This is a genomic window from Staphylococcus sp. LCT-H4 (genome assembly GCF_001866145.1).
GTDB classification, from domain to species: Bacteria; Bacillota; Bacilli; order Staphylococcales; family Staphylococcaceae; genus Staphylococcus; species Staphylococcus succinus.
On sequence record NZ_MODY01000002.1, the window covers coordinates 576,714 to 807,399 of the forward strand.

The 230,686-nt window shown below is 33.3% G+C and carries 204 protein-coding genes, 2 pseudogenes and 1 riboswitch (2 of these 207 only partly in view); of the genes and pseudogenes, 179 read left to right on the top strand and 27 right to left on the bottom strand.

All coding sequences use genetic code 11. The features are described 5' to 3' along the window. The 4 genes from BK821_RS07695 to BK821_RS07710 all read left to right on the top strand — a co-directional run. Window positions 1-1,041: the 3' portion of a glycosyltransferase family 2 protein gene (locus BK821_RS07695; RefSeq protein ID WP_071331501.1), read on the top strand. 843 nt of this gene lie to the left of the window's left edge; the window shows 1,041 of its 1,884 coding nt (coding positions 844-1,884); its start codon lies beyond the left edge, outside the window; it ends in the stop codon at window positions 1,039-1,041. A gap of 577 nt (window positions 1,042-1,618) precedes the next feature. Further along, window positions 1,619-1,753, top strand: a complete 135-nt coding sequence (locus BK821_RS07700; RefSeq protein WP_071331502.1) for a beta-class phenol-soluble modulin — start codon at window positions 1,619-1,621, stop codon at window positions 1,751-1,753. Between the two features lie 46 nt (window positions 1,754-1,799). Then, window positions 1,800-1,934, top strand: coding sequence for a beta-class phenol-soluble modulin (locus tag BK821_RS07705; protein ID WP_071331503.1), 135 nt, complete (start codon window positions 1,800-1,802; stop codon window positions 1,932-1,934). 143 nt (window positions 1,935-2,077) lie between these two features. Continuing rightward, window positions 2,078-2,761 (top strand): YjjG family noncanonical pyrimidine nucleotidase, encoded by a 684-nt coding sequence (locus BK821_RS07710; RefSeq protein ID WP_046836160.1) that lies wholly within the window; start codon window positions 2,078-2,080, stop codon window positions 2,759-2,761. 42 nt (window positions 2,762-2,803) lie between these two features. On the opposite strand, the gene BK821_RS07715 is transcribed toward BK821_RS07710, so the two are convergent. Beyond that, window positions 2,804-3,247: an N-acetyltransferase gene (locus BK821_RS07715; protein WP_046836161.1), complete on the bottom strand. Its 444-nt coding sequence runs from the start codon at window positions 3,245-3,247 to the stop codon at window positions 2,804-2,806. A gap of 283 nt (window positions 3,248-3,530) precedes the next feature. Here BK821_RS07715 and bshC point away from each other — a divergent pair, with 283 nt between their 5' ends. The 19 genes from bshC to BK821_RS07810 all read left to right on the top strand — a co-directional run bounded on the left by bshC (window position 3,531) and on the right by BK821_RS07810 (window position 24,366). Next, entirely contained in the window at window positions 3,531-5,144 is a 1,614-nt protein-coding gene (bshC, locus tag BK821_RS07720) for a bacillithiol biosynthesis cysteine-adding enzyme BshC (RefSeq protein ID WP_071331504.1), read from the top strand. A 149-nt stretch (window positions 5,145-5,293) separates the two neighbouring features. Beyond that, window positions 5,294-5,725 carry a division/cell wall cluster transcriptional repressor MraZ gene (gene mraZ, locus BK821_RS07725; protein WP_046836163.1) on the top strand — a complete coding sequence of 144 codons (432 nt, stop codon included), beginning with the start codon at window positions 5,294-5,296 and terminating at the stop codon, window positions 5,723-5,725. Between the two features lie 14 nt (window positions 5,726-5,739). Next, the gene (rsmH, locus tag BK821_RS07730) at window positions 5,740-6,675 is read left to right on the top strand and encodes a 16S rRNA (cytosine(1402)-N(4))-methyltransferase RsmH (RefSeq protein ID WP_046836164.1); all 936 of its coding nucleotides are present in this window, start codon (window positions 5,740-5,742) and stop codon (window positions 6,673-6,675) included. Between the two features lie 14 nt (window positions 6,676-6,689). Then, window positions 6,690-7,082, top strand: a complete 393-nt coding sequence (gene ftsL, locus BK821_RS07735; protein ID WP_046836165.1) for a cell division protein FtsL — start codon at window positions 6,690-6,692, stop codon at window positions 7,080-7,082. After that, the gene (locus BK821_RS07740) at window positions 7,063-9,291 is read left to right on the top strand and encodes a penicillin-binding protein (RefSeq protein ID WP_046836166.1); all 2,229 of its coding nucleotides are present in this window, start codon (window positions 7,063-7,065) and stop codon (window positions 9,289-9,291) included. Before ftsL ends, BK821_RS07740 begins: the two co-directional genes overlap by 20 nt. A 210-nt stretch (window positions 9,292-9,501) precedes the next feature. After that, window positions 9,502-10,467 (top strand): phospho-N-acetylmuramoyl-pentapeptide-transferase, encoded by a 966-nt coding sequence (gene mraY / locus BK821_RS07745; protein ID WP_046836167.1) that lies wholly within the window; start codon window positions 9,502-9,504, stop codon window positions 10,465-10,467. A gap of 1 nt (window position 10,468) precedes the next feature. Beyond that, window positions 10,469-11,818 (top strand): UDP-N-acetylmuramoyl-L-alanine--D-glutamate ligase, encoded by a 1,350-nt coding sequence (gene murD / locus BK821_RS07750; protein WP_046836168.1) that lies wholly within the window; start codon window positions 10,469-10,471, stop codon window positions 11,816-11,818. A gap of 15 nt (window positions 11,819-11,833) precedes the next feature. Further along, window positions 11,834-12,721 carry a cell division protein FtsQ/DivIB gene (locus BK821_RS07755; protein WP_071331505.1) on the top strand — a complete coding sequence of 296 codons (888 nt, stop codon included), beginning with the start codon at window positions 11,834-11,836 and terminating at the stop codon, window positions 12,719-12,721. A 106-nt stretch (window positions 12,722-12,827) separates the two neighbouring features. After that, window positions 12,828-14,243: a cell division protein FtsA gene (gene ftsA / locus BK821_RS07760; protein WP_046836169.1), complete on the top strand. Its 1,416-nt coding sequence runs from the start codon at window positions 12,828-12,830 to the stop codon at window positions 14,241-14,243. 29 nt (window positions 14,244-14,272) lie between these two features. Next, a complete protein-coding gene (gene ftsZ, locus BK821_RS07765) occupies window positions 14,273-15,445 on the top strand; it encodes a cell division protein FtsZ (protein WP_046836170.1) in 1,173 nt (390 codons plus the stop codon). 258 nt (window positions 15,446-15,703) lie between these two features. Further along, complete coding sequence (gene pgeF / locus BK821_RS07770; RefSeq protein WP_071331506.1) at window positions 15,704-16,492, top strand: peptidoglycan editing factor PgeF; 789 nt, start codon at window positions 15,704-15,706, stop codon at window positions 16,490-16,492. A gap of 17 nt (window positions 16,493-16,509) precedes the next feature. Beyond that, the gene (locus tag BK821_RS07775; protein ID WP_046836172.1) at window positions 16,510-17,184 is read left to right on the top strand and encodes a YggS family pyridoxal phosphate-dependent enzyme; all 675 of its coding nucleotides are present in this window, start codon (window positions 16,510-16,512) and stop codon (window positions 17,182-17,184) included. Between the two features lie 5 nt (window positions 17,185-17,189). Further along, window positions 17,190-17,789: a cell division protein SepF gene (locus BK821_RS07780; protein WP_046836173.1), complete on the top strand. Its 600-nt coding sequence runs from the start codon at window positions 17,190-17,192 to the stop codon at window positions 17,787-17,789. A gap of 12 nt (window positions 17,790-17,801) precedes the next feature. Beyond that, on the top strand, window positions 17,802-18,092 hold the full coding sequence (locus BK821_RS07785; RefSeq protein WP_046836174.1) for a YggT family protein: 291 nt from the start codon (window positions 17,802-17,804) through the stop codon (window positions 18,090-18,092). 109 nt (window positions 18,093-18,201) lie between these two features. Beyond that, window positions 18,202-18,981, top strand: coding sequence for a YlmH family RNA-binding protein (locus tag BK821_RS07790; protein WP_083390168.1), 780 nt, complete (start codon window positions 18,202-18,204; stop codon window positions 18,979-18,981). 160 nt (window positions 18,982-19,141) lie between these two features. After that, window positions 19,142-19,717: a DivIVA domain-containing protein gene (locus BK821_RS07795; RefSeq protein ID WP_071331508.1), complete on the top strand. Its 576-nt coding sequence runs from the start codon at window positions 19,142-19,144 to the stop codon at window positions 19,715-19,717. 271 nt (window positions 19,718-19,988) lie between these two features. Next, a complete protein-coding gene (gene ileS, locus BK821_RS07800) occupies window positions 19,989-22,739 on the top strand; it encodes an isoleucine--tRNA ligase (protein ID WP_071331509.1) in 2,751 nt (916 codons plus the stop codon). Window positions 22,740-23,090: 351 nt separating this feature from the next. Then, window positions 23,091-23,888, top strand: coding sequence for a VOC family protein (locus BK821_RS07805; RefSeq protein WP_071331510.1), 798 nt, complete (start codon window positions 23,091-23,093; stop codon window positions 23,886-23,888). 4 nt (window positions 23,889-23,892) lie between these two features. Beyond that, complete coding sequence (locus tag BK821_RS07810) at window positions 23,893-24,366, top strand: CHAP domain-containing protein (RefSeq protein WP_071331511.1); 474 nt, start codon at window positions 23,893-23,895, stop codon at window positions 24,364-24,366. 53 nt (window positions 24,367-24,419) lie between these two features. On the opposite strand, the gene BK821_RS07815 is transcribed toward BK821_RS07810, so the two are convergent. Continuing rightward, entirely contained in the window at window positions 24,420-24,830 is a 411-nt protein-coding gene (locus BK821_RS07815) for an Lrp/AsnC family transcriptional regulator (RefSeq protein WP_046836179.1), read from the bottom strand. A 109-nt stretch (window positions 24,831-24,939) separates the two neighbouring features. On the opposite strand from BK821_RS07815, the gene BK821_RS07820 reads away from it, so the two are divergent. The 14 genes from BK821_RS07820 to BK821_RS07885 all read left to right on the top strand — a co-directional run bounded on the left by BK821_RS07820 (window position 24,940) and on the right by BK821_RS07885 (window position 39,848). Further along, complete coding sequence (locus BK821_RS07820; RefSeq protein ID WP_046836180.1) at window positions 24,940-25,362, top strand: carboxymuconolactone decarboxylase family protein; 423 nt, start codon at window positions 24,940-24,942, stop codon at window positions 25,360-25,362. 249 nt (window positions 25,363-25,611) lie between these two features. After that, window positions 25,612-26,088 carry a signal peptidase II gene (gene lspA / locus BK821_RS07825; RefSeq protein ID WP_046836181.1) on the top strand — a complete coding sequence of 159 codons (477 nt, stop codon included), beginning with the start codon at window positions 25,612-25,614 and terminating at the stop codon, window positions 26,086-26,088. A 12-nt stretch (window positions 26,089-26,100) separates the two neighbouring features. Next, a complete protein-coding gene (locus BK821_RS07830) occupies window positions 26,101-27,018 on the top strand; it encodes an RluA family pseudouridine synthase (RefSeq protein ID WP_046836182.1) in 918 nt (305 codons plus the stop codon). Window positions 27,019-27,654: 636 nt separating this feature from the next. Further along, on the top strand, window positions 27,655-28,182 hold the full coding sequence (gene pyrR / locus BK821_RS07835; protein WP_046836183.1) for a bifunctional pyr operon transcriptional regulator/uracil phosphoribosyltransferase PyrR: 528 nt from the start codon (window positions 27,655-27,657) through the stop codon (window positions 28,180-28,182). A 279-nt stretch (window positions 28,183-28,461) separates the two neighbouring features. Then, window positions 28,462-29,769, top strand: a complete 1,308-nt coding sequence (locus BK821_RS07840; RefSeq protein WP_046836184.1) for a uracil-xanthine permease family protein — start codon at window positions 28,462-28,464, stop codon at window positions 29,767-29,769. A 29-nt stretch (window positions 29,770-29,798) separates the two neighbouring features. After that, window positions 29,799-30,713, top strand: a complete 915-nt coding sequence (locus BK821_RS07845) for an aspartate carbamoyltransferase catalytic subunit (protein WP_071331512.1) — start codon at window positions 29,799-29,801, stop codon at window positions 30,711-30,713. Beyond that, window positions 30,697-31,971 carry a dihydroorotase gene (locus BK821_RS07850; RefSeq protein WP_071331513.1) on the top strand — a complete coding sequence of 425 codons (1,275 nt, stop codon included), beginning with the start codon at window positions 30,697-30,699 and terminating at the stop codon, window positions 31,969-31,971. The genes BK821_RS07845 and BK821_RS07850 overlap by 17 nt, the downstream gene beginning before the upstream one ends. Further along, window positions 31,971-33,071, top strand: a complete 1,101-nt coding sequence (locus BK821_RS07855; protein ID WP_046836187.1) for a carbamoyl phosphate synthase small subunit — start codon at window positions 31,971-31,973, stop codon at window positions 33,069-33,071. The genes BK821_RS07850 and BK821_RS07855 overlap by 1 nt, the downstream gene beginning before the upstream one ends. Next, window positions 33,064-36,237, top strand: a complete 3,174-nt coding sequence (carB, locus tag BK821_RS07860) for a carbamoyl-phosphate synthase large subunit (RefSeq protein WP_046836188.1) — start codon at window positions 33,064-33,066, stop codon at window positions 36,235-36,237. Before BK821_RS07855 ends, carB begins: the two co-directional genes overlap by 8 nt. A 98-nt stretch (window positions 36,238-36,335) precedes the next feature. Further along, a complete protein-coding gene (gene pyrF / locus BK821_RS07865) occupies window positions 36,336-37,028 on the top strand; it encodes an orotidine-5'-phosphate decarboxylase (protein ID WP_046836189.1) in 693 nt (230 codons plus the stop codon). A gap of 1 nt (window position 37,029) precedes the next feature. Beyond that, window positions 37,030-37,641: an orotate phosphoribosyltransferase gene (gene pyrE / locus BK821_RS07870; RefSeq protein ID WP_046836190.1), complete on the top strand. Its 612-nt coding sequence runs from the start codon at window positions 37,030-37,032 to the stop codon at window positions 37,639-37,641. Window positions 37,642-37,662: 21 nt separating this feature from the next. Next, entirely contained in the window at window positions 37,663-37,845 is a 183-nt protein-coding gene (locus BK821_RS07875; protein ID WP_071331514.1) for a hypothetical protein, read from the top strand. A gap of 616 nt (window positions 37,846-38,461) precedes the next feature. Continuing rightward, window positions 38,462-39,316, top strand: coding sequence for a YitT family protein (locus BK821_RS07880; RefSeq protein ID WP_046836192.1), 855 nt, complete (start codon window positions 38,462-38,464; stop codon window positions 39,314-39,316). 127 nt (window positions 39,317-39,443) lie between these two features. Then, window positions 39,444-39,848 carry a VOC family protein gene (locus BK821_RS07885; protein ID WP_046836193.1) on the top strand — a complete coding sequence of 135 codons (405 nt, stop codon included), beginning with the start codon at window positions 39,444-39,446 and terminating at the stop codon, window positions 39,846-39,848. A 98-nt stretch (window positions 39,849-39,946) separates the two neighbouring features. Here BK821_RS07885 and BK821_RS07890 read toward each other — a convergent pair whose 3' ends face one another. Further along, on the bottom strand, window positions 39,947-41,644 hold the full coding sequence (locus BK821_RS07890; RefSeq protein WP_046836194.1) for an Rqc2 family fibronectin-binding protein: 1,698 nt from the start codon (window positions 41,642-41,644) through the stop codon (window positions 39,947-39,949). A 158-nt stretch (window positions 41,645-41,802) separates the two neighbouring features. On the opposite strand from BK821_RS07890, the gene gmk reads away from it, so the two are divergent. The 5 genes from gmk to BK821_RS07915 all read left to right on the top strand — a co-directional run bounded on the left by gmk (window position 41,803) and on the right by BK821_RS07915 (window position 47,855). Then, window positions 41,803-42,426: a guanylate kinase gene (gene gmk / locus BK821_RS07895; protein ID WP_046836195.1), complete on the top strand. Its 624-nt coding sequence runs from the start codon at window positions 41,803-41,805 to the stop codon at window positions 42,424-42,426. Then, complete coding sequence (gene rpoZ / locus BK821_RS07900) at window positions 42,426-42,635, top strand: DNA-directed RNA polymerase subunit omega (RefSeq protein ID WP_046836196.1); 210 nt, start codon at window positions 42,426-42,428, stop codon at window positions 42,633-42,635. Before gmk ends, rpoZ begins: the two co-directional genes overlap by 1 nt. Window positions 42,636-42,876: 241 nt before the next feature. Next, window positions 42,877-44,085 carry a bifunctional phosphopantothenoylcysteine decarboxylase/phosphopantothenate--cysteine ligase CoaBC gene (gene coaBC / locus BK821_RS07905; protein WP_046836197.1) on the top strand — a complete coding sequence of 403 codons (1,209 nt, stop codon included), beginning with the start codon at window positions 42,877-42,879 and terminating at the stop codon, window positions 44,083-44,085. A gap of 1 nt (window position 44,086) precedes the next feature. Then, window positions 44,087-46,495, top strand: coding sequence for a primosomal protein N' (priA, locus tag BK821_RS07910; RefSeq protein WP_046836198.1), 2,409 nt, complete (start codon window positions 44,087-44,089; stop codon window positions 46,493-46,495). 334 nt (window positions 46,496-46,829) lie between these two features. Continuing rightward, a complete protein-coding gene (locus tag BK821_RS07915; protein WP_046836199.1) occupies window positions 46,830-47,855 on the top strand; it encodes a DUF418 domain-containing protein in 1,026 nt (341 codons plus the stop codon). 115 nt (window positions 47,856-47,970) lie between these two features. Here BK821_RS07915 and BK821_RS07920 read toward each other — a convergent pair whose 3' ends face one another. Continuing rightward, on the bottom strand, window positions 47,971-48,291 hold the full coding sequence (locus BK821_RS07920; protein ID WP_046836200.1) for an SdpI family protein: 321 nt from the start codon (window positions 48,289-48,291) through the stop codon (window positions 47,971-47,973). Window positions 48,292-48,716: 425 nt separating this feature from the next. Between BK821_RS07920 and BK821_RS07925 the strand changes: the two genes are divergently transcribed. Further along, window positions 48,717-49,349, top strand: a complete 633-nt coding sequence (locus tag BK821_RS07925; RefSeq protein ID WP_071331515.1) for an esterase/lipase family protein — start codon at window positions 48,717-48,719, stop codon at window positions 49,347-49,349. Between the two features lie 136 nt (window positions 49,350-49,485). Here the strand turns inward: BK821_RS07925 and BK821_RS07930 are convergent, their stop codons facing one another. Further along, window positions 49,486-49,689, bottom strand: coding sequence for a TM2 domain-containing protein (locus BK821_RS07930; RefSeq protein ID WP_046836202.1), 204 nt, complete (start codon window positions 49,687-49,689; stop codon window positions 49,486-49,488). Window positions 49,690-50,144: 455 nt separating this feature from the next. Between BK821_RS07930 and BK821_RS07935 the strand changes: the two genes are divergently transcribed. From BK821_RS07935 to BK821_RS07985, 11 genes are all read left to right on the top strand, one after another. Then, complete coding sequence (locus BK821_RS07935) at window positions 50,145-50,339, top strand: helix-turn-helix domain-containing protein (RefSeq protein WP_046836203.1); 195 nt, start codon at window positions 50,145-50,147, stop codon at window positions 50,337-50,339. Window positions 50,340-50,429: 90 nt separating this feature from the next. Beyond that, complete coding sequence (locus tag BK821_RS07940) at window positions 50,430-51,119, top strand: GNAT family N-acetyltransferase (protein WP_071331516.1); 690 nt, start codon at window positions 50,430-50,432, stop codon at window positions 51,117-51,119. A 241-nt stretch (window positions 51,120-51,360) separates the two neighbouring features. After that, complete coding sequence (locus BK821_RS07945; protein ID WP_046836205.1) at window positions 51,361-51,849, top strand: peptide deformylase; 489 nt, start codon at window positions 51,361-51,363, stop codon at window positions 51,847-51,849. Beyond that, the gene (gene fmt / locus BK821_RS07950; protein WP_071331517.1) at window positions 51,842-52,774 is read left to right on the top strand and encodes a methionyl-tRNA formyltransferase; all 933 of its coding nucleotides are present in this window, start codon (window positions 51,842-51,844) and stop codon (window positions 52,772-52,774) included. Before BK821_RS07945 ends, fmt begins: the two co-directional genes overlap by 8 nt. A 2-nt stretch (window positions 52,775-52,776) precedes the next feature. Further along, window positions 52,777-54,084, top strand: coding sequence for a 16S rRNA (cytosine(967)-C(5))-methyltransferase RsmB (gene rsmB, locus BK821_RS07955; RefSeq protein WP_235602245.1), 1,308 nt, complete (start codon window positions 52,777-52,779; stop codon window positions 54,082-54,084). Window positions 54,085-54,087: 3 nt separating this feature from the next. Next, window positions 54,088-55,182, top strand: a complete 1,095-nt coding sequence (gene rlmN / locus BK821_RS07960; RefSeq protein ID WP_046836208.1) for a dual-specificity RNA methyltransferase RlmN — start codon at window positions 54,088-54,090, stop codon at window positions 55,180-55,182. A 4-nt stretch (window positions 55,183-55,186) separates the two neighbouring features. Then, window positions 55,187-55,930: a Stp1/IreP family PP2C-type Ser/Thr phosphatase gene (locus tag BK821_RS07965; protein WP_046836209.1), complete on the top strand. Its 744-nt coding sequence runs from the start codon at window positions 55,187-55,189 to the stop codon at window positions 55,928-55,930. After that, window positions 55,927-57,963 carry a Stk1 family PASTA domain-containing Ser/Thr kinase gene (pknB, locus tag BK821_RS07970; protein ID WP_046836210.1) on the top strand — a complete coding sequence of 679 codons (2,037 nt, stop codon included), beginning with the start codon at window positions 55,927-55,929 and terminating at the stop codon, window positions 57,961-57,963. The genes BK821_RS07965 and pknB overlap by 4 nt, the downstream gene beginning before the upstream one ends. A 309-nt stretch (window positions 57,964-58,272) precedes the next feature. Then, window positions 58,273-59,148 carry a ribosome small subunit-dependent GTPase A gene (gene rsgA / locus BK821_RS07975; RefSeq protein WP_071331518.1) on the top strand — a complete coding sequence of 292 codons (876 nt, stop codon included), beginning with the start codon at window positions 58,273-58,275 and terminating at the stop codon, window positions 59,146-59,148. Beyond that, window positions 59,149-59,793, top strand: a complete 645-nt coding sequence (gene rpe / locus BK821_RS07980; RefSeq protein WP_071331519.1) for a ribulose-phosphate 3-epimerase — start codon at window positions 59,149-59,151, stop codon at window positions 59,791-59,793. Window positions 59,794-59,798: 5 nt separating this feature from the next. After that, window positions 59,799-60,434 carry a thiamine diphosphokinase gene (locus tag BK821_RS07985; protein ID WP_046836213.1) on the top strand — a complete coding sequence of 212 codons (636 nt, stop codon included), beginning with the start codon at window positions 59,799-59,801 and terminating at the stop codon, window positions 60,432-60,434. A 77-nt stretch (window positions 60,435-60,511) separates the two neighbouring features. Here the strand turns inward: BK821_RS07985 and rpmB are convergent, their stop codons facing one another. Further along, on the bottom strand, window positions 60,512-60,700 hold the full coding sequence (gene rpmB, locus BK821_RS07990; RefSeq protein ID WP_002483503.1) for a 50S ribosomal protein L28: 189 nt from the start codon (window positions 60,698-60,700) through the stop codon (window positions 60,512-60,514). Window positions 60,701-60,929: 229 nt separating this feature from the next. Here rpmB and BK821_RS07995 point away from each other — a divergent pair, with 229 nt between their 5' ends. From BK821_RS07995 to recG, 5 genes are all read left to right on the top strand, one after another. After that, entirely contained in the window at window positions 60,930-61,301 is a 372-nt protein-coding gene (locus tag BK821_RS07995; protein ID WP_046836214.1) for an Asp23/Gls24 family envelope stress response protein, read from the top strand. A 15-nt stretch (window positions 61,302-61,316) separates the two neighbouring features. Beyond that, window positions 61,317-62,975 carry a fatty acid kinase catalytic subunit FakA gene (fakA, locus tag BK821_RS08000; protein ID WP_046836215.1) on the top strand — a complete coding sequence of 553 codons (1,659 nt, stop codon included), beginning with the start codon at window positions 61,317-61,319 and terminating at the stop codon, window positions 62,973-62,975. 257 nt (window positions 62,976-63,232) lie between these two features. Beyond that, window positions 63,233-63,898 (top strand): L-serine ammonia-lyase, iron-sulfur-dependent subunit beta, encoded by a 666-nt coding sequence (sdaAB, locus tag BK821_RS08005; protein ID WP_046836216.1) that lies wholly within the window; start codon window positions 63,233-63,235, stop codon window positions 63,896-63,898. A 14-nt stretch (window positions 63,899-63,912) separates the two neighbouring features. Further along, on the top strand, window positions 63,913-64,782 hold the full coding sequence (gene sdaAA, locus BK821_RS08010) for an L-serine ammonia-lyase, iron-sulfur-dependent, subunit alpha (RefSeq protein WP_046836217.1): 870 nt from the start codon (window positions 63,913-63,915) through the stop codon (window positions 64,780-64,782). Window positions 64,783-64,784: 2 nt separating this feature from the next. Further along, the gene (recG, locus tag BK821_RS08015) at window positions 64,785-66,830 is read left to right on the top strand and encodes an ATP-dependent DNA helicase RecG (protein WP_046836218.1); all 2,046 of its coding nucleotides are present in this window, start codon (window positions 64,785-64,787) and stop codon (window positions 66,828-66,830) included. A 160-nt stretch (window positions 66,831-66,990) separates the two neighbouring features. Here the strand turns inward: recG and BK821_RS08020 are convergent, their stop codons facing one another. Next, the gene (locus BK821_RS08020) at window positions 66,991-68,565 is read right to left on the bottom strand and encodes a M4 family metallopeptidase (protein WP_063410188.1); all 1,575 of its coding nucleotides are present in this window, start codon (window positions 68,563-68,565) and stop codon (window positions 66,991-66,993) included. A gap of 328 nt (window positions 68,566-68,893) precedes the next feature. On the opposite strand from BK821_RS08020, the gene fapR reads away from it, so the two are divergent. The 10 genes from fapR to ffh all read left to right on the top strand — a co-directional run bounded on the left by fapR (window position 68,894) and on the right by ffh (window position 80,094). Beyond that, window positions 68,894-69,463: a transcription factor FapR gene (gene fapR, locus BK821_RS08025; RefSeq protein WP_046836220.1), complete on the top strand. Its 570-nt coding sequence runs from the start codon at window positions 68,894-68,896 to the stop codon at window positions 69,461-69,463. Further along, window positions 69,456-70,442, top strand: a complete 987-nt coding sequence (gene plsX / locus BK821_RS08030; protein WP_046836221.1) for a phosphate acyltransferase PlsX — start codon at window positions 69,456-69,458, stop codon at window positions 70,440-70,442. The genes fapR and plsX overlap by 8 nt, the downstream gene beginning before the upstream one ends. After that, the gene (gene fabD / locus BK821_RS08035) at window positions 70,435-71,361 is read left to right on the top strand and encodes an ACP S-malonyltransferase (protein ID WP_046836222.1); all 927 of its coding nucleotides are present in this window, start codon (window positions 70,435-70,437) and stop codon (window positions 71,359-71,361) included. The genes plsX and fabD overlap by 8 nt, the downstream gene beginning before the upstream one ends. Next, complete coding sequence (fabG, locus tag BK821_RS08040; protein WP_046836223.1) at window positions 71,354-72,088, top strand: 3-oxoacyl-[acyl-carrier-protein] reductase; 735 nt, start codon at window positions 71,354-71,356, stop codon at window positions 72,086-72,088. The genes fabD and fabG overlap by 8 nt, the downstream gene beginning before the upstream one ends. Before the next feature lie 229 nt (window positions 72,089-72,317). Further along, a complete protein-coding gene (locus BK821_RS08045) occupies window positions 72,318-72,551 on the top strand; it encodes an acyl carrier protein (protein ID WP_046836224.1) in 234 nt (77 codons plus the stop codon). 255 nt (window positions 72,552-72,806) lie between these two features. After that, window positions 72,807-73,517 (top strand): ribonuclease III, encoded by a 711-nt coding sequence (gene rnc / locus BK821_RS08050; protein WP_371261096.1) that lies wholly within the window; start codon window positions 72,807-72,809, stop codon window positions 73,515-73,517. Between the two features lie 81 nt (window positions 73,518-73,598). Next, on the top strand, window positions 73,599-77,168 hold the full coding sequence (smc, locus tag BK821_RS08055; protein WP_071331520.1) for a chromosome segregation protein SMC: 3,570 nt from the start codon (window positions 73,599-73,601) through the stop codon (window positions 77,166-77,168). Next, window positions 77,165-78,382, top strand: coding sequence for a signal recognition particle-docking protein FtsY (ftsY, locus tag BK821_RS08060; RefSeq protein WP_046836227.1), 1,218 nt, complete (start codon window positions 77,165-77,167; stop codon window positions 78,380-78,382). The genes smc and ftsY overlap by 4 nt, the downstream gene beginning before the upstream one ends. After that, window positions 78,369-78,701, top strand: a complete 333-nt coding sequence (locus BK821_RS08065) for a putative DNA-binding protein (protein ID WP_046836228.1) — start codon at window positions 78,369-78,371, stop codon at window positions 78,699-78,701. The genes ftsY and BK821_RS08065 overlap by 14 nt, the downstream gene beginning before the upstream one ends. Window positions 78,702-78,726: 25 nt before the next feature. Then, the gene (gene ffh / locus BK821_RS08070) at window positions 78,727-80,094 is read left to right on the top strand and encodes a signal recognition particle protein (RefSeq protein WP_046836229.1); all 1,368 of its coding nucleotides are present in this window, start codon (window positions 78,727-78,729) and stop codon (window positions 80,092-80,094) included. Between the two features lie 99 nt (window positions 80,095-80,193). On the opposite strand, the gene BK821_RS08075 is transcribed toward ffh, so the two are convergent. Continuing rightward, entirely contained in the window at window positions 80,194-81,495 is a 1,302-nt protein-coding gene (locus BK821_RS08075; protein WP_371261097.1) for an LLM class flavin-dependent oxidoreductase, read from the bottom strand. 33 nt (window positions 81,496-81,528) lie between these two features. Beyond that, a complete protein-coding gene (locus BK821_RS08080) occupies window positions 81,529-82,281 on the bottom strand; it encodes a 3-oxoacyl-ACP reductase (protein ID WP_046836231.1) in 753 nt (250 codons plus the stop codon). Window positions 82,282-82,396: 115 nt separating this feature from the next. Continuing rightward, window positions 82,397-82,495, bottom strand: a riboswitch (TPP riboswitch). Between the two features lie 413 nt (window positions 82,496-82,908). Here BK821_RS08080 and rpsP point away from each other — a divergent pair. The 4 genes from rpsP to rplS all read left to right on the top strand — a co-directional run bounded on the left by rpsP (window position 82,909) and on the right by rplS (window position 85,140). Continuing rightward, window positions 82,909-83,175, top strand: a complete 267-nt coding sequence (rpsP, locus tag BK821_RS08085; protein WP_046836232.1) for a 30S ribosomal protein S16 — start codon at window positions 82,909-82,911, stop codon at window positions 83,173-83,175. Window positions 83,176-83,444: 269 nt separating this feature from the next. Then, window positions 83,445-83,951 carry a ribosome maturation factor RimM gene (gene rimM / locus BK821_RS08090; RefSeq protein ID WP_046836233.1) on the top strand — a complete coding sequence of 169 codons (507 nt, stop codon included), beginning with the start codon at window positions 83,445-83,447 and terminating at the stop codon, window positions 83,949-83,951. Further along, entirely contained in the window at window positions 83,951-84,688 is a 738-nt protein-coding gene (gene trmD, locus BK821_RS08095; RefSeq protein WP_046836234.1) for a tRNA (guanosine(37)-N1)-methyltransferase TrmD, read from the top strand. Before rimM ends, trmD begins: the two co-directional genes overlap by 1 nt. A 101-nt stretch (window positions 84,689-84,789) precedes the next feature. Next, entirely contained in the window at window positions 84,790-85,140 is a 351-nt protein-coding gene (rplS, locus tag BK821_RS08100; protein ID WP_046836235.1) for a 50S ribosomal protein L19, read from the top strand. A 191-nt stretch (window positions 85,141-85,331) separates the two neighbouring features. Here the strand turns inward: rplS and BK821_RS08105 are convergent, their stop codons facing one another. Next, complete coding sequence (locus BK821_RS08105) at window positions 85,332-87,941, bottom strand: YfhO family protein (protein WP_046836236.1); 2,610 nt, start codon at window positions 87,939-87,941, stop codon at window positions 85,332-85,334. A 51-nt stretch (window positions 87,942-87,992) separates the two neighbouring features. Further along, window positions 87,993-90,572, bottom strand: coding sequence for a YfhO family protein (locus BK821_RS08110; RefSeq protein WP_071331521.1), 2,580 nt, complete (start codon window positions 90,570-90,572; stop codon window positions 87,993-87,995). A gap of 402 nt (window positions 90,573-90,974) precedes the next feature. On the opposite strand from BK821_RS08110, the gene ylqF reads away from it, so the two are divergent. From ylqF to BK821_RS08240, 26 genes are all read left to right on the top strand, one after another. Then, the gene (gene ylqF / locus BK821_RS08115; protein WP_046836238.1) at window positions 90,975-91,835 is read left to right on the top strand and encodes a ribosome biogenesis GTPase YlqF; all 861 of its coding nucleotides are present in this window, start codon (window positions 90,975-90,977) and stop codon (window positions 91,833-91,835) included. Between the two features lie 7 nt (window positions 91,836-91,842). Next, window positions 91,843-92,613: a ribonuclease HII gene (locus BK821_RS08120; protein WP_046836239.1), complete on the top strand. Its 771-nt coding sequence runs from the start codon at window positions 91,843-91,845 to the stop codon at window positions 92,611-92,613. A 107-nt stretch (window positions 92,614-92,720) separates the two neighbouring features. Further along, window positions 92,721-93,887: an ADP-forming succinate--CoA ligase subunit beta gene (sucC, locus tag BK821_RS08125; RefSeq protein WP_046836240.1), complete on the top strand. Its 1,167-nt coding sequence runs from the start codon at window positions 92,721-92,723 to the stop codon at window positions 93,885-93,887. A 21-nt stretch (window positions 93,888-93,908) separates the two neighbouring features. Next, a complete protein-coding gene (gene sucD, locus BK821_RS08130; RefSeq protein WP_046836241.1) occupies window positions 93,909-94,817 on the top strand; it encodes a succinate--CoA ligase subunit alpha in 909 nt (302 codons plus the stop codon). Window positions 94,818-95,167: 350 nt separating this feature from the next. After that, window positions 95,168-96,037 (top strand): DNA-processing protein DprA, encoded by an 870-nt coding sequence (gene dprA, locus BK821_RS08135; protein WP_046836242.1) that lies wholly within the window; start codon window positions 95,168-95,170, stop codon window positions 96,035-96,037. A gap of 195 nt (window positions 96,038-96,232) precedes the next feature. Then, window positions 96,233-98,299 carry a type I DNA topoisomerase gene (topA, locus tag BK821_RS08140; RefSeq protein ID WP_071331522.1) on the top strand — a complete coding sequence of 689 codons (2,067 nt, stop codon included), beginning with the start codon at window positions 96,233-96,235 and terminating at the stop codon, window positions 98,297-98,299. Between the two features lie 158 nt (window positions 98,300-98,457). Then, entirely contained in the window at window positions 98,458-99,765 is a 1,308-nt protein-coding gene (trmFO, locus tag BK821_RS08145) for a methylenetetrahydrofolate--tRNA-(uracil(54)-C(5))-methyltransferase (FADH(2)-oxidizing) TrmFO (protein WP_046836244.1), read from the top strand. Window positions 99,766-99,883: 118 nt separating this feature from the next. After that, the gene (gene xerC / locus BK821_RS08150) at window positions 99,884-100,774 is read left to right on the top strand and encodes a tyrosine recombinase XerC (RefSeq protein ID WP_046836245.1); all 891 of its coding nucleotides are present in this window, start codon (window positions 99,884-99,886) and stop codon (window positions 100,772-100,774) included. Window positions 100,775-100,777: 3 nt separating this feature from the next. After that, entirely contained in the window at window positions 100,778-101,320 is a 543-nt protein-coding gene (gene hslV, locus BK821_RS08155) for an ATP-dependent protease subunit HslV (protein WP_046836246.1), read from the top strand. Between the two features lie 129 nt (window positions 101,321-101,449). Continuing rightward, window positions 101,450-102,859, top strand: coding sequence for an ATP-dependent protease ATPase subunit HslU (gene hslU, locus BK821_RS08160; protein WP_046836247.1), 1,410 nt, complete (start codon window positions 101,450-101,452; stop codon window positions 102,857-102,859). Between the two features lie 24 nt (window positions 102,860-102,883). Then, window positions 102,884-103,657 (top strand): GTP-sensing pleiotropic transcriptional regulator CodY, encoded by a 774-nt coding sequence (codY, locus tag BK821_RS08165; protein ID WP_046836248.1) that lies wholly within the window; start codon window positions 102,884-102,886, stop codon window positions 103,655-103,657. A 252-nt stretch (window positions 103,658-103,909) separates the two neighbouring features. Then, window positions 103,910-104,698: a 30S ribosomal protein S2 gene (rpsB, locus tag BK821_RS08170; RefSeq protein WP_046836249.1), complete on the top strand. Its 789-nt coding sequence runs from the start codon at window positions 103,910-103,912 to the stop codon at window positions 104,696-104,698. A gap of 94 nt (window positions 104,699-104,792) precedes the next feature. Beyond that, entirely contained in the window at window positions 104,793-105,671 is an 879-nt protein-coding gene (gene tsf, locus BK821_RS08175; RefSeq protein ID WP_046836250.1) for a translation elongation factor Ts, read from the top strand. A 133-nt stretch (window positions 105,672-105,804) separates the two neighbouring features. Beyond that, window positions 105,805-106,527, top strand: a complete 723-nt coding sequence (gene pyrH, locus BK821_RS08180; protein WP_046836251.1) for a UMP kinase — start codon at window positions 105,805-105,807, stop codon at window positions 106,525-106,527. Window positions 106,528-106,543: 16 nt separating this feature from the next. After that, entirely contained in the window at window positions 106,544-107,098 is a 555-nt protein-coding gene (gene frr / locus BK821_RS08185; protein ID WP_046836252.1) for a ribosome recycling factor, read from the top strand. Between the two features lie 233 nt (window positions 107,099-107,331). Beyond that, window positions 107,332-108,096 (top strand): undecaprenyl pyrophosphate synthase, encoded by a 765-nt coding sequence (locus BK821_RS08190; RefSeq protein WP_046836253.1) that lies wholly within the window; start codon window positions 107,332-107,334, stop codon window positions 108,094-108,096. A 17-nt stretch (window positions 108,097-108,113) separates the two neighbouring features. After that, the gene (locus BK821_RS08195) at window positions 108,114-108,896 is read left to right on the top strand and encodes a phosphatidate cytidylyltransferase (RefSeq protein WP_046836254.1); all 783 of its coding nucleotides are present in this window, start codon (window positions 108,114-108,116) and stop codon (window positions 108,894-108,896) included. A 317-nt stretch (window positions 108,897-109,213) separates the two neighbouring features. Next, window positions 109,214-110,500, top strand: a complete 1,287-nt coding sequence (gene rseP / locus BK821_RS08200; RefSeq protein WP_071331523.1) for an RIP metalloprotease RseP — start codon at window positions 109,214-109,216, stop codon at window positions 110,498-110,500. Window positions 110,501-110,520: 20 nt separating this feature from the next. Continuing rightward, window positions 110,521-112,221, top strand: a complete 1,701-nt coding sequence (locus BK821_RS08205; protein ID WP_071331524.1) for a proline--tRNA ligase — start codon at window positions 110,521-110,523, stop codon at window positions 112,219-112,221. Window positions 112,222-112,493: 272 nt separating this feature from the next. Then, entirely contained in the window at window positions 112,494-116,810 is a 4,317-nt protein-coding gene (locus tag BK821_RS08210; RefSeq protein WP_071331525.1) for a PolC-type DNA polymerase III, read from the top strand. A 233-nt stretch (window positions 116,811-117,043) separates the two neighbouring features. Then, the gene (rimP, locus tag BK821_RS08215) at window positions 117,044-117,511 is read left to right on the top strand and encodes a ribosome maturation factor RimP (RefSeq protein WP_046836258.1); all 468 of its coding nucleotides are present in this window, start codon (window positions 117,044-117,046) and stop codon (window positions 117,509-117,511) included. A 20-nt stretch (window positions 117,512-117,531) separates the two neighbouring features. Then, on the top strand, window positions 117,532-118,725 hold the full coding sequence (gene nusA, locus BK821_RS08220) for a transcription termination factor NusA (protein ID WP_046836259.1): 1,194 nt from the start codon (window positions 117,532-117,534) through the stop codon (window positions 118,723-118,725). A gap of 17 nt (window positions 118,726-118,742) precedes the next feature. Next, on the top strand, window positions 118,743-119,027 hold the full coding sequence (gene rnpM / locus BK821_RS08225) for an RNase P modulator RnpM (protein WP_071331526.1): 285 nt from the start codon (window positions 118,743-118,745) through the stop codon (window positions 119,025-119,027). Then, window positions 119,024-119,341, top strand: coding sequence for a L7Ae/L30e/S12e/Gadd45 family ribosomal protein (locus tag BK821_RS08230; protein WP_046836261.1), 318 nt, complete (start codon window positions 119,024-119,026; stop codon window positions 119,339-119,341). The genes rnpM and BK821_RS08230 overlap by 4 nt, the downstream gene beginning before the upstream one ends. A 4-nt stretch (window positions 119,342-119,345) precedes the next feature. Next, window positions 119,346-121,469, top strand: coding sequence for a translation initiation factor IF-2 (gene infB, locus BK821_RS08235; protein WP_046836262.1), 2,124 nt, complete (start codon window positions 119,346-119,348; stop codon window positions 121,467-121,469). Window positions 121,470-122,388: 919 nt separating this feature from the next. Continuing rightward, on the top strand, window positions 122,389-123,381 hold the full coding sequence (locus BK821_RS08240; RefSeq protein WP_235602239.1) for a hypothetical protein: 993 nt from the start codon (window positions 122,389-122,391) through the stop codon (window positions 123,379-123,381). Window positions 123,382-123,476: 95 nt separating this feature from the next. Here the strand turns inward: BK821_RS08240 and BK821_RS08245 are convergent, their stop codons facing one another. After that, window positions 123,477-124,349 carry an HTH domain-containing protein gene (locus BK821_RS08245; protein WP_071331527.1) on the bottom strand — a complete coding sequence of 291 codons (873 nt, stop codon included), beginning with the start codon at window positions 124,347-124,349 and terminating at the stop codon, window positions 123,477-123,479. Between the two features lie 438 nt (window positions 124,350-124,787). On the opposite strand from BK821_RS08245, the gene rbfA reads away from it, so the two are divergent. The 18 genes and pseudogenes from rbfA to rny all read left to right on the top strand — a co-directional run bounded on the left by rbfA (window position 124,788) and on the right by rny (window position 145,347). Further along, on the top strand, window positions 124,788-125,132 hold the full coding sequence (gene rbfA / locus BK821_RS08250) for a 30S ribosome-binding factor RbfA (protein WP_046836265.1): 345 nt from the start codon (window positions 124,788-124,790) through the stop codon (window positions 125,130-125,132). 131 nt (window positions 125,133-125,263) lie between these two features. Further along, window positions 125,264-126,181, top strand: a complete 918-nt coding sequence (gene truB, locus BK821_RS08255) for a tRNA pseudouridine(55) synthase TruB (protein WP_071331528.1) — start codon at window positions 125,264-125,266, stop codon at window positions 126,179-126,181. 13 nt (window positions 126,182-126,194) lie between these two features. After that, window positions 126,195-127,166 carry a bifunctional riboflavin kinase/FAD synthetase gene (locus BK821_RS08260; protein ID WP_046836267.1) on the top strand — a complete coding sequence of 324 codons (972 nt, stop codon included), beginning with the start codon at window positions 126,195-126,197 and terminating at the stop codon, window positions 127,164-127,166. A gap of 103 nt (window positions 127,167-127,269) precedes the next feature. Then, on the top strand, window positions 127,270-127,539 hold the full coding sequence (rpsO, locus tag BK821_RS08265) for a 30S ribosomal protein S15 (protein ID WP_046836268.1): 270 nt from the start codon (window positions 127,270-127,272) through the stop codon (window positions 127,537-127,539). A gap of 152 nt (window positions 127,540-127,691) precedes the next feature. Further along, entirely contained in the window at window positions 127,692-129,791 is a 2,100-nt protein-coding gene (pnp, locus tag BK821_RS08270) for a polyribonucleotide nucleotidyltransferase (protein WP_046836269.1), read from the top strand. 385 nt (window positions 129,792-130,176) lie between these two features. Further along, window positions 130,177-131,850, top strand: a complete 1,674-nt coding sequence (rnjB, locus tag BK821_RS08275; RefSeq protein ID WP_071331529.1) for a ribonuclease J2 — start codon at window positions 130,177-130,179, stop codon at window positions 131,848-131,850. A gap of 310 nt (window positions 131,851-132,160) precedes the next feature. Beyond that, window positions 132,161-132,989 (top strand): annotated as a pseudogene (locus BK821_RS13705) (cell division protein FtsK); the annotation flags it as partial. A 170-nt stretch (window positions 132,990-133,159) separates the two neighbouring features. Further along, window positions 133,160-134,611: pseudogene (locus tag BK821_RS13710) on the top strand (DNA translocase FtsK); the annotation flags it as partial. Between the two features lie 2 nt (window positions 134,612-134,613). Then, entirely contained in the window at window positions 134,614-135,327 is a 714-nt protein-coding gene (locus BK821_RS08285; RefSeq protein ID WP_046836272.1) for a GntR family transcriptional regulator, read from the top strand. A gap of 10 nt (window positions 135,328-135,337) precedes the next feature. Next, window positions 135,338-136,630 (top strand): EF-P 5-aminopentanol modification-associated protein YfmF, encoded by a 1,293-nt coding sequence (yfmF, locus tag BK821_RS08290; protein WP_046836273.1) that lies wholly within the window; start codon window positions 135,338-135,340, stop codon window positions 136,628-136,630. Next, entirely contained in the window at window positions 136,627-137,913 is a 1,287-nt protein-coding gene (yfmH, locus tag BK821_RS08295) for an EF-P 5-aminopentanol modification-associated protein YfmH (protein ID WP_071331530.1), read from the top strand. The genes yfmF and yfmH overlap by 4 nt, the downstream gene beginning before the upstream one ends. A 3-nt stretch (window positions 137,914-137,916) precedes the next feature. Further along, entirely contained in the window at window positions 137,917-138,621 is a 705-nt protein-coding gene (gene ymfI, locus BK821_RS08300; RefSeq protein WP_046836275.1) for an elongation factor P 5-aminopentanone reductase, read from the top strand. Between the two features lie 204 nt (window positions 138,622-138,825). Next, complete coding sequence (locus BK821_RS08305) at window positions 138,826-139,656, top strand: DUF3388 domain-containing protein (RefSeq protein WP_046836276.1); 831 nt, start codon at window positions 138,826-138,828, stop codon at window positions 139,654-139,656. Window positions 139,657-139,692: 36 nt separating this feature from the next. Then, window positions 139,693-140,085 (top strand): helix-turn-helix domain-containing protein, encoded by a 393-nt coding sequence (locus BK821_RS08310; protein WP_071331531.1) that lies wholly within the window; start codon window positions 139,693-139,695, stop codon window positions 140,083-140,085. A 26-nt stretch (window positions 140,086-140,111) separates the two neighbouring features. Continuing rightward, the gene (gene pgsA / locus BK821_RS08315; protein WP_046836278.1) at window positions 140,112-140,690 is read left to right on the top strand and encodes a CDP-diacylglycerol--glycerol-3-phosphate 3-phosphatidyltransferase; all 579 of its coding nucleotides are present in this window, start codon (window positions 140,112-140,114) and stop codon (window positions 140,688-140,690) included. 393 nt (window positions 140,691-141,083) lie between these two features. Then, the gene (locus BK821_RS08320; protein WP_071331532.1) at window positions 141,084-142,226 is read left to right on the top strand and encodes a CinA family nicotinamide mononucleotide deamidase-related protein; all 1,143 of its coding nucleotides are present in this window, start codon (window positions 141,084-141,086) and stop codon (window positions 142,224-142,226) included. A gap of 171 nt (window positions 142,227-142,397) precedes the next feature. Next, the gene (recA, locus tag BK821_RS08325) at window positions 142,398-143,444 is read left to right on the top strand and encodes a recombinase RecA (protein WP_046836280.1); all 1,047 of its coding nucleotides are present in this window, start codon (window positions 142,398-142,400) and stop codon (window positions 143,442-143,444) included. Window positions 143,445-143,787: 343 nt separating this feature from the next. Continuing rightward, window positions 143,788-145,347, top strand: coding sequence for a ribonuclease Y (gene rny / locus BK821_RS08330; protein WP_046836281.1), 1,560 nt, complete (start codon window positions 143,788-143,790; stop codon window positions 145,345-145,347). Window positions 145,348-145,522: 175 nt separating this feature from the next. Here the strand turns inward: rny and BK821_RS08335 are convergent, their stop codons facing one another. Next, window positions 145,523-145,738: a hypothetical protein gene (locus tag BK821_RS08335; RefSeq protein ID WP_046836282.1), complete on the bottom strand. Its 216-nt coding sequence runs from the start codon at window positions 145,736-145,738 to the stop codon at window positions 145,523-145,525. A gap of 170 nt (window positions 145,739-145,908) precedes the next feature. On the opposite strand from BK821_RS08335, the gene BK821_RS08340 reads away from it, so the two are divergent. The 19 genes from BK821_RS08340 to hfq all read left to right on the top strand — a co-directional run bounded on the left by BK821_RS08340 (window position 145,909) and on the right by hfq (window position 167,662). Then, complete coding sequence (locus BK821_RS08340) at window positions 145,909-146,697, top strand: TIGR00282 family metallophosphoesterase (protein ID WP_046836283.1); 789 nt, start codon at window positions 145,909-145,911, stop codon at window positions 146,695-146,697. A 116-nt stretch (window positions 146,698-146,813) separates the two neighbouring features. Continuing rightward, complete coding sequence (locus BK821_RS08345; RefSeq protein WP_046836284.1) at window positions 146,814-148,574, top strand: 2-oxoacid:acceptor oxidoreductase subunit alpha; 1,761 nt, start codon at window positions 146,814-146,816, stop codon at window positions 148,572-148,574. After that, window positions 148,575-149,441 (top strand): 2-oxoacid:ferredoxin oxidoreductase subunit beta, encoded by an 867-nt coding sequence (locus tag BK821_RS08350; RefSeq protein WP_046836285.1) that lies wholly within the window; start codon window positions 148,575-148,577, stop codon window positions 149,439-149,441. A 206-nt stretch (window positions 149,442-149,647) separates the two neighbouring features. Then, the gene (locus BK821_RS08355) at window positions 149,648-150,268 is read left to right on the top strand and encodes a poly-gamma-glutamate hydrolase family protein (RefSeq protein ID WP_071331533.1); all 621 of its coding nucleotides are present in this window, start codon (window positions 149,648-149,650) and stop codon (window positions 150,266-150,268) included. A 111-nt stretch (window positions 150,269-150,379) separates the two neighbouring features. Further along, window positions 150,380-150,763, top strand: a complete 384-nt coding sequence (locus BK821_RS08360; protein ID WP_046836287.1) for an RrF2 family transcriptional regulator — start codon at window positions 150,380-150,382, stop codon at window positions 150,761-150,763. A 214-nt stretch (window positions 150,764-150,977) separates the two neighbouring features. Beyond that, window positions 150,978-151,274: a thiamine-binding protein gene (locus tag BK821_RS08365; protein ID WP_046836288.1), complete on the top strand. Its 297-nt coding sequence runs from the start codon at window positions 150,978-150,980 to the stop codon at window positions 151,272-151,274. 219 nt (window positions 151,275-151,493) lie between these two features. Beyond that, on the top strand, window positions 151,494-153,035 hold the full coding sequence (miaB, locus tag BK821_RS08370) for a tRNA (N6-isopentenyl adenosine(37)-C2)-methylthiotransferase MiaB (protein ID WP_071331534.1): 1,542 nt from the start codon (window positions 151,494-151,496) through the stop codon (window positions 153,033-153,035). Beyond that, window positions 153,035-153,400 carry a YlbF/YmcA family competence regulator gene (locus tag BK821_RS08375; protein WP_046836290.1) on the top strand — a complete coding sequence of 122 codons (366 nt, stop codon included), beginning with the start codon at window positions 153,035-153,037 and terminating at the stop codon, window positions 153,398-153,400. The genes miaB and BK821_RS08375 overlap by 1 nt, the downstream gene beginning before the upstream one ends. A gap of 27 nt (window positions 153,401-153,427) precedes the next feature. After that, entirely contained in the window at window positions 153,428-153,919 is a 492-nt protein-coding gene (gene thiW, locus BK821_RS08380; protein WP_046836291.1) for an energy coupling factor transporter S component ThiW, read from the top strand. Window positions 153,920-154,411: 492 nt separating this feature from the next. Then, on the top strand, window positions 154,412-157,036 hold the full coding sequence (gene mutS, locus BK821_RS08385; protein WP_371261098.1) for a DNA mismatch repair protein MutS: 2,625 nt from the start codon (window positions 154,412-154,414) through the stop codon (window positions 157,034-157,036). A gap of 12 nt (window positions 157,037-157,048) precedes the next feature. Then, the gene (mutL, locus tag BK821_RS08390) at window positions 157,049-158,980 is read left to right on the top strand and encodes a DNA mismatch repair endonuclease MutL (protein WP_046836293.1); all 1,932 of its coding nucleotides are present in this window, start codon (window positions 157,049-157,051) and stop codon (window positions 158,978-158,980) included. A gap of 12 nt (window positions 158,981-158,992) precedes the next feature. Further along, entirely contained in the window at window positions 158,993-159,526 is a 534-nt protein-coding gene (locus BK821_RS08395) for a glycerol-3-phosphate responsive antiterminator (RefSeq protein WP_046836294.1), read from the top strand. Between the two features lie 248 nt (window positions 159,527-159,774). Continuing rightward, the gene (locus tag BK821_RS08400; RefSeq protein ID WP_046836295.1) at window positions 159,775-160,809 is read left to right on the top strand and encodes a S66 family peptidase; all 1,035 of its coding nucleotides are present in this window, start codon (window positions 159,775-159,777) and stop codon (window positions 160,807-160,809) included. A 171-nt stretch (window positions 160,810-160,980) separates the two neighbouring features. After that, complete coding sequence (locus BK821_RS08405) at window positions 160,981-161,799, top strand: MIP/aquaporin family protein (RefSeq protein ID WP_046836296.1); 819 nt, start codon at window positions 160,981-160,983, stop codon at window positions 161,797-161,799. 179 nt (window positions 161,800-161,978) lie between these two features. Then, on the top strand, window positions 161,979-163,481 hold the full coding sequence (gene glpK, locus BK821_RS08410) for a glycerol kinase GlpK (protein WP_046836297.1): 1,503 nt from the start codon (window positions 161,979-161,981) through the stop codon (window positions 163,479-163,481). 146 nt (window positions 163,482-163,627) lie between these two features. Beyond that, window positions 163,628-165,301 (top strand): glycerol-3-phosphate dehydrogenase/oxidase, encoded by a 1,674-nt coding sequence (locus tag BK821_RS08415; protein ID WP_046836298.1) that lies wholly within the window; start codon window positions 163,628-163,630, stop codon window positions 165,299-165,301. Window positions 165,302-165,542: 241 nt separating this feature from the next. After that, window positions 165,543-166,481: an alpha/beta hydrolase gene (locus tag BK821_RS08420; RefSeq protein WP_046836299.1), complete on the top strand. Its 939-nt coding sequence runs from the start codon at window positions 165,543-165,545 to the stop codon at window positions 166,479-166,481. A gap of 19 nt (window positions 166,482-166,500) precedes the next feature. Next, window positions 166,501-167,448 carry a tRNA (adenosine(37)-N6)-dimethylallyltransferase MiaA gene (gene miaA / locus BK821_RS08425; protein WP_232772289.1) on the top strand — a complete coding sequence of 316 codons (948 nt, stop codon included), beginning with the start codon at window positions 166,501-166,503 and terminating at the stop codon, window positions 167,446-167,448. A gap of 1 nt (window position 167,449) precedes the next feature. Further along, complete coding sequence (gene hfq / locus BK821_RS08430; RefSeq protein WP_046836301.1) at window positions 167,450-167,662, top strand: RNA chaperone Hfq; 213 nt, start codon at window positions 167,450-167,452, stop codon at window positions 167,660-167,662. 141 nt (window positions 167,663-167,803) lie between these two features. Here hfq and BK821_RS08435 read toward each other — a convergent pair whose 3' ends face one another. Further along, a complete protein-coding gene (locus BK821_RS08435; RefSeq protein WP_046836302.1) occupies window positions 167,804-168,277 on the bottom strand; it encodes a glutathione peroxidase in 474 nt (157 codons plus the stop codon). 103 nt (window positions 168,278-168,380) lie between these two features. Between BK821_RS08435 and hflX the strand changes: the two genes are divergently transcribed. From hflX to glnA, 4 genes are all read left to right on the top strand, one after another. Next, window positions 168,381-169,616 carry a GTPase HflX gene (hflX, locus tag BK821_RS08440; RefSeq protein WP_071331535.1) on the top strand — a complete coding sequence of 412 codons (1,236 nt, stop codon included), beginning with the start codon at window positions 168,381-168,383 and terminating at the stop codon, window positions 169,614-169,616. A gap of 17 nt (window positions 169,617-169,633) precedes the next feature. Beyond that, the gene (locus BK821_RS08445) at window positions 169,634-170,872 is read left to right on the top strand and encodes a methionine gamma-lyase family protein (protein ID WP_046836304.1); all 1,239 of its coding nucleotides are present in this window, start codon (window positions 169,634-169,636) and stop codon (window positions 170,870-170,872) included. A gap of 229 nt (window positions 170,873-171,101) precedes the next feature. Continuing rightward, window positions 171,102-171,470: a MerR family transcriptional regulator gene (locus BK821_RS08450; protein WP_103266954.1), complete on the top strand. Its 369-nt coding sequence runs from the start codon at window positions 171,102-171,104 to the stop codon at window positions 171,468-171,470. Window positions 171,471-171,491: 21 nt separating this feature from the next. Beyond that, entirely contained in the window at window positions 171,492-172,832 is a 1,341-nt protein-coding gene (gene glnA / locus BK821_RS08455; protein ID WP_046836305.1) for a type I glutamate--ammonia ligase, read from the top strand. 475 nt (window positions 172,833-173,307) lie between these two features. Here the strand turns inward: glnA and cstB are convergent, their stop codons facing one another. Both cstB and BK821_RS08465 read right to left on the bottom strand, forming a co-directional pair. Continuing rightward, window positions 173,308-174,636 (bottom strand): persulfide dioxygenase-sulfurtransferase CstB, encoded by a 1,329-nt coding sequence (gene cstB, locus BK821_RS08460; RefSeq protein ID WP_071331536.1) that lies wholly within the window; start codon window positions 174,634-174,636, stop codon window positions 173,308-173,310. 29 nt (window positions 174,637-174,665) lie between these two features. After that, complete coding sequence (locus tag BK821_RS08465) at window positions 174,666-175,736, bottom strand: DsrE/DsrF/DrsH-like family protein (protein ID WP_071331537.1); 1,071 nt, start codon at window positions 175,734-175,736, stop codon at window positions 174,666-174,668. A gap of 135 nt (window positions 175,737-175,871) precedes the next feature. Between BK821_RS08465 and cstR the strand changes: the two genes are divergently transcribed. Genes cstR through BK821_RS08480 form a run of 3 tightly spaced genes read left to right on the top strand, consistent with a single transcriptional unit; the run spans window position 175,872 to window position 177,529 of the window. Further along, window positions 175,872-176,132: a persulfide-sensing transcriptional repressor CstR gene (gene cstR, locus BK821_RS08470; RefSeq protein ID WP_046836308.1), complete on the top strand. Its 261-nt coding sequence runs from the start codon at window positions 175,872-175,874 to the stop codon at window positions 176,130-176,132. Beyond that, a complete protein-coding gene (locus tag BK821_RS08475) occupies window positions 176,132-176,887 on the top strand; it encodes a sulfite exporter TauE/SafE family protein (RefSeq protein WP_071331538.1) in 756 nt (251 codons plus the stop codon). Before cstR ends, BK821_RS08475 begins: the two co-directional genes overlap by 1 nt. A gap of 24 nt (window positions 176,888-176,911) precedes the next feature. Then, window positions 176,912-177,529 (top strand): class I SAM-dependent methyltransferase, encoded by a 618-nt coding sequence (locus tag BK821_RS08480; protein WP_071331539.1) that lies wholly within the window; start codon window positions 176,912-176,914, stop codon window positions 177,527-177,529. Between the two features lie 97 nt (window positions 177,530-177,626). Here BK821_RS08480 and BK821_RS13240 read toward each other — a convergent pair whose 3' ends face one another. Further along, complete coding sequence (locus BK821_RS13240; protein WP_083390163.1) at window positions 177,627-177,827, bottom strand: ester cyclase; 201 nt, start codon at window positions 177,825-177,827, stop codon at window positions 177,627-177,629. A gap of 566 nt (window positions 177,828-178,393) precedes the next feature. Here BK821_RS13240 and BK821_RS08485 point away from each other — a divergent pair. From BK821_RS08485 to BK821_RS08495, 3 genes are all read left to right on the top strand, one after another. After that, window positions 178,394-178,960 (top strand): PepSY domain-containing protein, encoded by a 567-nt coding sequence (locus tag BK821_RS08485; RefSeq protein ID WP_071331540.1) that lies wholly within the window; start codon window positions 178,394-178,396, stop codon window positions 178,958-178,960. 667 nt (window positions 178,961-179,627) lie between these two features. Next, the gene (locus tag BK821_RS08490) at window positions 179,628-180,158 is read left to right on the top strand and encodes a hypothetical protein (protein WP_046836312.1); all 531 of its coding nucleotides are present in this window, start codon (window positions 179,628-179,630) and stop codon (window positions 180,156-180,158) included. A 284-nt stretch (window positions 180,159-180,442) separates the two neighbouring features. Further along, entirely contained in the window at window positions 180,443-180,640 is a 198-nt protein-coding gene (locus BK821_RS08495; protein ID WP_046836313.1) for a hypothetical protein, read from the top strand. A gap of 132 nt (window positions 180,641-180,772) precedes the next feature. Here BK821_RS08495 and BK821_RS08500 read toward each other — a convergent pair whose 3' ends face one another. Next, complete coding sequence (locus tag BK821_RS08500) at window positions 180,773-180,964, bottom strand: hypothetical protein (protein WP_046836314.1); 192 nt, start codon at window positions 180,962-180,964, stop codon at window positions 180,773-180,775. A gap of 224 nt (window positions 180,965-181,188) precedes the next feature. On the opposite strand from BK821_RS08500, the gene nucI reads away from it, so the two are divergent. Beyond that, on the top strand, window positions 181,189-181,719 hold the full coding sequence (gene nucI / locus BK821_RS08505; RefSeq protein ID WP_046836315.1) for a thermonuclease NucI: 531 nt from the start codon (window positions 181,189-181,191) through the stop codon (window positions 181,717-181,719). A gap of 118 nt (window positions 181,720-181,837) precedes the next feature. Here the strand turns inward: nucI and BK821_RS08510 are convergent, their stop codons facing one another. Further along, window positions 181,838-182,701, bottom strand: a complete 864-nt coding sequence (locus BK821_RS08510) for an NERD domain-containing protein (RefSeq protein WP_046836316.1) — start codon at window positions 182,699-182,701, stop codon at window positions 181,838-181,840. Window positions 182,702-183,002: 301 nt separating this feature from the next. On the opposite strand from BK821_RS08510, the gene BK821_RS08515 reads away from it, so the two are divergent. Further along, entirely contained in the window at window positions 183,003-183,458 is a 456-nt protein-coding gene (locus BK821_RS08515; protein WP_046836317.1) for a sugar phosphate isomerase family, read from the top strand. A gap of 108 nt (window positions 183,459-183,566) precedes the next feature. Next, entirely contained in the window at window positions 183,567-184,154 is a 588-nt protein-coding gene (locus BK821_RS08520) for a hypothetical protein (protein WP_071331541.1), read from the top strand. Between the two features lie 67 nt (window positions 184,155-184,221). Here the strand turns inward: BK821_RS08520 and BK821_RS08525 are convergent, their stop codons facing one another. Continuing rightward, window positions 184,222-185,589, bottom strand: a complete 1,368-nt coding sequence (locus BK821_RS08525; RefSeq protein WP_046836319.1) for an aspartate kinase — start codon at window positions 185,587-185,589, stop codon at window positions 184,222-184,224. A 190-nt stretch (window positions 185,590-185,779) separates the two neighbouring features. Here BK821_RS08525 and BK821_RS08530 point away from each other — a divergent pair, with 190 nt between their 5' ends. Genes BK821_RS08530 through BK821_RS08545 form a run of 4 tightly spaced genes read left to right on the top strand, consistent with a single transcriptional unit; the run spans window position 185,780 to window position 189,899 of the window. After that, window positions 185,780-187,060, top strand: coding sequence for a homoserine dehydrogenase (locus BK821_RS08530; protein WP_071331542.1), 1,281 nt, complete (start codon window positions 185,780-185,782; stop codon window positions 187,058-187,060). 5 nt (window positions 187,061-187,065) lie between these two features. Beyond that, window positions 187,066-188,127: a threonine synthase gene (gene thrC, locus BK821_RS08535; RefSeq protein WP_046836321.1), complete on the top strand. Its 1,062-nt coding sequence runs from the start codon at window positions 187,066-187,068 to the stop codon at window positions 188,125-188,127. Window position 188,128: 1 nt separating this feature from the next. After that, the gene (gene thrB / locus BK821_RS08540; RefSeq protein WP_046836322.1) at window positions 188,129-189,049 is read left to right on the top strand and encodes a homoserine kinase; all 921 of its coding nucleotides are present in this window, start codon (window positions 188,129-188,131) and stop codon (window positions 189,047-189,049) included. A 43-nt stretch (window positions 189,050-189,092) separates the two neighbouring features. Next, the gene (locus tag BK821_RS08545) at window positions 189,093-189,899 is read left to right on the top strand and encodes a Cof-type HAD-IIB family hydrolase (RefSeq protein ID WP_046836323.1); all 807 of its coding nucleotides are present in this window, start codon (window positions 189,093-189,095) and stop codon (window positions 189,897-189,899) included. 61 nt (window positions 189,900-189,960) lie between these two features. Here BK821_RS08545 and BK821_RS08550 read toward each other — a convergent pair whose 3' ends face one another. Continuing rightward, window positions 189,961-190,275 (bottom strand): hypothetical protein, encoded by a 315-nt coding sequence (locus tag BK821_RS08550; protein WP_046836324.1) that lies wholly within the window; start codon window positions 190,273-190,275, stop codon window positions 189,961-189,963. Between the two features lie 234 nt (window positions 190,276-190,509). Beyond that, window positions 190,510-191,955: an amino acid permease gene (locus BK821_RS08555; protein WP_046836325.1), complete on the bottom strand. Its 1,446-nt coding sequence runs from the start codon at window positions 191,953-191,955 to the stop codon at window positions 190,510-190,512. Window positions 191,956-192,179: 224 nt separating this feature from the next. On the opposite strand from BK821_RS08555, the gene BK821_RS08560 reads away from it, so the two are divergent. Then, window positions 192,180-193,667 carry a catalase gene (locus BK821_RS08560; protein WP_046836326.1) on the top strand — a complete coding sequence of 496 codons (1,488 nt, stop codon included), beginning with the start codon at window positions 192,180-192,182 and terminating at the stop codon, window positions 193,665-193,667. Window positions 193,668-194,005: 338 nt separating this feature from the next. Here BK821_RS08560 and rpmG read toward each other — a convergent pair whose 3' ends face one another. Next, on the bottom strand, window positions 194,006-194,155 hold the full coding sequence (rpmG, locus tag BK821_RS08565) for a 50S ribosomal protein L33 (RefSeq protein ID WP_046836327.1): 150 nt from the start codon (window positions 194,153-194,155) through the stop codon (window positions 194,006-194,008). Window positions 194,156-194,480: 325 nt separating this feature from the next. Between rpmG and rpsN the strand changes: the two genes are divergently transcribed. The 3 genes from rpsN (at window position 194,481) to BK821_RS08580 (ending at window position 196,955) form a co-directional block, all read left to right on the top strand. Further along, a complete protein-coding gene (gene rpsN / locus BK821_RS08570) occupies window positions 194,481-194,750 on the top strand; it encodes a 30S ribosomal protein S14 (RefSeq protein WP_069824183.1) in 270 nt (89 codons plus the stop codon). Between the two features lie 193 nt (window positions 194,751-194,943). Continuing rightward, window positions 194,944-195,921, top strand: a complete 978-nt coding sequence (gene guaC, locus BK821_RS08575) for a GMP reductase (RefSeq protein ID WP_046836329.1) — start codon at window positions 194,944-194,946, stop codon at window positions 195,919-195,921. Between the two features lie 95 nt (window positions 195,922-196,016). Beyond that, the gene (locus tag BK821_RS08580; RefSeq protein WP_371261094.1) at window positions 196,017-196,955 is read left to right on the top strand and encodes a CAP domain-containing protein; all 939 of its coding nucleotides are present in this window, start codon (window positions 196,017-196,019) and stop codon (window positions 196,953-196,955) included. A 200-nt stretch (window positions 196,956-197,155) separates the two neighbouring features. On the opposite strand, the gene lexA is transcribed toward BK821_RS08580, so the two are convergent. Further along, window positions 197,156-197,779 carry a transcriptional repressor LexA gene (gene lexA / locus BK821_RS08585; RefSeq protein ID WP_046836331.1) on the bottom strand — a complete coding sequence of 208 codons (624 nt, stop codon included), beginning with the start codon at window positions 197,777-197,779 and terminating at the stop codon, window positions 197,156-197,158. A 142-nt stretch (window positions 197,780-197,921) separates the two neighbouring features. Here lexA and sosA point away from each other — a divergent pair, with 142 nt between their 5' ends. The 8 genes from sosA (at window position 197,922) to sbcC (ending at window position 206,653) form a co-directional block, all read left to right on the top strand. Further along, complete coding sequence (gene sosA / locus BK821_RS08590; protein ID WP_046836332.1) at window positions 197,922-198,158, top strand: DNA damage-induced cell division inhibitor SosA; 237 nt, start codon at window positions 197,922-197,924, stop codon at window positions 198,156-198,158. Window positions 198,159-198,287: 129 nt separating this feature from the next. Continuing rightward, complete coding sequence (locus BK821_RS08595) at window positions 198,288-198,536, top strand: DUF896 domain-containing protein (protein ID WP_046836333.1); 249 nt, start codon at window positions 198,288-198,290, stop codon at window positions 198,534-198,536. Between the two features lie 76 nt (window positions 198,537-198,612). After that, window positions 198,613-200,601 carry a transketolase gene (gene tkt, locus BK821_RS08600; RefSeq protein ID WP_046836334.1) on the top strand — a complete coding sequence of 663 codons (1,989 nt, stop codon included), beginning with the start codon at window positions 198,613-198,615 and terminating at the stop codon, window positions 200,599-200,601. 204 nt (window positions 200,602-200,805) lie between these two features. Beyond that, on the top strand, window positions 200,806-201,045 hold the full coding sequence (locus BK821_RS08605) for a YneF family protein (RefSeq protein ID WP_046836335.1): 240 nt from the start codon (window positions 200,806-200,808) through the stop codon (window positions 201,043-201,045). Between the two features lie 370 nt (window positions 201,046-201,415). Beyond that, window positions 201,416-201,604, top strand: a complete 189-nt coding sequence (locus tag BK821_RS08610) for a hypothetical protein (RefSeq protein ID WP_046836336.1) — start codon at window positions 201,416-201,418, stop codon at window positions 201,602-201,604. Window positions 201,605-201,916: 312 nt separating this feature from the next. Further along, window positions 201,917-202,384 (top strand): CcdC family protein, encoded by a 468-nt coding sequence (locus tag BK821_RS08615; protein ID WP_046836337.1) that lies wholly within the window; start codon window positions 201,917-201,919, stop codon window positions 202,382-202,384. A 108-nt stretch (window positions 202,385-202,492) separates the two neighbouring features. Further along, complete coding sequence (sbcD, locus tag BK821_RS08620) at window positions 202,493-203,623, top strand: exonuclease subunit SbcD (RefSeq protein WP_071331544.1); 1,131 nt, start codon at window positions 202,493-202,495, stop codon at window positions 203,621-203,623. Next, window positions 203,624-206,653, top strand: a complete 3,030-nt coding sequence (gene sbcC / locus BK821_RS08625; RefSeq protein ID WP_071331545.1) for an exonuclease subunit SbcC — start codon at window positions 203,624-203,626, stop codon at window positions 206,651-206,653. 275 nt (window positions 206,654-206,928) lie between these two features. Here the strand turns inward: sbcC and mscL are convergent, their stop codons facing one another. Continuing rightward, a complete protein-coding gene (gene mscL / locus BK821_RS08630) occupies window positions 206,929-207,282 on the bottom strand; it encodes a large conductance mechanosensitive channel protein MscL (RefSeq protein ID WP_046836340.1) in 354 nt (117 codons plus the stop codon). A gap of 201 nt (window positions 207,283-207,483) precedes the next feature. Between mscL and BK821_RS08635 the strand changes: the two genes are divergently transcribed. From BK821_RS08635 to menI, 3 genes are all read left to right on the top strand, one after another. Beyond that, the gene (locus tag BK821_RS08635) at window positions 207,484-209,139 is read left to right on the top strand and encodes a glycine betaine uptake BCCT transporter (protein WP_371261099.1); all 1,656 of its coding nucleotides are present in this window, start codon (window positions 207,484-207,486) and stop codon (window positions 209,137-209,139) included. A 331-nt stretch (window positions 209,140-209,470) separates the two neighbouring features. Continuing rightward, window positions 209,471-212,173: an aconitate hydratase AcnA gene (acnA, locus tag BK821_RS08640; protein ID WP_046836342.1), complete on the top strand. Its 2,703-nt coding sequence runs from the start codon at window positions 209,471-209,473 to the stop codon at window positions 212,171-212,173. A gap of 101 nt (window positions 212,174-212,274) precedes the next feature. Next, window positions 212,275-212,733 carry a 1,4-dihydroxy-2-naphthoyl-CoA hydrolase MenI gene (gene menI, locus BK821_RS08645; protein ID WP_046836343.1) on the top strand — a complete coding sequence of 153 codons (459 nt, stop codon included), beginning with the start codon at window positions 212,275-212,277 and terminating at the stop codon, window positions 212,731-212,733. 237 nt (window positions 212,734-212,970) lie between these two features. On the opposite strand, the gene BK821_RS08650 is transcribed toward menI, so the two are convergent. After that, a complete protein-coding gene (locus tag BK821_RS08650) occupies window positions 212,971-213,267 on the bottom strand; it encodes a HesB/YadR/YfhF family protein (RefSeq protein ID WP_046836344.1) in 297 nt (98 codons plus the stop codon). Between the two features lie 344 nt (window positions 213,268-213,611). Continuing rightward, on the bottom strand, window positions 213,612-214,220 hold the full coding sequence (gene plsY, locus BK821_RS08655; RefSeq protein WP_046836345.1) for a glycerol-3-phosphate 1-O-acyltransferase PlsY: 609 nt from the start codon (window positions 214,218-214,220) through the stop codon (window positions 213,612-213,614). A 201-nt stretch (window positions 214,221-214,421) separates the two neighbouring features. Here plsY and parE point away from each other — a divergent pair, with 201 nt between their 5' ends. From parE to BK821_RS08710, 11 genes are all read left to right on the top strand, one after another. Continuing rightward, window positions 214,422-216,416: a DNA topoisomerase IV subunit B gene (gene parE / locus BK821_RS08660; RefSeq protein ID WP_161939122.1), complete on the top strand. Its 1,995-nt coding sequence runs from the start codon at window positions 214,422-214,424 to the stop codon at window positions 216,414-216,416. After that, entirely contained in the window at window positions 216,413-218,815 is a 2,403-nt protein-coding gene (parC, locus tag BK821_RS08665; RefSeq protein WP_046836347.1) for a DNA topoisomerase IV subunit A, read from the top strand. Before parE ends, parC begins: the two co-directional genes overlap by 4 nt. A gap of 256 nt (window positions 218,816-219,071) precedes the next feature. After that, a complete protein-coding gene (alsT, locus tag BK821_RS08670; RefSeq protein ID WP_071331547.1) occupies window positions 219,072-220,523 on the top strand; it encodes a glutamine transporter AlsT in 1,452 nt (483 codons plus the stop codon). A gap of 148 nt (window positions 220,524-220,671) precedes the next feature. Beyond that, window positions 220,672-221,514, top strand: coding sequence for a glucose PTS transporter transcription antiterminator GlcT (glcT, locus tag BK821_RS08675; RefSeq protein WP_071331548.1), 843 nt, complete (start codon window positions 220,672-220,674; stop codon window positions 221,512-221,514). Window positions 221,515-221,759: 245 nt separating this feature from the next. Next, complete coding sequence (locus tag BK821_RS08680) at window positions 221,760-222,986, top strand: AI-2E family transporter (protein ID WP_046836350.1); 1,227 nt, start codon at window positions 221,760-221,762, stop codon at window positions 222,984-222,986. Between the two features lie 274 nt (window positions 222,987-223,260). Beyond that, window positions 223,261-225,786 (top strand): bifunctional lysylphosphatidylglycerol flippase/synthetase MprF, encoded by a 2,526-nt coding sequence (gene mprF, locus BK821_RS08685; protein WP_046836351.1) that lies wholly within the window; start codon window positions 223,261-223,263, stop codon window positions 225,784-225,786. A gap of 551 nt (window positions 225,787-226,337) precedes the next feature. Next, window positions 226,338-227,303 carry a LacI family DNA-binding transcriptional regulator gene (locus tag BK821_RS08690; protein WP_071331549.1) on the top strand — a complete coding sequence of 322 codons (966 nt, stop codon included), beginning with the start codon at window positions 226,338-226,340 and terminating at the stop codon, window positions 227,301-227,303. Between the two features lie 44 nt (window positions 227,304-227,347). Next, complete coding sequence (gene rbsD, locus BK821_RS08695) at window positions 227,348-227,737, top strand: D-ribose pyranase (RefSeq protein WP_046836353.1); 390 nt, start codon at window positions 227,348-227,350, stop codon at window positions 227,735-227,737. A gap of 12 nt (window positions 227,738-227,749) precedes the next feature. Next, window positions 227,750-229,240: a sugar ABC transporter ATP-binding protein gene (locus BK821_RS08700; RefSeq protein ID WP_071331550.1), complete on the top strand. Its 1,491-nt coding sequence runs from the start codon at window positions 227,750-227,752 to the stop codon at window positions 229,238-229,240. Next, window positions 229,227-230,168, top strand: coding sequence for an ABC transporter permease (locus BK821_RS08705; protein ID WP_046836354.1), 942 nt, complete (start codon window positions 229,227-229,229; stop codon window positions 230,166-230,168). Before BK821_RS08700 ends, BK821_RS08705 begins: the two co-directional genes overlap by 14 nt. A 12-nt stretch (window positions 230,169-230,180) precedes the next feature. Next, a protein-coding gene (locus BK821_RS08710; protein WP_046836355.1) for a substrate-binding domain-containing protein crosses the window boundary here: on the top strand, window positions 230,181-230,686 show its 5' portion. Its footprint extends 406 nt past the window's final position; 506 of the gene's 912 nt are visible here — the first part of the coding sequence; the start codon lies at window positions 230,181-230,183; the stop codon falls past the right edge of the window.

Sequence of the window (230,686 nt, forward strand, 5' to 3'; positions counted from 1 at the left end):
TTATTTGATGATATGGTAGATACATTGAAGCAGCACAATAAGAATGTCGAAGATTACATTGTAGAAGATAAATACAAGAATCTTTATCAATTATTAATCAATAAAGATTATGAAAAACTTTTTGAATATATTTCCATGCTACTTAAAGGTGGTAAAGGGGATAGATATGTTAAGGATAATCAAGTGTATTTTGCTATGCCAGACAGTTTAAAAGAGTGTATACCAATGAAGGAAGATATATTTGCTGTTTATGAAGGTACACAAGTTATTAATGATCAATTAACAGAAGTTATTAGAGTATATAAAGATGATAATGTAAAAATAGATAAAGTAAGACTAACTGAAATATACAACGAACCTAATGAAATAGAAGTAGATTTTTATGAACATACAAACTATATATATATAAATACAGATGAATTAAATAAATGTGATTATAATTTTAATATTAATTTAATTCATGATGAGTATAAACCGTATAAAGTGAATATGAATTTACCGAATGGTAATAATCATTTGAATTTAAAGAGACAAAATTTTAAAGCTGAATTTATAATGAAAGAACAGAAAACAGAAAAAAAAGTAGAGATAAAACAATATTTTATGTATAATCCTGTAACGGTTTCAGTTCGCAAAAAAATATATCTCTATAAAGATGTTGAATTTACTGAACGTATTGAGCAAAACGTTGAAATTGGAGAGATATTAGAGATTAGTGAGATTAGATTCACGAAGAAAGGTACGCCAAGACTTATAACAATAGAAGGATATGTGATTACAGCGAATAGAGAATTTGTTACACGTGTGAATAAAAGTAAGTCAAATCAATATATATTTCAGAAGCCACATAGCGTTATTGCTATAAAAAATTGTAAAGTTTATGAAGATAGAAATTTTAAGAGTGATTCAGTCAATGAACTTAAAGCAAAACAAAAAGTGGATATTCAAAAAATAGTACTTTCTTCGAAAGGTACACCAAGACTTAAAACAATCAATGGCACGTATATCACTGCCAATCGAAACATTGTTAAAGAAGTATAAAATATTAGGTTTAGATGGCGAATTATGTTACGCAAAAAGCATGATAAAAATAATTTGCTGTTTTTTTAATATTAGATAGAATTATATATAACAAGCATAACTTCCTTTGTGATAATTTATAAAATATATAAACGAAATATAAAAAATATGTTTCGAAATATATTTAAAAAGGTATGAGTATATTAGCTATAAGAAAATAATAAGTATTATTGATTAATTTGCGGAAATACGCTACTTAAATTTAAGTAGCGTATTTTTTAATTTATAAATAAAAATTAGGATGGTTTATAAAAATAAAACTAATTTTACATTGAAAACAGGATCATAATTCGAAATGTTACATTGTGCATTATTAAATTGTCATAAATACAGTTAAGAATTCAAAACTGTTTCGGACAATATATAAAGTGACGAAAATTGCCCAATTATAGCTAATTAAGAAAAATCCTACAATTATATCAAGTATTATTCTATAGTAAAAGTAACAAAACGATAACTTACAAAATAGCTAAATAAAGTTATCGTCTTCAACATAATTTCAGTCATAATAATTTAACTTTTAAAAGGAGTGTTTATAATGGAAGGATTATTTGAAGCAATTAAAAACACAGTTCAAGCAGGAATTGCGGGAGATAGCGCTAAGTTAGGCACAAGCATAGTAGATATTGTATCAAATGGCGTAAGCATAGCAGCAAAATTATTTGAATTCTAGGTACTACAGCATAAAAAACGAAATATAAGAAAAGGAGATAATAACTATGGAAGGTTTATTTGAAGAAATTAAAAACACAGTTGAAGCAGGAATTACTGGAGACAGCGCTAAGTTAGGCACAAGCATTGTAGATATCGTATCAAGCGGCGTAGGTATATTGTCAAAATTATTCGGATTCTAAATATGAATACTGATGATGGCTAGGGTGTTAACCTTAGCCATTTTTTTATGTATAAAAAAAGTGTATACTCAAAACAATATACGATTTAAGTACAAATAACATGTAACGATTTATTATTAAAGCTTTAAAGGAGAATATATAATATGAAAACTAGAAATATACTCGTGGATTTTGATGATACACTTGTTGATTTTCATGATGCTGAAGCATATGCTTTTTTTAAAATGACACAAAAATATAATTTGAACAGTAATCATAGTGATTTAGAATTATTCATGAAAGTTAACCAATCACATTGGGAAGCGTTTCAACAAGAGAAAATAACAAAGGATGAAGTGTTGAGTAAAAGGTTTGAAGCTTATTTTGCGCTACATCAAATTGAAGTAGATGGCAGTGAAGCAGATTACATATTCAGAGATGAATTAGCGAATGCACCAATTAAATATTTTGATCATACACTTGAAACGTTAAAACGGTTAAAAGATAATCATAATTTGTATATTGTTACTAATGGTGTGTTAGAGACACAAGAGAGACGTATCGAGAAAACACCTTTTGGAGGTTGGTTTAAAGATGTTTTTGTTTCGGAGCAAACTGGATATCAAAAGCCGATGCCTGAGTTTTTTGATTATGTATTTGATAAGATAGGGGAAGACAAAAGAAAGCATGCTATAATTGTTGGAGATTCTATTACTTCCGATATTTTAGGTGGGAAAAATGCCCAAATTAATACATGTTGGTTTAACCCACGTAATAATAGTAATGAAACAGACATTAGTCCTGATTATACGATTAATTCATTAAAAGAATTAGAATTATACATATAAAAAGGATTGAACTAGACAATTATCTAGTTCAATCCTTTTTATTTATTCTGGTGACCATATGAGCACATCATGACCATCTTTGTTTGTTTCGCCTAAATCTTTAAACCCTTGTTTAATAAAGAAATCTTTTGATTGATTACGGGCAATTACTTTAATAGGTAAGCCTTGTACTTTAGCATGATTTAATAACGCTGTACCATAACCACGATCTTGGAAGTCACGTAATACTTCTAATTTCCATATGATATTATAATCATCGTATTCAGGGAAATGTACTTCTTCTACTTCTCCTTTACGGTACAATGCCATACGTGCACCTAATCTATCGCCGACATATACGCCGTAAAAAGGTGAATCTGAGCTAGCATCAATCATTTCTCCGCGCAATTCATCGACTAAATATAAGTCTTCATTTCCAAAGTTCCTGAAATCTTCAAACAGTTCATCCGTTTTATAATTTATATCAAGATGTTTTACATTACTCATAAACCGTTCCCCCTTTGTTTTCTTAATTGTTATTATACCTTATTTATAATGATATTTCACAAAAATAACGGTTGTAAACACATTAGTTAAAAATTACTTTAAATAAAACTATTGTTTAACGTAATTGACTTTAATTAGGGAAAAATAGGATGATGTAACAATTTATAGAATCTTATATAAGTGCATAGCATAAAAAAATTTAATATTATAAGCCGTTAAATTGTCAACAAAGTACATAAACTTTATACTGATTAGGAATAGAGTAACATAAGGAGAATTATGAATGGATTGTATGACTAAGAAACTTAATGAGCAAGATCAATTTATTTCTAAAATTAAACAAAGCGATTCAATGTTAGCTCAGTTTTATCACATGGATGCGATGGATTCTAAAAGCTATCAGCAAAGATTATTGAACGAAAGTAACGGAAGAGAAACAGAGTTAGCTCATGTGATAGAACAGTATATGAGTGACCTAGAGTTAACTGACGAACAAAATAAGCATATTAAATTATTAAGTGAAGGCGCAAAAGTAGTTGTAGGAGGACAACAAGCAGGATTATTTGGGGGGCCTTTATACACTTTTCATAAAATTTTTTCTATCATTACATTAAGTCAAAGTCTATCTAAAGATTATGACACTGATGTAGTACCTGTCTTTTGGATTGCTGGAGAGGACCATGATTTTGATGAAGTGAATCATACCTATGTATATAATAACCATGATGCTAATTTACATAAAATCAAATATCATACAATGGTTCCTCCAGAAACAAGTGTATCTCGTTATCAACCAGATAAAACACAATTAAAAGAAACATTAGCTCAATTTTTCGAACAAATGAATGAAACCCCACATTCTAAACCGTTGCTAGACATCTGCCGTAATATTATAGATCGTTATGATAGTTGGACGGATATGTTTAAAGCGTTATTGCATGAAGTTTTTAAGGCTTATGGGCTTTTAATGATAGATGCTAACGACCCTTCATTACGTAAATTAGAGCAACCATTTATAAAGCAAATCATTGAACAACATCAAAAAGTTGATGATGCTTTTCGAACAACGCAAGCACAAACTGTTCAATCTGGTTTAGATCAAATGATACAAACGGATACAAATGTACATTTGTTTTTACATGAAGATAATATGAGACAATTACTTTCTTTTAAAGAGGGTTACTTCCATTTAAATAAATCCAATAAGGCAATATCAAAAGAAGCTTTATTGGATATTCTCGAATCAGAACCTGAAAGGTTTTCTAATAATGTTGTTACGAGGCCTGTAATGGAAGAGTGGTTATTTAATACAGTTGCATTTGTTGGAGGTCCTAGTGAAATAAAATATTGGACTGAACTGAGTGAAGTGTTTAATGTTTTAGGCGTTTCTATGCCTGTAGTTTTACCGAGATTACGTATAAGTTATATTAATGAAAGAACCGAAAAATTATTATCGCAATATCAGTTAGATATCACACAAATTATCGCAAATGGTATTCAAGATGATAAAAGGAAATTTGTTAGAGCACAAGCTTCGCAAGATTTTATTGATAAAATTGATACTATAAAAGAGAAACAGGAACAATTATATCAAGATTTGAAAATAGAAGTACAAGGTAACAATGATAATGAAGTATTGGTAGAAAAGAATAACGCAATTCATCAAAAACAGTATGACTATCTTATAAATAGATATTTGTTGAATATTGAAAGAGAAAATGAAATTAGTATGAAACATTTTAAGGAATTGAGTGAAGCGCTTCATCCTATGGCAGGATTACAAGAAAGAATATGGAATCCATTACAAATAATGAATGATTTTGGGATTGATGTGTTTAGTCCCTCCACCTATCCACCACTTCCTTATACTTTTGATCATATTGTCTTAAAACCTTAGAGGCTGTAAGGGAAGCCCTGATTCATCTATAAGATGAATCAGGGCTTTTTTTATGTGAAATGATAAATTTGGGCGAAAATTATATAATTAGTGGAGGATAGTGGTGAGATGTGGTAAATTATATATATGAGAAGGTGAGGTGATTATAAATGTTCATGGGGGAATACGAACACCAGTTGGATACGAAGGGACGTATGATTGTTCCTTCTAAGTTTCGTTATGACTTAAATGAACGTTTTGTAATCACCCGAGGCCTTGATAAATGTTTGTTTGGCTATACTTTGGAAGAATGGCAAGTTATTGAAGAGAAAATGAAGACATTACCAATGACTAAAAAAGACGCACGGAAATTTATGCGTATGTTTTTCTCGGGAGCTATTGAAGTAGAGTTAGATAAACAAGGGCGTATTAACATTCCGCAAAATTTGCGACAATATGCTAATTTAAGCAAAGAGTGCACAGTAATCGGCGTCTCAAATCGAATTGAAATTTGGGATAGAGAAACTTGGAACAGCTTCTATGAAGAATCTGAAGATAGCTTTGAAGATATTGCTGAAGACTTAATTGATTTTGACTTTTAAATGGAGGCGTTAAATTGTTTCATCATGTCAGCGTAATGCTTAAGGAAACCATTGATTATTTGAATATTAAAGCAGATGGCGTATATGTCGACTGTACATTAGGTGGAGCTGGACATGCCCTCTATTTACTAGAACAACTCGATGACAATGGTCGCCTGATAGCAATAGATCAAGATACAACTGCAATTGAAAATGCAAAAGAAGTATTAAAAGAACATCTACATAAAGTCACCTTTGTCCATAGCAACTTTAGAAAATTAACTGAAATTTTAGATGATTTGAATATTGAAAAAGTTGATGGGATATATTATGACTTAGGCGTTTCAAGTCCACAATTGGATGTGCCTGAGAGAGGTTTTAGTTATCACCATGATGCAAAGTTAGATATGCGAATGGATCAGACACAATCATTATCAGCTTATGAAGTGGTAAATGATTGGAAATTTGAAAATTTAGTAAGAATCTTCCATAGATACGGTGAAGAGAAGTTTTCAAAACAAGTCGCTAGGCGTATCGAACAGAATAGAGAGCAAAAGCCAATCGAAACTACACTAGAGCTTGTAGATATTATAAAAGAAGGTATACCAGCCAAAGCGAGACGTAAAGGTGGTCACCCAGCCAAAAGAATTTTCCAAGCAATTAGAATTGCAGTAAATGATGAGTTATCAGCTTTTGAAGATTCATTAGAACAAGCAATTGCTGCAGTAAAAGTAGACGGTAGAATTTCAGTGATAACATTCCATTCATTAGAAGATCGTTTATGCAAACAAATGTTTCAAGAATATGAAAAGGGGCCAGATGTCCCAAGAGGATTGCCAGTCATACCTGAAGCATACACGCCTAAATTGAAACGTGTTAATCGTAAACCTATAACTGCCGATGATGACGATTTAGAAACAAATAACCGAGCACGTAGTGCTAAGTTACGTGTTGCAGAAATATTAAAATAAGGAGTGAATGTTGAGTGGTAGCAGAGAAGATATATCAACCTTATAATGATGTCGAACAACCGATTCCTGAGTCGAAACCATCGACCCAGACCAAAACCGTAAAACGTAAGGTTGTCGTACAACTTACTAAATTCGAAAAAATGTTATACATAGGTCTTATAACAATAATTGCTTTGATTAGTATTTATATGCTATCTTTGAAAATGGATGCGTATGATACTCGAGGAAAAATTGCAGATTTAGATACTAAAATCGAAAAACAATCAAGTGAAAACAGCGCAATAGAATCTGAAATTAAAAAGAACTCATCATATGAACGCATTTACAATAAGGCTAAAGACCAAGGAATGAGCCTTAAGAACGACAATGTAAAGGTAGTGCGTAATAATGACGAAGCGAAGAATTAAATTTAAAAAACCAAACTTACCAATTAAACAAAATAAAATAGGGGCAGTCCTACTGATTCTCGGATTCGGACTGCTCTTTTTTACGTTGGTTTTAAGATTTTCATATATTATGTTGACTGGACATTCTTCGGGTCAAGATTTAATCATGAAAGCGAACGAAAAGTATCTAGTTAACAGCCAAGAACAACCTGAACGAGGAAAAATATATGATCGAAATGGTAAAGTTCTTGCAGAAGATGTGGAACGTTATAAACTGGTTGCTATCGTAGATAAAAAAGCAAGCGCAGGTAGTGATAAACCCAAGCATGTTGTCGATAAGAAGAAAACTGCTAAAAAGTTAGCTACTGTAGTAGATATGTCTGCAAAAGAGATTGAAACAAAATTAAAAAATAAAAAAGCGTTCCAAGTTGAATTTGGACAAAAAGGTACAGATATAACCTATCAACAAAAAGAAAAGATAGAGAAAATGAACCTTCCAGGAATCACACTTTATCCTGAAACTGAGCGTTTTTATCCAAATGGTAATTTTGCATCTCATTTAATAGGAATCGCACAAAAAGATCCTGAAAGTGGAGATTTAAAAGGCGCAATGGGTGTCGAAAAGATATTTGATAGCTATTTAACTGGACGCAAAGGAACGTTATCATATATTCATGATATTTGGGGTTATATTGCACCAAATACTAAAAAAGAAAAAACACCTCAGCGTGGCGATGATGTACACCTAACTATAGATTCCAATATACAAGTATTTGTGGAGGAAGCGTTAGATAGTATGGTTGACCGGTATAAACCAAAAGATTTATTTGCAGTGGTAATGGATGCACATACTGGCGAAATTCTTGCCTCAAGTCAAAGACCTACATTTAATCCTGAAACAGGTAAAGGTTTTGGTGAAAAATGGGCAAACGACTTGTATCAAAATACGTATGAACCCGGTTCAACATTTAAATCGTTTGGACTAGCTGCGGCCATTCAAGAAGGTAAATTCCAACCAGATAAAAAATATACAGCAAGACCAAGAGATGTGATGGGATCGAAAATTTCTGACTGGAACAAAGTAGGTTGGGGAGATATCCCAATGACATTAGGGTTCACGTATTCATCTAATACATTAATGATGCACTTACAAGATTTAGTTGGCACAGATAAAATGAAATCATGGTATGAAAAATTTGGTTTCGGTAAGTCAACTCATGGCATGTTTGACGGTGAAGCTACAGGTGGTATTGCCTGGGATAACGAAGCGCAACAAAAAACTTCTTCTTTCGGTCAATCTACAACAGTTACACCGGTACAAATGCTAAAAGCGCAATCATCATTCTTCAATGATGGTAATATGTTGAAACCGTGGTATGTTGACAATATCACTAACCCCGTTAGTAAAGATACTTACTATAAAGGTAAGAAAGAATATGATGGGAAACCAATCACTAAAGACACTGCTAAGAAAGTAAGAGCTGAATTAGATAAAGTGGTGAATAGTGAAGACAGTCATGCGACAAACTATAGAGTGGATGGTTATGATATAGCTGGTAAGACTGGTACTGCTCAGGTGGCAGACCCAGATAACGGAGGTTATGTAGAAGGAGAAAATCCTTATTTCGTAAGTTTTATTGGTGATGCACCTAAAGATGATCCTGAAGTGATTGTGTATGCAGGTATGAGCTTAGCCCAACAAAACGATCAAGAAGCATATGAAATGGGTGTAAGTAAAGCCTTTAAACCAATTATGGAAAACACACTGAAGTATCTGAATGTTGGAGATAAAAACTCTAAAGATACAGCAGATGTTAAATATAGTAAAGTGCCTAATGTTGAAGGCTTAGAAACTCAAAAAGCAGAAGATAAAATCAATGGTAAGTCACTAGAACCTATTGTTATCGGCGATGGAGAGAAAGTCACGAAACAGGCTATAACTGCAGACAGAGAACTCTTGCCGAATAGTAAAGTGTTACTGCTTACTGATGGTGACATCACGATGCCTGATATGACTGGATGGACGAAAGAAGAAGTGATTGCATTTGAAAACTTAACAAATACTAAGGTAACTACAAAAGGTAGTGGTTTTGTTTCTAATCAATCGGTAACTAAAGGACAGCAAGTCAGTAAAAATGACAAGATTGAAGTGACCTTATCTTCAGAAGAAGTCGATGGGGAGTCTAGTTCTAGTAGTACGAAAAGTACAAGTAAATCAAAAGATAAATAATTGAACCTAATAAAACAATATTTTATGGTTTAATATCGAAGTCATATAAGTACGTTTATTTTAAGCATTTGGGGTCTTAAAAAGTAGTAGATAAGAAATCAATAATCAAATAATTAGAAGTTGGTTTCTCAATTTACTACTTACCCTATACATATTGTAATAACTTAGCATTACGACTTAATCCAATTTAAATATATGAAGGAGCATAATATGGTTTATTTACTCGCAATCATTGCACTGTTAATCACGTTTATATTAGTCCCAGTATTAATTCCGACTTTAAAGAAAATGAAATTTGGTCAAAGTATTAGAGAAGAAGGTCCTCAAAGCCACATGAAAAAAACAGGCACGCCAACTATGGGCGGGCTTACATTTTTAATAAGTATTATTGTTACATCGATTTTAGCTATTATTTTTACAGATAGCTCAAATCCAATTATTTTATTACTATTTGTAACACTTGGTTTTGGTTTAATCGGTTTTATAGACGATTACATTATTGTAGTTAAAAAAAATAACCAGGGCTTAACAAGTAAGCAAAAGTTTCTTGCACAAATTGGAATTGCGGTTATTTTCTTCATTTTAAGCCAAGTATTTAATTTAACTGATTTTTCTACAGGTATCCATATTCCGTTTATAGGTATCGAGGTTCCACTTTCTATTGCATATGTGATATTCATTGTTTTTTGGCAAGTAGGCTTTTCAAATGCTGTGAATTTAACAGACGGTTTAGATGGATTGGCAACAGGGTTATCTATTATAGGATTTGTGATGTATGCCATCATGGCCTACTTTCAAGGTGCAACTTCTATCGGACTATTCTGTGTCATCATGATTTTTGCTTTGCTTGGGTTCTTACCATTCAATTTAAATCCGGCAAAAGTGTTTATGGGGGATACAGGAAGTTTGGCATTAGGTGGTATATTCGCTACAATCTCCATCATGCTTAACCAAGAATTGTCACTTATTTTTATAGGTTTCGTATTTGTTGCTGAAACGTTATCAGTAATGATTCAAGTAACATCTTTCAAATTAACAGGAAAAAGAATATTCAAGATGTCTCCGCTACATCATCATTTCGAGTTAGTTGGTTGGAATGAGAAGAAGGTAGTTACAGTATTTTGGACAGTTGGCTTGATTTCAGGACTTATTGGTCTATGGATTGGAGTGAATTAAATTGCTAACTTATACAGGTTTAAAAGATAGAAATGTATTAGTCATTGGATTAGCGAAAAGTGGTTATGAAGCAGCTAAGTTGTTACATAAACTAGGTGCAAGTGTGATAGTGAATGATGGTAAAGATATATCTCAAGACTCACATGCTAAAGACTTAGAAAATATGGGTATAACAGTTATTGGTGGTGAACACCCATTATCTTTATTGGATAATGATCCGATTATTGTCAAAAACCCAGGTATTCCTTATACAGTACCATTAATTGAAAAAGCAATAGAAAAAGATTTGAAAATTTTAACAGAAGTTGAGTTAAGCTATCTCATTTCAGAAGCACCAATTATTGGTGTTACAGGCACTAACGGAAAAACGACTGTAACGTCATTAATCGGAGATATGTTCCAAAAGAGTAGAGTTACTGGCAAAGTTTCAGGTAACATCGGTTATGTGGCATCGAAAGTAGCGCAAGAAGTATCAAAAGATGATTATCTTATAACTGAATTATCATCTTTTCAACTTTTAGGGATAGATCAATACAAGCCTCATATAGCAATTATTACTAATATCTATTCAGCGCATCTCGACTATCATGAGACGTTAGATAATTATCAAAATGCTAAAAAAAGAGTTTATGAAAATCAAACTGAAGACGATTATTTAATTTGTAACTATCATCAAAGACAATTAATTGAATCTGAGTCTTTAAAAGCCAAAACATATTATTTCTCTACTGAACAAGAAGTAGATGGTATTTATGTTAAAGATGGCTATATCGTTTTTAAAGGATTTAGAATAATCCATAAAAATGAACTAGTTTTACCTGGAGATCATAACTTAGAAAACATTTTGGCGGCAGTATTGGCAGCATTACTTGCTGGTGTATCAGTAAGGGCGATTATTGAAAGTTTGACGACATTCTCAGGTATTGAACATAGGCTACAATATATTGGCACGAATAAAACCAATAAATATTATAACGATTCAAAAGCTACGAACACATTAGCGACACAATTTGCTTTGAATTCATTTGAACAACCTATTATATGGTTATGTGGTGGTTTAGATCGTGGTAATGATTTCGATGAACTTATTCCTTATATGGCCAATGTAAGAGTGATGGTTACTTTTGGGGAAACGCAAAGTAAATTTGTGAAGTTAGGCGAAAGCCAAGGTAAATACGTGATTCAAGCAAACGATGTGGAAGATGCAGTTGATAAGATACAAGGTATTATTGAAGCAAATGACGTAGTCTTATTGTCACCAGCATGTGCAAGTTGGGATCAATATAATACATTTGAAGAGCGTGGAGATAAATTTATTAATAGTTTCAAAGCGCACTTACCGTCTTTTTAAAGGATGTGAAAAATAATGGCTGATAAAGTAAGTGAATTTGACTCTGAATATTTAAAACAAAAACGAGAACTGCGAAAGAAAAGGCAGAAGCAAATTCAATATTCAGTATTTGGGGTACTGTTATTTATCATCGTTCTAATTCTTATATATATGTTCACACCTTTAAGCAAGATAAGTAGTGTGGAAATTAAAGGAAATCATAACGTTTCGAAAAGTGAGATTAATAAACCAATAGATGTTAAAGATGATGCTAGAATGTATACGTATAGTACTTCAAAAGCTGAAGAACAATTGAGAAAAAATACTTTAGTAAAAGATGTGAAGATTACTAAACACTTTCCCAACAAAATGATAGTAGATGTGACTGAAGACCAAATTGTCGCGTTGATAAAGAAAGATGATAAATATATACCTATTACAGAAGATGGTACAGAGCTAGATAATTATGATGGAAATTCGGTTGATGACGGTCCAATTTTAGAAGGTTTCAAAAAGGACAATAAAGAGCAAATTATTCATCAACTTGCTGAAATACCATCTAAGGTGAGAAGTACAATTGCTGAAGTACAATATGATCCTCAAGCTAATGCGCAAAATCAAATCAAACTTTTTACTACCGATGACATACAAATTGTGGGGAACTTGAATACAATTGGCAACAAAATGAAGTATTATCCACAAATGTCACAGTCGCTTGAACGTGACGAATCAGGTAACTTGAAGAAAGCGGGTTATATTGATTTATCAGTAGGAGCATCCTTTATCCCATATAGTGGTGATAGTGATACCAAGGCCGCTAGTGACAAAAATGTAGAAAAAGGATCGACACAAGAAGACAAAGCAAAAAACGAATTACAAAGTGCATTAAATAAGATAAATAAGAAGTCAGACAAAAATAATTAAAAAATTTCGACAAATACATGTGTTTATAGTTCACAACCGCTAAATCGTATTGTAAACTGTTAATAGTGTGAACTTGAATAAGTTATTTGTCAGGAGGTGCCTATCTATGGAAGAGCATTATTATGTAAGTATAGATATCGGTTCATCAAGTATTAAAACAATAGTAGGCGAAAAATTTCACAATGGCATTAATGTGATAGGTACAGGACAAACCTACACAAGTGGAATAAAAAATGGACAGATTGATGATTTTGACATCGCGAAACAAGCGATTAAAGATACAATTAAAAAAGCTTCTATTGCTTCAGGGGTAGATATTAAGGAAGTATTTTTAAAACTTCCTATTATCGGTACTGAAGTGTTTGATGAATCCAATGAAATTGAATTTTATGAAGATACTGAATTAGATGGTACACATATTGAAAGTGTACTTGAAGGTATCCGTGAAAAAAATGAAGTCCCAGATACAGAGATAATTAACGCATTCCCAATTAAATTTGTAGTTGATGGGGATAATGAAGTTTCAGATCCTAAAGAATTAATTGCTAGACATGGCTTGAAAGTTGAAGCTGGTGTTATCGCAATTCAAAAATCAATTTTAATCAATATGATTAAATGTGTTGAATCATGTGGTGTAGATGTGTTGGATGTATATTCTGATGCATACAACTTTGGTTCAGTTCTATCAGCCACTGAAAAAGAATTAGGTGCGTGTGTCATTGATATTGGTGAAGACATGACACAAATTGCATTCTATGAACGAGGTGAACTTGTTGATGGTGATGCAATAGAAATGGCTGGCCGTGATATTACTGAAGATATCGCAGAAGGTTTAAATACATCTTATGAAACAGCTGAAAAAGTTAAACATCAATATGGTCACGCTTTCTTTGAATCTGCTTCTGATCAAGATATTTTCACTGTTGACCAAACAGATAGTGATGAAGAAGCACAATTTACACAAAAAGATTTAGCAGACATTATTGAAGCACGTTTGGAAGATATATTCTTTGAAATTTTTGATGTGTTACAAGAATTAGGCCTTACTAAAGTTAATGGTGGATTCGTTATTACAGGAGGGTCAGCTAACTTATTAGGCGTCAAGGAACTACTACAAGATATGGTTAGTGAAAAAGTGAGAATACATACGCCATCACAAATGGGTATTAGAAAACCTGAGTTCTCATCAGCAATTTCTACAATTTCTAGTAGCATTACTTTCGATGAAATGCTAGATTATGTTACAATAAGTAATCATGACAGTGAAGAATTCGAAGAAGAAGTCATCGAATCTGATGATAGAGAAAACAATACAAAATCAAGCGGATTTGATTGGTTCAAGAAAAAATCGAATAAGCAAGAAGAATCGCAATCACCAACATCTGATTCGGAACAACAACATGTAAAAGAGGATTACGAGGAAAAAGTAAACGTCGATGAAGACGCTGAAGGTAAACCTCAACATAAAGAAGATAAAGAAGAAGGTAAATTTAAAAAACTGATGAAATCTCTATTCGATTGATTGGCCATTAAAACTAGGAGGAAATATAAATGTTAGAATTTGAACAAGGATTTAATCATTTAGCGACGTTAAAAGTCATCGGTGTAGGGGGCGGCGGAAATAACGCTGTAAACCGTATGATTGACCATGGTATGAACAATGTTGAATTTATTTCTATCAATACGGACGGACAAGCTTTAAACTTATCTAAAGCAGAATCTAAAATCCAAATTGGTGAAAAGTTAACTCGTGGTTTAGGTGCAGGTGCGAATCCAGAAATTGGTAAAAAAGCTGCTGAAGAATCACGAGAACAAATTGAAGATGCTATCCAAGGTGCAGATATGGTATTCGTAACTGCTGGTATGGGCGGCGGTACTGGTACTGGTGCAGCTCCAGTTGTAGCGAAAATTGCTAAAGAAATGGGCGCATTAACAGTTGGTGTCGTTACACGTCCGTTTGGTTTCGAAGGCCGTAAACGTCAAACACAAGCAGCAGCTGGTGTAGAAGCTATGAAAGCAGCTGTAGATACATTAATCGTCATTCCAAATGATCGTTTATTAGATATCGTTGATAAATCAACACCAATGATGGAAGCGTTCAAAGAAGCAGATAATGTTTTACGCCAAGGTGTTCAAGGTATTTCTGACTTAATCGCTGTATCAGGTGAAGTAAACCTTGACTTTGCAGATGTTAAGACGATTATGTCTAACCAAGGTTCAGCTTTAATGGGAATTGGTGTTTCTTCTGGTGAGAATCGTGCAGTAGAAGCAGCTAAAAAAGCAATTTCTTCACCATTATTAGAAACTTCTATTGTAGGAGCACAAGGTGTACTTATGAACATCACTGGTGGCGAATCACTTTCACTTTTTGAAGCACAAGAAGCTGCTGATATCGTTCAAGATGCTGCAGACGAAGATGTGAATATGATTTTTGGTACTGTAATTAATCCAGAATTACAAGATGAAATCGTGGTAACAGTGATTGCAACTGGTTTTGAAGATAAACCATCAGCACAAGGGCGTAAAGCTTCTAATACTACATTTGGTAGCAGTGCAACAAGCAGTACACCAAAAGAAGAACCATTTGCTTCAAGTCAAGCAAGTGTATCTCAACAACCAACTGAAAGTGCTAGTGAAGGCAGAAGTCATACTACAAACGAAGATGACATTCCAAGCTTTATTAGAAATAGAGAAGAAAGACGTTCAAGAAGAACTAGACGTTAAATTTATTATTTTAGTTAATCTAACAGAACGTAATTCACATAAATTAAAAGCTATAGTAAGTAACGATAAATGTTAAAATGATGTCATCAGGTCCAAAGATCTGATGACTTTTTTGGATTAATTTGAAATTGTTAATCAAAAATAACTTTTCATCATACAAGTTTAAGAGAAATTTGAGTAAATGTATCAATCTAAAGTAAGTAGTTATATTAATGTTATAAAAGCGTTTTACAATAACATTTATTGGAGGTAAGTAGTATGCAAGAGAGATTCAAGAAATATAACCACATATTGAAGTATGAGACAAGCCAATTAGAAAAAGTAATATTGGGTATAACTACTAGAGAAGATGGCTTGAGTCCTTATCCCAAAGAAGCATTTAATTTAGCTAGGTATATTGATGATGATCCTATAAATGTTACACAGCATCAAGAGCAACTTGCAGCTACAATCCATTATCCAAGGGAGCAATGGGTGTTTCCGATACAAACCCATGAAAATAAGGTGGTTGAAGTAAAAGACGAAGATAAAGGGACGAATATTGATGCATTATCAGATGAGCTATATGGTGTAGATGGTATGTATACTTACCAGTCTGATATATTGTTAACGATGTGTTATGCAGATTGTGTACCCATATACTTTTATAGTGAACCACACCACTTTGTAGGATTGGCGCATGCGGGATGGAGAGGAACAGTTGGCCAAATTGCTAATGAGATGGTAAGTAAAATTGATTTTGATGTGAAGGATTTACAAGTTGTTATAGGTCCTGCAACATCATCCACCTATGAAATTAATGATGATATTAAATCAAAATTTGAACAACTACCTGTTGATACTAATCAGTTTATTGACAGAAGAGCTGAGGATAGACATGGTATCGATTTAAAACAAGCAAATGCTTTGTTACTTGAATATGCCGGTGTTCCTAAAGATAATATTTACATTACAAATTATGCTACGTCAGAGGATTTATCTTTATTTTTCTCATATAGAGTTGAAAAAGGAAACACTGGACGCATGTTAGCATTTATTGGTCAATAATGGAGAGGTGTAAAGAATTGAACGTACAACAAAATTTAGAACAGATTAATGAAGAATTAAAAGTACACTGTAAAAAAGAACATGTTTCAACATTGCCAAACGTGATTGCAGTAACAAAGTATGTTACAATAGACCGAGCTAATGATGCATATTATGCGGGAATTAGGCACTTTGGTGAGAACCGTATAGAAGGTTGTCTTCAGAAAAAACAAGCGTTACCAAATGATATCGTAATGCACTTTATTGGTTCTTTACAAACAAGAAAAGTTAAAGAAGTGATTAATGACATCGATTACTTTCATGCATTAGATCGTTTGAAATTAGCAAAAGAAATTAATAAAAGAGCTGAACATAAAATTAAATGTTTTGTTCAAGTAAATGTTTCAGGAGAATCGTCCAAACAAGGTGTTTCTCTAGAAGACGTCAACACTTTTATTGAGGATTTAGAACAATTTGAAAAGATAGAAGTAGTTGGTCTTATGACTATGGCTCCATTAACTGAAGATGAGCCATATATTAAGAGCTTGTTTCAAGCATTAAGATTAAAAAGAGATGAAATTAAAGCGCTCAATTTAAATTATGCACCGTGTAAGGAGTTATCTATGGGAATGAGCAATGATTTTCATATAGCTGCTGAAGAAGGGGCATCGTTTGTGAGAATTGGGACTAAACTTGTAGGAAAAGAGGAGTGAGCCCCGTGGCTTTAAAAGATTTATTTAGTGGATTTTTCGTGGTTGAAGAAGAAGATGACGAATTAGAAGCGCCACCAGAAGAAGAAAAAGATAAACAACAAAATAAACAACAAGCGCAGTCTCAAACCAATTTTAGAGAACAACCAAATAATGAAAATATAGAACGCCAAAAATCGATACAATCCGTGCCCAAAAAACAATCATCGAGGTTACAACAATCATCCGGTGAAAGGAAGTATCAAATGAATAACAATACACCAAAAAATAATACTAGGAACGTTGTGAATATGAATAATCAAGAACAAGATAATTTTGATTTTGCACAAGAAAGTTCTAAAATGTGTTTATTTGAACCACGTGTATTTTCTGATACACAAGATATTGCAGATGAATTAAAAAATCGTCGTGCGACTTTAGTTAATCTACAACGCATAGATAAAGTTTCTGCAAAACGTATTATAGACTTTTTAAGTGGTACTGTATATGCTATCGGTGGTGACATTCAGCGTGTAGGATCAGATATATTCTTATGTACACCTGATAATGTTGAAGTGGCAGGTAATATTACAGACCAAATTGAAAATATGGAATACCAAGGTGAATAGAGGTAGAAATAAATGGATATAAGTTTATTAGCAAGTATATTTAAATTTATTTTATTCTTGGTTCAAATTTATTACTATGGCATGATTGTATATTTCTTTATGTCATGGATACCTAATGCAAGAGAAAATAAATTTGGTCGATTTTTACAAAAAATATATGAACCCTTTTTAGAGCCATTTCGTAAAATTGTTCCTCCCATCGGTATGATAGATATCTCATCGATTGTTGCAATAATTGTACTTGTATTGTTCCAAAGAGGATTAATGAGTATTTTTAATATGATTTTGAATTATATGGCCTAAACTTGTATATCTTATAGATAAGGTTTAAAGTATACTTATGACTAACGTATAAAATAAATGAGAAGCACCTAACGTTGTATAACGCGAGGTGCTTTGTATTGTGTTTGGAGTGATTTACATCGATATATATCAACATTTTAGAAAAGAAGAACATGCATTGATAGATGAGCTTATAGACAAATGTCATCGTGCTAATGATCAATATGCGCCTGTATTAACTACATTCCTTGACCCCCGTGGGCAATATATTATGAGTGTTATTGTCGGTAGCTTTGACGATTTAAATGTAACCTTTTATGGTGGACCATATGCAGAAAGGCAAAGGGCGATTATAGCGCCGACATATTATGAACCTGAAGTAGAGTCATTTGAAATCACCTTAATAGAAGTAGATTATCCTAAAAAATTTGTAACGCTACAACACCAACATGTGCTTGGTACAATAATGTCCTTAGGTATTGAGAGAGACCAACTGGGTGATATTTTAGTAGATGAAAATGTACAATTTACTTTGACAAAACAATTAGAATCTTATATTATATTGGAATTAAATAGAATTAAAGGTGTAACGGTTAAACTTAATTCTATTCCAATAAAAGATATGATACAATCAAAAGAGCAATGGCAAACCTTTGATACGACAGTGAGTGGTTTACGCTTGGATGTTGTGTTGAAAGAAATTATCCGTAAATCTCGGACAGTTGCCAAACAATTAATTGATAAAAAAAGAGTTAAGGTAAACCATACAATTATTGATTCAGCAGATTTCCAGCTAGATAGTGGTGATTTATTATCTATACAAGGTTTTGGACGTGCAATGATTACTGAAATCGGCGGCAAAACTAAAAAAGATAAAATACGTATTTCTTATAAAACTTTGTTCAAATGATGTTATACTGAAGGAGTAAAGTTTGTACTGTCAACGATAATGCAAGTCATGAAATTGCAAATAAATACGCTGCATTAAAAGAGTTATTTATTAACAAATAAAGCTATTTCATATGTTTAATGAAATATTAAAATAGTGTATTATAGAGGGAGGATAACGCATGCCTTTTACACCAAATGAAATAAAAAACAAAGAATTTACACAAGTGAAAACTGGCTATGAACCATCTGAAGTTAAAAATTATTTAGAACAATTAAGCAGTGAAATTGTTCGTCTAAAAGAAGATAAAAATCAATTAGAAAAAGTAATAGAAGATAAAGAGACAAATATTCAATCTTATAAAGATGTGCATCAGTCAGTAAGTGATGCATTAATACATGCTGAACAAGCTGGGGAAGAAACGAAAGCCGCTGCTAACAAAGAAGCAGAAGCCACGGTTGCTAAAGCTCAGTCAGAGGCGGATAAAATCGTAAATGACGCTGTTGAAAAAGCGCGTCGACTTTCATTCCAAACTGAAGATATGAAGCGACAATCTAAAATATTTAGATCACGTTTCCGTATGTTAGTTGAGGCACAACTCGATTTACTTAAAAATGAAGATTGGGATTATTTATTAAATTATGACCTTGATTCCGAACAAGTAACACAAGAAAATATCAATCACTTAAATGATAAAGAGTTAACTGATGAAGAAAAAGCGATGAAGGCTAAAGCAGAATCAGAAAACAATTCATAATTATTTCAGCTAACAATAACAATGAATAACAGACACGTAAGTAGCACAATGCATATCACAGCGAGTTAGGGACAGTGTGAGCCTTTCATATGTAAGTTGCTTATATCACTGTTATAAACAATAGTATACGATATCAATGAGAGAACTCTAAGTTGAGTTAATCAGGGTGGTAACGCGGTTTATATCGTCCCTGTTAATTGAACTTAGGGTTCTTTTTATTGACTGAACCACAAGAATTAAGACTGAAAATTGTAATAAGGAGTGTACAAAAATGGATTATAAAGAAACATTATTAATGCCAAAAACAGATTTTCCAATGCGCGGGGGTCTTCCGAATAAAGAGCCTAAGATCCAACAAGAATGGGAAGAAAAAAATATCTATCAAAAAGTATTAGATAAAAATGCTGGTAATCCATCGTATATTTTACATGATGGACCACCATATGCTAACGGAAACTTGCACATGGGGCATGCATTGAATAAAATTTTAAAAGATATCATCACGAGATATAAATCGATGCGCGGATTTTATGCACCTTACGTACCAGGTTGGGACACACATGGTCTACCAATTGAGCAAGCATTAACTAAAAAAGGTATTAAACGTAAAGAGCTGTCAGTGGCGGAGTTCAGAGAAAAATGTAAAGCATTCGCATTGAAACAAATTGAAGGTCAGAAACAAGATTTTAAACGTTTAGGCATTAAAGGTGATTTTGATAATCCATATATCACATTAAATCCAGAATATGAAGCTGCGCAAATTCGTTTGTTTGGTGAAATGGCTGATAAAGGACTTATTTATAAAGGTAAAAAACCTGTATATTGGTCTCCATCAAGTGAATCTTCATTAGCGGAAGCTGAGATTGAATATCAAGATAAGCGTTCAGCATCAATTTATGTGGCTTTTGATGTAAAAGACAGTAAAGGTATTGTAGATGACGATGCTAAATTTATCATTTGGACAACAACACCGTGGACATTGCCTTCAAATGTAGCGATTACAGTTCACCCTGATTTAACTTATGGACAATATAAAGTAAATGGTGAAAAATATATTATTGGTAAAGATTTAGTCAATGATGTGGTAGAAGCTTTAGAATGGGATGAAAATGCTGTTGAATTAGAAAAAGAATTCAAAGGTAAAGAATTGGAATATATTGAAGCGCAGCATCCATTCGTAGATCGAGTTTCATTAGTTATTAATGGTTTGCATGTAACAACAGATGCTGGTACAGGATGTGTACACACAGCACCAGGACATGGTGAAGATGACTATGTTGTTGGGCAAAAATATAAATTACCTGTCATTAGCCCTGTTGACGATAAAGGCGTATTTACTGAAGAAGCAGGCCAATTTGAAGGTATGTTCTATGATAAAGCGAATAAAGCAATTACCGATGTTCTTAAAGAAAGTGGCGCATTACTAAAATTAGAATTTATCACACATAGTTATCCACATGATTGGCGTACTAAAAAACCTGTTATTTTTAGAGCTACACCACAATGGTTTGCTTCAATCGATAAAGTTCGTCAAGAAATCTTAGATGCTATAACGGATACAAACTTTAAAGTTGATTGGGGTAAAACACGTATCTTCAATATGATCCGTGACCGTGGTGAATGGGTAATATCACGTCAACGTGTATGGGGTGTACCTTTACCAGTATTTTATGCTGAAAATGGGGATATCATCATGACAAATGAAACGGTAAACCATGTTGCAGACTTATTCGAAGAATTTGGATCAAATATTTGGTTTGAACGTGAAGCCAAAGATTTATTACCAGAGGGCTTTACACACGTAGGTAGCCCTAATGGCGTATTTACTAAAGAGACAGACATTATGGATGTTTGGTTTGATTCTGGTTCATCTCATCGCGCTGTTTTAGAAGGTCGTCCTGAATTATCTTACCCAGCAGATTTATATTTAGAAGGTAGTGACCAATATCGTGGTTGGTTCAATTCATCTATCACAACTTCAGTTGCGACTAAAGGACAGTCACCGTATAACATGTTATTATCACATGGTTTTGTTATGGACGGTGAAGGTAAGAAAATGAGTAAGTCACTAGGTAATACGATAGTGCCTGATACAATTGTTAAACAAAAAGGTGCAGACATTGCGCGTCTATGGGTAAGTAGTGTGGATTACCTTTCAGATGTTCGTATTTCAGATGAAATTTTAAAACAAACTTCTGATGTATATCGTAAAATTAGAAATACATTAAGATTTATGTTGGGTAATGTGAGTGATTATAATCCTGCTGTGAATGCTGTAGCTGAAGCAGATTTATTAGAAGTTGATAAATATCTATTAAGTAGATTACGTGAATTTACAGCAAATACATTAGACAATTATGATAACTATGACTATTTAGATATCTATCAAGAAGTTCAAAACTTTATTAATGTAGAATTAAGTAATTTCTATTTAGACTACGGTAAGGATATCCTGTATATTGAAGAACGTGATTCGCATAAACGTCGCAGTATGCAAACTGTTTTATACCAAATTGTTGTAGATATGACGAAATTATTAGCACCAATTTTAGCGCATACAGCAGAAGAAGTATGGTCACACATCCCACATGTGGAAGAAGAAAGTGTTCACTTAACGCTTATGCCAGAGCGTGTGGAAATAGATCGTGAATTCGTAGATAGATGGAACACATTTATGAAATTACGTGACGATGTCAACCGTGCCCTAGAGGTTGCACGTAGTGAAAAAGTTATTGGTAAATCGCTAGAAGCTAGAGTTGTAATTGGTAGTAATGAAAACTTCGACGCAACGTCATTTTTACAACAATTCAACGACTTACATCAACTTTTTATTACTTCACAAGCAGAAGTTGTTGATAAAGTTGAAAGTGGCGTAGCATACCAATATGGTGATATTCACATTGAACATGCACACGGTGAAAAATGTGAGCGTTGTTGGAACTATAGTGAATCATTAGGTTCAGTAGGTGAACTAGATCACTTATGTCCACGTTGTCAAGAAGTCGTGAAGACGCTTGTCTAGTTAATTTGTTATAAAATATAGACTGACATGATAATACTTAAAGACCTATTTGTAATTTGCTAAAAGCAAATACAAATAGGTCTTTCTATTTTGTGAGATAGAGTAGATCAGTTGCTTGATAATTACTAAAAATTACATTTGTTTATTTAAAATTAGTATGGGTCTTTCTACATTCGGAGGTTTGATTACGTTGTGTTAACACGTAGTTATATTAATTATAATAAAATAAACACCAACAGATTATTATAATTGTATTATGTTAACGATAAATGTTGAACAAATGAAATGGTTTTTTATAATGATTTATAAAGCGTATAATAGGATAAATAGAAAGCAAGAAAGGTGTTATTTATGTTTCATAATAAAAACGACCATTTTATAAATGGAATTACTTTGAACGTTAAAGATATAGAAGAAATGAAACATTTTTATAGTAATATATTAGGGTTAAATATTGTAATGGAATCCGATTCAAACATACTATATCAGATTGGCGTGCAAAATCACTTTATCTCTTTAAATCAAATAGAGAGAGGTAGAGAGCCATTAAGCGCCGAAGCGGGCTTGTTTCATTTAGCCATTCAGTTATCATCACAGTCAGCGTTAGCAGATATACTTGTTCAATTAAGTGATTATAGTCTACCTGTGGATGGTGGAGAGAATCATTTAACGACGTCTTTATATGTTAATGATCCTGAAGGTAATGGATTGGAATTTTATGTTGTTGAAGCGCATAATGAAGATTGGGATAATGTTGAAGAACAAGTTACTTTAGATACACTACCGATTAATGTTCCAAAGTTATTGAAACACGTTTCAAATAATCAATGGCAAGGTATACCGAATGAAAGTCAAATTGGCTATTTAAATTTAAAAACAATTGCATGGCATAAAGTAAAACCATATTACAAAAATTTCTTTAACCTTGAAGTTGCACCTTTAGATACAGATGAAGCACTTTATATGTCATCTAAAGGTGATTATCAGCATCTAGTTGTGAATAATTGGCATTCATATATTAAAAGAATTGAAAACGATGTTACGTATGGTTTAGCTTGTGTTGATTGTTATTATCCAGATACTGCACATAAACGATTAACGGGTCCTGATGGAATACAATTTCGTTTTAACTATTACGAGGTAGAGTGATGCTATGAAGAGAAGGTTAACGATAATGTTAGTGAGTAGTATGATAATCACTGGAATGGCGACATTTGAAGGGATAACGAATAGAGATATGACTGAGCCTGATAATCATTTTTGGTCATTTAATCCTATGAAATATAACCCTTATACTAAAGGTCAATGCACAAATTATGTTTTTGACAAAATACGAGCACATGGCAAGCAAATCGGAGTGAGTTGGAATGATGCTAAGTATTGGTCCTCCCATGCTCAAAAAGATGGATATCGCGTAAATTCAATTCCTAAAGTAGGAAGTATCATGCAATCTAGTAAAGGAAAATATGGACACGTTGCATATATAGAGAAAAAGTATAAAGATGGTTCCATAGGAGTCAGCGAGATGAATTATCATAAACCCTATGAAATTACAGAAAGAACCATTTTTCGAAATGAAATCAAAGATTATAAATATATTCATCCTAAAAACAATTCACACATATAAAAGTGAAATGTGATGATATTGAGTGTATGGTTAAAAAAGGTCATATCTAACAGTTATATTATCTTTGAAAATATAAAATGAGTTTTAGTGTGCCCGTATGTTTGAAGTGAATCAATAAAAGATTCTACTTCTTGCATATGCTTAAAACGTACTTTAAACATAAAACAACTATCACCCGAAACTCTATAACAACATTCTACATTGTTTTGTTGAGCGATAAAGGATTTAAAATCTTGGTATAAGTTATTTTTTATAGTTATTTCAATAATAACATCTATAGCGTATCCCAAAATAGTATAGTCTACGTCAATAGTATAGCGTTTGATAATTCCAATATCTTTCAATTTATTTATTCTATCTCTAACAGAAGGTGTAGAAAGATTTACATTTTTACCAATACTTTCTAATGATATTTTACTATTTTCTTTTAATTGTTGGATGATTTTTCTGTTTGTTAAGTCCATAGATAAAAACTCCTTTATTTTAATAAGTATAATATTAAAACACCTCATATAACTCATTCAATTCTCCCTATATATACAATAAAATAATTATAGATAAGGAGAGTGAATTATGACTATTATACAGCCGTCTTTACACGGAGAAACATCATTTCAAAGATTACTAGGTTATAATGAAGCGGTAATGAAAAACTGGCGTGATTTGAGCGACATATTAGAATGTGATGGTGCACTATCGGGTGAGTTAAAAGAAGAGATAAGACGTATGTTAGCACAACAAAATGGATGCTTGTATTGTAAGGCTAAAGGGAAACCTAAAGGTCATCTCAAAGATAATAAATCAGCAGTTTGCTTAGGCTTTACGGATGTGTTTTTAAAATTAAACACGGATATTCCAGAGTATATCATAAATATATTACAAGATAATTTAACTAATAGCGAAATAAGTGAACTGATTGCCTTTATTACATTTACTACCAGTCAACAATATTTTGGTGCCTTAATGAAGCTATCACCAAATGACGAAAAAATATAAATATAGTTATTAAAAATGCTTTGTTTTGATATCAATAGTTGAGTTTGAGAAACATGGAATGGAAGATTTACACTTTATTATCGAGTAAATATAATTATAAAGTGTAAAGTATTAAAGGATTTTGATAAGAACAGGTTTATTTTAGCTATAATTTTACTGTTATTTAAACTGTAACTTTTTTTATAAGTTTGATTAGGATATAATGAGAGTTGTTGTAAAACGACTGAGAGTATAATAGGAGGTACAGACATGAAACGTCAGTACTACATTGGTATTTCTTTATTCATAACAATCGTTATATTAATATTAGATCAAATTACAAAATTTATTGTTGCTAGTTCAATGAAAGTTGGAGACTCATACGAAGTTATACCCAACTTTTTAAATATTACTTCTCACAGAAATAATGGTGCAGCTTGGGGTATTTTAAGTGGTAAAATGGGCTTCTTCTATATCATTACCATCATTATACTTGTGGTACTTATTGTTTTTTATATTAAAGAGGCAAAACAACATTTACTAATGCAAATTGCTATTAGTTTGTTATTTGCAGGTGCTTTAGGAAACTTTATTGATCGTGTATTACATGGTGAAGTTGTAGATTTTGTGGATACATATATATTTGGATACAATTTCCCAATATTCAATGTAGCAGACGCCAGTTTGACGATAGGTGTTTTGTTGATTATTATCGCTTTGTTAACAGATATGAAGAAAGTAGAATAGGAGAGATTTTGCATGGAAACACATGAGTTTAAAATAGAAAATCCAGAAGAAACAGGGCAGCGCATCGACAAATTACTACCAGAATACAATTCAGATTGGTCACGTACGCAAATTCAAGACTTAATCAAAGAGTCACTTGTGAAAGTGAATGATAAATTGATTAAATCAAATTATAAAACTAAGCTTAATGACCATATTGTTGTAACGGAAAAAGAAATTGTTGAAGCTGATATTAACCCTGAGAATTTAAATTTAGATATATACTATGAAGATGATGATGTTGCAATCGTGTATAAGCCTAAAGGTATGGTAGTTCATCCTTCTGCAGGTCATTACACTGGCACACTTGTTAATGGTTTAATGTATCAAATGAAGGATTTATCAGGTATCAATGGAGAAATTCGTCCGGGTATCGTACACAGAATTGATAAAGATACATCTGGCTTGTTGATGGTCGCTAAAAACGATATCGCGCATCGCAGTTTGGTTGACCAATTGGTGAATAAAACAGTAACGCGTAAATATGTGGCACTTGTTCACGGCAATATCCCACATGATTATGGGACAGTTGATGCGCCAATTGGAAGAAATAAAATTGATAGACAATCGATGGATGTTGTCGATGACGGTAAAGATGCGATTACACACTTTAATGTCCTAGAACATTTTAATAAATATACATTGATAGAATGTCAATTAGAGACTGGTCGTACACACCAAATACGTGTGCATATGAAATATATTGGTTATCCTTTAGTAGGTGATCCAAAGTATGGTCCGAAAAAAACATTGGATATAGGTGGTCAAGCGTTACATGCAGAAGTGATTGGTTTCGAACATCCAGTAACGCATGAATATATTGAGAAATCATCTGCATTACCTGACGATTTTGAACAGTTACTGTCAGATATACGTAGAAGTGATAGCTAAAAATTAGCAATACAAATCACAAGTATTCATGCTAAATGTTATGCTTCGTAAGATACTTTGGCTTGGATATCAATAGCTTATTTAATTTGAAAATGACGGTGTCTGCTTTACTTCAGTAGATACCGTCATTTTCTTTTGAATATATTAGGCGATATTTAATATGATCTCTTACATCATTGAATGTATACGCAAGATAAAGGTGAAGACAAGTACATTAAAGAATACTATATAAATATAGCTTTAATTATGGAAGCAGCAGTTGTTCCCTAAATACACTTGCAAGTTTAGTCTATTCGTGATAATATTATGACAGTTTAATAAAGCGAACGTACGTCTTTAAATGAAAGTCCAGAGAGGCTTCGAAGACATGACTTTAATTAAGGTATACAAACATATGATTTGTGAAAACAAATTAATACTACTGTAGCTATAACATTTAGCACAGTGGGAGACATAAATATAACCATATTTATGTAAGAGAAATCATCTAAGTAAAGCAAGATATGTCTCTTAATTGTTTGTGATATCCTTATAAGTAAACCTCATGTCTGAATAAAGGCATGGGGTTTTCTTTATATCCTAAACATTATTGCATTAATAAGTTGTTGATTAAACAAATTAAGGGAGGTGCCTAAAATGTCAGAACGCGTTATTATGGATGAAGCGGCTATACAGAGAACGGTGACACGTATTGCACACGAAATTTTAGAATATAATAAAGGTACTGATAATTTAATATTGTTAGGCATTAAGACGCGTGGGGCTTTTTTAGCAAGACGTCTCCAGCAAAAGATTGAAAGTATCGAAGAAAAAGTAGTGCCTACGGGGACAATCGATATTACCCAGTTTAGAGATGATTTAGAACAAACATCGAATCACAGCAATGAAAAAACATATGAGATAGATGTAAATATCACAAATCAAGTCGTCATAATTATTGATGATGTTTTATATACAGGAAGAACGGTCAGAGCATCATTAGATGCAGTACTTCAATATGCTAGACCTAAAAAAATAGGCTTAGCAACATTAGTTGATCGAGGCCACAGGGAATTACCAATACGTGCAGACTTTGTAGGAAAGAATATTCCGACTGCAAGGGAAGAAGCTGTTTCGGTATTTCTTGATGAAATCGATTCAAGAAATGCAGTAGTAATTGAATAGCACCTTTTAATTCAGTACGAGAGACTGAGAAAGGGAAGAGGTTTGGAATCATGTGACTAATGACTGCGCACATACCTAGATAGGTTTGTAGTTAATAATCAGTGATGGTATAACAGTTATAATAAACCTCTTCATATTATCTTAATTTATTGAACCATGGTTGAGTCATGTAATGGATGAATCAATCTAAAGTTTAAAAATAAGATAGTGTACACTTTTTGAGTCTCTTTACATGAATACAATGTAAAGAGATTTTTTTTATGAAGGGAAGCGTAAAACATGGAAAATGAAACAATGTTCGAACGGACAGTCAAACCAGTATTAGATGTGCAAGATAGACCTAAATTTGGCCAATGGGCGTTTTTAAGTACGCAACACTTATTTGCTATGTTTGGTTCTACAGTACTGGTACCATTTTTAACAGGATTGCCGATATCATCTGCATTACTAGCATCAGGTATAGGAACATTGTTATATATATTAATTACAAAAGCTAAAATACCAGCTTACTTAGGTTCGAGTTTCGCGTTTATTACACCCATTATTACTGGCTTAAATTCTCACAGTTTGGGTGACATGCTAATGGCACTTTTTATGAGTGGTGTCATGTATGTACTCATTGGACTAGCTATAAGAATCAGTGGAACGAACTGGTTGATGCAGCTTTTACCTCCTGTAGTTGTAGGTCCAGTAATTATGGTTATTGGTTTGAGTTTAGCGCCAACAGCTGTAAACATGGCAATGTTTGAAAATGCTTCAGATATGAAAGGATATAATTTGAGTTATCTAGCTGTAGCTATGATTACTTTACTTGTCACAATAGCTGTACAAGGATTCTTTAAAGGATTCTTATCTTTAATACCAGTATTAATCGGTATTGTAACGGGCTATGTCTTGTCAATGTTCATGGGTTTGGTCAACTTTGCACCGATTATAAAAGCAAAATGGTTACAACTGCCGGAAGTGTATATTCCTTTTAAAGATTATACACCCTCGTTTCACTTAGGATTGATTCTTGTATTGATACCTATTGTATTTGTTACTGTGAGTGAGCATATTGGCCATCAAATGGTCATAAATAAAATTGTAGGAAGAAATTTTTTTAAGGATCCTGGATTAGATAAATCTATTATAGGTGATGGTGTTTCTACTATGTTTGCAAGTATTATTGGTGGGCCGCCAAGCACGACATATGGTGAAAATATTGGTGTCTTAGCAATCACAAAAATTTATAGTGTTTATGTTATCGGTGGTGCTGCGGTGATTGCAATTATCTTAGGATTTGTAGGGAAATTCACAGCACTTGTATCATCAATACCTACACCTGTAATGGGCGGGGTATCCATATTACTTTTTGGTATCATTGCGACAAGTGGTTTGAGAATGCTTGTTGAGAGCGAAGTGGATTTTGCTAGTAATCGTAACTTAGTTATTGCATCAGTCATACTTGTAATTGGTATCGGGAACTTGGTTTTCAACTTAAATGGTGTAGGTGTCAAACTCGAAATAGAAGGCATGGCACTTGCAGCGTTAGCAGGAATTATATTAAATCTTATATTACCGAAAGAAGCAGTAGCGACTAAATAAGTGAACATTGTATTATGAGGAGGCTGAACATGGATAATTTACTTTCAATGGAACATCTATCTACAAATGAAATTTATGAGTTAATTCAACGCGCAAGCGCTATAAAAAAAGGTGATCTAAAGCCTCAACGTTATGAAGATAAATTTGTAGCAAATTTATTTTTTGAAAATTCTACTCGCACTAAAAGTAGTTTCTTAGTAGCCGAACAAAAATTAGGACTAAAATTAATTGATTTTGAGACTAATACATCTTCAGTTCAAAAAGGTGAGTCATTATATGACACATGCAAAACTTTAGAGCAAGTTGGTGCAGATGTTCTCGTGATTAGACATTCACAGACTACATATTACGAAGAATTAAAATCACTTAACATCCCAATTATTAATGGAGGAGATGGCAGTGGCCAACATCCTACCCAAAGTTTATTAGACATTATGACAATATATGAAGAATATCAGTCATTTGAAGGACTCAATATCTTGATTTGTGGAGATATTAAAAATTCTCGCGTTGCTAGAAGTAACTTTCAGAGTTTATCTGCACTTGGCGCAAACGTGATGTTTTCAAGTCCTGAAGCGTGGAAGGATTGTTCACTTGATGCACCTTATGTTGACATTGATACAGTTATAGATCATGTAGATATTGTTATGTTATTGAGAGTACAACATGAAAGACATGATAATGGAGAGAACACAAGCTTTGAAGCAAATAACTATCATGAACAATTTGGGTTAACACAAGCAAGGTATGACAAATTACACAATCAAGCAATCGTAATGCATCCAGCTCCAGTAAATAGAGGTGTAGAGATAGATCACTCACTTGTAGAAGCATCAAAATCTCGCATTTTCAAACAAATGGAAAATGGAATGTACTTACGAATGGCTGTTATAGATTATATATTACAAACAAAAGGGGCAGAAACTAATGAAGTTATTAAATAATGCTAAGATTTTACAAAATGGTGAATTTAAAGAGGTTTCAATTTTAATCGAAGGTCAACACATAAAAAAAATCGCGCCACAAATTGAAGTTGATGCAGAGATAGAAGTTATAGATGTTAAAGGTCAATTTGTAGCGCCAGGTTTAGTCGACGTGCACGTACATTTACGTGAACCGGGTGGGGAACACAAAGAAACGATAGAAACAGGTACTAAAGCAGCTGCTAGAGGTGGTTTTACGACGGTATGTCCAATGCCTAATACGCGTCCAGTACCTGATTCAGAAGAGAATTTAAAACATTTAAATCAATTAATAGAAGAAAATGCACAAGTAAGAGTTTTACCATATGCGTCCATTACAGTAAGACAAGCCGGTCAAACACATGTAGATTTCGAAGCACTTGCACAAAATGGCGCATTTGCCTTTACTGATGATGGTGTAGGGGTTCAACAAGCTAATATGATGTATGAAGCAATGCAAGCGGCAGCAAAAGTTAATAAAGCTGTTGTAGCGCACTGTGAAGACAATAGCTTAATTTATGGTGGAGCTATGCATGAAGGGCAACGCAGTAAAGCATTGGGCATACCTGGTATTCCTAATATTTGTGAAGCAGTTCAAATCGCGCGTGATGTACTTTTAGCTGAAGCGGCAGGTGCACATTATCATGTGTGCCATGTGTCGACGAAAGAAAGTGTCAGAGCCATTCGTGATGCTAAGAAAGCGGGTATTAAAGTCACTGCAGAAGTAACCCCACACCATCTGTTATTAACAGAAGATGATGTACCAGGTGATGATGCAATATACAAAATGAATCCCCCGTTAAGAAGCAAAGAAGATAGAGATGCATTATTAGAAGGTTTATTAGATGGCACAATTGATTGTATCGCAACGGATCATGCACCACATGCTGCTGAAGAAAAAGCGCAATCTATGACGAAGGCGCCATTTGGCATTGTTGGTAGTGAAACAGCATTCCCATTATTATATACACACTTCGTTAAAAATGGAGATTGGTCATTACAACAACTTGTTGATTATTTAACAATTAAACCAGCGCAAACGTTTGATTTACCTTATGGTAGGTTAGAAGAAGGTGGTTTAGCAGATTTAACAGTTATCAATCTAGATGAAGAAAGTGAAATCAAGGCAGAAGACTTTGCATCGAAAGGTAATAATACACCATTTATTGGATGCAAAGTTTATGGAACTCCAGTATTAACATTAGTTGAAGGTGAAGTTAAATTTAAGGAGGAAAAATAATGTTGCAGAAACGCTATCTAGTATTAGAAGACGGAACATATTATGAAGGTTACCCATTGGGTTCAGATAAATTGACAGTGGGAGAAATTGTATTTAATACGGCAATGACAGGTTATCAAGAGACGATATCTGATCCATCATACACTGGTCAAATTATCACATTTACCTATCCATTGATTGGGAATTATGGTATTAATAGAGACGATTTTGAGTCACTTGTACCTACATTGAATGGTGTAGTTGTAAAAGAAGCGAGTGCACATCCTAGTAATTTCAGACAACAAAAAACATTGCATGAAGTATTAGTAGAATATGATGTTCCGGGTATTTCTGGCGTTGATACACGAAGTATCACGCGTAAAATCAGAAATTTTGGCGTTTTAAAAGCAGCATTTACAGATGATAAAGCAAGTATTACTCAAATCGTTGAGCAATTAAAATCTACAGAATTACCACGTAATGAAGTGACAACGGTATCGACGAAATCACCATATGTATCTTCCGGTTACGATTTGAGTGTTGTGTTAGTGGACTTTGGTAAAAAACAAAATATTGTTAGAGAGTTGAATACACGTGGTTGTAATGTGACGGTTGTACCATATGATACTTCTGCAGAAGCTATTATAAGAATGTCTCCAGATGGCGTCATGTTGTCAAATGGTCCTGGGGATCCCGAAGAAGTTCAAGTTGCTGTGGAAATGATTAAAGGCATCTTAGGACACATTCCATTCTTTGGTATTTGCTTAGGTCATCAATTATTTGCATTATCGCAAGGTGCTACCTCATTTAAAATGAAATTTGGACACAGAGGGGCCAACCACCCAGTTAAAGATTTGAAAACTGGAAAAATAGCACTTACGAGTCAGAATCATGGTTATGCAATAAATAAAGATTCGTTAATTGATACAGAACTAGAAGTGACACATATAGCTATTAATGATGGTACGGTCGAAGGTTTAAGACATAAAACATTACCAGCATTTTCAGTTCAATATCATCCTGAAGCATGTCCAGGACCTTCAGATTCCAATTATTTATTTGATGAATTTATTAAAATGATGAATGACCATAAAGCAAAGGAGCGTATCACAAATGCCTAAACGTAATGATATCAAAACAATTCTAGTTATTGGATCAGGACCTATTATTATTGGTCAAGCAGCAGAATTTGATTATGCAGGTACACAAGCTTGTCTCGCATTAAAAGAAGAAGGTTATCGCGTTATATTAGTGAACTCAAATCCGGCTACAATTATGACGGATACTGAAATTGCAGATAAAGTATATATTGAACCTTTAACACATGATTTTATTGCTCGAATTATACGTAAAGAGCAACCAGATGCACTTTTACCTACATTAGGTGGTCAAACAGGTTTGAATATGGCAATTCAGTTACATGATAGTGGTGTACTTGAAGCAAATAATGTGCAACTTTTAGGTACGAAGTTAGAATCTATTCAACAAGCTGAAGATAGAGAGTTATTCAGAACACTAATGAATGATTTAGAAGTAGCTGTACCAGAGAGTGATATTGTTAACACTGTTGAACAGGCATTTAAATTTAAAGAGCAAGTGGGATACCCACTTATCGTTAGACCAGCATTTACAATGGGAGGTACTGGCGGAGGTATCTGTCATAATGATAAAGAGTTAAAAGAGATTGTTTCTAATGGTTTACACTATAGTCCAGCAACGCAATGTTTAATTGAAAAATCAATTGCAGGTTTTAAAGAAATAGAATACGAAGTAATGAGAGATAAAAATGATAATGCAATTGTAGTATGTAATATGGAAAACATTGATCCTGTAGGTATCCACACAGGTGACTCAATTGTTGTAGCACCTAGCCAGACATTATCAGATGTGGAATATCAAATGTTACGTGATGTATCATTAAAAGTCATTCGTGCATTGGGCATAGAAGGTGGCTGTAACGTTCAATTAGCATTAGATCCTTATTCTATGGATTATTACATTATTGAAGTGAATCCTCGTGTTTCTCGCTCATCAGCATTGGCGTCTAAAGCTACGGGATATCCAATTGCTAAATTAGCAGCTAAAATTGCAGTAGGTTTAACGCTAGATGAAATGTTAAATCCAATTACAGGCACTTCTTATGCGGCATTTGAACCTGCGTTAGATTATGTCATCTCTAAAATTCCACGTTTTCCATTTGATAAATTTGGCAAAGGTGAACGTGTTTTAGGGACTCAAATGAAAGCTACTGGAGAAGTTATGGCAATAGGTAGAACATATGAAGAATCATTGCTAAAAGCAATACGTTCATTAGAGTATGGTGTACATCATCTTGGATTGCCTAACGGAGAAACATTTGATTTAGACTATATTAAAGCGCGCATTAATGATCAAGATGATGAACGTTTATTCTTTATAGGTGAAGCGATTCGTCGAGGTACTACCCTTGAAGAAATTCATGAAATGACAAAAATTGATTACTTTTTCTTAAATAAATTCCAACATATCATCAATATTGAACATAATTTAAAAGCGAATAAAGGAGATATAGATTATCTTAAATTTGCAAAAGATTATGGCTTTAGTGATCGTGTAATTGCGCATCGCTTTGATATGTCGGAAGAAGAAGTGTATGCATTAAGACAAGAACATGGGATTACACCGGTGTATAAAATGGTAGATACTTGTGCAGCAGAATTTGAATCTGCAACACCTTACTATTATGGTACATATGAACAAGAGAATGAATCCATCGTCACAGACAAAGAGAAGATATTAGTGCTTGGGTCTGGACCAATTCGCATCGGACAGGGTGTAGAGTTTGACTATGCAACTGTTCATGCAGTGTGGGCGATTCAACAAGCGGGTTATGAAGCAATTATTGTGAATAACAATCCTGAAACAGTATCAACTGATTTCTCAATTTCGGATAAGCTATATTTTGAGCCGCTTACTGAAGAAGATGTTATGAATATTATTGATTTAGAGCAACCTAAAGGTGTAGTTGTACAGTTTGGTGGACAAACTGCAATTAATTTAGCTGATAAACTCGAAAAACATGATGTGAAAATTTTAGGTACTTCATTAGAAGACTTAAATCGTGCTGAAGACCGTAAAGAGTTTGAGGCATTATTACACACAATTGATGTACCACAACCTAATGGGAAAACAGCAACATCGCCTGAAGAAGCGCTTGAAAATGCCAGAAATATTGGATACCCAGTAGTTGTAAGACCTTCATACGTTTTGGGTGGTCGTGCGATGGAAATCGTTAATAGTGATGCAGAATTAGAAAACTATATGAACGAAGCAGTAAAAGCAAGCCCTGATCATCCAGTACTGATAGATAGATATTTAACTGGGAAAGAAATCGAAGTAGATGCAATCTCTGATGGTGAAACAGTCATTATTCCAGGCATCATGGAGCATATTGAAAGAGCCGGTGTGCATTCAGGTGACTCTATTGCAGTATATCCACCCCAAACATTAACGCAAGCAGAGATGGAGACACTCGAAGATTTTACGATTCGATTAGCAAAAGGATTAAATATCGTAGGGTTAATCAATATCCAATTTGTAATTGCGCATGACGGCGTTTATGTACTTGAAGTGAACCCACGCTCAAGTCGTACCGTTCCATTTTTAAGTAAGATAACAAATATTCAAATGGCTCAACTAGCAATGCGAGCGATTATAGGTGAAAAACTACTTGATTTAGGATATAAAGCTGGTATTCAACCATATACTGAAGGCGTCTTTGTTAAAGCTCCAGTCTTTAGCTTTAATAAATTAAAAAATGTTGATATTACGCTTGGACCTGAAATGAAATCTACAGGTGAAGTCATGGGTAAAGATTTAACTTTAGAAAAAGCATTATTCAAAGGTCTTACTGCAAGTGGTATGGAAGTTAAAGACCACGGTACAGTATTAATGACAGTAAGTGATAAAGATAAAGATGAGGTTGTTAATATTGCGAGCCGTTTAAATGAAGTAGGCTACAAAATACTTGCAACTGAAGGTACTGCAAATAAATTAGCAGAACAGAATATTCCAGCTGAAGTCGTTGGTAAAATCGGTTACGAAGATGATTTACTTACACGTATACAAAATGGAGAAGTACAAATAGTAATTAATACAATGACTAAAGGTAAAGAATTTGAACGTGATGGTTTCCAAATCAGACGTTCCTCAGTTGAAAATGGCGTGCCTTGCCTGACATCTTTAGATACAGCTAATGCGTTAACAAATGTCATCGAAAGTATGACATTTACAATGAAAAATATGTAAAATCAAACAATTAAGACAAAGTGATAGTGTTTGATGAACTATTATTTTGTCTTAATTCAAATATTGAAAGTTATTAAATATGAGGTGTAGCATAAATTATGAATACTTTACCCATTATTGCCTTAGACTTTGATTCTTCTGAAGCAGTACATACGTTTTTAGACCAATTCGATGAGCCATTGTTTGTGAAAATAGGGATGGAACTCTTTTACCAAACTGGACCTGATTTAATTGCCTCTATTAAGGCGCGTGGTCACGATATATTCTTGGATTTGAAATTACACGATATTCCTAATACCGTTGGTAAAGCGATGGAAGGATTAAGCAAATTAAATGTTGATTTAGTAAATGTTCATGCAGCAGGTGGAACAGATATGATGAAACGTGCAGTTGAAGGCATTCGTAAATATAATGACAACATTCAAATTATTGCAGTTACTCAGCTCACTTCGACCACTGAAGAAGTGTTACACAATGAACAAAATATTCAAAGTTCAATTGAAGCAGCTGTGTTAAATTACGCACAATTAGCTAAGCAATCTGGATTAGATGGTGTCGTTTGTTCACCTTTAGAAACTTCATTACTCACGAATGCATTAGGTTCTGAATTTTTAAAAGTTACTCCAGGTATCAGACCAGAAGGTACAAGCGCTGATGATCAAAAAAGAATAACAACGCCACACCAAGCAAAAGCATTAGGGTCAACACATATCGTTGTTGGGCGTCCCATCACTAAGAGCGACAATCCAGTAGAAAGTTATCATAAAATTAAAGAAAGTTGGTTAAGTTAATATGGCAAAAAATATAGCAAAAGCATTATTAGACATTGAAGCAGTGTCTCTTTCACCTAATGAGCCGTTTACATGGAGTTCTGGTATTAAATCACCGATATATTGTGATAATCGAATTACATTAGGTTATCCATCCATTCGTCGTGAAATTAGAGACGGTCTTGCAGAATTAATTAAGACTAATTTTGGGGATGTTGAAGTATTGTCAGGTACTGCAACAGCGGGCATTCCACACGCTGCATATGTTTCTGAGTCATTAGATTTACCGATGAATTACGTGCGTTCTTCAAGTAAAAGTCATGGCAAACAAAATCAAATTGAAGGTGCACAGAGTAAAGGTAAAAAAGTAGTTGTAATTGAAGATTTAATTTCGACAGGCGGTTCTTCTATCACTGCTGTAGATGCCTTGAAAGAAGCTGGTGCAGATGTATTAGGTGTTGTAGCTATTTTTACTTATGGCCTTAAAAAAGCGGACGAGCAATTCACAGCAGCTAATCTTCCTTTCTATACTTTGAGTAATTATAATGAGCTAATTACTGTCGCAAAAGAAAATGGAGAAATTTCTGATAACGATATGACTACATTAGTTGATTGGAGAGATAACTTGTCATAATATAGAGTTGGAGGGGATATTATGACAAAGAACCCGGATGAAGCATATGACCATTTTGCGCATTTAAATAAATTTTTAAAAAAAGAAGACGACTATAGAGCACAAAAAACATACAATGAAGGTAATGAATTATTATCAAAATCAGCAGATAAAAATATTTATAAGAAATCAAAGTCTACTATTAAGCAAAAGGGGCATATTTGATTTTAAACCGCTAGTTATCACTGATGAATGAAAATAAAAAGGATAGTGAAAATGTATCAAGACATTTTCACTATCCTTTTTGTATATTCATCAGAAAAGTTGCGTAATGACCGCTTCGTGTATGCATAACTATATATACTACAAAGTTGAATGATAGATCAACGAATCATAATTTTTATAATAATATAACCAATGAGTAAGACGAGTGCAGCAATAAGTAATGGAATAATATAAAAAGACATAATTAATTAACCTCCCGATGTATTTATATACATTTTAACTGTAAATGTAATAAAGTGAAAGAAATTAAGAATAAACATAACAATCACAGGTTCGATTGAACATGATAAAAATAGGTGAGTTAGCATTTTTGAAATGCAATAGCAATCAAACAGACAGAAAAATGATATATTTAAAATATTTAAAATCGTCCATCCGTGTCTATTAATTTATTTTGTGAAAATTTTTTAAGAAACAACTTAAAACATTACATTTGTTTATTTTTATCTAAATAATATAAAAAGATAGGGTTATTTATACATAGGATTTATGACATATTTAGTTTATAATTTTAGAAATAATATGTAATTACTTTTCAAAGGCATAGGGGGCAGGGTTGAAAATGATACAACAATTATTTCGTAACCATACAAAAAATATTATCGTTTGTTTAATTGGATCATTCATTAGCGCGATTGCAGTTAACTGCTTTATCCTTGGATCTAATCTCGGTGATGGGGGCACAGTAGGTATATCTCTAGCTTTAAAATATGCCTTTGGTTTTTCACCTGCGTTAACATCATTAATTATTAATACTATTGTAATCATTGTAGGTTGGAAATTTTTAAGCAGAAGAACAGCGATTTATACATTCATATCTAATACTGCGATATCTATATTTTTAGATTTAACAGAAGGATGGAATACAGGTGTAGATAACTTTGTTGTTAATGCTACCTTTGGAGGTGTATTAGTAGGCATAGGGATTGGCTTAGTCATCGCATCCGGTGGAGTTATTGGGGGAACATCGGTAGTTGCGAAGATGTTAAATAAGTATTTCGATATAAAAACCTCTCAAGCTATATTTGTATTGGATGGACTGGTTGTACTCTCGTTTATTTTCGTACTTCCATTAACTAATGTATTATTTACAATCATTATGTTGTTTATCACGGAACGGGCAACTTCATTTATTATTGAAGGCTTTAATCCCAAAAAGGCAGTCACTATTATTTCTAGTCATAATGAAACAATAAGCGATAAAATTAATAGTTTTACTGGAAGGGGATCCACACTCCTAAATGGTAAAGGGGGTTATGGTAAAAATGAAACCAGTATGCTTTATGTTGTAGTACCACAATCACAAGTTACAAGAGTGAAAAAATTAGTGAATGAAGAGGATGAAAATGCATTTTTAGTAATACATGATGTACGTGATGTGTTAGGTAACGGATTTATGAATTTATCATAAATATGAGTTTGTCACGTAATCATAGTGTGGAATATATAATAATCACGTGTCAGTTATATATAGTTATTCGATTTTTAAGTAATGATGATTTATCCTAGTAAGTAAGACCAATAAGGAGGATTTATTAATGGCAATACCTAAAATAACTACATTCTTGATGTTCAATGGAGAAGCGGAAGAAGCGATTAATTTATATGTAAATACATTTGAAGATGCAGAAATTTTAACATTAGTAAAATATAGTGAAAGTGATGATGCACCTACAGGCGCTGTTCAACATGCAATATTTAGACTTAAAGATCAAATATTTATGGCCATAGATAACGTAAATGGTGTGGATATTGATATGAACCCTGCAATGTCCTTATATGTAACGGTTGATAGCCCGTTAGAAATGGAACGCTTATTTAGTAAACTGAAAAGTGGTGGTGCAATATTAATGCCGAAAACAGAAATGCCACCGTTTAGAGAATTTGCATGGATTCAAGATAAGTTCGGAGTAAACTTCCAATTAGCGCTACCTAATCAATAATGTTAATTTAAAATAAAAAAGCTAGGATGTATAGCGTTTTGTTGATAATACTTAAACGCTATAGTCCTAGCTTTTTTAATTATGAATGGATTAAAAAGTTATTTAACTTTTAATTTTTGAATATGATCGTAATCTGGCGTAGCAAAAAGTGTTTTTTGATTATCGTAAGTTACAAAACCAGGTTTTGATCCTGAAGGTTTATGAACGTGTTTGATTTCAGTGTAATCTACAGGGATTTGGCCTGAATTGCCAGCCTTGGAAAAGTAGCCAGATAACATCGCAGCCTCTTTAATGGTTGTTTCGCTTGGATCATCATTTAGTATTACAACGTGTGACCCTGGAATATCTTTAGTGTGGAACCAAAGATGATTTTTTGAGGCTTTCTTATTTGTTAAATAATCATTTTGTTTATTGTTTTTACCTACGAGTATTGTGTCCCCGTCTGTTGATACATACTCTTGTAGTTGTATGGTTTGTTTCTTTTTCTTTTTACTTTGTTTGCGTTGTTTCATATAGCCTTGTTCTGCCAATTCATCACGAATATCATCTATATCGTCTACAGAAATATGTGCAAGTTGTTGGTCGATACTTTCAAAATAAGCAATATTTTCTTTAGTCAAATCAATTTGATGATGTAGTTCATGGGCTCTCGTTTTTAACTTGTTGTATTGCTTATAGTAGAGTTGAGCATTAACTGCAGGAGATTTCGTTGTTTTCAGAGGAATAGTTACTTCTTCACCGGTATAATAGTTAAGTGCAGTTACTTCTTTGTCGCCCTGTTTAATACGATAGATGTTGGCTGTGATTAATTCTCCATATAACTGCTGCAGTTCTTTATCTTTAGTGCCTTCTTGCTCATCCAACAGTTTACTTAGTTTATTTTGATACTTATGAAGTTGTTGTTGTACAAATTTCACTAAATCATTGGCGCGTTGTTTGACACGTTCTCTTTCGCCACGTGCATCATAATAGCGGTCAAGTAAATCATGAAGAGAGTCATATAGAACAACGTCATCATAAAATTGATTTAATTGCATGAAATAAAAGTCTTCTTTACCTGTTTCGTGGTTTTTATGGAAGATTGGTGTAGCCGCTTCATTTGTTTCAGCCATCACTGTATCAAAAGCTTCTGGTAGCGTTTGAGCTGTCATAAATTGTTTGCGACTTACAATTTCATTTGTAATTAATGGACTGAAACCTTCAAATTGATCGAGTAATTGTCGTGCTATTTTTCCACTGTTAAAATCAATATATTTTAAAGCCTCGTCACCAGTGATATCATAGGGATTCACTTTGTTTTGTAACGGGGGTGTTTCATATTCAAACCCCGGCATAACCGTACGATATTGATTCGTATTAGGCGTTAAATGTTTAAATCCTTCAATAATTTTACGATTTTCATCAACGAGTACCAAATTACTATGTTTACCCATAATTTCTAAAATCATAGTACGATGTATTGTATCGCCAATTTCATCTTTGCTTTCAACATCTATCTCTACACGTCTATCATTACCAATTTGTCTAATTGCTTTTACAATACCACCTTCAAGATGCTTACGGAATACGCGAGCAAACATAGGGGGATCAAATGGGTTGTCATATTTTTTATTAGTGAGATGCATTCTAGTAAAACTAGGATGGATAGAAAGTAGAAGTTGATGATTTTTACGACTTTGACGAACAACGACAATCAGCGTGTCGTTTTCTGGTTGATTTATTTTGTGGATTCTACCGTCTACTAAAAATTGTAACGATTCCACCATTTTTCTTGTAAATAAACCATCGTATGCCATTACTATCAGCCACCTTATTTTTAGTCATTCATCATATTGTAACACGGCAAAAAGAATTGGTCATGGGCAAAGTTTGTACTAAGTATGCTATACAATCAAATGGTGATTGTGGTATCATGTGTTAATAATAGAAGTATAGCTTAGAGAGGTCGTAAGTCATGGATAATGAGAAAGGTTTGTTGATTGTACTATCTGGACCTTCTGGTGTAGGGAAAGGTACAGTTAGAAAGAAAATATTTGATGACCCATCCACATCTTATAAATATTCTATTTCAATGACAACACGTGATATGCGTGAGGGTGAAGTTGATGGCGTTGATTACTTTTTCAAAGCAAAGTCTGACTTTGAAGAATTAATTAAACAAGATCAATTCATAGAATATGCAGAGTATGTTGGCAATTATTATGGGACGCCTGTGCAGTATGTTAAAGACACTATGGATCAAGGTCATGATGTGTTTTTAGAGATTGAAGTCGAAGGTGCCAAACAAGTGCGTAAGAAGTTTCCAGATGCATTGTTTATATTTCTTGCTCCGCCAAGTTTAGACCATTTACGTGAACGATTAGTCGGTCGTGGTACAGAATCTGATGAAAAAATTCAAAGCCGTGTGCACGAAGCGCGTAAAGAAGTGGAAATGATGAACTTGTATGATTATGTTGTCGTTAATGATGAAGTTGATTTAGCCAAGCAACGTATTCAATCGATTGTAGATGCAGAGCATTTGAAAAGAGAACGCATTGAAGCAAAATATAGAAAAATGATATTGGAGGCAAAAAAATAATGTTATACCCACCATTAAACCAATTAACATCAAAGATTAACTCGAAATATTTAATTGCAACTACTGCTGCAAAACGTGCACGTGAAATAGATGAAAATCCAGAAACTGCATTGTTAAATAAATACAACTCAAAAAAACCCGTAGGTAAAGCTTTAGAAGAAATTGCTGACGGTGAAATTTATCCAGACGGTACAATAAAACTTTCTTAAGTAATTGAACGTTCACCTTGAAATACATTTATATAATTGAGATGGCATTAAATAAAGGTCTTTCAAGCGCACACCATGCAGAAGCAAGGTGTGCTTTTTTAATTTATCTATTAATTTGTGTATAATAATGAGTAATCACGCCAATAAACAACAGACAACTTAATGTTTGTTGTTTTATAAGCTATCACTGAGTTATTACGTAATAACCAGTCACGTTTAAACTATCTGGAGGTAAATTATAATGAAACGAATCTTACTTGCTGTAACAGGCGGTATAGCTGCATATAAAGCCATCGATTTAACGAGTAAATTAACGCAAGCTGGATATGATGTGAGTGTTATGCTTACAGATCATGCACAAGAATTTGTAACCCCTTTAGCTTTTCAGGCGATAGGAAGAAATCCCGTATATACAAGTACATTTATTGAACAAAACCCTAAAGAAATACAACATGTTGCATTAGGGGACTGGGCAGATGCAATTGTAGTTGCGCCAGCGACTGCCAATACAATTGCTAAATTAGCACATGGTATTGCTGATGACATGGTGACTTCAACATTAATAGCTACAGAAACGCCCAAATTTGTTGCACCAGCAATGAATGTGCATATGTACGAGAATAATAGAACGCAGCAAAACATGGCCACATTACGTTCAGATGGTTATTATTTTCTTGAACCAGGTGAAGGTTATTTAGCATGTGGATACGTTGCAAAAGGTCGTATGGAAGAGCCTTTGCAAATTGTAGAAAGATTAAATTTATTTTTCAAGGACATGCAACAGAATCAAACTACAAAAGAAAGTCGATTTGAAGGTGTGCATGCTTTAGTTACAGCTGGCCCAACTATCGAAGAGTTAGATCCAGTTAGATACTTGTCAAATCGTTCCTCTGGAAAAATGGGGTATGCTTTAGCTGAGTCTTTAGAGAAACGAGGAGCAATAGTAACTTTGGTTTCAGGTCCAACAAATATCGCGCCTCCAGAAAATGTAGATACGATTCAAGTTACTAGCGCAGAAGAAATGTTTAAAGTAGTTAAAAACCGTTTTGAAACACAGGATATCATATTCAAAGCTGCTGCAGTATCAGATTATGCCCCTGTAGAAACATTGGACCATAAATTGAAAAAACAAGATGGAACATTATCTGTTACGTTTAAACGTACACCTGATATTTTGAAGTATTTAGGTGAACACAAGACCAGTCAATTTTTAGTAGGCTTTGCTGCAGAGACACAAAACATCGAAACGTATGCGCAACAAAAATTAAAACATAAAAATGCAGATGTCATTATTGCTAATAATGTAGGTGATCGTACAATAGGGTTTAGTTCGGATGACAATGACTATACGATGTACTTTGAAAATGGTAATGAGACGCATTTAGGTAAAGCCAAGAAAGTCATTTTAGCGGAGCGTATACTAGACAGTTTAGAAAATAGGTGGCAATAAAATGATAGCAAAAGTAATTGTTGATATACCTTCTAAGAGTGTAGATTTCACCTTTGACTATATCATTCCTTCTAGATTGCAATCAATGATACAAGTAGGTATGCGTGTAGTGGTTCCTTTTGGCCATAGGACGATACAAGGTTATGTCATGGTGATTACAGAACAGCCAGATAATAGTATAGATATATCGAAATTAAAAGAAATCAAAGAAATTCAAGATATCAAGCCAGAGTTGACCCAAGAACTTATTGAATTAACAGATTGGTATAATAATTATTTTGTTACCAAACGTATTTCAATGTTGGAAGTTATGTTACCGAGTGCAATCAAAGCGAAGTATACAAAAGTTTTTTCTGTGGTAGATTCGGAAGCTGTTCCATTACAATTGCAACGAAGATTTAATGAAGAAGGTCATTATTTATATAAAACAGCACAACAAAATGACGATTTAGCCACCATAGCACCACTATTAAAAAATGGTGCAATTGAGGAAGTTACTATACTTTCTCAAAAGCTCAGTAAAAAGAAACAACGTGCGGTGAGAGTGATTGAAGACTTTGATTATGACGCCGTTTTAGGGTCGTTAGAAAAGTCACCTAAGCAATATGATTTATATGCCTATTTAGTTGATGAACGTCATCATACAGTAATGTTAAAACATATAGAAGAAATGGGATTCTCAAAATCAAGTGTAGATACATTAACACGTAAAGCTTATATAGAGAAATATGATGCGATCGTAGAACGCGACCCATTTGAAACACGAGTTTTTGAAAAAGATGAAAAGCAACTACTTACATCTGAACAACAACAAGCTTTTGATGCAATTTTAGAAACCATCAAAACGCATGAACAACGGACATTTCTATTACATGGTGTTACAGGTTCGGGAAAGACCGAAGTTTATTTACAAACAATCGAGGAAGTATTAAATCTAGATAGACAAGCGATGATGCTCGTACCGGAAATAGCACTTACGCCGCAAATGGTATTGAGATTTAAACGTCGATTTGGTGATGAGGTTGCAGTATTACATTCTGGTTTATCCAAAGGTGAGCGGTATGATGAATGGCAAAAGATAAGAGATGGTAAAGCACGCGTAAGCGTTGGCGCACGGTCAAGTGTATTTGCACCATTTAAAGATTTAGGAATGATTATTATTGATGAAGAACATGAATCTTCATATAAGCAAGAAGACTATCCAAGATATCACGCTAGAGATATTGCACAATGGCGTAGTCAGTATCACGATTGTCCGTTGATATTAGGAAGTGCGACGCCAAGTTTAGAGAGCTATGCAAGAGCAGATAAAGGTGTTTATGAATTATTATCTTTACCACATAGAGTGAATCAACAGGCGATGCCAGAAATAGAAATTGTCGACATGAGAGCCGAGTTGAGTGCAGGTAACCGGTCTATGTTTTCAGGACAATTACGAGAAGCAATTCAACAACGATTAGATCGCAAAGAACAAATTGTATTGTTTTTAAATCGTCGTGGTTATGCCTCGTTTATGTTGTGCCGTGATTGCGGACATGTGCCACAATGTCCAAACTGTGACATCTCATTGACGTACCATAAATCAACCGATCAATTAAAATGCCACTATTGTGGCCATCGGGAAACACCTCCTAATAAATGTCCAAGCTGTGAAAGTGAGCATATCAGACAAGTAGGTACTGGTACGCAACGTGTGGAAGAGCTTTTACAAGAGGCGTTTCAAGAAGCGCGTATTATCCGTATGGATGTAGATACAACATCTAGAAAAGGCGCACATGAAAAATTATTAGATGATTTTGGTGCTGGTAAAGGGGATATTTTATTAGGTACTCAAATGATTGCCAAAGGATTAGATTTTCCCAATATCACGCTTGTGGGTGTCTTGAATGCAGATACGATGTTAAATCTACCTGACTTTAGAGCAAGTGAGCGTACATATCAATTGCTAACACAAGTTGCAGGTCGTGCAGGACGTCATGAGAAAGAAGGAGAAGTCATTATACAAACCTATAATCCAGAACATTATGCAATTAAAGATGTTCAAGATAATGACTATACTGCTTTTTTTCAAAAAGAAATGAATTACAGAAAAATAGGTAAATATCCACCTTATTTCTTTATGATTAACTTTACCATTGCACATAAAGATATGAAAAAAGTTATGGAAGCTTCTAAACATATTCATAAAGTTTTGTTACAACATCTAACAGAGAAAGCACTAGTACTAGGGCCATCACCAGCAGCATTATCAAGAATAAATAACGAGTATCGCTTTCAAATCCTAGTTAAATATAAAAATGAACCTGCGTTACACGAGGCGTTGAAATATTTAGATGATTATTATCATGATTTGTACTTAAAAGATAAATTATCATTAAGAATAGATATTAACCCACAAATGATGATGTAAAAAAGTGCTTAAGTGGCTTGATTATAGTCGTCACAGTGACAATAGAGATTATTAACATGAACTACAGGACAGAAAAGGGCAGATGGTTTAATTGGGAATGTTTTCTAACTTCTTAATTAACTATTTGCCCTTTTTTATTATATGTGTGTATATCATAGTAGTTGTTTTCAAAAATTGTTTAACTAACATTGTTGGGGCTTTTTAATATATTTAAGGTTAAGTACTGTTACGGAAGTGATTATAAAACAAGTGACAAGAATGTAAGATGTAAAAGCGTTTTTTTCTGATAATATTATTTTAGTATCAAAGAAAAAATATTATTAAGGAGATTATCATGGCATTAGATACGAGGCGTAAACGAATTTTAGAATTAGATTATATGAGAGGATTTGCCTTACTTGGTATCATGCTTACGAATATAATTACTATATTTCATTTACCAATACCCATCAATCATGAACAAGCTAATTATTTAAAGTTTCTTGATTTTTTTATTGAAAGTAAATTCTTCACAATTTTTTCATTCTTGTTTGGAATGGGTTTTTATATATTTATTCGAAATAGTAAAGCTAAAGAATTAAATAGTACTATAGTTTTTATAAGGCGACTAGTTATTTTAGCGGGTTTCGGTATTGTGCATCAATTACTTCAGCCAGGGGAAGCGTTATTGTTATATTCAATCATGGGGCTATTATTAATACCAAGTTATTATTTAAATAAATATATAAATTTAAGTGTGGGGTTAATTTTGCTAGGTTTGTGTTTATATATAGGAAATAAAACGTTATTACCGATTCCATACTTTATATTGGGGCTTACAGCAGGACAATTTAATATTTTTGACAATGTAAAAAATAAAGTGTTAGTGGTATTAATGAGCGTATCTGGTTTATTATCACTAGCCAGTTGGATTATGTTAAGTAAATTTTATGTATTTCCAAATTATAAATTTATAGATGGTGCTTTAAGTAAGGAAGTAATAAATAACTTTATTCAAGATAAAGCTATTTATGAACATTTAATAATTATTACTAGTCCATTTATAGCATTATTTTATGTCTCTTTATTATTGTTAAGTGTTAGAGTTCAAATTTTGCGCAGAATCTTATGCCCATTGCAACTATATGGGAGAATGGCACTTACAAATTATATAGGACAGACTTTATTAATATACTTAGCGATATTACTTATAGGTAATGGGCGTATAGATTATATAGATACTTTATGGATTTGTATTACGGTCTATATTTTTCAATTGATATTCAGTGCGTGGTGGTTGAAATACTTTGAATATGGACCATTGGAATATATTTGGCGTTTAGGAACTTATTGGAAGCTGTTTAGTATAATTAAAAAATAATTTTAATATTCGAGTAATAATATTGACGTCTGTCGTCTATATTATATATCATGTTGCAAATTACAATAAGAAAATTGTCATTTTTTGAAGAGGTGTGACAATGATAAAACATGCCTTAAGTTTTTTGTGATTCTTCGAATGCTTTAATATTCTTTTCTGTAAAAAAGATTATAAGCAAAATTAACAGAATCAGACTAACGAATTGTAGAATCATAGACATAGCTTTTAAGTTTACAATAAGATCAATTATTAGCCATATCGTTCCTACATATATAAAGTAACGATTAAATAATTTACTATATTTTATAAATTCATTTTGTGCTACACACCAGTTTTGCTCATTTTTTAAGGCACGAGGTGTTCTATAACCTAATAATAAATTCCTGTGTTCAGTTAATAATTTATGATGTTTTTCGTAAATTGTAGAAATCATCATATTAATCAACACTACTATAAATAGAATAATATATATCACATCCCTATCTATTCAATTTGAACATATAATGATTATAGTGAAAAGTTATTTTTAGATAAAAGGTTAGTAGGTTCCAAGAAAGGACTGTACTTCATTTGCTGAAATGATTGTGTATCGTGTTTTGATTACACAGGTGAAGTGATAGATACATGAACAAATAATCGGTGAATAAAAGTAAATATTAAGATAACTGCGTCGTATAAATTATGAAAATTTATACGACGTATATTTTTTGTTACGAGATTTGAAATATTTATTGTTGTTACAAAAGCACATCAAAGAATTATAATTTTATAAAACTAAAAATTTTTATATATTTAATGAAATAATTGTTGTAATATTAAAATATGTTAATTTATAAGATATATAATTTAGGGGGATATTTAATGAAAAAAGTTTTGTTGTCAATATTATTAGTTGTTGTTTTTGCAATTGCACTTCCTATAAATAAAGGAAATACCGTTCAAGCTGCTGAACAACATAACCCAGTTGTTTTTGTACATGGAATTGGAGGTACCGCTAGTAATTTTTATAGTATAGAGAGATACTTAGCTTCACAAGGATGGAATAGTAATCAATTTTATGGTGTTGAATTTTATAATAAACAAGGTTCTAATATCACTAATGGCCCACAATTAAAACGTTACATTGACAGTGTTTTACAAAGAACAGGTGCCCAAAAAGTGGATATCGTAGCTCATAGTATGGGTGGAGCAAATATATTATATTACATAAAAAATTTAGGTGGAGGAAATAAAGTGGATAACGTAGTAACACTAGGTGGTGCTAATGGTCTAACGACAAACCAAGCATTACCTGGTACGGATCCTAATGATAAAATACTTTATACATCTATTTATAGTTTGACAGACGGTATAGTAGCTCCAAGTCTTTCAAGGTTATATGGTGGTAAAAACATTCGATTAACAGGTATTGATCATTTAAGTCTACTCGTTAATTCTCAAGTTAAGGGATACATTAAAGAGGGACTAAATGGTGGCGGAGAAAACACAAATTAAAAGTATTTTTATAAAAAAGATATAACACTTCAAAAGCACCAATCTATGAATGCATTCATAGATTGGTGCTTTCTATATAAATCTTTGCATAACATAAGGCATGCTTGATAACTGTTGAATTTTATATGGCTAATAGTTAAAGTGTTACATTACCGTTTGAATCAGCAGGTTTAAATGCCACTAAAACACCACTAATGATAGCTAAGATGTGAGGAATCGCTGTCCAACAAAATAATATGTGTAAGAGACCTTGCATATTTTTGCCAGCATAAAATTTATGCACGCCAAAACTACCTAAGAAAAAAGCTAGTAAAATATAAATGATTTTATTTACTTCCATCGTCTTTCCTCCTTAATTATAGATAAAATATAAAGATTGCTTATTGACTATAGATTAAATTTGACACTATATCACAGTGCTTAAATTTAAACTGTAATGCGGTAAAATAATAAAATACTTCATTCTAGTTGATTATACCTTTATTATCCCAATGCTGCTGTGAATAGTCAAACGATGGGAATATTGACAGTTTGGTATGGATTAAGTCAATCATAAAATATACTAAAACCATAGGAATTGTTAGAAAAATATACGAATTTATAAAAAAAATATCCAATTTAAATTTGCATTTAATACATATTGCAGTTATATTAAATAGTAACGAGTCCAATATAAATTTTAATCATATTTATTTAAGTTATTGATAATGTAGCGATATTACTAAGTGAGTTATGTATACATTGATGGATCACTAACGTTCATCAAGTAAATTTATTGCGTAAGGGGTTATGCCTATGAGTTTATTAAGTAATAGAGAAGCAACAGGCTTAAGTATTGAAGAATTATCAAATCGTCTAGCGTCATTGTATAAAACGAATTTGAGTCCCGAAAAAATAGAGCGCATAGAAACAAATGAATTAAAATTAGGCAATGATGAGGCTAAGATATTAGCAGAGTTTTTTAACACGACCTCCGAGGATATTGTCTGAATATTGCGAAAGTTAATTGTGTATTTTATAATGTTATGTTAAAGTGATTGATTTAAAAATGATACTGAAATATATGGGAGTGATAGATAAATGAGATTTAATGAATTTAATCAGCCTATTGGAGATCAAATAACGCATTTTGAAAAACCCTCCTTGCCTAATATAACAACGTTAGATGGGAACTACTGTCGTTTAGAAAAATTATCCTCAAATCATACTGATGATTTGTTTCGGCATTTTAGTGAGCCGGAAGATGCTCCCAATTGGACATATTTACCAGATGATCAAATCACAGATTATAAACAATTTCAGCAGTATATAAATAATAGAATAAGTTCAAAAGACCCATACTTTTTTTCAATCATAAATAAGAACAATAATGAAGCAATAGGTATAATCGTCTTATTAAGAATAGACCCTCAAAAAGGTTCTATTGAAGTGGGGCATATCCATTATGCAAATGTATTAAAACGAACACGCATTGCTACAGAAGTACATTATTTGTTGGCATCCTACATATTTGATACATTAGGATATCGTAGGTATGAATGGAAATGTGATGCACTCAATGAGCCTTCAAAAAAAGCAGCACAAAGGTTAGGGTTCAAATATGAAGGAACATTTAGAAACCACTTAATATATAAAAATAGAAATAGAGATACATGTTGGTTGTCCATTATTGAAAGCGAATGGCAAGACATCAAACACAATTATGAAGAATGGCTAAATGAAAATAACTTTGATGAATCAGAGAAACAATTGAATAAGCTTTCCATATAAACCAAAGCAAGTAGGTGGAGTTAAATAAGCCTTCAAATAGTTAGAACTATAAAGAAGATGAGTCTCAATTCATTGAGATTCATCTTCTTTAATTTTTTAATTTCAAATAAATTAGAAGCTTCACTAAGCATATAATTGGATTATGAGCTTAGATAGATTGATACTTTTATGTGAAGCATGGTGCATTTTCATATAAAATAAGTTATAATGATATGATGAAATTTTCTAAGGAGAAAATAGTATGACGATAAAACAGCTTGTTGCAAGTCAACACCCAATTCTAAAAAAATCTATTCCTGAAGTCACAATATTTGATAAGCAATTAGAACAATTGTTACTCGATTTAGAAGATACAATGTATGACGTCGAGGCATCAGCTTTATGCGCTCCACAAATTGGCATTGCACAAAAAGTAGCGATCATTGATATGGAAGCGGATGGCTTGTTACAACTGATAAATCCTCAATTGATAAGTGAATCCGATGAAAAAGTTACGGACCTTGAAGGGTCTATTAGTATTCCGGATGTTTTCGGTGAAGTAACACGCAGTAAAATGATTGTAATAAAAAGCAATGATAAAAAAGGTAATGAAGTAGAAATGACTGCATATGATGATATTGCTCGCATGATATTACATATGATTGACCATTTTGAGGGTAAGTTATTTACAGAACGTGTAGAGAAATTTTTAAATGAAGCTGAATTGGAGGCGTATTTTAACAATGAGTAAAATCATCTTTATGGGAACACCTGATTTTTCAACGAAAGTATTAGAAATGTTAATTGCTGAACATAACGTGATAGCAGTTGTAACACAACCAGATCGACCAGTTGGTAGAAAACGTAAATTAACACCGCCACCTGTGAAAGAAGTAGCAGTTGAACATGGTATTCCAGTCTACCAGCCAGAAAAATTAGCGCAATCAGAAGATTTACAAACACTTATTGAATTAAATGCTGATCTAATTGTTACAGCAGCTTTTGGACAATTATTACCTGAAGCATTATTAGCTTCACCTAAATTAGGTGCTATTAATGTCCATGCATCATTGCTTCCTAAATATAGAGGTGGCGCACCAATCCACCAAGCAATTATTGATGGGCAAAAAGAAACTGGTATTACAATTATGTATATGGTTAAAAAGTTAGATGCAGGAAATATTATTTCTCAAAAAGCAATAGAAATTGAACATCAAGATGATGTGGGGACAATGCATCAAAAATTAAGCTTTTTAGGCGCGGATTTATTAAAAGAGACGTTGCCATCTATTATTAATGGTACGAATGATAGTGTGCCACAAGATGATAATGAAGCGACATTTGCGTCTAATATTCGTCGTGAAGACGAAAAAATTGATTGGACGTTACCCGCTGAAGCTATATACAACCAAATTCGAGGTCTTTCACCGTGGCCGGTGGCATATACTGTAATGGATGATGGAAATATGAAAATATATGCATCGCGAATTGAAAAAGATAAAACAGGAACACCTGGCACAATTATTGAAACAACTAAAAAAGCGATCATTGTGGCTACTGGTTCGGAAGATGCAATTGCTTTAACTGATATACAAGTAGCTGGTAAAAAACGAATGCTTGCAGCAAATTATTTGAGTGGCGTACAGACGTCGCTCGTGGGGAAGGTATTATCATGACAATAGAAAATAATGTTAGAGAATTAGCGTTTGAAACGTTGCAAGACATTATGAATGATAAAGCATATAGTAATATCATTATAAACGACGTGTTATCAAATAATGAATTAAATCGTGCGGACAAAGGATTATTTACCGAACTTGTATATGGTACATTAAAAAGAAAATTTACTTTAGATTATCTTTTGAAGCCATTTGTACAAACTAAACTTAAAGGTTGGGTGAGACAACTTTTATGGATGAGTATCTATCAATATGTATATTTGGATAAAGTACCAGAACATGCAATTATCAATGAAGCTGTGGAAATTGCAAAACATAAAGGTGGACCTCATAATGGTAATGTTGTAAATGGTATTTTACGAAATATTATGCGTAGCGAATTACCAGATTTCACTGAAATTACTGATGATAAAAAAAGAATAGCCATTGAATACAGTTTACCTAAATGGTTAGTAGATCATTGGGCAACACATTTTGGAATTGAACAAACCGAAGCTATCGCACAGTCATTTTTAACAAAAGTAACACAAACTGTTCGAGTGAATGTGACAAGAATTACGATTGAAGATGCAATAAGAAGGTTAGTAGATGATGAATATATTGTTGAACAGGATAAAGAAATTGAAACTTGTTTACATGTCAGTGGGAAGCCAATTATTGATTCTCGTATGTTTAAAGATGGTTTAGTATCTATACAAGATAAAAGTTCAATGTTTGTTGCTCAGCTAATGGATTTACAAGAGGGCGATGAAGTCTTAGATGCTTGTAGTGCACCTGGTGGGAAAGCGTGTCATATCGCAGAAGTGTTAAACGGCACAGGACATATTGATGCAACGGATATACATGAACATAAAATAGACTTAATAGATTTTAATATTAAAAAATTACGATTGTCTAACATTTCAGCATTTGAACACGATGCAACCGAAAAATATGATAAAGTGTATGATAAGATTTTAGTTGATGCACCTTGTAGCGGTTTAGGTGTATTAAGACATAAGCCTGAAATTAAATATGAACAGTCACAACATACTATTAATTCACTCGTTGAGATTCAACTAGAAATTTTAAATAATGTTAAAGATAACTTGAAACCAGGCGGTACGCTTGTTTATTCTACGTGCACTATTGAACAATTAGAAAATGAAAACGTAATATACACATTTTTAAAAGAAAATAATGATTTTGAATTCGATACATTTGAACACCCAATCACTGGAGAAAAAGTAAAAACGATGCAAGTTCTACCTCAAGATTTTAACTCTGATGGCTTTTTCATTACTAGGATTAAAAGAAAGGAAAATTAATTTATGATAACTGCAGATAAGAAGAAAAAGAACAAGTTTCTTCCCAATTTTGAAAAGCAATCAATCTATTCGATAAGATACGACGAGATGGAAGATTGGCTAGCACAAAAGGGTCAGCAAAAGTTTAGAGCGAAGCAAATTTTTGAATGGCTTTATGAAAAAAGAGTAGACAGCATCGATGAAATGACAAATCTTTCTAAAGAACTAAGAGAGATTCTTAACGAAAACTTTACGATGACGACAATGACTACAGTAGTAAAACAAGAAAGTCGAGATGGCACAATTAAGTTTTTATTTGAATTGCAAGATGGCTATACAATTGAAACAGTACTAATGAGACATGAATATGGAAACTCTGTATGTGTTACGACTCAAGTTGGTTGTCGTATTGGTTGTACATTCTGTGCATCTACATTAGGTGGATTGAAACGTAATCTAGAAGCTGGAGAAATTGTATCGCAAGTATTAACTGTTCAAAAAGCCCTTGATGAGTCTGAAGAACGCGTATCACAAATTGTAATTATGGGTATAGGAGAACCATTTGAGAACTATGATGAAATGATGGATTTCTTAAAAATTGTAAATGATGATAATGGTTTAAATATTGGTGCACGCCATATTACAGTTTCTACATCTGGTATCATTCCTCGTATTTATGATTTTGCAGATGAAGACATTCAAATCAACTTTGCTGTGAGTTTGCATGGTGCAAATGATGAAGTGCGTTCACGTTTAATGCCGATTAACAGAGCTTATAATGTTGAAAAACTAATGGAAGCTATTAATTATTATCAAGAAAAAACAAACAGACGTATTACATTTGAATATGGTTTATTCGGTGGCGTTAATGACCAAGTTGAGCACGCTAGAGAATTGGCACACTTAATACAAAAATTAAATTGCCATGTTAACTTAATACCAGTCAATCACGTACCAGAAAGAAATTATGTTAAAACACCTAAGGAAGACATTTTTAAATTTGAAAAAGAATTGAAACGTTTGGGTATTAATGCAACAATCAGACGTGAGCAAGGTGCAGACATCGATGCTGCATGTGGTCAACTAAGAGCTAAGGAACGACAAGTAGAAACGAGGTAGAGACATGCTAAAAGCACAATTTTTTACTGACACGGGTCAATATCGTGATAAGAACGAAGATGCAGGTGGTGTTTTTTATAACCAGACAGAGCAACAATTACTAGTACTCTGTGATGGTATGGGTGGACATCTTGCAGGTGAAGTAGCAAGCCAATTCGTAACAAATGAACTGCAACGTCGATTCGAAGAAGAAAATTTAATCGAGGCAGAACAAGCTGAGACTTGGTTGCGCAAAACACTAAAAAATATTAACCGTGAATTATATCAACAATCAGTAGAAAACCCAGAATACCAAGGTATGGGTACAACTTGTGTCTGTGCATTAATTTTTGATAACTATATCGTCGTTGCGAATATTGGAGATTCACGTGCCTATTTAGTAAATAGTAGAGAGATTGAACAAATTACAAATGATCATTCATTTGTGAATCATTTAGTTATGATAGGTCAAATTAGCGCTGAAGAAGCAATTAATCATCCACAACGCAATATCATCACAAAAGTCATGGGAACTGATAAATTAGTTACACCAGATATATTTGTGAAAAAAATAAAATTTTATGATTATTTGATGTTAAATTCTGATGGGTTAACTGACTTTGTACGTGATCCTATGATTCAAGATGCATTGATTCAAGAAGATGATTTGGAAACACATGGTCAAAATTTAATAGAACTTGCATTATCTCACCAAACCAATGATAATGTAAGCTTAGTTTTGGCTGAGATTGAAGGTGATAAAGTATGATAGGCAAGATAATAAATGATCGCTATAAAGTGAGTAAGAAGCTTGGTGGCGGTGGAATGAGTACTGTCTATCTTGCAGAAGACTCGATACTCAACCGTAAAGTAGCAATTAAAGCAATCAGGATTCCAGCTGGTGAAAAAGAAACAACAATCAAAAGTTTTGAGCGAGAGGTACATAATCTTACTCAACTATCACATAATAATATTGTTAATGTATTTGATGTGACAGAGAATGATGAAAACTTCTTTTTAGTAATGGAATACATACAAGGTCTAACATTATCAGAATATATTAAACAACATAAACCGTTAGACGTTCAAACAGTATTGAATTTTACTAAACAAATTATTGATGGGATTAAGCACGCTCATGATAACCAAATTGTTCATCGTGATATTAAACCTCAAAACATTTTAGTAGATGAGAATCAAACATTGAAAATATTGGATTTCGGCATAGCTAAAGCGCTAAGCGAAACGACAATGACTCAGACCAATCATGTATTAGGTACTGTTCAATATCTTTCACCTGAACAGGCGCGAGGCGAGTCGACTGATAACGGTACTGATATTTATTCTATAGGTGTCGTATTGTATGAAATGCTTGTGGGTAAACCACCATTTACTGGAGAGACGGCCGTTGGAATTGCGATAAAACATATTCAAGATCCAATGCCTAATGCTACAGATAAACGTTCAGACATACCTCAAGCTTTAAGTAATGTGGTATTAAAAGCAACTGAAAAAGATAAAGCAGATCGTTATCTCGCTGTTAATGAAATGCAAAATGATTTAGATAGTGTGCTCGCTGATAGTCGTAAGGATGAAGCAATATACCAATCAGATGAGGCAAATGCTAAAACAGTACCTATTAATAAGGCGGAAATTGCTAATCAAGCTCGTGAAGAAGATAAAGAGAAAAATATTAAACAAACGATGCAAATTCCGATCGTCAACCAGCAGCAATTTCAATCTAGTGAAGAACATGTTTATGGAACGGCGACGCGAAAACGTTCCAAGAAAAAGAAAGTTATTTACAGTTTGATTATAGTGTTGTTATTATTTGGCTTATTTGGATTTATGGCAATGGGCATGTTTGGTAATAAATATTTAGAAACGCCAGACTTATCAGGGAAAACTGAAAAAGAAGCTGAAAGCATTCTGAAAGATAATAAGTTAGAACTTGGTGACATTTCGCGTGAGTATAGCAATAAATACTCAGAAAATAAAATTGTTAAAACAACACCTGAAAAAGGTGAGCGATTAGAGCAAAGAAGTAAGGTTGATATTGTATTATCTAAAGGACCTGAAATGGTAGACATGCCTAGCCTATATGGTTTACCTAAAGATGAAGCTTTAGAGAAACTTAAAAAGTTAGGAATCAAAGATGTCAAAGTTGAAGAGTCATATTCTAAGAATAATATGGCGAAAGGACTTATTGAAGCTCAAAATGTAAACCCTGGTGATAAAGTTAAAATGAATAACGGTGAAATTACATTAACTGAATCTTTAGGTACTAAACAAGTTTATGTGGAAAACTATGAGAAGAAACCTTTAAGTTCTGCTAAGACAGCGTTGGAAGATAAAGGATTCAAAGTTATAGTTACAGAAGAACGAGAAGACGACAAAGTTAAAAAAGATAGCATCATTAGCCAATCACCTAAAGATGAAGAAGTAGATGAAGGTTCAACTATTGAATTTACAGTTTCTAAAGGCGCTGCCAAAAAAGATACTGATGCTAAGAAATCTGAAGAAGATGACAAAGCAAAAGATAGTGATGATGAAGCTCAAACGAAGAATTATACAGAAACGTATGAAATCCCATATACAGGTAAAGATGACAAGAGTCAAGAAGTTAAGGTATATGTAAGAGATAAAGACGATGAAGGAACTTCAGCTTCACAAACATTCAAGATTAAGAATAATAAATCTATAAAAATACCGATGACAATTGAAAAAGGTAAAACAGCAGGCTATACCATACGCGTTGATGATAAGATTGTAGCAGATAAAGATATCCCCTATGATTTTTAGAGACACTTAACGAACGCAGTGAGTTTAGTGTCTCTTATGCAAGTGAAACACTTGCGAACCAACGAACGCAGTGAGTTTAGTGTCTCTAATTTTGCACTTTACAGATAAACACCATTTCGACAAAATAAATTGTCGAAATGGTGTTTTATTTTAATATAAAATAAACTAAAGTGATATGTATATTAACATTTTCACTATTTTAGAAAATATAATAGTGGATTTTACTCGAAATAGCCTAAAATCATATTTAAATTAAAATTGCTTTGCTATAATATATAACGTAATAGCTTTTAAAAGAGGGGTGCCTAATTGAAAACAGGACGCATCATTAAATCAATCAGTGGCGTGTATCGTGTAGATGTTAAAGGACAAATGTATGATACTAAGCCGCGAGGTCTTTTTAGAAAAAATAAATTTTCACCAATTGTTGGAGATGTCGTAGACTTCGAAGTAGAAAATGTAAATGAAGGTTATATTCATCATGTGCATAGTAGGAAAAATGAAATAAAACGACCACCTGTCAGTAATGTAGATCATCTGATTATAGTGATGAGCGCGGTTGAGCCAGATTTTTCAACGCAATTATTGGATAGGTTTTTAGTCATTGCACATTCATACCATTTACGACCACGTATTCTAGTGACTAAAAAAGACTTAGCTTCAGATGAAACACAACAAAAAGTATCTCAATTATTAAATGTATATGAAGAAATGGGTTATAAAACACAGTTTATTAGTATGCACGATGATATAAAAAAAGTCTTTTTAGAGTGGGGAGACGGTTTAGCCGTATTGAGTGGACAGTCTGGCGTAGGCAAATCGACACTATTAAATCAATATTATCCAGAATTAATGTTAGAAACGCAACATATATCTAAATCATTAAATAGAGGCCGTCATACAACAAGGCACGTAGAACTATTTGAACGTAGTCATGGTTTTATTGCAGATACGCCAGGTTTTAGTGCATTAGATTATGATCATATTCAAAAAGATGATATAAAAAAATATTTTATGGAAATCAATGAATACGGTGAACACTGTAAATTTAGAGATTGTAATCATGTTAAAGAGCCGAAATGTAATGTTAAAGCTGAATTGAAAAAAGGAAATATTGCCCAGTTCAGGTACGACCATTACTTACAACTTTTCAATGAAATTGCAAATAGAAAGGAAAGATATTAAGTGGTAAAGCTATATCCATCATTATTATCAACAGATTTTTTAAAGTTACAAGAAGAATTAACAGCATTAGAAGAAGCTGGGGTAGACGGTGTACATTTCGATGTTATGGATGGCCAATTTGTGCCCAATATTTCTATCGGGTTACCAATTTTAGATGCGGTACGTAAAGGAACGCATTTACCAATAGATGTACACTTGATGATTGAAGAACCTGAAAAATATGTTGAGTTATTTGCAGATCATGGTGCTGATATGATTTCGGTACATGTGGAAGCAACACCACATATTCATAGAGTGATAGAACAAATTCTATCTAAGAATGTAAAAGCAGGTGTAGTTATCAATCCAGGGACACCGGTGAGTTCGATTTTACCTATAATCAAAATGGTGGATTTTGTCTTAGTAATGACTGTAAATCCAGGTTTTGGTGGTCAAACATTTATTAATGAATCTATAGAAAAACTTGATAAATTATCAAAAATCAAAAATGATTTAAATTTGAGTTTTGATATTGAAGTAGACGGTGGAATTAATGACGAAACGGTAGAATCTGTAGTAAGCCATGGTGCTACAATGTTAGTGGCAGGATCATACTTTTTTAAACATGAGGATTATAAAGAGGTAACCAAGATATTGAAAGGCTGAGATAGATGAAAGTTAATTTGTTATGTGGTGATAGAAATTTACCGAAAGATATATTACAGGTACAAAAAGAGACTCACTGGATAGGTATAGATCGGGGAGCGCTAATTTTAATAGAAGCAGGAATTATTCCACAATTTGCAGTGGGTGATTTTGACTCTGTTACAAATGAAGAAAAAGCTTATATAGAATCACATATTACAATTAATCCACTTAACTCAGAAAAAAATGATACAGATTTAGCTTTGGGTATTGAACAAGCTGTAGCTAGTGGGTATAAGGAAATTTGTGTATATGGCGCAACCGGAGGAAGACTAGATCATTTTATGGGAGCGCTTCAGACATTAGAAAAGTCGGAATATACTCAACAGAATATTGGTATTAAGATTATCGATGAAAGTAATGAAATTCAATTTTTAAAAAAGGGTAATCATCAGATCCAATATAGTCAATATTATCCATATATATCTTTTATCCCTGTTACATATCCAACAGTTATATCATTAGCTAAGTTTAAATACAATTTGGAAAATGAAATGCTTAAGTTAGGTTCTACTTTAACGATTTCAAATGAATTAAACAATGTAGAGGGAGAAGTGCAGATTTCAGAAGGCAATGTACTAATGATAAGAAGTAAAGATTGATTGATAAACAATGAAATAAAGCATAAAAAAAGACCATTCCTCCACATAAGGACTGGTCTTTTCGTGCATTATATTTATTAAACTCTAGTTACTTTACCAGATTTTAAAGCACGTGCAGAAACCCAAACTTTTTTAGGTTTTCCGTCTACAAGAATTCTAACTTTTTGAAGGTTAGCATTCCATCTTCTTTTAGAAGAATTTAAAGCGTGAGAACGATTGTTTCCAGTTGAAGCTTTACGACCTGTTACGAAACATTGTTTGCCCATGAAAGTACCTCCTTTAATAAATATAAATACACGTATCTACTACATACTTGAATAATGTACCACATCTCATTTGATATAGCAATATGAAGTTGCAATTTTTCATGTTTATTATTTTTGTTAGCGGTTAATTATGATATAATTGTAAAATGTGGGTAAATGTAGTATTTTCTTAAGTAGACAAATAGTGTAATGACTATTTTTATAACCATAAACTAGGAGGCCCTAATAAATGACGTTAGAAATCACGAATGATTATGGTAGTATAGATATTTCAAACGAAGTAATCGCTTCAGTTGTAGGTAGCAAAGCAGTTGAGTGTTACGGGATTGTAGGTATGGCTTCTAGACAACAGGTCAGAGATGGCATTGCTGAAATATTAGGGCATGAAAATTACTCTAAAGGCATTGTTGTCAAAGAAGAAAATGGTGTGATAAATGTAGATATGTATATTATTGTAAGTTATGGCACGAAAATTTCAGAAGTAGCAAGTAATTTACAGTCAACAGTGAAATATACATTAGAACAAACATTAAAAGTAAAAGTTAATTCAATAAATATATTTGTACAGGGTGTACGAGTGAATAACGGCACGAAAAACTAGGAGGACAAACGCACAATGGTTATCAAAATTAATGGTAAATTATTTGCCGAGATGATTATACAAGGGGCGCAAAATTTATCAAATCATGCAGACTTGGTTGATTCATTAAATGTGTATCCAGTTCCAGATGGTGACACAGGAACAAATATGAATTTGACGATGACATCAGGCAGAGAAGCGATAGAGCATAATATATCTCAGCACATCGGTGAACTTGGAAAAACATATTCTAAAGGTTTATTAATGGGTGCTAGAGGTAATTCTGGTGTTATCTTATCTCAACTATTTAGAGGTTTTAGTAAACAGTTAGAAGCATATGAAGAAATTAATGCGCGCCAGCTTGCTGAGAGTTTTAAAGCTGGTGTAGAGACTGCATATAAAGCAATTATGAAACCAGTAGAGGGCACAATATTAACCGTAGCTAGAGATGCAGCAGATGCAGCGATACATAAGGTAGAAGAGACGGATGATTGTATTGAACTTATGTCTTATGTTTTAGAAGAAGCTGAAAAATCACTTGAAAATACTCCGAATTTATTACCTGTATTAAAAGAGGTCGGTGTTGTAGATAGTGGTGGTAAAGGTTTAGTCTTGGTATATGAAGGTTTCCTTAAAGCTATGAAAGGGGAAACAGTTAGTTCTGAAGCGCCTAAACTAGATAAAGATTCATTAGTGAATGAAGAGCATGATTTTCATGGTGTGATCAACACGGAAGATATTGTTTATGGTTTCTGTACTGAAGTCATGGTGCGTTTTGATAAAAACAAAAGAGCGTTTGATGAACAAATATTTAGAGAAGATATGAGCGAATTTGGCGATTCATTATTAGTAATCAATGATGATGAGATAGTCAAAGTACATGTACACACAGAAACACCAGGTGATGTATTCAATTATGGTCAACAATATGGAGAGCTCATTAAGTTAAAAGTTGAAAATATGCGTGAACAACATCGAGAAGTTGTTAAAAAAGAAGAAACTTCACAACGTAACGCTACCAATTCTAAAACTGAAACTGTAGAGACAGCAGTCATTACAATTTCAATGGGTGATGGTATATCAGAATTATTTAAATCTATGGGAGCAACAAATATTATTAGCGGTGGCCAAACTATGAATCCATCAACTGAAGATATTGTGAAAGTAATTGAACAATCTCAATGTAAACGTGCAATTATTTTACCCAATAATAAAAATATTATGATGGCAAGTGAACAGGCAGCAGATATCGCAGGTGTTGAAGCAGTAGTCATCCCTACTAAGTCCATTCCACAAGGCATTGCAGCGTTATTTAATTATGATGAATCAGATACACTCATTGATAATAAATCACGAATGATTGAATCTCTTGAAGCTGTTACTTCAGGTGCTGTAACATATGCTGTAAGAGATACGACCATTGATGGCGTTGAAATTAAAAAAGATGCATTCATGGGATTGATTGAAGATAAAATTGTTACCAGTCATGTAGATTTATTAGAAACGGTTAAAGGTCTATTATCAGAAATGATTCATGAAGATAGTGAAATTATAACTATGATTGTGGGTGAAGATACAAGTGATGCTGTAACTTCACAAATTGAATCTTGGATTGAGTCGGCATATCCTGAGGTTGAACTTGATCAACACCATGGGCAACAACCAGTTTATCCATATTTATTTTCTGTGGAGTAAACGAAACATAAATGAACAATAGATTAAATATACGTAATTAGAGAATCAAATCTAATTACGTATATTTTTGTGTGAACCAAGCAATTGAGTTATATTATAAAGTTGAATGCTTATTCGTGGCTGTCTTGTCATTTCAACTTTAACAAGGCAACCAGTTTTAGTTTATAATATCTAGCTATCTTGTTATAATAAAACCGTCATATGTAAATGAAAGCGCAACACATTAGAAACATTAAAAATAAGAGTGGGGTATAAATATGAAATACAAAACAGTTTTCGACATTATTGGTCCTACAATGGTTGGTCCCTCCTCCTCTCATACTGCAGGCGCAGTAAGAATAGGACTTGTAGCGAAAGATTTATTTAATGAGACACCAAAACAAGTAGATATATATCTTTATGGTTCTTTTATGGAAACTTATAAAGGGCACGGTACAGATGTTGCATTGGTAGGAGGCTTATTGGGTTATGATACAGATGATGACCGAATACAAACGAGTCTGCAAACAGCTGAAGAGATAGGAATGAAAGTGAATTTTATAGAAATGGCTGAAGAAAGATCACATCCTAATACTGCTATCATCAATATGCGGGCGGCAGAGAAGGAAATTTCTGTTGAAGGCGTATCTATAGGTGGGGGCAAGATTGAGGTAGTAGCGATAAATGGCTTTAATATTGCTATTAGTGGGAATTACCCAGCACTACTTGTCTTCCATAAAGATACATTTGGCACGATTGGGAGCGTAGCTAAGATATTAGGAGATTCTAGTATTAATGTTGGTAGTATGCAAGTTTCTAGAAAAGAAAAGGGTGACCAGGCATTAATGACTTGTGAATTAGATGATGCTATTAATGATGAAATTATAAATCAAATTAAGAACGTCGATGGTGTAGTGACGGTATCACTCATGGGAGACGCCTAAACGGAGGGTAATACATGTTTAAAAGTGTGGAAGAATTAATAGCAATGTGTGAATCAAATGATAAAAAGATTCATGAAATTATGCTTGAGCAAGAAATGGAAGTAACAGGATTATCTGAAGCTGATGTTTATGCACATATGGATAAGAACCTGCAAACTATGGAGAATGCACTTGACGAAGGACTAGCAGGTGTAACATCTACAACAGGGCTAACAGGTGGAGATGCAGTATTAATCAAAGAATATTTGAAATCAGGAAAATCATTATCAGGACCGACATTATTAGATGCAGTGAGTAAAGCTGTAGCTACAAATGAAGTTAACGCAGCGATGGGTAAAATTTGCGCAACACCTACTGCTGGTTCTGCAGGTGTGGTACCAGGCGTGTTATTTGGACTTAAACCACGCTTAGAACCAACACGCAGAGACATGTTGAACTTTTTATTGACTGCAGGCGCATTTGGCTTCGTAGTTGCTAATAACGCATCAATCTCAGGCGCAGCAGGAGGTTGTCAAGCAGAAGTAGGTTCTGCGGCAGCTATGGCAGCAGGTGCAACTGTTGAGCTTGCAGGAGGCACGCCACAACAATCAGCTGAAGCTTTTGCAATTTGTTTGAAAAATATGCTAGGTTTAGTATGTGATCCAGTGGCTGGTTTAGTAGAAGTACCTTGTGTGAAACGTAATGCAGCAGGTGCTTCTAATGCAATTGTCTCTGCAGATATGGCTTTAGCAGGTGTGACTTCAAGGATACCTACTGATGAAGTTATTGAAGCAATGTATAAAATTGGACAAACAATGCCATCAGCTTTACGCGAGACTGGACGAGGTGGTTTAGCAGGTACGCCTACGGGTCAGCGTCTAAAACAAGAAATATTTGGTGATTAAACATGTCAAAAGTAAATTTAATAGATAGCCCATTTCCCTTATCCCAAATTAAAGGATTAGGACCGAAACGCTTAGCTGTACTTAATGAACTTAATATTTATACAGTTGAAGACTTGATTCTATATTTGCCAACACGTTATGAAGATAATACTGTGATTGATTTGAATGAAGCTGAAGACCAAGCGATAGTGACAGTGGTAGGTGAGGTATATTCAACCCCTACTGTCGCTTTTTTTGGTCGTAATAAATCAAAGTTAACAGTGCATATTATGGTGAATAACATTGCGGTAAAGTGCACTTTCTTCAATCAACCTTATTTGAAAAAGAAAATCGAATTACACGGTACAGTTACTGTAAAAGGTAAATGGAATAGAAGTAAACAAGAAATTAATGGAAATAGAATGTTTTTTAGTCAAAATATGATGGAAGAAGCTCAGTTTGAGCCTGTTTATCGGATTAAAGAAGGTATTAAACAAAAACCGTTAAGAGATATGATTCGCCAAGTTTTGGATGATGTAACCATTCATGAGTGGCTTACTGATGATTTACGTCAAAAGTATAAATTGGAATCACTTGAAGATACGATTAACGCTTTGCATTTTGCTTCTGATAAAGCCTCATTAATCAAAGCGCGTAGAACATATGCATTTACTGAATTGTTCATGTTTGAATTAAGAATGCAATGGTTAAATCGATTAGAAAAAACATCTGATGAAGCAATTGAAGTTGATTATGATATTCAATTAGTTAAGCATTTCATTGACAGTTTACCATTTGAACTGACAGATGCACAAAAGCATAGTGTGAATGAAATATTTAGAGATTTGAAAGCACCGCTTCGCATGCATCGCTTATTACAAGGTGATGTAGGTTCGGGTAAAACAGTTGTTGCTGCAATTTGCATGTATGCATTGAAAACAGCTGGGTTCCAATCGGCATTAATGGTACCTACTGAAATCTTAGCAGAACAGCATGCTGAAAGTTTGGTTGAAATCTTTGGAGATAGGATGAATGTTGCCTTATTAACCGGTTCTGTTAAAGGGAAAAAACGTAAATTATTATTGGAGCAACTAAATAATAATGAGATTGATTGTATTATTGGTACGCATGCACTTATTCAAGATGATGTTGTTTTCAATAATGTAGGACTTGTTATCACTGATGAACAACACCGTTTCGGCGTGAATCAAAGACAGCTGTTGCGGGAGAAGGGCGCTATGACTAATGTATTATTTATGACTGCGACGCCTATACCAAGAACGCTAGCAATATCTGTATTCGGTGAAATGGATGTTTCATCGATTAAGCAATTACCCAAAGGACGTAAACCTATAATAACGTCATGGTCGAAACATGAAGCGTATGAAAGTGTATTAAATCAAATGACTTCAGAACTAAAAAAAGGACGTCAAGCATATGTGATATGTCCGCTTATCGAAAGTTCTGAGCATTTAGAAGATGTTCAAAACGTAGTTGCTTTGTATGAATCATTACAGGCTTATTATGGAACGGATAAAGTGGGATTGTTACATGGGAAATTATCTTCTGATGAGAAAGATAATGTGATGCAACAATTCAGTAATCATGAAATTGACGTATTAGTATCTACTACAGTTGTAGAAGTAGGGGTAAATGTCCCGAATGCAACGTTTATGATGATATATGATGCGGATCGATTTGGCCTATCTACTTTACATCAACTTAGAGGGCGTGTAGGTAGAAGTGAGCAACAAAGCTATTGTGTACTTATTGCTTCTCCTAAAACTGAGACCGGTATAGAACGAATGAACATTATGACTCAAACAACAGATGGTTTCGAATTAAGTGAACGTGATCTTGAAATGAGAGGTCCAGGGGACTTCTTTGGCGTGAAACAAAGTGGTTTGCCAGATTTCTTGGTTGCCAATGTAGTAGAAGATTATAAAATGCTTGAAGTGGCAAGAGATGAAGCGGCAGAATTAATCCAATCAGGTGTATTTTTTGAACCACAATATCAAAGATTAAGAACGTTTATCGAAGAAAATTTATTGTATATGAGTTTCGATTAATCTAACACATATCGCTTAATTGAAACTGCTGATTACCTGTAACAGCTATCGCACATTAAATAAAAAGGCATGAGCTTAAAGAATTAAATTTCATCTTTAAGCTCATGCCTTTTTTAGTTAGAAGTTTTACAGCACTTATTTTAAAGTAGAAGCGTTGTCGTTATTCAGTAACGCCTACATCATTCCAAGCTTTATCAATAGCATCTGCTTCAGTACTATTGTCACCATATAATTGGTCTGCAGCTTCTTTAAGTGCAAGTTTTGCATCAACGAATTGAGAATTCGGTGTTAGGTATTGCGTTAAAGCTAAATAATATATTTGTTGGGCTTTATCTTTACCAATAGACTTGATTGTTAAGTATGCAGCTTTATTTGGTATACCACTATTTATATGTACGCCACCTTCATCTTCGGTACCTTGATAGTAATCACTCATATTTGCTGGTTGGTCATATTGTTCTGGATTAGATAAACTTCTTAAACCGTCACCATCTTTTCCAGGTGTGTATACATCTTCTCCCATTAACCAATCTTCTGGATCATTAAAGTAACCGAAAACGTCTGAGAAGGATTCATTTAATGCACCAGGTTGGTCATGATACTCTAACCCAGCAGTATGTTCAGTAACAGCATGTGTTAATTCATGTGCAACGACATCGTTAGCAGCGGATAATGGTGCAAATTGTTTGCCATCGCCATCACCATAAATCATGTATTGACCAGTCCAAGCAGCATTGTTGTACTGTTTACCATAATGTACTACAGAGTCAATTTTACTGCCATTACCGTCTAAACTATTACGGCCAAAATTGTCTAAATAATAGTTGTAAACAGAATTAGCATAATAATGTGCATCTACGCCAGCGCGTTGTTCTTCTTTATCGAAATTAGTGTCACTGTTGACGATTGGTAAAGATAAATTTTCTGTACTATTTGCTGAGCGTGTTTCAATTTCAGCATCTTGTGATACATCATGTAACGTGTATTTACCAAGCGCAGAAGAAATATTTAACGGTGATTTTTCATCGCCATTGACACCAGTACCTTTACCTGTTGCACTAGCGTTTTCAATTAAGTCTTGTTTTTTTATAATTTCACCTGTATTCGCATCAACCTGTACTTTCCAATGTGCAGCTTTAGGGTGAATATAGTTAATCTCCACGTTATAAATTAATTTCTTTTTATCACTATTTATATCTAATTTATTATTGCTAATAACTGGATAACCTTTAATGTTACTTACATCACTTTTATCTATGCCGAGAGCTTGGAAAGCTTTGTCTTCAGCATCACTTTTTGTTAGTTTTTGGTTGTTTGTCAGTTCGATTTTTGGTTTATCTAAATTTCCGTTAATTAAAGTAACTTTGTTATTTTTGTTAACATGTATTTTAATTTTACTATCAGTTGCTGTTATATTGTCTTTCTTTGGGGTAAGGGTATAATGGGTCGCGCCCGTTTTATCTTGTTCTTTATCAACGACACTATATTGGTCGAATGCTGAACGCGTATAACTCTCATTTTGAGATTTATTTTGATCTTGAATTAGTTTTTGAGCATTTTCTTTTAATATACGCACTGGATCTTGATCATTGTTGATTTCTAAATTATCCAGCTGCTTTAATTGTTGAGGAGCAATCGTTTGCTGAGCCTCTTCTTTTGCTTCAGCCTCGGTGACGTTACTTAATAAAGCAATTGTAGCACTAGATAACAAAGTTGTTAGTAATAATTTTTTCATTTAAAAACCTCCTGAATGATATGCGGAACGAATAAATCTATTAAATTGTTAATTAATCATCATTATGCAATTAAAATTAGTTTAAATCAATAACTATTTCTAAATATATTAAAAATTTATAAAAGTGTAATTATTAAATTACATTGAATGTTTATTATATTAATTTTAGGGTTCAAAATGAGTTGCTGAGCAATTTATATGAAAATTTCGTAAAGTAGTATAAAAAGAATGTGTTAATGTGGTGTTATTTGTTGAGCATTATAAAAAGAAAGTGTTATGATGTGTTAGGAATGTTTAAGACTTGGTACTAAAAAGGGAGTTTGAATGTATGAAATTAAAAAAACAAGAACGTCGCGATGCAATTAAAAAAGAAATTGAAAAAAACCCCTTTATTACTGATTTAGATTTAAGTATACTGTTTTCCGTAAGTATTCAAACTATTAGGCTAGATCGTAAATACTTAAATATTCCGGAGTTAAGAAAGCGAATTAAATCAGTAGCTAGAAAAAATCATGAAAATATTCGCTCAATTGATGGTAGTGAAATCATAGGTGATGTAATTAATGTACAACCTGATCAAGAGGCAACATCAATTATTGAAATTGATGAAGATTCAGTATTTACAAGAAATCAAATTGCTAGAGGTCATGTACTGTTTGCACAAGCAAACTCCCTATGTGTAGCACTTATACATAAACCGACTGTATTAACAAAAGAAAGTAATGTGACGTTTTTAAAACCAGTTAAATTAAATGATACGGTACGTGCGGAGGCACAGGCTGTTGAAATTACAAACAAATACTATATGATCAATGTAAATTCTTATGTCAAAGGTAGCATTGTATTTCAAGGTACATTCAAAATGTATTATATAAGTGAGGATGAACAAAATGGTTAAAATAGCGATTGATATGATGGGTGGAGATGAAGCGCCTGGAATCGTTTTGGAAGCTGTTAAAAAGGCTGTAAATGATTTTAAAGATTTAGAAATAATATTATTTGGGAATCAAGCCCAATGTAATCTCAATCACGATCGTGTAGAAGTACGTCATTGTACTGAAGAAATTACCATGGAAGATGAACCGGTTAGAGCAATTAAACGTAAAAAAGATAGTTCAATGGTGCGAATGGCAGAGGCTGTGAAAGTTGGCGAAGCTGATGGCTGCGTATCTGCCGGAAATACAGGCGCCTTAATGTCTGCTGGTTTATTTATAGTTGGTCGTATCAAAGGTGTAGAACGACCAGCTTTAGTTGTTACTTTACCTACTATTTCAGGTAAAGGCTTTGTATTTATGGATGTAGGTGCAAATGCAGATGCAAAAGCCGAGCACTTATTACAATATGCAAAACTAGGAAATATATATGCGCAGAAAATTCGTGGTGTTCAACAACCTTCTGTAAGTTTATTGAATATTGGTACGGAGGCATCAAAAGGCAATACACTTACGAAGAAAGCTTATAGTCTAATGGAAGCACAGCAAGACTTTAAATTCACTGGTAACATTGAAGCGAAAGCACTAATGACAGGTGAAGCTGATGTAGTAGTTACGGATGGATATACCGGAAATATGATTCTTAAAAACTTAGAAGGCGTAGCAAAATCCATAGGTAAAATGCTTAAAACAACATTGTTAAGTAGCTTTAAAAATAAATTGGCTGCACTTGTTTTACGTAAAGACTTAAATACCTTAACAACAAAAATGGATTATGCAGAATACGGCGGTTCAGTGTTATTAGGATTGAATGGTATTGTAGTCAAAGCGCATGGTAGTTCAAGTGCGAAAGCTTTTTATTCAGCGATTCGCCAGGCTAAAATAGCTGGAGAACAAAAGATTGTTGAAACAATGAAAGAAACGGTGGGTGAAGGAAATGAGTAAAACAGCAATTATTTTCCCGGGCCAAGGTTCACAAAAAGTCGGGATGGCAAATGATTTATACGAACATAATGAAGCAGCAACAGAAATACTTAATCAAGCCCAGACACAAATGGACTTCGATATATTAGAAACTATGTTTACAGATTCAGAAGAAAAATTAGGTCAAACGGAAAATACACAACCAGCTTTATTAACACATAGTTCTGCTCTATTACAAGCACTTGAAAAGTTAGATGCAGATTATACTATGGGGCATAGCTTGGGTGAATATGTGAGTTTAGTCGCAAGCGGTGTACTTGCGTTTGAAGATGCAGTGAAGATTGTGCGTAAGCGTGGTCAATTGATGGCTGCGGCGTTTCCTGATGGTGTTGGTAGTATGGCGGCCGTTTTAGGGCTAGATTATGAAGCGGTAGAAGAAATATGCCAAAAGCTATCTACTGAAGATGAAATTATTGAACCAGCCAATATTAATGCTCCAGGACAAATCGTTGTTTCAGGACATAAAACGTTAATCGATCAACTTGTAGCTGAAGGCAAGGCGATGGGCGCTAAACGTGTACTACCACTTGCTGTATCTGGACCATTCCATTCTTCAATGATGCAAGTCATTGAGGCGGATTTCGCTACATATATCGATCAGTTTGAATGGCATGATGCTCAGTTTCCAGTAGTACAAAATGTCCACGCTAAAGGCGAAACGGATGCAAAAGTGATTAAATCTAATATGATTAAACAACTTTATTCGCCAGTACAATTTATTGAATCAACACAATGGCTTATCGACCAAGGCGTTGATCATTTCATTGAAATTGGTCCTGGTAAAGTACTCTCAGGATTAATTAAAAAGATTAATAGAGATGTAAAATTAACTTCAATTCAGACACTAGAAGATGTGAAAGGATGGAATGAAAATGACTAAAAGTGCATTGGTAACCGGAGCTTCAAGAGGGATTGGACGCAGTATTGCCATCCAATTAGCCGAAGAAGGGTATAATGTCGCAGTAAACTATGCTGGTAGTAAAGATAAAGCAGATGCAGTTGTAGAAGAAATAAAAGCTAAGGGTGTAGAAAGCTTTTCAATTCAAGCGAATGTTGCAGTAGGCACTGAAGTCAAAACTATGATTAAAGAAGTAGTTAATCAATTTGGCTCAGTTGATGTGCTTGTAAATAATGCTGGTATTACACGTGATAATTTAATCATGCGTATGAAAGAACAAGAATGGGACGATGTTATCGACACAAATTTAAAAGGTGTGTTTAATTGTATACAAAAAGTAACACCACAAATGTTGAAACAAAAAAGTGGAGCAATTATCAATTTATCTAGTGTTGTTGGTGCCATGGGTAATCCAGGTCAAGCAAATTATGTTGCAACAAAGGCAGGTGTCATTGGTTTAACCAAGTCATCTGCAAGAGAATTAGCTTCAAGAAGTATCACTGTAAATGCTGTAGCACCTGGCTTTATTGTTTCAGACATGACAGATGCTTTGAGTGATGAGTTAAAATCACAAATGTTAGAGCAAATTCCATTAGCAAGATTTGGAGACGATAAAGATATTGCTAATACCGTAGCCTTTTTAGCATCGGATAAAGCAAAATATATTACTGGCCAAACAATTCACGTTAATGGCGGTATGTATATGTAAAGAATTACGGCATGTCTATAAAGACATGTTAAGGTATTTGGTTATATGATTACTACAATATTTATAGCGCTTAATTTAATTGTATATCACCTACATAAAGTTAAGGTTAAAACTACAATAATATGCGAAAATATACACTTATCCATCTAATTGCCACTTGTATTTCAATAGATAAAATGGGAAAATATAAAAGTCTATAATTAGATTTTTTTAAAGGAGGTGAATCGACGTGGAAAACTTTGACAAAGTAAAAGATATCATTGTTGACCGTCTAGGGGTTGACGCTGAAAAGGTAACTGAAGGAGCATCTTTTAAAGATGATTTAGGCGCTGACTCACTTGACATCGCTGAATTAGTTATGGAATTAGAAGACGAATTTGGTACTGAAATTCCTGATGAAGAAGCTGAAAAAATCAACACTGTTGGTGATGCAGTTAGTTTTATCAATAGCATTGAAAAATAATAAACAAATATCTGAGTCGTTGAAATTACGGCTCAGATTTTTTATTGGCTAAAAATAGTAGCGCTTAATCAAGGAGAAATATATATAGGTGTATTAAATGTATTGAATTCGTGAATGGCAGTCGTTGAATGACGGCTGAAGTAAACAGTTTTTTCTTTAGTTTTATGTTAAAATCACGTAAAATATAAGGATGTATGGGTAGTCTAGCTGTAAATCTGAGGAGGAAAGAGATTGACCAATAATAAGAAAACAGAAATGGTTCAAGCATTCCAAAAAAGGTTTGCTCAAAAGATGCAAGAATTAGAATTGGATTTTAATCAAGTAGAATTATATCAACAAGCATTTTCGCATTCTAGTTTTATCAATGATTTTAATATGGATCGTTTAGATCATAATGAACGATTAGAATTTTTAGGAGATGCGGTATTAGAATTGACGGTTTCACGCTATTTGTTCGATAAATATCCAGAATTGCCTGAAGGTAATTTAACAAAAATGCGTGCAACAATTGTTTGTGAGCCTTCACTTGTAATATTTGCCAAAAAAATTCAGCTTAATGATCTTATTTTATTAGGAAAAGGTGAGGAAAAAACAGGTGGAAGAACGCGACCATCACTTGTTTCAGATGCTTTTGAAGCGTTTGTGGGTGCTTTATACTTAGATCAAGGTTTACCTTCTGTATGGAAGTTTGCTGAAAAAATTATTTTCCCATATGTGGAGGATGATGAACTTGATGGTGTGGTGGATTTTAAAACGCAATTTCAAGAATATGTCCATCAGCAAAACAAAGGTGATGTGACCTATCGTCTAATAAACGAAGAAGGTCCTGCACATCATCGTTTGTTCACATCAGAGGTTATTCTAGAGGATATTGCTGTAGCTGAAGGTAAAGGCAAGACTAAAAAAGAATCAGAACAAAAAGCAGCGGAAAGTGCATATAAATTAATGAAAAACAAAGGGTTATAACTTTGTGATTATGTCATACGAAATAAAGAATACGTTGTTATAAATCTTCTCACTGGCAATGTAATGATTAAGGAGCATAACATGGTATATTTGAAATCAATAGATGCCGTTGGGTTTAAATCTTTTGCTGAACATACAAATGTACAGTTCGATGAAGGAGTAACAGCAATTGTTGGACCGAACGGCAGTGGGAAAAGTAATATCACCGATGCAATCAAATGGGTACTAGGTGAACAATCAGCCAAATCACTTCGTGGTGCTAAAATGGAAGATATTATCTTCTCAGGGGCTGAACATAGAAAAGCTCAAAACTATGCAGAAGTAAGATTAAAGTTAGATAATAGTTCTGGTAAATTACAAATAGAGGCACCTGAAGTGTTGGTTACACGTCGATTATATAGAAGTGGTGAAAGCGAATACTATCTTAATAACGAACGTGCCAGATTAAAAGATATTGTGGATTTGTTTTTAGACTCTGGCTTAGGTAAAGAAGCATTTAGCATTATTTCACAAGGTCGTGTCGATGAAATATTAAATGCAAAACCTGTGGATAGACGACAAATATTGGAAGAGTCTGCAGGTGTGCTAAAGTACAAGAAACGTAAGGCGACCGCTGTACAAAAATTAGATCAAACTGAAGATAACCTTTCTCGAGTAGAAGATATTTTATATGACTTAGAAGGGCGCGTCGAGCCTTTAAGAGAGGAAGCAGCAATTGCTAAAGAATATAAGCACCTTTCTCAAGAGATGGAAAAAAGTGACGTACTAGTTACAGTGCACGATATTGAACAATATAGTAAAAGTATCCATGAACTCGATGACAATTTAAACTTCTTAAAGAGCCAACAAGAAGCTAAAGATGCAGAAAAAGTACAACATACGCAAGCATTAAATAAATATAAATCTGAGCGCCAACAAATTGATAATCAAATAGAAACGTTGAACTTTCAATTAGTTAAAGCAACAGAAGATGTTGAAAAATATGCAGGACAGCTTAAAGTTTTAGAAGAACGAAAAAAGAATCAATCTGAAACAAATGCGAGGTTTGAAGAAGAGCAAGCAAGCTTAGAGCATCAATCATATACACTTAAAGAAGAACAGACAGAGGCACAGACAAAGATTGATCAATTAAAACAACAACAAAAAGAATTAAATGAAAAAATACATCACTTTGAATCACAACTTTATGTTACAGATGAACAACATGATGAAAAGTTAGAAAAAATTAAAGATAAGTACTATCAATTGATGTCTGAGCAATCTGATGTCAATAATGATATTCGTTTTTTAGAACACACAATTCAAGAAAATGAGTCCAAGCAATCACGTTTAGATTCAAGATTAATTGAAGCATATGAAGAATTGAAAAACATTCAAAGTGATATTAATGATGCAGACAAACAACGTCAAAGTACACAAAAAGAACTGCAACAGTCAGAGCAACAGTTAAATAAATACGAACGCAAATTAACCGAACTCAAACAACAACAAGAAACATATGAAGAGAAATTACACCAAGCTTATCGTTTTAACGACAAGCTAAAATCACGTATAGATAGCTTATCTACACAACAAGAAGAATACAGTTATTTCTTCAACGGCGTAAAACACATACTTAAAGCTAAAAATGACAAGCTTTCTGGTATACATGGCGCAGTAGCAGAAATTATTCAAGTGCCTTCGGAGTTAACGAAAGCGATTGAAACGGCGTTAGGTGCATCATTACAACATGTCATTGTGGATTCTGAAAAAGACGGTAGACAAGCGATTCAATATTTAAAGCAACATGGTTTGGGAAGAGCCACGTTTTTACCATTAAATATCATTCAACCAAGACAATTGGGTAGCGATATTTTAAAGATTGCACAAGATACGCATGGCTTTATTAATGTTGCCGCACAAGCTATACAAGTTGATCAAGCATATCAAAATGTAATACAAAACTTACTTGGCAATACAATTATTGTGGATGACTTAAAGCATGCGAATGAGCTTGCACGTTCAATTCGTTACCGTACACGAATAGTAACGTTAGAAGGTGATATTGTTAACCCTGGTGGTTCAATGACTGGCGGCGGTGATCGTAAAACGAAAAGTATTTTAGCTCAAAAAGACGAGTTAACAACTATGCGTAAACAATTAGAAGACTACCAACAGCAAACCATTGAATTCGAAAAACAATTTCAAACAGTTAAAGCACAATCTGATGAAATAAGTGAAAAATATTTTGATACAAGTCAAAGTTACAATAACTTAAAGCAAACAGTGCATGATTGCGAATTAGAATTAGATCGTTTACGTAAAAAAGAAGCACACATCAAAGATGAACATGAAGAATTTGAATTTGAAAAAAATGACGGATATCAGAGTGAAACGAGTAAACAAACGCTCATAGATAAAAAGCAAAGATTAGATGAAATAAAAGGTCAATTACAACAATTAGAGGGTGATATTGACTTATACACTAAATTGTCGAAAGAAGGCAAAGAAAGTACAACACAAATGCAACAACAATTACATCAAAAGCAATCTGATTTAGCTGTAGTAAAAGAGCGACTCAATAGCCAACAACAAACGAAGTCAAGGCTGGAAAAACAGTTGCTTCACGTAGCAGATCAACAGCAGAAATTAGATGAACAAATAAGTTTGTTTAATTCAGATGAAATGACCGGCGAAAAGGCTTTTGAAACAATTCAAAGTAGTATCACTGAAAGTAAGGCAGATAGAGATAATTTGATGACGACACTTGAAGAAATCAAATCGCGTAGAACGGCTTTAAATGATACAATAGAAGCGACAGATCAGCAATTACAAGAAGCTAATCAAGATATTTTATCAATCGAAAATCGCTACCAAGACATTAAGTCTGAACAGTCTCGACTTGACGTGTTAATCAATTATGCTATTGACCACTTAAGTGAAGATTATCATTTAACTTATGAACGCGCGAGTCAATTATACGATTTAGATGAAGATATCGATGTAATACGTAAAAAAGTTAAATTAACAAAAATGTCCATAGAAGAACTTGGACCAGTTAATTTAAATGCTATTGAGCAATTTGAAGAAATTAATACACGTTATACATTCTTAGATGAACAGCGTACAGATTTAAGAGCAGCAAAGTTAACGCTAGAACAAATTATTGAAGAAATGGATCAAGAAGTAAAAGATCGTTTTAAAGAGACGTTTTTTGCAGTACAAGGTTATTTCTCAGAAGTATTTAAGTCATTGTTTGGTGGTGGACAAGCTGAGTTACGTTTGTCAGGTGATGATTATTTAACAGCAGGGGTGGATATCATTGTTCAACCTCCTGGAAAAAAATTGCAACACCTATCTTTATTAAGTGGTGGAGAACGTGCGTTGAGTGCAATTGCTCTATTATTTGCTATCTTAAAAGTACGTTCGGCTCCGTTTGTTATCTTAGATGAAGTAGAAGCAGCATTAGATGAAGCAAACGTTATACGCTATGCTCAGTACCTTAAAAAATTATCAGATCAAACACAGTTTATCGTAATTACTCACCGAAAAGGGACGATGGAATTTTCAGATTGTCTATATGGTGTTACCATGCAAGAATCAGGTGTATCAAAATTGGTAAGTGTTAATTTAAATACGATAGATAAAGTCATGAAGGAGGAACAAGCATGAGCTTTTTCAAACGATTAAAAAATAAATTTTCAGGTTCAGATGAAAATCAACAACAAGATGAACAATTAGAACAACTAGAAACTGAACAAAATAGTGATGAGGACAAAGATAAAACCTCAAAAAAACCTAAAAAATTAAAAGAAGCAGATTTTGATGAAGATGGCTTGATTTCAATTGAAGACTTTGAAGAAATTGAAGCGCAACAACTCGGAGCAAAATTTAAAGCTGGTTTAGAAAAATCACGTGAAAATTTCCAAGAGCAATTAAACAACTTGATTGCACGTTATCGTAAAGTAGATGAAGATTTCTTTGAAGCTCTAGAAGAAATGCTTATTACTGCTGATGTCGGGTTTAACACCGTCATGCAACTTGTAGAAGAATTACGTGAAGAAGCGCAACGCCGCAATATTTCTGAAACTGAAGATTTGCGTGAAGTCATTGTGGAAAAAATTGTTGAAATCTATCATCAAGACGAAGAAAATTCAGAAGTAATGGACTTGGAAGATGGTCGTCTTAATGTGATTCTTATGGTGGGCGTGAATGGTGTAGGTAAGACAACTACGATTGGTAAATTAGCACATCGTTATAAATCTGAAGGCAAAAAAGTTATGCTTGCAGCTGGTGATACATTTAGAGCTGGTGCGATAGAACAACTTAAAGTGTGGGGAGAACGCGTTGGTGTTGAAGTGATGAGCCAAAGTGAAGGATCAGATCCTGCGGCAGTGATGTACGACGCTATTAATGCAGCTAAAAGTAAAGAAGTAGACATTTTAATTTGTGATACTGCGGGACGTTTACAAAACAAATCTAATTTAATGAATGAATTAGAAAAAGTAAAACGTGTAATTGGACGTGCTGTACCCGAAGCACCTCACGAAGTGTTACTTTGCTTAGATGCTACTACTGGACAAAATGCATTATCACAAGCAAAATCATTTAAAGAAGTGACAAATGTTACAGGTATAGTGTTAACAAAACTAGATGGTACTGCTAAAGGTGGTATCGTATTAGCGATACGTAATGAACTGCATATACCTGTTAAATACGTTGGCTTAGGTGAAAAGTTAGATGATTTACAACCATTTAATCCTGAAAGCTATGTATATGGACTATTTGCTGATATGATTGAACAAAATGTTGATGAAGCTGACGAAATAGCAGCACCAAAGTCCGAAGATGATGACTTAGAAGGTAATTCTAATGAGTCAAAATGATTTAATTAAAACAATTCGAATGAATTATCTATTTGATTTTTATCAATCTTTGTTAACTGATAAGCAGCGTAATTATTTAGAACTATTTTATTTACAAGATTATTCTTTAAGTGAAATCGCTGATACTTTTGATGTGAGTCGTCAAGCAGTTTATGATAATATAAGAAGAACTGGCGACTTAGTAGAAGATTATGAAGAAAAGTTGGGCTTATATAAAAACTTTGAACAAAGACAAGATATATACGGGAAAATGAAAGAACATATGAATGATCCAGAAAAAATAAAACAATACATTCAATCACTTGAAGATTTAGAATAGATGATTAAAAAGGAGGGTATTTGATATGGCATTTGAAGGATTATCCGATCGTTTACAAGGAACGATGCAAAAAATTCGAGGCAAAGGTAAAGTTACGGAAGCAGATATTAAACTAATGATGCGTGAAGTAAGATTGGCATTGTTAGAAGCCGATGTTAACTTTAAAGTCGTAAAAGAATTTGTCAAAACTGTATCAGATAGAGCTTTAGGTTCAGATGTAATGAAATCATTAACACCTGGACAACAAGTAATCAAAATAGTGCAGGAAGAACTTACTCAACTTATGGGTGGAGAAAATGCTACGATTACTATGGCTAACAAACCGCCAACTGTTGTAATGATGGTCGGCTTACAAGGTGCAGGTAAAACCACGACAGCAGGTAAATTAGCACTGCTTATGCGTAAGAAGTATAATAAAAAACCAATGCTGGTAGCGGCAGATATTTATCGTCCAGCAGCTATTGATCAGTTACAAACTGTAGGTAAACAAATCGACATTCCTGTATACAGTGAAGGCGACCAAGTGAAACCACAACAAATTGTAGAAAATGCAATAAAACATGCTAAAGAGGAACACTTAGACTTTGTGATTATTGATACAGCTGGGCGTTTGCATGTGGATGAAGCATTAATGGAAGAATTAAGTGATGTTAAAGAAATTACCAAACCAGATGAAATTATGCTAGTTGTCGATGCAATGACAGGTCAAGATGCAGTTAATGTAGCCCAATCATTTGATGATCAACTTGAAGTTTCAGGTGTAACACTTACAAAATTAGACGGCGATACTCGTGGTGGTGCAGCGTTATCAATTCGTTCCGTAACTCAAAAACCGATTAAGTTTGTAGGTATGAGTGAAAAACTTGATGGTTTAGAACCATTCCATCCTGAACGTATGGCATCTCGTATCTTAGGAATGGGAGATGTATTAAGTTTAATTGAGAAAGCACAACAAGATGTAGATGAAGATAAAGCTAAAGACCTAGAGAAGAAAATGCGTACATCTTCATTTACGTTGGATGATTTCTTGGATCAATTAGACCAAGTTAAAAGTCTTGGACCATTAGATGATATTATGAAAATGGTGCCGGGTATGAATAAAATGAAAGGCTTAGATAATTTGAACATGGATGATAAACAAATTGATCATATTAAAGCCATCATACAATCAATGACGCCAACCGAAAGAAATAATCCAGATACATTGAATGTATCTCGAAAAAAACGTATCGCTAAAGGTTCAGGTCGTTCTGTACAAGAAGTGAACAGATTAATGAAACAATTTAACGAAATGAAAAAAATGATGAAACAATTTTCTGGCGGAGGCAAAGGTAAAAAAGGTAAACGTAAACAAATGGAAAATATGTTAAATGGCATGAACTTACCATTTTAGTTATTCGTTTGCTATAAATAAGTTGCTAGTTAGAAAATCAAATAAAAAAAAGGTAGTTTCCTAAAAGTGGGAACTACCTTTTTTATTGACCATGATATATTATATTAAGCCAAGATGTTCTCGGAAAGTTGTACCATCGTAAGAGGACCTAAATAAATCTCTTTTTTGCAGCTCAGGAATAATCAGATTTACAAAATCTTCCAAACTGTTTGGAAGTACAGGAGGCATCAAATTAAAACCATCAGCGACACCACAATCCATCCACAGTTCCATAGTGTCTACAATGTCTTTTGGTGTGCCAATTAAAGTTAAGTGTCCACCACCAGCATTGAGATAACCTAGTAGTTCTCTTAACGTAGGATTCGTGTCTTGGATGATTTCAAGGACTGTCTCATAACGACCTACAGGGCCTGTAAACGATTCAACTGGAGGTAATGGTGGGACAGGTTTATCTAAATCCCAGTTATGGCAGTCTTGTTGTATGAAAAAGCTCAATTGCTTTAATGCAGTTTCAACTGGTAGCGCTTCGTCTAATTTTTGTTTTTTTGCATATGCTGCTTCATATGTCTCACCTACATATGTAACTAAACCAGGGAAGACCTTGATATGTTGTCTGTTTGGATCTTCACTCAGTAACTGTTCGTCAAGTTTCTGACGAAAGGCCTTTGCTTGTTTTAAATTCCATGCAACAGCATAAACAGCATCAGCATATTTTGCAGCTAGTGCTATGCCTTGGCTTGATGCACCCGCTTGCATTGCTACTGGTTTGCCTTGAGGGCTACGGGGTGTAGTAGATGGACCTTTTACATTAAAGAACTTTCCTTCGTGATTGAAAGGGTGTATATGTGATGAATGAATTAAATGATTGTCTTTACGATTATGTGAAAAGTCATTATAGTCCCAAGAGCTAAATAGCTTATTCATCAGTTGAGCAAATTCATGAGCTTTTGCATATCTTTCTTCGCGTGGTGGAAGTGCTGGCATACTATGGTTAAAAGCTTCTAAATCAGTCATTGAAGTAACAAGGTTCCAACCTACACGACCTTGAGTAACATGGTCTAAACTTAAGAGCTGACGAGATGCTGTAAAAGGATTGGAAAACGTACTGGAAATAGTGGCTACGAGGCCAATGTGATGAGTTACTTGCGAAATTGCAGTTAAACTTACTATAGGGTCAAACCAAAATGCTGGCATATCACTTTCAGACTTTGCTGGGAATGAATGATTGTCTGCAAAGAACACAGCATCAAATAAACCTTGCTCAGATATTTGTGCTAGCTCTTGATAATAGGATATATCTCCTACACGTTCAACGCTTGAATCAGGCATTAACCAAGCAGCTTGGTGATGGCCACAAGCATATATTAATATACCAATATTGAGATGTTTCTTAGAATCCATAGTCATTACGAGATGCCTCCAAATTTCAAATTATTAATTCATAGTTAAACCACCATCAATGGTAAAGTTCTGTCCTGTTATACCTTTTGCTTGATCAGATACTAAATAGGCCACCATATTGGCAACGTCTTGTGGAGCGGTAACTTTTTTCAAAGGTGTTGTCTGTGCAATCAGATCAAATACTTCAGCAGTGGTAGCAGCACTGGCATCTGTGGTTTTTAATAAGCCGCCTGATACAACATTAGCTGTAATGCCAAACTGACCTAATTCTGCTGCAATGTTACGTGTTAACCCAATAAGACCAGCTTTCGCTGTTGTATATTCATGATAAGGCACCACAGGATTTTGATATAAATTAGTACCAATAGAAATAATGGCACCAGATTGTCTTTCTGAAAATTGGGGTAATACACTTTGAATGACGTTAAATGCTGATTTTAAAGTACCATCGAGTTGTTGCTGATAATCGTCCCAAGATAAGTCTTTGAAAGGTTTTTGCTGTGTAGGGTCAAACTTGAACCCAACTAATGCATTATTAACTACCGCATCGATATGACCAAAATATTCTGTAGCTTGTGCTATTAATTTTTCGACATCATTTTTATTTGTAACATCAGCTTGAATAGCTATTGCTTGATGTTCGCCAATTTCAGATACTAGTTGCTCAGCCAGTACTTTATTTTGAAAATAATTAATGATAACGTTATATCCTTGCTGAGATAATGTTCTAACAATAACTGCGCCTAAACCTCGACTACTGCCAGTTACTAGTACTGTTTTATTCATATAAATCACTCCTATTCAAATGTTTACTAAATAAAAAAACACAACCTTCACTATAGAAAGTTGTGTATGAAAAAATAACAGTATATTTATAGTAGAATCGTTTTCTCTATAAAATACGAAATCATTCACACTTTCCTCCGCTAGATTTAGCTAGATCAGGTTCAAAGGGTTTGAGTAGAACTCATCTCAGTTTAAAACACCCCTAGTGCTATTATTATTTAATTTATCTTCAATGTATATTTTATATATTCAGATGTCAAGTGGTGCTCTTGAAGGTATATAAGAAAGTGAAATATTGGATGAAACTGGGGAGAAAGACAATATGATGTTATAAGTAAAATGCATTTCACTTTGATTGTTGAAATGAAGCTATTAAGCAATGTATCAACGTATAATATATAAAGTGCTTTTGAATTTGTTGGAAAAAAGTAATCATTGGTCAGTATATATTAAGCATTACATGCATTTTAGTAAGATGACATGAAAGCTTTCATATTGATATTTAATAAAGGTTTGACGATAATTTTAAAAAGGTCAAGAAGAAACTCTTTACAAATGTAGGAAGTACTGTTATCATTATCTCTTGTAGAAAATAAAAATTATGAACATATAAAGGAGAGAAAATAAATGGCAGTTAAATTACGTTTAACACGTTTAGGTTCTAAAAGAAATCCATTCTATCGTATCGTAGCAGCAGATGCTCGTGCGCCACGTGATGGTCGTAACATCCAACAAATCGGTACTTATAACCCTAGCAGCGTGAATGCACCAGAAGTTAAAATCGACGAAGAATTAGCGCTTAAATGGTTAAAAGATGGAGCTAAACCTACAGATACTGTACACAACATCTTATCAAAAGAAGGTATCTTGAAAAAATTCGACGATCAAAAATAAGTTTAAACTTATATCACAAATATATCATTTGTAAGAGTACCGAATCAGGTGCTCTTTTTTTAAATGCTAAAAATAATACGTTTAATATTAGAAATGGTATTGAAAACAAGGCACACAGTTAGTCGTTTGTTCTTGTCTTAAATTTATAATTTCCAACGTTGATTGATAACTAAGATGGATTTATCCATGTTATAATAGGTAGCGTAAAAAATAAAACGTACATAAAAATTAGGGACACCTAGGATATATATTTTATCGGAGGAACATATATGAAAGTTGAAGTAGGAAAAATCGTTAATACACATGGCGTAAAAGGTGAAATTAAAATTAAATCAGATTCTGACTTTACAGAAACGCGTTTTCAACCTGGTGAAGTCGTGGAAATCGAACGTGAAGGAAAAGAAACGCTTGAATTTAAGATTGCTTCATATCGTATGCATAAAGGGTTACATATGCTCACTTTTGAAGGCATTAATAATATTAATGATATTGAATATTTAAAAGGTGAAACGATAGTGCAAGAGCGTGATCATGAAGAAATTGAATTGGGTGAGCATGAGTATTTTTATTCAGATATTATTGGGTGTACAGTCTTTGACGATGAAGATACACCGATTGGTCGCGTAATAGAAATATTTGAAACCGGTGCAAATGATGTATGGGTCGTTAAAGGTGATAAGGAATATCTTATCCCCTATATTGCAGATGTCGTCAAAGATATTGATGTTGAAGGTAGAAGTATAAAAATCACACCTATGGAAGGGTTATTAGATTAATGAAAATTGATTATTTAACACTTTTTCCAGAGATGTTTGATGGTGTGCTAAATCATTCTATTTTGAAACGTGCTCAAGAAAAAGGAATGTTAGACGTTAATACCGTGAATTTTAGACATTTTGCTGAGAACAAACATAACCAAGTAGATGATTATCCATTTGGTGGAGGGCAAGGGATGGTATTGAAGCCGGAGCCTGTGTTCAATGCTATGGATAGTATTGAACACACAGAGGACACACGCGTCATCTTAATGTGTCCTCAAGGGCGACCGTTTAGTCAACAAATCGCACAAGAATTGAGCGAATCAGAGCATTTGGTATTTATTTGTGGACATTATGAGGGTTACGATGAAAGAATAAGAGAACATTTGGTTACTGATGAAATATCAATGGGAGATTATGTGCTAACAGGCGGTGAGTTACCAGCAATGGTTATGACAGACGCTGTAGTTAGACTATTACCGGGCGTTTTAGGTAATCAACAATCCCATGAAGATGACTCATTTCAAGATGGACTGTTAGAGTTCCCTCAGTATACACGTCCACGCAATTATAAAGATATGGGTGTACCTGATGTATTGCTATCTGGTAATCATGCACACATAGAAACATGGCGTCACGAGCAAAAAATCTTACGCACATTTGAAAAACGTCCTGATTTATTAGAGTCTTATACTTTAACGGATAAGGATAAAGATATAATAGAAAGATATAAAAATCAATTGAAAAAAGACTGACAGTGTGCTAATATATTTTAAGTGTGCGACACACGAAAATCACTATGGTCCGCTGCTATATTTTGTCAAGGTAAGAACATAGGTTGAAGGAGAGAAAAATAATGAGCAATCACAAATTAATTGAAGCAGTAACTCAATCGCAATTACGCACAGATATACCTTCATTCCGTCCAGGTGACACTTTAAGAGTTCACGTACGTATTATTGAAGGTACTCGCGAACGTATCCAAGTATTCGAAGGTGTAGTTATCAAACGCCGTGGTGGAGGTATCTCAGAAACTTTCACTGTTCGTAAGATTTCTTCAGGTGTTGGTGTGGAACGTACATTCCCATTACACACTCCAAAAATCGAAACAATCGAAGTTAAACGTCGCGGTAAAGTCCGTCGTGCTAAATTATACTACCTACGTGAATTACGTGGTAAAGCTGCTAGAATTAAAGAAATTCGTTAATCAGCATAATAAGCATGAAAAAACGGTTCCTAATTTAGGAACCGTTTTTTTTGTGCACATATTTCGTTCGAACTCATATTATAAGCTCACGCTGTTAAAAAATAAGTATCAGTATATCTAGTGAAATGACGATTTTACTAGGTATACTACATGTAAGTCGTTTATATGAATATTTATCATAAATTTGAAAATTATTTAGATTTAATGAATTTTGCGAAGACGATGCTTAATATTATGCCTATGATACTGAGCGTGATTAATATATATAAGTAAGGTGGTGTGTATCTTAATTCTATATTTTCCTGACCCTTTTTGACTGGGATGACAGTCATGATACCATTACCTTTTTTGACAGAAACAGCTTTTCCATCAACATTTGCATGCATGCCGTCACGATATGGTATTGGTAAAACAAGATACCCATTATCTTCAATGTCTTTTTTTATGTTGTAACCGTTACGTTGTTTTGCAACTTTCACTTCGTCTAAATCTTTAGATGCTTGCTTGAGTGTATGATAATCTTCGCCATAAATCCCCTTGATATTAAAGCGATATTTACCTTTAGGCAGTTTGATGTTCAAATCTTCGTTTGCTTTAACACGCATGGTAACAGGTGAAACAAAACGACGATATTTATATGATAATTCATTACGTTGTTGTGTATAGTCGTTTAAGCTCACGCTGTGCGCTTTATCTGGTGATAAAAGTTCGACATCCATTTCGACATACATATCTTTATATTTGTATGCAAGAGAAGGGGGCAAATGATATGTTATGCCACCATTATCATTAGTAACGATTAAATTATTTTTATCATCACGGTGTGCACCTTTTAATGAACTAGAACTATGACTTAATAGGTTTTCATTTGGCTTGAAATCACTATTGGCCTGTGTATTTTGACCGTTAAAAACAACGCCTTGTAACATAGCTTGTTCTTGATCCATAGGTGATTTAAGTTGCTTTGAACTATAAACTTTATCTGTGATGTGTGCACTTGGATAAGGAGTTTGATTCGTTGAATGAATAAAGAATTCATTATCTGCATGCTTGATAACATCCTCAGACTCAAAGCCATATGTCATATTTAAATCTTGAGGACGACGTATTCGGTCATTCACATCCCACAAAGCCATTAAATTTGCTCGATTATTAAACAACCTGTAGGTACTATTTTTATCTATTGGCATATTGATTTGTAGTGTTTGGTCATAATATTTTAGTATTTCACCATCGAAAATACTAGAGTAAAGGGCAATGCCATTAAAATGATAAATCATTGGTGAGTTTAGTCCATATTTTGACATATAGTCGATTCTACTAAAGGGATCTTTGTCACGTCGTTGAGTGATATCTTTAATTTTTTTAGCTAGGTTTGGACTTTTATAGGATGAATCCTTTATTGCAGATAATGTAGATTCATATCCCTTTACATTATTCGTATGATGATTTGAAAGAATTAGCCCTTGTTGAATAATAAACAATACCAATAGTATAGGGAACCAACGCTTGTTGAAAAGCTTCTTATTGTATAATAATATACCGAGATAAACCATAATAATGAGACACACGACCATCCAAGTCATTTTCTCATTTTTAACAATTAGCGTCATTACTAACATGATGAGTATTGATGGGACAGCGGTTTTGACGTAAGTGTAAAATGTCAATTCAGAGATGTGTTGAATATATAGAGCGATTAATCCAGCTGTTGTTAGTGCGAAAATGTATACCCAACGACGTTCTGGAGTCGAAAATCCATTAAACATACTATCAAAATATGGCGTTAAAGAACCGATAAGCATTACCCAGGTTGCAATCGCAAATAATTTGTAATAATAATGACGATATAATTTGAATGATAATAAAGCCTGTAAAGCAATAATAGAAACTGTTATATAAAAACCATTTGTGAAAAAATGTTTTTGACGTGCAAAATCAGTGAATAAAGGTATTTTAAAGTGAGGATTGCTGACTCTGTCATTATGTAAAAATGAAGAAACACCAGTATAGAATCCCCATATACTTACCAATAAACTTAATGCTGCTGCTACAGGTATCACCCATAGCTTTTGTTTTCTTGTCGCAATATCTTTTGGATGTGGATATACGATTCTATATATGTAATAAGCAAAAAGGACGATAGCCTCATAATAACTAAAATAGAAATTTGAAAATAGTGTTAATGCAATTGCAAAAATAAACAATCCGATTTTTTTCTCTCTATTAAAACGTTCAATTGCCCATAAAGATAATGGTAAGAAAATAAGTAAATCCCCATAGTAAGACCATGTAAAATTAAAGGAGATTACTGTAGTTGAAGCGCCGTATAATAGGGAGGCAAGTAAAACAATGCCACCTTTTAATTTTAAATATCTAAAATAATAAAAAGCAATTATAAATGTTGCTACACTCTTGAAAAATGAAACAATTAATTGATTGCTTGCCCAAAATGCAATTGAATGAGGATTGCTATTAAATACAACATCTGAAATCCACACAAAAATAAAATTTATAAAAGTAATAGGGGATGTTGCATAGTAATAAGATAGGTCTTTAATATAATCGCCACCTAAGCCAAAAGATTGATCATAAAATCCTTTGAATTGGCTTAAATGTTCATACAAATACATTTGGAACGGCATCATTTGTCTATAGCCATCTCCAGAACCGCTAAAGACAATACCTTGAGACAAATAGCGATATATGTAGGGTGAGAATAAAAGTAGGGCAACTGCTATTCCCATTGAAGCTATACAAATAAAACGTGTAACTTTGTGAGACCAAAGTCTATTAAACATGGCCATACCTCATCTCTAACAAACTCCTTTTTAGATAATTTATTTGCCGTATTAAATATTATTCTTTCTTCTAAAATATACCCAGATAGCACTTGCGACAATACATATGCTAGAAATAACAATCATTGTATACCAATACTTTGGTCTATATTGAATTACAATTTCTTTATTGTCTTTTGATACGGGCACACCTGTCATCATATAATTAACTTTAAATGGTTTTACTTTTTTCCCATCAATATATGCATGCATTCCCTTTCTATAAGGTGTGTTTATAGAGGCAATACCCTTTTTGTGTTGTCCTAAATGAACTTTAATACCATTTTTAATATTTTTATAATGATGATCAAAATCACTTGAATGATGTGCTTTGATTAGGTTTTGATAGTTTACCCCATGTAGTGCTTTGATATCTACTTCGTAATCGCCACCCGGGGCAAGATCAATATTTATATTATCATTTTTATCTGGCTGAGTTCTATACAATTGTGTATCAACCCCAGTACGATAAGTAGAGTTATTAAACAAACGACTGTTCACATACCCATTAACATTTACAGAAAAATTACTATCGGGACGCCCACGTTTAACGAATAGCGTTACATAGAAATCTTTATAACGGGTGCTTAACTTTTTAGGAACATGAATTTGAATCCTGCCGTTTGATTTAGCAATGTGAATAAGGTGTTCTTTTTTATGATTGATATCATGATATGTGATGTCACTCTGATTGAGTAAATTCTCGGCTTTATGAGGATAAGATTGCCCGCGATGATTTATCACAACACCATCAATCATTGCATGTTCTCTATCTACAGGGTGTTTCAATTGCTTAGCATCATAAACTTTATCAGTAATCCGTACAGAAGGAAGGGTTAAAGTATTTTTATATATTTGGTATTGTCCATCACTTTTAATTTTTTTGAAATATCTCGGAATGTTATCTTGGTAATTTTTAATCATTAAATAGCGTACCGAAAATAAGCTGGCTATATTTTGTCGACCATTTGTTGATTGATATATACTTACAGATTCATTTTGCATATTAATTTTTAATGCATCGTAATAATAATCTAAGATATTATGATCAAAAATACTAGAGTATAAGCTCATACCTTTAAAATGCTGGTACATAGGCGTATTATCTTGGTCATTTACTCTCCAATCTATACGCTCATCATCTCCTGTGTGTTGCTTCATTTTATTCACTAGGCGTTGTTGTAGGGGAGAGTCGTATAGGCTTTCAGTCGCGTAACGTACATTACCACGTCGAATGTGATCTTCATAGTATATTTGATTGCGTATAAATACAATAGAGACAAGTATTGATAATATCATGATAGATAAAATGAAAAATTGTGTTAAGTTGACGCGCACATAAGGTTCATTAACTAGTAAAATAAGCAATCCTATTAAACTTACCACTGGCACAAACCATATCCACTCGACAAAATCATCATAATACCATGCACTCATAAATACACAAGATAATCCAATTAATGTAGAAAAAATATAATTTTTTATGGATAATGTACGAAAATATTTTGTATATAGTGCGATTAATATTGCTGAGCTAAAAGCGATTAAATAATGCCAACGTTTTTGTGGTGCCGATAAACCATTAAATAACTGATCAATAAAAGGAAAGAAACTGGCGCAAATAGAAAATAAAGTAAGAAAAGCAAATAATTTATAATAATAGTGTTTGTATAATTTAAAAGATAAAAGAGCTTGAATGGTAATAAAAAGAATTACAATTAAATAATTATCAAAAAAAAGATTTGTATTTCGATTAAAGTGTTCTAAGAAATCTACATCGCCTTTAAATGAAACACGTCTATTGTTTAAATAACTTTCAATACCATGAAAAAATATAAACAAGCTACTACCTAAAGCGAGTAATGATGATAGCGAAAGTGTCAAAATAGCTTTTGCTCTTGGGATGATATCTTGCTTATGACGAAAAATAATGCGAATAATAAAATAAAGTAAACCGGTCAATAATTGGTAATAGGCAAAGTAGAAATTGTTAATTAATGATATGGTTACTACTATAATAAAAACACCAATTTTACCACTTTTAAAAAAACGTTCAATTGACCACAGTAATAGTGGTAACCAGATAAAAATATCACTAAAAAATGGCCAGTATACCGTAAACCTAAAGTATAAGGGCGAAATGACAAAGATAAACGCGGCAAGCATTGCTACTTTACGATTTAAAGATATATACTTCGCATAAATAAAAGTAGCAACCATTGCAAAGGTAGATTTAATGATGGAAATGATAAGCGCATTAGTCATCCAAAACATAACAGCGGAAGTATCCATAGGGATAAAAGCCTTAAGCGTGACAATGATTAGGACGTTAAAAATAAATATGATATTAGTTGAAAAATAATAACTTAAATCTGTAAAAAAGTCACCGCCCAAACCAAAGTCAGAAGAGTAGAACCAATTACCATGACTCCAGTTATCATACAGGTACATTTGGATAGGGACCATTTGTTCCATCCCATCATTTGGCCCTGTGAATAAGACGCCATCATAAATGAATCTATATATAACATAACTGTGACCGATTATTGCGAGAAACATAAATAGTGATATGTAAAGAATCTTGCGCTTCATAAAAAGTATCTCCCATTATATGTAATAAATATAATCCTATTGTAACGATTTTTCTTTAAATAAGATAAAGATAACTATTGATTTATATTAAAACATACATATCTTTAAAAAGCAGGTATTTGAAGAATTAATAAGTAATTATAATAACAAAAGTATTTTATTTATAAAGTATCAATTTTAATAAATGCAAGGTTAAGTATTTATAGATAATTGAGGTGCATTGTTGAATAATGTTGTAAAATTGTAGATAAGTCGATGATAGTGTGATTATTATATTTAAGTAGATATTGCTAACGTGTTATGATTTCATAGTCTGTTGTTAATTCACATAAGAATTAAGTAAATAAATATAAAATAATTGACGTTTCATAAATAAAAAATGAATTAAGAAAGGTGATATAAATGGTAATTCAATGGTATCCAGGTCATATGGCTAAAGCAAAAAGAGAGGTTTCCGAGCAATTAAAAAAAGTTGACGTGGTATTTGAACTTGTAGATGCACGTATTCCTTACAGTTCACGAAATCCTATGATTGATGAAGTCATTCAACGCAAACCACGCGTAGTTATATTAAATAAAAAAGATATGGCTAATTTAAAAGAATTAGAAAAATGGGAAGCATTTTTTAAAGATAAGGGATATTTCCCAGTATCAATTGATGCAAAACATGGTAAAGGGTTGAAGTTAGTAGAACAAGCTGCGATTAAAGCTACAAAAGAAAAATTCGAAAAAGAGAAAGCCAAAGGATTGAAGCCACGTGCAATTAGAGCAATGATAGTAGGCATTCCAAATGTTGGGAAATCAACACTTATTAATAAATTAGCAAATAAAGCAGTTACTAAAACAGGGAACACACCTGGTGTAACTAAACAACAACAATGGATTAAAGTAGGGACTTCATTACAATTACTTGATACTCCAGGTATTTTATGGCCGAAATTTGAAGATCAGTTAGTTGGTAAAAAATTAAGTATTACTGGAGCGATTAAGGACAGTATTGTTCATTTAGATGAGGTAGCCATATATGGCTTAGAATTTATGAAAGCACATGACTATGAAGGGCTAAAAAAACATTATGATGTTGATGTCTCTTTAGAAGCAGATAATATTGAGTGGTTTGATGCAATAGGTCGTCGAAGAGGTATGTTGAGACGTGGTAATGAAATAGATTATGAAGCAGTAATAGACTTAATTATTCATGAAGTGCGTAATGCTAAGATAGGCACATATACGTTTGATATCGTAAATGAAATGGAAGTGTAAGGGCACTATGAAGCCAACAATTAAAGACATAAAGGCTATGTTACAAACTATAGAAACCAAGGAAGAATTAGACAATCTAATTATTAATAATGATGAAAGAAAAGGCGTCCAAAGTGCGATTGTGAGTAGACGAAAAGAATTAGATAAGCAACAATTACTATTGGAAAATTATAAAGTAATGTCACGTTTTGAAAATGAAATATTGGCCCAAGATAGTGAATCCTTGATTTGTGGCATAGATGAAGTAGGACGTGGACCTTTGGCAGGACCTGTAGTAGCTTGTGCAGTAATTTTAAATGAAGACCATCATTTTACAGGGCTTAATGACTCAAAACAATTATCTGCTAGTAAAAGAGAAATTTTAGAGCGCCAATTATTAGCGGATGTTTATGCTTATGCGTATGGTTATGCCACGGTAGACGAAATTGATGAAATTAATATTTACGAAGCGACTAAGCTTGCTATGGAAAGAGCAATATCAGGATTAAGTGTTAAACCGACACACTTACTTATAGATGCAATGACATTAAATGTGGATATTCCGCAAACCTCAATAATTAAGGGTGATGCAAAAAGTATTTCAATTGCTGCAGCGAGTGTACTAGCTAAAGAACATAGAGATAGATATATGCGAAATTTAGCAGTTAAATGCCCAGGATATGGTTTTGAAAAAAACGTAGGGTATGGCACGCAACAGCATTTAGAAGGAATTAAAAAGCACGGCATTTTAAATGAACACAGAAAGACTTTTGAACCAATTAAATCGCTTAAAAGTTAATGTGTAAATTAAAAGAATTAAAAGAAGTGTACTTAATCAGTTTACAATAGCGCTTTCATTTCTTATAATTGATTATGAACTTAACCTAAGAAACAGGAGGATGGAGAATGAATATCCACGAGTATCAAGGTAAAGCAATATTTCGTTCTATGGGCGTTGCTGTCCCAGAAGGACGTGTAGCATTTACTGCTGAAGAAGCGGTAGAAAAAGCAAAAGAATTAAATTCAGATGTATATGTAGTGAAAGCTCAAATACACGCTGGGGGTAGAGGTAAAGCAGGCGGCGTTAAAATAGCTAAATCACTTTCTGAAGTTGAAACTTATGCAAATGAATTAATTGGTAAGACATTAGTAACGCATCAAACTGGCCCTGAAGGTAAAGAAATTAAACGCCTTTACATAGAAGAAGGCTGTGATATTCAAAAAGAATATTATGTTGGTTTTGTTATTGATCGTGCAACTGATAAAGTGACTTTGATGGCATCTGAAGAAGGTGGAACAGAAATCGAAGAGGTTGCTGCTCAAACACCTGAAAAGATTTTCAAAGAAACAATTGATCCAGTTGTCGGTTTAGCACCGTATCAAGCAAGAAGAATTGCTTTCAATATTAATATTCCTAAAGAATCAATTAATAAAGCAGCTAAGTTTTTAGTATCACTTTATAATGTATTCATTGAAAAAGATTGTTCAATCGTTGAAATTAATCCACTTGTTACTACAGGTGATGGTAACGTTTTAGCGTTAGATGCGAAATTGAATTTTGATGATAATGCATTATTCAGACATAAAGATATCCAAGAATTACGCGACTTAGAAGAAGAAGATCCAAAAGAAATCGAAGCTTCTAAGTATGATTTATCATATATTGCTTTAGATGGAGATATTGGTTGTATGGTTAATGGTGCTGGTTTAGCTATGGCAACTATGGATACGATTAATCACTTCGGTGGAAATCCCGCAAACTTCCTTGACGTAGGGGGCGGCGCAACTAAAGAGAAAGTCACAGAAGCATTTAAAATTATCTTAGGTGATGAGAATGTTAAAGGTATTTTTGTTAATATCTTTGGTGGCATCATGAAGTGTGACATTATTGCAGAAGGTATTGTGGCTGCAGTTAAAGAAGTAGAACTGACTTTACCACTTGTTGTTCGTTTAGAAGGTACAAATGTGGAAAAAGGTAAAGAAATTCTTAAGGAATCAGGATTAGCAATTGAACCAGCTGCAACTATGGCAGAAGGCGCACAAAAAATCGTAAAACTTGTTAAAGAAGCGTAAGGAAAGGATGGGAGCACTAAGATGAGCGTATTTATTGATAAAAATACAAAAGTAATTGTACAAGGTATCACAGGGTCAACTGCCCTTTTCCATACACAACAAATGCTTGAATATGGTACACAAATTGTTGCTGGGGTAACACCTGGTAAAGGTGGACAAGTTGTTGAAGGCGTGCCAGTATTCAACACTGTAGAAGAGGCTAAAGAAGAAACAGGTGCTACGGTATCTGTAATTTATGTACCTGCGCCATTTGCAGCAGATGCAATCTTGGAATGTATTGAAGCTGAGTTAGATTTAGCGATTTGTATTACAGAACATATTCCTGTTATTGATATGATTAAGGTTAAAAGTTATTCAGAAGGTAAGAAAACACGTGTTGTAGGACCGAACTGTCCAGGTGTTATTACTGCTGACGAATGTAAAATTGGAATTATGCCAGGATACATTCACAAAAAAGGTCATGTAGGTGTAGTATCTCGTTCAGGTACATTAACTTATGAAGCTGTACATCAATTAACTGAAGAAGGTATTGGCCAAACTACTGCTGTAGGTATTGGTGGAGATCCAGTTAATGGTACAAACTTTATAGATGTATTAAAAGAATTCAATGAAGACGATGAAACTAAAGCAGTAGTTATGATTGGAGAAATCGGCGGTACTGCTGAAGAAGAAGCGGCTGAATGGATTAAAGAAAATATGACAAAACCAGTAGTAGGTTTTGTTGGTGGTCAAACAGCACCTCCTGGTAAACGTATGGGCCATGCTGGTGCGATTATTTCAGGCGGTAAAGGTACTGCCGAAGAAAAAATTAAAACACTTAACAGTTGTGGTGTTAAGACAGCAGATACGCCGTCAGAAATTGGTACAACACTAATAGAAGCGGCTAAAGAAGCAGGCATTTACGAGCAATTATTAACTGTAAAACAATAATTTTTAGCATCTAGCAGCGCAAATTCCGAAAATATGTCGGAGTTTGCGCTATTTTAAGTGTATTTTTTATGAAAATCATGGAATAGGGTTAGCTTAAACCGTTAATGTTAGTTTACATATAGTAGAAAATCAGTTGCCAACATAGCTATCAAGCAATTATATATTGCTTTCAGTCAATCGTTTTAAATAGTTAGATGAATATTCGGTAGTGTAGAGTTACAATAACTACTATTCGATTAAATTTATAATTACTCTTTAAAACCGCATTAAATTTATACATAAAATGTTGTCTTAACGTAACTTTAAAATGCTTCTTAACCTTATATAATAAATGGTAAAAGGAGTTTTTTATGAAAGAATACCAATATTTAAAACTACGTTTTTCTGGATTGACTACACAGCAAATAAGACAACTTTTAAAAGGTTATCCTTATTTCTTAGAGTGTAATGAAATTGAACAACATTATTTACTCAAACAGTTTTTATCTATTTTGAATGTTAGACGTAAAACGCATATATATAATAAATTTTTAAATTACAATGTTGAACAAATTTTATTACAAATGCAACAGTGGCATGTCAATTATATACCGATTACACATCCCCATTACCCTCAATTACTACGGGAAATTTACGACCCTCCATATATTCTTTTCTACAAAGGAAACATATCTATATTACAATTGCCAAACACATTGGCAGTCATTGGTTCAAGAAATGCTACTCAATATACAGACAAAGCATTAAGCTATCTTTTTCCTTCATTTAAAAAAGTAAACATGACAATTGTTTCAGGTTTAGCTAAAGGTGCCGACTATAAAGCGCACCGATATGCGCTAAGTATGGATATGCCTTCTATTGCTGTGCTAGGTTTTGGACATTTATATCATTATCCTAAAGAAACACAAGGAATCAGAAATCAACTTGAAGTTGAGGGGCTAGTGATAAGCGAATACTTACCAAATCAAACGCCACAAAAATATTATTTTCCCGAACGAAATAGATTAATTAGTGGATTATCCAAAGGTATATTAATTACAGAATCTAAGTCAGTAAGTGGCACACGTATTACGACTCATTGCGCCTTGGAACAAAATAGGGAAGTATATGTTTTGCCAGGATCCATGTTTAATGAATTGACAAAGGGTAATTTATTGAGTGCACAAGAAGGTGCAAAAATCGTTTTGAGACCAAGTGATATTATAAATGACTTTCATTAAAAATATGTATATATACATAGAAAAATAAAATAAAAAAAGTGTGAGCACCAACATTGAGGAAATCATGATTGTATGTAATTAAGACACTGATAAATCATGAGGTGAAATGATAATGAAAATTAAAAACATTGACAAAAACAAAATACACCGTTTATCATTTATCTTTGTAATTAGAAATGCAAGGGGGTAACTACTTTGGCAGAAAATTTAGTCATAGTTGAATCGCCTGCAAAAGCTAAAACCATTGAAAAATATTTGGGTAAAAAATATAAAGTTATCGCATCGATGGGGCATGTTAGAGATTTGCCTCGTAGCCAAATGGGTGTAGATGTAGAAAATGATTATGAGCCAAAATATATTACGATACGCGGCAAAGGTCCAGTTGTAAAAGAACTTAAAAAACATGCTAAAAAAGCAAAAAAAGTTTTCTTAGCTAGTGACCCTGACCGTGAAGGTGAGGCAATTGCTTGGCATTTGGCGAACATATTAAATTTAGAAGATTCAACGGAAAATAGAGTAGTGTTTAATGAAATCACTAAAGAGGCAGTGAAAGATAGTTTTAAACATCCAAGAGGTATAGAGATGGATCTTGTTGATGCACAACAAGCGCGTCGTATGCTCGACCGTTTAGTAGGCTATAACATTTCGCCAGTCTTATGGAAAAAAGTTAAAAAAGGCTTGTCAGCAGGGCGTGTGCAATCTGTTGCATTAAGGCTAGTCATTGATCGTGAAAATGAAATTAGAAACTTTAAGCCTGAAGAATATTGGAAATTAGAAGGTGAGTTTAGATATAAAAAATCAAAATTCAATGCTAAATTCCTTCATTTAAAAAACAAACCGTATAAATTAACTAAAAAAGAAGATGTTGATAAAATCACAACACAGTTAGATGGGGATCAATTTGAAATAACTAAGGTAGCGAAGAAAGAAAAAACACGCTATCCTGCTAATCCTTTTACGACATCTACTTTACAACAGGAAGCAGCACGTAAGTTGAATTTCAAAGCACGTAAAACCATGATGTTGGCACAACAATTGTATGAAGGTATTGATTTAAAAAGACAAGGTACTGTTGGTTTAATCACTTATATGCGTACTGACTCAACGAGAATTTCAGATCAAGCTAAATCAGAAGCTAAAGGTTATATACAAGAGACTTATGGTGAAAATTATACGTCTAATCGTAAAGCTAAAGGTCAGGGCGATCAAGATGCCCATGAAGCCATTAGACCTTCAAGTACATTACGTACACCAATTGAAATGAAAGATTATCTTACACGTGATCAACACAGATTATACAAACTCATTTGGGAACGCTTTGTAGCAAGTCAAATGGCACCTGCAATCTTAGATACTGTTGCTTTAGATTTAACTCAAAATGACATTAAGTTCCGTGCCAACGGACAAACAATTAAATTTAAAGGTTTTATGACATTATATGTTGAAACGAAAGATGATAGTGAAGGCGGTAATGAAAATAAATTGCCTAATGTTGAGGAAGGTGAAATGGTTACTGCGACGAACATAGAATCATCTCAACATTACACTCAGCCACCACCACGCTTTACTGAAGCGCGATTGGTTAAAACAATGGAAGAGTTAAAAATTGGACGTCCGTCTACTTATGCACCAACAATTGACACAATCCAAAAGAGAAACTATGTTAAAAATGAAAGTAAGCGTTTTGTGCCTACTGAATTAGGTGAAATCGTGCACGAACAGGTGAAAGATTATTTCCCAGAAATCATCGATGTTGATTTTACTGTGAATATGGAAACGTTACTAGATAAAGTGGCTGACGGTGAAATTGGTTGGAAAAAAGTAATTTCTGATTTTTATAATAGTTTTAAACAAGATGTTGAACGTGCAGAAGAAGAAATGGAAAAAATTGAAATTAAAGACGAGCCCGCCGGAGAAGATTGTGAAATTTGCGGGTCTCCGATGGTTATTAAAATGGGACGCTATGGTAAATTTATGGCGTGTTCAAACTTCCCTGATTGCCGTAATACAAAAGCGATTATCAAAACGATTGGCGTGACATGCCCGAAATGTAAAGAAGGCGATGTCGTTGAACGTAAATCTAAAAAGAATCGTATTTTCTATGGTTGCTCAAAATATCCAGAATGTGATTTTGTTACATGGGATAAACCGATAGGTCGTGATTGTCCTAAATGTGATCATTACTTAGCTGAGAAGAAACAAGGCCGTAAAAGTCAGGTTGTTTGTTCAAATTGTGAATACAAAGAAGAAGAACAAAAGTAATAATATCGACTAAATAGCTGAATAATATATTTTAGCAATTATAAAGTTTTAATAGTTATACGAGCAACTTACGACATATATTTATAATGTAAATGACTGTATTTATGATTATGGTATTTTGTTGTAGTTGCTATTTTTAATGTATAGGAGGAAATAAAATGACTCAAACTGTCAATGTAGTAGGTGCTGGATTAGCTGGTTCTGAAGCTGCATATCAATTAGCTCAAAGAGGTATAAAAGTAAATTTATTCGAAATGAGGCCTGTAAAACAAACGCCTGCGCATCATACGGATCAATTTGCAGAACTCGTATGTTCTAACTCTTTACGTGGTAATGCTTTAACAAATGCAGTAGGTGTATTGAAGGAAGAAATGAGACGTTTGGATTCACTTATTATAAGTGCGGCAGACAAAGCTAGAGTACCAGCAGGGGGAGCGCTAGCGGTCGATCGTCATGATTTTGCTGGACATGTAACTCAAACTCTAAAGAATCATCCGAATATAACTGTAGTAAATGAAGAAATCAATAGTATTCCTGAAGGACAAACAATTATTGCGACAGGACCATTAACGACAACGAACTTAGCAAATGAAATAGTTGAAGCTACAGGAAAAGATCAATTATATTTTTATGATGCAGCAGCACCAATTATTGAAAAAGAAAGTATAGATATGGATAAAGTATACTTGAAATCTCGTTATGATAAAGGAGAAGCAGCATATTTAAATTGTCCTATGACTGAAGAAGAATTCAATGCGTTTTATGATGCGGTACTAGAAGCAGAAGTGGCTCCGGTCAATGAATTTGAGAAAGAAAAATACTTTGAGGGATGTATGCCGTTCGAAGTTATGGCTGAACGTGGTCGCAAAACCTTGTTATTTGGACCAATGAAGCCAGTAGGACTAGAAGACCCTAAAACAGGAAAACGTCCATTTGCAGTTGTCCAATTAAGACAAGATGATGCAGCAGGTACACTTTATAATATTGTAGGATTTCAAACGCACCTGAAATGGGGCGCTCAAAAAGATGTCATTCGTCTTATCCCAGGCTTAGAAAATGTAGAAATTGTTAGATATGGTGTGATGCATAGAAATACATTTATTAATTCACCAGATGTGTTATCAGAAACATATCAACTTAAAGGTAGAGAAGAGTTATACTTTGCTGGTCAAATGACTGGGGTTGAAGGATATGTTGAAAGTGCAGCAAGTGGTTTAGTGTCTGGTATTAATTTAGCGCATAAATTAAAAGATAAAGGGGAAGTTATATTCCCTAGAGAAACTATGATAGGCAGTATGGCATATTATATTTCTCATGCTAAGAACGAAAAGAATTTCCAACCTATGAATGCTAATTTCGGGTTGTTACCAACTTTAGAGCATCGTATTAAAGATAAAAAAGAAAGATATGAAACTTTAGCGAACCGTGCATTGTCTTATTTAGATAATTATAAACAAACACTATAAAAGTTTGATAGATTTACGTGATTTCCGAAAATTTTGAAAATTTGACACAATTAAATAGTTATTTTTAGCAGTCCCCTCCCACAATATGCTACAATTCTTATTGATGGAGGGGTTTTTATTGGAAGAAATCCAGCAGGCATACTTATATATGTTAAAAGTTGAAAAACAATTTTCAGAACATACTTTGAAGTCATATCATGATGATTTAGAACAATTCAATGCGTTTTTAAGTCAAGAATATTTAGAGTTATCTGCATTCGAATATAAAGATGCAAGAAATTATTTGAGTTTTTTATATTCAAAAAGCTTGAAAAGAACTTCTGTTTCCCGTAAAATTTCTACGCTGAGAAGTTTTTACGAATATTGGATGACTCAAGATGAACAAATTATCAATCCATTCATTCAACTCGTACATCCCAAGAAAGAACAATATTTGCCACATTTTTTCTATGAAGAAGAAATGGAAGCATTATTTGATACTGTTGAAAAAGACCCCAAAAAAGGATTGAGAGACAGAGTGATTTTAGAATTACTTTATGCAACAGGCATAAGGGTCTCAGAATTAGTTCATATAAAAGAGCAGGATTTAGATATGAATTTACCTGGAGTGAAAGTACTGGGTAAAGGTGGAAAAGAGCGGTTTATCCCATTTGGTGAGTTTTGTAGGCAAAGCATTGAACGTTATATAGAGTCATTTAAACCAAAAATGAATAAAGTACATTCGTATTTACTAGTGAATATGAATGGAGCACCAATTACAGAGCGGGGTGTTCGTTATGTGTTGAATGATGTCGTAAAACGAACAGCTGGCGTCACAGATATTCACCCACATAAACTACGACATACATTTGCGACACATATGCTTAATCAAGGAGCAGATTTACGCACCGTACAATCATTGCTAGGTCATGTGAATTTATCGACGACAGGCCGTTATACACATGTGACTAATGATCAGCTAAGAAAAGTATATTTAAATGCACATCCTCGTGCAAAAAAGGAGAATTGAATTATGAGTACATCTATTCATGCGACGACGATTTATGCAGTTCAGCATAATGGCCATTCAGCAATGGCAGGAGATGGACAAGTTACGCTTGGTGAGCAAGTGATTATGAAAAAGACCGCACGAAAAGTAAGACGTTTATATAACGATAAAGTTTTAGCGGGATTTGCTGGGAGTGTGGCAGATGCCTTTACATTATTTGAAAAATTCGAAACTAAATTACAACAATTCGGTGGGAATTTGGAAAGAGCTGCTGTAGAGCTAGCACAAGAATGGAGAGGTGACAAACAACTTCGTCAATTGGAAGCTATGCTTATTGTGATGGATAAAGATTCTATCCTTGTTGTGAGTGGTACAGGTGAAGTTATCGCTCCAGACGATGATTTGATAGCTATTGGTTCAGGTGGTAATTATGCGTTGAGTGCAGGTAGAGCATTGAAGCGTCATGCTACAAATTTAACTGCCAAAGAGATGGCGTATGAAAGTTTAAAAGTAGCTTCAGATATTTGTGTATTTACAAATGACCAAATTGTGGTTGAAGAATTATAAATAAAGTAAGAAAAAACGTATAATTTTTAAATATTAGGATATAGTAAAAACAATTCATAAATGTAATTACAAATTTGGTTACTAATGTTTAGAATGACAGAAATTATAATTACGGAGGTAATTTATATTATGGAGTCAAATGGTATTAAATTAACACCAAAAGATATCGTTTCAAAATTGAATGAATATATCGTTGGGCAGGATGACGCAAAACGTAAAGTAGCCATTGCATTAAGAAATAGATATAGAAGAAGTTTGCTAATCGAAGAAGAAAAAAAAGAGATTGCACCTAAAAATATTTTGATGATTGGTCCAACTGGTGTCGGCAAAACAGAAATTGCACGCCGTATGGCTAGAGTAGTGGGCGCACCTTTTATTAAAGTTGAGGCAACTAAGTTTACTGAAGTGGGTTATGTAGGACGCGATGTTGAAAGTATGGTCAGAGATTTAGTAGATGTATCCGTAAGGTTAGTGAAAGAGCAAAAGAAAGCGCTAGTTGAAGACGAAGCAAAAGATAAAGCAAATGAAAAACTAGTGAAACTTTTAGTTCCGAGCATGAAGAAAAAAGCTACCCAAAATAATAATAACAATCCTTTAGAGTCGTTGTTCGGCGGTTCGATGCCAAACTTTGGACAAAATAATGACGAAGAGGAAGAAGCACCAACTGAAGATGTTAAGACCAAACGTTCTGAAATCAAACAACAGTTATTAAAAGGTGAATTAGAAGATGAAAAAGTACGTTTGAAAGTAGAACAAGACCCAGGCGCTATGGGAATGTTAGGGACAAATCAAAATCAACAAATGCAAGATATGATGAGTCAACTGTTACCTAAGAAGAAAGTTGAAAGAGAAGTCCCAGTTAAAACAGCACGTAAAATATTAACAGATGAATTCGCTGATGAATTAATTGATCAAGAGTCTGCAAACCAAGAAGCGATAGACCTTGCTGAACAAATGGGCATTATATTTATTGATGAAATTGATAAAGTGGCAACGAATAACCAAAATTCAGGTCAAGATGTCTCTAGACAAGGTGTACAGAGGGACATTTTACCGATTCTTGAAGGTAGCATGATTCAAACCAAATATGGTACTGTTAGTACTGAACATATGCTGTTTATTGGTGCTGGAGCGTTCCACGTGGCTAAACCAAGTGATTTAATTCCTGAGTTACAAGGTCGTTTCCCAATTCGTGTTGAATTAGAAAGTCTTTCAATAGAAGATTTTGTACGAATCCTGACTGAGCCTAAATTATCACTTATCAAACAATATGAGGCGTTACTTAAAACTGAGCAAGTCACAGTCAACTTTACCGATGAGGCAATTAAACGTTTGGCTGAAATTGCGTTTCAGGTAAACCAAGATACTGATAATATTGGTGCACGTCGATTGCATACGATTTTAGAAAAAATGCTTGAAGATTTATCATTCGAAGCGCCGAGTATGCCACATGCGGTTGTAGATATTACGCCACAATATGTTGATGATAAATTGAAAACCATTTCAACAAACAAAGATTTAAGTGCGTTTATTTTATAATATAAATGAAAAAGGAGAAGGAATATGAGCTTATTATCGAGAACGAGAGAATTAAATACACTTTTGCAAAAGCATAAAGGCATAGCAGTAGATTTTAAAGATATGGCACAAACGATAAGCAGTGTAACTGTAACAAACGTGTTTATTGTTTCAAGAAAGGGTAAAATCTTAGGTTCTAGCTTGAATGAACTACTAAAAAATGAGCGTATTATTCAAATGCTAGAAAATCGTCATATCCCAACAGAATATACAGATAAATTAATGGATGTAAGAGAAACACAATCAAATGTTAATATTGAAAATGTATTAACGGTATTCCCACCTGAAAACAAAGATTTATTTAAAGATAGTAGAACAACTATCTTCCCAATCTTAGGTGGTGGAGAAAGATTAGGTACACTTGTACTAGGACGTGTCCAAGACGATTTCTCTGAAAATGACCTTGTACTTGGTGAATATGCGGCAACAGTCATTGGTATGGAAATTTTACGTGAGAAACATAATGAAGTAGAACAAGAAGCGAGAGATAAAGCAGCAATTAGTATGGCAATTAATTCATTATCATATTCAGAAAGTGAAGCAATTGAACATATCTTTGAAGAATTAGGTGGCAAAGAAGGCTTGCTTATCGCTTCAAAAGTTGCAGATAGAGTTGGCATTACACGTTCAGTAATCGTAAATGCTTTACGTAAACTTGAAAGCGCGGGTGTTATTGAATCACGTTCACTTGGTATGAAAGGTACATTTATCAAAGTGAAAAAAGAAAAATTCTTAGATGAATTAGATAGAATTAAGTAATATAAATAAATTAAAACGTTGAGCGAATACTATATATAAAAGAACGACTGAAGCGTGTTGTTTAGTCGTTCTTTAAATATGTGGAAATCAAACGCAAAACTATTGATTTATAAGAGTGAATATGATATATTTATTCACGGCTATTAAGCCAATACACACATAAAAAGTGAAAGTATGAAGGGTGCGATAGTGTTTTATCGTGTTTGTACGAGCTTTTTGTGGAGGTAATTAACCAATAGGAGGAATTTTATTATGGCAGTAATTTCAATGAAACAATTGCTAGAAGCAGGTGTTCACTTCGGTCACCAAACACGCCGTTGGAACCCAAAAATGAAAAGATACATTTTCACTGAAAGAAACGGTATCTATATTATCGATTTACAAAAAACAGTGAAAAAAGTAGAAGAAGCTTATAACTTCATTAAACAAGTATCAGAAGATGGTGGAAAAGTTTTATTCGTTGGTACGAAAAAACAAGCACAAGATTCAGTTAAAGCTGAAGCAGAACGTGCTGGTCAATTCTATGTTAACCAAAGATGGTTAGGTGGAATCTTAACTAACTATAAAACAATTTCTAAACGTATCAAACGCATCTCTGAAATTGAAAAAATGGAAGAAGATGGCTTGTTCGAAGTATTACCTAAAAAAGAAGTTGTAGAACTTAAAAAAGAATACGACCGTTTAATTAAATTCTTAGGCGGAATTCGTGATATGAAATCAATGCCTCAAGCATTATTTGTAGTTGATCCTCGTAAAGAGCGCAACGCAATTGCTGAAGCACGTAAATTACACATCCCTATCGTAGGTATCGTGGATACAAACTGTGATCCTGATGAAATTGATTACGTTATCCCGGCTAACGATGATGCTATTCGTGCCGTTAAATTATTAACTGGTAAAATGGCAGATGCAATCTTAGAAGGTCAACAAGGTGTATCAAATGAAGAAGTAGCAGCAGAACAAAACATTGATTTAAAAGAATCAACTGAAGCTACTGAAGCAGAAACAACTGAAGAAAACACTTCTGTTGAATCAAACTAAGAATAATGTAAAATGGGTGATAAGGTAAATAGGCTTATCACCTTTTTTTTAAGATAAATTTATTAAAATTCATTAAATGATGGAGGAATATAAAATGGCAATTTCAGCTAAACTTGTAAAAGAATTACGTGAAAAAACTGGTGCAGGCATGATGGACTGTAAAAAAGCGCTAACAGAAACTGATGGTGACATCGATCAAGCGATAGACTACTTACGTGAAAAAGGTATCGCAAAAGCGGATAAAAAATCAGACCGTATTGCAGCAGAAGGTCTTGTACATGTTGAAGAAAAAGGTAATGAAGCAGCAATCGTAGAAATTAACTCAGAAACAGATTTCGTTGCTCGTAACGAAGGTTTCCAAGAATTAGTTAAAGAAGTTGCTATCCAAGTATTAGATACTAAAGCTGAAACAGTAGAAGCGTTATTAGAAACTACTTTACCAAATGGTAAAACAGTTGACCAACGCATCAAAGAAGCTATCTCTACAATTGGTGAAAAATTAAGCGTACGTCGTTTCGAAGTTAGAACTAAAACTGATAACGATGCTTTTGGTTCTTATTTACACATGGGTGGACGCATCGGTGTTTTAACTGTAGTTGAAGGTTCAACTGACTCAGAAGCTGCTAAAGATGTAGCTATGCACATTGCTGCGATTAACCCTAAATACGTTTCATCAGAGCAAGTTAGTGAAGATGAAATCGCACACGAAAGAGAAGTTTTAAAACAACAAGCTTTAAATGAAGGCAAACCAGAAAATATTGTTGAAAAAATGGTAGAAGGCCGTTTACGTAAATATCTGCAAGAAATCTGTGCCGTTGACCAAAACTTTGTAAAAGATCCAGACCAAACAGTAGAAGCTTTCTTAAAATCAAAAGGTGGCAAACTTGTTGACTTCGTACGTTTCGAAGTAGGCGAAGGTATGGAAAAACGTGAAGAAAACTTTGCGGATGAAGTAAAAGGACAAATGAAATAATTTTTCATAGTTAGATCAAGGAAGAAGACACCTTTTGTGCTCCGTATGAAAGATTTACTTTTGTATTGGAAGACCTATTGTGTCTTCTTTACTTGTATCAATTACATATTTTTACAATAGAGAGGATAAGACAATGGCTCAAACTTCTAATTACAAACGTGTTGTTTTAAAATTAAGTGGCGAAGCATTAGCAGGAGACGATGGTTTTGGAATTAATCCAATTATTATTAAGAGTGTAGCTCAACAAGTTGCTGAAGTAGCAAAAATGGATTGTGAAATTGCAGTAATCGTTGGTGGAGGTAATATTTGGAGAGGTAAAACAGGTAGCGATTTAGGTATGGATCGTGGAGCTGCTGATTACATGGGAATGTTAGCTACAGTAATGAATGCTTTAGCTTTACAAGACAGTCTTGAGCAACTCGAGTGTGATACACGTGTTTTAACTTCAATTGAAATGAAACAAGTTGCAGAACCGTATATTCGTCGTCGTGCTATAAGACATTTAGAGAAAAAACGTGTAGTTATTTTTGCGGCTGGTATCGGTAATCCTTACTTCTCTACTGATACGACAGCAGCGTTACGTGCGGCTGAAGTTGAAGCTGATGTTATCTTAATGGGTAAAAATAATGTTGATGGTGTTTACTCTGCTGATCCAAAAGTAGATCCGGATGCAGTTAAATATGAACACCTTACTCATATTCAAATGTTACAAGAAGGTTTACAAGTAATGGACTCAACAGCATCTTCATTCTGTATGGATAACAATATTCCATTGAATGTATTCTCTATTACTGAAGAAGGTAATATTAAACGTGCTGTTATGGGTGAAAAAATAGGAACTTTAATAACAAAATAATCAGAGGTGTATGACAATGACTGACATTATTAATGACACGAAATCAAAAATGCAAAAATCTATAGATAGTCTTTCAAGAGAATTAGCTAATATCAGTGCAGGTAGAGCAAATTCCAATTTATTAAATGGTGTAAACGTAGATTACTATGGCGCACCAACACCAGTACAACAACTTGCGAGCATTAGTGTGCCTGAAGCGCGTTTACTTGTTATTGCACCATACGACAAATCTTCAGTGACTAACATTGAAAAAGCAATTAATGCAGCTAATTTAGGCGTTAATCCTTCTAGTGATGGCGAAGTGATTCGTATAAGTATCCCGGCATTAACAGAAGAACGTCGTAAAGATTTAGTTAAAGATGTTAAAAAAATTGGTGAAAATGCAAAAGTTGCGATACGTAATGTACGTCGTGATTCAAATGACGATCTTAAGAAACAACAAAAAGACGGCGACATCACTGAAGATGATTTAAAAGGACAAACAGATGATGTTCAAAAACTTACTGACGATTCAATTAAAAAAATTGATAGCTTATTAGAAGAAAAAGAAAAAGATATTATGTCAGTATAAACATGGTAAAAATGATTATACTTCAAACTTCACTTCAAAGGACGTAAATTATTACGGTCTTAACTTGAAGTTTGAGGTGTTTCATATATTTATCTGAACTGTATCAAATCAGACTTTGGTACAGTTTTTTTATTTGTTTATTCAATGCGCTTATCTAGTATGATAAAATGGTAGATAAATGTATCTAGAACTTATTATAATAAACAGAGATGATCACGCTCGGAGGAAATACCATGTTTAAAAAGTTAAAAAAGCAGAAAAAAAATCAGCCTAATCAATCCGATTTTGATTTAGATTTACATAATATACCTGAACATGTTGCTATCATTATGGATGGTAATGGACGATGGGCAAAACAAAGAAAATTGCCTAGAATCCAAGGTCATTATCAAGGTATGCAAACGGTAAAAAAAATCACTATGGAAGCTAGTGATATAGGAATCAAGTATTTAACGTTGTATGCGTTCTCTACAGAAAATTGGGCAAGACCGAAAAATGAAGTCAATTATATCATGAACTTGCCGGTTAACTTTTTAAAAACTTTTCTACCAGAGTTGATAGAAAATAATGTTAAAGTAGAGACAATTGGTTTTATGGAACATTTACCAACATCTACATTAAAAGCGATTGAAAAAGCAAAAGAAGATACTAAAAATAATACTGGATTAAAACTAGTTTTTGCTATTAATTACGGTGGTCGTGCTGAAATTGTACATAGTGTAAAATCATTATATGATAAATTGTCTGAGGATGGTTTAACGAGTGATAATATTACAGAGGAAATGATTAATGATCATTTGATGACGCATAATTATCCAGATCCTGAGTTACTTATTAGAACTTCTGGAGAGCAACGTATTAGTAATTTCCTAATTTGGCAAGCATCCTATAGTGAGTTTATATTTAACGAAAAACTATGGCCCGATTTTGACAAAGAAGAATTAATAAATTGCATTAAAATTTATCAGTCTCGCCAACGACGTTTTGGTGGATTATAAATAGTTAGGAGAAAAGTATGAAAGTTAGAACTTTAACGGCAATCATCGCACTTATCGTTTTCCTCCCTATATTATTAAAGGGCGGATTTAGTCTAATTTTATTTTCATATTTATTAGCATTCATAGGATTAAAAGAATTGCTTAATATGAATATGATTAAGTTCTTATCTGTTCCAGGTATTATAAGTGCATTAGGCATTTTGATTATTATGTTACCTCAAGATGCTGGAGCGTGGGTAAGTGCTTTACAGTTAAAATCATTAATTGCTATGAGCTTTATTTTATTAAGTTATACAGTACTTTCTAAAAATAGATTCAGTTTTATGGATGCTGCATTTTGCCTAATGTCTATTGCATATGTTGGAATTGGATTTATGTATTTGTATGAAACGAGATCTGAAGGTATACATTACATACTCTTTGCATTTTTAGTAGTTTGGTCTACAGATACTGGTGCATATCTTTTTGGTCGTTTAATGGGTAAACATAAATTATGGCCAGTTATAAGTCCCAATAAAACCATCGAAGGTTTTATTGGGGGGCTAGTATGTAGTTTAATCATTCCATTGGTAATGATTATGTTTGTAGATTTTAATATTGCAACGTGGATATTACTGATACTTACAATAATATTAAGTATGTTTGGGCAGTTAGGTGATTTGGTAGAATCAGGATTCAAACGTCATTTTGGTGTTAAAGATTCTGGGCGCTTATTACCTGGACATGGTGGTATTTTAGACCGCTTCGATAGCTTCATGTTTGTATTACCATTATTAAATATCTTTTTAATTCAAATGTAATTTTAAATTTAATGTCCAAAGTACAACTATATACAAAAAAATGGGAGTTAATGAAGTAATATATCTAAGCGATTATAGGCTGTTATATTATTAATTAACTCTTTTTGATAAGTTAATTAATTATTAGCCGTTATAGTCATTACTTTTTTATTAGGTTAAAAGGGTGTTTGAATAGGTTAAAGTTGCGTGTGTCTGTTAGACTAGTTGTGTTATACTTTTATAACCTAAAGTGGCAAATATTATAGTTATTTCAACACTTGATTTAATATATTGCGCATTAGTAATCAATTTATTCCGAAAATATGAGGTGTATTTAATTGAGTTTCCTAGTAACAATTATTTCTTTTATAATCGTATTTGGTGTTCTTGTATCTGTGCATGAATATGGCCATATGTTCTTCGCTAAAAGAGCAGGAATTATGTGCCCTGAATTTGCAATAGGCATGGGCCCTAAAATATTTAGTTTTAGAAAAAATGAAACGCTGTATACTATAAGATTATTACCTGTAGGTGGTTATGTACGTATGGCTGGTGATGGTTTAGAAGAACCCCCCGTACAACCAGGTATGCATGTGAAAATTAAAGTGAATGATAAAGACGAAATTACACATATCATTCTAGATGATCAACACAAATTTCAACAAATCGAAGCTATAGAAGTAAAACAATGTGACTTTAAAGATGGTTTATATATTGAAGGCATAACGGCATATGATCAAGAAAGACATCGTTATCCAATTGCCGATAAATCATACTTTGTTGAAAATGGTAGTTTAATACAAATTGCACCAAAAGATCGACAATTTACTTACAAAAAACCATATCAAAAATTCTTAACGTTGTTTGCAGGACCTCTTTTCAATTTCTTACTTACATTAGTATTATTTATTGGTCTAGCATATTATCAAGGTACACCAACAAACTCCGTTGATGAAGTTGCCAAAGGTTCACCTGCAGCACAAGCAGGATTGAAATCAGGTGATACAATTGTTAAATTGGGAAGTCATAAAATTAACGGTAAAGACGATATAGATCAAGCGGTGAGTGAAATTAAAGATCAAAAGACGAAGTTAACAGTTGAGCGCGATGGCAAACAACAAACTTTTGACATTAAACCTAAAAAAGTAGAACAAAAAATGACTAAAACACATTCAGAAACTAAATATTTATTAGGTTATCAAGCAGATACTGAACATACAGTATTTAAACCAATTATTTCTGGACTAGAACAAACAGTAACAGCAGGAAAACTAATTTTCACTGCAATTTTAAGTATGATTGCTAGTATTTTTACAGGACAATTTTCATTCGACATGTTAAATGGACCAGTGGGTATTTACCACACTGTCGATTCAGTTGTTAAAACTGGCATAATTAATTTGATTTCTTGGATGGCATTATTAAGTGTGAACTTAGGCTTGATGAATTTATTACCAGTACCAGCATTAGATGGTGGTCGAATCTTATTTGTAATATATGAAGCAATTTTTAGAAAACCAGTAAACAAAAAAGCAGAAACGACAATTGTTGCAATAGGTGCAGTATTTGTATTAATTGTTATGGTTTTAGTGACTTGGAATGATATCCAACGCTATTTCTTATAATTGAGAGGAGCATTTTCGAAATGAAACAGTCAAAAGTATTTATACCTACAATGAAAGAGGTGCCAGCAGGAGCTGAGGCATTGAGTCATCGCTTACTATTAAAAGCAGGGCTTATAAAACAAAGTACGAGTGGTATTTATAGTTATTTACCATTGGCAGCAAGAGTATTAAATAATATCGAAGAGATTATTAGAGAAGAAATGGAAAGCGTTGATGCTGTTGAAATATTAATGCCTGCATTGCAACATTCAGAATTGTGGGAAGAATCTGGTCGTTGGGACGCCTATGGACCAGAATTAATGCGCTTGAAAGATAGACATGGACGTGAATTTGCGCTTGGACCGACACATGAAGAAGTAGTAACTTCAATTGTTCGTGATGAATTGAAATCATACAAACAATTACCTTTAACATTGTTCCAGATTCAATCAAAATTTAGAGATGAAAAACGACCTCGTTTTGGATTATTACGTGGTAGAGAATTTATCATGAAAGATGCATATTCTTTCCATGCTGATGAAGATTCATTAGACGCAACTTATGAAGACATGTATGGTGCATATGATCGCATATTCAAACGTGTAGGCATCAATGCTAGACCTGTCTTAGCAGACTCAGGAGCAATTGGAGGAAGCCATACACATGAATTTATGGCTTTAAGTGAAATAGGGGAAGACACGATTGTTTATGGTGAAGAAAGTGATTATGCTGCTAACATTGAAAAAGCGGAAGTTGTTTACCATCCAAATGAAAAACATGATGAAATAAAACCATTAACTAAAATAGAAACACCTCATATACAGACAGCAAAAGAACTTGCAGATTTCTTAGAAAAACCATTAGATGAAATTACTAAATCAATGATATTCAAAGTTGAAGGCGAATTTATTATGGTATTGGTCCGTGGACATCATGAAATTAATGACATTAAATTAAAAGCGTATTTCAAAACTGATAATATTGAATTTGCAACAGAAGATGAAATTGTGAATCTATTAGGTGCTAAACCTGGTTCACTAGGTCCAATATTTGATAAAGAAGTGAAAATCTATGCAGATAACTTTATTAAAGATTTGAATAATATTGTTGTAGGCGCAAATGAAGATGGTTATCACTTTTTAAATGCGAATGTAGGTAGAGATTTCGTTGTAACTGAATACGGAGATTTCAGATTCATATTAGAGGGCGAGCCGCTATCTGATGGTTCAGGTGTAGCTCATTTTGCAGAAGGTATTGAAGTTGGCCAAGTATTTAAACTTGGTACAAAATATTCAGAATCGATGAATGCTACATTTTTAAATAATCAAGGTAAAGCACAACCATTATTAATGGGTTGTTATGGAATAGGTGTCTCAAGAACTTTGAGTGCAATTGTAGAACAAAACAATGATGAAAATGGAATTATATGGCCTAAATCAGTTACGCCATTTGATTTACATTTAATCACAATTAATCCTAAAAAAGATGATCAACGCGAATTAGGAGATCAATTGTATGCACAGTTGAAAGAAAACTATGATGTATTATATGACGATCGAAAAGAACGTGCTGGCGTGAAGTTTAATGATGCAGATTTAATTGGCTTACCGATACGTGTAATGGTAGGTAAAAATGCAGCAGAAGGCATCGTAGAAGTGAAACGACGTGATACAGGTGAGAGCGATGACGTTCATATCGATAACCTAATTAACCATGTGAATCAATTGTTCACAAGTATATAAGTTGCAGCAAGATTTGCAACAATTTGTTATAATTAACAAAGAAAAATAGTAGTTGAATCTTACAAGTTAAATTAATGCATCATTGTAGTCGCTACAATGGTGCATTTGTTATTCAAATCAAAAGTATGAACAAGCATAAAGTTTAACTATTAGAATTTCATACATATTCAGTTATAATATAAAGAATGTAATAATAATACATACACCGTCATTTAATGTAATTAATCAAATACAGGTAAATCAGTGTAATTAAGAGTAAGGTGGTTATCGTCATGGCAATGACAAATCAGGAAAAGTTTAAAATTCTAGCTGACCAAATTAAAATAGCGAATCAATTAGATGCAACGTTTCTTGAACAAAGTGAATTAACACGTGTGGATGTAAAGGCAACAGACCGTTCATGGGTCTTCCAAATCACATTTCCACACTTCTTATCTATAGAAGATTATTTGCTATTTACAAGCGCAGTTACTGAAGAATTTAAGTTGATTGCAAAAGTTGATTGTAATTTCACAATAAATAATAAAATGAACCAAGATGAATATGCTTTGAAATACTTTAGCTATTGCATAGATCAAACCAAATTGTCCCCCAAAGTCAAAGGCCAATTAAAACAAAAACGTCTAATTATGTCGGGTGATGTTTTAAAAATCATGTGTCAAAATGATATTGAACGAGATCACTTTGATAAAGCATGTAATGGTAGTTTAATAAAAGCATTCCAAAAGTGTGGATTTGATTTTAATAAAGTTGTGTTTGAAACCGATAGTGTGAGTACAGGTGACGATTTAGCATCGTTAGAAGCACATATTCAAGAAGAAGATGAAAAAAGTGCACGTGAAGCAACTGAAAAATTAGAAAAAATGAAAGCTGAAAAAGCGAAACAACAAGATAATAACGAAAGTTCAGTTACAAAATGTCAGATTGGTAAACCAATTCAAGTTGAAAGTGTAAAACCAATTGAATCTATTATTGAAGAAGAGTTTAAAGTTGCGGTTGAAGGTGTTATTTTTGATGTAAACTTAAAAGAGCTTAAGAGTGGTCGACATATAGTTGAATTAAAAGTTACTGACTATACGGATTCCCTTGTATTGAAAATGTTTACACGTAAAAATAAAGATGATTTAGATCATTTTAAAGCATTAAGTGTTGGTAAATGGGTCCGTGCTCAAGGACGTATAGAAGAAGATACGTTTGTGCGAGACTTAGTCATGATGATGTCTGACATAGAAGAAATAAAAAAATCTACCAAACAAGATAAAGCTGAAGAAAAAAGAGTGGAATTTCATTTGCATACCTCAATGAGTCAAATGGATGGCATACCTAACATTTCAGCATATGTAGATCAAGCGGCTAAATGGGGTCATAAAGCGATAGCAGTTACTGACCATAATGTCGTCCAAGCATTCCCAGATGCACATAGTGCTGCTGAAAAAAATGGTATCAAAATGATTTATGGAATGGAAGGTATGTTAGTCGATGATGGTGTTCCGATTGCTTATAAACCGATGGATAGAGACCTTAAGTCTGCAACTTATGTAGTATTTGACGTTGAAACAACAGGTTTATCAAATCAATACGATAAAATTATTGAACTTGCTGCTGTGAAAGTAAAAGATGGAGAAATTATTGATAAATTTGAACGTTTCAGTAACCCACATGAGCGTTTATCAGAAACAATTATCAATTTAACGCATATCACTGATGATATGTTGGTAGATGCTCCCGAAATTGAAGAAGTGCTCACGGATTTTAAAACTTGGGTAGGTGATGCCATTTTTGTTGCACATAATGCTTCGTTTGATATGGGCTTCATTGACACAGGCTATGAGCATGTAGGCATTGGTGCTTCAACTAATGGTGTTATCGATACATTAGAACTCTCGCGTACAATTAATACAGAATATGGTAAGCATGGATTGAACTTTTTGGCGAAAAAATATGGCGTTGAACTGACACAACACCATAGAGCGATTTATGATACTGAAGCCACAGCATATATGTTTATTAAGATGCTTAAACAGTTAGAAGCGCTCGGTGTAGAAAATCATCAAGATATTAATAAGTCATTGTCTAATGAAGATGCTTATAAACGTGCACGACCTAATCACGTTACATTGATTGTGCAAAATCAAACAGGTCTAAAGAATCTATTCAAAATCGTAAGTGCTTCACTCGTTGAATATTACTATCGAACTCCAAGAATCCCTCGTTCATTGTTAGATGAACATAGGGAAGGTATTTTGGTTGGATCAGCTTGTGATGAGGGTGAGGTATTTACGGCTGTGATGCAAAAAGATCAGTCACAAGTAGAAAGAATAGCTAAATATTATGATTTTATAGAAGTACAACCTCCAGCGCTTTATCAGGATTTAATTGATAGAGAACTTGTACGTGATAATGAAACGTTACATGAAATTTATAATCGATTATTAAGAGCTGGTGAAGTTAATAATATTCCAGTCATTGCGACAGGTAATGCACATTATTTATATGAGCATGATTCAATTGCTCGTAAAATTTTAATTGCAGCACAACCGGGTAATCCTTTAAACCGTTCAACATTGCCAGAAGCACATTTCAGAACTACAGATGAAATGTTAGACGAATTACATTTCTTAGGTGAAGAAAAAGCATATGAAATCGTAGTGAAAAATACCAACGAGTTAGCTGATCGAATAGAACGTGTCGTCCCAATTAAAGATGAACTTTATACACCTAGAATGGACGGGGCAAATGATGAAATACGAGATTTGAGTTATTCGAATGCTAGAGCGTTGTATGGTGATGATTTGCCACAAATTGTTATTGATCGTCTTGAAAAAGAGTTGGAAAGTATTATAGGTAATGGGTTCTCAGTTATTTACTTAATTTCGCAAAGACTTGTAAAAAAATCATTAGATGATGGTTACCTTGTAGGTTCACGTGGTTCAGTTGGATCTAGCTTTGTAGCAACAATGACTGAAATCACCGAAGTTAATCCATTACCGCCACACTATATTTGTCCAAAATGTAAGAAAAGTGAATTCTTTAATGATGGGTCGGTGGGATCTGGTTTTGATTTACCTGATAAGAAATGTGAAACATGTGAGTGTGATTTGATTAAAGAAGGACAAGACATTCCATTTGAAACTTTCTTAGGTTTTAAAGGGGACAAAGTGCCAGATATCGACTTGAACTTTAGTGGCGAATATCAACCTAAAGCACATAATTACACCAAAGAACTGTTTGGTGAAGATTATGTATTCCGTGCAGGCACAATTGGTACAGTAGCAGAAAAGACTGCATTTGGATATGTTAAAGGATATTTAAATGATCAAGGTATTCATAAACGCGGAGCAGAAGTAGACCGCTTAGTAAAAGGCTGTACAGGCGTTAAACGTACGACTGGACAACATCCGGGTGGTATTATCGTAGTGCCTGATTATATGGATATATATGACTTTACTCCAGTTCAATTCCCTGCAGATGATCAATCATCAGCATGGAAAACGACACACTTTGATTTCCATTCTATCCACGATAATGTCTTGAAACTCGATATATTAGGACATGATGATCCTACAATGATTCGTATGTTACAGGATTTATCAGGTATTGATCCAAAAACAATTCCAGTAGATGATAAAGAAACGATGGGTATCTTCAGTTCACCTGATCCATTAGGTGTTACACAAGAAGCTATTTTATGTAAAACAGGGACATTCGGGGTACCTGAATTTGGTACAGGTTTCGTTAGACAGATGTTAGAAGATACAAAACCAACGACATTTTCAGAACTCGTTAGAATTTCAGGTCTTTCCCACGGTACAGACGTATGGCTTGGTAATGCGCAAGATTTAATCCGTTCTGGTACTTGTGATTTAGCAAGTGTAATTTGTTGTCGTGATGATATTATGGTTTATTTAATGTATAACGGATTAGAACCTTCTTTAGCATTTAAGACGATGGAATTTGTGCGTAAAGGTAAAGGTTTAACAGATGATATGGTTGAAGCTATGGTAGATAATGAAGTGCCAGATTGGTATTTAGATTCTTGTAGAAAAATTAAATACATGTTCCCTAAAGCCCATGCGGCTGCCTATGTATTAATGGCCGTGCGTATTGCTTATTTTAAAGTACATTATCCACTTTATTACTATGCTAGTTATTTTACAGTTCGTGCATCAGATTTTGATTTAATTACAATGATTAAAGATAAAGATAGTATTCGCAACGCTGTAAATGATATGTATTCACGATATATGGACCTTGCTAAAAAAGAAAAAGATACATTAACTGTATTAGAAATTATGAATGAAATGGCCCAACGTGGATTCCGTATGCAACCAATTAGTTTAGAAAAAAGTAAAGCCTTTGAGTTTATAATAGAAGGTGACACACTTATTCCACCATTTATATCTGTTCCAGGATTAGGGGAAAATGTAGCGCAAAGAATAGTCGAAGCTAGAGAAGAAGGACCATTTTTATCTAAAGAAGATTTAAATAAAAAAGCAGGTTTATCTCAAAAAGTAATTGAATATCTTGATGAACTAGGTTCTTTACCTAATTTGCCAGATAAAGCACAATTATCAATTTTTGATATGTAAAAGTAGTGTTAAGATGTCAAAGTATTTTTCAATTTTTATATATTTGTAGAAAAGTTACGCTTAAAATTTTTAAGAATAAACAGTTCTAGTTGCTATAAAAGGCTTTAAGAAATATAGTTATTTGTATAGAAAATGAACATATGCTATAATAATAGTGCTTAAAAAATTAGACTCAGGCAGAAAGAGTGGGCATAATACCCGCTCTTTTCTATTTGCCAAAAAAGGAGGTCAGCATGAGTAAAATAACAGAGCAAGTTGAAGCAATTATTCAACCTGTCCTTGACGACTTAGATTTTGAATTAGTAGAAGTTGAGTTTACAAAAGAAGGAAAAGACCATTTTTTAAGAGTATCTATCGATAAAGAAGGCGGCGTCGATTTAAACGATTGTGCGCTTGCTTCTGAAAAGATCAGTGAAGTAATGGACGCAGAAGATCCTATTCAAGAAATGTATTACTTGGACGTTGCGTCACCTGGTGCTGAAAGACCTATTAAAAAAGATAAGGATTTTCATAATGCAGTAACGAAACCTATATTTGTCTCTTTATATGCGCCTATTGATGGCGCTAAAGAATGGTTAGGTGTTTTACAGTCTGTTGATGATGAAAATATAGTTTTAGAAGTCAAAGAGAAGTCAAAAACAAAGCAAGTTGAAATTCCAAGAAGTAAAATCGCTAAAGCGCGTCATGCTGTAATGATTTAACGTGATTAGGAGGATGAACCGTGTCAAGTAATGAACTGATATTAGCTACTGAATATTTAGAAAAAGAGAAGAAAATTCCTAGAGCAGTGTTAATCGATGCTATTGAAGCGGCATTAATTACTGCTTACAAGAAGAACTATGACAGTGCAAGAAATGTGCGTGTCGAATTAAACATGGATGAAGGTACTTTTAAAGTTATAGCTCGTAAAGATGTTGTTGAAGAAGTGTTTGATGACAGAGATGAAATAGACTTAAGTACAGCGTTAGTAAGAAATCCAGCATATGAAATTGGTGATATATATGAAGAAGATGTAACACCAAAAGATTTCGGTCGTGTAGGAGCTCAAGCAGCTAAACAAGCTGTAATGCAACGTTTACGCGATGCAGAACGTGAAATTTTGTATGATGAGTTTATTGACAAAGAAGATGACATCGTAACAGGATTAATAGACAGAGTAGACCACCGCTATGTATATGTGAATTTAGGACGTACAGAAGCGGTATTGTCAGAAGCGGAAAGAAGTCCAAATGAAAGCTATATTCCGAATGAAAGAATCAGAGTTTATGTGAATAAAGTTGAACAAACAACAAAAGGTCCGCAAATTTATGTTTCAAGAAGCCATCCAGGATTGTTGAAACGTTTATTTGAACAAGAAGTGCCAGAAATTTTTGACGGTACAGTTCTTGTTAAATCAGTAGCACGTGAAGCTGGAGATCGTTCTAAAATTAGTGTTCATTCAGATAATCCTGATATTGATGCAGTAGGCGCTTGTGTTGGTTCTAAAGGGGCCCGTGTTGAAGCAGTTGTTGAAGAACTTGGTGGAGAAAAAATCGACATCGTTCAATGGAATGAAGATCCAAAAATATTCGTAAAAAATGCTTTGAGCCCATCACAAGTATTACAAGTAATTGTTGATGAAGAAAATCAATCAACAATAGTTGTTGTACCTGATTATCAATTATCTTTAGCTATTGGTAAACGTGGTCAAAATGCACGATTAGCTGCTAAGTTAACTGGATGGAAGATAGATATTAAGTCAGAATCAGATGCTAGAGAAGCTGGTGTTTATCCAGTTGAAGAAACAATGACTGAAGATACTGAAAATCAAACAAATAATGTTGTTGAAGAAGATAATGTTGAATTGGAAGAACAAATCACTGAAGTACCAGAAACTGAAGTAATTACTGATGATGAGGAAAACACTGAAAAATAAATTGGAGTGAGCGTTTGATGAAAAAGAAAAAAATTCCAATGCGTAAGTGTATACTTTCAAATGAAATGTATCCAAAGAATGACATGATACGAGTTGTTATTAACAAGGATGGCGAAATTTTTGCTGATGCAACTGGTAAACAACAAGGCCGCGGAGCGTATGTTTCAAAAGACGTTAAATTAGTTGAAAAGGCACAGCAAAAAGGTGTGTTAGAGAAATATTTTAAAGCTGATGCTGAAACATTAGAGCCTGTTTATAAAGAAATTATACGTCTTATTTATCGTGAAGAGATTCCTAAATGACACAAGAACAAATCATGAATTTTTTAGGTTTAGCCATGCGTGCTGGAAAAATTAAGACAGGTGAGTCAGTCATATTGAATGACTTAAAAAAAAATAAATTAAAGCTTGTAATTATTGCTACAGATGCTTCTGATAACACAATTAAAGTGATACAGAACAAATGTGAGAGCTACCATATATCATTACGTATATTTGGAACAAGAGCTGAATTAGGGCAAGCTTTAGGTAAAGCAGAACGTGTAAACATTGGAATCACTGATCAAGGCTTTGCTAAAAAGTTATTGTCAATGATAGATGAATATCGTAAGGAGTGACTATATGAGTAAAAAAAGAATTTACGAATATGCCAAAGAATTAAGTATTAAGAGTAAAGTTATTATTGATGAGTTGAAAAAAATGAATGTGGAAGTATCTAGCCATATGCAAGCATTAGAAGATGATCAAATTAAAACGTTAGATAAAATCTACAAACCAGAACAAGCTAAACAAGCAGAACAATCACAATCTAAGACGCAAAACAATCAACAATCAGCAAATAACAAACCTAACAATAAAGGTAATCAAAATCATAACAACTCAAACAATAATAAAAACAACAAAAATAATAATTCAAATGGTAAAAACAACAAAAATAATAAAAAAAATAATAAAAATAATAAACAACCCAAACAAGAAGAACCAAAAGAAATTCCTTCAAAAATCACTTATCAAGAAGGCATTACAGTAGGTGAACTTGCTGACAAATTAAATGTCGATTCATCAGCTATTATTAAAAAATTATTCTTACTTGGTGTGATGGCTAATATTAACCAATCATTAGACGAAGAATCACTAGAATTAATCGTTGATGAATATGGTGTAGAACTTGAAAAAGAAATTATTATAGATGAACAAGATTTATCTGTATATTTTGAAGACGAAACTGAAGATGAAAATACGGTAGAACGTCCAGCAGTTGTTACAATTATGGGACACGTTGACCATGGTAAAACAACATTATTAGATTCAATTCGTCATACTCAAGTAACAGCTGGAGAAGCTGGTGGTATCACACAACATATTGGTGCGTACCAAATTGTGAATGAAGGTAAAAAAATTACTTTCCTTGATACACCAGGCCATGCAGCGTTCACTACAATGCGTGCACGTGGCGCGCAAGTTACAGATATTACAATTTTAGTAGTAGCAGCTGATGACGGTGTGATGCCTCAAACAATCGAAGCAATCAACCATGCTAAAGAAGCAAATGTTCCGACAATTGTAGCTGTCAATAAAGTTGATAAACCAACTTCAAATCCAGACCGTGTTATGCAAGAGTTAACTGAATATGGTTTAGTTCCTGAAGATTGGGGCGGCGATACAATATTTGTACCACTATCTGCTTTAAGTGGAGAAGGTATTGATGATTTATTAGAAATGATTGTACTAACTTCAGAAGTACAAGAATTAAAAGCTAATCCAAGTAAACATGCTGTAGGTACAGTTATTGAAGCTGAGTTGGATAAATCACGTGGACCATCTGCTTCATTATTAGTACAAAATGGTACGTTAAACGTAGGCGATGCACTTGTAGTCGGTAATACTTATGGTAGAATCCGTGCAATGGTAAATGACTTAGGTAAACGTATTACATCTGCTGGCCCATCAACACCAGTTGAAATTACAGGTATTAATGATGTACCTCAAGCCGGCGATCGCTTTGTTGTTTTCAAAGATGAGAAACAAGCACGACGCATTGGGGAAGCACGTCATGATGCAAATGTATTGCAACAACGTCAAGAAAGTAAGAGTGTTTCTTTAGATAACTTGTTTGAACAAATGAAACAAGGTGAAATGAAAGATTTAAACGTTATTATCAAAGGTGATGTACAAGGTTCAGTAGAAGCACTTGCAGCATCTCTTATGAAAATCGATGTTGAAGGTGTAAATGTACGTATTATTCATACTGCAGTTGGTGCCATCAATGAATCAGACGTGACATTAGCAAATGCATCGAATGGTATTATTATTGGATTTAACGTACGTCCTGATACGGGTGCTAAACGCGCAGCTGAAGCTGAAGGCGTTGATATGAGATTACATCGAGTGATTTATAATGTAATTGAAGAAATAGAATCCGCGATGAAAGGTATGCTTGATCCAGAATTCGAAGAAAAAGTTATTGGACAAGCTGAAGTACGTCAAACATTCAAAGTTTCTAAAGTGGGTACAATAGCAGGTAGTTACGTTATTGATGGAAAAATCACTAGAAATGCCGGCGTACGTGTAATTAGAGACGGTATAGTGCAATTTGAAGGTGAATTAGACACATTAAAACGTTATAAAGACGATGCTAAAGAAGTAGCTCAAGGTTATGAATGTGGTATTACAATTGAAAAATACAATGACCTAAAAGAAGGCGACATTATTGAAGCGTTCGAAATGGTTGAAATTAAAAGATAAATTGTGACATATATAAACGGCTTTCCATATGGGAAGCCGTTTTTTTTATATATAAAATTATTCAATTTTATAAAAGCACATGTTTTTGATATTATAAAAAAATAATTAGAAATAAAAAATGCTTTTGTATTAATTTATTCGTTATAGTGTGTTATGTTAAAAGTATTAAAAATAAAATATAATGTAAGTGGACTTATTGAGTTACAAAGATAAATCCACCTTCACAACATATCGCTTACTTTAGTTACCTATTTAATATTTTATCCCTCGATTTAAAATGATTATGGTTAAAAATGCATTTAAATTAAAATGTTTCTTTAACATAGCGCTAAACCAATTCAACCTAATTTAGAGAATCATATTGATAAGCATGGTTTACCTTTAATGAAATTCCCACTATAAACTTAGTGGAATTTTGACAGTCATTTAGTATATCTACGTGTGTTTTTGCTCATATTATCTAACGAATTAGCAACCATTTAAAGCAATGATGAAAAATATTTTACTTACTTTGAAATAAGCAATCTTATGTATTCCTATTTGAGTTAGACTAACAATTAATGTGACTGTTGATATTTTATATCTGTTCTTAAGAGTGGAACGTAGTAGCATTTGTTTAATTAATGTACTTCAAATTATCAAATAAGCTAACTTATAGCATACTCAATCCATAAGTGTATGAGTAAATGAATCACGCTTCGATGTGGTTATGCATACTACAATTCAACTATTTTATGTGGAAATGGATTAAATAAAGATTGAACTTGGTATATGTTACAGCATATTTTTATAATAATTATGCCCTTTTTAAAAGTTAGAAACTAAATAAAAAGATTATAGTAAAATTGCGTCTCTTTATACAATTGACACTAGCTGTCTATGTGTTTATATACAATGGAGAAATAGGAGGTTATACCTGATGGATGAATATTTAAAAGATATAAACGAATTTTGGCGAGAATATTTTAGTCAATATAACACTATCTATGATGAAGAGACGCTGGAAAAAATTGTACAAAGTAATGACACAACTGCTTTTTTACACCCGCAAGATTTAGCGTACTTAAAAGAGCATTTTGGTGATGATTTTGATCAAATTCCAAGGTTTAAAAAAATGATAGATTTTGCTAATGGTAAAATAACAATCAATAAAAATAGACAAGTTGTGATGATGGAACAAAAAGATATTAATCCAGCAATTGCTCGACCATATTTCGGTAACCCAGAGTTAGCTGATATAGTGCTGTTAAAAAAACAACCAGAAAATGATTTTAAAACTTATGGTGTGGACTTACCCGAATCAGTAGCAATAGAATATCGTAGAAGAATATTCTTAGATATACAGGGGAGATTAACATTTGATAATGAAAAACTATTTTTACCATATATTGACAAACATCGATGGTTTATGAAGTATTTATATAGCAACTCATCAACACTAAAGCGATTTAATATTAACCCTAACAGAGTCATGGTGTTAAATTTCTTTCCTTATCAAACAGGTCATACGGCAGGGATACCGAAAGACTTTTTAACAATTAATCATAATTTGCCATCTCAGTGTCAGACATTTGACTTACTGTTGAAAATATTAAATGACAATAAAAAGCGTATCTATATTGTGAGTGAAGAAGAATTGTTTATCTCTATATTAAGAAACTATACGAATGATGACTTATGTCAGTGTTTGAAAGATAATTTATTTGTTCTTGCTTCAAAACAAAACAGACATATTACTTTAGGTAATGTACTAAGTTATAAAGAATACAAACATCGATTATGCAAAAAAGAAGAATTATCTAAAAAAGAATTTTATAAATGGAATAAGCAAAAGAAAGAAGAACGAGAAAATGGAAACTCTGATTTTTATGAGAAAATGTGTTTGATACAAAAAAATGAGGTTTATCAATAATTAAAACAGAAACATTTAAGTGAATCGCTTACAGTAATACCTATGTGTTGGGTGTTACTGTAAGCTTTTACTTATTTTATTGAGGTTAAAATAAGTTATATATTATAGTTATCAAACAAAGTTCTTATTTTTGTTTTAAAATCATCAACATATGTTTGAGGTTTTAGCAAAATAATATCTTGTGGGTAATCGTAAGCAATTTGCAGACATTCTTCTTTTGAAACTATGACATCTACAAGTGTTCCATTATGTTTCTGCTCTTTATGAATAATTATAAATTGTTCATAAAATTCAGACCAAAGTTCATCACTTACTAATAAAGTTGCACTTTTTGTTTTGAAAAATATATCTTGATCGAACATTTCTTCTATTTGATTTAAATCTAATATTGATGAAACTTTCATACTATGAGCCTGGTTTTGATATAAGTAACTAAACCAATATTGATGATTAAAATATCTTGTGTAGATAGGGATGACTTTTATACGTTGTTTTGGGCTGATTTGTAATGAGATGAAATTTTGATTTTCGATAGCTAATTGAATTCTAAAGATAAATGTCGAATTGCTAGTTTCACGATAGATTTTAAATTGACTTAATAACTTATTAGATAATAATTTTTCGGCAAGGTTAGAATTTGCATTGAGACCTCTGATGAGGTTATAGGTATCTTCATGAATGACTGGCGTAAAACTTTTCATTCTAAATAATAAATTAAGTAACCTATTGTTTCGAAACTTATATCTATCTACTTTTAAACGATGATGTTCCGAATCGTAATCATAAATAATTTTACCTTCGAGTCCTTGCCACTCGTGATCTTCATATATAAAATGATTAATATCACTTAAATCTCTTTGTATTGTACGCACGTTTACTTTTAAGTCTTGCGCAAGTTTTTCTTTATTTAAAGTTTTTCCATTTAAAAAACGAGTGTAAATATATAATAGACGTTCTGGTTTTTCCAATCATACACGCTCCTAAAAATTGTGAAAATAAAAGATAGTAATAGCTTATTAGTGTTATAGTATACCATTATAATCGACGAAATGCGTAACACTTTATAATATTTATTTTATAAACTTGTGGATTATTGTTACATACAAGGATTAAAATAACTTAATAACAGTTAAGCATAAAAAACTAACAGTTAGGCAATATAAAATTTAAAATATAACGTTTTAATGAAAAATCATTTTATTATACAACAGATAGGAATTAAAATTTTGCCTAAGTGTAATAAAAATTAAAAAATATATATTACGGTCAATTTAAAATAGAATATGAGAAAATCTTTTATAGTAACCGGCTTTGGTAAAATTTGTTTGACGTTGTGAAATAAACTATCATATAATCTTTTAGTAAGGAAGCTTAACTCGGACAAAAAATAATGTGAGGTGAAAACAATGAATATGAGAGCGGAGCGTGTTGGCGAGCAGATGAAACAAGAAATTATGGATATCGCTAATAATAAGGTAAAAGATCCTAGAATTGGATTTTTAACAATTACAGATGTTCAATTAACGAATGACTTATCTATCGCAACGGTATTCTTAACAGTATTAGGAAATAAAAAACAAAAAGAAGATACTTTTAAAGGTTTAGAAAAAGCTAAAGGGTTTATTAAGTCTGAACTTGGTTCTAGAATGAGACTGCGTATCGTACCTGATTTGAATTTTGAATATGATGAATCTATCGACTACGGTAACAAAATAGAAAGAATGATCCAAGACTTGCATAAGAAAGATTAATATAATGATTAAGCTGGAACAAAATCTAACAAGATTTTCTGTTTCAGTTTTTTTTACATAACTCAACGTGCGTAAGTCATGTTAAGATGAAGTTAAAGTATAAAAAGAGATTTTGAAGGTGGCGTAAAAGGATGTATAACGGTATTTTACCTGTATATAAAGAGCGTGGTTTAACGAGTCATGATGTAGTATTTAAATTAAGGAAAATTTTAAAAACTAAAAAAGTTGGACACACTGGAACCTTAGATCCAGAAGTTTCAGGTGTGCTCCCTATCTGTATAGGTAGTGCTACGAAGGTTAGTGACTATATTATGGAAATGGGTAAATCTTACGAAGCAACTGTAACACTTGGTATAAGTACTACAACAGAAGATCAAACGGGGGATACCTTAGAACAAAAAGCTGTTTCTGAAAGTGAGGTATCTCCTGAAGCAATTGATGAAGTTTTAAAACAATTTGAAGGTATAATCACACAAATTCCACCAATGTATTCATCAGTAAAAGTTAATGGAAGAAAGTTATATGAATATGCAAGAAATAATGAAACAGTAGAGCGACCAGAACGGCAGGTGAACATTATAAACATTAAGCGTATCTCTGACCTTCATTTTGACAATGATATTTGTCAGTTTGATATAACAGTAGAATGTGGAAAAGGGACTTATATTCGAACACTGGCAACAGATATTGGAAAAACTTTAAATTCACCTGCACACATGTCTAAACTTACAAGAACACAAAGTGGTGGATTTGATTTAAATCACAGTTATAGTTTAAGCGATATTGCAGAATTACATGAGCATGAAGCGTTACAAAGAAAATTATTTCCGATAGAATATGGGTTGAAAGGTTTACCGCAAATAATGATAACTGATAAGACGATAAAAGCTAAGATTTTGAATGGACAAAAGTTTTATAAAAGTGAGTTTAATGCTGCAATTCAAACTCAAGTTGTCATGGTAGATGATGAGAGTGAAAAAGTGTTAGCAATTTATGAGCCTCATCCAGACAAGATAGATGAAATTAAACCTAAAAAGGTATTTAACTAAAGGAGAAATACGCATGAAAGTGATTGAAGTAGCTCATCCAATTCAAGAAGATCAATATATTACAGAAAACGTTGCTATGGCTTTTGGATTTTTTGATGGTATGCACAAAGGTCATGCAAAAGTATTTGAAACTTTAGACGAAAAAGCTAAAGCAGCAAATTTAAAAAAAGCGGTTATGACTTTTGACCCACATCCATCAGTTGTATTAAATCCTGAACTAAAACGTACAGATTATTTAACACCGATACAGGACAAAGTGGAAATATTAGAATCATACGGTATTGATTATTGTATTGTTATCAATTTTTCTTCCAAGTTTGCTGGTGTAGATGCAGAAGAATTTATTCAAGAATATATAATTAAAAATCATGTTAAAGAAGTGATTGCTGGATTTGATTTTACTTTTGGTAAATACGGTAAAGGAAATATGATGATTTTAAATGAAATGGATGAATTTAATACTACAACGGTAAGTAAGCAAGAAATTGAATCAGAAAAGATATCTACTACTGAAATTAGGAGAGCACTTAAAACAGGTAACCTGCAAAAGGCTAATGAAGAGTTAGGGTATCGTTTTCGTATTAAAGGCACAGTTGTTCAAGGTGAAAAGAGAGGGCGCACAATAGGCTTTCCAACAGCTAATGTACAACCTAGTGATGATTATGTACTACCTAAAAATGGTGTGTATGCTGTCAGTATGGAAATGGGGACAGATGATAAGATTTACCGCGGCGTTGCCAATGTAGGCGTTAAACCAACATTTCATGATCCTTCAAAAGCGCAAGTAGTCATTGAAGTGAATCTGTTTGATTTTAATGAAAATATATATGGAGAACGTGTTACAGTTTATTGGCATCATTATTTACGTCCAGAAATTAAATTTGATGGTATTGATCCTTTGGTAGAACAGATGAATAAGGATAAAGAAAAGGCTAAATATTTATTAGCGGTTGATTTTGGTGATGAAATATCATATAATATTTAAGTCGAATGTGTATTACACATTTAAGCACCTTTACCTTGGCAGTTCGAGTCTCCGACGGTTTGCTCGGATAAAGGCGCATCAAATTTAAAGGAGGAAATTGACAATGGCAATTTCACAAGAACGCAAAAATGAACTAATTAAAGAATACCGCACACACGAAGCAGATACTGGTTCACCAGAAGTACAAATCGCAGTGTTAACAGCGGAAATCACTACATTAAACGAACACTTACGTACTCACAAAAAAGACCACCATTCACGTCGTGGCTTATTAAAAATGGTAGGTCGTCGTAGACACTTACTTAACTATTTACGTAACAAAGATATTCAACGTTACCGTGAATTAATTAAATCATTAGGTATTCGTCGTTAATCTTTTGACGTATATTGATAGGGAAAGAACCTTAAGGGTCCTTTCCCTTTTTTAATAATTTATAAAGCGTATTTTAAAAAATAAATACTAATATAAAAAATTTCTTAGAAATGATATGATAGTACTATTAGATATATGAGAGGAGATTCGTAATGTCTCAAGAGAAAAAAGTTTTTAAAACTGAATGGGCAAATAGATCATTAACGATTGAAACAGGACAACTTGCTAAACAAGCTAACGGTGCTGTTTTAGTTCGTTATGGTGACACAGTAGTATTATCTACAGCTGTTGCTTCAAAGGAACCACGTGATGGTGACTTTTTCCCATTAATGGTAAATTATGAAGAAAAAATGTATGCTGCAGGTAAAATTCCTGGAGGGTTTAAAAAACGTGAAGGTAGACCAAGTGATGAAGCAACGTTAACTGCGCGTCTTATCGATAGACCTATTCGTCCACTATTCCCTAAAGGTTACAAATACGACGTGCAAATCATGAATACAGTATTAAGCGCAGATCCAGACTGTTCGCCAGAAATGGCTGCAATGATTGGCTCATCAATGGCACTAAGTGTTTCAGATATCCCGTTCCAAGGTCCTATTGCTGGAGTGAATGTGGGTTATATCGATGGAGAATACGTTATTAATCCTACAGTGGCACAAAAAGAAGTTTCCCGTTTAGATCTTGAAGTAGCTGGTCATAAAGATGCAGTGAACATGGTGGAAGCTGGTGCCAGTGAAATTACTGAAACTGAAATGCTTGAAGCTATCTTCTTTGGTCATAATGAAATTCAACGTTTGGTCGAATTCCAACAAGAAATTGTGGATCATATTCAGCCAGTTAAAAAAGAATTTGTTCCAGTTGAAAAAGATGAAGCACTCGTAGAAAAAGTGAAACAATTAACGCAAGATAATGGTTTAAAAGAAACAGTATTAACATTTGATAAACAACAACGCGATATTAATCTTGAAGCATTAAAAGAAAAAGTGGCGTCAGCATTTGTTGATGAAACAGACGAAGATAATGCTGCATTGATTAAAGATGTTTATGCTATTTTAAATGACTTAGTTAAAGAAGAAGTAAGAAGATTAATTGCGGAAGAAAAAATTAGACCAGATGGTCGTAAAACAGATGAAATTCGTCCGTTAGAATCAGAAGTTGGAGTGTTACCAAGAACACATGGTTCTGGTTTATTTACTAGAGGTCAAACACAAGCACTTTCAGTATTAACATTAGGATCATTAAGCGAGTATCAAATCCTTGATGGACTAGGTGAAGAAGAGCAGAAACGCTTCATGCACCACTACAACTTCCCTAACTACTCAGTTGGTGAAACTGGTCCCGTACGTTCTCCAGGACGTCGTGAAATTGGACATGGTGCACTAGGTGAACGCGCGTTAAGTCATGTTATCCCTGATACAAAAGATTTCCCATATACAGTGAGAATTGTAAGTGAGGTATTAGAATCTAATGGTTCGTCTTCACAGGCTTCTATTTGTGGTTCAACACTTGCACTAATGGATGCGGGTGTACCGATTAAAGCACCTGTAGCTGGTATTGCAATGGGATTAGTTACACGTGATGATAGTTATACTATCTTAACGGATATCCAAGGTATGGAAGATGCATTAGGCGACATGGATTTCAAAGTTGCAGGTACTGCTGAAGGTATTACTGCGATACAAATGGATATCAAGATTGATGGTCTGACAAAAGAGATTATTCAAGAGGCGTTAGAACAAGCACGTGAAGGACGTTTAGCAATATTAGATCACATGTTACAAACAATTGATCTACCACGTAATGAACTAAGTATGTTTGCACCGAAAGTTGTTACAATGTCAATTAAGCCAGAGAAGATTAGAGATGTTATTGGTCCAGGCGGTAAGAAGATTAATGAAATCATCGATCAAACTGGAGTTAAACTTGATATTGAACAAGATGGAACGATTGTTATTGGTGCGGTTGATAAAGATGCTATAGCTAAAGCACGTAGTATTATTGAAGATATCACTCGTGAAGCAGAAGTAGGACAAGTATATGAAGGTAAAGTTAAACGTATTGAAAAATATGGTGCATTTGTTGAATTATTCCCAGGTAAAGATGCACTTGTTCATATTTCACAAATTGCCAACGAACGTATCGAAAAAGTTGAAGATGTGTTGAAAGTGGGAGACACATTTAAAATAAAAGTAACTGAAATTGATAAGCAAGGTCGCGTAAATGCATCACATAAAGCATTACTTTCAGAATAACTTGATTGAAAAATATTAAATTATAGTAGAAACTGGTAAATGATTAGAAACTTCATTGCGATAGAATATTATTCATTCTATCGTTAGAAATTTCTAAATCATAAGCACTAGTTTCTTTTTTTGTATTAAAAATTTATGATATGTAAACAAAATGTCTTTTTTTGAGTTATTGCATAATAAATTATTAATACAATATATACATAAAAACTAAACAATATAAATAAAACGTCTAATGTTTATATTATATAAAATAGAAGTTTATGCACGGATTAGATCCCTAAACTATTTATAGTTATTACTTTAATAGTGTACATAAAGCCTATTTTAACTTATAATAAACTATGAGTTTATATATGGACGGGTAATTTAAATAGGAGGTAACATTTTGAGTTTAATTAAGAAAAAGAATAAAGATATTCGTATTATTCCTCTTGGCGGCGTCGGAGAAATTGCGAAAAATATGTATATCGTCGAAGTAGACGATGAAATGTTTATGTTAGATGCAGGATTGATGTTTCCTGAAGATGAAATGCTTGGCGTAGATATCGTTATCCCTGACATTCAATATGTCATTGAGAATAAAGAAAAGTTAAAAGGAATCTTTTTAACACATGGACATGAACATGCAATAGGCGCTGTTACATATGTGTTAGAACAAGTCGATGCACCTGTGTATGGTTCTAAATTAACTATAGGCTTAGTTAAAGAAAATATGAAAGCACGTAATGTAAACAAGAAAGTTAGATACTACACTGTAAATAATGAATCAGTGATGCGTTTTAAAGGAGTTAATGTAACATTTTTCAATACTACCCATAGCATCCCTGATAGTTTAGGTGTTTGTATCCATACATCTTATGGTGCGATTGTATATACGGGTGAGTTTAAATTTGATCAAAGTCTTCATGGCCATTACGCACCGGATTTGAAAAAAATGACCGAAATTGGCCAAGATGGTGTATTTGCATTAATCAGTGATTCAACTGAAGCGGAAAAGCCAGGCTACAACACGCCTGAAAATGTCATTGAATCACATATGAAAGACGCATTTACAAAAGTTAAAGGCAGATTGATTGTATCTTGTTATGCTTCGAACTTTATTCGTATTCAACAAGTATTAAATCTAGCTAGTAAATTAAATAGAAAAGTATCTTTCTTAGGCCGTTCTTTAGAAAGTTCATTTAATATTGCTAGAAAAATGGGGTATTTTGATATACCTAAAGATTTATTAATACCGATTAATGAAGTTGAAAATTATCCTAAAAATGAAGTTATTATCATTGCGACAGGTATGCAAGGTGAACCGGTAGAAGCGTTACATCAAATGGCACAAAAGAAACACAAAATTATGAATATTGAGCCAGGTGATTCTGTATTTTTAGCAATTACTGCTTCTGCAAATATGGAAGTCATTGTAGGTAATACGCTAAATGAATTAGTACGTGCTGGTGCAGAAATTATACCTAACAGTAAAAAGATTCACACTTCAAGTCATGGTTGTATGGAAGAATTGAAGATGATGATTAATATCATGAAACCAGAATATTTCATTCCGGTAAATGGTGAATTCAAAATGCAAATTGCCCATGCGAAACTAGCGAATGAATCAGGGGTTCAACCTGAGAAAATATTCCTAGTAGAAAAAGGCGATGTCGTTAACTTCAATGGTGAAGAAATGATTTTAAATGAAAAAATGAACTCTGGTAATGTACTTATAGATGGTATCGGTGTAGGTGATGTAGGTAATATCGTATTAAGAGATCGTCATTTACTTGCTGAAGATGGTATCTTCATTGCTGTCGTAACACTTGATCCCAAAAATAGACGTATTGCAGCAGGACCTGAAATACAATCACGAGGATTCGTTTATGTAAGAGAAAGCGAAGCGTTGTTAAACGAAGCTGAAGAAAAAGTACGTGAAATAGTAGAATTAGGATTACAGGAAAAACGAATTGAATGGTCTGAAATCAAACAAAGTATGCGTGATCAAATTAGTAAACTACTATTTGAGAATACGAAACGTCGTCCGATGATAATTCCAGTCATTTCTGAAATTTAATAAAGTCCTTACTAAACAAAGAGGTTAAGACAAGCGCTTAAGTAAACATATTTAAATGTAGATTGCAGTTGATTGTTATAGCTTAAATATGACAAGTATGCAACCTTTAAATTCACTCCAAGCGATCATAGTCTTTGCCTCTTTTATGTTATTATAATAAATGTAATAAAACTTTATTTATACCATATTACTTATATGTAAGAAAATGTATTTTTTAGTGAAGGGTAAAATAGAAATTATTTACATAGGAATTTAAATGACAAATTCTAAGTATAAAAAAGAAATCAGAGTTGAAAAGAAGGTGTGAAAGTTGGCACAGGCGAAAAAGAGAACGGCAACCAAAAGAAAAACAACAAATACAAGAAAGAAAACAAGTAATCAAAAAAAGAAGCAAAGTGACAGTCCATTAAGATATATATTAGCCATTGTTATATTTGTATTAATCGTATTAGGTGCATTTCAACTGGGCATTATAGGAAAAATGATTGATAGTTTCTTTAATTATCTTTTTGGTATGAGTCGTTATTTAACTTATATCCTAGTAGCAATTGGAACAGTATTTATTACATATTATAAAGCGTTACCTAAATCTAGACGTACAATAGGTGCGATTACATTACAATTTGCTTTATTATTTGTAACACAGATCGTGTTTTATTTTACAAATAAAGCACAGGCACAAAGAGAGCCTATTTTATCATTTGTTTATAAATCATATGAACATTCTCATTTTCCGAATTTTGGTGGAGGCTTAATAGGATATTACCTATTGACTCTATTTATCCCGTTAATTTCAATTGTAGGTATTATTATCATAACAATGTTATTAATTGCCTCAAGTATCATATTACTGCTTAAGCAAAAACATCGTGATGTTTCTAAGGTGCTATTTGAAAGTATGAAAGCAAAAAGTAAAGATGCTTCAGAGAATTTGAAGGAAAAAAGAAAGCATAACAAAATTAAACAAGAAGCAAAGGCACGTGTAAAGGCTGAGAAAAAAGCTGAAAAAGACTTACAAACATCCCAAGCAACAACACAAGATAGTCCTAAAGATGTAAGTAGTTTACCAGAAGTCTCAAATATAACTAATGAACAACAGTCATCGATTCCAATTTATGGACATAGTGATAATGAAGACGATACTACTCAGCTTAAACGTTCACAAAAAGGTAAACGTTCTAAAAGGCTGTTCGATCAAAATGAAGAAAATAATCAAATGACATCCCAACAAAATGCAAACGAATCACAGATTACATTAGAGGAACATGTTGAAGCTCAGGAAGAAGAAAATAGCAACAACAATGAAATAGAAAATTCTATTTCTGAAGCTGGAGAAGTGGAAAATGAAGCTTATACGATCCCTCCATTAACATTATTGAATCAACCGGCCAAACAGCAAGCGACATCTAAAGCTGAAGTACAAAGAAAAGGTCAATTACTTGAGACGACTTTAAAGAACTTTGGTGTAGATGCAAGAGTGACTCAAATCAAGATTGGACCAGCAGTTACACAATATGAAATACAGCCTGCACAAGGTGTGAAAGTAAGTAAAATAGTGAATCTACATAATGATATTGCCTTAGCATTGGCAGCAAAAGATGTACGTATTGAAGCACCTATCCCTGGCCGTTCAGCAGTAGGTATAGAGGTGCCGAATGATAAAATTTCACTGGTATCTTTAAAAGAAGTATTGGAAGAAAAATTCCCAGCTAAAAACAAATTAGAAGTAGGGTTAGGTAGAGACATTTCAGGTGATCCAATTACAGTTGAATTAAATAAAATGCCTCATTTACTGGTAGCGGGTTCTACTGGTAGTGGTAAGTCAGTTTGTATTAATGGTATTATCACAAGTATATTACTGAATGCTAAACCACATGAAGTAAAACTTATGTTAATAGACCCAAAAATGGTAGAATTAAACGTATACAATGGGATACCGCACCTATTAATACCAGTAGTGACAAATCCCCACAAAGCATCGCAAGCCTTAGAAAAAGTTGTAGCCGAGATGGAAAGACGTTATGATTTATTCCAACATTCTTCAACTAAAAATATAGAAGGCTACAATGAAATGATTAGACGACAAAATGAGGAACTAGAAGAAAAACAATCTGAATTACCTTATATTGTTGTTATTGTGGATGAGTTAGCCGACTTAATGATGGTCGCAGGTAAAGAAGTAGAAAATGCGATCCAACGTATTACACAAATGGCACGTGCTGCAGGGATACACCTTATTATTGCAACACAACGACCTTCAGTAGATGTTATTACCGGATTAATTAAAAATAATATTCCTACGCGAATTGCTTTTGCCGTTAGTTCACAAACTGATTCTAGAACAATTATTGATAGTGGTGGTGCTGATAAGTTACTAGGTAAAGGGGATATGCTATACGTTGCTAATGGTGGTTCTACTAGAACGCGTGTACAAGGTGCATTCTTAAGTGATCATGAAGTTCAGGATGTAGTGAATTACGTTGTTGAACAACAAAAAGCGAACTATGTAAAAGAAATGGAACCAGATGCTCCAGTAGATAAATCAGAAACGAAAAGTGAAGATACGTTGTACGATGAAGCATATCTATTCGTACTAGAGCAACAAAAAGCGAGTACGTCTCTTCTGCAAAGACAATTTAGAATTGGATATAATCGCGCTTCACGTTTAATGGACGATTTAGAGCGTAATCAAGTAATAGGTCCACAAAAGGGTAGCAAACCTAGACAAATATTAGTAGATTTAGATAGTGATGAGGTGTAAATATGGAACTTACTTCTGTTTATAAAGTAAAAGAATGGATGATTCAGCAAATCAAAAATGGCGACTTGCATGATGGTGAGCAATTACCAAGTCATTTAGCAATTGCTAGAAAATTAAATGTTAAAACAGATGATGTATATGATGCTATTGATGAATTAATTACAGAACAAGTTTTATCTAATAATTTGGAAGAAGGGGCTAGTGTGAAATCACTGCACCCCTTCTCTTATCCTTTAGGTGAACTTGTAAGTATTAGTAAGATGATTGAAGAACAGGGATACAGTGCAGGTACAGAGTTTATTAGTTTTGATGAAAAGCCAGCAACATCTTTAGATTCTCAAAAGCTTAATCTTCCTGAAAAAGCTTATGTGACCATTATCGAACGGATAAGAATGGCAGACCGCATACCCATGGTCTATTGTTTGGATAAAGTACCGACCAGTATTTTAACGTGTGCCCAGTATCAAAGTAGTGATGAATCTATTTTAAATGCTATTGAACAAAATGCTTCTCAAAAAGTAGCTTATGCTGAAACAGAGATAGAAGCAATTAGCTATGAACCACATATTTCTGATGTATTAGATGCTTCACCACATGAAGGACTAATGTTATTGAAATTAATTCATTATGATAAAGATGACCAACCAATATTTTATTCATTTAATTATTTCAAAAGTAGTTTAGTTAAATTCAAAACGGTTAGAAATAGAATATAAAAACAAAATTATGAAAGTGAGGCATGACAATTTGAAAATAGATAAACAGAAAAATGACTTGCACATTAAAGTAATGCCAACAACAAAATTTAAAACCACAACAATAACATTTAAGTTTATGGCTCCATTAGATAATGAAACCATGACATCACGTTCAATATTAAGTAAATTGCTTGTTCGTGCGACTAAACAATGGCCGACAGATAAAGCGTTTACACGCCACTTATCTCAATTATATGGCGCATATGTAAATAGTTTTGTATCAAAGTTTAAAGATAAACATGTCATTACAATTTCATTGGAATTAGTTAATGAACGTTATCTTAAAGATCAAACGCCGCTTTTTGAAAAAGGATTAGAATTATTTAGAGAGATTTTATGTAATCCACTCGTTTCAAATGAACGTTTTGATGAGACCTTTGTAGCACAAGAAAAATCATTACTTACTAAAAAATTAGAAGCAATGGTTGATAACAAATCGCAAATATCATTTTTAAATTTATTGAAATATATGTTTGGAGATCAACCGTATCGCCATTTAGCGACTGGACAAGTTGCCTACATATCAGATGTTACACCTGAAAGTTTATATCATACATATCAATCTATGTTACAAGACGACTATTGCGCCGTATACGTAGTAGGTAATGTAGATGAAGAAGCAGTACAATCACAGATTCGAACTTATTTTGAGCTCAAGCCAAAGCAATTTAAATTATCACAAGTAACTGCTGCTCAACAGGGGCATAATTTACCGCAAGAAATAGTTGAAGAAGATGAAGTTGATCAAGCAAAATTAAATATGGGCTTCAAGTTTCCAGCCCAATATGGAGATCCGCAATATTTTGCTATCGTAGTTTTTAATATTATGTTTGGTGGGGATCCTTCATCTGTGCTATTTAATGAAGTGAGAGAAAAACAAAGTCTAGCTTATTCAATTCATTCTCAAATAGATGCAAAGAATGGATATATGTTTGTACTTAGTGGTGTGTCTGCAGATAAATATGAAACTGCAAAAGACACGATTATTTCTGAATTTGAAAAGTTTCAAAAAGGAGAATTTGATAACGACAAATTAGAATTAGCTAAAAAAGTTATCATTTCGCAACGACAAGAATCTCAAGATAGACCTAAAAGTATTATTGAAATATTAAATAACAATATTTTGCTAGAAGAAGATATGTCAGAATCATCTTATATTGGAGGTATTCAACAAGTTTCAAGAGAAGATGTTATAGCATTAGCTCAAGAAACAATTCTTGATACGATATACATTTTGACAAAAGGAGGTAGCAACTCGTGAGAGAAACATATTATGAGCAAATAGATGAACGTGTTTTTGAAGCAGAACTCAATAATGGTTTGAAAGTATTTATTATACCTAAACGTGGTTTTCAAAAAACATTTGTGACTTATACGACACAATTTGGATCACTAGATAATAAATTCAAGCCACATGGTAGCGATACATATGTAACAGTTCCAGATGGAGTTGCACATTTCTTAGAACATAAATTATTTGAAAATGAAGAAGAAGATTTATTTACTGCTTTTGCTGAAGATAATGCTCAAGTCAATGCATTTACAAGTTTTGACCGCACAAGCTATTTATTTAGTGCTACAGACCATGTTGAACGTAATATTAAACGTTTGTTGACGATGGTTGAAACGCCGTATTTTACTAAGGAGACTGTCGATAAAGAAAAAGGAATCATTGCTGAAGAAATAAAGATGTATCAAGAACAGCCAGGCTATAAACTTATGTTCAATACACTTAAAGCTATGTATGAGAGCCATCCAATTCGAGTAGATATCGCGGGTAGTGTTGAAAGTATTTATGAAATTAATAAAGACGATTTGTATTTATGTTACGAAACGTTCTATCATCCTTCAAATATGGTGCTTTTTGTTGTTGGAGATGTTGATCCTAATCACATTTATCAAGTGATTGCTAACCATGAAGATGCTAGAGATAAAGAGTACCAACCTGAAATTGTTAGAGACCCTTTAATAGAAAAGTCTAAAGTAAATGAACACTTTGTTGCTGAGTCGATGAAATTACAATCGCCAAGACTTATGATTGGCTTTAAAAATGAAGTCTTGAAAAATGAACCGGCTGAGCAATTTGTGAAACGTGATTTAGAGATGACGCTCTTCTTTGAAATGATATTCGGTGAAGAAACTGATTTTTACCAATCATTACTCAATCAAGATTTAATTGATGAAACATTTGGTTATCAATTTGTATTGGAACCGACGTATAGTTTTTCATTGGTTACGAGTGCAACACAACAGCCTGATACATTAAAAACGTTATTGTTAGATGAGTTAGAGCTTAAACAAGGAAAATTAAATGATGAAGAAGCTTTTAATTTATTGAAAAAACAATTTATTGGTGAATTTATATCAGGTTTAAACTCTCCCGAATATATTGCTAATCAATATACGAAACTATACTTTGAAGGTGTTAGTCTATTTGATTTATTAGAAATAGTTGAAAATATTACACTTGATAGCGTAAATGCAACTTCAGAAGTGTGCTTAAATTTAGATCAAGTTGTAGATAGTCGCTTGGAGATGAAATAAGTTATGAAAGCATTAGTCATCGGCGGTTCTGGCACGATAGGTACTGCAATTGTTGAGCGTTTGCTATCAGATGGATATGAAGTCATTATCCACTATAATCAAGCAAATCATGAGGCATTGCAAGCGCACTATGAACATCGTGCAGTACAGTTCGTAAGATGTGATTTAACGCAAGTTAATAACTTAGACCCATATTTTAGTTTTATACAAAATGTGGATTGCTTAATATATGCAAGTGGTACAGCTTTATATAGTCTGTTGCAAGATACAACAGACAAAATGATTGATGAAAGTTTTCAAATTCATTTGCGTCAATTAATAAGAATATGCAGATATTTTACTGATCAATTGCGACAAAGTGAAAATGGTAGAATCGTTGTTATTTCTTCAATTTGGGGAGAAACTGGAGCAAGTTTAGAAACGATATATTCTGCCATGAAGTCTGGACAAATTGGATTTGTTAAAGCATTAAGTCAGGAACTTGCTATGACATCTGTGACAGTTAACGCAATTGCGCCTGGCTTTGTGAGTGGTAATATGGCACAAAATTGGTCTGAAGCCTCACTTGAAGAAATCATGCAAGATTTACCTCAGCAAAGATTCATTAAACCTGAAGAAATTGCACATACATGCAGTTATCTCTGTCATCCTTTAGCCAAAAGTATTACTGGCACTGTACAGAAAGTGAATGGCGCATGGTATTTATAATTTTGAACAGCGTATAAAAATCAAACAACTCGCAAAGATTCAATGGTATAATATCATTATAATAAAAGAGATGAATAGGTCTCTAAATTTAAAATATATCTCGTTAAAATTAAAGTGTTAAATAAGGATATTACTAGACGATTTGTTTTTTCAAGTCTATTATATTATTTAACTGTGGATTTTAAGCGAAGGGGTGTTTCTTTCATGGCAGTAGCTACGAGACAAGAATGGTATTTAGAGTATGAGATAACGATGAACCGTGCTGGGTTATTAGGCGATGTTTCAAGCTTGTTAGGTATGATGGGTATTAGTATTGTAACGATTAACGGTATTGATGAGGGGCGAAGAGGTCTACTGATTAAGTCTGATAACCTAGAAAAAGTAAGTAGATTTGAAAATATTGTAACTGAGATAGATGATATTTCTATTACAAAATTACGTAAACCTGAACTACGTGATCGATTAGCAGTTAGGCATGGTAGATACATAGAACAAGATGCAGACGATAAAAAAACATTTCGTTTTGAAAGAGATGACCTAGGTTTACTTGTTGATTTTATGGCAGAGTTATTTAAAGAAAAAGGGCATAAATTGATAGGTATCCGAGGCATGCCAAGAGTCGGTAAAACAGAATCTATTGTTGCTGGTAGTGTATGTGCACATAAACGGTGGTTGTTTATTAGTTCAACTTTAATTAAGCAAACAGTGCGAAGTTCATTAATTAAAGGTGAGTATGATTCGGATCATGTTTATATTATTGATGGTGCGGTCACAGCTAGGGAATCTAGTCAAAAACACCAAGAATTAGTTAAAGAAGTGATGAGTTTACCGGCGATTAAAGTAGTTGAACACCCAGACTTATTCGTTGAGACAAGTGATTATGAAATGAAAGATTTTGACTATATTATCGAATTAAGAGAAAATAAAAATCAAGAAATTCATTATGAAGAAATGAAAAAGCAAACCGTAAAAAGTAAAAATAACTTGGATTTTGGTGAAAATGGTTTTGGTGGCGGATTTGGTTTTTTTGAATAAAAATCTAATAAATAATGACTGAGGAGGACTCACAAAGTGAATTCAGTTGGTCAAACTTTAAAAGGACGTCGTGAAAGATTAGGTATGACATTGAATGAGTTAGAATCACGTACTCAGATGAAACGTCAAACTTTAACATTAATCGAAACAAATGAATTTGAAGCTTTAAATAACGAAAATTATGCTGAAGGATTCATTAAAAAATATGCAAAAGCTGTGAATATTGATTCAGAACAATTGATAGAAGCACATAGAGATGAAATACCTAATAACGACGAGCAAATGCAACGTACGATAGAAGCTTTTTCACAAGAAAAAAAACCTACATATCGTAGTAAGAATAATGAACCGATGCAATTAGCTATAATTATTAGTTTTGTAGTTATTATTACAGCTATATTGTGGATTTTAGCTGTGTTAATGCTTTAAGTTATATATAGAAAAGAGGACTTTTTATGAATATACCGAATTGGATAACCGTTTTCAGAGTTATACTAATTCCAATATTTATGTTATTTGCTTTAGTAGATTTTGGATTTGGTAAGGTATCATTTATTGGTGGATACGAAGTGAAAATCGAATTATTAATAAGTGGTATTATATTTATTATTGCCTCGCTAAGTGATTTTGTAGATGGCTATTTAGCGAGAAAATGGGAACTGGTAACAAATATGGGGAAATTTTTAGACCCATTAGCAGATAAATTATTAGTTTCCAGTGCATTAATAGCACTAGTACAAATAGATTTAACTAATTCTGTAGTAGCAATTATTATCATTGCACGTGAATTTGCTGTTACTGGATTACGTTTATTACAAATTGAACAAGGCTTTGTAAGTGCAGCAGGTCAATTAGGCAAAATAAAGACAGCTATAACAATGGTGGCAATTGTATGGATACTATTAGGTGATCCTTTGGCAACTTGGATTGGCTTTTCACTTGGCAATGTACTGCTATATATTGGTGTATTCTTCACAATCTTATCCGGAATAGAATATTTTTATAAAGGTAGAGATGTGTTTAAAGCACAATAAGGTCAGTGCACAAGTTATTATATTTGGACACATATTCAAACTTTGCATAAACACTGTGAAGTGGCACTTGCTTCAAGCCCGATACATATCGGTGTCCTAGTAACCTTTAGATAGATTTCAACATTTTAGATTGTAGACAGATAGTTACAGAAGGAAATGTCACTCTTATTTAGTTATATGAACTGGAAACGACGTTAAACGTAGCGTTGCTTCCAGTTTTTTTATTCTTATTCTCTAAGTTTTTAAATTTAAAAACTTATCTTTAGTTTTTAAAAGGATTTAGATTTATAATTAAGGGAACAATAAATAAAGTTTCGCAGTATGCAGTATATGGTATAGAGCGTTAAGCATATAAAATGAAAATTGTGTTACTTGTTTCAAGGAGGAAATATTGTGAAAATATCAATTATCGCAGTGGGTTCAGAATTACTGTTAGGCCAGATAGCAAACACTAATGGGCAATATCTATCGAAATTATTAAACGGCATTGGACATAGTGTTGTTGAACATAATGTTATCGGGGATAACCCGGAACGATTAGAACGTGTCGTGAACACAGCATTACAAAATTATGATATGGTCATTCTTACAGGTGGTTTAGGTCCTACGAAAGATGATTTAACAAAGCACACTGTAGCCAACATTTTAGAACGTGAACTAGTTATAGATCAGCAAGCGTTAGACTATATTGAACAATATTTTAAAGATCAGAATATAGACATGACGCCCAACAATCGTCAACAAGCATTAGTAATAGATCAAGCGCATGTATTAGAAAATAAAGTGGGGATGGCACCAGGTATGCTAGTTGAGCATCATAATAAGCGTATCGCATTATTACCTGGACCCCCTAAAGAAATGCAACCAATGGCAAAACAAGAATTGTTACCATATTTAATGAATGGTGAGCATACAATATTCTCGGAATTATTACGCTTTGCTGGTATTGGAGAGTCGAAAGTAGAAACCGAGTTAATGGATTTAATTGACGAACAAACCAATCCGACGATTGCACCTCTAGCTGGTACACATGAGGTGAATATTAGGTTGACTGCGAATGGTGAGAGCCAACAATCTTGTGAGTCATTAATTGCACCTATAAAAAAAGAAATTCTAAATCGAATAGGCACTTATTACTATGGTTCTGATGACATTTTAATCGAACAGTCGTTTATGAATAATATGAAACAGACTTTCGCATTGTATGATGGTGTGACGGATGGCGAACTCTATTCTAGAATGAATAATTTTAATGATTCTCAGAACCTTAAAGGTATGCTTGTGCATCACCCACAATTTTTAGATGAAAATAAATCTATCGATAATCAACTTTCAGTTGCTACGCACATTGTTAAAAATTTATATCACACAGAAGTTGCTGTCGCATTATTACGTCAGCATGACACTGTATACTTAGGCATTTTGTCTAACAATCAACTTAATGTACAATCATTTAAAATGAATCAACGTCGTAATCTAATAAAAAGCAGAACTCAAAATTATGCACTCATAAGGTTGTTAAAATGGTTTAACTAACAGGAAAAATAGCAAAAATCAATAAAATGTAGTACGTGTGTTCTACTTTTAAAGAAACGATTCGATTACTAGCGAACAAATATTCGCAAAATACTTGCGAAATTAGAAAAAGCAAGGTATAGTATGGGTAAGATATTTTACAGAGATTAATCTCAATTAGGAGGTCCAGCATTGGATAACGATCGTCAAAAAGCTTTAGATACAGTAATTAAAAATATGGAAAAATCATTTGGTAAAGGCGCAGTTATGAAATTAGGCGATAACAAAGGTCGTCGAGTTTCTAGTGTATCAAGTGGTTCTGTGACATTAGATAATGCATTAGGTGTAGGTGGTTACCCTAAAGGGAGAATAATCGAGATTTATGGTCCGGAAAGTTCTGGTAAGACGACAGTTGCATTGCATGCTATAGCTGAAGTCCAAAGAAATGGTGGCGTCGCAGCATTTATCGATGCTGAACATGCATTAGATCCTGAATATGCACAAGCGTTAGGTGTCGATATCGACAATCTATATTTATCGCAACCTGACCATGGTGAACAAGGGTTAGAAATTTCAGAGGCATTCGTTAGAAGTGGCGCTGTTGATATTGTGGTCGTTGACTCCGTAGCTGCTTTAACTCCAAAAGCTGAAATTGAAGGTGAAATGGGTGATACGCATGTTGGTTTACAAGCGCGTTTAATGTCCCAAGCCTTACGTAAACTTTCTGGTGCAATTTCGAAATCAAACACTACGGCAGTGTTTATTAACCAAATTCGTGAAAAAGTTGGTGTGATGTTTGGTAATCCTGAGGTTACCCCAGGGGGACGCGCATTAAAATTCTATAGTTCAGTACGCTTAGAAGTTCGTAGAGCAGAACAATTAAAACAAGGCCAAGATATTGTTGGTAATAGAACAAAAATTAAAGTAGTTAAAAACAAAGTAGCACCGCCATTTAGAGTTGCAGAAGTAGATATCATGTATGGACAAGGTATCTCAAAAGAGGGCGAATTGATTGATTTAGGTGTAGAACAAGAAATTGTTGATAAATCAGGCGCTTGGTACTCTTATAATGGTGAACGTATGGGTCAAGGTAAAGAAAATGTGAAAACATACCTTAAAGAGAATCCGGAAGTCAAAAAAGAAATAGACCAAAAATTACGTGAAAAACTTGGTATCTTTGATGGCGATATTGAAGAGACTGAAGTAGAAAAGCCTACAACGCTTCTTGACGAAGAATAAATTGATTGAAGGGGCATGCTGCAGATAATTTTGTTTGCATCCTCAGATAAAAATAAGCGTATATATAAATATGCGCTTATTTTTTTGTATATATATAAGAACAAGAAAATATTATATTTTACTATTTTCTTGTTCTTATAAGATGTAAAATTAGTGTTAACAATAGTTATAGTATATATAGTGTAAAAGAGTCACTTCAAATATTGAATTAATGTATATGGAAACCTTGACACTTCTTAGTTCAAAACCGTACAATTACATTGTATGATTCTTATATAACTTCATATAATCATATTGAAATTGATATACAGAGCAAAATCCTAGATAAAAAGGGGGTGTTTGTGTGAGTTTATTAGGCCTCCTACTCATTTTGCTAGGTATTATTCTCGGAGTTGTTGTAGGGTATATTATAGCCCGTAATTTATTGCTTCAAAAGCAATTACAAGCGAGACAAACTGCCGAAGATATTATCGAACAAGGTAATAAAGAAGCGGAAAATATTAAGAAGGAAAAGCTTCTTGAAGCTAAAGAAGAGAATCAAATCTTGAAGGAACAAAGTGAAAACGAACTTCGTGAAAGACGCGGCGATCTTCAAAGGCAAGAATCCCGACTTCTTCAAAAAGAAGAAAACTTAGAGCGAAAATCAGATCTTTTAGATAAAAAGGACGAGATTTTAGAGCAAAAAGAATCTAAACTTGAAGAAAGACAACAACAAGTAGATGCAAAAGAGAGTAGTGTTCAAACATTAATAAATAAGCATGAACAAGAATTAGAACGCATCTCTGGTCTCTCTCAAGAAGAAGCTGCTCAAGAGCAACTTCAAAGAGTTGAAGAGGAATTGTCACAAGATATTGCAATACTTGTTAAGGAAAAAGAGAAAGAAGCAAAAGAAGCAGTCGATAAAAATGCAAAAGAATTATTAGCAACAACTGTTCAAAGATTAGCAGCAGAGCATACTTCTGAATCTACAGTTTCAGTTGTTAATTTACCGAATGACGAAATGAAAGGTCGAATCATTGGTAGAGAAGGAAGAAATATCAGAACGTTAGAAACGTTAACTGGTATTGACTTAATTATAGATGATACGCCAGAAGCAGTTATTCTTTCTGGTTTTGACCCAATTAGACGTGAAATTGCAAGAACTGCATTAGTAAATCTTGTTTCAGATGGACGCATCCATCCTGGACGTATTGAAGATATGGTAGATAAAGCTCGAAAAGAAGTAGACGATATTATTAGAGATGCCGGGGAACAAGCGACATTTGAAATTAATGTGCATAATATGCATCCAGATTTAGTTAAAATCTTAGGTCGTTTACAATATCGTACGAGTTATGGACAAAATGTACTTAAGCATTCTATCGAAGTTGCACACCTTAGTGGTATGCTAGCAGCGGAACTAGGAGAAGATGTTACATTAGCTAAACGTGCTGGTTTACTTCATGATGTTGGGAAAGCAATTGACCACGAAGTTGAAGGAAGCCATGTAGAAATTGGTGTAGAATTAGCGAAAAAATATGCTGAAAATGATACAGTAATTAACGCAATTCAATCCCATCATGGTGATGTCGAACCGACTTCTATAATTTCGATATTGGTAGCTGCAGCAGATGCATTATCCGCTGCAAGACCTGGTGCTCGTAAAGAGACACTTGAAAATTATATAAGAAGATTAGAAAGACTGGAAACGCTTTCCGAAAGTTATGAAGGTGTTGAAAAAGCATTTGCAATCCAAGCTGGTAGAGAGATTCGAGTTATTGTATCGCCAGATACTATCGACGACTTAAAATCACATCGCTTAGCAAGAGATATTAAGAGCCAAATTGAAGATGAACTTCAATATCCTGGTCATATAAAAGTGACAGTTGTTCGTGAGACTAGAGCAATTGAATATGCAAAATAAGAAAAAGGTTAGTCATTCAATGGCTAACCTTTTTTCTTGTTTAAACATATGTAACTTAAATATTAATTTTTGTAACATAATAAAGCCATCCAAATTTTAGAAATGGATGGCTTATTGCTATATCTGTAAAATGAAAGCATTACAGTTCACAAAATTTTTATATTAATTTTATATATTAAGTTAACTCTAAATCGGCCTTTTTGACTTCTTTCAGAACTTCAGCTGTGTCATAACAATTTGTAGATATATTTGCATATCTTTCAGCTAAACGGTAAGCGGTAATGTATAATTCTAAGCTTTCTTTAGCTATATTGTCAGCGTCTTCTTCTTTTGATGGATTTGCTGTAACTACTAAGTCAGCAAAATGTTGTGGATCAATATTAATAGACATGTATTACTTCCAACTCCTATATTTTGAATTATCAATTTCCTATTCCTAGTAATATATTTACCACGTACATTATAGGTTAAAACTTATAGATTTTAATGGATATTTTACAAAGAGACTTTTAATCGTAAATCATTTACATTAAACTAACAGTAAGAGAGGATGAACATGTAATGAGAATATTATTTATTGGGGATATCGTTGGTAAAGTAGGACGAGATGCTATTTCAACATACTTAACGAGACTCAAACAGGAACATCGACCAACAGTTACAATTGTAAATGCAGAAAATGCTGCACATGGTAAAGGATTAACTGAAAAAATTTATAAAGATTTATTAAGAGAAGGCGTAGATTTTATGACTATGGGAAATCATACATATGGTCAACGTCAAATCTATGATTTTATAGAAGATGCTAAACGCATGGTTCGACCAGCAAACTTTCCAGACGAAGCACCAGGAGTAGGTATGCGCTTCATCCAAATCAATGATATTAAACTGGCGATTATAAATTTACAAGGTCGCGCATTTATGCAAGATATAGATGATCCATTTAAAAAAGCAGATGCTTTAATAGAAGAGGCGCAAAAGGAAACAAATTATATATTTGTAGATTTTCATGCTGAAACAACATCTGAAAAAAATGCGATGGGTTGGTATCTCGATAATAGAGTGAGTGCTGTAGTAGGGACGCATACGCATATACAAACATCAGATGAAAGAATTTTACCTGGTGGCACAGGCTATATTACAGATGTAGGGATGACTGGCTACTACGACGGTATACTTGGTATCAATAGAGCTGAGGTCATTAATCGTTTTCTTACGAGTTTACCTCAAAGACATGTAGTACCAGACGAAGGACGTTCAGTATTATCAGGTGTAATTATTGATATTAATAAAGAAGGTAAAACAACCCATATTGAGCGCGTGCTCATCAATGACGATCATCCGTTTTAACTATTATCGTCCATTAGTATGAATTTTAATTTAAACCACTCTTTACATAGTAATAGGGTGGTTTATTTTGATATGATTGAATATGAATTATTATAACCACTAGGAGGCAAGATGATATGAAATCACAAGTATCATGGAAAGTGGGCGGTCAACAAGGTGAAGGTATTGAGTCAACAGGAGAAATCTTCGCTACTGCTATGAACCGTAAGGGATACTACTTATATGGCTACCGTCATTTTTCAAGTAGAATAAAAGGCGGCCACACAAATAACAAAATAAGAGTGTCAACATCACCTGTACACGCAATAAGTGATGATTTAGATATATTAATCGCATTTGATCAAGAAACAATTGAACTTAACCATCATGAAATGAGAGAAGACAGTGTTATCATTGCAGATAGTAAAGCAAAACCAGAAAAACCTGAAAGCTGCCGAGCGCAACTTATAATTTTGCCATTTACAGCCACTGCAAAAGAACTAGGGACAGCTTTAATGAAAAATATGGTAGCAATTGGTTCAACTTGTGCAGTAATGAATTTAGATATTACAGCTTTTGAAGCATTAATTACTAACATGTTTAGTAAAAAAGGTGAAAAAGTAGTTGAAATGAATATTGCAGCATTAAATGAAGGTTATCGTTTAATGAATGAGCAATTAGATACTGTAGAAGGTGATTATGTATTACAAACTACAGATAACACACCGCACTTGTATATGATAGGTAATGATGCCATTGGATTGGGCGCATTATCAGCTGGATCAAGGTTTATGGCTGCATATCCAATCACACCTGCTTCAGAAATAATGGAATATATGATTGATAACTTACCTAAAGTAGGCGGCACAGTCGTACAAACTGAAGATGAAATTGCTGCTGCAAATATGGCGATTGGGTCAAATTATGCTGGTGTTCGTGCTTTCACAGCGAGTGCTGGACCAGGATTATCTTTGATGATGGAAGCAATTGGTTTGTCAGGTATGACAGAAACGCCGTTAGTTATTATGAATACGCAACGTGGTGGTCCTTCTACAGGATTGCCTACGAAGCAAGAGCAATCAGATTTAATGCAAATGATTTATGGTACGCACGGCGATATACCTAAAATAGTAGTGGCACCTACTGATGCAGAAGATGCATTTTATTTAACAATTGAAGCATTTAACTTGGCTGAAATGTATCAATGTCCAGTTATTATACTTAGTGACTTACAGCTTTCATTGGGTAAACAAACTGTTGAAAAATTAGACTATAATAGAATTGAAATACACCGTGGTGCTTTAATTCAGTCAGAAATTGAACGCGAAGAAGGCGATAAATCTTACTTCGAAAGATACAGCGTAACAGATAGTGGTGTATCACCAAGACCTATCCCAGGTGTAAAAGGTGGTATTCACCATGTTACAGGTGTCGAACATAATACTGAAGGTAAGCCAAGTGAATCTGCTGAAAACAGACAACAACAAATGGATAAACGTATGCGTAAGACTGAACAGTTACTTATTCAAGATCCAGTAGAATCAGATGAATCGCATGAGGAAGCGGATATCCTTTATTTAGGGTTTATTTCAACTAAAGGGGCTATTCAAGAAGGGAAAGCAAGGCTTGAGGCACAAGGGTTGAAAGTGAATCATTTACAAATCAGACAACTTCACCCGTTCCCGAAAGAAACGCTTCAACAAGCTGTAAACAAGGCTTCTAAAGTTGTAGTGGTTGAGCATAATTACCAAGGTCAACTTGCTAGTATAATAAAAATGAATGTAAATTTAGGCGATAAATTAGTGAACCAAACGAAATATGATGGTACGCCGTTCTTGCCAAATGAAATTGAGACTAAAGGACTTGAAATTGCCAAAAGTTTAAAGGAGTTGGTATAAATGGCAACGTTTAAAGATTTTAGAAATAACGTAAAACCTAATTGGTGTCCTGGTTGTGGCGATTTTTCTGTACAAGCAGCGATTCAAAAAGCGACAGCGAATGTTGGCTTAGAACCTGAAGAAGTAGCAATTATTACAGGTATAGGTTGTTCTGGACGTTTATCAGGTTATGTTAATTCGTATGGTATGCATGGTATTCATGGACGTTCATTACCGCTTGCACAAGGTGTTAAAATGGCAAACAAAGATTTGACTGTAATTGCTTCAGGTGGTGATGGAGATGGCTATGCTATAGGTATGGGACATACGATTCACGCTTTGCGTAGAAATATGAATATGACTTATATTGTTATGGATAATCAAATATACGGTTTAACCAAAGGTCAAACATCGCCATCTTCAGCGCCAGGATTTGTAACAAAATCAACACCGAAAGGTAACATCGAACAAAATGTTGCTCCATTAGAGCTCGCATTGTCATCAGGTGCGACATTTGTAGCACAAGGTTTTTCAAGTGATATCAAAGCACTTACTAAAATGATAGAGGATGCAATCAATCATGATGGCTTTTCTTTTGTAAACGTATTTTCACCATGTGTGACATATAATAAAGTAAACACATACGATTGGTTTAAAGAAAATCTTACGGATATTGAAGATATTGAAGACTATGATATGTCTAGTAAAAGTATAGCGACACAAAAAGTGTTGGAATATAATTCTTTAATCAAAGGAATCGTTTATCAAGATACGGAAACACCATCATATGAATCTCAAATTGAAGAAATGGAAGGTACGCCATTAGCTAAAAAAGATATTCATATTGATGAAGCGCAGTTTAACGAACTTACAAAACAATTTGTATAAATATAGTTCATTTAACGTTTGTAGTATAAGAAAAATTTTTAACAGGATATAGCATAGCTGATTATTTTCAGTATAAGGTTTGGTATAATGACCATGCTCTATACTGAAATGAGTCAGCTATTTTTATTAGTTTTGACACATTTGAACATATGGATTCTATACATAATTTAAAGAAGTAAAAGCGCAATTTAGCTGGAGGTATTGGAATGGTAGATCGATTTAAATCAATGACTGACCTCATGTCACAGACAATAGAAGGTGTCGATTGGGAAATAATCACAAAAGAAGCAGCGAAACCAACAATTATAACTGCCGTACATGGTGGTGCAATAGAACGAGGTACAACAGAACTTGCGTTGTTGATGAGCGAACGTGGGGAATATGATTTTTATACTTTTAAAGGTGTAAGAAGAAATAAAAATAACGAATTACATGTCACTTCAAGACATTTCGACGAGCCAAAACTCTTGAACATGGTCAAAAATAACCAATGCGCCATATCTGTCCATGGGTGTATGGGTCAGCAACCAGAAGTTTATATTGGTGGTAGAGATGGAGAACTAATTGAGCGTATTAAGGTACAATTAAACCAAATGAATATAGTTGTAAAAGATGCACCAGGACATATTTCTGGTAAGCATACAGATAATTTTGTGAATTGTTGTCAAAATGACGCTGGAGTACAATTAGAATTAACAGTGGCGTTAAGGAAAAGTTTTTTTAAAAATAATAAATTTAATTTACATGATAGAGAGCATAGAGATAATTGGTCCTCCTTATTATATCAATTTACGGATGCAGTCATTTCAGCAGTTGATAATGGTTAACATGGCTATTTTATTTTAGATTCAACACCTCATACTGGATGTGATTGTGTAATAGGCTTTTATAAGATAATATAGATTTATAATATCTATAATTAGGAAGATGATGAAACTATGAAATTTTCAAAAGCAACAGATTACGCCTTGCATGCATTACTTTACATGATAAAAAGTGATGGAGGAGCATCAAGAATCCCCGTACAAGACTTAGCTTCAGCACTGTCTGTTTCGACAACTTATTTATCTAAAATATTGACGCGACTTGTAAAGGCAAATATCATCTCAGCACACAGTGGCGCTAAAGGTGGTTACCAACTAAAAAAAGAGTGGCAAAATGTTTCAGTTTATGAGGTTATTGTAACGATTGAAGGTCAACAAAGTCTATTAGAAGATAGTTTTAGTCATGACAAAAATTGTCCAATTAAAGCAATTATGGAGGAGTCAGAACGTCTATTAATACATAATTTAGAAAACAAAACGTTAAAAGATTTTGTATAGTACATCATTAATCAACGTTTTATTATTCGTATTTCGATAACTACATAGGATTTTCATTGATGTCTAGATTATTAAAATGAGAAAATGACATCTAACATAAATAGACTACGCATTCATTTGTATTAAACAAAAATTTCCTCATTAAAATCTATACCTTAGATAACTAATTTGATAAACTAGAGAATAAGTAAAACAATTAAGGGGATGTATTCGTATGAACGATACTTTAATGAGTATTCAAATTATTCCTAAAACTGCTAATGGTGAGGACGTTATCCCATATGTTGATGAAGCAATCAAAGTCATAGATGACTCAGGACTAGAATATAGAGTAGGACCGTTAGAAACGACTGTACAAGGTGAAATGAATGAATGCTTAATATTAATTCAAAAATTAAACGAACGCATGGTTGAGTTAGAAATTCCAAGTACAATTAGCCAAGTGAAGTTTTACCATGTACCTGAGGGTATAACAATAGAGACACTAACTGGAAAATATGATGAAATTTAATTCAATCATTTAAGGAAATCGATTCAACCGTCAAACAGTGGTGAGTCGATTTAATTATATATACGACTTTTTGCACTTTAAGATCAAATTTAATATAATAAAATAATGATTATGGATAAGTTATAGAACTTTGAACGATTAGGTTGCCATACGGAGATGTGAAGCATATTTAAAAAGGATTTGTTCTTAGTTTTTATGATATAGAAAGGGTTTTGTAGAGTGAATGAAGAACAAAGAAAAAGTACTTCTATAGATATCTTAGCGGAACGTGACAAGAAGGCTAAAGATTATAGTAAGTATTTTGAACATGTGTATCAGCCACCAAGCTTAAAAGAAGCTCGAAAACGTGGAAAAGAAGAAGTGAATTATAACCGTGATTTCCAAATTGATGAGAAGTATCGCAATATGGGAAATGGAAAAACTTTTTTAATTAAAACATATGGTTGCCAAATGAACGCACATGATACAGAGGTCATGGCAGGGATATTAGGCGCTTTAGGTTATACAGCTACAGAAGATATAAATCAAGCCGATGTAATTTTGATAAATACTTGTGCAATACGTGAAAATGCAGAAAATAAAGTGTTTAGTGAAATTGGCAATTTAAAACATTTAAAAAAAGAAAAGCCTGAAACTGTAATAGGTGTATGTGGATGTATGTCACAAGAAGAATCAGTAGTGAATAAAATCCTTAAATCTTACCAAAATGTGGATATGATTTTTGGGACGCATAATATTCATCGTCTTCCAGAAATTTTAGAAGAAGCATATCTATCTAAAGCAATGGTGGTAGAAGTTTGGTCAAAAGAAGGCGATGTTATTGAGAACCTTCCTAAAGTAAGGGAAGGAAAGATTAAAGCATGGGTCAATATTATGTATGGCTGTGATAAGTTTTGTACATACTGTATCGTTCCATTTACGCGTGGAAAAGAACGTAGTAGACGTCCAGAGGATATTATAGAAGAAGTGAGAGACCTTGCGCGTCAAGGTTATCAAGAGATTACCTTATTAGGTCAAAACGTAAACTCTTACGGCAAAGATATTGAAGGATTAGCGTATGGCTTGGGCGATTTACTTGAAGATATAACACAAATTGATATTCCACGAGTGAGATTTACCACGAGTCATCCTTGGGACTTTACTGATCGTATGATCGAAGTTATTGCAAATGGCGGTAATATCGTACCTCATATTCATTTACCTGTACAATCAGGAAACAATGCAGTCTTGAAAATTATGGGGCGTAAATATACACGCGAGAGTTATTTAGAGTTAGTGGATAGAATTAAAGCTAAAATACCTAATGTGGCTTTAACGACAGATATTATCGTTGGATATCCAAATGAAACAGAGGCGCAGTTTGAAGAGACGCTTTCGTTATACGAGGAAGTTGAATTTGAACACGCATATACTTATATTTATTCACAAAGGGATGGTACGCCTGCTGCTAAAATGAAAGATAACGTGCCAACAGACGTGAAAAAAGAGCGATTACAACGACTAAATAAAAAAGTATCTTATTATTCAGAACAAGCAATGAAACGTTATGAAGGTCAAATTGTTCAAGTATTATGTGAAGGTGCAAGTAAAAAAGACGAACATGTGTTAGCAGGATATACATCTAAAAATAAATTAGTTAACTTTAAAGCGCCTAATGAAATGATTGGTCAATTAGTAGACGTACAAGTAGATGAAGCTAAACAATATTCCTTGAATGGAACGTTTTTACGTGCCAGCGAAAAAGCTGTGGTGACACAATAATGTATGAAAAAGATGACATTTTAGAGGCGGCGACGCAATTAAGTGAACGTATTAAATCTTTAGATACTGTGAAAGAGTATCATGCGGTTGAGGCGCAAATTCACCATAACAAGCACATCGAACAACGTATGAAAGATTTAAAGAAGACGCAAAAACAATCAGTGAATCTTCAAAACTATGGTAAAACAGAAGCACTCAAACAATCAGAAGGTAAAATACATGATATTGAGCAAAACATTAATGATTTACCTATAGTAGAAGAATTTAGAGAATCACAAACAGAAGCCAATGATTTGTTGCAAATGATGATAAGTACGATGTCAGATCGTTTAAATCAACATCAACAAGATCATGATAACACTTAAAATATCTTCGGAAGGGGGATGAGCCATATGAAGACAAAAAAGTTAACGTTAACTGCAATATTTATTGCTATAAATGTTGTTTTAAGTAGTATCGTTGTCATTCCACTTGGACCAGTAAAAGCAGCACCAATACAACACTTAATCAATGTTCTGTGTGCAGTATTTGTTGGTCCTTGGTTTGGGCTAGCGCAAGCATTTATATCTTCTATATTACGCTTAACTTTTGGTACAGGTAGTTTCTTCGCCTTTCCTGGAAGTATGGTAGGTGTATTATTAGCAAGTGGATTCTATTACTATAGAAAACATATCTTTATGGCAGCAGTTGGAGAAGTGATAGGTACAGGTATTATAGGGAGCTTAATGTGTATACCATTGGCTTGGATACTTGGCTTCTCAAACTTTGCCATTAAACCATTGATGTTGGCCTTTATTGTCTCTAGTATTATTGGCGCTATCATAAGCTACATCATATTAATGATATTAAAACGAAAAGGCATTTTAAAACGCTTTTTAAAATAACTAACTTACAAGAGATTAAGACATATATTCTTAAGCATGATGTGATTTTTGAGCCATAGCAATAATCGTTATGAGGATCACAAAATTATGATTAATAATATGTCTTAATCTTTTTTTTATAGGTAATCATGCAGTGGATTATTTTAAAGGGACTGCTGATACTTTATCCATGATGAATGTGTAAGTATGTTAAATGAATAAATAGGCGTAAAGCTATACTTGTGTTAAAATTTAAGAGTTAAATTCACAATTTCAACATAAAATCTAAGAGAGATCTAACCAACTGTCGATAATGCATTAGCGTTAGATTTACCTTTTGCAATATTAAAAAATAAATACTATAAATATTGTATATATAGAAGATGAAAGATAAGAATTGAAAAGTTATAAAATGATGAGAATCATATGTTTAATTAAGTACGAAATATAATTAAAAGTAAGAAACTATTAAAAGGATTGTGAAATATTATTATGACGAACCAAACTCCAATGATGCAACAATATTTAAAAATAAAATCACAATATCAAGATTGTCTATTATTTTTTAGATTAGGCGATTTTTATGAAATGTTTTTTGATGATGCTAAAGAGGCTTCGAGAGTATTAGAAATTACATTAACTAAGCGTGATGCTAAAAAAGAAGACCCTATACCTATGTGTGGCGTTCCTTATCATTCTGCGGACGGTTACATTGAAACGTTAATAAATAATGGATACAAGGTAGCTATTTGTGAACAAATGGAAGATGCTAAACAAACTAAAGGCATGGTTCGACGCGAAGTAGTAAGAATAGTGACGCCTGGTACAGTCATGGATCAAGGGGGCGTAGATGAAAAACAAAACAACTATATATTAAGCTTTTTAACCCATAATAATGCATTTGCGCTAAGTTATTGCGATGTTTCAACGGGCGAATTGAAAGTTACACACTTTGAAGATGAAGCGACGCTAATTAATGAAATTACAACTATTAATCCTAATGAAATAGTTGTGAATCAAGAAATAAATGAAGCATTAAAACGTCAAATTAGTTTGACAACTGAAACAATAACAGTACTTTCTGAGCTTTCAGATGCACAATATCAAGCCAATACGATGTCGGAAACCCATTTATATCAAGCGACGCAATTATTACTTGATTATATCTATCATACTCAAAAAAGAGATTTATCACATATTGAGTCAGTTATTAAATATGAAGCGGTCGATTTTATGAAAATGGACTTTTACGCTAAACGAAATCTAGAATTAACAGAGAGTATGAGACTTAAAACTAAAAAGGGCACCTTATTATGGTTGATGGATGAAACGAAAACACCTATGGGCGCGAGACGTTTGAAACAATGGATCGATCGACCATTAATTCATAAACAGCAAATAGAAGCACGTTTAAACACAGTAGAACAGTTTATCAATCATTTTATTGAACGAGACACTTTGAGAAATCATTTAAATCAAGTATATGATATTGAACGGTTAGTCGGGCGTGTCAGTTACGGAAACGTGAATGCACGTGATTTGATACAACTCAAACACTCTATATCAGAAATTCCTAACATCAAGCATTTATTAGGGGATTTTGATGAGCAAATGACAGAGCAATTTAAAGCGCTAGAACCATTAGATGATTTATTAATGTTATTGGAAGATAGTTTAAAAGAAGAACCACCTATTTCTGTGAAAGAAGGCGGATTGTTCAAAGCTGGTTTTAATTCAGAGTTAGATGAATACTTAGAAGCTTCTAAAAATGGGAAATCTTGGTTAGCAGAGTTACAGGCTAAAGAACGTCAACGTACAGGTATTAAATCCTTAAAAATTAGTTTTAATAAAGTATTCGGGTATTTTATTGAAATTACTAGGGCAAATTTACAAGGATTTGATCCGACAGCTTTTGGTTATCATAGGAAACAGACATTGTCTAATGCTGAACGTTTCATTACAGATGAATTAAAAGAAAAAGAAGACATTATTCTTGGAGCTGAAGATAAGGCGATAGAGTTAGAATACCAATTATTCGTCCGTTTAAGAGAAGAAATAAAAATGTATACAGAGCGATTACAGAAACAAGCAAAAGTGATTTCAGAACTGGATTGCTTACAAAGTTTTGCTGAAATAGCTCAAAAATATAATTATGCGCGTCCAAGTTTTAGTGAAGATAAGACATTGCAGCTGACGCATTCACGTCACCCTGTGGTTGAACGTGTAATGGATTACAACGATTATGTGCCTAATGATTGTAAGTTAAATAATGATTCATTCATATATCTTATTACAGGGCCTAATATGTCTGGTAAATCAACTTACATGCGACAAGTCGCAATTATTAGTATCATGGCACAAATGGGTGCATATGTACCTTGTGAAGCAGCAATACTACCAGTATTTGATCAAATTTTCACGAGAATTGGTGCAGCTGACGATTTAGTATCTGGTAAAAGTACATTCATGGTAGAAATGCTTGAGGCTCAAAAAGCACTTGCACACGCTACTGAAAATAGTTTGATTATATTTGATGAAATAGGACGAGGTACATCCACATATGATGGACTAGCACTTGCACAAGCGATGATTGAATACGTTGCCACGACTTCTCATGCAAAAACACTTTTCTCTACACACTATCACGAATTAACCTCACTCGATCAATCGTTAACATGTTTGAAAAATGTACATGTGGCTGCGAATGAGTATAAAGGGGAACTTATCTTTCTCCATAAAGTTAAAGATGGCGCAGTAGACGATAGTTATGGTATCCAAGTAGCAAAACTGGCAAACCTTCCAGAGGAAGTTATTGAACGGGCACAGGTTATTTTGAATGCATTTGAACAAAATGATAAGGAAGCTAATCATGTTGTAGTTAATACACTAAAAACAGATGCTATACAAGATCAAGATACACAACATGCCGCAATAGTTGAGGAGTCGAGTACGGAATATCAAAATAAGACAACACAACAAGCGCAAAGCCATCAATTCGAACAAACAGAATTCGATTTATTTGATACGCCAGTAGAACAAAGTAAAGTAGAAAATGAACTTAAGTCATTGAATCTATCTAATATGACGCCAATTGAAGCGTTAGTAAAGCTTAGCGAATTACAAAATCAGTTGAAATAGAGGTGAAGTCCAATGGGGAAAATCAAAGAATTACAGACATCATTAGCAAATAAAATTGCTGCTGGAGAAGTAGTTGAACGTCCTGGCTCAGTAGTTAAAGAGTTGTTGGAGAATGCCATAGACGCCCAAGCGACTGAAATCAATATAGAGGTTGAACAATCTGGAGTTTCGTCTATTAGAGTCGTCGATAACGGCACTGGAATACAGACCGAAGACCTTGGTCTAGTCTTTCATCGTCACGCGACAAGTAAATTAGATGAAGATGATGATTTATTCCACATACGCACACTTGGGTTTCGTGGAGAAGCATTAGCCAGTATATCATCAGTAGCCAAAGTAACATTGAAAACTTGTACAGATAATGAAGAAGGGCAAGAGATTTATGTGGAAAATGGTGAACTCTTAAATCATAAACCCGCTAAGGCTAAAAGAGGCACAGATATTTTAGTTGAATCTTTATTTTATAATACGCCGGCACGTTTGAAATATATTAAAAGTTTGTATACTGAACTAGGTAAGATTACAGATATTGTTAACCGTATGGCAATGAGTCACCCTGATATACGTATTTCACTTGTTTCTGATGGTAAAACAATTATTAAAACAAATGGGTCGGGACGTACCAATGAAGTGATGTCGGAAATTTATGGTATGAAAGTGGCTAAAGACTTAGTGCATATTACTGGAGATACAAGTGATTATCATTTAGAGGGTTTTGTAGCTAAGCCAGAACATTCAAGAAGTAACAATCATTATATATCTATCTTTATTAACGGAAGATATATTAAAAATTTTCTGTTAAACAAAGCTATTTTAGAAGGTTATCATACATTATTGACGATTGGCAGATTCCCAATATGTTACATCAATATTGAAATGGATCCCATTCTGGTTGATGTGAACGTGCATCCTACTAAGTTAGAAGTAAGGTTATCAAAAGAAGACCAACTATTTGAGCTAATTGTAGAAAAAATCCGTGAAGCATTTAAGGATAGAATATTAATTCCGCAAAATGACATGGATAAACTAAATAAAAAAAATAAAGTGTTAGATAACTTTGAACAACAAAAAATAGATTTTGAAAAACGTAAGCAGCAAGCAGCTCAAACACATCATGACAAGGTACAACGTTCTGATGGTGAGACGGAGGATAAAGCTTTTGAACAATCTGCACCATCTGAAGCAATGACCACGAATAACTTTAATCATTCTTATATAAAAGAAGAACCGTATAGTGATGATGCATATACGCAGTCACAAAGAGAAGTTTTGTTTGATATGGACGATGTACAAGAAGCGTCAGTAGATCAATTAAATGATACATCTGATGTCAAAGGTAGTGTTAGTCAAGATCCGACGAGACGTGTGCCTTATATGGAAATTGTAGGGCAAGTACATGGGACGTATATTATTGCTCAAAATGAACAAGGTATGTTTATGATTGATCAACATGCAGCACAAGAACGGATTAAATATGAATATTTTAGAGAAAAAATAGGTGAAGTATCAAACGAAGTTCAAAATTTACTAATACCGTTAACATTCCATTTTTCAAAAGATGAACTCATACTTATTCAACAATATAAAGAAGAATTAGATAAAGTGGGGGTTCATTTGGAACCATTTGGCGGCCATGATTACATCGTAGATAGTTATCCAGTATGGTTTCCTAAAGCAGAAGCTGAAGAAATTATTAAAGATATGATTGAATATGTTTTAGAACATAAAAAAGTTGATGTTAAAAAAATCCGGGAAGATGCAGCAATTATGATGAGTTGTAAAAAATCCATCAAGGCCAATCATTACTTGAAAAATAATGAAATGGCAGACCTGGTTAACCAATTACGTGAAACTGAAGACCCATTTACATGTCCGCACGGCAGACCGATTATTATTAATTTTTCAAACTATGAAATAGAACGACTATTTAAACGTATCATGTAGGAGGTTAGTGGATTGAAGCCATATATTTTACCAGCAGTTCGGTCAATGAAGGATTTAGAAAAACTCACTCAAACAGATTATAAGGAATGTGTGTTACTGGATACGCATATTGGTCATGTTAAAAGTATCATGGAATTATTAAAGAAAAATCATGTAGAAACATATATGCATATTGATTTAATTAAAGGTATGAGCCATGATGAATTTGCATGTGAGTATATCATACAAAACTATCACCCTAAGGGGATTGTTTCTACTAAGACAAAAGTGATTAATAAAGCGAAAGCATTAAATACTATAACTGTATTTCGTGTCTTTATATTAGATAGTCATGCGTTGAATAGAAGTATTGAACTTATTAAACGTGTAGAACCAGATTTTGTAGAAGTATTGCCAGGTATCGCAACTAAAGCAATACAAATTATTAATGAAGAAACGGACACATCTGTCATCGCAGGTGGATTAATTAATGATATCGAAGAAGTGGATGTTGCAATAGAAAATGGAGCGAAATATATTACAACTAGTGATCGTAAATTATGGTAAAGCCACACTTCTGCAAAATGAATATGATAAAATAACCTTCTATCTTAACTCAAGTAGACCAGATTAGTATATAAACGTTTGATATCATAAATATAACTATAAAAGTTAGCAATCGATGAGAGTACTTTCAGTATGTATTAACAGCTGGACGCTATAAATTCTAGTCGACTTGCTAACTTTTTTGATTTTTTAAGGAAAATTTTTAAATATAAATTATAATAATATTTATAATAGATAGGTGGTGTAATATGATTAAACCAATGCGATTACAAAAAGGTGATACAGTTGCTATTGTATCATTGTCATCTGGGTTAGCAGGTGAAGATGCAATAGTGTGGCGTACATATCAAGGGATAACACGATTACAAAATGTTTTTGGACTTAATGTTAAAGTGATGCCTAATGCACTCAAGGGAATTGCATATATTCGAGCACATCCAGAACAACGTGCAGCAGATTTAAATGACGCACTTAGAGATGATGAAGTAAAAGCAATCATCAGTTGTATTGGTGGGGATGACGCTATAAGGATTGCGCCATACGTTGATTTTAAAGCAATTCGAAAGCATCCAAAAATATTTATAGGGTATTCAGACACGACATCGGTACATATGATGTTTTACAAAATGGGCATTGTTAGTTTTTATGGTCCTGCATTATTGACAGATTTTGCAGAAAATATAGAAATGGATGCATATACAATTGACTATTTGAAGAAATGTTTGTTTTATACTGACCCTATCAATGAAATTATACCAGCTTTATACACTAGAATGAATGATATAGAGTGGAAAGAAAAAAATAAAAATATGGCACGGACAATACGTAACCAAGGTGGGTATGAGCTTCTCTGTGGTGAAGGGATTAGGCGTGGACATTTAATTGGAGGTAATCTAGAAACATTTGTAAGCTTGTTATCAACCAATCTTTTCCCAGACAAACAACATTTTAAGAATGCTATTTTATTTTTGGAAACTTCTGAAGACACGCCAACTCCTCAAGCATTTGCTGACGATTTAATGTGTTTATTAAATGAAGGTGTATTTGAACATTTGAATGGTATTATTGTGGGTAAACCATTCAATAATCTTTATTACACTGAATATAAAGCAGAGCTTTTAAAAATTATAGAAAAAAGTGAAAACAAACACATTTCAATTCTTTTTAATTTATCATTTGGGCATTGCGAACCCAAACACAGCTTACCTTATGGTGTATTGGCAGAAATAAATTGTAGTGAAAAAAGTTTTGAGATTATTGAAAGTTCTGTGGTTGACGGTTAAATTGTGTCTAATTATTTACAAAAAACATTGACAACGCTTACAAATGAAGTGTAAGATAATATCAAGTTAATAATTTAGAACAGAGATGGGAGATTTCTACAGTAATTAAACCGGTGGTTCGAAACTGGGTATAATTGTAGGAATCTCTCTGTCTTTTTAGGAGGAGTCTCTATGAGTTTATATTTTGCTGAATTTTTGGGAACAGCAATCCTAGTATTATTTGGGGGAGGTGTTTGTGCCAATGTGAATTTGAAAAAAAGTGCCGGTAACGGTGCGGATTGGATTGTAATTGCTGCGGGTTGGGGGCTTGCAGTAACAATGGGTGTTTATGCAGTTGGGAATATATCTGGTGCCCATTTGAATCCTGCTGTAACGCTAGCTTTTGCTATGGATGGTGGAATTAGTTGGGCAATGGTTCCTGGTTTCATTATTTGTCAGATGCTTGGTGGTATTGTTGGTGGTGCATTGGTTTGGCTAATGTACTTAGCGCATTGGAAACAAACAGAAGATCAAGGTGCAAAATTAGGTGTATTTTCTACAGCGCCAGCTATAAAAAATTATTTTGCTAACTTTTTAAGTGAAATAATTGGAACAGCTATACTTACATTAGGTTTGATGTTTATTGGTACTAATAAAATTGCTGACGGTTTAAATCCGTTAATCGTTGGTGGGTTGATTGTTGCAATTGGTTTAAGCCTAGGCGGGCCAACGGGTTATGCCATTAATCCTGCTCGTGATTTAGGACCACGTATTGCACACGCAATTTTACCGATAGCCGGTAAAGGAAAATCCAACTGGAGTTATGCAATTGTCCCTGTTCTTGGACCTATTACAGGTGGTATGATAGGAGCAGTGATTTATAGATTATTCTATAAAGGTGCATTTGATGCTATGTCTATAGTTGCAATCATATTATTAATTGTAACTTGTGTACTAGGCATCGCTTTAAATAAATCGAAAAATGCTAAAGGCATTGAATCTATTTATTAATGAGATCAATTCGTCCTGTTTATATATTCGACTATAAACAGGTCTTGTCTTGTGAATTTTTAAGAGTTTGAGCATGAACGTTGAGGGTATTGGATAATAATGTGTACAGTTGAATTGTAATGATAATTAATTTACATATATTATTCAGACTAAAACGGATCGAAAGGGAGAGTATAATTATGGAAAAATTTATTTTATCAATTGACCAAGGCACAACGAGTTCTAGAGCGATTCTATTTGATAAAGATGGAAAAATTAAAGGTGTAGCGCAACGTGAGTTTAAACAATATTTTCCTAAATCAGGCTGGGTTGAACATGATGCAAATGAAATATGGACATCAGTTTTAGCGGTAATAGCAGAAGTGCTTAATGAAGAAAATGTTGGTGCAGAACAAATTGCAGGCATTGGTATTACAAACCAACGTGAAACAACAGTGGTTTGGGATAAAAATACAGCGCGTCCAATTTACCATGCAATTGTATGGCAATCACGTCAAACACAAGGAATTTGTCAAAATCTAAAAGACCAAGGCTTAGAAGATAAATTCCGCGAAAAAACAGGACTCTTATTAGATCCGTATTTTGCAGGTACAAAAGTAAAATGGATACTTGATAATGTCGAAGGTGCTAGAGAAAAAGCTGACAATGGCGATTTATTATTCGGTACGATTGATTCATGGTTAGTTTGGAAATTATCTGGTGGAAAAGCACATATTACAGATTATACGAATGCGAGTCGTACATTAATCTATAATATTCATGATTTAGAGTGGGATCAAGAATTATTAGATATTTTAGAAATACCTAATTCAATGTTACCAGAGGTTAAAGCATCAAGTGATGTGTATGCGAATACCATCGATTATCATTTCTTTGGTGAAGAAGTGCCAATAGCAGGTATTGCAGGTGACCAACAAGCTGCATTATTCGGGCAAGCGTGTTTCAACCGTGGTGATGTGAAAAACACTTACGGTACAGGTGGTTTCATGTTAATGAATACTGGTGAAGAGGCTGTATCTTCTAAGAGTGGTTTGTTAACTACAATTGCTTATGGTTTAGACGGAAAAGTAAATTATGCACTTGAAGGTTCAATTTTTGTATCGGGTTCAGCGATTCAGTGGTTACGAGATGGATTAAGAATGATTAATTCTGCGCCTCAATCAGAAAATTATGCAGAACGTGTAGAATCCTCAGAAGGCGTATATGTCGTTCCTGCATTTGTAGGTTTAGGTACACCATACTGGGATGCAGAAGCTCGCGGTGCTATCTTCGGTTTAACACGTGGTACAGAAAAAGAACATTTTATTCGTGCAACACTAGAATCTCTTTGTTATCAAACACGTGATGTATTAGAAGCGATGGAAAAAGATTCTGACATCACTGTAAATAATTTACGTGTAGATGGTGGCGCGGTTAAGAATAATTTCATCATGCAATTCCAAGCAGACTTACTTAATTTAGGTGTAGAACGTCCAGAGATAAACGAAACAACAGCTTTAGGTGCTGCATATCTTGCAGGATTAGCAGTTGGATATTGGGACAGTAAAGATGAGATTGCAGATCGTTGGAAGCTTGAAAAAGAATTTAAACCTGAAATGGAAGAAAAAGAAAGAGAACGATTATATAAAGGCTGGAAAAAAGCTGTAGAAGCTACACAAGTCTTTAAAATAGAAGAAGAATAAAAAGTTAGACTAAAAGTTGTTAGTTATGCTACAATATGGGTAAGTTAATAATATCAAGATGAGAAGTGAGAGATTCTGTTCGTACAATTTATATATGTATGGGATAGGTCTCTCTTTTTTTATTATTTTAGGAGGCGCTAGATTTTATGAGTTTATCAACGTTAAAAAGAGAGCAAATAAAGAAAGATTTAAAAAACGATTCTTATGATGTTGTAATTATCGGTGGTGGTATTACAGGTGCAGGAATCGCTTTAGATGCTAGTGAAAGAGGCATGAAAGTAGCTTTAGTAGAAATGCAAGACTTTGCTCAAGGGACAAGTTCACGTTCTACTAAATTAGTACATGGTGGCCTACGTTATTTAAAACAATTACAAGTAGGTGTCGTAGCTGAAACTGGTCGTGAACGTGCGATTGTTTATGAAAATGGACCTCACGTAACTACACCAGAACGTATGTTATTACCATTGCATAAAGGCGGATCTATGGGCAAATTTACTACATCGATCGGTTTAGGCGTTTATGATAGATTAGCAGGCGTAAAAAAAGCTGAACGTAAAAAAATGTTAAATGCAAAAGAAACACTTGAAAAAGAACCATTAGTTAAAAAAGATGGTCTTAAAGGTGGCGGTAGTTATGTAGAATATCGTACAGATGATGCGCGTTTAACAATTGAAGTTATGAAACGTGCCGAAGAAAAAGGCGCTACAATTATAAATCATACGAAATCAGTACATTTCACATACGATTCAAAAGAAACTGTTAATGGTATTCATGTTGAGGACCAAATTAATGGCGAAACATATCCAATTAAAGCTAAAAAAGTTATTAACGCAAGTGGTCCGTGGGTAGATGAAGTTCGTAGTGGTGATTACGCACGTAATAACAAACAATTACGTTTAACTAAAGGTGTTCACATTGTTATTGATCAATCTAACTTCCCATTAGGCCAAGCAGTATACTTTGATACTGAAAAAGACGGTCGTATGATCTTCGCTATTCCACGTGAAGGTAAAGCTTATGTGGGTACAACAGATACGTTTTACGATAATAACAAAACAGCACCATTAGTGACACAAGAGGACAGAGATTATCTTATTGAAGCTGTAAACTATATGTTCCCAGATGTGAATGTGACAGATGATGACATTGAATCATCATGGGCAGGTATCAGACCATTAATCTTAGAAGAAGGAAAAGATCCTTCAGAAATTTCACGTAAAGATGAAGTTTGGGAAGGTAAATCTGGACTATTAACTATCGCTGGTGGTAAATTAACAGGCTATCGTCACATGGCTTTAGAAATTGTTGATTTATTAGCAAAACGTTTGAAATCAGAATATAATCTTAAATTCAAAGCTTGCGAAACAAAACACTTAACTATCTCAGGTGGAGATGTAGGTGGTAGTAAAAACTTTGATAAATTCATTGAGAAAAAAGTTGAAGAAGCCAAAGCTTACCAATTAGATGAAGCGACTGCACGTCATTTTGCTTCTAAATACGGTTCTAATGCTGAAGATTTATTCAAGATTGCTCAAACTGCTAAATATCAAGAAACAGGCTTACCATTAGAGATATATACTGAATTAATTTATTCAATTCAAAATGAAATGGTTTATCGTCCGACTGATTTCTTCGTGCGTCGTACTGGTAAACTTTACTTCAAGATTGAAGACGTTTTAAATTATAAAGATCATGTTATCGAAGTAATGGCTGAGTTACTAGGCTACTCAAATGTAGAAAAAGCGCAATATACAAAAGAGTTACAAACTGCCATTGATGAAGCGCAAACTGGTAATGATCAACCAGCAGTAAAAGAATAAATTCAGATTAAAATGAATAGATTTTAATTATCACTAAAACTGCTAACTTATTTAAGTTAGCAGTTTTTTTATCAGTAAAAATTTTAAATAGTATGATTAAAATGCTTGTTGATTCATAGAGTGTAGTGTTTGAATTATACTTTGAAGGTTAACGTTTGGCTTACAATTTGATAAGATTGTATTATGAATATATTGTATAATATAAGAAAATCGAAATGATGCATGGTTTGGGGGAAGAAACATGAATCGAAATGATTTTAATATCACGGTTTCAGATGGCACAATGGTAGAAGTTAGGTTGAACAAAGCTAAAAAAGAAACAATCGGTGTCATTCATTTGCTACATGGCATGGCTGAATATATGGATAGGTATGATCGGCTTGTAGAATCATTAAATTATCAAGGTTATGATGTGATTCGTCATAACCATAGAGGTCATGGGAAAGAAATAGATGAAAAAACACGTGGCCATATCGATGATCTAAGCCAAGTTGCAGATGACACTTATGAAATCGCGCAAACAGTTTGTACGAACTACGCAAATATCCCATATATTATGATTGGTCATTCAATGGGCTCGATTGTTGGTCGTATATTCGCACAAAAATACCCAGACGCTGCACAAGGTTTAATCTTAACGGGTACGATACAATACCCTATATATTTAGGAGTGCCGCTGCGCATATTGTTGAAAGTGATTATGTTATTAACAGGGAAAACACGTCGCTTAAAATGGGCGAACCAATTAATGTATAAGACATTTAATAAAAATGTAAAACAACTAAAGACTTCAAGTGATTGGCTGTCTAGCGATCCCAATGAAGTAGAACGATTTATTAAAGATCCTTATACTGGCTTTTTAGTGTCTAATCAACTCATTTATCAAACTATAAAGCATATGATTGCCACAAGTCGTTTGAAGCATATCAAAATGATGAACCAAGACTTACCTATTTTACTCATATCAGGGAAAGATGATTCGTTAGGTGGGTATGGTAAAGGGATAAGAACACTAGGTCAGCGCTATAAAAAGTGCGGTATTAAGCATATTACCGTGCAATTGTATAAAAATAAAAGACACGAAGTTTTATTTGAAAAAGACTACGCTAATACATGGCAACATATGTATGAATGGATAGAAAAACAAATCTTAAAAAAGAATGGTAAGGCAGAAAAATAATATAAGAGAGTTGATACACGTGCATAACGATAAGCAGTTTTTAATTGTGCTTGTAGGGCCAACAGCAGTGGGTAAAACTGAATTTAGTATCGAATTGGCTAAAAAGTTTAATGGAGAAATAATCAGTGGAGATTCGATGCAAGTTTATAAAAAAATGGATATTGGTACGGCTAAAATTACGCAAGAAGAAATGTCAGGCGTCCCTCATCATATGATTGATATATTAGAACCAGATGATGCATTTTCTGCGTATGATTTTAAAAATAGAGCACAACGGTTAATTAATGAAATTACTGAAAGAGGTAATATTCCTATTATTGCTGGCGGGACAGGTCTTTATATTCAATCGCTTATCTACGATTACGCGTTCGAAGACGAAGTGGTTTCAAAGGAACGGGCAGATGAAGTAACAGCTCAGTTACATGAGTTAGATCAACTAACTAATGAAGACTTACATCAATATTTGTCGCGTTTCGATGAAGCTTCAGCCCAGGCGATTCATCCGAATAATCGGAAAAGAGTACGAAGAGCGATTGAATATTATTTGAAAACAAAAAAACTTTTAAGTTCGCGTAAGAAAGTACAACAATTCACTGAAAATTATGATACATTATTAATAGGGATAGAAATGTCGCGCGAAACATTATATCAAAGAATTAATAAACGTGTAGATATTATGTTACAGCGTGGATTACTAAATGAAGTGAGTCAGCTCGTTGAACATGGATATGAATCATGTCAAAGTATGCAAGCGATTGGCTATAAAGAAATGATACCAGTGGTCAAATATGATGCAGATCTTGTTGCAGCGACAGATAAATTAAAGCAACATTCTAGAAATTATGCAAAACGACAAATGACTTGGTTTAAAAATAAGCTCGACGTAGCTTGGTTAGACAGAGAGAACATGTCACTTTCATTAATGTTAGATGAGGTTTCAGCCCAAATAAAGAAAAGGAGTACATAACATGAATACATTAGAAAACATCCAAGACAAATTCCTAGGGCAATTTAAGACTGAAAAAACAAAAGTGATTGTATTTTTAGTCAACGGATTTCAAATGAAAGGTATTATTGAAGCATATGATAAGGACTTAGTATGTTTATTATCACAAGGGAAACAACACTTAATATATAAACATGCTATCAGTACATTCACAATTGATGATACGGAGGCATAGTGATAATACAAGTTTAACAACTTAACCAACTTAAAAGTCTAAAAAAGCTACGTTAGATAATAAATATCTAGCGTAGCTTTGATTTTTGAACAACTTAATTTACCATTGCATTTTTTTAGATAATAAAGTATTAATAGATAGCTATAGTAAGGCTTCGATTTCAGCTTCAATTTGATTAGGTTTCTTTTGTGGTGAAAAACGCTTCACGACGTTACCATCTTTATTAACTAAGAACTTTGTGAAATTCCATTTGATTTTCTCATTTAAAAAACCATTTTGTTCTTCAGTTAAAAATTTAAATAAGGGATGTTGATTTTCACCTTTAACATCGACTTTTTCATGCATTGGAAAAGTTACCCCATAATTGATTTTGCAATTTTGTGTTGCTTCTTCACCTGTACCTGGTTCTTGTCCCCCAAATTGGTTACAAGGAAAACCTAACACAACAAAGGACTGATCATTATACTTTTCATATAAATGTTGTAATCCTTCAAATTGTGGTGTGAAGCCACATTCACTCGCTGTATTTACAATTAGTATAGTTTGACCGCGATATTTATCTAATTTATATGTGTCGCCATTTGGCTTTTTGACTTCTATATCATAAATTGTCATTGTAATTCACCTCTTAATCATAATTTAACACAAAATGCCTCTATAGTCTTTATAAAGACACTGTGATAGAATGACTAAGAAACTTTGAAAAGAGGTGTATGTTATGTCCCAGCAACTAACACATAATACTGAAAAACGATTAGAGACTGCGATTTTAGTTGGAGTACATGCGCAATCAGAAGATGAATTTAATTTCGATTCAACAATGGAGGAATTAGCTTCATTATCTGAGACATGTCAACTTAACGTACAAGAACAATTTACCCAAAATAGACAACGGTTTGATCATAAATATTATGTAGGTAAAGGTAAGTTGCAAGATATTCAGGCTTACATTGAGCACCATGATATAGATGTAGTGGTTGCAAATGATGAGTTGACAACTGCCCAATCTAAAACCTTGAATGATAATTTAAATGTTAAAATTATCGATAGAACCCAATTAATATTAGAAATTTTTGCTTTAAGAGCGCGTAGCAAAGAAGGTAAATTACAAGTGGAGCTGGCTCAATTAGATTATTTAATGCCGAGATTACAAGGTCATGGGCGTAGTCTATCACGCTTAGGAGGCGGTATCGGTACGAGAGGCCCAGGGGAAACGAAACTTGAAATGGACAGACGCCATATTAGAACAAGAATGAATGAAATAAAACACCAATTAGAAACAGTGGTCGAACATCGAGAACGTTATCGTAATAAACGTGAACAAAATCATGTCTTCCAAGTTGCTTTAGTAGGTTATACCAATGCTGGAAAGTCATCGTGGTTTAATGCGTTAGCACGAGAAACAACATTTGAAAAAAACTTGCTATTTGCAACACTTGATCCCAAAACAAGACAGATACAAATTAATAATGGTTTTAATTTAATTATTTCTGATACTGTAGGTTTTATTCAGAAATTACCTACTACATTGATTGCAGCTTTTAAATCAACGCTCGAAGAAGCTAAAAGTGCTGATTTATTATTACATGTAGTAGATAGTAGTCATCCTGAATATAGGGCGCAGTATGACACAGTAAACCAAATCATTAAAGATTTAGATATGGGGCATATACCCCAAGCTATAATCTATAATAAGAAAGATTTGCACGAAGGTACGATTCCAACTACAAATAAACCGTCTGTTTTTGTATCTAGTAAAGACGAAGCCGATATAGAAAAAGTCAAAGCTTTACTATATGAACAAGTTAAACGTACATTAACATATTATGAAGAAAATGTACCGAGTACAAATGCTGATCGATTATACTTTTTAAAGCAACATACACTTGTATCTGAGTTAACATTTAATGAAGGTGATGCTTCGTATACTCTGAAAGGATACAAAAAAGAATAGAAGGAAGTAATGAATATATGAATGATATGAATCAATTGATAGCTGAGGTTGAAACAACATTGACGCCTTATTTTAAAGACATAGAAGCGACTGCATATGCCAACCAAGAAAAAGTGTTAGATGCGTTTCATGCAGTGAAAGCTACTGAAAGTGATTTACAAGGGACTACTGGTTATGGTTATGATGACTTTGGTAGAGATCACTTGGAAGAAATATATGCAAGAACTTTTAAAGCGGAAGATGCCATTGTACGCCCACAAATTATATCGGGTACGCATGCCATCACGATAGCTTTACAAAGTACATTGAAGTATGGTGATGAACTACTATATATTACAGGTAATCCATATGATACGTTATTAGAAGTTATAGGTATTAATGGCAACGGTATAGAAAGTCTAAAAGAACATGGTGTAGATTATAGGAAAGTAGATTTGAAAGCAGGAAAAATAGATGTTGATCAAGTTATACAAACGATTAATACAACGACTAAAGTGATTGCAATACAACGTTCTAAAGGGTATGACCAGCGCCCATCAATACCGTTAGACGAAATTGAGTCAGCCATACAAATGATTAAAAGTCTATATCCTGAGATTATTATATTTGTAGATAACTGTTATGGCGAATTTGTTGAAGCGCGTGAACCTATAGAATGTGGTGCAGATTTAATCGCGGGTTCTTTAATTAAGAATCCTGGTGGTGGATTAGCAAAAATAGGTGGTTATATCGCAGGAAAAGCGTCATTAATAGCTAGATGTGGTTATCGTTTAACAGCACCTGGTATAGGTAAAGAAGCGGGGGCATCTCTCAACTCATTACAGGAAATGTACCAAGGTTTCTTTTTAGCGCCCCATGTTGTCAGTCAAAGTTTAAAAGGCGCACTATTTACTAGTCTTCTTTTAGAAAAAATGAATATGCGTACGCAACCTAAATATAATGAGCCAAGAACAGACTTAATTCAAACAGTTGAATTTGATACAAAAGAACAAATGATACAATTTTGTCAAAGCATTCAACACGCTTCTCCAATCAATGCACACTTTAGCCCAGAACCTGCTTATATGCCGGGGTATGAAGATGATGTCATTATGGCGGCAGGTACGTTTATACAAGGATCTTCTATCGAGTTGTCGGCAGATGGTCCGATACGTCCACCTTATGAAGCATACGTCCAAGGCGGTCTCACATATGAACATGTTAAATTAGCGGTATCAAGAGCAGCTAAACGTCTTCAATCTGAAAATTTAATATAAACTTTTAGAAATCCATATTTTCTCAATTTATAAATTGATGGAAATATGGATTTTTTTAAAATAAATTTAAGGAATTTTCAAAATATTCTACTAATAACCAGTGAGAAAGTGCCTTGAAGTCAATGGTAACAAGGGTTGTAGACATAATGTTAGGAAACCTAACATGTCTTTGTATTTATTTCATTTTTGTGCTAAATTTATAACAAGTTCAAAAATAGAGGTGATTGGATTGAAGTCAAATGATACATTACGTCGTAATATGGCTGTCTTCTCTATGAGTGTTGTAACTAAATTGAGCGAATTAACTGCTAGACAAGTTCGCTACTATGAGACACATGAACTGATTAAACCAGAACGTACAGAGGGGAATAAAAGACTCTTTTCATTAAATGATTTGGAACGTCTTTTAGAAATTAAAAGATTGATTGAAAAAGGATTCAATATCAAAGGAATCAAACAGATTATACATAATGAACAAGACCACCTTTCTGCTGATGAACAAGAAACAAGAAAAAAAATGATAGTTGATGCTACACAGAAATCACAACAAGAAGCGATTCCGATAAATCGTGGTGACTTATCTCGTTTTATCAAATAATATTACTGGAGGACATTTATAATGCCAAAACGTACATTTACAAAAGAAGATATTCATAAGTTTGCTAAGGAAGAAAACGTTAGATATTTACGTTTACAATTCACAGATATTTTAGGCGTAATTAAAAACGTTGAAGTACCGGTTAGCCAATTAGAAAAAGTATTGGATAATGAAATGATGTTTGACGGATCTTCAATCGAAGGTTTCGTACGTATTGAAGAATCAGATATGTATTTATATCCAGATTTAGATACGTGGGTTATTTTCCCATGGACTGCTGGACAAGGAAAAGTTGCGCGTCTTATTTGTGATGTATATAAAACAGATGGTACACCATTTGAAGGGGATCCACGTGCAAACTTAAAACGTGTATTAAAAGACATGGAAGAACTTGGTTTCACTGATATTAACCTTGGACCTGAACCAGAATTCTTCTTATTCAAATTAGATGAAAAAGGCGAACCAACGTTAGAGTTAAATGACGATGGAGGATACTTCGACCTTGCACCTACTGATTTAGGTGAAAATTGTCGTAGAGATATCGTTTTAGAACTTGAGGATATGGGCTTTGATATCGAAGCAAGTCATCACGAAGTTGCACCAGGACAACATGAAATCGACTTTAAATATGCGGATGCAATCACAGCATGTGATAATATCCAAACATTTAAACTTGTTGTAAAAACAATTGCACGTCAACATAACCTACATGCAACATTTATGCCGAAACCATTATTTGGGGTTAATGGTAGTGGTATGCACTTTAACGTATCTTTATTCAAAGATAAAGAAAATGCATTCTTCGATCCAAACGGTGACATGCAAATGACTAAAGACGCTTTCCACTTTATTGCAGGTATTCTTAAAAATGCGCGTGGTTTCACAGGAGTATGTAATCCATTAGTGAACTCATATAAACGTTTAGTTCCTGGCTATGAAGCGCCATGTTACATTGCTTGGAGTGGTAAAAACCGTTCACCATTAATCCGTGTACCATCTTCACGTGGATTATCAACACGTGTTGAAGTACGTTCAGTTGACCCAGCAGCTAATCCATACTTAGCATTAGCAGCAATCCTTAAAGCAGGTCTAGATGGAATCGAAAATAAATTAGAAGTTCCAGAACCAGTAAACCAAAATATTTATGAAATGAATCGCGATGAACGTGAAGCTGTGGGTATCCAAGATTTACCTTCAACGCTTTATACAGCAATCAAAGCTATGAGAGAAAATGAACCTATTAAAGATGCACTAGGTAATCATATCTATAACCAATTCATCAATTCTAAATCAATTGAGTGGGATTATTATAGAACTCAAGTATCTGAATGGGAAAGAGAACAATATATTAAACAATACTAGGTGCTGAGCAAAGGGGCGAAACACTAGTAATAACAGCAACTCGAGTCATTCTGAATGGATGATTTCGGGTTGCTTTTTTGCATTCACTTTTATTATATTGAGGGTTTTGGGTGCAGATTGGGTGTAGAAGATTTTAAAATATTCACTTTTTCCTCAATGAATTTTTCCAAATCTTCCTTATCTTTGTGATTCATATTTTCTGTTACATGACTATATATTTGTTTAACCACATGCATTCCTTTGTGTCTCACTTTAATTGATATATGAAGAATGATTTATCTAATAAACGAAAAGGCGCAGTACCTATTAATATAATAGTACTGCGCTTTAAGATTGGCTAAAATGAAAAGTAATATACACATATACTCCCATCATTTTTATAGAAAATCATTCTACACATGCTAATAAAACTTAAAAATTCTCTCGTCTTTCATCATTAGTAGTATATGATAATGATTGTTATTATTAATTTTACTTAATCTATGGATAAGTTTTGATAACCTTCTCTAACATTCACGACGTTTGTAAAACCTTTATATTCTAATATACCTACTGCAATTGAACTTCTAACTCCTGATTGACAATGAACGTATATTTTATCATTTTTATCAAAAGGAATACTTTCATTTAAAAGCTTTCCGTGAGAAATATGAACCGCTTGTTCTAAATGACTTTGATTCCATTCTTCATCATTACGTACGTCTAGAACATATTCTTCTTCACCTGTCATATCAGCACTGTAAATGGATTGCGTCTGAATTTCTGATTTTGGCAAACGATAACCTGCTACGCTATCAAAACCAATTAATTGTAAAGTATTTGTGGCGTGTTCAACTGTTGCTTTATCGCCAATTAAGTCTATATCTTTATCGTAGTCTAAATACCAACCAATCTGATTAATAAAATTCTTATTATAAGGAATATTGATTGTCCCTTGTTTATGACCACCGTGAAAGGCTTCTTTATTTCGAAGATCAAAAGCTATTCTGTCATGATTTAAACTAGGTGAAACAATATAAGGTTGGTACAATTTCGTACCGAATTGGTTGATTTTTTTCATTTGAGCAAAATGATGGGGGGGTTCTGGTTGGTTTGATATTAATGTTTCAATAAATGTTGCTTCATCTGTTGCATTGAAGGCCCAGTTGTTTATTTTTTCATAGCCTAATGTAGATGTAGGTATTGATCCTAACGCTTTACCGCATGGACTGCCTGCACCATGTCCAGGCCAAATCTGAACATAATCAGGTAAATTTTTAATATTATTAATAGATTGATACATTTGCTTGGCTCCTATTTCTGTAGATCCTTTCATTTGAACGGCTTTTTCTAATAAATCAGGTCTACCTATATCACCAACGAAGATAAAGTCACCACTAAATAGCCCCATAGGTATATTAGAACCTCCGCCCTCATCAGTGAGTAATAAACTAATACTCTCAGGGGTATGACCTGGTGTATGCAGGACTTCTAGTTTAATGTTTCCTACGCAAATCGTGTCTTGATGTTTAACAAAATGAGTTTGTGGTGGCATGTTTTTGTAACTTAATTCATCTTCACCTTCGCCAGAAACATATATATTTGCATGTATTTTGTTTGCTACATCTCTAATACCCGAGGCAAAGTCAGCATGAATATGTGTTTCAGCAGCATGAGTAATTGCAAAACCTTCATTATCTGCAACTTCAATATATTTTGTTAGGTCACGTATAGGGTCAATAATCATCGCTTCACCTGTACGTTGACAAGCAATTAAATATGATGCTTGAGATAAATTATCATCGTAAAATTGTTTGAAAAACATAGAATAACTCCTTTCTCTAATAAGTTTTATTAAATAAATAAATTATGATTCGATTGTTCAGTATCCCCAATGTAAGTTCCTACACCACCATATTCAACTTCATCTCTTAACTCTTCTTTCGTAATACCCATAACATCCATACTCATGGTACATGCAATTAACTTGATATTTTGATCGATTGCTTGGTCGATAAGTGAAGGTAAAGAGGCTACATTTTTCTTCTTCATGACATAACGCATCATAATATTACCTAATCCGAACATATTCATTTTGGATAGTGGCATGCGTACTGGAGTCTTAGGCAACATAAGGTCAAACATTTTTGCAATACCTTTCTTGTTAACCTTAGATGGCATTTCTTTTTTTAATGCATTAAGCCCCCAAAAAGTGAAAAATATCGTTACTTCTCTTCCTGCAGCTTTAGCGCCATTCGCAATAATCATGGCTGCAATTGCTTTATCTAATTCGCCACTAAACAGTACAATTGTAGTGCCTTTTGAGGTGTGATTTACTTGTAAATCTTTGTGCTTTTCCTTTTGAACGATTGCATTAATTTCAGTATCATTTTCAGTTAGCCTTACAAGTGTGTGACCTGTTTGTTTCACCCAGCTTTTAATATCACTTGAAAATCCAGAATCTGTTACTGTAACTTCAATTTGGTCACCTATTTCAATGGTTTTAATTTCTTTACTAATATTAACGATAGGTCCTGGACACTGGAGGCCGCTAAAATTAAACTTTTTGCGACTTTCTTTTATTTCTATATTTCTATGCTCTTCTGCTATATCATCATTATTGATATATTTTTCTTCATAAGCATCGTAACCACCGTATAAATTAGTAATTTTATAGCCTTTTCCTGCTAAATATTCACTTGCTTTAGAGCTTCTACCACCACTTTTACATTGTATATAGTAAGTTGTATTTTTATTCTTATTGAATGATTCAATATCCTCTACAGGATGTAAAATGGCGCCAGTGATATGTCCTAATTCGTATTCTTCTTTTGTTCTGACGTCAATCAATTGTCCGTTTTTTGCCAGTGCTTCTAATTCTGATTTACTGAGATCATGTATGTGCTTATCATTATACTTTTTCATAATTTCCTCCTCAAAATACCTATAAGGGTATACTAGCAAGACATAATTTCTTTGTCAAATACCCCTGTGGGTATTTGACAGTTTATTTTAAATTGCGTATGATAAGACTATTCAAGATAAACTGGAGGAAAAATTATGGATTATGATAAAAAAATGATTAATCGTATTAATAGAATACAGGGCCAACTAAATGGTGTTATAAAAATGATGGAAGAAGAAAAAGATTGTAGAGAGGTGATTACACAACTCAGTGCGTCAAAAAGTTCAATTCAACGACTCATGGGTATTATTGTTAGTGAGAATTTAATCGAATGTGTAAAGTTAGCTGAAGAGAATAATGAAAGTTCACAAGAATTGATTAACGAAGCTGTTGACTTATTGGTGAAAAGTAAATAATGGATATTATCCATGCCGTTACTATGCTATTGATTGGCATATTTGGAGGTTTCATATCTGGTTTGGTTGGTATAGGAGGGGCGATTATTATTTACCCAGCTATTCTATTGTTACCACCATTATTCGGAGCGCCTGCCTATGGTGTATACATTGCTTCAGGTCTTACTTCCAGTCAAGTATTTTTTAGTACACTTGGTGGCTCATTCAAAGCAAGAAAAAAAGTTGAATTTTCTCCTAAACTGGTAATGAACATGGGTGGGGGTATGGTTATAGGAAGTGTATTTGGAGCGATTTTAGCGAGTTTATTAAATGCTACTTTTATAAATACTATCTATATAATTATTGCTATAATCGCATTACTATTGATGTTTATTAAAGTTAAAGCTTCTTTTCAAGACATCAAATTTAACTCTATATTACTTATCTTAGTAGGATTTGGAATTGGGGTACTATCAGGTATTATAGGTGCGGGTGGAGCATTTATCATTATTCCTGTATTATTGGTTTTATTTAAATTGCCAATGGATGCTGTAGTGACCAACAGTATCGTCATTGCTTTTATATCATCAATAGGGTCTTTTATCATTAAACTTATACAAGGCTATATTCCTCTAGAAAGTGCAATATTTTTAATCATAGGAAGTATGATATTTGCGCCCATAGGACTAAAAATAGGCTCAAAGTTACCTGATACTATTCAAAAAGGGATTGTAAGTATTTTAATCACAATCGCAATTATACAGCTCGTATTTTAATGAACTTAAAAAGGAGACTTTAAATTGAATCATTGGGATGAAAAGTTTGATTCAGAAGAATATATTTATGGCAAGGAAGCGAATTTATTAGTCAAAGAGGTTTTTCAAAAACAAGCAGATAATAATGAAAAGATTTTACTACTTGCAGAGGGAGAAGGACGTAATGCAATATATTTAGCCAAACTTGGTTATGGTATTACAACCTATGATATATCACAAGTTGGTATTAATAAGCAATACCAACTAGCAAGTGAAGCGTGCGTTGATATTGATGCAAATTACGGCGATATCACAAAGCCTAACTTAGCCCCTGAGTCATTATTTAACTATAGTATTAATATCTTTGGTCATGTACCTAACGAAGGCAAAAAAGAGATGTTCAATAATCTCATTCAGCCATTAATCATAGGTGGTCATAGTTATTTTGAGTTTTATTCAAAAGAACAATTAGTTTATGGAACTGGCGGACCTAAAGATGAATCCATGTTATATACTATTGAAGAAATCAAAGCTTATTTAAAACACTTGCCTGTTAAAATCCATCAATTAGAAAAATATGAAATTTACCGTAATGAAGGTATTAAACATACAGGTAAAGGTTGTATCATTCAAGGTCATATAGAAAGAATTAGTATTTTATAGTGCTAAGCATAATGTCACAAATAATGATTTACTAATAAAAAAACAACTTACATTTAATAATGTAAGTTGTTTTTTTATTAAATTTATCTATGCAATTCTATTGTTTTATTTGTTTAATAATATCATTTACATCAACATGGGATCTTTTTTCTATAATTTTGTTATCTTTAAATTTTAAAAGCATCATTAGTGAAAATTTTACAGATTTACCGGTAGGATTTATGCCGTTAAAAGGAGCTCCAGTGTGTGTACCTTCAAAGTTTAAGTATACTGCTGCGCTATCATTATTATCTAAAATAAATTATTTTTATGTGTCTTTATGTAAGAATATAGTCAAAAAAGGTTATCCAATATGAAATAATTGGTTTTGTAAAATGGAAACAAAAATAATTTAAAAAAATAATAGTTAAGATATTGAAAAATACAGTTGTTTGTTATATTATCGCTTTATGAAGTTTCTCCAGAACTTCATCCTTTTTGATGCCGCCCTTTGGGGCGGTGATTTAACAAGGCAACCAATCAAAGCATAATATTCTATTAAAGTACTTGTCATTTTTCATTTTTTCCTAATACAAAGGTAGGCACTTATGTGCTTGCCTTTTTTAATATTTTAGTAGCAATGTTTAGATAAGTATTGATTTATATCTATCAAGTGATATAAAAGTTTGCAATATTACGCTAATTTTTATTGAAAACCTTTCTAATGCATTGTATTTAAATCTAAGAACAATGTTTAAATTAAGTTGGAAAACAACCCGATGAGTTAATAGAACTTTAAAAGTGTGTATAAATTAAAGTGAGAAATAGGTTTTGTTCATGGAGCTTACGGGAAAAATACTGTTAAAATTCTAGGAGGTAATCTTTATGACAATAAAAAGGTTAGCAACGTTAACGCTATCTGCAGTATTATTAACTGCTTGTGGTAATAGTTCCTCAGATGGTGATAAAAAATCATCAAGCTCGAGTAGTGAAGAAAGTAATGAAAAAGTTATCACATTAAATGATATTCAAACTAGCCCCAAAGCAGCCTTAAAAAAAGCGCAGAGTGTCTATAGTGGACAAAATTTAAAAGGTATTTCTTATGAACAACATAATGGTGAATGGGTATATAAAATTGAACAACAAAAATCTAATGAAGAATCAGAAGTAATCGTTTCGGATAAGGATAAAGCGTTAATAAACAAAGAAACTGAAAAAGAGAATTTAGTAGATTCAAAAGAGGAGTTTAAATATAGTGACGCTATTAATTTTAAAGATGCAATTAAGAAAGGGCAAAAAGAAGTTGGAGGTGATGATATCAAGGAATGGTCATTATCCAAAGATGACGGAAAGCTTGTTTATGATATGGATTTGAAAAAAGGGAACACTAAGTATGAAGTCAGCGTTGATGCAAAAAATGGAAAATTATTAAATAGTGAAAAAGACAACTAAACTACATGACTCCACGTAGATGGAGGATAAGCCTTATATGTTTATGAAAGTTCTGGGAAGGGTATAATTTAAGTAACATCAAATAGATATATTAGTTTATATGGTTAATTTGCTACCACTCATTTAGTTCCCGAGTGGTATACATAAATCTCAAGCTAGTAAAAATGCCCGTCTTCTGCAGAATAATTTAGAGTAGCTGTCAAGTTACTGTTGGTTATTGATAGCATTGATATAATGATATAGAAAATACGAATATCATATTAGCACTTAAGTCTGATTCATTACAAAATAGCTCTGACTCTAGGTAACGGTTAGGGGACTATACATAATTCCGTGTCTAAAAAACTTACCATAATTTTAGGTAGGCAATGAGGTGTGACAATCCCTCAGAGACGGATAATGGAGACACCCGTCAGAAATGGCGGGTTGTTTTTTGCGATTGTACTTTCTTTTATACGTAATGTTTTAATGATTCGACGTCTGGTCATTTTTTATAAGTTAAAAAGGATTAAGTCGTTGTTATTTTGAACATAGTTAAACATATCATTGAAGCGATGCTTAAAAATATGATGTACTAAACAAAAGGCAATGAGCTAAATGATATATTATTTCATGGTATAATACGTATTTTTTACCTGAATTTTCCCAAAATTAAGGAAGTGATAGAATGATCAGTATTATTTCAGCCATTGGGTCACTTGGAACTTTTATAATGGCGTTATTTTATTTTGTTTCTGTAAGTATTCAGCTTTATCAAATGAAGCTTGGCTTTATTCCTGCATTAGGTTTTAATCAGGTTTTACTCAAGTTGGATAAAGATGGAACGCTTACAATGAAAAATATGACGATACACAATTCGGATCATGAAGATTATCTGAAGTTATATAACCTTGGTGGGGGTGCAGCAAAGACAATCAATATAACAATTTTATTAGATGATGAAAAAATTGTTCAAGAAAAATTATTGAATATTTTGCCTAGTAAAGAAAGTTACCTTTTACCTATTAATGCGGAAGTATTCGAAGAACTTGAAAGTACGATTCAAAATAACGGTTATGAATCTAATTTAAATATTAAACTTTCTTATTATCATAATGTAAGCAGAAAACAACAAGAAATACTACTAGTCGCTAAATTAGATGAATTTAATATGTACGAAAAGGAAAAAGTTTATGAATTGCAATTTATAAATCAATGATTTAACTCTATATAATTAAAAAAGACGAACTATACTGTCTATTAAAAATATAGTGATGCCGGATAGCTTAACAATCAGTCATTAAACGCTAGTTGCTCAAATTCAGTTAAGAAGAGTTTTATTTTTGATTTCGTTAGCTATGTGATGAATAGCTACAGATAAATTTAAAGTTGCTGTATATGGGTTGTCAGTTTAAGCATATTGTTTTTAATTGTATGACGCAACTGTGCGTAGTATGATAGTTATAATTCATCTTCATATGACATTATAAGGGGGAATGAACGATGCAAGAAATTAAATTAAGTACGATAAAGGCAAGTTCATTAGAAGAGTTAGAAAGTAGTATTAATGCTTATTTAAAAGACGATGAAGTAGCAGACTATCAATTATTAACATCAACTGTTCATGAAATTGAAGAACGTACATTTTCGGCGAATGAGCAAGCTTTTAGTGCCTTTCTCACATTTATAAAAAATGTTTAATATCATTATGGGTATCAGTAAGTTACATACAAAGTCTACTGGCTTTAATATGTAACTTTTTTTATGTGATTTTAAAAGTAGCATTAAATTTAGAAAATAAAAACTGCCGACATAGGTATGCGGCAGGACGTGTTATTTTTTCTTTTTTTTCGTAATCAGTGATTGGATTAAAATAATGATAAAACCAATAAATATACCTAAAAATATCGCTACAACAGCTGAAACTATAGGGGGTAGTTGAAATTGAAATTGTAAAATCAAGCCTATAATAATTGCAATCACGATTGCAATGGTAGTAATCATATTCTCTTTAGCCATAGTCAAATTGTTCACTCCTATCACTCACATTATAGCATGAGAAAAATATTTATAAAATAAAATAGTGTCATGGATTTGTGTCCTGATTTTGAACTAGCCTGAACGATGATTACTTATAATTTAATAATAAAGTGATACTTGAAATGAAAAATAAATTATATTTGGCTCTTGACGGTTTAAATGAATTTATATATGATGATTTGGACAATTCTATATAAGTAGGTGCAACAGTGAAATCGACAAAGAAAATGACAACGCTAGTTGTTGGTATTATTATTTTAGGTGTTTTAGCATTTCAATTTATTAATCATAGTGGTCCGTTTCAAGGGAATAGTTCTAATTCAGCAGCTGGTCCTGATCAAACGGAAAAGGTACATGTTGAACGCGTAGTAGATGGAGATACGTTAGTTGCTAAAGATGAAAATGGTGAGCAATTAAAGGTTAGATTAATAGGGATTGATACGCCAGAAACAGTTAAACCGAATACACCGGTACAGCCTTATGGGAAAGAAGCTTCAAATTATACTAAGAAACATTTAACTGATAAAGATGTTTTTTTAGAGTTTGATAAAGAAAAAGAAGATCGTTATGGTAGGATTTTAGCCTATGTTTGGTTAGATAAAAAAACGATGTATAATGAACAAATGGTGAAAAATGGCTTAGCCCGTGAGAAATATTTTGCACCGAATGGTAAGTACAGAGAAATATTCCAAAAAGCTGAACGACAAGCTAAAAGTGATAAATTAAATTTGTGGAGTTAAAAAATATTTTCTAAATTCATTTGCACGATTTAAACAATCTATATTCAAGGTTGCACATTATAAATACATTAAACCCCCAATGCTGTATTTGGCATCGGGGGTTTAATGTATTTATGAGTTAGTGGAAACGCGCTACAAGTTTATCGTATTGTTCTTTCGTTAAAGCTTCCTCAGCTTCGTTAATCGTTCCACCAATGATTTCTTTAAGTGAAGACTTAGAAGAAACAGTTTCAGCATATTCTTCTCTGACAGTAGGACCATCGATTAGATTCACGCTACCATCTGTAAAGTATACAAGTCCAATACTTTTGATATTGTGATTAAGACGTTCAGCTATTTTGGCTTCTAACTCTTTGGTGTTTTTGGCTGCTTGCTCATAAGGATCATAATTATAGAAATCGAAAATAACTGAGTTATTTTTGATGCGTTCTATAAATGTATATGTTGCTTTATTTGAAGATTGGAATTGGCTGTGGTATTGCTCTGCGATATAGCGACCCACTGTTTGGTTTACTGTGTTCTCTTTATTAGGTTGATTTTCTAAAGTTGGATCTACAGTAAAGTGATAGAAAGTTTTTTGCTTCCAGTTTTTCACGTTAATGTTGAAAATACCTTTTTCTGAAATAACAACATAATCAAATGTTCGTGCAAATTCAAAAAGCGGATGTTTTACTGCAAGATTTCCTGTTGCAATAATAGCATAGTGTTGAATTTTGCCTTCTTGTTTATATTGCTCTAAAATTTCATATAAGTCTTGCTTAGCTTTTCTTAAGCCGTGGTGATGTGTATCATTATTGCCATCAATGCGTAACATTTGGTTTTTTAAGTGCGTGTTTTCACGTGTAACCGTACTTATTTTAGTGACCAATTGGTCTTTAGCATAAATTTCTGTATCCAATTTTTGTTGCATAACACGGTGGTTAATAATAGCAACAATAATGAGTAAAATAATGATTACTAGTAAAATGAATAGAAGAAACATGGTGATCATCCTAATCTTATTAAATTTATTGATACAGTTTATTTTACTCTTTTATACATAGTAGTACAAATACAATTTTTTAAACTGTTATATATATTGATTATATGGCTTTTATTAGAATAGAATCAATTTTAAAGTTGTTGTATAATTAGTATTTTCAAAAGTGACTATATATAAATGTCATAAATATATTTTTCTATACATTGAATGTTAATATTAGGGATGAATTTCGTTTACACTTAGGGGGATTAATAGATATAATAAGGGTACAAAAGATACGTTGAAGATGGGGGACAATGATTTGAGTGCTATCAAAAATTATCTCGAGCAAATAATGCAGCAAATAAAGAAAGGTGAAATTATCGCTTTCGATAATCATCCTACTGCTTATAAGATAATTGATTATTTATATGAGACAGGAACTAAAATTTCTGTGATAAGCTATTCAACTGATATTATTAAATATGTAGCTAAGTACACTGATTTTAATATTATTTTACCTAACGGTGTGGTAAATGGCACATATCATATTATTGTCGGTCCGGATGTTGTACAAACTTTTTCAAAATATCAAATTTGTTATTACTTTGCGGCTGTGCCGTATATGATTGAGGATGCGCTATACCAATCTATACCGGAAGTTGCAGAGCTTCAACTGACATTATATAACAATGCAAACGATACGTTGATTGTGAATCGGCCAGAGTTTTTAAATACAGAATCATTAAGTGACTACATGTTTATTGGTTATTTTTAATAACATATAAAATAGTTTTCAAATATGTGAGTAATACGTTGAAAATTATAACTACAAATTATATAATGTATATTATTGGAAACGCTTACTTTTAGAGGAGGTGCTCATTTGAACAATAATAAAAATGTTAAAACGCTTGTTAATAGATTAAACGAAAAAGTTGGTAATCTATTTAAATATAATGGCGAGGTCGCTAAGCAATTATTTTTACATGATGAATTTAATTTAGACGGTAAAGTAGATATCAGTGTTGAAAGAAAATTTCTTGCTGAAGTATTAAAGTATATCCCCAAAACATATCATATAAATTTATATGATGAAACACAGAGCACTTCAGACTTTTCTGAAATAGAGTTCTCTAAGATTACACATGCCAATGTTTTTGATCAAAATGAATTAATCATGACAGTTATTATATATGATGTTGAAGATGGTGATTGGATGTTTAGATGGAATCATAATATACGCATGCCAGAGAAACATATTTATTTCCACTCAATCAAATGGGATGTTGATTATGTGAAACCTGAGATTGTTTTAATGTATGAGTTATTAGATCCGATTGATTATCATCAGATACCTAATTATCGTAGTGTTATTGACTCTTTGAGTTATTATCAATTTGTAATGTTACGTTTAGTTGTTGGTGATGAACGTATAAATCAAGCGTTAAATTCAGAAAAGAAAGCTATATAAAATCCTTCAAATCGTTAACAAAAGTCTTGTTTTAATCAAGACACTTACGATTTGAAGGATTTTAGTTTTACAATTTCAAACATTCGCCGTTATAACAATATTCATATGTAGCTTTAACTGCTTTTTCAGCATCAGTAACATCGATACCGAACATGATTGAAATTTCTGAAGCGCCTTGGTTCATCATTTTTAAATTGATATTAGACTCTGCAAGGGCATGGGTAATTGTATTCGCAGTACCGACAATTCTATGCATGCCTTCTCCAACAATCATGAGTATAGCTAAATTGTGTTCAACGCTTAATTCATCCACATCACAATTTTTACGGATATCATTTAACACTTGTTCTTCGCGATTTTGAATTTCTTTTGAACGCATAATAATACTTATACTATCTATACCAGAAGGCATATGATCAAATGAAATATTATAATCTTCAAGCACGCCAAGTATTTTACGTGTAAATCCAACTTGTCTGTTCATTAAATATTTTTTAATATTTAGTACTGTAAAGTCTTTGTCACAGCTGATGCCACTGACGATATTATTCGAATTGATTTCTCTATCATGGCGAATAAAAGTACCTGTATCGTTAGGACGATTTGTATTTTTTATAACGACAGGAATTCTATCTTTATGCAATGGTTGCAGTGCTTCATCATGAAATACACCAAAGCCAGCATAAGATAACTCGCGCATCTCTCTATAGGTAATTTCATCAATGACTTCAGGGTGTTTTACAATAGTTGGGTTTGCTCTAAATATACCTGAGACATCTGTGAAATTTTCATATAAATCAGCTCTTACACCTCGTGCAACAATTGCACCAGTAATGTCGGAACCACCACGAGGGAATGTTACAACATAGTTTTGTCTTGAAATACCAAAAAATCCTGGAATAATTAATTTTTCTTTATACGCTCTTAATTGATATATATCTTCATAAGAATGGTCTAAGATTTGCGCGTTTTGTGGTAAATCGGTAACTGTGATACCCGCATCACCTGGTGAAATGTAACGCGTAGGTATACCTTGACTATTATTATATTCAGCAATGAGTTGGGCATTGAAATTCTCGCCACAAGAGAGTAGCGCATCTAATAAACGAGAAGGTTTATTTTTTAATGTCTTGATGTAATGTTCTAGCGTTTTATCAATAGTGAACAATAAATTATCATGCATTTCTAATTCATAAATAATATCAGCATAACGTTGCATAATTTCTTCTTTTTTAGAAATATGGTCTAAACCTGCAATGACTTTTTCGTATAGACGTATCAGTAAGTCAGTTGTTTTGACGTCTTCTTTATGGCGTTTACCTGGTGCAGAAACAACAATAATCTTTCTATCATCGTCCGAATTGACGATATTTAATACTTTTTTTATTTGTTCTGCATTAGAAACAGAACTTCCTCCAAATTTCGCTACTTTCATAGTGACATACAACCTTTCTAAAAAATCAGAAAATTTTGTTTAGTTTTTATCACGAGAGTGATAGTATAGATATACGATTTAAATATTCAACCTTTACAAAAATAATGAATGAATTTATACTATACCATATTCAAGTATTTTTCAACTGTACACTTGTATTTTTTAGAAGAACAATCGGAGGAATGAAGTTATGAAAGAATTAAATGTAGCCCTGCTCGGTTTAGGTACTGTAGGTTCAGGTGTAGTTAAGATAATCGAAGAGAACAGACAACAAATTAAAGACACAATGGACAAGGATATTAATATTAGACATATCTTAGTCCGCGACAAATCTAGATCAAGACCTATTAATGTATCGAAGTATAATTTAACAGAAGACATTGATGAAATTTTAAACGATGATTCTATTGATATTATTGTTGAAGTAATGGGCGGCATTGAGCCGACGGTTGACTGGTTGAAACGTGCGTTAAGTCAGAAGAAGCATGTTATTACTGCAAATAAAGATTTACTAGCTGTTCATTTGAATGTGTTAGAAGATTTAGCACAAGAAAACGATGTAGCACTGAAATACGAAGCGAGTGTTGCTGGAGGTATTCCAATTGTTAACGCGATTAATAATGGTTTGAATGCCAATAACATTAGTAAATTCATGGGGATATTAAATGGTACATCTAACTTTATCCTAAGTAAAATGACTCAAGAAGAAACATCGTTTGAAGATGCATTAGATGAAGCTCAAAAACTAGGTTTTGCAGAAGCAGATCCTACTGATGATGTAGAAGGTGTCGATGCAGCAAGAAAAGTTGTAATTACATCATATTTAACATTTAACCAAGTGATTAATTTGTCTGATGTAGAAAGACACGGTATTAGTGATGTTGAATTATCAGACATCAAAGTTGCAGATGGGTTAGGTTATAAAATCAAATTGATTGGTAAAGGTACATATGAAAATAGAGAGGTTCAAGCATCTGTAGCACCAACGTTAATCAATAAAGCACATCAACTTTCTGCTGTTGAAGATGAATTTAATGCGATTTATGTTATTGGTGATGCTGTTGGAGAAACGATGTTCTACGGTAAAGGTGCAGGTAGCTTAGCCACAGGTAGTGCTGTAGTGAGTGATTTATTAAATGTAACATTAAATTTTGATTCTAATTTACACACGTTACCACCACATTTTGAGTTGAAAACAGAAGCAACAAAAGAAATGATGGAGGATGAAGATACGGTGACAATTAAAGAAAAAGAAAGTTACTATGCTGTTGTCCAAACTGATGGTGATGAGCTTAATAAAGTTGAGTCATTGATTAAAGCTAACTTACCTTTCCATAAATCATTAGCTATCAAAGAACGTGATGCACATACAGTTGGTGTGATTATCGTAGGTATAGATGAGTCACCAGAGTCTTCAATAACAGAATCAGGTTATATCGTTAAGAAAATATATCCAGTCGAAGGGGTTTAATTAAAATGGAGAAATGGCAAGGGTTAGTAAAAGAATTCAAGGAATATTTACCAGTAAATGAAAATACACCACAATTAACATTAAATGAAGGTCACACGCCATTAGTTTATTGTGAAAATTTATCAGAAATGCTTGGCATTGAATTACATGTTAAATATGAAGGTGCAAATCCTACAGGGTCTTTTAAAGATAGAGGCATGGTTATGGCTATGGCTAAAGCTAAAGAAGAAGGGAAAAAAATAGTGATCTGTGCATCTACAGGTAATACTTCAGCATCAGCGGCTGCCTATGCAGCACGTGCAGGTCTAAAAGCAATCGTAGTTATCCCTGAAGGTAAAATAGCTTTAGGTAAACTATCACAAGCTGTCATGTATGGTGCAGAAATTGTTTCTATTGAAGGCAATTTTGATGAAGCCTTAGAGATTGTGAAAGAAGTTGCTGAAAATGGGGAAATTGCACTGGTAAATTCAGTCAATCCTTACAGAATAGAGGGACAAAAAACAGGTGCTTTTGAAGTTATAGAACAATTAGGCGGCGTAGCTCCTGATATTTTATCTATTCCTGTAGGTAATGCTGGTAATATTTCAGCCTATTGGAAAGGTTTTAAAGAATACCATGAACGTGATAATACATCATTACCCCATATGTATGGATTCCAAGCTGAAGGTGCGTCGCCTATCGTTCAAAACAAAGTAGTAAAAGACCCTGATACTGTTGCAACGGCAATTCGTATTGGTAACCCTGCAAGTTGGGATAAAGCGACAAATGCATTAAATGAATCAAACGGTTTAATTGATAGTGTTACAGATGAAGAAATCTTAGAAGCGTATCAATTAATGGCACGTAAAGAAGGTGTCTTTAGTGAACCTGCGAGTAATGCTTCTGTAGCTGGATTGATAAAATTACACCGTGCTGGTAAGCTGCCACAAGGTAAGAAGGTTGTAGCTGTACTCACTGGTAATGGATTAAAAGATCCTGACACAGCGATATCATTGTTAGATAATCCTATCAAACCTTTACCAAATGATAGAAAGAGCATCTTAGAATATATCAAAGGGGCACTATAGCATGAGCAACATGTTACATTTAAAAATTCCGGCATCTACCGCTAACTTAGGTGTCGGTTTTGATTCTATAGGAATGGCTTTAAATAAATTTTTATATTTAGATGTAAAAACAAATACAAGTGGTGTATGGAGTTTTAATCATGTTGGACCTAATGTAGAAGATTTACCCACAGATAATAGACACTATATTTATCAAATTGCGCAGAAAGTTGCACGCAAATACGATGTCATCTTACCAGGGTTAGATATTGAAATGAGAAGTGAGATTCCGCTTGCGAGAGGGTTAGGCTCTTCAGCATCAGCTTTAGTTGGTGCGCTCTATATTGCTAACTATTTTGGTGATATCGAATTGTCTAAATACGAATTACTTCAATTAGCTACAGAGTTTGAAGGGCATCCAGATAATGTAGCGCCAACAATTTACGGTGGTCTTGTTTTAGGGTATTATAATCCGGATACTAAAGTGACGGATGTTTCGTATATCGATACGCCTAAAGTAGATATTATTATCACTATACCATCATACGAACTACGAACTGATGATTCCAGAAATACCTTGCCAGATACATTTTCACATAAAAAGGCCGTACAAAATAGTGCAATCAGTAATACTATGATCAGTGCATTGATTCAACACAATTATGAGCTTGCAGGAAAAATGATGGAACAAGATGGCTTTCATGAACCATATCGTCAACACTTAATCCCAGAGTTTCAGTCAATTAAAGATATAGCTAAACAATATCAAGCTTATGCTACAGTTATTAGTGGTGCCGGTCCAACAGTACTTACGCTTATTGCACCAGAACGTAGTGGTGAATTAGTAAGGGCGCTCAAAGGCGAGTTTGATGATTGTCGTTCTGAATTGGTAACTATCAATGAAAGTGGCGTAGTATCTAAAGTACTGTACCAACGTCTTTAATATATAGTAATATATAAAGAGATGTTGAAAGGAGACAGGCAACATGAGTGATTATAAAGTTATAGTAATGGATATGGATGACACATTGATGAATACTAATAATGAAGTTAGCCCTGAAACAGCTGCTTATTTGATTGAAGCACAAAGTCAGGGGTATAAAGTGATATTAGCTTCAGGTCGTCCAACAGAAGGAATGTTACCGACAGCAAAATTATTACAACTAGACCAAAATAATAGTTATGTAATCAGTTATAACGGCGGTAAGACAATTAACGTTAGCAATGAGCAAGTAGAAGTAAGTCGCTCAATTTCTAAAGAAAATTTTGACTTAATAGTAGATTACTGCAGAGAAAATAAATTATTTGTTTTAACGTATGATGGAGGCTATATCATATATGAAGGTGAGCATGAATATATGAATATAGAATCTGAGTTAACTGGCTTACCGATGAAACGCGTAGATAATATTAAGGACTATATTCAAACAGAAGTGCCGAAAGCAATGGGTGTAGATTATGTACCAAATGTTACGGCTTTGAATATCGAATTAGCAGGACACTTTAATGAGGATGTTGACGTTACAACGAGTAAACCTTATTTCCTAGAGTTTATGGCTAAAGATGTATCTAAAGGCAATGCTGTTACTGCATTATGTGATAAATTAGGTTATAATTTATCACAAGTTATTGCATTTGGAGATAGTTCTAATGATATATCAATGCTTGAAGTAGTTGGTTATGCAGTAGCAATGGATAATGCTAATGATGCAGTTAAAGCTGTTGCTGATGAAGTTACTTTAAGTAATGGGGAGAACGGTATTCCTCACGCTTTAAAAACACTTTTAAAATAAAAAAATGGGCCGATATCTAGATATCGACCCATTTTTTTATTGTTTTACGATGTGTGTCGCATTATTTAGCTGTGTGTGTCCATTCATGTTTGCCACGATGTCTCTTAACGTGTGCATATACATGATCAGCAGCATAATCTAAATTTGTATATACAGTAATAGAAAATGCAGACTGATTTTCTTCAAAGTCTTCTTCTAAAAATAAGTCTTTAAGATGGTCAAAGAGACTTTCCATTTGAGAATGATCCAAGCTACTATATTCTCTTAGTGTGCGCTTAATCAAGCGGTTGTGTCTGTCTTCAAGTGATTGCACAACAATAACGAAGCGTTCTTCAGTTTCTAAAATGTCGTCAAATAAGTTTGTCTGTCCAATCATAGTTTCCACCTCTAGGTTAACGTTTATTATTATACTTAATTATACTATAATTTCACTAAACTGAAAATATCAAGAGCTCATGTAATTTTAGTGAAGGAAGCGTTTTCGTGTTATGAAGGGTAGAATATGTAATTTGTACGCTAATCAGAGTACGATAAGTTTTAGTTTCTATTCTATTAACAATATACATAAAAAAACAAGGATACATTAGATGTTAATGTATCCTTGTTTTATTTACTCGTACTTGTGACTTTTTAAATCCATTTCTTCAAGTTTAATGATTTTAGTTTTACGAACTACTTTATGTGCAAAGTAAATAATAGCTAAAATAATGATTGGTGAAATATTGCGTAGTACTGCTAAAAAATCACCAGAGATGAGAGCGCCTAATGAATTACCAGCAAATAAGAAAAGTAATGCAACAATGACAATAATAGGTCCTAACGGATAGAACGGTGCTTTATATGGAAGCACATCGTCGGGATTTTTATTTTGCTTTTTGATTGCTGAACGTAAACGTATTTGTGAGATAATACTAGATGCCCAAACTACTATTACCAATGAACCAATTATATTAAGTAGTGAAAAGACGATGTCTGATTTAAATTGAGCCAATATAATAATAAGTAGTACTATGATAAACGTAGTGAATATAGAAATCATAGGTAATTTAGTCGTTTTATTTAATTTTCCGAAAATACGCGGTGCTTGTTTATCTTCAGACATTGAGAACAACATACGACTTGTTGTATAAATACCAGAATTGGCTGCCGACAACAGTGAAGTTAAAATAACTGCATTAATGACAGAAGCAGCAAAAGCGATACCTACACGATCAAATACAATAGTAAACGGACTTTGGCTTACTGATTCAGACTTATTTAACAGTAGTGGATCAGTATAAGGTATAATTGCTGAAATAACTGCAATTGATAACACATAAAATAATAATATTCTCCAAAACACCTGTTTAATAGCTTTAGGCATCGATTGATGAGGGTTTGAAGATTCGCCGGCTGTTACTGCAACAACTTCAGTGCCACCAACAGAAAACCCTGCAATCAACAAGACACCTAAAAAGCCAGAAATACCGCCAACAAAGGGGGCTTGTCCAGTAGTGAAATGGTCAAAACCATACGTTTTTCCACCTAAGATACCCACTATTGTTAAAATACCAATAATAATAAATACAATGATAGTTATGACTTTGATAAGTGATAACCAAAATTCAGTTTCACCAAAAGCCTTAACTGAAAAAATATTTAGTAACAAGAGTAAACATAAAAAGAGCATACTCCATGTTACTGGGCTAAAGAAACTAAATACTTCCCAGTAATTCAGTACACTAGATGCAATAATGATATCAACACTTGTTACCAATACCCACATTACCCAATATAGCCATCCCATTGTAAATCCTAAAGAGCTATCTACGAATCGAGTTGAATATGAGCTGAAGGATCCTGATACTGGATAAAATGTAGCTAACTCCCCAATAGATGACATTAAGAAATATAACATCACTCCGATAATCAAGTAAGCTAATATTGCACCACCAGGGCCTGCTTGAGAGATTACATTTCCTGTCGCTACAAATAGTCCAGTCCCAATTGCACCACCAATAGCTATCATTGAAATATGTCGCGAGTTAAGACCACGTTTCATGTTATTTTGCGCCATAATTTGTCTCCTATAATTTATTAAATTTTATATACACTCCATTTTAATGCTTTTACTTATTACAATCAATGCTTTTTATATTACTAAAATCATCAATATTTTAAATTTTCGGAAAATTATCATAAGTTTATATGTTAGTTTGTTGCTTTTAAGTGCAGTATACATTAAAATTAATTCTAGATAATAATCATTATTATCTAGAATTAATTTTAGGGGGAAACATTATGAGCAATAATAGAAGATTGACTAGTCTTTTTGGTGCGCCAGTTTCTGATAGAGAAAATAGTATGACTGCAGGCCCTAGAGGACCTATGGTGATGCAAGATTGGTACTTTTTAGAACAGATGGCTCATTTTGATAGGGAGGTAATTCCAGAGCGACGTATGCATGCAAAAGGTTCTGGTGCATTTGGTACCTTTACAGTTACAAATGATATTACTCAGTATACATCTGCAAGTATTTTTTCGGAGATTGGGAAGCAGACAGAAATGTTTGCACGTTTTTCTACTGTAGCAGGTGAAAGAGGTGCGGCCGATGCCGAGCGTGATATTCGTGGTTTTGCATTGAAGTTTTATACTGATCAAGGGAATTGGGATTTAGTAGGTAACAATACACCAGTATTCTTCTTTAGAGATCCTAAATTATTTGCGAGTTTAAACCATGCAGTGAAACGTGACCCTAGAACAAATATGCGTAGTGCACAAAACAATTGGGATTTCTGGACCTCTCTACCAGAAGCGTTGCATCAAGTGACTATTTTGATGTCAGATCGAGGTATTCCAAAAGGATTTAGAAATATGCATGGTTTTGGTTCTCATACTTATTCTTTATATAATGATAAAGGAGAACGTGTTTGGGTGAAATTCCATCACAGAACACAACAAGGTATTGAAAATTTACAACCTGATGAAGCAGCTCAAACGATTGCTGATGACAGAGAGTCCTCACAACGTGATTTATTTGAAGCGATTGAAAATAAAGATTTCCCAAAATGGAAAATGTATATACAAGTTATGACAGAAGAACAAGCTAGAAAGCATAAAGATAATCCGTTCGATCTAACAAAAGTTTGGTACAAAGGTGACTATCCATTAATTGAAGTAGGAGAATTTGAACTTAATCGTAATCCAGATAATTACTTCCAAGATGTCGAACAAGCTGCTTTTGCACCAACAAACATCGTTCCAGGAATTGATTTTTCACCTGATAAAATGTTGCAGGGTCGTTTATTCTCATATGGTGATGCGCAACGTTACAGACTTGGCGTAAATCATTGGCAAATACCAGTTAACCAACCTAAAGGTGTAGGTGTTGAAAATATTTGTCCATTTAGTAGAGATGGTCAAATGCGAATCTTAGATAATAACCAAGGTGGGGGAACACATTACTATCCAAACAGTGATGGTTCATTTGAAGATCAACCCGAATTTAAAAAACCTGGTTTACCAGTTGAAGGCGAAGCTTACGAGTATAATTATAGAGAAGATGATGATAATTATTTCGAACAACCAGGTCGTCTCTTTAGATTACAATCTAAGGAGCAACAAGAGCGTATTTTTGTAAATACAGCTAATGAAATGCAAGGTACAACATTAGAAGTACAACATCGTCATATTCGTCATTGCTTTAAAGCGGATTCTGAATATGGTAAAGGTGTAGCCCAAGCATTAGGTATTGATATTAATGATGTAGATTTAGAAATTAAAGATTAGTTGCCGTTAGTATTCTAACTTATCATTGGGTGCGTAAAAGAGTGTCGTAAATGCGATGCTCTTTTTTATTTAGGTAAAAGTAAAACACTATTATCGATGGTGTAGATATAGACGATATAAGGTATGAGTGCTATGAAATATAGATTGGTAATATTTCATAAACTTTTGCTATTTAAAAAATAGTTACCTCAACAAATATATATTTAAATAGAAGAATTGAGCATACTAAAAGTTGAATTTAGCGACAAAAAATAAACCTGAAATAAGCTGCAATATGCGCTCGTTTCAGGTTTGAAAGTAAATCTGTCGTATTTAAAAAAGCTAATAAGGACAGAACCCTATTTTGTTTCACGATGTAATGTATATTTATTTAATCTAGGACAGAACTTTTTAAGTTCGATACGTTCTGGATTATTACGTTTGTTCTTTTTAGAAATATAATTACGATCGCCACATTCTGTACAAGCTAATGTAATGTTAACGCGCAAAGTCGACACCTCTTTCTTAATAGGAATTGTTACGTTTTAAAATTTTATCACAATTATAAGTAATTATCAATTGTGTATTTCGATTAAATAGTTAAATCTTCAAAACATATAAGATTTAGTAATAAAGAATTACATTAAAACTACATTTGATCGTACTTATTGAGCATCAAAGATAAAATAAATTAGGAGATATATTTGTAAGGAAAAGCTGCTGCTTACAGAATATAGAATGAATATTAACAATTTAATTATTTGCTAAAGTAAAAAAGTGTGTTATTATACAAAACGTAATCATTACGTTTTATAAAAGAGAGGTTGAAAGTTAATGGCGAAAAAATCCAAAATAGCAAAAGAGCAAAAAAGAGAACGTTTAGTTAATCAGTATCGTGAGTTACGTGAAGAATTAAAGGCTAAAGGTGACTATGAAGCATTGAGCAAGTTACCAAGGGATTCTTCACCTACACGGTTAACTAGACGCTGCAAAGTGACAGGTAGACCTAGAGGGGTTTATCGCAAATTTGAAATGTCACGTATTGCATTTAGAGAGTATGCACACAAAGGACAAATTCCAGGAGTTAAAAAATCTAGTTGGTAATTTACGACTATAGTCCATTTACATTTATGATAAAACAATGTATATTATCTAATGGTGAAGATGAGTGGAAAAAGTTATTGTTCGGAAATTATGCTAAAATTAGTTATAATTTCATTTAGAACAAAGGAAATCATCATGAAAATCTTACCATTAAACGATTGTATTATTAAAAATGTTAGGGGTTTGTTTAACTATGAAAATATTTGATTACGAAGATATCCAACTTATACCAAACAAATGTATTGTTGATAGTCGCTCTGAATGTGACACAACTATTCAATTTGGGCCAAGAAGTTTTAATTTACCTGTAGTTCCTGCCAACATGCAAACAGTTATGAATGAAACGTTGGCTGAATGGTTTGCAGAAAACAATTATTTCTATATTATGCACAGATTTGATGAAGAAGCACGCATTCCGTTTACAAAGCGTATGCAGGAAAAAGGATATTTTGCATCTATTTCAGTTGGCGTTAAAGCACGTGAATTTGATTTTGTTGAAAAATTAGCTGCTGAAAAAGTTATTCCTGACTATATTACAATTGATATTGCACATGGGCACTCTGATTCAGTTATTAATATGATCAAGCATATTAAACGTTTTATTCCAGAAGTGTTTGTTATTGCTGGTAATGTTGGTACGCCTGAAGGTGTGCGTGAACTTGAAAACGCTGGCGCAGATGCTACTAAAGTAGGTATTGGACCAGGGCGCGTCTGTATCACTAAGATTAAAACTGGTTTTGGTACAGGTGGTTGGCAGTTAGCAGCTTTGAACCATTGTAGTAAAGCAGCACGTAAGCCTATTATTGCTGATGGTGGAATTAGAACACATGGTGATATTGCGAAGTCTATTAGGTTCGGTGCTTCAATGGTAATGGTTGGCTCATTGTTTGCGGCACATGAAGAATCACCAGGTGAAACTGTAGAGTTAGATGGTAAATTATATAAAGAATACTTTGGTAGTGCATCGGAGTTCCAAAAAGGTGAACATAAAAATGTTGAAGGTAAAAAAATGTTTGTTGAACACAAAGGTTCTTTATCTGATACTTTAGTGGAAATGCAACAAGATTTACAAAGTTCGATTTCATATGCAGGTGGCAAAGATTTAAATTCATTGAGAAAAGTGGATTATGTAGTCGTGAAAAACTCTATTTTTAATGGAGATAGAGACTAATTTAATAGTAGGTGTGACATATTAGAAAATTTCTATTATATATCGTTGTTATTTTAGTAATCGTGTTGGTAGTTCCTGTAAAAGAGACAGCCCCAATGGAAGCATTACAACAACAAGTAAAAACTAAAGTGAATAGTTGGACTTCGGACAATTCTACCTCGGACAAGTCACTTAAAGTTCCTAGCAAACAAGAGTTTGCAATCAATAATATTCAAATGAATATGACCAAACAAACTGTGGAGCAGAAGTTAGGCGATGCCCAACGTGTTACATCTAATGAATATGGTACAAATTGGCATACTTATTATTCAGGCGATTATAAAGCATTTGTAATGGTCAGTTATATTGATAATAAAGTGCATGCATTGTATAGCAACCAAAATGTCATTTCATCTCAATCTAAAATTAAATATGGTACACCTAAAGAAACAGTCAGAGATAGGCTAGGTAAACCTATTACTGAAAAGCAAAAAGGACATGTTAGATTCGATGTAAAAGATGATGAATATGATAATTTTCATGATGATCAAATTTATACAACAGCTTTTTATGATAAGCACGAGAACAATAACTTAACTGCTCTTTTACAAGTTAGCGATAATATGGAGAGCCGTTTACAACAACAATATGGTGCGCCTTCAGAAGGATTAGCTCAAAGCTTTGAATTGCAAAACTTTGATTTGGTTAATGCTGAAAGGGTGCAACATGACTTAGCAACATTAAATTATTCATCTAGTATTTCTGATACTGCTAGAGCGCATAGTGAAGATATGGCAGAAAATAATTATTTTGATCATAATAATTTATCCGGTGATTCGCCGTTCGATAGATTAGAAGCGGATGGTCATGATTTTAATGCGGCCGGAGAAAATTTAGCTTACGGTCAAACAAGTAGTATATATGCCCACCAAGGTTTAATGAATTCATTAGGTCATAGAAAAAATATACTCAAACAATCTTTTAAAACACTTGGCGTAGGTGTTGAGTTTAATGAAGAAAGACAACCATATTGGACTGAAAATTACACAGGATAATGTTTGATTTTGTTGTATAAGGGTATCTTTAATTTGTGAGGATGAATAAGTTATGACAACAAATAAAAAAGATAAAACAGAAGATATACTTGAAAAAGTAAAAGAAGTTTTAGAGAAAAAAGACGAAAAATAAGAGGTTGAGCGCATGCGCTCAACCTCTTATTTTTGTGAGAGTACTATTAGAACTGTATGATATGACTTTACATTTCTCGGAATAAACCTACGACTTTACCTAGTACAGTAACATGATCTAAATAAATAGGGTCCATAGTGCTATTTTCAGGTTGTAAACGATAATGTGCTTTTTCTTTATAGAATCGTTTTACTGTAGCTTCATTATCTTCAGTCATAGCTACAATAATATCACCATTTTCAGCGATTGTCTGACTTCTGACTATGACCTTATCTCCATCTAATATACCTGCTTCGATCATACTATCACCAACAACATTAAGAATGAAAATGTCGCTGTTATGTGTTGAAGTAAAGTGTTCGGGTAAAGGGAAATATTCTTCGACATTTTCTACAGCTGTAATTGGAACGCCTGCTGTAACCTTACCGATTACAGGAACGTGGATGGTTTCTTCCATATTAACTGCTTCACCTACTTGTTCGGTCACAATTTCAATAGCACGTGGTTTAGTAGGGTCTCTTCTTATATAACCTTTTTCTTCTAATCTTGATAAATGGCCATGTACAGTTGAGCTTGACGCCAAACCGACAGCCTCACCAATTTCACGGACACTTGGTGGGTAGCCTTTTAATTGAACCGTTTGCTTTATATATTCAAAAATTTCATTTTGTCGCTTAGTTAATTCTCTCATAATAGGCACTCCCTAGATTGATTTATACTTATTATAGCACGCACATATACATTTTACAAACGTTTGTTCGTTTTGGTATTGACTTAGAACAGGTGTTCTGTTAAGTTAGTTATACAAACAAATGTTCTAGGAGTGTTATTAAATGATGAAATTATATAAATCAGAAGTAAAACCATATATAGCAGTGCTTGTTGTTACCATGGTATTATGTGCTTTATTTATTATAAGTGCTGATAACAATGCTGAATCAGAACAGACGTACGAGATGACGGATCATCAAATTACACAAGATACAGCCAAACACGAACGAAACCAACCAACTTCAGAAGGAAAAAGCGAACACATAGAACAAGCATTAATTGCAGCAGCGCATCAATAAAGTAGTCAAAGTTATAATAAAGATAAGGTGCTTTTGAATTAGCAAATGGGAGGAAAGTGAGCGAAACTATTTAGTTTCGTTCACTTTTTTGTTATATTTTTCTATATTGATGAAATACGGAGGTTTCTTATGGCAAAGATGGATGGCGTTAATATAGAACGTATTAATGAACTCGCTAAAAAGAAAAAGGAAGTTGGCTTAACTGAGAATGAAGCTAAAGAACAATCCAAATTACGCAAAGCATATTTAGATTCGTTTAGAAAGAAATTTAAACAGCAAATTGAAAGTACAAGAGTGATTGATCCAGAAGGTAATGATGTAACACCAGATAAAGTAAAAAAAATATTAGATTCTAAAGATGAGGAAGAAAAAAATTAACTCATTTTTTTGTTAAATAGATGAAAAATCATGTATAATGATTATGAAACTAGCTAGAAGAAAGGAAGTCATTTAGATGAATAAAGAAAAAGATCAATTAGCGGTAGATACGATAAGAGCTTTAAGTATTGACGCTGTTGAACAAGCAAACTCAGGTCACCCTGGTCTACCTATGGGTGCAGCTCCTATGGCATACACTTTATGGACTCGTCATTTAAATTTTAACCCCCAATCAAAAGATTTCTTTGATAGAGATCGTTTTGTATTATCTGCGGGTCATGGATCAGCGTTATTGTATAGCCTTTTACATGTTTCAGGTAGTTTAGAATTAGAAGAACTTAAACAATTTAGACAATGGGATTCAAAAACGCCTGGACATCCTGAGTTTAAACACACTGATGGTGTTGAAGTAACTACTGGTCCTCTTGGACAAGGGTTTGCTATGTCAGTTGGTATGGCAATGGCTGAAAAACATCTAGCAGGTAAATTTAATAAAGATGATGCACAAGTAGTGGATCATTACACATATGTACTTGCATCAGATGGTGATTTAATGGAAGGTATTTCTCACGAAGCAGCATCTTTAGCAGGTCATAGCCAATTAGATAAACTTATCGTTTTATATGATTCAAATGATATTTCTTTAGATGGTGATTTAAACAAAGCATTTTCTGAAGATATTAAAGGTCGTTTCGAAGCTTATGGTTGGAAACATATTTTTGTCAAAGAAGGCAATGATATCGATGCAATCGATAAAGCAATTGAAGAAGCTAAGACACAAGATGTGCCAACAATTATCGAAATTAAAACGATTATTGGTTACGGTGCGCCTAACAAGCAAGATTCAAGCGGTGCACATGGTGCGCCATTAGGTGAAGACGAAAGAAAACTAACTTTCGAAAACTATGGTTTAGACCCTGAAAAACGTTTCAATGTGCCGGAAGAAGTTTATGAAATTTTCCAACAAAGCATGCTAAAACGTGCGAATGAAAAAGAAGAATCATGGAATAAACTTGTTGAAGAATACAGCAATAAATATCCAGAATTAGCTGAAGAGTTTAAATTAGCTATTAGTGGTAAATTACCAGAGAACTACAAAGATGTACTTCCAGAATATGAAGCTGGACATAGTGGTGCAACACGTGCAGATTCTGGAGAAGTTATTCAATCATTAAGTAAATCTGTGCCTTCATTCTTCGGTGGTTCAGCAGACTTAGCTGGTTCAAATAAATCAAATGTTAAAGATGCAACTGACTTTGATAAAGATACACCAGAAGGTAAAAATATTTGGTTTGGTGTTCGTGAATTTGCTATGGGTGCTGCAGTAAATGGTATGGCTGCTCACGGTGGTTTACACCCATACGGTGCAACATTCTTCGTATTCAGTGACTACTTAAAACCAGCATTACGTTTATCAGCAATTATGGGCTTAAATTCAACGTTTATCTTTACTCATGATTCAATTGCTGTTGGTGAAGACGGTCCAACACATGAGCCAGTAGAACAATTAGCTGGTTTACGTGCGATTCCAAATATGAATGTGATTCGTCCAGCAGATGGGAACGAAACACGTGTAGCTTGGGAAGTGGCATTAGAATCTGAAAATACACCAACTTCATTAGTACTAACGCGTCAAAATCTTACAACTATGGATCTTCCAAAAGAAACAGTTGAAGAAGGCGTACGTAAAGGTGCTTATGTAGTGTTCGAATCAGAACAAGCCCCTGAATTCTTATTATTAGCAACTGGTTCAGAAGTTAATTTAGCTGTTGAAGCTGCTAAAGATTTAGAAGCTCAAGGTAAAGGTGTACGTGTTGTTTCAATGCCTAACTGGAATGCATTTGATCAACAATCTGCTGAGTATAAAGAATCAGTAATGCCATCATCAATTACCAAACGAGTTGCTATTGAAATGGCATCATCACTAGGTTGGCATAAATACGTTGGTACTGAAGGTAAAGTCATCGCTATCGATGGATTCGGTGCTAGTGCTCCTGGCGATTTAGTAGTTGAAAAATATGGTTTCACTAAAGAAAATGTATTGAATCAAATTCAAACATTCTAATAAATGCCTAATAACATTTAATTATTGGTATGGGAGCGCTTGTTCTCATACCAATTTTTAATATCAAAGAAATATGTGACTATATTTACAAATTGAAATTGAAATTGATATAATACATAAGGTTAGAAGATATTCATTGAGTTACTCTTGAAATAGAGTACTAATTTTAGTAAAATTCATTAGGATAGGAAAGTGGGTGAAACAATGGCAACTTGGTTAGCAATAGTATTAATCGTGTTAGCACTTATTATTGGATTAGTCGGTGGATTTTTCCTAGCAAGAAAATATATGATGGATTACCTTAAAAAGAACCCACCAATTAATGAAGAGATGCTACGTATGATGATGATGCAAATGGGTCAAAAACCATCTCAAAAGAAAATAAATCAAATGATGACGATGATGAATAAAAATCAAGAGGAACAACTCAAAAAGTCTAAATAGACCGTCAATAAAGGGCTGGCAGCTACTTAAAAAAGTAACTGTCAGCCCTTATTTTTGTCTGTGGTAAGGTGAAAGGATGTCAATTTAAACTTATGTTATAAGTGCGGTCTAATAAAAAACGGAAGATAGTATTGATTGAAGGAGGACGATGCAAAATAGTGATATTATTTCGTAGATATAGATGAGTTAAAATATTTTTTAACGAAGTAATTTATCCCTTTATTGTATGTTTAAATTCAAAAAATTTTTTCTTTAATAGTTATTGTTGTGGCGCGTTTCGTGGCATTTTATGTTTTTTAAATATTCAGAAAATTATTGAAAATATTTTCACGTTTGATATAATATGCTTATACAAGGGAGGTATTACAAAGTGAGAGATGCTTTTGATATGGAAGACAAAGAGGTTTTAGATCGACTTGCAAATATACACATTAACTTTCCAACTGAAGAATCATTTAAAAAATATCATAACGCAATGCAACTACATGATATGAATTATCTTAGAATGGTATTAAATAATGCATTTTCTGCTTGCGACAATACGTCACAAGCTATGTAAATAAAAACGTTAAAATAAGTCTCTTTGAGGCTTATTTTTTTGCTGTAAAATTTATATTGCTCATCACATATTAGATGGCTGAAATGTGTATAGTGATTGATACACTTCATGATATTATATAGTTGTGTTTAAAATGGCAAAAACTATGTATTTTATTATCTTCAAAATGTAAAAAATGCTAATATATACTATGTGATGTTTTTAATAATAGCTAAGTAATCAATGGCGTGTCAATTTCATGACTTAGCTTTGTAGAGTGATGAACAATCCTAAATAAATATCATCTTGTAGAAACTTAAAGAAGGTGTCAGCATGTTATATTTGATCTTTTCTATAGTTTTCGCTTTTTTAATGGGAATTGCTGTTATTATCGTGCGCATGAAAGCACAACAATTTCCTGTTAATGAAAAGAAAATTATTTTGCCACCGTTTTTTATGGCAACTGGAGCTTTAATGTATGTCGTTCCATATTTTAGATTAACGGGATTTGAAATTTTAGAATGTATTATTTTAGGAGTATTATTTTCGACAATTTTAATATGGACATCTAGATTTGAAACTAAAGGTAATGAAGTATATATGAAACGATCTAAAGCTTTTCCTATAATACTTATCTCATTACTTTTAATTCGTACAATAATTAAAATATTTATTAGTAATAAAATAGACCCAGGAGAAATTGCGGGAATGTTTTTCTTGCTTGCTTTTTGTATGATTATTCCTTGGCGTTTGGCGATGTTATATAAATATAAAAAAGTAAAGCGTAGTTTAATACAATAGTTTTGAGCCGTTTATCCTAGGTGATAAGCGGCATTTTTATTATAATAGAAATGATTAAGAGAATATAATAGTATATATACGAACTAACGTTCTATGAGAGGTGCAAATATGAAAGTAATACATACAGCAGATTGGCATTTAGGAAAAATATTGAATGGCAAAACATTACTAGATGACCAAATATATATTTTAAAGTGCTTTATAGAAGAAATGAAAAATGAACAACCTGATGTAATTGTAGTTGCAGGAGATTTATATGATACAAGTTATCCAAGTAAAGGTGCAATACAATTGTTAGAAAGTACAATAAATACTTTGAATTTAGAAATGGGCATACCACTCATTATGATTAGTGGTAATCACGATAGTAAAGAACGATTAAACTATGGTTCTAAATGGTTTGAAAAATCTGGGATGCACATTCGTACAAAACTTGTAGATATTGATAAGCCAATATCATTTGGAGAAATAGATTTTTATACATTGCCCTTTGCAACAATCAATGAAATGCAGCATTTCTTTGATGATGATTCTTTAGAAACACATCAACAATGTATAAATAAAGCTTTATCACATATAAATAAAGTGATTGATAAAGACAAAGTCAATGTATTGGTTGGCCACTTAACGGTTCAAGGCGGACTTAGATCTGATTCAGAACGAGCGTTGACAATTGGTACGGTGGAATCTGTAGAGGCAAGTTCATTTCAACAATTTGATAGGGTAATGCTTGGACATTTACATCATCCATTTAGTATAGATTCAGATTTTATAAATTACAGTGGTTCATTATTGCAATATTCTTTCTCAGAAAGTAATCAACCTAAAGGTTACAGGATAATGGAAATTAAAGATAACAAGATTAAAGATAAATTTATACCTATACAACCACTTAGACAGTTAGAAGTTATTGAAGGCGATTATGAAGAGGCGATTCAAGAGAAATTAGATATTAAAAATAAAGAAAACTATTTACATTTCAAACTAAAGCATATGTCACATGTGAGCGATCCAATGGTACATTTAAAGCAAATTTATCCTAATACACTCGCTTTAACAAATCAGACGTTTGATTTTAATACACCTATTCATCGTAGCAATTATGAGATACAAAAATTAGACGATGAAACGATTATTAAGAACTTTTATCAAAGTATTACAGATGAATCTTTAACTTCTACACAAAGTCAAAAGGTAGATCGCGTGTTAAATGATTTGTTAGAAGGAGGTATGCAATAAATGCGACCATTAACTTTAAAATTAAATAATTTTGGACCTTTTTTAAATGAAACTATTGATTTTGATCATGTAAAGGATGACCAATTATTTTTGATTAGTGGAAAAACAGGTTCAGGTAAAACGATGATTTTTGATGCAATTGTCTATGCCTTATTTGGCGAAGCTTCTACTAAAGATCGCAAAGAAAGTGATTTGAGAAGTCATTTTGCTGATAGTAAATCCCCTATGGTTGTAGAATTTGAATTTAAGTTAAGAGATGATGTTTATAAAATTGTCCGTCAAGGCGCATTCATTAAAGAAGGTAATAAAAATAAAACATTGGGTCAATTAACGGTATATCAATTTGATAATGATGACTATGATTTAAAAGAGAGTAAAATAAATACGGGAAATCAATTTATTAAAAGTCAATTAGGCGTCAATGCAGAACAATTTAGACAATTATTTATACTACCGCAGGGTGAGTTCAAACGGTTTTTATTATCAAAAAGTTCTGAGAAACAAGAAATTTTAAGAACGTTATTTAATAGTCAACGTTTCGAAGATATTCAACGAAATTTAATGGATGATGTTAAAGAAGTGAGAGAAAAAATAGAAAAAAGATTTAGTATCTTAGAAAATAATTGGCAAGATATCGATGCATTTAATGATGAAGTATTAACTGAGTTTAAATTAATCAATGCTAGACAAACGAATCGTGTTGTTGAGGTATTGCCTAAATTTATTGAAAAAGCCAAAGATATACAGGAACAACTCAAACAAAGAAAGCACCAACAACAAGAAGAGGTCAAAAAATCTGAGAAAATATTAGATGATAATATAAATTTAGAACATGCGTTGTCTAAATTAAAAGAGCAGCAAGCAAAATATGATGCTTTAGTGTTAAAAGAAAATGATATACAAAGTAAAGTAAAATTACTAAATGAGATTTATGAGGTAAGACCTTTAGCCAATTTATTAGATACTCAAGAAACGTTAAAAAATAAAAAAACTAAAATCACTCAAGATATAAGTAATAAGGATCAATTGATAAGGGGGTTAGTATCGAAAATACAAAAAGATGAAGATATGCTAATGATGCATAAAAAGTCATCTCAAACATTAGAAAAAACAAGAGAATTTATAGAACGCTGTAAGCTATTTTACGATAAAGCTAATAAATATAAAAAAGCATATCAAGAATATGATGCTTTAAAAATTTCGTACAATGAGCTAAATGAAAATTTTGCCTTACAACAACAGCAATTTGATACGATGAATGCACAACTGAATTATAGAAATCCAGATTATGAAATAATAGAAATATTAAACAGTGAGATTTTTGAATTGAAGAATAAAGTGAAAGATTTAAAACGTAATGAATTAAAACAAATAGAGTATCAATCATTACAAAATAGAAAAAAACAAAAAGTAGAAGATTTAAAAGCTGTCGAGCAACATCTGAAAAATTTAGAAAATGAATATCGAAGTATTGATAAAACAAATATAGATTTGAATAATAAAAAAGATATTATTACAAAAATACAATCTGCATTACAATCAGGTGATACTTGTCCAGTTTGTGGCAATGAGATACATAAAATTGAACAGCATTTAGATTTTGATGAACTCACTGAAAGATCACAAAATTTATCGGAAATAGAAAGATGCATTAATGAAGCTTCAGGCAATAAAATTAAATGTGAAAGTGAGTTGAAATATGTAAACGAACAATTAGCAGAATTTTCACAGGATGATTTAACTGATACAAATTATGAAGCATATGAAGTACTTATAGAGACAAAAAAACAACAAAAGAAAAAAGCAACTACTGAAAATGAAGAAATTAGCCAATTAAAGGAACGGCTCCAACAGAATGAACAAAAATTACATGCGCTAGAATTAGAAAGTAAAACTATCCTCCAGAATTTGAAAGCGCATGAAGTAATGATCAACGATTTTGAAAATACAACAAAACATAAAAATGTGGATGCATTTATAAAAGCGTACGAGCTTGATGTAGTAAAGATACAACAGTTTGATGATGAGTTAGAAAAGTTAGGACAAGGCATACAACAAGCTCAAAATGAGCTATCTATTGAAGAAAATAGTAAAAAATACTTAGAAGCAAGTTGTACAGAAATTGAGGAAGAATTAGAAAATATGGAAGTCAAGATTGACACAGAAATGGGAAGAATAGGTTTTGCGCATTTGGATCAAGTAAAAGAAACCATAGCTAAGATAAACGAAAAAAATAAATTAGAAGATGATATTGAGACGTATAATAAAGAGAAGCAATCATTTGAATTATTGATAGCACAACTAACAGCAGAAACAAATGATCGTGAACTTAAAGATAGTGAAAAATTAAAACAAGATTACGAGCGACAACAACAATGTTTAGAAATAATTACAACTGAATTAAGCCAACATGAGTTTAAAATTGAATTTAATCAGAAGAAAATTAATGAAATTAAAACAACAATCGAACAATTAGAATTCGAATTAAAAGAACAACAAGAAGTTTTTCAGCTTGCAGAGATACTTTCAGGTAAAAATGAGCGAAAACTGACATTAGAGAATTATGTTTTAATTTATTATTTAGAAAGAATATTAGCTCAGGCTAATCAACGTTTAGCATTAATGACAGGTGAACGCTATCAATTAACAAGAAGAGAGCAAATTTCACAAGGTTATAGTGGCCTTGAAATTGACGTATTTGATTCTCATTCTAATCAGGCTAGACATATTACATCGTTATCCGGTGGGGAAACGTTCCAAGCTTCATTGGCATTAGCGTTAGGTCTTAGTGAGATTGTGCAGCAAGAAGCGGGGGGTATCGCTTTAGACTCTATGTTTGTAGATGAAGGATTTGGCACTTTAGATCAGGAAACACTAGAAACTGCCTTAGATACATTGTTAAGTTTGAAATCTTCAGGTAGAATGGTAGGCATCATTTCTCATGTGAGTGAACTTAAACAACGGATACCGCTAATTCTAGAAGTTGAAACCGAACAATATCAAAGTACTACACAATTCAAAAAACAGTAATTCATTAGAGTGGATATATGCTTAGTGGCAAGCTAAAACCTTTGGAGTGTAAGCAAGTTTGGCATACATTTTCTATCGGAATTACTGTAATAGGTCCCAAAATCTAAAAGACTACTATCATTATTCAAAATTTATATTTATTAAATAAAGACCAAGCAAACACAGTTTAAGTGTTTGCTTGGTCTTTATAAATAGCATAAAAAGTAATTAAAATGTTGATTTATTTTTAAATAAAAAAAGACAAGCATTAAATGCTGGCCTTTAGGGAAATAAAATTAATTTTTTTCACGTAATAAATCACGGATTTCTGTAAGTAATACAGTGTTTTCTTCAATTTCTTCTTCTTCTTCTTTTTTCATTAATGTGTTAGCAATTTTTACAAAGATGAATAGTGCAAACGCAATAATGATGAAGTCGATGATTGATTGAACGAACATACCATATTTAATGCCCATGAATGACCAACTTTTTGCAAAATCAACTGTACCAAAAATTAATCCTATTAATGGCATAATGATGAATGTAACTAAGGCTGTTACAATTTTGTTGAAAGCAGCTCCCATAACAACGGCCACTGCTAAATCTAATACATTGCCTTTTAATGCAAATTCTTTAAATTCCTTTAACATAATACTTAACCTCACTTTTTTAAAAATATAAATTTTATTATACAATAATTTTTATGTTTAGAGTATACTTTTTTTATCTAAATTTGATATTAACAAAAGGGTTTGTTATTGTTATATATGGTGAAACAAAAGTAGTTATATATAAAATTTATAATTTTCTACTTAAGATTTTAAAAATATAATAAGATGAGAAAGGGAGTAATGAGTGTGAATTCTTCTAACAAACATCCGGATGGTAAGAAGATATCTCCAGTTTTTATTTATAGCGCGATTATCGTAGCGATTGTAGTTTTAATTGGTGCTGTTTTACCAGAGCAATTTGATACAATTACAAATGGAATTAAGCTATGGATTACGCACAAACTAGGTTGGTATTATTTGATTCTTACTACGTTTATTGTTTTCTTCTGTATTTTCCTAATCTTTAGCCCTATTGGAAAATTAAAACTAGGGAAACCAAATGATAAACCTGAATTCAATACAGTTTCATGGTTTGCAATGTTATTTAGTGCTGGTATGGGGATTGGATTAGTATTCTACGGTGCTGCGGAACCTATGGCGGATTTTGCTGCACCCCCAACTGCAGATCCTAAAACAACTGCTGCTTATACTGAAGCATTACGTTCTACTTTCTTCCATTGGGGATTCCATGCATGGGCTATTTATGGTGTAGTTGCACTGGCACTTGCGTATTCTCAATTTAGAAAAGGTGAACCAGGACTTATTTCAAGAACATTACGTCCTATTTTAGGAAATAAAGTAGAAGGCCCAATCGGGACAATCATTGATGTTCTAGCTGTTTTTGCAACAGTAGTTGGTGTTGCCGTATCACTAGGTATGGGTGCATTACAAATCAATGGTGGGCTAAACTATTTATTCGGCGTTCCCAACAACGTCTGGGTACAAGCGATAATTATTATAGTTGTAACTATATTATTCCTTATGAGTGCTTGGTCCGGTTTAAGTAAAGGTATTCAATATTTAAGTAATTTAAATATTACTTTAGGTGCAATATTAATGATTGCTGTATTAATTATTGGACCAACGATTTTGATTTTAAACATGATGACAAGTTCAACAGGCAGTTTATTAAATTCGTTCTTGCTGAATTCATTTGATACAGCTGCTCAAAACCCTCAAAAACGAGAATGGATGTCTAGTTGGACACTTTATTATTGGGGTTGGTGGTTAAGTTGGAGCCCATTCGTAGGTATCTTTATTGCACGTGTTTCAAAAGGACGTTCAATTCGTGAATTTATCGCTGGCGTGCTTTTAGTCCCAGCTACTGTAAGTTTCGTATGGTTCAGTGTGTTTGGCGTATTGGGTATTGAAACTGGTAAGAAAAACCCTGAACTCTTTAATATGACTGCAGAAACGCAATTGTTCGGTGTCTTTCAAGAAATACCAATGGGAATGGTTTTATCTATTGTTGCATTGGTATTAATTGCATCATTCTTTATTACGTCAGCAGATTCTGCAACATTTGTATTAGGAATGCAAACATCTTATGGATCATTAGAACCTTCGAATTTTGTAAAAGTGACATGGGGCATTGCCCAATCACTGATTGCTTTTGTATTACTATTTGCAGGTGGAGGTGACGGTGCTAAAGCGCTTAATGCAATACAAAGTGCTGCCATTATCAGTGCATTGCCGTTCTCCTTCGTTGTTATAATGATGATGGTGTCATTCTATAAAGACGCGAACAAAGAACGTAAATTCTTAGGATTAACATTGACACCAAATAAACATAGATTGCAAGATTACTTACAGCATCAACAAGAAGATTATGAAGATGATATTATCGAAAGACGCGCATCGCTTAGAGAAGCTGAAAAGAATGAAACCTTAAAATAAATTATATGAAGCAATTTTTAAAAGCGTGCCCAATTATGGGCGCGTTTTTTTATATGAAACAAAATCATGAATTGTGCACAATCATGAAAAAGATGAATGAAATAACATAAAAGTAATTGGAAAAATCTGAAAATGTTGATAATGATTCTCAATTGATAATAATAACTTATTACACATTGCTTTGATGATAAGCATAACTTATACATACCGATTGAAAATTCAAATCTTAATTATCTAGGTTTCTGGCTTTATGTAGTTGTTTTAAGTCACATATAATTATACAATTTAGATAACGGCATAAATATAATAAAAACTTTCAGGGGGGATTTATATGGCTTCAAATATTAAGCAACAAGCGAAAAAATCGTTTGATCTTAACGGGAAATCATATACGTTTTATGATTTAAAAACTTTAGAAGAGCAAGGGTTCACTAAAGTATCGCAACTGCCATATTCAATTAGAGTATTATTAGAATCAGTTTTAAGACAGGAAGATGGTTTTGTAATTACAGATGATCATATCAAAGCATTATCTGATTTTACTAAAGGGGCAGAAGGGGAAGTACCATTCAAACCTTCACGTGTCATCTTGCAAGACTTTACAGGAGTTCCTGCTGTAGTGGACTTAGCATCATTACGTAAAGCTATGAATGATGTTGGTGGAGACTTAAACAAAATCAATCCAGAAGTGCCAGTGGATTTAGTTATTGACCACTCAGTACAAGTTGATAGTTACGCTAATCCAGAAGCTTTAGAACGTAATATGAAATTAGAATTCGAAAGAAATTATGAGCGTTATCAATTTTTAAATTGGGCTACTAAAGCATTTAATAACTATAGTGCAGTACCACCAGCAACTGGTATTGTTCACCAAGTTAACTTAGAGTACTTAGCAAACGTAGTACATGCTCGTGAAATTGATGGAGAAACTGTAGCATTCCCTGACACTTTAGTAGGTACTGACTCACATACAACAATGATTAATGGTCTTGGTGTCTTAGGTTGGGGTGTTGGGGGCATCGAAGCTGAAGCGGGCATGCTTGGTCAACCTTCATACTTCCCAATTCCAGAAGTTATCGGCGTGAGATTGTCTAATGCATTGCCACAAGGATCAACTGCTACTGACCTAGCTTTACGTGTCACTCAAGAGTTGCGTAAAAAAGGTGTAGTTGGTAAATTCGTTGAATTCTTTGGTCCAGGTGTACAACACTTGCCATTAGCTGACCGCGCAACAATTGCGAACATGGCTCCAGAATATGGTGCAACTTGTGGTTTCTTCCCAGTTGATGAAGAAGCATTGAAATATATGCGTTTAACAGGTCGCCCAGATGAACAAATTGATCTTGTTAAAAAATATTTACAAGAAAATAGCATGTTTTTCACTGTAGATAACGATGAACCAGAATACACAGATGTAGTTGAATTAGACTTATCAACAGTTGAAGCTTCATTATCAGGTCCAAAACGTCCACAAGATTTAATTTTCTTAAGCGATATGAAAAAAGAATTTGAAAAATCAGTTACTGCACCAGCAGGAAACCAAGGACATGGATTTGATGAAAGTGAATTTGATAAAACAGCAACAATTGAATTTAAAGATGGTAAAACAACTACAATGAAAACAGGTGATTTAGCAATTGCTGCAATCACGTCATGTACGAATACATCTAACCCATATGTAATGTTAGGTGCGGGTCTCGTTGCTAAAAAAGCTATCGAAAAAGGACTAAAAGTTCCTGACTATGTTAAGACTTCATTAGCACCTGGTTCAAAAGTTGTTACAGGTTACTTAAGAGATTCTGGGTTAAATGAGTATCTAGATGATCTTGGCTTTAATCTTGTTGGTTATGGTTGTACAACTTGTATCGGTAACTCTGGACCATTATTAGAAGAAATTGAAAAAGCGATTGCTGAAGAAGATTTATTAGTAACTTCGGTATTATCTGGTAACCGTAACTTTGAAGGACGTATACATCCTTTAGTGAAGGCTAACTATTTAGCATCACCTCAATTAGTTGTGGCTTATGCATTAGCAGGTACAGTTGATATTGACTTACAAAATGAACCTTTAGGTAAAGGTAAAGATGGCGAAGATGTATACTTAAGAGATATTTGGCCATCAATAAAAGAAGTATCAGATACTGTTGATAGCGTTGTTACGCCTGAACTATTTAAAGAAGAATATGAAACAGTATATAATAATAATGAAATGTGGAACGAAATCGATGTAACTGATCAACCATTATATGACTTCGATCCAGAGTCAACATATATTCAGAATCCATCATTCTTCCAAGAATTATCTAAAGAGCCAGGTACAATTGAACCTTTAAATAACTTACGTGTTATGGGCAAATTTGGAGATTCAGTAACGACTGACCATATCTCTCCAGCGGGTGCGATTGGTAAAGATACACCAGCAGGCAGATATTTACAAGAACATAATGTTCCGATTCGCCAATTTAACTCATATGGTTCACGTCGTGGTAACCATCAAGTTATGGTTCGCGGTACGTTTGCAAATATTCGTATTAAAAACCAATTAGCTCCTGGAACTGAAGGTGGATTTACAACTTATTGGCCAACAGGCGAACAAATGTCAATCTTTGATGCAGCTATGAAATACAAAGAAGATGGAACAGGTTTAGTTGTATTGGCTGGTAACGATTACGGCATGGGTTCTTCTCGTGACTGGGCAGCTAAGGGTACGAATTTATTGGGTGTTAAAACGGTTATTGCGCAAAGCTATGAACGTATTCACCGTTCGAACTTAGTTATGATGGGTGTATTACCATTACAATTTAAAGATGGAGAATCTGCAGACAGCTTAGGTATCGATGGTACTGAAATTATTTCAGTAGAAGTTGATGAAGCAGTTAAACCTCATGATTTAGTGAAAGTACAAGCTAAGAAAGAAAATGGCAAAGTCATTGAATTTGAAGCAATCGCTCGTTTTGATTCAAATGTAGAATTAGACTATTATCGTCATGGTGGTATTTTACAACTTGTATTGAGAAATAAATTAGCTGAGTAATTTTATTCGTTGTCAAAGCAAGCTGTATTAGCAATATGCTAATACAGCTTGTTTATGTTAATATCTATTTAGTATGAATTATTGAAAAGAGGACGTTAAAGATGATTTATAGTATGACAGAAATTGAATCTCGCTATCAAGAAACAGACCAAATGGGTGTGATTTATCATGGTAATTATCCTACATGGTTCGAAGTTGCACGTACAGATTATATAAGTAAATTAGGATTTAGTTACAAGGAAATGGAAGATTCAGGTGTAATTTCTCCAGTGACGGATTTAGATATTAAATATATTCAATCTATAACGTATCCAGAAAAAGTAAAAGTAAAAACATGGGTTGAAAAATATTCTAGACTAAGATCACTTTATCGTTATGAAATTTATAATGAATCCGGAGAACTCGCGACAACTGGGTCTACAGTGTTAACTTGTATTAGAAAAGATACTTTCAAACCTATTCGCTTGGATAAATATTTTCCTGAATGGCATGAAGTGTATCAAAGTGTTGAGCGAAGAAATAAGGCGGGGGAAACTTTAGAAGTAACGAATGGACTTTAAGTTACTTTAAGTTAATATATGCTATAAATATAAAAGAGGTGCATTCAGTTAACTGAGCGCACCTCTTTTATATTAGTATGAGCATATCCTTATTATTGTTACGTTTGAAATTCAACGTAACAATAAAAATAACTATAATATTATCTATTTAGTAATAACACTTATATTTTGAAACGGAAGTCTATAGTTTCAAAATATTTTTATATAAAGCACAGATTGAAATAACTCGTTATACCATTATTTTGCAGTATAGGAAATTTCGTCAAGCCCATCGTTTACATCAATGAATAAGTTGTTATCTTTGAAATACCATAAATCATGTTCAGCGATTACGACATCTAATCCTTCATAATTATTTTCATAACCGATTTCAAGATCATTCTTCTTATCAACGCTAAAGGCAGGACTGAAACCTTGTTTTAATTGAAATTCTCCACCATAACGTACGAAGAATTGTAAGACTTTGTCATCTTCAGGTAAATCAAGTTCTTCTTTAAACCAAGACACAGCATTATCTGAAAGTTCTATTTCCATAATAAAAGGCCCCTTTCGGCTCACAAGCGCTTCACTTATGACAGTTAGTCACTAATTTATGAATTAGTATTATATTAATTACCCGATTTGAGTAACGTTAAAAGCAGTATATCATATTTTTTTGTTAAATATTCAAAATAAACCGACTAATAACTTAAATGTGGAAAATTCATGCTAATGACCTATATTAGTAGTATAATAGAAATAATGGTGTTTTAAGGTAATCGGAAATACCCAGCTAACCGATGTATTCGGAATGATAAAAATAAAAAGCCAGAGGTTGAACACCTCTAGCTTAGTTCTTTATTTGATACTTTTTATTTACTAAATGACTTTTGTAATAGTTACATCCATTTTATTTTAGGTTCTTCACCTTTAAATATTCTTACGATATTAGTACGATGTCTGACGATTAATAATATTCCGACACCGATGCTAACAACAAATAAGATATAGTCCCGAATTAATAAAGCACCAATAACGCAACACAGTGATGCGATGATACTTGATAGAGATACATACTTTGTTAAATATAATATTACAAAGAAAATTGCTGCTAAAATTAATAATAAGACAGGATTGACACCAAGTATGACACCAGCACTTGTTGCTACTGCTTTACCACCTTTAAATCCAAGATACACTGGATATACATGGCCAAGAATTGCAAAAGCACCAACGATAAGACCATTTGTGAAAAATGTACTTATAGCACCATCTGTATGGACAGGTAACCAAAGCGGGAAAAACACAACTATAAAACCTTTGAATATATCTAAAAAAGTTACTAGAAAACCAGCTGGTTTTCCTAATACTCTAAAACTGTTTGTTGCACCAGTGTTCCCACTACCAAATTGTCTAATATCTTTTTTAAAAAATAATTTACCTATTACATAGCCACTTGGAAAAGCACCGATAAGGTAACTTAATATTAACATGATTACGATCATCATATATAATCACACATCCTTTAATGACATTAAAATTATTTTACCACATCAGACTATGTTTATACGAATAAATTTTTCAAAAAGGATATGATTTCTTCTTTAAAATTGATTTGGTGCTTGCATTTTAATTCGATTTATATAAAAATAACTATTGTATAGTTTTAAAAACGAACGTACGTTTGTAGGAGGGCGAAACGATTGGCAATGAATAAACAAAATAATTATTCGGATGATTCCATTCAGGTTCTTGAGGGATTAGAGGCCGTAAGAAAGCGACCTGGGATGTATATTGGTTCTACCGATAAACGTGGATTACATCATTTAGTATATGAAGTTGTCGATAATTCCGTCGATGAAGTATTGAACGGTTTTGGAAATGAAATCATAGTAACAATTAATAAAGATGAAAGTATTACTATAGAAGATGATGGACGTGGTATGCCTACAGGTATTCATGCTTCAGGTAAACCTACTGTAGAAGTTATTTTTACAGTACTTCATGCAGGTGGAAAATTTGGACAAGGTGGATATAAAACTTCAGGTGGTTTACATGGTGTAGGTGCCTCGGTAGTAAATGCTTTAAGTGAGTGGTTAGAAGTCGAAATCCATAGAGATGGAACGATTTTTACACAAAGCTTCAAAAATGGTGGAAGACCCGCTTCAGGACTTGTCAAGCACGGTAAGACTAAAAAGACCGGTACAAAAGTAACCTTCAAGCCAGATCCAGAAATATTTAAATCAGCCACATCATTTAACTATGATGTGCTAAGTGAACGATTACAGGAGTCCGCTTTTTTACTGAAAAGCCTAAGAATCACTTTAAAAGATTTGAGAGCAGGAAAAGAACGAGAAGATGTGTTCCATTATGAAGAAGGTATTAAAGAATTTGTGAATTATGTCAATGAAGGTAAAGAAGTATTACATGAAGTAGCAACCTTTGATGGAGAAGCAAATAATATAGAAGTCGAAGTAGCTTTCCAATATAATGATCAATATTCAGAAGGTATTTTGAGCTTTGTTAATAATGTACGTACTAAAGATGGTGGCACACATGAAGTTGGCTTTAAGTCAGCAATGACACGTGTCTTTAATGATTACGCGCGACGTATCAATGAATTAAAAGATAAAGATAAAAATTTAGATGGTAACGATATTAGAGAAGGCCTGACGGCTATCATTTCTATACGTATCCCAGAAGAATTACTTCAATTTGAGGGGCAAACGAAATCTAAATTAGGAACAACGGAAGCAAGAAGTGCAGTTGATTCTGTTGTAGCAGATAAATTACCGTATTATTTAGAAGAAAAAGGACAATTATCTAAGAATCTTGTAAAAAAAGCAGTAAAAGCACAACAAGCTAGGGAAGCTGCACGTAAAGCAAGAGAAGATGCGCGTTCTGGTAAAAAAAATAAACGTAAAGATACATTACTATCTGGTAAATTAACACCAGCGCAAAGTAAAAATACTGATAAAAAAGAATTGTATCTTGTAGAGGGTGACTCTGCAGGTGGTTCTGCTAAGTTAGGTAGAGATCGTAAATATCAAGCCATATTACCGCTAAGAGGGAAAGTAATCAATACCGAAAAAGCGCGATTAGATGATATTTTCAAAAATGAAGAAATCAATACCATTATTCATACTATTGGGGCCGGCGTAGGTAACGAATTTAAAATTGAAGACAGCAATTATAATAGGATTATCATCATGACAGATGCTGATACAGATGGTGCCCATATACAAGTACTGCTACTGACATTTTTCTTTAAGTATATGAAACCTTTAGTAGAAGCTGGAAGGGTGTTTATTGCATTGCCACCTTTATATAAATTAGAAAAAGGTAAAGGTGCTTCAAGAAAAATTGAATATGCTTGGACAGATGAAGAGTTAGAAAAATTACAGAAAAAATTAGGCAAAGGTTTTAGTTTGCAACGCTATAAAGGTCTGGGCGAAATGAATGCAGACCAGTTATGGGAAACAACAATGAATCCTGATACAAGGACGTTAATTAGAGTACAAATTGAAGATGAATTACGTTCATCCAAACGTGTAACTACATTAATGGGAGATAAAGTTGCGCCACGACGTGAATGGATTGAAAATCATGTTGAATTTGGATTACAAGAAGATCAAAGCATTCTAGATAATAATGAAATTCAAATTTTGGAGCAGGACAATCCTAATGAGGAGGAAAGAAATTGAGTGAAATAATTCAAGATTTATCGCTAGAAGACGTTATTGGCGATCGATTTGGTAGATATAGTAAATACATCATTCAAGAGCGTGCATTGCCAGATGTTCGTGATGGGCTCAAACCTGTTCAAAGACGTATACTTTATGCAATGTATTCAAGCGGAAATACGTATGATAAGAATTTTCGTAAAAGTGCTAAAACAGTCGGTGATGTAATAGGTCAGTATCATCCACATGGAGATTCGTCAGTTTATGATGCTATGGTACGACTCAGTCAAGATTGGAAGTTACGACATGTATTAATAGAAATGCAAGGTAACAATGGTAGTATTGATAATGATCCGGCAGCTGCCATGCGTTATACCGAAGCTAAATTAAGTAAGATCTCTGAAGAATTATTAAGAGACATCAATAAAGAAACTGTACCATTTATGCCAAACTACGATGATACGACGACGGAACCTATGGTATTACCAGCAAGAATACCTAACTTGCTAATTAATGGTAGTACAGGGATATCTTCTGGTTATGCAACCGATATCCCCCCTCATAATTTAGGTGAAGTGATTCAAGCTACACTGAAGTATATTGACAACCCTGATATTACAGTGAGCCAGCTCATGAAATATATGAAAGGTCCTGATTTTCCAACAGGTGGTATCATACAAGGCATTGATGGGATTAAGAAAGCCTATGAAACCGGAAAAGGTAAAATTATAGTCCGTTCTAAAGTAGAAGTAGAAGAACTAAGAAATGGCAGAAAAGAGCTTATCGTTACTGAAGTTCCATACGAAGTCAACAAAAGTTCTCTTGTTAAAAAGATGGACGAACTACGTGCTGATAAAAAAGTAGATGGTATTGTCGAAGTACGAGATGAAACTGACCGTACGGGATTACGTATAGCGATTGAATTGAAGAAAGATGTAAACAGTGAAGCTGTAGCTAATTTCTTATATAAAAATACCGATTTACAAGTCGCGTATAATTTCAATATGGTCGCGATTAGCGAAGGCCGTCCTAAATTAATGGGCATTCGTCAAATTATCGATAGTTATTTAAATCATCAGATTGATGTTGTGACGAAACGTACGCGCTATGAGTTGGATCATGCTGAAAGTAGAATGCATATTGTAGAAGGATTAATGAAAGCTTTGTCAATTTTAGATGAAGTCATTAAACTAATCAGAAACTCTAAAAATAAAAAAGATGCTAAAGATAATTTAGTTGCTGAATTTGATTTTAGTGAGGCACAAGCTGAAGCAATTGTGACATTACAACTATATCGTTTAACAAATACGGATATTGTTCAACTTCAAGAAGAACATGATGAACTAAAAGCTTTAATTGAACAGTTAAGAAATATTTTAGACAATCATGATGCATTATTAAATGTAATTAAAGAAGAATTAACAGACATTAGAAAACAATTTAAGCAAGAACGTTTATCTGATATTGAAGCTGAAATAAGTGAAATTAAAATCGATAAAGAAGTTATGATTCCTAGTGAAAATGTAATTATGAGTATTACAAAACATGGTTATATTAAACGTACTTCTTTACGTAGTTTTAATGCGAGTGGTGTAGGTGAAGTTGGTGTTAAAGATGGTGATGCACTTTTGAAACATCAAGAAGTTAACACATTAGATACAGCACTTGTCTTTACAAATAAAGGTCGTTATTTATTCATACCAGTTCATAAATTAGCTGAAATAAAATGGAAAGATTTAGGTCAACACGTGTCACAAATAGTGCCAATTGACGAAGGGGAACATGTCATAGATGTCTTTTGTGAGAACGAATTTAAACCAGAAGCTTTTTATATACTTGCTACGCGTGATGGCATGATTAAGAAAAGTAATGTTTCGATGTTCAAAACGTCGCGTTACAACAAACCGTTAGTGGCAATGAAACTAAAGAATGATGATGAAATCATTAATGTCATGCGCATAGAAACGCCACAATTACTTACTGTACTCACGCATAAAGGTATGTCACTCACATACAGTAGTGATGAACTATCAGATACAGGTCTAAGAGCCGCAGGTGTTAAATCTATCAATTTAAAAGAAGCGGATTTTGTGATAATGACACAGTTAATTGTAGAAGGAAATACTATTTTAATGGCAACGCAACGTGGTTCTTTAAAACGAATTCACTTTAAAATATTGCAGGTTGCTAAACGTGCACAGCGTGGCATTACTTTGTTGAAAGAACTTAAAAAAGCACCACACCGCATTGTTGCAGCTGAAGTAGTGCAACCTGGACAAACGATGTACACAATTTATTCAAACAAACAAGAAGAATCTGGTAATATCAAGGATATTCATTTATCAGAACAGTACACAAATGGCAGTTTCATTGTAGATATAAATGACTTTGGAGAAGTGGAAAGATTGATTATTAAGTAATTGAATTTCAAATTTCATTAGTCATTATAAGTGTATAATGATAAAATATCATTTAGGTACAATAAAAAAATAAAAACAAGAGGTTTATATTAGTGGAAAAGACACATGAAACATTGTTTAAACGAATGTTTGAGTATCTTTTCTGATTTTCATTCGTGTTCTTATATCATGAGATATTTGTTTATGTGTATGAAATCTACTATAAGTCTCTTGCTTTTAATATTAAACTTTAAACAAAGAGATGAGAGGGATTAAATTGAGAGATTTTGATAGTTTAATTCCAGATTGGTTCAAAGAATTTGTTCAAGTCGGGAATGATTTAATTTGGTCACAATATCTAATTGGGCTATTAATTACTGCTGGTATCTTCTTTACAATTAGTTCTAAATTTGTGCAGTTAAGATGGATTCCAGAGATGTTTCGTGCTGTTGGAGAAAAACCAGAAACATTAGATAATGGTAAAAAAGGTATTGCGCCATTCCAAGCGTTTGCAATTAGTGCAGCGTCACGTGTAGGTACTGGTAATATTGCAGGTGTTGCTACTGCAATCGTTCTAGGTGGTCCAGGAGCTGTATTTTGGATGTGGGTCATCGCATTTATTGGTGCTGCGAGTGCCTTCATAGAAGCGACTTTAGCTCAAGTATACAAAGTACCTGATGAAGATGGAGGCTACCGTGGTGGTCCAGCGTATTACATAACTAAAGGATTAAATCAAAAGTGGTTAGGTGTCGTATTTGCCATATTAATTACAATCACCTTTGCATTCGTTTTTAATACAGTACAGTCTAATACAATTGCCGAATCATTAAAAACACAATATAATGTTAGCCCTGTTATAACAGGTATCGTTTTAGCGGTATTTACAGCAATTATTATTTTTGGTGGTGTGCGTAGTATCGCAACAATGTCATCAATCATTGTACCTATCATGGCAATTTTATATATTTTTATGGTCGTTATCATATTATTTATGAATTATGATCAAATTATTCCTATGATTTCTACAATTATCAAAAGTGCATTTGGTTTCGAACAAATCACAGGTGGTGCAGTTGGAGCTACAATATTGCAAGGTGTTAAACGTGGTCTATTCTCAAATGAAGCGGGTATGGGGTCAGCGCCTAATGCTGCGGCAACTGCTGCTGCACCACATCCAGTAAAACAAGGATTAATTCAATCACTTGGTGTGTTTTTCGATACAATGCTTGTATGTACATCTACTGCCATTATGATTTTATTATACTCAGGCTTAAAATTTGGTGATAAAGCGCCACAGGGTGTTGCAGTTACACAATCAGCGCTTAATGAACATTTAGGTAATGCAGGTGGTATATTCTTAACAGTTGCTATTACACTATTTGCCTTTTCATCAGTAGTGGGTAACTATTATTACGGCCAGTCTAATATTGAATTCTTATCTAAAAATAGAATGATCTTATTTATATTTAGGTGTTTAGTCGTGGTCTTAGTATTTATTGGAGCAGTTGCCAAAACAGATGTTGTTTGGAGTACTGCTGATTTATTTATGGGATTAATGGCGATCGTTAACTTGGTAGCAATCATTGGATTATCCAACATCGCATTTGCAGTTATGAATGATTACCAACGTCAACGTAAAGCAGGTAGAAAACCAATCTTTAGACCGGAGGAATTAAATATTAATTTATTTGGTATTGAGAGTTGGGGCGTTAAAAATAAAAAGTTATAATGAATAATTTAAAGCTATGCGTTTCCTGAGTTGGAAATTGCATAGCTTTTGTTATGTAATGAGATTATTCTGTAGATAACAATACTACTTTCAATTTTTGATTTTTCAATATATAATGCTTATTGACATAATAAGAAGGATGATTAATTTGAGTTCTTACCTGATTACAAAGGTGTTAAATAATAATGTGATAATTTGTACTAAAGATAAAGAAGAATATGTGCTTATAGCTAAGGGGATTGGTTTTAATAAAAAGGCAGGGATGCCCCTACAAGAAAACCAAACTATAGAAAAGGCGTATATACTCGATCAAAAACTACAGCAAGAACATTATAAAACAATTATCGAGTATGCTGATGATACATTGATACAAGCTGTGATTGATGCAGTGAATATTATTACGAGTTCTGAGATGAAAATTGACAACCAAACATTAGTCGTTTCAGTGACAGATCATATCATATTTGCATATAAACGTTTGAAACAAAATCAAATTATAACTAATCCATTCGTTGTAGAAACAAAACAATTATATAGTGAAGCTTATGCTATAGCTGAAAAAGTAATAGAACGTTTAAATGATGTGTTGGACGTCAATTTTCCAGAAGATGAAATTGGATTCATTGCATTACATATAGCTTCAAACATTGAAACATTATCTATGCATGAAATAGAAATAATAAATCACTTAATAAATAAGAGTATTTTTATTGTAGAACATGATTTGAAATTTACTGTAGATAAAGAAAGCGTCCAGTATCAACGTTTTATTAGACATATTCAATTTTTAATAAGAAGGCTAAGGAATGGTGAAGTATTGCAAAAAACAAGTCCATTTGAAGCACTATTAAAAGAACAGTATCCGCAGTGTTTCAATATTGCATTAAAAATAATGAAAATGTTGCAACAAGAGTTGAATGTGTCTATATATGAAGCTGAAGTAATTTACCTCACTTTACACGTTTATCACTTCACGGTTGATAAACAATAATAGAAAATATGAAATTCTAATTAAAAGTCATCTATGAGGGTAGTAGAATAAAGTTGACACATACTTAAGTTACAAGTGCATCATTGAATCCATATATTTTGAATAGCAACATCTATGTTTGATATATATGTAATGTGTTATTATTAACCTAACGCTTGAGCTGTTGCTATACTTGTGCTTGAAGATTGTTGTACTAATGTGAATATGCAAATTTTTAAGAATTAATTTAAGGTATGGTGAATTGAATGTCGAATGAAGAAAATATTAAGCAAGAAAAAATGAGTGGGAAAGATAGAATGAAATTGAGTTTTCCTGAAACCCGCTTCATGAAATTTTTCGGCGGTAAGGATTTACTCTTTGGTTTGTTAATACTGATACTTGTCGGAATCGCAATTTTTATATTTGACCAAGTTTCGTATGTTTTCAAGCCTTTTATCATCGTATTTAATACGATTGCAGCGCCAGTTATTGTTTCAATTATTTTGTATTACTTATTCAATCCATTAGTTAACTTAATGGAACGTTATAATATTTCTAGAATTTGGGGAGTTATTATTCTCTTTTTATTGATTATCGCTGTGATAGCATTAGCTGTTAACTTACTTATTCCAGTGATTAGTACACAGATTAAGAGTTTTGGAAATAATTTTCCACACTATGTAGATAAAGTAAATCAATTTATAGATAGTATTACTAAATATTCACTGATTTCTAATTATTATGGGCAAGTACAAGATCAATTAGATGCGTTAGCAAATAAATTACCGTCTATGATATCAGATTACTTTAATGGTTTTGGTTCAAAAGTTAAGAATGTAGCAGAGGCATTAGTCAATGTAGGTGTAGTAATTGCAACAACGCCATTTGTTTTATTCTTTATGTTAAAAGATGGTCATCGTTTTAAAGAATTTTCTACGAAGATCATGCCACCAAGATTCAGAAAAGATTTTCATGATCTATTAGATAAAATGAGTGAACAAGTTGGTTCTTATATTCAAGGACAAATCATAGTATCATTCTGTATTGGTATTTTGTTATTTATCGGTTATAGTATTATTGGTTTAGACTATAGCTTGATATTAGCTTCTATAGCTGCAGTGACAAGTGTTGTTCCTTATATTGGTCCTACAATTGCGATTTCACCGGCAATCATTATTGCATTGATTACATCACCAATTATGCTATTGAAATTAGTTATCGTATGGACAGCTGTTCAATTTATTGAAGGGCACTTTATTTCACCTAATATTATGGGTAAAACATTGAAGATTCATCCGCTTACAATTATCTTTATTTTATTAAGTGCCGGTAATTTACTTGGTGTTGTTGGTGTTATCTTAGGTATACCAGCATACGCAATTTTGAAAGTATTAGTATCACACTTATATCTTTTATATAAACGTAGATATAATAAATATTATGGTGATGATGCAGGGGAATATGAAATCCAAGACGAAGAAGTTATTCGTTAATCTATATCTTGATGCATACATGAGTACGACATATATGCTAAGATATACTAAATCACAACGTCTCTTTGAAAAAATATTTCAAAGGGACGTTTTTTATATCATGGAAGTGAAGATGATATTTGGCTTAATTTATTAAAATGAAATGATGATTAATGACTACAATCTAACAATAATGTTAGTATTTATCATTAAAGTTTTATTTCATATGTAATAGTATTGTGATATATTTTTTGTAATGAATAAGAAATACCCAAAAGTGAAGTGAAAAGAAAACATGTCTAAGGAATTAAGAAGTAAATTACTTTCTATATTAAAAGTAATATTTGCAATTGCATTATTTAGTTTTGTTGTTTTTACGTTATATAAAGAGCTCTCTCATATTGATTTTAAAGAGACAATAAAATCTTTTGATCAAATAAATAGAGTTTGGTTAGCGGCGTTATTCTTAAGTGGTGGTCTTTCAATTGTTGTGCTATCACTGTACGATGTTATTTTATCGAAAGCGTTAGATTTACGTATATCTTTATTAAAAACAGTTAGGATTGGTTATATTGTCAATGCCTTAAACGCCGTAGTTGGTTTTGGTGGTTTTATTGGTGCTAGCGTACGTTTTTTATTTTATAAAAACACCACAGACGATAAGCGCGCATTACTACATACAATATCAATTGTATTAGTATCCATGCTTACAGGACTGAGTTTACTGTCTATTCTCGTTGTAGTTCATGTGTTTGATGTGTCGCATATCTTTAGTCCATTTCCGTGGATGCATGTGTTGCTATATATTGTTGCATTATTTTTGCCAGCATTTATCCTATTTACTATCATAAAACCAGTACAAAAAGATAAAAAATTACTTGGTGTTTACTGTACCATTGTATCTGGTGTGGAGTGGTTTATTGCAGCATTGGTATTATATATGGCTATGTGGCTAGTCGATATACATATTTCGTTTGCCACGTTTATGGGGATATTCATTATAGCTGCACTTTCAGGTTTGATCAGTTTTATTCCTGGTGGTTTTGGTACATTTGATTTAGTTGTATTATTAGGCTTAAAATCATTGAAAATTCCTGAAGAAAGTATTGTACTAGCGTTACTACTTTATCGCTTTGCATATTATTTATTCCCAGTATTAGTTGCCTTGATTTTATCTACGTTTGAATTTCGTAGTACAGCTAAACGCTATTGGGAAGGCTCGAAAATTATAGTTCCAATGAAAGATATGACTTCTCTTCTTGGGTCATATCAAAAAGATATTATTGCTCGCATTCCATCATTCTCGATTGCTTTATTATTAATGTTTACGAGTATAGTATTTTTCTTGAATAATTTAACAATTATTTACGATGGACTGTATAACCCACACCATTACATTTATTATATTATTGTCTCAGTACATACTTGTGCTTGTTTATTACTATTATTAAATGTATTTGGTGTGTATCATCTTTCTAAACGTGCTATCTTGTTTTCAATCATATCAATTATATTAATATTTGTAGTAACTGCCTATACTTATGCATCGTTTATGTTAATTAGTTGGCTTATTATTATGTTGATATTATTAGTCCTATTTTATAAACGTGCACATGTGATTAAACGACCATTTAGATATAGTAAGTTATTTGTAAATATCATTTTAGGTTCTGTAATCTTGTATATCAATCACCTTTTTATAGCTAGTACATTTTACTCGTTAGATATTTATCATATTGAAGTAGATACTTCAATTTTAAGATATTATTTCTGGTTTACCATTATACTTGTAGCTATTATCGTGGGTATTATTGTATGGTGGTTTGAACAACGCTATAGAGTATTACATAGCGGTAGTGAAGACGAAATATGTAACACTATTATTAAACAGCATGGAGGCAATTATTTAAGCCACTTAATGTATAGTGGTGATAAAAAATGCTTTATAAACGAAACACATGATGCATTCTTAATGTATAGGTACAAAAACAATGCACATATCGTATTAGGAGACCCTATCGGTAATCCTAAGTCATTTCAGAAACTATTAGAAAGTTTTTATAAAGAAGCGGAATATTTAGGATATGATATTATATTCTACCAAGTGACAGATAAATATATGTCTTTATATCATAATTTTGGTAATCAATTCTTCAAATTAGGCGAAGAAGCTTTAGTAGATTTAACGACGTTTACCATATCTGGTAAAAAGAAACGAGGTTTACGTGCGACGCTCAATAAGTTTGATGAACTTAACTTATCATTTGAAGTATTAACACCGCCATTTTCACAGGCTTTAGTATCAGAATTAAAAGATATTAGTGATGATTGGTTAGGTGAACGTAATGAAATGCATTTTTCTGTAGGTAGCTTTGATCCACACTATTTATCTAAAGCACCTATAGCTGTTATTAAAGATAATGAACATACAATTATTGCGTTTTGTACATTGATGCCAACGTATTATAAAGCAACTATGTCAGTTGATTTAATTCGTTGGAAATCTGATGTAGCGTTGCCACTTATGGATGGTCTATATTTAAATATGCTGTTATGGGCAAAAGAAAATGGCTATGAGCGTTTTAATATGGGTATGGCTACATTATCTAATGTTGGCCAAGTGCCTTATGCATTTTATGGTGAAAGAATTGCGGGACGTGTATTTGAACATTTTAACGGTTTATACCGCTTCCAAGGTCTTAGAAGATATAAAGAGAAATTCAATCCGGATTGGGAACCAAGATTTCTAGTTTATCGTAAACACCACTCATTATGGTTGAGTATGTTAAAAGTGATGCGTGTGATTAGAAAAGGGAAATAGAAGATGACAGTATACGCTTAAATTAAAAAACCAACACGTACAATATATGTACGTGTTGGTTTTTTGTTTAAGGAGTTTAGTGTTTAATGGTTTGTGTAGTTAAATACTGGAGAAGTCATTAACTACTTAATAAACTAACTGGTGTTTCTTGCTTAAATATTATTTTGACTCTAACTATATAGAATTTCTCGTTACCCCTTTGTGAAAGGTACGAACATAATATAACATTGATGGTAAGCGCTTTCAATATTAGTAGGACAATTTAATATAAATAAAAAGGACATATGATACTTTGGTTTCCTCTTTATCATTATATTGTAATAATACAATGTAATTGCGGTTAGATTCGCTATGTTATGGCCTTATTTTTGGACTAAAGATAATGTGTTGATAACGACTGTTAAATTAAATGCTTTTGCAATCATCTTCTTTATAATTCGTGAAAAGCCACCTTATTCATAGAAGAAAATAAAATATTTTTTTATTCAACTGTCCAATAAGAAGAACTTATGTTAATATGAAAACGGTTACATATAATTGAGGTGATTTTAATGACTACTATTAGAGAGGTTGCACAATTGGCTGGTGTTTCTGTCGCAACTGTTTCTAGAGTAATAAACAACAAAGGGTATGTGAAGCATCAAACGAGACAACAGATTGAGCATGCAATAACTCAGTTGAATTACCAACCTAACGAAGCGGCACGAACCTTGTTTAAAAGAAAGTCTAAGATGATAGGTTTACTCTTACCAGATATAAGCAATCCATTTTTTACGTTAATTGCACGTGGTGTCGAAGATATTGCTTTAGAACAAGGCTATCAAGTACTTATTGGTAACAGCGATAATGATGTTACAAAGGCAAGAGACTATTTATCTACGTTTATTTCACACAATTGTGTTGGAATGATTACAACCGTCATTGATGAGCACGTCGTAGAGAATATGCTATCGCAACAAGACATTCCATTTGTATTTGTCGATCGTACGAACAATGAGCGTAGTGGTATTTCTACCGATCATTTTGAAGGTGGACAACGCCAAGCTGAATTGATATTAGAAGGGCACGGTAAACACATACTCATAGTGCACGCTGACTTGAATATTGACGCATTTAAAATGCGGGTTGATGGAATTAAAGCTATATTACAACAGCATGCTGTTTCATACTACTTTTGTAATACAGAGCAGCTGGATGAAGAACGTCAATTTCTCAAGATGCTAAATCAATACAAAATAGATAGTGTGATTTGTAGTAATGATTTGTTAGCGATTCAAATTCTAGGACTTATCCAGCAACATCACTTTAAAGTGCCTGATGATATTCAAATTGTGGGATATGATAATATACCATTTTCAAAAATGACTTATCCTCAAATTACGACGATAGATCAATCTGCTTATCAGTTAGGTCAACTTGCAGTTTCGAAGCTACTTAATTTATATGATGAAAATAGTAATAATCAGTGTGATAACGTGGCGTTAATAGTCAAGCGACGGAAAAGCACTAGATTTTAATGCTTAATATGTAACGGGTTACATAAATAATGAGGAGTGAAGATATGTATAAGACAGGTATTTTAAATAGTGAAATTTCTAAATTACTGAGTGATTTAGGTCATACAGACCAAATCGTAATTGCTGATTGTGGTTTACCAGTACCACAAGGTGTGAAAAAAATAGATCTCGCTTTGGAATTAGGTAAACCATCCTTTTTAGAAGTTTTTAATATAGTAAAAGCACATATGAACATAGAAGATATGATAGTGGCTGAAGAAATGAAGACTGAAAACCATGCGTTATTTGAACAGTTATGTACTGCAAATATTGATATTGCTACACAAACGCATGAACAATTCAAAGCACAAAGTAAATATTCAAAGGCTGTTATACGCACAGGAGAAGATAAGCCATATGCTAACGTAATATTAACAAGTGGCGTTTTATTTTAAGGGGTGATTGAAATGATAACAATGAATCAAATTTATAAGTCATTCGGAAATAACGATGTACTCAGGGGTGTTGATTTTGAGATTGCTGATGCGGAAGTACATGCTTTAATGGGTGAAAATGGTGCCGGTAAAAGTACCTTAATGAAAATACTTACTGGCGTGTATGAAGCAAATCGTGGTTCTGTGCTCTTGAATGATGAACCGCTTCAGTTTAAAAATACAAAAGATGCTGAACAACATGGTGTATCTTTTATTCAGCAAGAATTGAATATTTGGCCGAATTTAACAGTGTTAGAAAATTTGTTTTTAGGCAAAGAAGAGACTAAAGCATTGGGCATTATTGATAATAAATCAATGAGCAAACGTGCAAGGGCCATTTTTGAAAAACTTAATATAAATGTTGATTTACATCAATTGGCAGGTGACTTATCCGTAGGCATGCAGCAAATGTTAGAAATTAGTAAGGCCTTAATGCAGGAATCTAAAGTTATTATTATGGATGAACCTACTGCAGCTTTGACAAGTAGTGAAATTGAAGTGTTATTTCAACAAATTAGAAGCTTAAAAAGTGAAGGTGTATCATTCGTATACATTTCGCATAGAATGGAAGAAATTTTTAATATCTCAGATCGTATTACAGTAATGAGAGATGGTCGCTCTATTTTGACGAAAGATACTAAACAAACATCAAATGCTCAAATCGTTAAGGCGATGATAGGTAGGGATTTAGATCATCAATATCCAGATAGAAATTATAAACAAGATGAAGTTATCTTATCTGTAGAGCATCTAAATTCAACAGCACATAAGCTCGAGCATATTCAATTCGAATTACACAAAGGCGAGATACTTGGTTTTAGTGGATTGATGGGCGCTGGACGTTCTGAAATCATGCGTGTGTTATTTGGATTAGATAAAGGAGATATGCGAGTAACACTAAATGATAAAAAAGTGCAGATGCATAATCCTAATCAGGCTATTAAGCACGGGCTAGCATTTATAACAGAAAATAGAAAAGAAGAAGGTTTAGTGCTACAAGATACGATATTAGAAAACATATCTTTACCTGCTTTAAAAAGTTTCTCTAAATCTGGATTTATAACTCGAGTATCAATGGAGCAATATACAGAACAAATGATTCAACGCTTAAATATTAAAGGGAATAAAAACGATGTATGTTTAGATTTATCAGGTGGGAATCAACAAAAGGTAGTATTAGCGAAGTGGATAGCTACAGCACCACACGTACTCATATTGGACGAACCAACAAGAGGTATAGATGTTGGAGCTAAAAGAGAAATCTACCAATTAATGAATGAACTTACTGAACGTGGTATGTCGATTATTATGATTTCATCAGAGCTTCCTGAAATTATAGGGATGAGTGACAGAGTAGCCGTGGTACATGAAGGTAGTATAGCAGGCGTTTTAGATAAAACAATGTTAACAGAAGAGCATATTATGACTTTAGCTACAGGAGGAGAAATACATGAAACAATCTAAGTTATCTTTTTCATATTTAGAAAAAATAATTCCTTTTATTGGATTAATCTTATTAGTAATTATTATAAGTGCTTTAAACAGCGCATTTTTAGAACCCTCTAACTTATTTAATTTATTAAGACAAGTGTCAATCAATGGACTGATTGCTTTTGGTATGACATTTGTCATTTTAACAGGAGGTATTGACCTATCCGTTGGTTCTACATTGGCGTTATCAAGTGCAATGATTGCAATATTAATGGTCTCAGGTATGGACTCTATTGTGGCATTGTTGATAGGGTGTATCTTTGGTGCTATTTTAGGGGCGATTAACGGCTTATTAATAACTGTAGGTAAGATGGCACCTTTCATAGCAACTTTAGCCACTATGACTGTATTTAGAGGCGTCACGCTAGTTATTACCGATGGCAATCCAATAACTAATCTAAATGGAAGTTACGCGTTTCAATTATTTGGCCGTGGTTATTTTCTAGGCGTGCCTGTTCCTGCTGTAACTATGTTCATCACATTTATCATTTTATATATAGTATTACATAAAACGATATTTGGACGTCAAACCTATGCCATGGGTGGTAATGAAAAAGCGGCATTTATTTCCGGTATTAAGGTTAATAAATTGAAAGTGATGATTTATAGCTTAGCTGGGTTAATGTCAGCAATGGCTGGTGCGATACTTACATCAAGGTTAAACTCTGCGCAACCAACTGCGGGTATGTCATATGAATTAGATGCAATTGCTGCGGTTGTATTAGGTGGCACATCGTTGACGGGAGGTAAAGGGCGCATATTAGGTACTTTAATCGGTGTCTTAATTATCGGCGTTTTAAACAATGGATTAAATTTATTAGGGGTCTCTTCATTCTATCAACAAGTCGTTAAAGGCGTAGTCATTATCATTGCTGTACTAATTGATAGAAAGAATAAATAAGGGGGAGTCAGTATGAAAAAAATAATCGGAGCTTTTGTTATCTTGCTATTTTTAACAGGGTGTTCACTAGAATCCCCTTTAGAAAATAATAATAGTGGGAAATCACAGAAGAAAAAATCAGATGTAGTCATTGGTGTGAGCATTTCCACCTTAAATAATCCATTTTTTGTAAAGATTAAAGATGGTATTGAAAAAGAAGCTAAAAAAGAAGGCGTAAAAGTGAAATTTGCTGACGCGCAAGATGACGCAGCTAAGCAAGCTAATGATATTGATGATTTAATACAGCAAAATGTAGATTATCTTATTGTAAATCCTGCAGATTCAGATGCCGTTTCTGGTAGTATACAAATTGCTAATGATCAAAACATCCCTGTGGTTACGCTTGATAGAGAAGTAGCAAAAGGTAAAGTAGCATCATTTATAGCTTCAGATAATATTAAAGGTGGAGAAATGGGAGGTCAACTTATTGTTGATCAATTTGGTAAGCAGACTAAAGTAGCAGAATTAGAAGGCATACC

Excerpts from the sequence above, each read along its gene's own strand:
- acnA (WP_046836342.1), top strand. The coding sequence starts at position 209,471 with ATGGCTTCAAATATTAAGCAACAAGCGAAAAAATCGTTTGATCTTAAC.
- BK821_RS08420 (WP_046836299.1), top strand. The coding sequence starts at position 165,543 with ATGAATCGAAATGATTTTAATATCACGGTTTCAGATGGCACAATGGTA.
- tkt (WP_046836334.1), top strand. The coding sequence starts at position 198,613 with ATGAATAAAGAAAAAGATCAATTAGCGGTAGATACGATAAGAGCTTTA.
- lexA (WP_046836331.1), bottom strand. The coding sequence starts at position 197,779 with ATGAGAGAATTAACTAAGCGACAAAATGAAATTTTTGAATATATAAAG.
- ffh (WP_046836229.1), top strand. The coding sequence starts at position 78,727 with ATGGCATTTGAAGGATTATCCGATCGTTTACAAGGAACGATGCAAAAA.
- mprF (WP_046836351.1), top strand. The coding sequence starts at position 223,261 with ATGTCTAAGGAATTAAGAAGTAAATTACTTTCTATATTAAAAGTAATA.
- recG (WP_046836218.1), top strand. The coding sequence starts at position 64,785 with ATGTCAAAAGTAAATTTAATAGATAGCCCATTTCCCTTATCCCAAATT.
- frr (WP_046836252.1), top strand. The coding sequence starts at position 106,544 with ATGACTGACATTATTAATGACACGAAATCAAAAATGCAAAAATCTATA.
- rpsO (WP_046836268.1), top strand. The coding sequence starts at position 127,270 with ATGGCAATTTCACAAGAACGCAAAAATGAACTAATTAAAGAATACCGC.
- BK821_RS08120 (WP_046836239.1), top strand. The coding sequence starts at position 91,843 with ATGAAGCCAACAATTAAAGACATAAAGGCTATGTTACAAACTATAGAA.
- BK821_RS08475 (WP_071331538.1), top strand. The coding sequence starts at position 176,132 with ATGGATATTATCCATGCCGTTACTATGCTATTGATTGGCATATTTGGA.
- BK821_RS08580 (WP_371261094.1), top strand. The coding sequence starts at position 196,017 with ATGGAAGCATTACAACAACAAGTAAAAACTAAAGTGAATAGTTGGACT.
- ftsA (WP_046836169.1), top strand. The coding sequence starts at position 12,828 with ATGGAAGAGCATTATTATGTAAGTATAGATATCGGTTCATCAAGTATT.
- BK821_RS08510 (WP_046836316.1), bottom strand. The coding sequence starts at position 182,701 with ATGTTTCTTCTATTCATTTTACTAGTAATCATTATTTTACTCATTATT.
- BK821_RS08360 (WP_046836287.1), top strand. The coding sequence starts at position 150,380 with ATGAAATTTTCAAAAGCAACAGATTACGCCTTGCATGCATTACTTTAC.
- BK821_RS07840 (WP_046836184.1), top strand. The coding sequence starts at position 28,462 with ATGGAAAATGAAACAATGTTCGAACGGACAGTCAAACCAGTATTAGAT.
- BK821_RS08560 (WP_046836326.1), top strand. The coding sequence starts at position 192,180 with ATGAGCAATAATAGAAGATTGACTAGTCTTTTTGGTGCGCCAGTTTCT.
- rpsN (WP_069824183.1), top strand. The coding sequence starts at position 194,481 with ATGGCGAAAAAATCCAAAATAGCAAAAGAGCAAAAAAGAGAACGTTTA.
- sbcD (WP_071331544.1), top strand. The coding sequence starts at position 202,493 with ATGAAAGTAATACATACAGCAGATTGGCATTTAGGAAAAATATTGAAT.
- BK821_RS07820 (WP_046836180.1), top strand. The coding sequence starts at position 24,940 with ATGACTATTATACAGCCGTCTTTACACGGAGAAACATCATTTCAAAGA.
- infB (WP_046836262.1), top strand. The coding sequence starts at position 119,346 with ATGAGTAAAAAAAGAATTTACGAATATGCCAAAGAATTAAGTATTAAG.
- BK821_RS08210 (WP_071331525.1), top strand. The coding sequence starts at position 112,494 with ATGGCAATGACAAATCAGGAAAAGTTTAAAATTCTAGCTGACCAAATT.
- fakA (WP_046836215.1), top strand. The coding sequence starts at position 61,317 with ATGGTTATCAAAATTAATGGTAAATTATTTGCCGAGATGATTATACAA.
- BK821_RS08195 (WP_046836254.1), top strand. The coding sequence starts at position 108,114 with ATGAAAGTTAGAACTTTAACGGCAATCATCGCACTTATCGTTTTCCTC.
- BK821_RS08080 (WP_046836231.1), bottom strand. The coding sequence starts at position 82,281 with ATGAATAAAACAGTACTAGTAACTGGCAGTAGTCGAGGTTTAGGCGCA.
- plsY (WP_046836345.1), bottom strand. The coding sequence starts at position 214,220 with ATGATGATCGTAATCATGTTAATATTAAGTTACCTTATCGGTGCTTTT.
- BK821_RS08605 (WP_046836335.1), top strand. The coding sequence starts at position 200,806 with ATGGCAACTTGGTTAGCAATAGTATTAATCGTGTTAGCACTTATTATT.
- BK821_RS07830 (WP_046836182.1), top strand. The coding sequence starts at position 26,101 with ATGGAAACACATGAGTTTAAAATAGAAAATCCAGAAGAAACAGGGCAG.
- thrB (WP_046836322.1), top strand. The coding sequence starts at position 188,129 with ATGAGCAACATGTTACATTTAAAAATTCCGGCATCTACCGCTAACTTA.
- pyrE (WP_046836190.1), top strand. The coding sequence starts at position 37,030 with ATGGCAAAAAATATAGCAAAAGCATTATTAGACATTGAAGCAGTGTCT.
- cstR (WP_046836308.1), top strand. The coding sequence starts at position 175,872 with ATGGATTATGATAAAAAAATGATTAATCGTATTAATAGAATACAGGGC.
- BK821_RS08615 (WP_046836337.1), top strand. The coding sequence starts at position 201,917 with ATGTTATATTTGATCTTTTCTATAGTTTTCGCTTTTTTAATGGGAATT.
- pnp (WP_046836269.1), top strand. The coding sequence starts at position 127,692 with ATGTCTCAAGAGAAAAAAGTTTTTAAAACTGAATGGGCAAATAGATCA.
- sdaAB (WP_046836216.1), top strand. The coding sequence starts at position 63,233 with ATGAAATACAAAACAGTTTTCGACATTATTGGTCCTACAATGGTTGGT.
- mutL (WP_046836293.1), top strand. The coding sequence starts at position 157,049 with ATGGGGAAAATCAAAGAATTACAGACATCATTAGCAAATAAAATTGCT.
- pgeF (WP_071331506.1), top strand. The coding sequence starts at position 15,704 with ATGCAAGAGAGATTCAAGAAATATAACCACATATTGAAGTATGAGACA.
- rimM (WP_046836233.1), top strand. The coding sequence starts at position 83,445 with ATGAAAGTTGAAGTAGGAAAAATCGTTAATACACATGGCGTAAAAGGT.
- rnpM (WP_071331526.1), top strand. The coding sequence starts at position 118,743 with ATGAAAAAGAAAAAAATTCCAATGCGTAAGTGTATACTTTCAAATGAA.
- BK821_RS08545 (WP_046836323.1), top strand. The coding sequence starts at position 189,093 with ATGAGTGATTATAAAGTTATAGTAATGGATATGGATGACACATTGATG.
- rpsP (WP_046836232.1), top strand. The coding sequence starts at position 82,909 with ATGGCAGTTAAATTACGTTTAACACGTTTAGGTTCTAAAAGAAATCCA.
- BK821_RS07940 (WP_071331516.1), top strand. The coding sequence starts at position 50,430 with ATGAGATTTAATGAATTTAATCAGCCTATTGGAGATCAAATAACGCAT.
- BK821_RS07850 (WP_071331513.1), top strand. The coding sequence starts at position 30,697 with ATGAAGTTATTAAATAATGCTAAGATTTTACAAAATGGTGAATTTAAA.
- BK821_RS08530 (WP_071331542.1), top strand. The coding sequence starts at position 185,780 with ATGAAAGAATTAAATGTAGCCCTGCTCGGTTTAGGTACTGTAGGTTCA.
- sosA (WP_046836332.1), top strand. The coding sequence starts at position 197,922 with ATGATGAAATTATATAAATCAGAAGTAAAACCATATATAGCAGTGCTT.
- smc (WP_071331520.1), top strand. The coding sequence starts at position 73,599 with ATGGTATATTTGAAATCAATAGATGCCGTTGGGTTTAAATCTTTTGCT.
- BK821_RS07710 (WP_046836160.1), top strand. The coding sequence starts at position 2,078 with ATGAAAACTAGAAATATACTCGTGGATTTTGATGATACACTTGTTGAT.
- BK821_RS07945 (WP_046836205.1), top strand. The coding sequence starts at position 51,361 with ATGACGATAAAACAGCTTGTTGCAAGTCAACACCCAATTCTAAAAAAA.
- BK821_RS08415 (WP_046836298.1), top strand. The coding sequence starts at position 163,628 with ATGAGTTTATCAACGTTAAAAAGAGAGCAAATAAAGAAAGATTTAAAA.
- BK821_RS08490 (WP_046836312.1), top strand. The coding sequence starts at position 179,628 with ATGATCAGTATTATTTCAGCCATTGGGTCACTTGGAACTTTTATAATG.
- BK821_RS08340 (WP_046836283.1), top strand. The coding sequence starts at position 145,909 with ATGAGAATATTATTTATTGGGGATATCGTTGGTAAAGTAGGACGAGAT.
- BK821_RS07985 (WP_046836213.1), top strand. The coding sequence starts at position 59,799 with ATGAAAGTTAATTTGTTATGTGGTGATAGAAATTTACCGAAAGATATA.
- parE (WP_161939122.1), top strand. The coding sequence starts at position 214,422 with ATGAATAAACAAAATAATTATTCGGATGATTCCATTCAGGTTCTTGAG.
- BK821_RS07715 (WP_046836161.1), bottom strand. The coding sequence starts at position 3,247 with ATGAGTAATGTAAAACATCTTGATATAAATTATAAAACGGATGAACTG.
- pyrF (WP_046836189.1), top strand. The coding sequence starts at position 36,336 with ATGAATACTTTACCCATTATTGCCTTAGACTTTGATTCTTCTGAAGCA.
- dprA (WP_046836242.1), top strand. The coding sequence starts at position 95,168 with ATGAAAGAATACCAATATTTAAAACTACGTTTTTCTGGATTGACTACA.
- rbsD (WP_046836353.1), top strand. The coding sequence starts at position 227,348 with ATGTATAAGACAGGTATTTTAAATAGTGAAATTTCTAAATTACTGAGT.
- codY (WP_046836248.1), top strand. The coding sequence starts at position 102,884 with ATGAGCTTATTATCGAGAACGAGAGAATTAAATACACTTTTGCAAAAG.
- BK821_RS07755 (WP_071331505.1), top strand. The coding sequence starts at position 11,834 with ATGGCTGATAAAGTAAGTGAATTTGACTCTGAATATTTAAAACAAAAA.
- BK821_RS08240 (WP_235602239.1), top strand. The coding sequence starts at position 122,389 with ATGGATGAATATTTAAAAGATATAAACGAATTTTGGCGAGAATATTTT.
- mraZ (WP_046836163.1), top strand. The coding sequence starts at position 5,294 with ATGTTCATGGGGGAATACGAACACCAGTTGGATACGAAGGGACGTATG.
- BK821_RS08650 (WP_046836344.1), bottom strand. The coding sequence starts at position 213,267 with ATGGAAATAGAACTTTCAGATAATGCTGTGTCTTGGTTTAAAGAAGAA.
- BK821_RS07875 (WP_071331514.1), top strand. The coding sequence starts at position 37,663 with ATGACAAAGAACCCGGATGAAGCATATGACCATTTTGCGCATTTAAAT.
- mraY (WP_046836167.1), top strand. The coding sequence starts at position 9,502 with ATGGTTTATTTACTCGCAATCATTGCACTGTTAATCACGTTTATATTA.
- BK821_RS08335 (WP_046836282.1), bottom strand. The coding sequence starts at position 145,738 with ATGTCTATTAATATTGATCCACAACATTTTGCTGACTTAGTAGTTACA.
- yfmF (WP_046836273.1), top strand. The coding sequence starts at position 135,338 with ATGAAAGTGAGGCATGACAATTTGAAAATAGATAAACAGAAAAATGAC.
- rpoZ (WP_046836196.1), top strand. The coding sequence starts at position 42,426 with ATGTTATACCCACCATTAAACCAATTAACATCAAAGATTAACTCGAAA.
- sucC (WP_046836240.1), top strand. The coding sequence starts at position 92,721 with ATGAATATCCACGAGTATCAAGGTAAAGCAATATTTCGTTCTATGGGC.
- BK821_RS08525 (WP_046836319.1), bottom strand. The coding sequence starts at position 185,589 with ATGAAAGTAGCGAAATTTGGAGGAAGTTCTGTTTCTAATGCAGAACAA.
- BK821_RS07890 (WP_046836194.1), bottom strand. The coding sequence starts at position 41,644 with ATGGCATACGATGGTTTATTTACAAGAAAAATGGTGGAATCGTTACAA.
- BK821_RS08020 (WP_063410188.1), bottom strand. The coding sequence starts at position 68,565 with ATGAAAAAATTATTACTAACAACTTTGTTATCTAGTGCTACAATTGCT.
- BK821_RS08680 (WP_046836350.1), top strand. The coding sequence starts at position 221,760 with ATGTCGAATGAAGAAAATATTAAGCAAGAAAAAATGAGTGGGAAAGAT.
- fmt (WP_071331517.1), top strand. The coding sequence starts at position 51,842 with ATGAGTAAAATCATCTTTATGGGAACACCTGATTTTTCAACGAAAGTA.
- trmD (WP_046836234.1), top strand. The coding sequence starts at position 83,951 with ATGAAAATTGATTATTTAACACTTTTTCCAGAGATGTTTGATGGTGTG.
- rplS (WP_046836235.1), top strand. The coding sequence starts at position 84,790 with ATGAGCAATCACAAATTAATTGAAGCAGTAACTCAATCGCAATTACGC.
- ileS (WP_071331509.1), top strand. The coding sequence starts at position 19,989 with ATGGATTATAAAGAAACATTATTAATGCCAAAAACAGATTTTCCAATG.
- BK821_RS07855 (WP_046836187.1), top strand. The coding sequence starts at position 31,971 with ATGTTGCAGAAACGCTATCTAGTATTAGAAGACGGAACATATTATGAA.
- rnc (WP_371261096.1), top strand. The coding sequence starts at position 72,807 with ATGGTTCAAGCATTCCAAAAAAGGTTTGCTCAAAAGATGCAAGAATTA.
- BK821_RS08345 (WP_046836284.1), top strand. The coding sequence starts at position 146,814 with ATGAAATCACAAGTATCATGGAAAGTGGGCGGTCAACAAGGTGAAGGT.
- thrC (WP_046836321.1), top strand. The coding sequence starts at position 187,066 with ATGGAGAAATGGCAAGGGTTAGTAAAAGAATTCAAGGAATATTTACCA.
- hflX (WP_071331535.1), top strand. The coding sequence starts at position 168,381 with ATGTCCCAGCAACTAACACATAATACTGAAAAACGATTAGAGACTGCG.
- priA (WP_046836198.1), top strand. The coding sequence starts at position 44,087 with ATGATAGCAAAAGTAATTGTTGATATACCTTCTAAGAGTGTAGATTTC.
- BK821_RS07795 (WP_071331508.1), top strand. The coding sequence starts at position 19,142 with ATGCCTTTTACACCAAATGAAATAAAAAACAAAGAATTTACACAAGTG.
- ftsZ (WP_046836170.1), top strand. The coding sequence starts at position 14,273 with ATGTTAGAATTTGAACAAGGATTTAATCATTTAGCGACGTTAAAAGTC.
- BK821_RS07845 (WP_071331512.1), top strand. The coding sequence starts at position 29,799 with ATGGATAATTTACTTTCAATGGAACATCTATCTACAAATGAAATTTAT.
- BK821_RS08435 (WP_046836302.1), bottom strand. The coding sequence starts at position 168,277 with ATGACAATTTATGATATAGAAGTCAAAAAGCCAAATGGCGACACATAT.
- BK821_RS08555 (WP_046836325.1), bottom strand. The coding sequence starts at position 191,955 with ATGGCGCAAAATAACATGAAACGTGGTCTTAACTCGCGACATATTTCA.
- sbcC (WP_071331545.1), top strand. The coding sequence starts at position 203,624 with ATGCGACCATTAACTTTAAAATTAAATAATTTTGGACCTTTTTTAAAT.
- BK821_RS08595 (WP_046836333.1), top strand. The coding sequence starts at position 198,288 with ATGGCAAAGATGGATGGCGTTAATATAGAACGTATTAATGAACTCGCT.
- truB (WP_071331528.1), top strand. The coding sequence starts at position 125,264 with ATGTATAACGGTATTTTACCTGTATATAAAGAGCGTGGTTTAACGAGT.
- BK821_RS08400 (WP_046836295.1), top strand. The coding sequence starts at position 159,775 with ATGATTAAACCAATGCGATTACAAAAAGGTGATACAGTTGCTATTGTA.
- pknB (WP_046836210.1), top strand. The coding sequence starts at position 55,927 with ATGATAGGCAAGATAATAAATGATCGCTATAAAGTGAGTAAGAAGCTT.
- ftsY (WP_046836227.1), top strand. The coding sequence starts at position 77,165 with ATGAGCTTTTTCAAACGATTAAAAAATAAATTTTCAGGTTCAGATGAA.
- BK821_RS07805 (WP_071331510.1), top strand. The coding sequence starts at position 23,091 with ATGTTTCATAATAAAAACGACCATTTTATAAATGGAATTACTTTGAAC.
- hfq (WP_046836301.1), top strand. The coding sequence starts at position 167,450 with ATGAATACATTAGAAAACATCCAAGACAAATTCCTAGGGCAATTTAAG.
- BK821_RS08260 (WP_046836267.1), top strand. The coding sequence starts at position 126,195 with ATGAAAGTGATTGAAGTAGCTCATCCAATTCAAGAAGATCAATATATT.
- BK821_RS08355 (WP_071331533.1), top strand. The coding sequence starts at position 149,648 with ATGGTAGATCGATTTAAATCAATGACTGACCTCATGTCACAGACAATA.
- BK821_RS08110 (WP_071331521.1), bottom strand. The coding sequence starts at position 90,572 with ATGAAGCGCAAGATTCTTTACATATCACTATTTATGTTTCTCGCAATA.
- mutS (WP_371261098.1), top strand. The coding sequence starts at position 154,412 with ATGCAACAATATTTAAAAATAAAATCACAATATCAAGATTGTCTATTA.
- bshC (WP_071331504.1), top strand. The coding sequence starts at position 3,531 with ATGGATTGTATGACTAAGAAACTTAATGAGCAAGATCAATTTATTTCT.
- BK821_RS08375 (WP_046836290.1), top strand. The coding sequence starts at position 153,035 with ATGTATGAAAAAGATGACATTTTAGAGGCGGCGACGCAATTAAGTGAA.
- fabD (WP_046836222.1), top strand. The coding sequence starts at position 70,435 with ATGAGTAAAACAGCAATTATTTTCCCGGGCCAAGGTTCACAAAAAGTC.
- BK821_RS07740 (WP_046836166.1), top strand. The coding sequence starts at position 7,063 with ATGACGAAGCGAAGAATTAAATTTAAAAAACCAAACTTACCAATTAAA.
- fapR (WP_046836220.1), top strand. The coding sequence starts at position 68,894 with ATGAAATTAAAAAAACAAGAACGTCGCGATGCAATTAAAAAAGAAATT.
- sdaAA (WP_046836217.1), top strand. The coding sequence starts at position 63,913 with ATGTTTAAAAGTGTGGAAGAATTAATAGCAATGTGTGAATCAAATGAT.
- BK821_RS08075 (WP_371261097.1), bottom strand. The coding sequence starts at position 81,495 with ATGGATTCTAAGAAACATCTCAATATTGGTATATTAATATATGCTTGT.
- BK821_RS08445 (WP_046836304.1), top strand. The coding sequence starts at position 169,634 with ATGAATGATATGAATCAATTGATAGCTGAGGTTGAAACAACATTGACG.
- hslU (WP_046836247.1), top strand. The coding sequence starts at position 101,450 with ATGGAGTCAAATGGTATTAAATTAACACCAAAAGATATCGTTTCAAAA.
- gmk (WP_046836195.1), top strand. The coding sequence starts at position 41,803 with ATGGATAATGAGAAAGGTTTGTTGATTGTACTATCTGGACCTTCTGGT.
- BK821_RS07935 (WP_046836203.1), top strand. The coding sequence starts at position 50,145 with ATGAGTTTATTAAGTAATAGAGAAGCAACAGGCTTAAGTATTGAAGAA.
- BK821_RS07930 (WP_046836202.1), bottom strand. The coding sequence starts at position 49,689 with ATGGAAGTAAATAAAATCATTTATATTTTACTAGCTTTTTTCTTAGGT.
- trmFO (WP_046836244.1), top strand. The coding sequence starts at position 98,458 with ATGACTCAAACTGTCAATGTAGTAGGTGCTGGATTAGCTGGTTCTGAA.
- rpmB (WP_002483503.1), bottom strand. The coding sequence starts at position 60,700 with ATGGGCAAACAATGTTTCGTAACAGGTCGTAAAGCTTCAACTGGAAAC.
- BK821_RS08485 (WP_071331540.1), top strand. The coding sequence starts at position 178,394 with ATGACAATAAAAAGGTTAGCAACGTTAACGCTATCTGCAGTATTATTA.
- mscL (WP_046836340.1), bottom strand. The coding sequence starts at position 207,282 with ATGTTAAAGGAATTTAAAGAATTTGCATTAAAAGGCAATGTATTAGAT.
- BK821_RS08190 (WP_046836253.1), top strand. The coding sequence starts at position 107,332 with ATGTTTAAAAAGTTAAAAAAGCAGAAAAAAAATCAGCCTAATCAATCC.
- coaBC (WP_046836197.1), top strand. The coding sequence starts at position 42,877 with ATGAAACGAATCTTACTTGCTGTAACAGGCGGTATAGCTGCATATAAA.
- BK821_RS08305 (WP_046836276.1), top strand. The coding sequence starts at position 138,826 with ATGGCAGTAGCTACGAGACAAGAATGGTATTTAGAGTATGAGATAACG.
- fabG (WP_046836223.1), top strand. The coding sequence starts at position 71,354 with ATGACTAAAAGTGCATTGGTAACCGGAGCTTCAAGAGGGATTGGACGC.
- BK821_RS07885 (WP_046836193.1), top strand. The coding sequence starts at position 39,444 with ATGGCAATACCTAAAATAACTACATTCTTGATGTTCAATGGAGAAGCG.
- BK821_RS08205 (WP_071331524.1), top strand. The coding sequence starts at position 110,521 with ATGAAACAGTCAAAAGTATTTATACCTACAATGAAAGAGGTGCCAGCA.
- BK821_RS07920 (WP_046836200.1), bottom strand. The coding sequence starts at position 48,291 with ATGATGATTTCTACAATTTACGAAAAACATCATAAATTATTAACTGAA.
- pyrH (WP_046836251.1), top strand. The coding sequence starts at position 105,805 with ATGGCTCAAACTTCTAATTACAAACGTGTTGTTTTAAAATTAAGTGGC.
- BK821_RS07815 (WP_046836179.1), bottom strand. The coding sequence starts at position 24,830 with ATGGACTTAACAAACAGAAAAATCATCCAACAATTAAAAGAAAATAGT.
- rlmN (WP_046836208.1), top strand. The coding sequence starts at position 54,088 with ATGATAACTGCAGATAAGAAGAAAAAGAACAAGTTTCTTCCCAATTTT.
- lspA (WP_046836181.1), top strand. The coding sequence starts at position 25,612 with ATGAAACGTCAGTACTACATTGGTATTTCTTTATTCATAACAATCGTT.
- cstB (WP_071331536.1), bottom strand. The coding sequence starts at position 174,636 with ATGTTTTTCAAACAATTTTACGATGATAATTTATCTCAAGCATCATAT.
- pgsA (WP_046836278.1), top strand. The coding sequence starts at position 140,112 with ATGAATATACCGAATTGGATAACCGTTTTCAGAGTTATACTAATTCCA.
- ymfI (WP_046836275.1), top strand. The coding sequence starts at position 137,917 with ATGAAAGCATTAGTCATCGGCGGTTCTGGCACGATAGGTACTGCAATT.
- BK821_RS08285 (WP_046836272.1), top strand. The coding sequence starts at position 134,614 with ATGGAACTTACTTCTGTTTATAAAGTAAAAGAATGGATGATTCAGCAA.
- BK821_RS07925 (WP_071331515.1), top strand. The coding sequence starts at position 48,717 with ATGAAAAAAGTTTTGTTGTCAATATTATTAGTTGTTGTTTTTGCAATT.
- guaC (WP_046836329.1), top strand. The coding sequence starts at position 194,944 with ATGAAAATATTTGATTACGAAGATATCCAACTTATACCAAACAAATGT.
- BK821_RS07810 (WP_071331511.1), top strand. The coding sequence starts at position 23,893 with ATGAAGAGAAGGTTAACGATAATGTTAGTGAGTAGTATGATAATCACT.
- carB (WP_046836188.1), top strand. The coding sequence starts at position 33,064 with ATGCCTAAACGTAATGATATCAAAACAATTCTAGTTATTGGATCAGGA.
- thiW (WP_046836291.1), top strand. The coding sequence starts at position 153,428 with ATGAAGACAAAAAAGTTAACGTTAACTGCAATATTTATTGCTATAAAT.
- hslV (WP_046836246.1), top strand. The coding sequence starts at position 100,778 with ATGAGTACATCTATTCATGCGACGACGATTTATGCAGTTCAGCATAAT.
- menI (WP_046836343.1), top strand. The coding sequence starts at position 212,275 with ATGATTTATAGTATGACAGAAATTGAATCTCGCTATCAAGAAACAGAC.
- BK821_RS08105 (WP_046836236.1), bottom strand. The coding sequence starts at position 87,941 with ATGTTTAATAGACTTTGGTCTCACAAAGTTACACGTTTTATTTGTATA.
- glpK (WP_046836297.1), top strand. The coding sequence starts at position 161,979 with ATGGAAAAATTTATTTTATCAATTGACCAAGGCACAACGAGTTCTAGA.
- BK821_RS08700 (WP_071331550.1), top strand. The coding sequence starts at position 227,750 with ATGATAACAATGAATCAAATTTATAAGTCATTCGGAAATAACGATGTA.
- BK821_RS07965 (WP_046836209.1), top strand. The coding sequence starts at position 55,187 with ATGCTAAAAGCACAATTTTTTACTGACACGGGTCAATATCGTGATAAG.
- BK821_RS08365 (WP_046836288.1), top strand. The coding sequence starts at position 150,978 with ATGAACGATACTTTAATGAGTATTCAAATTATTCCTAAAACTGCTAAT.
- BK821_RS08230 (WP_046836261.1), top strand. The coding sequence starts at position 119,024 with ATGACACAAGAACAAATCATGAATTTTTTAGGTTTAGCCATGCGTGCT.
- tsf (WP_046836250.1), top strand. The coding sequence starts at position 104,793 with ATGGCAATTTCAGCTAAACTTGTAAAAGAATTACGTGAAAAAACTGGT.
- rimP (WP_046836258.1), top strand. The coding sequence starts at position 117,044 with ATGAGTAAAATAACAGAGCAAGTTGAAGCAATTATTCAACCTGTCCTT.
- BK821_RS08635 (WP_371261099.1), top strand. The coding sequence starts at position 207,484 with ATGAGTGTGAATTCTTCTAACAAACATCCGGATGGTAAGAAGATATCT.
- BK821_RS07700 (WP_071331502.1), top strand. The coding sequence starts at position 1,619 with ATGGAAGGATTATTTGAAGCAATTAAAAACACAGTTCAAGCAGGAATT.
- BK821_RS08550 (WP_046836324.1), bottom strand. The coding sequence starts at position 190,275 with ATGATTGGACAGACAAACTTATTTGACGACATTTTAGAAACTGAAGAA.
- BK821_RS08690 (WP_071331549.1), top strand. The coding sequence starts at position 226,338 with ATGACTACTATTAGAGAGGTTGCACAATTGGCTGGTGTTTCTGTCGCA.
- rbfA (WP_046836265.1), top strand. The coding sequence starts at position 124,788 with ATGAATATGAGAGCGGAGCGTGTTGGCGAGCAGATGAAACAAGAAATT.
- rpsB (WP_046836249.1), top strand. The coding sequence starts at position 103,910 with ATGGCAGTAATTTCAATGAAACAATTGCTAGAAGCAGGTGTTCACTTC.
- pyrR (WP_046836183.1), top strand. The coding sequence starts at position 27,655 with ATGTCAGAACGCGTTATTATGGATGAAGCGGCTATACAGAGAACGGTG.
- BK821_RS08350 (WP_046836285.1), top strand. The coding sequence starts at position 148,575 with ATGGCAACGTTTAAAGATTTTAGAAATAACGTAAAACCTAATTGGTGT.
- BK821_RS07785 (WP_046836174.1), top strand. The coding sequence starts at position 17,802 with ATGGATATAAGTTTATTAGCAAGTATATTTAAATTTATTTTATTCTTG.
- BK821_RS08705 (WP_046836354.1), top strand. The coding sequence starts at position 229,227 with ATGAAACAATCTAAGTTATCTTTTTCATATTTAGAAAAAATAATTCCT.
- BK821_RS08405 (WP_046836296.1), top strand. The coding sequence starts at position 160,981 with ATGAGTTTATATTTTGCTGAATTTTTGGGAACAGCAATCCTAGTATTA.
- BK821_RS08465 (WP_071331537.1), bottom strand. The coding sequence starts at position 175,736 with ATGAAAAAGTATAATGATAAGCACATACATGATCTCAGTAAATCAGAA.
- BK821_RS08495 (WP_046836313.1), top strand. The coding sequence starts at position 180,443 with ATGCAAGAAATTAAATTAAGTACGATAAAGGCAAGTTCATTAGAAGAG.
- BK821_RS07995 (WP_046836214.1), top strand. The coding sequence starts at position 60,930 with ATGACGTTAGAAATCACGAATGATTATGGTAGTATAGATATTTCAAAC.
- glnA (WP_046836305.1), top strand. The coding sequence starts at position 171,492 with ATGCCAAAACGTACATTTACAAAAGAAGATATTCATAAGTTTGCTAAG.
- sucD (WP_046836241.1), top strand. The coding sequence starts at position 93,909 with ATGAGCGTATTTATTGATAAAAATACAAAAGTAATTGTACAAGGTATC.
- BK821_RS07705 (WP_071331503.1), top strand. The coding sequence starts at position 1,800 with ATGGAAGGTTTATTTGAAGAAATTAAAAACACAGTTGAAGCAGGAATT.
- plsX (WP_046836221.1), top strand. The coding sequence starts at position 69,456 with ATGGTTAAAATAGCGATTGATATGATGGGTGGAGATGAAGCGCCTGGA.
- BK821_RS08065 (WP_046836228.1), top strand. The coding sequence starts at position 78,369 with ATGAGTCAAAATGATTTAATTAAAACAATTCGAATGAATTATCTATTT.
- BK821_RS07915 (WP_046836199.1), top strand. The coding sequence starts at position 46,830 with ATGGCATTAGATACGAGGCGTAAACGAATTTTAGAATTAGATTATATG.
- ylqF (WP_046836238.1), top strand. The coding sequence starts at position 90,975 with ATGGTAATTCAATGGTATCCAGGTCATATGGCTAAAGCAAAAAGAGAG.